General features: G+C 68.7%; 226 protein-coding genes and 1 pseudogene (2 of these 227 running past the window's edge). 111 read left to right on the forward strand and 116 right to left on the reverse strand.

Annotated elements, in window-relative coordinates; genetic code table 11:
- Together EV137_RS02175 and EV137_RS02180 are read left to right on the forward strand one after the other, a co-directional pair.
- Positions 1-49, forward strand: the 3' end of a protein-coding gene (locus EV137_RS02175) for a dihydrofolate reductase family protein (RefSeq protein WP_238175038.1). Its footprint begins 482 nt before the window's first position; 49 of the gene's 531 nt are visible here — the last part of the coding sequence; the start codon falls outside the window, past its left edge; it ends in the stop codon at positions 47-49.
- Positions 50-161: 112 nt separating this feature from the next.
- Positions 162-860 (forward strand): class I SAM-dependent methyltransferase, encoded by a 699-nt coding sequence (locus EV137_RS02180; RefSeq protein ID WP_238175039.1) that lies wholly within the window; start codon positions 162-164, stop codon positions 858-860.
- A gap of 60 nt (positions 861-920) precedes the next feature.
- Here the strand turns inward: EV137_RS02180 and EV137_RS02185 are convergent, their stop codons facing one another.
- The 7 genes from EV137_RS02185 to EV137_RS02215 all read right to left on the reverse strand — a co-directional run bounded on the left by EV137_RS02185 (position 921) and on the right by EV137_RS02215 (position 7,019).
- On the reverse strand, positions 921-1,328 hold the full coding sequence (locus EV137_RS02185; protein ID WP_134126161.1) for an NUDIX domain-containing protein: 408 nt from the start codon (positions 1,326-1,328) through the stop codon (positions 921-923).
- Between the two features lie 126 nt (positions 1,329-1,454).
- Positions 1,455-2,273, reverse strand: coding sequence for an LLM class flavin-dependent oxidoreductase (locus EV137_RS02190; protein ID WP_134126163.1), 819 nt, complete (start codon positions 2,271-2,273; stop codon positions 1,455-1,457).
- Positions 2,274-2,525: 252 nt separating this feature from the next.
- Positions 2,526-3,020 carry a hypothetical protein gene (locus EV137_RS02195; RefSeq protein ID WP_134126165.1) on the reverse strand — a complete coding sequence of 165 codons (495 nt, stop codon included), beginning with the start codon at positions 3,018-3,020 and terminating at the stop codon, positions 2,526-2,528.
- A gap of 425 nt (positions 3,021-3,445) precedes the next feature.
- Positions 3,446-4,180 carry a class I SAM-dependent methyltransferase gene (locus tag EV137_RS02200; RefSeq protein WP_134126167.1) on the reverse strand — a complete coding sequence of 245 codons (735 nt, stop codon included), beginning with the start codon at positions 4,178-4,180 and terminating at the stop codon, positions 3,446-3,448.
- Positions 4,181-4,389: 209 nt separating this feature from the next.
- Entirely contained in the window at positions 4,390-5,163 is a 774-nt protein-coding gene (locus EV137_RS02205; RefSeq protein WP_238175040.1) for a class I SAM-dependent methyltransferase, read from the reverse strand.
- Between the two features lie 199 nt (positions 5,164-5,362).
- Positions 5,363-6,136 (reverse strand): class I SAM-dependent methyltransferase, encoded by a 774-nt coding sequence (locus EV137_RS02210; RefSeq protein WP_134126169.1) that lies wholly within the window; start codon positions 6,134-6,136, stop codon positions 5,363-5,365.
- 94 nt (positions 6,137-6,230) lie between these two features.
- Positions 6,231-7,019, reverse strand: coding sequence for an aminoglycoside phosphotransferase family protein (locus EV137_RS02215; RefSeq protein WP_238175315.1), 789 nt, complete (start codon positions 7,017-7,019; stop codon positions 6,231-6,233).
- A gap of 100 nt (positions 7,020-7,119) precedes the next feature.
- Here EV137_RS02215 and EV137_RS02220 point away from each other — a divergent pair, with 100 nt between their 5' ends.
- On the forward strand, positions 7,120-8,043 hold the full coding sequence (locus EV137_RS02220) for a phosphotransferase family protein (RefSeq protein WP_134126173.1): 924 nt from the start codon (positions 7,120-7,122) through the stop codon (positions 8,041-8,043).
- Positions 8,044-8,119: 76 nt separating this feature from the next.
- Positions 8,120-9,034 (forward strand): phosphotransferase family protein, encoded by a 915-nt coding sequence (locus EV137_RS02225; protein ID WP_134126175.1) that lies wholly within the window; start codon positions 8,120-8,122, stop codon positions 9,032-9,034.
- A 21-nt stretch (positions 9,035-9,055) separates the two neighbouring features.
- On the opposite strand, the gene EV137_RS02230 is transcribed toward EV137_RS02225, so the two are convergent.
- From EV137_RS02230 to EV137_RS02245, 4 genes are all read right to left on the reverse strand, one after another.
- Positions 9,056-9,367: an EthD family reductase gene (locus tag EV137_RS02230; RefSeq protein WP_134010238.1), complete on the reverse strand. Its 312-nt coding sequence runs from the start codon at positions 9,365-9,367 to the stop codon at positions 9,056-9,058.
- Positions 9,360-10,148, reverse strand: coding sequence for a class I SAM-dependent methyltransferase (locus EV137_RS02235; RefSeq protein WP_134126177.1), 789 nt, complete (start codon positions 10,146-10,148; stop codon positions 9,360-9,362). Before EV137_RS02235 ends, EV137_RS02230 begins: the two co-directional genes overlap by 8 nt.
- A complete protein-coding gene (locus EV137_RS02240; protein WP_134126179.1) occupies positions 10,141-10,803 on the reverse strand; it encodes a GNAT family N-acetyltransferase in 663 nt (220 codons plus the stop codon). The genes EV137_RS02235 and EV137_RS02240 overlap by 8 nt, the downstream gene beginning before the upstream one ends.
- A 171-nt stretch (positions 10,804-10,974) precedes the next feature.
- Complete coding sequence (locus EV137_RS02245; protein WP_134126181.1) at positions 10,975-11,322, reverse strand: HIT domain-containing protein; 348 nt, start codon at positions 11,320-11,322, stop codon at positions 10,975-10,977.
- Between the two features lie 60 nt (positions 11,323-11,382).
- Between EV137_RS02245 and EV137_RS02250 the strand changes: the two genes are divergently transcribed.
- The 4 genes from EV137_RS02250 to EV137_RS02265 all read left to right on the forward strand — a co-directional run bounded on the left by EV137_RS02250 (position 11,383) and on the right by EV137_RS02265 (position 16,604).
- Complete coding sequence (locus EV137_RS02250; RefSeq protein ID WP_166679754.1) at positions 11,383-13,152, forward strand: ABC transporter ATP-binding protein; 1,770 nt, start codon at positions 11,383-11,385, stop codon at positions 13,150-13,152.
- Positions 13,149-14,906 carry an ABC transporter ATP-binding protein gene (locus tag EV137_RS02255; protein WP_134126183.1) on the forward strand — a complete coding sequence of 586 codons (1,758 nt, stop codon included), beginning with the start codon at positions 13,149-13,151 and terminating at the stop codon, positions 14,904-14,906. Before EV137_RS02250 ends, EV137_RS02255 begins: the two co-directional genes overlap by 4 nt.
- A gap of 148 nt (positions 14,907-15,054) precedes the next feature.
- A complete protein-coding gene (locus EV137_RS02260) occupies positions 15,055-15,381 on the forward strand; it encodes a YciI family protein (RefSeq protein ID WP_134010226.1) in 327 nt (108 codons plus the stop codon).
- Positions 15,378-16,604 (forward strand): RNA polymerase sigma factor, encoded by a 1,227-nt coding sequence (locus EV137_RS02265; RefSeq protein WP_134126185.1) that lies wholly within the window; start codon positions 15,378-15,380, stop codon positions 16,602-16,604. The genes EV137_RS02260 and EV137_RS02265 overlap by 4 nt, the downstream gene beginning before the upstream one ends.
- On the opposite strand, the gene EV137_RS02270 is transcribed toward EV137_RS02265, so the two are convergent.
- The 3 genes from EV137_RS02270 to EV137_RS02280 are packed head-to-tail and all read right to left on the reverse strand — an operon-like array spanning position 16,589 to position 18,211.
- Positions 16,589-17,329, reverse strand: a complete 741-nt coding sequence (locus EV137_RS02270; RefSeq protein WP_238175041.1) for a DUF3626 domain-containing protein — start codon at positions 17,327-17,329, stop codon at positions 16,589-16,591. The two genes, EV137_RS02265 and EV137_RS02270, sit on opposite strands and share 16 nt — an antisense overlap.
- Entirely contained in the window at positions 17,329-17,814 is a 486-nt protein-coding gene (locus EV137_RS02275; RefSeq protein ID WP_134126189.1) for an NUDIX domain-containing protein, read from the reverse strand. Before EV137_RS02275 ends, EV137_RS02270 begins: the two co-directional genes overlap by 1 nt.
- Position 17,815: 1 nt before the next feature.
- Positions 17,816-18,211, reverse strand: a complete 396-nt coding sequence (locus EV137_RS02280) for a tautomerase family protein (protein WP_134126191.1) — start codon at positions 18,209-18,211, stop codon at positions 17,816-17,818.
- A 248-nt stretch (positions 18,212-18,459) separates the two neighbouring features.
- Between EV137_RS02280 and EV137_RS02285 the strand changes: the two genes are divergently transcribed.
- Positions 18,460-18,942, forward strand: a complete 483-nt coding sequence (locus tag EV137_RS02285; RefSeq protein WP_134126193.1) for an NUDIX domain-containing protein — start codon at positions 18,460-18,462, stop codon at positions 18,940-18,942.
- On the opposite strand, the gene EV137_RS02290 is transcribed toward EV137_RS02285, so the two are convergent.
- Positions 18,913-19,665 (reverse strand): SAM-dependent methyltransferase, encoded by a 753-nt coding sequence (locus EV137_RS02290; RefSeq protein WP_134126195.1) that lies wholly within the window; start codon positions 19,663-19,665, stop codon positions 18,913-18,915. The genes EV137_RS02285 and EV137_RS02290 overlap by 30 nt on opposite strands.
- A gap of 30 nt (positions 19,666-19,695) precedes the next feature.
- Positions 19,696-20,535, reverse strand: a complete 840-nt coding sequence (locus tag EV137_RS02295; protein WP_202870791.1) for a phosphotransferase — start codon at positions 20,533-20,535, stop codon at positions 19,696-19,698.
- A 165-nt stretch (positions 20,536-20,700) separates the two neighbouring features.
- On the opposite strand from EV137_RS02295, the gene EV137_RS02300 reads away from it, so the two are divergent.
- Positions 20,701-21,540 (forward strand): aldo/keto reductase, encoded by an 840-nt coding sequence (locus EV137_RS02300; protein ID WP_238175043.1) that lies wholly within the window; start codon positions 20,701-20,703, stop codon positions 21,538-21,540.
- Between the two features lie 46 nt (positions 21,541-21,586).
- Here the strand turns inward: EV137_RS02300 and EV137_RS02305 are convergent, their stop codons facing one another.
- Positions 21,587-22,096: a cysteine dioxygenase family protein gene (locus tag EV137_RS02305; RefSeq protein ID WP_134126199.1), complete on the reverse strand. Its 510-nt coding sequence runs from the start codon at positions 22,094-22,096 to the stop codon at positions 21,587-21,589.
- A gap of 75 nt (positions 22,097-22,171) precedes the next feature.
- Between EV137_RS02305 and EV137_RS02310 the strand changes: the two genes are divergently transcribed.
- Positions 22,172-23,035 carry a LysR family transcriptional regulator gene (locus tag EV137_RS02310; RefSeq protein WP_134126201.1) on the forward strand — a complete coding sequence of 288 codons (864 nt, stop codon included), beginning with the start codon at positions 22,172-22,174 and terminating at the stop codon, positions 23,033-23,035.
- Positions 23,036-23,131: 96 nt separating this feature from the next.
- Positions 23,132-23,803: an HAD family hydrolase gene (locus tag EV137_RS02315; RefSeq protein ID WP_134126203.1), complete on the forward strand. Its 672-nt coding sequence runs from the start codon at positions 23,132-23,134 to the stop codon at positions 23,801-23,803.
- Here the strand turns inward: EV137_RS02315 and EV137_RS02320 are convergent.
- From EV137_RS02320 to EV137_RS02335, 4 genes are all read right to left on the reverse strand, one after another.
- Positions 23,793-24,341, reverse strand: coding sequence for an isochorismatase family protein (locus EV137_RS02320; protein ID WP_134126205.1), 549 nt, complete (start codon positions 24,339-24,341; stop codon positions 23,793-23,795). The two genes, EV137_RS02315 and EV137_RS02320, sit on opposite strands and share 11 nt — an antisense overlap.
- A gap of 61 nt (positions 24,342-24,402) precedes the next feature.
- Entirely contained in the window at positions 24,403-24,705 is a 303-nt protein-coding gene (locus EV137_RS02325) for a DUF1905 domain-containing protein (protein ID WP_134010203.1), read from the reverse strand.
- Positions 24,702-25,406, reverse strand: coding sequence for an alpha/beta fold hydrolase (locus EV137_RS02330; protein WP_134126207.1), 705 nt, complete (start codon positions 25,404-25,406; stop codon positions 24,702-24,704). The genes EV137_RS02325 and EV137_RS02330 overlap by 4 nt, the downstream gene beginning before the upstream one ends.
- Complete coding sequence (locus EV137_RS02335) at positions 25,406-26,353, reverse strand: helix-turn-helix transcriptional regulator (protein WP_134126209.1); 948 nt, start codon at positions 26,351-26,353, stop codon at positions 25,406-25,408. The genes EV137_RS02330 and EV137_RS02335 overlap by 1 nt, the downstream gene beginning before the upstream one ends.
- A gap of 63 nt (positions 26,354-26,416) precedes the next feature.
- Between EV137_RS02335 and EV137_RS02340 the strand changes: the two genes are divergently transcribed.
- Together EV137_RS02340 and EV137_RS02345 are read left to right on the forward strand one after the other, a co-directional pair.
- A complete protein-coding gene (locus EV137_RS02340; RefSeq protein WP_238175044.1) occupies positions 26,417-27,406 on the forward strand; it encodes a helix-turn-helix transcriptional regulator in 990 nt (329 codons plus the stop codon).
- A 57-nt stretch (positions 27,407-27,463) separates the two neighbouring features.
- The gene (locus tag EV137_RS02345; protein ID WP_134126211.1) at positions 27,464-28,381 is read left to right on the forward strand and encodes an LppU/SCO3897 family protein; all 918 of its coding nucleotides are present in this window, start codon (positions 27,464-27,466) and stop codon (positions 28,379-28,381) included.
- A 36-nt stretch (positions 28,382-28,417) separates the two neighbouring features.
- On the opposite strand, the gene EV137_RS02350 is transcribed toward EV137_RS02345, so the two are convergent.
- Positions 28,418-28,843: a nucleoside deaminase gene (locus EV137_RS02350; protein ID WP_134010195.1), complete on the reverse strand. Its 426-nt coding sequence runs from the start codon at positions 28,841-28,843 to the stop codon at positions 28,418-28,420.
- Positions 28,840-29,691, reverse strand: a complete 852-nt coding sequence (locus EV137_RS02355; protein WP_134126213.1) for an LLM class flavin-dependent oxidoreductase — start codon at positions 29,689-29,691, stop codon at positions 28,840-28,842. Before EV137_RS02355 ends, EV137_RS02350 begins: the two co-directional genes overlap by 4 nt.
- 93 nt (positions 29,692-29,784) lie before the next feature.
- Between EV137_RS02355 and EV137_RS02360 the strand changes: the two genes are divergently transcribed.
- The 3 genes from EV137_RS02360 to EV137_RS02370 are packed head-to-tail and all read left to right on the forward strand — an operon-like array spanning position 29,785 to position 31,884.
- Positions 29,785-30,246 (forward strand): Lrp/AsnC family transcriptional regulator, encoded by a 462-nt coding sequence (locus tag EV137_RS02360; protein WP_134010191.1) that lies wholly within the window; start codon positions 29,785-29,787, stop codon positions 30,244-30,246.
- A gap of 19 nt (positions 30,247-30,265) precedes the next feature.
- Positions 30,266-31,105: a hypothetical protein gene (locus EV137_RS02365; protein WP_238175045.1), complete on the forward strand. Its 840-nt coding sequence runs from the start codon at positions 30,266-30,268 to the stop codon at positions 31,103-31,105.
- Positions 31,102-31,884 carry an SDR family oxidoreductase gene (locus tag EV137_RS02370; RefSeq protein WP_134126215.1) on the forward strand — a complete coding sequence of 261 codons (783 nt, stop codon included), beginning with the start codon at positions 31,102-31,104 and terminating at the stop codon, positions 31,882-31,884. Before EV137_RS02365 ends, EV137_RS02370 begins: the two co-directional genes overlap by 4 nt.
- On the opposite strand, the gene EV137_RS02375 is transcribed toward EV137_RS02370, so the two are convergent.
- Together EV137_RS02375 and EV137_RS02380 are read right to left on the reverse strand one after the other, a co-directional pair.
- On the reverse strand, positions 31,871-32,302 hold the full coding sequence (locus tag EV137_RS02375; protein WP_134126217.1) for an OsmC family protein: 432 nt from the start codon (positions 32,300-32,302) through the stop codon (positions 31,871-31,873). The genes EV137_RS02370 and EV137_RS02375 overlap by 14 nt on opposite strands.
- Positions 32,303-32,342: 40 nt before the next feature.
- Positions 32,343-32,993: an SDR family oxidoreductase gene (locus EV137_RS02380; protein WP_134126219.1), complete on the reverse strand. Its 651-nt coding sequence runs from the start codon at positions 32,991-32,993 to the stop codon at positions 32,343-32,345.
- A gap of 17 nt (positions 32,994-33,010) precedes the next feature.
- Here EV137_RS02380 and EV137_RS02385 point away from each other — a divergent pair, with 17 nt between their 5' ends.
- Entirely contained in the window at positions 33,011-33,796 is a 786-nt protein-coding gene (locus EV137_RS02385; protein ID WP_134126221.1) for an alpha/beta fold hydrolase, read from the forward strand.
- Here the strand turns inward: EV137_RS02385 and EV137_RS02390 are convergent.
- The gene (locus EV137_RS02390; RefSeq protein ID WP_305000143.1) at positions 33,761-35,680 is read right to left on the reverse strand and encodes a propionyl-CoA synthetase; all 1,920 of its coding nucleotides are present in this window, start codon (positions 35,678-35,680) and stop codon (positions 33,761-33,763) included. The two genes, EV137_RS02385 and EV137_RS02390, sit on opposite strands and share 36 nt — an antisense overlap.
- 17 nt (positions 35,681-35,697) lie before the next feature.
- On the opposite strand from EV137_RS02390, the gene EV137_RS02395 reads away from it, so the two are divergent.
- Positions 35,698-36,618, forward strand: coding sequence for a threonine/serine dehydratase (locus tag EV137_RS02395; RefSeq protein ID WP_134126223.1), 921 nt, complete (start codon positions 35,698-35,700; stop codon positions 36,616-36,618).
- Here EV137_RS02395 and EV137_RS02400 read toward each other — a convergent pair.
- A complete protein-coding gene (locus tag EV137_RS02400; RefSeq protein WP_134126225.1) occupies positions 36,611-37,219 on the reverse strand; it encodes a rhomboid family intramembrane serine protease in 609 nt (202 codons plus the stop codon). The genes EV137_RS02395 and EV137_RS02400 overlap by 8 nt on opposite strands.
- A 191-nt stretch (positions 37,220-37,410) precedes the next feature.
- Between EV137_RS02400 and EV137_RS02405 the strand changes: the two genes are divergently transcribed.
- Positions 37,411-38,610 carry a Cmx/CmrA family chloramphenicol efflux MFS transporter gene (locus EV137_RS02405; RefSeq protein WP_134126227.1) on the forward strand — a complete coding sequence of 400 codons (1,200 nt, stop codon included), beginning with the start codon at positions 37,411-37,413 and terminating at the stop codon, positions 38,608-38,610.
- Here the strand turns inward: EV137_RS02405 and EV137_RS02410 are convergent.
- Positions 38,552-39,961 carry an APC family permease gene (locus EV137_RS02410; protein ID WP_134010171.1) on the reverse strand — a complete coding sequence of 470 codons (1,410 nt, stop codon included), beginning with the start codon at positions 39,959-39,961 and terminating at the stop codon, positions 38,552-38,554. The two genes, EV137_RS02405 and EV137_RS02410, sit on opposite strands and share 59 nt — an antisense overlap.
- Positions 39,962-40,001: 40 nt before the next feature.
- Between EV137_RS02410 and EV137_RS02415 the strand changes: the two genes are divergently transcribed.
- The gene (locus tag EV137_RS02415) at positions 40,002-40,955 is read left to right on the forward strand and encodes a DUF389 domain-containing protein (protein ID WP_134129286.1); all 954 of its coding nucleotides are present in this window, start codon (positions 40,002-40,004) and stop codon (positions 40,953-40,955) included.
- Between the two features lie 156 nt (positions 40,956-41,111).
- Positions 41,112-42,059 carry a MarR family transcriptional regulator gene (locus EV137_RS02420; protein ID WP_134126229.1) on the forward strand — a complete coding sequence of 316 codons (948 nt, stop codon included), beginning with the start codon at positions 41,112-41,114 and terminating at the stop codon, positions 42,057-42,059.
- Between the two features lie 8 nt (positions 42,060-42,067).
- Here EV137_RS02420 and EV137_RS02425 read toward each other — a convergent pair whose 3' ends face one another.
- From EV137_RS02425 to EV137_RS02440, 4 genes are all read right to left on the reverse strand, one after another.
- Positions 42,068-42,697, reverse strand: a complete 630-nt coding sequence (locus tag EV137_RS02425) for an HNH endonuclease family protein (protein WP_134010167.1) — start codon at positions 42,695-42,697, stop codon at positions 42,068-42,070.
- A gap of 143 nt (positions 42,698-42,840) precedes the next feature.
- Entirely contained in the window at positions 42,841-43,653 is an 813-nt protein-coding gene (locus tag EV137_RS02430; RefSeq protein ID WP_134126231.1) for an MBL fold metallo-hydrolase, read from the reverse strand.
- 125 nt (positions 43,654-43,778) lie between these two features.
- Positions 43,779-44,540, reverse strand: coding sequence for a YaaA family protein (locus EV137_RS02435; RefSeq protein WP_134126233.1), 762 nt, complete (start codon positions 44,538-44,540; stop codon positions 43,779-43,781).
- On the reverse strand, positions 44,537-45,481 hold the full coding sequence (locus EV137_RS02440; protein WP_202870792.1) for an aldo/keto reductase: 945 nt from the start codon (positions 45,479-45,481) through the stop codon (positions 44,537-44,539). Before EV137_RS02440 ends, EV137_RS02435 begins: the two co-directional genes overlap by 4 nt.
- Before the next feature lie 113 nt (positions 45,482-45,594).
- Here EV137_RS02440 and pepN point away from each other — a divergent pair, with 113 nt between their 5' ends.
- Both pepN and sepH read left to right on the forward strand, forming a co-directional pair.
- Positions 45,595-48,054 carry an aminopeptidase N gene (pepN, locus tag EV137_RS02445; protein ID WP_134126235.1) on the forward strand — a complete coding sequence of 820 codons (2,460 nt, stop codon included), beginning with the start codon at positions 45,595-45,597 and terminating at the stop codon, positions 48,052-48,054.
- A gap of 204 nt (positions 48,055-48,258) precedes the next feature.
- On the forward strand, positions 48,259-49,620 hold the full coding sequence (gene sepH / locus EV137_RS02450) for a septation protein SepH (protein WP_134126237.1): 1,362 nt from the start codon (positions 48,259-48,261) through the stop codon (positions 49,618-49,620).
- Positions 49,621-49,668: 48 nt separating this feature from the next.
- On the opposite strand, the gene EV137_RS02455 is transcribed toward sepH, so the two are convergent.
- Positions 49,669-50,652, reverse strand: coding sequence for a BtrH N-terminal domain-containing protein (locus EV137_RS02455; protein WP_238175046.1), 984 nt, complete (start codon positions 50,650-50,652; stop codon positions 49,669-49,671).
- Positions 50,653-50,889: 237 nt separating this feature from the next.
- On the opposite strand from EV137_RS02455, the gene EV137_RS02460 reads away from it, so the two are divergent.
- Complete coding sequence (locus EV137_RS02460) at positions 50,890-51,297, forward strand: hypothetical protein (RefSeq protein ID WP_134010156.1); 408 nt, start codon at positions 50,890-50,892, stop codon at positions 51,295-51,297.
- 106 nt (positions 51,298-51,403) lie between these two features.
- Here the strand turns inward: EV137_RS02460 and EV137_RS02465 are convergent, their stop codons facing one another.
- Positions 51,404-51,799, reverse strand: coding sequence for a winged helix-turn-helix transcriptional regulator (locus EV137_RS02465; RefSeq protein ID WP_134126239.1), 396 nt, complete (start codon positions 51,797-51,799; stop codon positions 51,404-51,406).
- 56 nt (positions 51,800-51,855) lie between these two features.
- Here EV137_RS02465 and EV137_RS02470 point away from each other — a divergent pair, with 56 nt between their 5' ends.
- On the forward strand, positions 51,856-52,653 hold the full coding sequence (locus EV137_RS02470) for an NAD(P)H-binding protein (RefSeq protein WP_134126241.1): 798 nt from the start codon (positions 51,856-51,858) through the stop codon (positions 52,651-52,653).
- A 126-nt stretch (positions 52,654-52,779) separates the two neighbouring features.
- On the opposite strand, the gene EV137_RS02475 is transcribed toward EV137_RS02470, so the two are convergent.
- A complete protein-coding gene (locus tag EV137_RS02475) occupies positions 52,780-53,973 on the reverse strand; it encodes a coiled-coil domain-containing protein (protein ID WP_134126243.1) in 1,194 nt (397 codons plus the stop codon).
- 126 nt (positions 53,974-54,099) lie between these two features.
- On the opposite strand from EV137_RS02475, the gene EV137_RS02480 reads away from it, so the two are divergent.
- A complete protein-coding gene (locus EV137_RS02480) occupies positions 54,100-55,212 on the forward strand; it encodes a tyrosine-type recombinase/integrase (RefSeq protein WP_134126245.1) in 1,113 nt (370 codons plus the stop codon).
- On the opposite strand, the gene EV137_RS02485 is transcribed toward EV137_RS02480, so the two are convergent.
- Positions 55,196-55,756 (reverse strand): TetR/AcrR family transcriptional regulator, encoded by a 561-nt coding sequence (locus EV137_RS02485; protein ID WP_134010148.1) that lies wholly within the window; start codon positions 55,754-55,756, stop codon positions 55,196-55,198. The two genes, EV137_RS02480 and EV137_RS02485, sit on opposite strands and share 17 nt — an antisense overlap.
- A gap of 90 nt (positions 55,757-55,846) precedes the next feature.
- On the opposite strand from EV137_RS02485, the gene EV137_RS02490 reads away from it, so the two are divergent.
- The 3 genes from EV137_RS02490 (at position 55,847) to EV137_RS02500 (ending at position 62,188) form a co-directional block, all read left to right on the forward strand.
- Positions 55,847-57,211, forward strand: a complete 1,365-nt coding sequence (locus EV137_RS02490) for an MDR family MFS transporter (protein ID WP_134126247.1) — start codon at positions 55,847-55,849, stop codon at positions 57,209-57,211.
- Between the two features lie 65 nt (positions 57,212-57,276).
- Complete coding sequence (locus EV137_RS02495) at positions 57,277-61,092, forward strand: glycosyl hydrolase family 28-related protein (RefSeq protein WP_134126249.1); 3,816 nt, start codon at positions 57,277-57,279, stop codon at positions 61,090-61,092.
- Between the two features lie 7 nt (positions 61,093-61,099).
- The gene (locus tag EV137_RS02500) at positions 61,100-62,188 is read left to right on the forward strand and encodes a Gfo/Idh/MocA family protein (RefSeq protein WP_134126250.1); all 1,089 of its coding nucleotides are present in this window, start codon (positions 61,100-61,102) and stop codon (positions 62,186-62,188) included.
- A gap of 92 nt (positions 62,189-62,280) precedes the next feature.
- Here the strand turns inward: EV137_RS02500 and EV137_RS02505 are convergent, their stop codons facing one another.
- The 7 genes from EV137_RS02505 to EV137_RS02535 are packed head-to-tail and all read right to left on the reverse strand — an operon-like array spanning position 62,281 to position 69,493.
- Positions 62,281-62,838 carry a GNAT family N-acetyltransferase gene (locus EV137_RS02505; RefSeq protein ID WP_134126252.1) on the reverse strand — a complete coding sequence of 186 codons (558 nt, stop codon included), beginning with the start codon at positions 62,836-62,838 and terminating at the stop codon, positions 62,281-62,283.
- Between the two features lie 7 nt (positions 62,839-62,845).
- On the reverse strand, positions 62,846-64,111 hold the full coding sequence (locus tag EV137_RS02510; RefSeq protein ID WP_134010138.1) for an ROK family protein: 1,266 nt from the start codon (positions 64,109-64,111) through the stop codon (positions 62,846-62,848).
- Positions 64,112-64,166: 55 nt separating this feature from the next.
- Positions 64,167-65,420, reverse strand: a complete 1,254-nt coding sequence (locus EV137_RS02515; protein WP_134010136.1) for an enolase C-terminal domain-like protein — start codon at positions 65,418-65,420, stop codon at positions 64,167-64,169.
- Entirely contained in the window at positions 65,421-66,296 is an 876-nt protein-coding gene (locus EV137_RS02520) for an NAD-dependent epimerase/dehydratase family protein (protein ID WP_238175047.1), read from the reverse strand. It abuts the gene before it with no gap.
- Complete coding sequence (locus EV137_RS02525) at positions 66,293-67,174, reverse strand: carbohydrate ABC transporter permease (RefSeq protein ID WP_134010134.1); 882 nt, start codon at positions 67,172-67,174, stop codon at positions 66,293-66,295. The genes EV137_RS02520 and EV137_RS02525 overlap by 4 nt, the downstream gene beginning before the upstream one ends.
- The gene (locus EV137_RS02530; RefSeq protein WP_134010132.1) at positions 67,171-68,097 is read right to left on the reverse strand and encodes a carbohydrate ABC transporter permease; all 927 of its coding nucleotides are present in this window, start codon (positions 68,095-68,097) and stop codon (positions 67,171-67,173) included. Before EV137_RS02530 ends, EV137_RS02525 begins: the two co-directional genes overlap by 4 nt.
- A 4-nt stretch (positions 68,098-68,101) precedes the next feature.
- Positions 68,102-69,493, reverse strand: a complete 1,392-nt coding sequence (locus EV137_RS02535; protein WP_134126254.1) for an ABC transporter substrate-binding protein — start codon at positions 69,491-69,493, stop codon at positions 68,102-68,104.
- A gap of 203 nt (positions 69,494-69,696) precedes the next feature.
- Between EV137_RS02535 and EV137_RS02540 the strand changes: the two genes are divergently transcribed.
- Positions 69,697-70,173: a GNAT family N-acetyltransferase gene (locus EV137_RS02540; protein ID WP_134126256.1), complete on the forward strand. Its 477-nt coding sequence runs from the start codon at positions 69,697-69,699 to the stop codon at positions 70,171-70,173.
- Here EV137_RS02540 and EV137_RS02545 read toward each other — a convergent pair.
- Positions 70,170-71,225: a glycoside hydrolase family 183 protein gene (locus tag EV137_RS02545; protein ID WP_202870793.1), complete on the reverse strand. Its 1,056-nt coding sequence runs from the start codon at positions 71,223-71,225 to the stop codon at positions 70,170-70,172. The two genes, EV137_RS02540 and EV137_RS02545, sit on opposite strands and share 4 nt — an antisense overlap.
- A gap of 181 nt (positions 71,226-71,406) precedes the next feature.
- Here EV137_RS02545 and EV137_RS02550 point away from each other — a divergent pair, with 181 nt between their 5' ends.
- On the forward strand, positions 71,407-72,153 hold the full coding sequence (locus EV137_RS02550; RefSeq protein WP_238175048.1) for an SDR family NAD(P)-dependent oxidoreductase: 747 nt from the start codon (positions 71,407-71,409) through the stop codon (positions 72,151-72,153).
- Between the two features lie 2 nt (positions 72,154-72,155).
- Here EV137_RS02550 and EV137_RS02555 read toward each other — a convergent pair whose 3' ends face one another.
- Complete coding sequence (locus EV137_RS02555) at positions 72,156-72,977, reverse strand: sulfurtransferase (protein ID WP_134126260.1); 822 nt, start codon at positions 72,975-72,977, stop codon at positions 72,156-72,158.
- Positions 72,974-73,627: a thymidine kinase gene (locus tag EV137_RS02560; protein WP_133789333.1), complete on the reverse strand. Its 654-nt coding sequence runs from the start codon at positions 73,625-73,627 to the stop codon at positions 72,974-72,976. Before EV137_RS02560 ends, EV137_RS02555 begins: the two co-directional genes overlap by 4 nt.
- Before the next feature lie 109 nt (positions 73,628-73,736).
- Here EV137_RS02560 and EV137_RS02565 point away from each other — a divergent pair, with 109 nt between their 5' ends.
- Positions 73,737-75,380 carry a S8 family peptidase gene (locus EV137_RS02565; RefSeq protein ID WP_238175049.1) on the forward strand — a complete coding sequence of 548 codons (1,644 nt, stop codon included), beginning with the start codon at positions 73,737-73,739 and terminating at the stop codon, positions 75,378-75,380.
- On the opposite strand, the gene EV137_RS02570 is transcribed toward EV137_RS02565, so the two are convergent.
- From EV137_RS02570 to EV137_RS02590, 5 genes are all read right to left on the reverse strand, one after another.
- On the reverse strand, positions 75,377-76,498 hold the full coding sequence (locus tag EV137_RS02570; RefSeq protein WP_238175050.1) for an alkaline phosphatase family protein: 1,122 nt from the start codon (positions 76,496-76,498) through the stop codon (positions 75,377-75,379). The genes EV137_RS02565 and EV137_RS02570 overlap by 4 nt on opposite strands.
- 4 nt (positions 76,499-76,502) lie before the next feature.
- Positions 76,503-77,117 carry a DUF5998 family protein gene (locus EV137_RS02575; RefSeq protein ID WP_133789331.1) on the reverse strand — a complete coding sequence of 205 codons (615 nt, stop codon included), beginning with the start codon at positions 77,115-77,117 and terminating at the stop codon, positions 76,503-76,505.
- Between the two features lie 58 nt (positions 77,118-77,175).
- The gene (locus tag EV137_RS02580; RefSeq protein WP_134126264.1) at positions 77,176-78,825 is read right to left on the reverse strand and encodes an FtsX-like permease family protein; all 1,650 of its coding nucleotides are present in this window, start codon (positions 78,823-78,825) and stop codon (positions 77,176-77,178) included.
- Positions 78,822-79,523 carry an ABC transporter ATP-binding protein gene (locus EV137_RS02585; RefSeq protein ID WP_134010117.1) on the reverse strand — a complete coding sequence of 234 codons (702 nt, stop codon included), beginning with the start codon at positions 79,521-79,523 and terminating at the stop codon, positions 78,822-78,824. Before EV137_RS02585 ends, EV137_RS02580 begins: the two co-directional genes overlap by 4 nt.
- A gap of 98 nt (positions 79,524-79,621) precedes the next feature.
- On the reverse strand, positions 79,622-80,707 hold the full coding sequence (locus tag EV137_RS02590; RefSeq protein WP_134126266.1) for a P1 family peptidase: 1,086 nt from the start codon (positions 80,705-80,707) through the stop codon (positions 79,622-79,624).
- Between the two features lie 44 nt (positions 80,708-80,751).
- Between EV137_RS02590 and EV137_RS02595 the strand changes: the two genes are divergently transcribed.
- On the forward strand, positions 80,752-81,261 hold the full coding sequence (locus EV137_RS02595) for a DUF2087 domain-containing protein (RefSeq protein ID WP_134126268.1): 510 nt from the start codon (positions 80,752-80,754) through the stop codon (positions 81,259-81,261).
- A 232-nt stretch (positions 81,262-81,493) separates the two neighbouring features.
- Here EV137_RS02595 and EV137_RS02600 read toward each other — a convergent pair whose 3' ends face one another.
- On the reverse strand, positions 81,494-84,190 hold the full coding sequence (locus EV137_RS02600) for a bifunctional acetate--CoA ligase family protein/GNAT family N-acetyltransferase (RefSeq protein WP_166679755.1): 2,697 nt from the start codon (positions 84,188-84,190) through the stop codon (positions 81,494-81,496).
- A gap of 40 nt (positions 84,191-84,230) precedes the next feature.
- Here EV137_RS02600 and EV137_RS02605 point away from each other — a divergent pair, with 40 nt between their 5' ends.
- Genes EV137_RS02605 through EV137_RS02620 form a run of 4 tightly spaced genes read left to right on the forward strand, consistent with a single transcriptional unit; the run spans position 84,231 to position 88,004 of the window.
- The gene (locus EV137_RS02605; protein WP_134126272.1) at positions 84,231-85,277 is read left to right on the forward strand and encodes an ArsB/NhaD family transporter; all 1,047 of its coding nucleotides are present in this window, start codon (positions 84,231-84,233) and stop codon (positions 85,275-85,277) included.
- A 10-nt stretch (positions 85,278-85,287) separates the two neighbouring features.
- Positions 85,288-86,988: an AMP-binding protein gene (locus EV137_RS02610; protein ID WP_134126274.1), complete on the forward strand. Its 1,701-nt coding sequence runs from the start codon at positions 85,288-85,290 to the stop codon at positions 86,986-86,988.
- 3 nt (positions 86,989-86,991) lie between these two features.
- Positions 86,992-87,759: an ABC transporter permease gene (locus tag EV137_RS02615; RefSeq protein ID WP_134010106.1), complete on the forward strand. Its 768-nt coding sequence runs from the start codon at positions 86,992-86,994 to the stop codon at positions 87,757-87,759.
- Entirely contained in the window at positions 87,756-88,004 is a 249-nt protein-coding gene (locus EV137_RS02620; protein ID WP_133789323.1) for a DUF2630 family protein, read from the forward strand. Before EV137_RS02615 ends, EV137_RS02620 begins: the two co-directional genes overlap by 4 nt.
- A 9-nt stretch (positions 88,005-88,013) precedes the next feature.
- Here the strand turns inward: EV137_RS02620 and EV137_RS02625 are convergent, their stop codons facing one another.
- Genes EV137_RS02625 through EV137_RS02640 form a run of 4 tightly spaced genes read right to left on the reverse strand, consistent with a single transcriptional unit; the run spans position 88,014 to position 90,752 of the window.
- The gene (locus EV137_RS02625) at positions 88,014-88,436 is read right to left on the reverse strand and encodes a TIGR03667 family PPOX class F420-dependent oxidoreductase (RefSeq protein ID WP_134126276.1); all 423 of its coding nucleotides are present in this window, start codon (positions 88,434-88,436) and stop codon (positions 88,014-88,016) included.
- Positions 88,436-88,852, reverse strand: coding sequence for a CoA-binding protein (locus tag EV137_RS02630; protein ID WP_134126278.1), 417 nt, complete (start codon positions 88,850-88,852; stop codon positions 88,436-88,438). Before EV137_RS02630 ends, EV137_RS02625 begins: the two co-directional genes overlap by 1 nt.
- Positions 88,853-88,854: 2 nt before the next feature.
- Positions 88,855-89,508, reverse strand: coding sequence for a LuxR C-terminal-related transcriptional regulator (locus EV137_RS02635; RefSeq protein WP_134010100.1), 654 nt, complete (start codon positions 89,506-89,508; stop codon positions 88,855-88,857).
- Entirely contained in the window at positions 89,490-90,752 is a 1,263-nt protein-coding gene (locus EV137_RS02640; RefSeq protein ID WP_134010098.1) for a sensor histidine kinase, read from the reverse strand. Before EV137_RS02640 ends, EV137_RS02635 begins: the two co-directional genes overlap by 19 nt.
- 108 nt (positions 90,753-90,860) lie before the next feature.
- Between EV137_RS02640 and EV137_RS02645 the strand changes: the two genes are divergently transcribed.
- Genes EV137_RS02645 through EV137_RS02675 form a run of 7 tightly spaced genes read left to right on the forward strand, consistent with a single transcriptional unit; the run spans position 90,861 to position 99,955 of the window.
- On the forward strand, positions 90,861-91,628 hold the full coding sequence (locus EV137_RS02645; RefSeq protein WP_134010096.1) for an ABC transporter ATP-binding protein: 768 nt from the start codon (positions 90,861-90,863) through the stop codon (positions 91,626-91,628).
- On the forward strand, positions 91,628-93,571 hold the full coding sequence (locus EV137_RS02650) for an FtsX-like permease family protein (protein WP_134126280.1): 1,944 nt from the start codon (positions 91,628-91,630) through the stop codon (positions 93,569-93,571). Before EV137_RS02645 ends, EV137_RS02650 begins: the two co-directional genes overlap by 1 nt.
- Positions 93,572-93,630: 59 nt before the next feature.
- Positions 93,631-96,078, forward strand: a complete 2,448-nt coding sequence (locus tag EV137_RS02655; RefSeq protein WP_134126281.1) for a DNA gyrase/topoisomerase IV subunit A — start codon at positions 93,631-93,633, stop codon at positions 96,076-96,078.
- A gap of 5 nt (positions 96,079-96,083) precedes the next feature.
- Positions 96,084-96,785, forward strand: coding sequence for an LppX_LprAFG lipoprotein (locus EV137_RS02660; protein WP_134010090.1), 702 nt, complete (start codon positions 96,084-96,086; stop codon positions 96,783-96,785).
- A complete protein-coding gene (locus EV137_RS02665; RefSeq protein ID WP_134126284.1) occupies positions 96,782-98,440 on the forward strand; it encodes an MFS transporter in 1,659 nt (552 codons plus the stop codon). Before EV137_RS02660 ends, EV137_RS02665 begins: the two co-directional genes overlap by 4 nt.
- 46 nt (positions 98,441-98,486) lie before the next feature.
- A complete protein-coding gene (locus EV137_RS02670; RefSeq protein ID WP_134126286.1) occupies positions 98,487-99,461 on the forward strand; it encodes a ferredoxin family protein in 975 nt (324 codons plus the stop codon).
- Positions 99,458-99,955: a beta-class carbonic anhydrase gene (locus EV137_RS02675; RefSeq protein ID WP_134010084.1), complete on the forward strand. Its 498-nt coding sequence runs from the start codon at positions 99,458-99,460 to the stop codon at positions 99,953-99,955. The genes EV137_RS02670 and EV137_RS02675 overlap by 4 nt, the downstream gene beginning before the upstream one ends.
- Positions 99,956-100,110: 155 nt before the next feature.
- Here EV137_RS02675 and EV137_RS02680 read toward each other — a convergent pair whose 3' ends face one another.
- Positions 100,111-100,893: a carbonic anhydrase gene (locus EV137_RS02680; RefSeq protein ID WP_134126288.1), complete on the reverse strand. Its 783-nt coding sequence runs from the start codon at positions 100,891-100,893 to the stop codon at positions 100,111-100,113.
- 133 nt (positions 100,894-101,026) lie between these two features.
- On the opposite strand from EV137_RS02680, the gene EV137_RS02685 reads away from it, so the two are divergent.
- Positions 101,027-102,349, forward strand: coding sequence for a pyroglutamyl-peptidase I (locus EV137_RS02685; RefSeq protein WP_134126290.1), 1,323 nt, complete (start codon positions 101,027-101,029; stop codon positions 102,347-102,349).
- 222 nt (positions 102,350-102,571) lie between these two features.
- Here EV137_RS02685 and EV137_RS02690 read toward each other — a convergent pair whose 3' ends face one another.
- Complete coding sequence (locus EV137_RS02690; RefSeq protein WP_134126292.1) at positions 102,572-103,213, reverse strand: HAD family hydrolase; 642 nt, start codon at positions 103,211-103,213, stop codon at positions 102,572-102,574.
- A 169-nt stretch (positions 103,214-103,382) separates the two neighbouring features.
- Entirely contained in the window at positions 103,383-105,467 is a 2,085-nt protein-coding gene (locus tag EV137_RS02695; protein WP_134126294.1) for a DNA gyrase/topoisomerase IV subunit B, read from the reverse strand.
- A 392-nt stretch (positions 105,468-105,859) separates the two neighbouring features.
- Here EV137_RS02695 and EV137_RS02700 point away from each other — a divergent pair, with 392 nt between their 5' ends.
- Positions 105,860-106,090, forward strand: coding sequence for a DUF7455 domain-containing protein (locus EV137_RS02700; protein WP_133789309.1), 231 nt, complete (start codon positions 105,860-105,862; stop codon positions 106,088-106,090).
- 107 nt (positions 106,091-106,197) lie between these two features.
- On the opposite strand, the pseudogene EV137_RS02705 reads toward EV137_RS02700, so the two are convergent.
- A pseudogene (locus EV137_RS02705) lies at positions 106,198-107,673 on the reverse strand (aminotransferase-like domain-containing protein).
- 90 nt (positions 107,674-107,763) lie between these two features.
- On the opposite strand from EV137_RS02705, the gene EV137_RS02710 reads away from it, so the two are divergent.
- Positions 107,764-108,390, forward strand: coding sequence for a LysE family translocator (locus tag EV137_RS02710; protein ID WP_134010072.1), 627 nt, complete (start codon positions 107,764-107,766; stop codon positions 108,388-108,390).
- On the opposite strand, the gene EV137_RS02715 is transcribed toward EV137_RS02710, so the two are convergent.
- Entirely contained in the window at positions 108,348-110,360 is a 2,013-nt protein-coding gene (locus EV137_RS02715) for an amylo-alpha-1,6-glucosidase (RefSeq protein WP_134126296.1), read from the reverse strand. The genes EV137_RS02710 and EV137_RS02715 overlap by 43 nt on opposite strands.
- A 41-nt stretch (positions 110,361-110,401) precedes the next feature.
- Here EV137_RS02715 and EV137_RS02720 point away from each other — a divergent pair, with 41 nt between their 5' ends.
- The 4 genes from EV137_RS02720 to EV137_RS02735 all read left to right on the forward strand — a co-directional run bounded on the left by EV137_RS02720 (position 110,402) and on the right by EV137_RS02735 (position 113,843).
- Positions 110,402-110,887: a DUF456 domain-containing protein gene (locus tag EV137_RS02720; RefSeq protein ID WP_134126298.1), complete on the forward strand. Its 486-nt coding sequence runs from the start codon at positions 110,402-110,404 to the stop codon at positions 110,885-110,887.
- A 131-nt stretch (positions 110,888-111,018) separates the two neighbouring features.
- Positions 111,019-111,555, forward strand: a complete 537-nt coding sequence (locus EV137_RS02725) for a hypothetical protein (protein WP_134126300.1) — start codon at positions 111,019-111,021, stop codon at positions 111,553-111,555.
- 87 nt (positions 111,556-111,642) lie between these two features.
- Positions 111,643-112,344, forward strand: a complete 702-nt coding sequence (locus tag EV137_RS02730) for a response regulator transcription factor (protein WP_130385800.1) — start codon at positions 111,643-111,645, stop codon at positions 112,342-112,344.
- Positions 112,344-113,843: a sensor histidine kinase gene (locus EV137_RS02735; RefSeq protein WP_134126301.1), complete on the forward strand. Its 1,500-nt coding sequence runs from the start codon at positions 112,344-112,346 to the stop codon at positions 113,841-113,843. Before EV137_RS02730 ends, EV137_RS02735 begins: the two co-directional genes overlap by 1 nt.
- Before the next feature lie 54 nt (positions 113,844-113,897).
- On the opposite strand, the gene EV137_RS02740 is transcribed toward EV137_RS02735, so the two are convergent.
- On the reverse strand, positions 113,898-114,524 hold the full coding sequence (locus EV137_RS02740; protein WP_134126303.1) for an SAM-dependent methyltransferase: 627 nt from the start codon (positions 114,522-114,524) through the stop codon (positions 113,898-113,900).
- Positions 114,525-114,582: 58 nt separating this feature from the next.
- Positions 114,583-115,899 (reverse strand): MFS transporter, encoded by a 1,317-nt coding sequence (locus EV137_RS02745; protein WP_202870794.1) that lies wholly within the window; start codon positions 115,897-115,899, stop codon positions 114,583-114,585.
- Between the two features lie 93 nt (positions 115,900-115,992).
- Between EV137_RS02745 and EV137_RS02750 the strand changes: the two genes are divergently transcribed.
- A complete protein-coding gene (locus EV137_RS02750) occupies positions 115,993-116,802 on the forward strand; it encodes a phosphotransferase (RefSeq protein ID WP_134126305.1) in 810 nt (269 codons plus the stop codon).
- A 47-nt stretch (positions 116,803-116,849) separates the two neighbouring features.
- On the opposite strand, the gene EV137_RS02755 is transcribed toward EV137_RS02750, so the two are convergent.
- The 10 genes from EV137_RS02755 to EV137_RS02800 all read right to left on the reverse strand — a co-directional run bounded on the left by EV137_RS02755 (position 116,850) and on the right by EV137_RS02800 (position 126,261).
- The gene (locus EV137_RS02755; RefSeq protein ID WP_133789299.1) at positions 116,850-117,905 is read right to left on the reverse strand and encodes a Gfo/Idh/MocA family protein; all 1,056 of its coding nucleotides are present in this window, start codon (positions 117,903-117,905) and stop codon (positions 116,850-116,852) included.
- A gap of 1 nt (position 117,906) precedes the next feature.
- A complete protein-coding gene (locus EV137_RS02760; RefSeq protein ID WP_134126307.1) occupies positions 117,907-118,752 on the reverse strand; it encodes a sugar phosphate isomerase/epimerase family protein in 846 nt (281 codons plus the stop codon).
- Positions 118,749-119,930, reverse strand: a complete 1,182-nt coding sequence (locus EV137_RS02765; protein WP_134126309.1) for an ROK family transcriptional regulator — start codon at positions 119,928-119,930, stop codon at positions 118,749-118,751. The genes EV137_RS02760 and EV137_RS02765 overlap by 4 nt, the downstream gene beginning before the upstream one ends.
- A gap of 85 nt (positions 119,931-120,015) precedes the next feature.
- Positions 120,016-120,693: a YidC/Oxa1 family membrane protein insertase gene (locus tag EV137_RS02770; protein ID WP_134126311.1), complete on the reverse strand. Its 678-nt coding sequence runs from the start codon at positions 120,691-120,693 to the stop codon at positions 120,016-120,018.
- Positions 120,694-120,738: 45 nt separating this feature from the next.
- Entirely contained in the window at positions 120,739-121,005 is a 267-nt protein-coding gene (locus tag EV137_RS02775) for a DUF6412 domain-containing protein (RefSeq protein WP_130385811.1), read from the reverse strand.
- Positions 121,006-121,009: 4 nt separating this feature from the next.
- Positions 121,010-122,326 (reverse strand): RNA polymerase sigma factor, encoded by a 1,317-nt coding sequence (locus EV137_RS02780; RefSeq protein ID WP_131292075.1) that lies wholly within the window; start codon positions 122,324-122,326, stop codon positions 121,010-121,012.
- Between the two features lie 203 nt (positions 122,327-122,529).
- Complete coding sequence (locus EV137_RS02785; protein WP_134010053.1) at positions 122,530-123,150, reverse strand: HhH-GPD-type base excision DNA repair protein; 621 nt, start codon at positions 123,148-123,150, stop codon at positions 122,530-122,532.
- A gap of 1 nt (position 123,151) precedes the next feature.
- The gene (locus EV137_RS02790; protein WP_131337975.1) at positions 123,152-123,565 is read right to left on the reverse strand and encodes a universal stress protein; all 414 of its coding nucleotides are present in this window, start codon (positions 123,563-123,565) and stop codon (positions 123,152-123,154) included.
- Between the two features lie 352 nt (positions 123,566-123,917).
- On the reverse strand, positions 123,918-125,396 hold the full coding sequence (locus EV137_RS02795; protein ID WP_134010051.1) for a glutamate-cysteine ligase family protein: 1,479 nt from the start codon (positions 125,394-125,396) through the stop codon (positions 123,918-123,920).
- Positions 125,397-125,499: 103 nt separating this feature from the next.
- A complete protein-coding gene (locus EV137_RS02800) occupies positions 125,500-126,261 on the reverse strand; it encodes an MBL fold metallo-hydrolase (protein ID WP_134126313.1) in 762 nt (253 codons plus the stop codon).
- 36 nt (positions 126,262-126,297) lie between these two features.
- Here EV137_RS02800 and EV137_RS02805 point away from each other — a divergent pair, with 36 nt between their 5' ends.
- Complete coding sequence (locus tag EV137_RS02805) at positions 126,298-127,653, forward strand: DNA polymerase IV (protein WP_134126315.1); 1,356 nt, start codon at positions 126,298-126,300, stop codon at positions 127,651-127,653.
- Positions 127,646-128,578, forward strand: coding sequence for a tetratricopeptide repeat protein (locus EV137_RS02810; protein ID WP_134126317.1), 933 nt, complete (start codon positions 127,646-127,648; stop codon positions 128,576-128,578). The genes EV137_RS02805 and EV137_RS02810 overlap by 8 nt, the downstream gene beginning before the upstream one ends.
- Here the strand turns inward: EV137_RS02810 and ddaH are convergent.
- Complete coding sequence (gene ddaH, locus EV137_RS02815) at positions 128,547-129,368, reverse strand: dimethylargininase (protein ID WP_134126319.1); 822 nt, start codon at positions 129,366-129,368, stop codon at positions 128,547-128,549. The two genes, EV137_RS02810 and ddaH, sit on opposite strands and share 32 nt — an antisense overlap.
- 50 nt (positions 129,369-129,418) lie before the next feature.
- Between ddaH and EV137_RS02820 the strand changes: the two genes are divergently transcribed.
- Together EV137_RS02820 and EV137_RS02825 are read left to right on the forward strand one after the other, a co-directional pair.
- Positions 129,419-129,937 (forward strand): hemerythrin domain-containing protein, encoded by a 519-nt coding sequence (locus tag EV137_RS02820; protein ID WP_134126321.1) that lies wholly within the window; start codon positions 129,419-129,421, stop codon positions 129,935-129,937.
- A 9-nt stretch (positions 129,938-129,946) separates the two neighbouring features.
- Entirely contained in the window at positions 129,947-130,390 is a 444-nt protein-coding gene (locus EV137_RS02825; RefSeq protein WP_134010039.1) for an SRPBCC domain-containing protein, read from the forward strand.
- Here the strand turns inward: EV137_RS02825 and EV137_RS02830 are convergent.
- The 5 genes from EV137_RS02830 to EV137_RS02850 form a co-directional block, all read right to left on the reverse strand.
- Positions 130,387-131,118, reverse strand: coding sequence for an MBL fold metallo-hydrolase (locus tag EV137_RS02830; protein WP_134126323.1), 732 nt, complete (start codon positions 131,116-131,118; stop codon positions 130,387-130,389). The two genes, EV137_RS02825 and EV137_RS02830, sit on opposite strands and share 4 nt — an antisense overlap.
- A complete protein-coding gene (locus tag EV137_RS02835; RefSeq protein WP_133789284.1) occupies positions 131,115-131,501 on the reverse strand; it encodes a YccF domain-containing protein in 387 nt (128 codons plus the stop codon). The genes EV137_RS02830 and EV137_RS02835 overlap by 4 nt, the downstream gene beginning before the upstream one ends.
- Positions 131,498-131,677 carry a hypothetical protein gene (locus EV137_RS41265; protein WP_238175051.1) on the reverse strand — a complete coding sequence of 60 codons (180 nt, stop codon included), beginning with the start codon at positions 131,675-131,677 and terminating at the stop codon, positions 131,498-131,500. The genes EV137_RS02835 and EV137_RS41265 overlap by 4 nt, the downstream gene beginning before the upstream one ends.
- 263 nt (positions 131,678-131,940) lie before the next feature.
- Positions 131,941-133,089, reverse strand: a complete 1,149-nt coding sequence (locus tag EV137_RS02845) for a saccharopine dehydrogenase family protein (RefSeq protein ID WP_134126325.1) — start codon at positions 133,087-133,089, stop codon at positions 131,941-131,943.
- 8 nt (positions 133,090-133,097) lie between these two features.
- Positions 133,098-133,991, reverse strand: a complete 894-nt coding sequence (locus EV137_RS02850) for an SDR family oxidoreductase (RefSeq protein WP_134126327.1) — start codon at positions 133,989-133,991, stop codon at positions 133,098-133,100.
- 74 nt (positions 133,992-134,065) lie between these two features.
- On the opposite strand from EV137_RS02850, the gene EV137_RS02855 reads away from it, so the two are divergent.
- The 5 genes from EV137_RS02855 to EV137_RS02875 all read left to right on the forward strand — a co-directional run bounded on the left by EV137_RS02855 (position 134,066) and on the right by EV137_RS02875 (position 139,359).
- Positions 134,066-134,677: a TetR/AcrR family transcriptional regulator gene (locus EV137_RS02855; RefSeq protein ID WP_134126329.1), complete on the forward strand. Its 612-nt coding sequence runs from the start codon at positions 134,066-134,068 to the stop codon at positions 134,675-134,677.
- Between the two features lie 6 nt (positions 134,678-134,683).
- Positions 134,684-135,148, forward strand: a complete 465-nt coding sequence (locus EV137_RS02860; RefSeq protein ID WP_134126331.1) for a hypothetical protein — start codon at positions 134,684-134,686, stop codon at positions 135,146-135,148.
- Positions 135,149-135,158: 10 nt separating this feature from the next.
- Positions 135,159-135,962: an exodeoxyribonuclease III gene (locus tag EV137_RS02865; RefSeq protein ID WP_134126333.1), complete on the forward strand. Its 804-nt coding sequence runs from the start codon at positions 135,159-135,161 to the stop codon at positions 135,960-135,962.
- Positions 135,963-135,998: 36 nt separating this feature from the next.
- Positions 135,999-138,140 (forward strand): S9 family peptidase, encoded by a 2,142-nt coding sequence (locus EV137_RS02870; protein WP_134126335.1) that lies wholly within the window; start codon positions 135,999-136,001, stop codon positions 138,138-138,140.
- Between the two features lie 259 nt (positions 138,141-138,399).
- Positions 138,400-139,359 carry a sigma-70 family RNA polymerase sigma factor gene (locus EV137_RS02875; protein WP_133789278.1) on the forward strand — a complete coding sequence of 320 codons (960 nt, stop codon included), beginning with the start codon at positions 138,400-138,402 and terminating at the stop codon, positions 139,357-139,359.
- A gap of 107 nt (positions 139,360-139,466) precedes the next feature.
- On the opposite strand, the gene EV137_RS02880 is transcribed toward EV137_RS02875, so the two are convergent.
- Together EV137_RS02880 and EV137_RS02885 are read right to left on the reverse strand one after the other, a co-directional pair.
- Positions 139,467-140,183 (reverse strand): HAD family hydrolase, encoded by a 717-nt coding sequence (locus EV137_RS02880; RefSeq protein WP_134126337.1) that lies wholly within the window; start codon positions 140,181-140,183, stop codon positions 139,467-139,469.
- Between the two features lie 44 nt (positions 140,184-140,227).
- Positions 140,228-141,199 (reverse strand): CPBP family intramembrane glutamic endopeptidase, encoded by a 972-nt coding sequence (locus tag EV137_RS02885; protein ID WP_134126339.1) that lies wholly within the window; start codon positions 141,197-141,199, stop codon positions 140,228-140,230.
- Positions 141,200-141,395: 196 nt separating this feature from the next.
- Between EV137_RS02885 and EV137_RS02890 the strand changes: the two genes are divergently transcribed.
- From EV137_RS02890 to EV137_RS02910, 5 genes are all read left to right on the forward strand, one after another.
- The gene (locus EV137_RS02890) at positions 141,396-142,364 is read left to right on the forward strand and encodes a Dyp-type peroxidase (RefSeq protein ID WP_134126341.1); all 969 of its coding nucleotides are present in this window, start codon (positions 141,396-141,398) and stop codon (positions 142,362-142,364) included.
- A 99-nt stretch (positions 142,365-142,463) separates the two neighbouring features.
- On the forward strand, positions 142,464-144,017 hold the full coding sequence (locus EV137_RS02895; RefSeq protein WP_134126343.1) for an ATP-dependent DNA ligase: 1,554 nt from the start codon (positions 142,464-142,466) through the stop codon (positions 144,015-144,017).
- On the forward strand, positions 144,010-144,684 hold the full coding sequence (locus tag EV137_RS02900) for a class I SAM-dependent methyltransferase (protein WP_134126345.1): 675 nt from the start codon (positions 144,010-144,012) through the stop codon (positions 144,682-144,684). The genes EV137_RS02895 and EV137_RS02900 overlap by 8 nt, the downstream gene beginning before the upstream one ends.
- Positions 144,685-144,689: 5 nt before the next feature.
- Positions 144,690-145,274, forward strand: a complete 585-nt coding sequence (locus EV137_RS02905; protein WP_134126347.1) for an O-methyltransferase — start codon at positions 144,690-144,692, stop codon at positions 145,272-145,274.
- Positions 145,275-145,318: 44 nt separating this feature from the next.
- Positions 145,319-146,188: a Sco1979 family transcriptional regulator gene (locus EV137_RS02910; protein WP_238175052.1), complete on the forward strand. Its 870-nt coding sequence runs from the start codon at positions 145,319-145,321 to the stop codon at positions 146,186-146,188.
- 260 nt (positions 146,189-146,448) lie between these two features.
- On the opposite strand, the gene ctaD is transcribed toward EV137_RS02910, so the two are convergent.
- From ctaD to EV137_RS02925, 3 genes are read right to left on the reverse strand one after another with little or no spacing between them, the layout of a single operon-like run.
- The gene (gene ctaD, locus EV137_RS02915) at positions 146,449-148,134 is read right to left on the reverse strand and encodes an aa3-type cytochrome oxidase subunit I (protein ID WP_134126349.1); all 1,686 of its coding nucleotides are present in this window, start codon (positions 148,132-148,134) and stop codon (positions 146,449-146,451) included.
- A gap of 55 nt (positions 148,135-148,189) precedes the next feature.
- Positions 148,190-148,990, reverse strand: coding sequence for an LLM class flavin-dependent oxidoreductase (locus EV137_RS02920; protein ID WP_134010008.1), 801 nt, complete (start codon positions 148,988-148,990; stop codon positions 148,190-148,192).
- On the reverse strand, positions 148,990-149,817 hold the full coding sequence (locus EV137_RS02925) for an alpha/beta fold hydrolase (RefSeq protein ID WP_134126351.1): 828 nt from the start codon (positions 149,815-149,817) through the stop codon (positions 148,990-148,992). The genes EV137_RS02920 and EV137_RS02925 overlap by 1 nt, the downstream gene beginning before the upstream one ends.
- 83 nt (positions 149,818-149,900) lie before the next feature.
- Here EV137_RS02925 and EV137_RS02930 point away from each other — a divergent pair, with 83 nt between their 5' ends.
- Positions 149,901-150,770 carry a LysR family transcriptional regulator gene (locus EV137_RS02930; protein WP_134126353.1) on the forward strand — a complete coding sequence of 290 codons (870 nt, stop codon included), beginning with the start codon at positions 149,901-149,903 and terminating at the stop codon, positions 150,768-150,770.
- 5 nt (positions 150,771-150,775) lie between these two features.
- Here the strand turns inward: EV137_RS02930 and EV137_RS02935 are convergent, their stop codons facing one another.
- The gene (locus tag EV137_RS02935) at positions 150,776-152,803 is read right to left on the reverse strand and encodes a DUF1906 domain-containing protein (protein ID WP_238175053.1); all 2,028 of its coding nucleotides are present in this window, start codon (positions 152,801-152,803) and stop codon (positions 150,776-150,778) included.
- Between the two features lie 174 nt (positions 152,804-152,977).
- Here EV137_RS02935 and EV137_RS02940 point away from each other — a divergent pair, with 174 nt between their 5' ends.
- The gene (locus tag EV137_RS02940) at positions 152,978-153,553 is read left to right on the forward strand and encodes a TetR/AcrR family transcriptional regulator (protein WP_134126357.1); all 576 of its coding nucleotides are present in this window, start codon (positions 152,978-152,980) and stop codon (positions 153,551-153,553) included.
- 67 nt (positions 153,554-153,620) lie between these two features.
- On the forward strand, positions 153,621-154,808 hold the full coding sequence (locus EV137_RS02945; RefSeq protein WP_134126359.1) for a Cmx/CmrA family chloramphenicol efflux MFS transporter: 1,188 nt from the start codon (positions 153,621-153,623) through the stop codon (positions 154,806-154,808).
- Here EV137_RS02945 and EV137_RS02950 read toward each other — a convergent pair.
- Entirely contained in the window at positions 154,766-155,563 is a 798-nt protein-coding gene (locus EV137_RS02950) for a TIGR02569 family protein (RefSeq protein WP_238175054.1), read from the reverse strand. The genes EV137_RS02945 and EV137_RS02950 overlap by 43 nt on opposite strands.
- Before the next feature lie 47 nt (positions 155,564-155,610).
- Between EV137_RS02950 and EV137_RS41840 the strand changes: the two genes are divergently transcribed.
- Together EV137_RS41840 and lexA are read left to right on the forward strand one after the other, a co-directional pair.
- Positions 155,611-158,397: an AfsR/SARP family transcriptional regulator gene (locus EV137_RS41840; RefSeq protein ID WP_134126361.1), complete on the forward strand. Its 2,787-nt coding sequence runs from the start codon at positions 155,611-155,613 to the stop codon at positions 158,395-158,397.
- Between the two features lie 112 nt (positions 158,398-158,509).
- Positions 158,510-159,163, forward strand: coding sequence for a transcriptional repressor LexA (lexA, locus tag EV137_RS02960; RefSeq protein WP_134009995.1), 654 nt, complete (start codon positions 158,510-158,512; stop codon positions 159,161-159,163).
- Here lexA and EV137_RS02965 read toward each other — a convergent pair.
- Genes EV137_RS02965 through EV137_RS02975 form a run of 3 tightly spaced genes read right to left on the reverse strand, consistent with a single transcriptional unit; the run spans position 159,160 to position 161,836 of the window.
- Complete coding sequence (locus EV137_RS02965) at positions 159,160-160,287, reverse strand: acyltransferase family protein (protein WP_134126363.1); 1,128 nt, start codon at positions 160,285-160,287, stop codon at positions 159,160-159,162. The two genes, lexA and EV137_RS02965, sit on opposite strands and share 4 nt — an antisense overlap.
- 17 nt (positions 160,288-160,304) lie before the next feature.
- Positions 160,305-161,495 (reverse strand): RNA polymerase sigma factor, encoded by a 1,191-nt coding sequence (locus EV137_RS02970; RefSeq protein ID WP_134126365.1) that lies wholly within the window; start codon positions 161,493-161,495, stop codon positions 160,305-160,307.
- Positions 161,492-161,836, reverse strand: coding sequence for a YciI family protein (locus EV137_RS02975; RefSeq protein WP_134009989.1), 345 nt, complete (start codon positions 161,834-161,836; stop codon positions 161,492-161,494). The genes EV137_RS02970 and EV137_RS02975 overlap by 4 nt, the downstream gene beginning before the upstream one ends.
- Before the next feature lie 80 nt (positions 161,837-161,916).
- Here EV137_RS02975 and EV137_RS02980 point away from each other — a divergent pair, with 80 nt between their 5' ends.
- Positions 161,917-162,540, forward strand: coding sequence for a class I SAM-dependent methyltransferase (locus EV137_RS02980; RefSeq protein ID WP_134126367.1), 624 nt, complete (start codon positions 161,917-161,919; stop codon positions 162,538-162,540).
- Positions 162,541-162,552: 12 nt separating this feature from the next.
- Here EV137_RS02980 and EV137_RS02985 read toward each other — a convergent pair whose 3' ends face one another.
- Genes EV137_RS02985 through EV137_RS02995 form a run of 3 tightly spaced genes read right to left on the reverse strand, consistent with a single transcriptional unit; the run spans position 162,553 to position 165,045 of the window.
- Positions 162,553-163,005 carry a hypothetical protein gene (locus EV137_RS02985; RefSeq protein ID WP_134126369.1) on the reverse strand — a complete coding sequence of 151 codons (453 nt, stop codon included), beginning with the start codon at positions 163,003-163,005 and terminating at the stop codon, positions 162,553-162,555.
- A gap of 55 nt (positions 163,006-163,060) precedes the next feature.
- The gene (locus EV137_RS02990; RefSeq protein ID WP_134009983.1) at positions 163,061-163,687 is read right to left on the reverse strand and encodes a response regulator; all 627 of its coding nucleotides are present in this window, start codon (positions 163,685-163,687) and stop codon (positions 163,061-163,063) included.
- 14 nt (positions 163,688-163,701) lie between these two features.
- Positions 163,702-165,045 carry a sensor histidine kinase gene (locus EV137_RS02995; protein WP_134126371.1) on the reverse strand — a complete coding sequence of 448 codons (1,344 nt, stop codon included), beginning with the start codon at positions 165,043-165,045 and terminating at the stop codon, positions 163,702-163,704.
- A 105-nt stretch (positions 165,046-165,150) separates the two neighbouring features.
- On the opposite strand from EV137_RS02995, the gene EV137_RS03000 reads away from it, so the two are divergent.
- A complete protein-coding gene (locus tag EV137_RS03000) occupies positions 165,151-166,827 on the forward strand; it encodes an ABC transporter ATP-binding protein (protein ID WP_134126373.1) in 1,677 nt (558 codons plus the stop codon).
- 159 nt (positions 166,828-166,986) lie between these two features.
- Positions 166,987-167,763: a serine/threonine-protein kinase gene (locus tag EV137_RS03005; protein WP_166679756.1), complete on the forward strand. Its 777-nt coding sequence runs from the start codon at positions 166,987-166,989 to the stop codon at positions 167,761-167,763.
- Here the strand turns inward: EV137_RS03005 and EV137_RS03010 are convergent.
- Positions 167,753-168,193 carry a YybH family protein gene (locus EV137_RS03010; protein WP_134009975.1) on the reverse strand — a complete coding sequence of 147 codons (441 nt, stop codon included), beginning with the start codon at positions 168,191-168,193 and terminating at the stop codon, positions 167,753-167,755. The two genes, EV137_RS03005 and EV137_RS03010, sit on opposite strands and share 11 nt — an antisense overlap.
- 93 nt (positions 168,194-168,286) lie before the next feature.
- Here EV137_RS03010 and sigJ point away from each other — a divergent pair, with 93 nt between their 5' ends.
- Entirely contained in the window at positions 168,287-169,174 is an 888-nt protein-coding gene (gene sigJ / locus EV137_RS03015) for an RNA polymerase sigma factor SigJ (RefSeq protein ID WP_134009973.1), read from the forward strand.
- Here sigJ and EV137_RS03020 read toward each other — a convergent pair.
- Both EV137_RS03020 and EV137_RS03025 read right to left on the reverse strand, forming a co-directional pair.
- Positions 169,137-170,384, reverse strand: a complete 1,248-nt coding sequence (locus EV137_RS03020) for an FAD-dependent oxidoreductase (RefSeq protein ID WP_134126377.1) — start codon at positions 170,382-170,384, stop codon at positions 169,137-169,139. The genes sigJ and EV137_RS03020 overlap by 38 nt on opposite strands.
- Complete coding sequence (locus tag EV137_RS03025; protein ID WP_238175055.1) at positions 170,381-171,247, reverse strand: AurF N-oxygenase family protein; 867 nt, start codon at positions 171,245-171,247, stop codon at positions 170,381-170,383. The genes EV137_RS03020 and EV137_RS03025 overlap by 4 nt, the downstream gene beginning before the upstream one ends.
- 83 nt (positions 171,248-171,330) lie before the next feature.
- Between EV137_RS03025 and EV137_RS03030 the strand changes: the two genes are divergently transcribed.
- The gene (locus tag EV137_RS03030) at positions 171,331-172,476 is read left to right on the forward strand and encodes an MFS transporter (RefSeq protein ID WP_238175056.1); all 1,146 of its coding nucleotides are present in this window, start codon (positions 171,331-171,333) and stop codon (positions 172,474-172,476) included.
- Here the strand turns inward: EV137_RS03030 and EV137_RS03035 are convergent.
- The gene (locus tag EV137_RS03035; RefSeq protein ID WP_134126381.1) at positions 172,451-173,077 is read right to left on the reverse strand and encodes an SAM-dependent methyltransferase; all 627 of its coding nucleotides are present in this window, start codon (positions 173,075-173,077) and stop codon (positions 172,451-172,453) included. The two genes, EV137_RS03030 and EV137_RS03035, sit on opposite strands and share 26 nt — an antisense overlap.
- A gap of 176 nt (positions 173,078-173,253) precedes the next feature.
- On the opposite strand from EV137_RS03035, the gene EV137_RS03040 reads away from it, so the two are divergent.
- The 4 genes from EV137_RS03040 to EV137_RS03055 are packed head-to-tail and all read left to right on the forward strand — an operon-like array spanning position 173,254 to position 175,968.
- On the forward strand, positions 173,254-174,162 hold the full coding sequence (locus EV137_RS03040; protein ID WP_134126383.1) for a DUF929 family protein: 909 nt from the start codon (positions 173,254-173,256) through the stop codon (positions 174,160-174,162).
- Positions 174,163-174,164: 2 nt separating this feature from the next.
- Positions 174,165-174,647 carry a vitamin K epoxide reductase family protein gene (locus EV137_RS03045; protein WP_238175057.1) on the forward strand — a complete coding sequence of 161 codons (483 nt, stop codon included), beginning with the start codon at positions 174,165-174,167 and terminating at the stop codon, positions 174,645-174,647.
- A 29-nt stretch (positions 174,648-174,676) separates the two neighbouring features.
- A complete protein-coding gene (locus EV137_RS03050) occupies positions 174,677-175,339 on the forward strand; it encodes a DUF6766 family protein (RefSeq protein ID WP_134009965.1) in 663 nt (220 codons plus the stop codon).
- Complete coding sequence (locus EV137_RS03055) at positions 175,339-175,968, forward strand: UdgX family uracil-DNA binding protein (protein ID WP_134126385.1); 630 nt, start codon at positions 175,339-175,341, stop codon at positions 175,966-175,968. Before EV137_RS03050 ends, EV137_RS03055 begins: the two co-directional genes overlap by 1 nt.
- Here EV137_RS03055 and EV137_RS03060 read toward each other — a convergent pair.
- Together EV137_RS03060 and EV137_RS03065 are read right to left on the reverse strand one after the other, a co-directional pair.
- On the reverse strand, positions 175,953-176,432 hold the full coding sequence (locus EV137_RS03060) for a hypothetical protein (RefSeq protein ID WP_134126387.1): 480 nt from the start codon (positions 176,430-176,432) through the stop codon (positions 175,953-175,955). The genes EV137_RS03055 and EV137_RS03060 overlap by 16 nt on opposite strands.
- A 64-nt stretch (positions 176,433-176,496) precedes the next feature.
- Positions 176,497-178,866 carry a phosphoketolase family protein gene (locus tag EV137_RS03065; RefSeq protein WP_238175058.1) on the reverse strand — a complete coding sequence of 790 codons (2,370 nt, stop codon included), beginning with the start codon at positions 178,864-178,866 and terminating at the stop codon, positions 176,497-176,499.
- Positions 178,867-179,132: 266 nt separating this feature from the next.
- Between EV137_RS03065 and EV137_RS03075 the strand changes: the two genes are divergently transcribed.
- Positions 179,133-181,286 carry a DEAD/DEAH box helicase gene (locus EV137_RS03075; RefSeq protein ID WP_238175059.1) on the forward strand — a complete coding sequence of 718 codons (2,154 nt, stop codon included), beginning with the start codon at positions 179,133-179,135 and terminating at the stop codon, positions 181,284-181,286.
- On the opposite strand, the gene EV137_RS03080 is transcribed toward EV137_RS03075, so the two are convergent.
- Positions 181,254-181,988: a helix-turn-helix transcriptional regulator gene (locus tag EV137_RS03080; protein ID WP_202870797.1), complete on the reverse strand. Its 735-nt coding sequence runs from the start codon at positions 181,986-181,988 to the stop codon at positions 181,254-181,256. The genes EV137_RS03075 and EV137_RS03080 overlap by 33 nt on opposite strands.
- 97 nt (positions 181,989-182,085) lie before the next feature.
- Here EV137_RS03080 and EV137_RS03085 point away from each other — a divergent pair, with 97 nt between their 5' ends.
- Positions 182,086-182,595, forward strand: coding sequence for a DUF2231 domain-containing protein (locus EV137_RS03085; protein WP_134009957.1), 510 nt, complete (start codon positions 182,086-182,088; stop codon positions 182,593-182,595).
- A 1-nt stretch (position 182,596) separates the two neighbouring features.
- Complete coding sequence (locus EV137_RS03090; RefSeq protein ID WP_134126391.1) at positions 182,597-183,025, forward strand: hypothetical protein; 429 nt, start codon at positions 182,597-182,599, stop codon at positions 183,023-183,025.
- On the opposite strand, the gene EV137_RS03095 is transcribed toward EV137_RS03090, so the two are convergent.
- Both EV137_RS03095 and EV137_RS03100 read right to left on the reverse strand, forming a co-directional pair.
- Positions 183,005-183,634 (reverse strand): DUF1684 domain-containing protein, encoded by a 630-nt coding sequence (locus EV137_RS03095; protein WP_202870798.1) that lies wholly within the window; start codon positions 183,632-183,634, stop codon positions 183,005-183,007. The two genes, EV137_RS03090 and EV137_RS03095, sit on opposite strands and share 21 nt — an antisense overlap.
- An 11-nt stretch (positions 183,635-183,645) precedes the next feature.
- Positions 183,646-184,320: a transglycosylase SLT domain-containing protein gene (locus tag EV137_RS03100; RefSeq protein WP_202870799.1), complete on the reverse strand. Its 675-nt coding sequence runs from the start codon at positions 184,318-184,320 to the stop codon at positions 183,646-183,648.
- A gap of 34 nt (positions 184,321-184,354) precedes the next feature.
- Between EV137_RS03100 and EV137_RS03105 the strand changes: the two genes are divergently transcribed.
- From EV137_RS03105 to EV137_RS03130, 6 genes are all read left to right on the forward strand, one after another.
- A complete protein-coding gene (locus tag EV137_RS03105; protein WP_238175060.1) occupies positions 184,355-185,176 on the forward strand; it encodes an Fpg/Nei family DNA glycosylase in 822 nt (273 codons plus the stop codon).
- 40 nt (positions 185,177-185,216) lie between these two features.
- Positions 185,217-185,861, forward strand: coding sequence for a VOC family protein (locus EV137_RS03110; protein WP_166679757.1), 645 nt, complete (start codon positions 185,217-185,219; stop codon positions 185,859-185,861).
- A 111-nt stretch (positions 185,862-185,972) separates the two neighbouring features.
- Complete coding sequence (locus EV137_RS03115; protein WP_202870800.1) at positions 185,973-186,713, forward strand: class I SAM-dependent methyltransferase; 741 nt, start codon at positions 185,973-185,975, stop codon at positions 186,711-186,713.
- A gap of 91 nt (positions 186,714-186,804) precedes the next feature.
- The gene (locus EV137_RS03120; protein WP_134009949.1) at positions 186,805-187,380 is read left to right on the forward strand and encodes a dihydrofolate reductase family protein; all 576 of its coding nucleotides are present in this window, start codon (positions 186,805-186,807) and stop codon (positions 187,378-187,380) included.
- Between the two features lie 34 nt (positions 187,381-187,414).
- Positions 187,415-189,019 (forward strand): RecQ family ATP-dependent DNA helicase, encoded by a 1,605-nt coding sequence (locus tag EV137_RS03125; protein ID WP_134126397.1) that lies wholly within the window; start codon positions 187,415-187,417, stop codon positions 189,017-189,019.
- Positions 189,016-189,588: a GNAT family N-acetyltransferase gene (locus tag EV137_RS03130; protein ID WP_134126399.1), complete on the forward strand. Its 573-nt coding sequence runs from the start codon at positions 189,016-189,018 to the stop codon at positions 189,586-189,588. Before EV137_RS03125 ends, EV137_RS03130 begins: the two co-directional genes overlap by 4 nt.
- On the opposite strand, the gene EV137_RS03135 is transcribed toward EV137_RS03130, so the two are convergent.
- The 3 genes from EV137_RS03135 to EV137_RS03145 are packed head-to-tail and all read right to left on the reverse strand — an operon-like array spanning position 189,566 to position 192,727.
- Positions 189,566-189,952, reverse strand: a complete 387-nt coding sequence (locus tag EV137_RS03135; protein WP_134009943.1) for a hypothetical protein — start codon at positions 189,950-189,952, stop codon at positions 189,566-189,568. The two genes, EV137_RS03130 and EV137_RS03135, sit on opposite strands and share 23 nt — an antisense overlap.
- 31 nt (positions 189,953-189,983) lie before the next feature.
- Complete coding sequence (locus EV137_RS03140) at positions 189,984-191,597, reverse strand: alpha-L-arabinofuranosidase family protein (protein ID WP_238175061.1); 1,614 nt, start codon at positions 191,595-191,597, stop codon at positions 189,984-189,986.
- A complete protein-coding gene (locus EV137_RS03145) occupies positions 191,594-192,727 on the reverse strand; it encodes an ROK family transcriptional regulator (RefSeq protein ID WP_202870801.1) in 1,134 nt (377 codons plus the stop codon). Before EV137_RS03145 ends, EV137_RS03140 begins: the two co-directional genes overlap by 4 nt.
- Positions 192,728-192,792: 65 nt before the next feature.
- Between EV137_RS03145 and EV137_RS03150 the strand changes: the two genes are divergently transcribed.
- Together EV137_RS03150 and EV137_RS03155 are read left to right on the forward strand one after the other, a co-directional pair.
- On the forward strand, positions 192,793-194,193 hold the full coding sequence (locus EV137_RS03150) for a sulfatase family protein (RefSeq protein WP_134126403.1): 1,401 nt from the start codon (positions 192,793-192,795) through the stop codon (positions 194,191-194,193).
- A gap of 183 nt (positions 194,194-194,376) precedes the next feature.
- A complete protein-coding gene (locus tag EV137_RS03155; protein WP_134126405.1) occupies positions 194,377-195,111 on the forward strand; it encodes an alpha/beta hydrolase family protein in 735 nt (244 codons plus the stop codon).
- On the opposite strand, the gene EV137_RS03160 is transcribed toward EV137_RS03155, so the two are convergent.
- Positions 195,108-196,823, reverse strand: coding sequence for a cation:proton antiporter (locus EV137_RS03160; RefSeq protein ID WP_134126407.1), 1,716 nt, complete (start codon positions 196,821-196,823; stop codon positions 195,108-195,110). The two genes, EV137_RS03155 and EV137_RS03160, sit on opposite strands and share 4 nt — an antisense overlap.
- 127 nt (positions 196,824-196,950) lie before the next feature.
- On the opposite strand from EV137_RS03160, the gene EV137_RS03165 reads away from it, so the two are divergent.
- From EV137_RS03165 to EV137_RS03175, 3 genes are all read left to right on the forward strand, one after another.
- Positions 196,951-197,574 (forward strand): VOC family protein, encoded by a 624-nt coding sequence (locus EV137_RS03165; protein ID WP_134126409.1) that lies wholly within the window; start codon positions 196,951-196,953, stop codon positions 197,572-197,574.
- 35 nt (positions 197,575-197,609) lie between these two features.
- A complete protein-coding gene (locus EV137_RS03170; protein ID WP_134126411.1) occupies positions 197,610-198,344 on the forward strand; it encodes a helix-turn-helix transcriptional regulator in 735 nt (244 codons plus the stop codon).
- Positions 198,345-198,415: 71 nt separating this feature from the next.
- Entirely contained in the window at positions 198,416-198,796 is a 381-nt protein-coding gene (locus EV137_RS03175) for a VOC family protein (protein ID WP_134009929.1), read from the forward strand.
- Positions 198,797-198,833: 37 nt separating this feature from the next.
- On the opposite strand, the gene EV137_RS03180 is transcribed toward EV137_RS03175, so the two are convergent.
- From EV137_RS03180 to EV137_RS03195, 4 genes are all read right to left on the reverse strand, one after another.
- On the reverse strand, positions 198,834-200,525 hold the full coding sequence (locus tag EV137_RS03180; RefSeq protein ID WP_134126413.1) for a hypothetical protein: 1,692 nt from the start codon (positions 200,523-200,525) through the stop codon (positions 198,834-198,836).
- Between the two features lie 18 nt (positions 200,526-200,543).
- Positions 200,544-200,957, reverse strand: a complete 414-nt coding sequence (locus EV137_RS03185; protein WP_134126415.1) for a hypothetical protein — start codon at positions 200,955-200,957, stop codon at positions 200,544-200,546.
- Positions 200,954-201,322 (reverse strand): cupin domain-containing protein, encoded by a 369-nt coding sequence (locus EV137_RS03190; RefSeq protein ID WP_133789233.1) that lies wholly within the window; start codon positions 201,320-201,322, stop codon positions 200,954-200,956. The genes EV137_RS03185 and EV137_RS03190 overlap by 4 nt, the downstream gene beginning before the upstream one ends.
- Before the next feature lie 79 nt (positions 201,323-201,401).
- Positions 201,402-202,151 (reverse strand): SDR family NAD(P)-dependent oxidoreductase, encoded by a 750-nt coding sequence (locus EV137_RS03195; protein WP_134126417.1) that lies wholly within the window; start codon positions 202,149-202,151, stop codon positions 201,402-201,404.
- A 94-nt stretch (positions 202,152-202,245) separates the two neighbouring features.
- Here EV137_RS03195 and EV137_RS03200 point away from each other — a divergent pair, with 94 nt between their 5' ends.
- The 3 genes from EV137_RS03200 to EV137_RS03210 all read left to right on the forward strand — a co-directional run bounded on the left by EV137_RS03200 (position 202,246) and on the right by EV137_RS03210 (position 206,245).
- The gene (locus EV137_RS03200; protein WP_134126419.1) at positions 202,246-202,869 is read left to right on the forward strand and encodes a TetR/AcrR family transcriptional regulator; all 624 of its coding nucleotides are present in this window, start codon (positions 202,246-202,248) and stop codon (positions 202,867-202,869) included.
- Between the two features lie 10 nt (positions 202,870-202,879).
- Entirely contained in the window at positions 202,880-204,949 is a 2,070-nt protein-coding gene (pta, locus tag EV137_RS03205) for a phosphate acetyltransferase (protein WP_134126421.1), read from the forward strand.
- 108 nt (positions 204,950-205,057) lie between these two features.
- Entirely contained in the window at positions 205,058-206,245 is a 1,188-nt protein-coding gene (locus EV137_RS03210) for an acetate/propionate family kinase (protein WP_134009918.1), read from the forward strand.
- On the opposite strand, the gene EV137_RS03215 is transcribed toward EV137_RS03210, so the two are convergent.
- Complete coding sequence (locus EV137_RS03215; RefSeq protein WP_134009916.1) at positions 206,242-207,912, reverse strand: SulP family inorganic anion transporter; 1,671 nt, start codon at positions 207,910-207,912, stop codon at positions 206,242-206,244. The genes EV137_RS03210 and EV137_RS03215 overlap by 4 nt on opposite strands.
- 86 nt (positions 207,913-207,998) lie before the next feature.
- Between EV137_RS03215 and EV137_RS03220 the strand changes: the two genes are divergently transcribed.
- From EV137_RS03220 to EV137_RS03235, 4 genes are all read left to right on the forward strand, one after another.
- A complete protein-coding gene (locus EV137_RS03220) occupies positions 207,999-208,451 on the forward strand; it encodes a pyridoxamine 5'-phosphate oxidase family protein (RefSeq protein WP_134126423.1) in 453 nt (150 codons plus the stop codon).
- Between the two features lie 107 nt (positions 208,452-208,558).
- Positions 208,559-209,530: an Acg family FMN-binding oxidoreductase gene (locus tag EV137_RS03225; protein ID WP_134126425.1), complete on the forward strand. Its 972-nt coding sequence runs from the start codon at positions 208,559-208,561 to the stop codon at positions 209,528-209,530.
- Positions 209,527-209,880, forward strand: a complete 354-nt coding sequence (locus tag EV137_RS03230; protein ID WP_134009910.1) for a hypothetical protein — start codon at positions 209,527-209,529, stop codon at positions 209,878-209,880. The genes EV137_RS03225 and EV137_RS03230 overlap by 4 nt, the downstream gene beginning before the upstream one ends.
- Positions 209,881-209,906: 26 nt before the next feature.
- Positions 209,907-210,371, forward strand: coding sequence for a GyrI-like domain-containing protein (locus EV137_RS03235; protein ID WP_134126427.1), 465 nt, complete (start codon positions 209,907-209,909; stop codon positions 210,369-210,371).
- A 61-nt stretch (positions 210,372-210,432) separates the two neighbouring features.
- Here EV137_RS03235 and EV137_RS03240 read toward each other — a convergent pair whose 3' ends face one another.
- The 5 genes from EV137_RS03240 to EV137_RS03260 all read right to left on the reverse strand — a co-directional run bounded on the left by EV137_RS03240 (position 210,433) and on the right by EV137_RS03260 (position 215,336).
- Positions 210,433-211,248: an ACT domain-containing protein gene (locus tag EV137_RS03240; protein ID WP_166679758.1), complete on the reverse strand. Its 816-nt coding sequence runs from the start codon at positions 211,246-211,248 to the stop codon at positions 210,433-210,435.
- Positions 211,249-211,314: 66 nt separating this feature from the next.
- Entirely contained in the window at positions 211,315-212,184 is an 870-nt protein-coding gene (locus tag EV137_RS03245; RefSeq protein WP_134126429.1) for a P1 family peptidase, read from the reverse strand.
- Between the two features lie 21 nt (positions 212,185-212,205).
- The gene (gene lhgD / locus EV137_RS03250) at positions 212,206-213,402 is read right to left on the reverse strand and encodes an L-2-hydroxyglutarate dehydrogenase (RefSeq protein WP_238175062.1); all 1,197 of its coding nucleotides are present in this window, start codon (positions 213,400-213,402) and stop codon (positions 212,206-212,208) included.
- Positions 213,403-213,427: 25 nt separating this feature from the next.
- Positions 213,428-214,240 (reverse strand): alpha/beta fold hydrolase, encoded by an 813-nt coding sequence (locus EV137_RS03255; RefSeq protein WP_134126433.1) that lies wholly within the window; start codon positions 214,238-214,240, stop codon positions 213,428-213,430.
- A gap of 34 nt (positions 214,241-214,274) precedes the next feature.
- The gene (locus EV137_RS03260; RefSeq protein ID WP_238175063.1) at positions 214,275-215,336 is read right to left on the reverse strand and encodes a substrate-binding domain-containing protein; all 1,062 of its coding nucleotides are present in this window, start codon (positions 215,334-215,336) and stop codon (positions 214,275-214,277) included.
- Between the two features lie 109 nt (positions 215,337-215,445).
- On the opposite strand from EV137_RS03260, the gene EV137_RS03265 reads away from it, so the two are divergent.
- The 8 genes from EV137_RS03265 (at position 215,446) to EV137_RS03305 (ending at position 222,631) form a co-directional block, all read left to right on the forward strand.
- Positions 215,446-215,829, forward strand: coding sequence for a MarR family winged helix-turn-helix transcriptional regulator (locus tag EV137_RS03265; protein WP_134009898.1), 384 nt, complete (start codon positions 215,446-215,448; stop codon positions 215,827-215,829).
- A gap of 104 nt (positions 215,830-215,933) precedes the next feature.
- Positions 215,934-217,574 (forward strand): purine-cytosine permease family protein, encoded by a 1,641-nt coding sequence (locus EV137_RS03270; protein ID WP_134126435.1) that lies wholly within the window; start codon positions 215,934-215,936, stop codon positions 217,572-217,574.
- A gap of 415 nt (positions 217,575-217,989) precedes the next feature.
- Positions 217,990-218,292 carry an urease subunit gamma gene (locus EV137_RS03275; RefSeq protein WP_133789219.1) on the forward strand — a complete coding sequence of 101 codons (303 nt, stop codon included), beginning with the start codon at positions 217,990-217,992 and terminating at the stop codon, positions 218,290-218,292.
- 11 nt (positions 218,293-218,303) lie between these two features.
- The gene (gene ureB, locus EV137_RS03280; protein ID WP_134126437.1) at positions 218,304-218,708 is read left to right on the forward strand and encodes an urease subunit beta; all 405 of its coding nucleotides are present in this window, start codon (positions 218,304-218,306) and stop codon (positions 218,706-218,708) included.
- A complete protein-coding gene (locus tag EV137_RS03285) occupies positions 218,701-220,398 on the forward strand; it encodes an urease subunit alpha (RefSeq protein WP_238175064.1) in 1,698 nt (565 codons plus the stop codon). Before ureB ends, EV137_RS03285 begins: the two co-directional genes overlap by 8 nt.
- Positions 220,398-221,264: an urease accessory protein UreF gene (locus EV137_RS41280; RefSeq protein ID WP_238175065.1), complete on the forward strand. Its 867-nt coding sequence runs from the start codon at positions 220,398-220,400 to the stop codon at positions 221,262-221,264. The genes EV137_RS03285 and EV137_RS41280 overlap by 1 nt, the downstream gene beginning before the upstream one ends.
- Entirely contained in the window at positions 221,257-221,970 is a 714-nt protein-coding gene (ureG, locus tag EV137_RS03300) for an urease accessory protein UreG (protein WP_134126441.1), read from the forward strand. Before EV137_RS41280 ends, ureG begins: the two co-directional genes overlap by 8 nt.
- Positions 221,954-222,631: an urease accessory protein UreD gene (locus tag EV137_RS03305; protein ID WP_134126443.1), complete on the forward strand. Its 678-nt coding sequence runs from the start codon at positions 221,954-221,956 to the stop codon at positions 222,629-222,631. The genes ureG and EV137_RS03305 overlap by 17 nt, the downstream gene beginning before the upstream one ends.
- Here the strand turns inward: EV137_RS03305 and EV137_RS03310 are convergent.
- A complete protein-coding gene (locus EV137_RS03310; RefSeq protein ID WP_134129320.1) occupies positions 222,628-224,073 on the reverse strand; it encodes a GntT/GntP/DsdX family permease in 1,446 nt (481 codons plus the stop codon). The two genes, EV137_RS03305 and EV137_RS03310, sit on opposite strands and share 4 nt — an antisense overlap.
- Before the next feature lie 195 nt (positions 224,074-224,268).
- Here EV137_RS03310 and EV137_RS41285 point away from each other — a divergent pair, with 195 nt between their 5' ends.
- Positions 224,269-224,586, forward strand: the 5' portion of a protein-coding gene (locus EV137_RS41285) for a VOC family protein (protein ID WP_134009884.1). It continues 420 nt past the right edge of the window; only the first 318 of its 738 coding nucleotides appear in the window; the start codon lies at positions 224,269-224,271; the stop codon falls past the right edge of the window.

Raw genomic sequence — 224,586 nt, forward strand, 5'->3', positions numbered from 1 at the left:
GTTCCCCAGCGGCATCGTCGTACAGATCTACCGCCCGCAACGCACCTGACAGCTTTCTCGGCCACAACTTTCTCGGCCACAACTTTCTCGGCCACAACTTTCTCGGCCACAGCGACGTCCCAAGTCAGCCGGGCTGAATTCCGCTGACAAAGGAGCGTTGGGTGCCGAAGACTGATTACGACGAGTTCGCTGAGGCGTACTCCGCGGACAACGAGACCAATCTGCTCAACGGCCACTATGAACGGCCCGCGATGGTGAGCCTCGCTGGTGACGTGGACGGCCGTCGCATCCTCGACGTCGGCTGCGGCTCCGGTCCGTTGTCCGCGGCGCTCCGTGACAAGGGCGCGATCGTGTCCGGCTTCGACCTGAGCGCGGCGATGATCGAACTGGCCCGCCGAAGGCTGGGGGAGGACGCCGACCTGACCGTCGCTGACCTGGCCAAGCCGCTCCCGTACGACGATGCCGCCTTCGATGACGTCGTTGCGTCCCTCGTCCTGCACTATCTGGAGGACTGGACCGAGCCGCTCGCAGAGCTGCGCCGGGTGCTGAAGCCGGGCGGACGCCTGATCCTGTCGCTGAACCACCCGTTCGTCTACACGGCTTTGAACCCCGACGGCGAGTACTTCGATGTCGCCGAGTTCACCTTCGACGCCGAACACGCCGGCCGTACGGTCGTGTACTCGATCTGGCACCGGCCGCTTCAGGCGATGTCCGACGCCTTCACGGCGGCAGGTTTCCGGATCTCGGTCATCAGCGAGCCGCCGATCTCCCCGGACACGCCGCCCGAACTGCGTCCGCAGAACATGAAGCACCCGGCACGGTTCATCAGCTTCATCTTCTTCGTCCTCGAGGCGTGCTGAAGCCCCTCTTCGTCGACGGACCACCCGGTGGTGTCTCTCCGCGGGCGCGCGCCTCGTTGCCTAAATGGTTGCGAGACGGACGGCGCTCAGGAGGCTCGGCAGGCTCTCCGGGTGGGCCATTTTCAGGTCCGCGAGATCGCTGGGCCGGAACCAGCGAAGATCGTCGTGCTCCTCGGGTGCGGCGTTGGCAGGTTCTCCGGCCCAGCGCGTGACGAGGAACGCGTGTACGTCGAGGGTCGGGTCGTTGACCGTCATCGGGACGGGTGCGGGGTCGTCGATGTGGACACCGAGCTCTTCGAGGCATTCCCGGCGTACGGCCTGATGAGGCAACTCGCCCGGCTCGACATGTCCGCCGGCGGAGAAGCTCCAGGAGTCGGGATACCACCGCCGCGATGGGTGGCGATGCACAAGGAGCACGAGACCGTCGCGCACGAGTACAGCGACTGAGATCCGAATCCGGGCGACCATGCAGGCACACTAGCCACCGCGTCCGACACCGCGCGCTGAACTGGGAGTTGATGAGCCGCGAGCAGCGGGGGAGCGATCAAACTGAGGGTGCCTACTCGGCCCGTCGCCTGCGGTCTGCGCTCCGGCTTACTGTCCGGCCAGCTTGGCCACGACCGGCGCGAGTGTTTCGGCGAAGTCGCCGCCGATGACGAAATAGGAGAAGCCGATCTCCTCGCGACGTCGATGGATTTCTTCGGCGGCCGCCGCGGGGTCACTCGGCAGTATGAGGAGGGAGTCGGCTGCGCGAAGCGCCGCGGTGTCGAGAGTGGGCGGTGCCATGAACGCAGCGACACCGTCGCCGACAGCGGAGACGTGCTGGACGAGTTCGATGTCCCGGCCGCCCGCAAACTCGGTGACCCGCCTCGTGGTTTCGGCCCGATCATCTTCCGGCGAGAGTACGAACGTGACAGCGTCAGCAACTTCGAGCGCCAGCGCCTGCGACTTCGGTCCGCTCACCGCCATGACCACCGGCGTGTGCAGATCGGGGCCGTCGAACGTACGCAGAGTGGCCACGGTCTCGCGCATCCTGGCGCGACGCTCAGCGGGGGAGACGGCAGGCAATCCCAGCTCGACTTCGATCCCGGGCCGGCCGGCGCCAATGCCCATTTCGAAGCGGCCTTCCGTCAGCACCGAGAGTGAGTGGGCCTCCCATGCTGTGCTCCATGGTTCGCGCAGTGCCGCGGCATAGACCCACGAGCCGATCCGCAGGTCAGTGAGCGCCGCCGCGGTTGCCAGCGTGGGGCCAAGTGTTGGTTGCCAGGTAGGAACATCGGGCATCAGTAACGTTGAGTAGCCGCTGTCGGCGATGCGGCGCACGCGGTCTCGCCACGTCGGCAGGTCAGAGCGGATCGGCGCAACGACCCCGAACCGGAATGGTCTGGTCACTCGCCTGGCCTGGTCGTTCATCGTGTTTCTCCTCGATTCTGGGACCATGTCCGGTCCGCTTGCCTTATCCACGACCCAGCCACGCAGAATCCGACAACCCCGCCCAAAGAACTTCGAAACACCGTCGCCGACGGCCCGGTGTTGGTCCTGCGGTGATGCCAGAACCACACGCCGACAGCCGACTGCAACTTGCGCGCCTTAACTGGTACCGCCGGTTGGAGCCCAGTGCGCGGTCAGCTACGGGAGCCGGCCGGGGATCGGAGAGTCAGTCGCTCAGCTGTTGGTCTTCAGGCGGTGTTGGGTGTGAAGTTTCGTGAGCCAGGCGGCGAAGGCGCCGAGGTCTTCGACGTTCGTTTGGGGGATGTGGAGCTTGGTGCCGCGGGTGGAGGTGATGGTCAGGTACGGGGCGGCGAGGCCGCTGGTGGGTGTGACGAGGGTGGTGCCCCCGAACTCGGACCACGGGATCTGCCGCCACCAAGCGAAGCGGATGCCAGTGGCGTTCACGGTCACTCTCGGATGGCCGAGAAGGAACAGGACGGCGAGCGCGATGCAGACAGCGAGGAGTACGGCGAGGAGCGCCACCCGGATCGTGAACCAGGTGTCGCGGGTGTCGAGGTCCCCGACGACAGAGACGATCGGGATGCCGGCCAGGATCAGCACGACGACCAGTCCGCCAAAGGCCAGCGCGCGCCGGACCGCGAAAACTACTCGGCCGGAACGGTGCAACTCCGCGTCCCAGGCGCCGATGTCCTGATTCCCCATCACCATGTGTCGATCCCTCCGCCGCGGAAGTCTACTTGGCCCGTGTCAGGCTGCTCCTGCCAGCCGCCAACAACGCCTCGAACACCTGTTCGTCCGGCCGCAGCAGCCGCGATGAACCATCCCGCAACAGCTGAGCCGAGCCCGACACATACCAGCTCGAAACCCACCTCCAGAACGTCTCTGCAAACTTGGCTGAGAGGCCCGGTCATATCGTCCAGGTGCGAGTTCTCGCACCGGATGAGACTGCCCTCCCATAGCGCCGATAACGGACATTATGTCAACTTATACGTCTTGCATCAGATGAATCAGGTACGTAGCCCGCGGAACCGCTACCCCGCACAACGCACCGACGGTCGTCGTCTGGCTGTTCCCCAGCACGGCGATCGGCGAACTCGCGCTCGAGGCTCCGCCATGGGCCCGGCGATCGGCGCTCATCTGTCGCGTTCGGCGCTGACGATCAGGAAGTTCGGCAATGCGACGTAGGACTCGATCGCCTCGATTCCGCTGTCCCGTGCGACCTGTGGATCAAGTCTCGGTTCGCACAATTCAGTCACGCGACACCCGAGACTTACGACCTCGTTGATGTAGGCCGACAGCGGGCGGTGGAAGTCCGGTGCACAGCCCTCTGGCATCTCGTACTCATCCAGGTACCGATCAAGCTGATAATGACCGTGATCCCGCCACGTTGGGTAGAGATTCTCAAACGCCGGATGGGTGATCGAGAACACGAACCGGCCGCCCGGCTTCAGTGCGCCGACGCACGCTGCCATCGCCGACTGCCAGGCGGGTATGGCGAGCAGCACCATGCTGCAGACCACCGCATCGAACGGCTGACCAACCTCCGGCAACGTCGAGAGATCAGCCTGCTCGAACCTGATCCCCTGACGCCGCTCCTGCTCGATCTTCTGAGCGCGCGCCAGCAGCGCGGCAGCCGGCTCCACACCAACCACCTCAGCTCCGCGTTCGGCCAACAGCCGGCTCAAGTAGCCTTCGCCACTGCCTGCATCGAGGACTTTCCGACCATCGATGGGCCCCAGCATCCGGAGCAGGTTCCCATTCATCAAGTGGCGCTTGGGAAAGTCGCCCTGATCGTCGTACGCCTCAATCGCGTCAGTCGGCATCGCCGACCACGCTGCGATCGCCTCTGAGTTACTGATCGTGGACATGCGGTCACACCTCTCCGACGACAGACAGGCCGGGACAGTCATGAAACCTACCGCCTCCCCCAGCCAGCTCTGCATGCCGTTCCATCACCGGGCTGACCACCAGCGGACACGGAATGGGCACGACCTGGATACCCGGGTACCACCGATGAGAGGGCGCATGCGTCCTGCGGGCAATCGCGCCGTGCGGCCAGGGGCTGAGAGCCTGGTGGCTATACCTTGGTCGCGACGACCATGTAGTTCTCGGCCTCAGGATCGTACGTGCTCACTTCCGTCCGGAGTCCGAGCCGGTGCAGGTCGACTTCGAGTTCCTCGTACCGGTAGGGCCAGCAGGACAGCAGTTCCGAGCGGACAAGAACCGACCCGGTCGCATCAACTTGCGCGATCGCAATCTCGATGTGGTGCTCCTCCTCCCAATGCGGCGCAATCTCCCAGCGGTAGACCACGACGGCATCGCGACCGTTCCGGCGCACGAGTCGGTCACTGATGTCCAGCCTGGAACCTCTGGCCCTCACGAGTTCCCAAGTGCGGGATGTGAGCACCAGGCGCCCGCCAACGCGCAGAAGCCGTGACATCGACTCCAGAGCAGCACCCCTGCCTGTCGCGCCCGCGGCATGGTGAAGCGAGTTGCCAACGCAGAACACCATGTCGAACGTGCCGTCCTCGAAATGGTCGGGCAACTCTTCCCAGTTCGCCCGCACGGCCCGGACGGATGCCCCGAACTCCTCAGACAACTCTGCCGTCCGACGAACCATCGCTTCGCTGGCGTCAGTTGCGACAACCTGTATGCCACGACCGGCGAGGCCAACCGCCAACTGTCCGGTTCCGCACGAACAGTCGAGGACGTGAGCGTTCGACGGCAGGAGCCTGAGGACCTCATCGAACGACGCAGCGAACTCGGCTGGAGGCAACTTTGCATCCGAGATGAGCCATTCGTACACCTCGGCAAGCACGTCATAATCCGTCACAACCACTACCTCCGTCACACGGCAGACTCCCGGCGGGACGTCAGTCCATCAGCGGAGCAAGCCGGGCACCAATGGTTTTCGCAAGGACAACCCGTCCGCGCATGCCCGCGGATAGCGCGAGCTGATCCACTCGGTCATTCACTGTGTTCGGCGCTTCGGAACTGTCAATACGTCCGAACTTGATACGCAGCGTGTCCAGTAGTGGCTGTGTACGGCGTCAGATAGGCCGGAGCTTGAAGATCAGGATGCCGAGGTGCTTGTTCATCCACTCCTGCTTGTGCGGGTAGCGACGTCGGGCATCCTCGGACAGTTGAGGCTCAAGCGCGGTCTCGATCCACAGCCCTGCCGCACTGAACACATTGATCAGGTCAGAGATGGTGTAAGGACGCTTCGTGAGGGTGATCTGGTCGTTCCAGCCGCTGACGTACGAGAACGTGGCCGTGGAGAAATACTCTTCCCCCAAAGACGTCCCGTTCTGTTCGGCCCGTTCAACGGCGTACCGGATCGGTTGCGTCCTGGTCAGCAGGATGAATCCGTCGTCGGCCAGCATCGCGCGCGCTGCCTGCAGGGTGCGGACCGGATCCTTCGCGTAGCCGAAAGACTGCAGGAACAAGATCCGGTCGAACCTGCGACCGGCGAGCCCAGGCACGGAATCCAGCTCAGACAGATCGCCTCGGATGAACTCCAAGCCAGGCGGTGGGTCGCTGAGGAAGTTGCCACTGACATCGACACCTACGGAGGCGGTCGCACCGTCTCGAACCAGCTCAGTGAGTTTGCCGCCGTTGCCGCAACCGAGATCGAGTACCGACCGTCCGGTGACGTCACCCAGAAGGTCTCGCTGCGCGGGCCACTCGACAAGCCGATCCAGCGAGTCCTCCCTGGTTCTGGCCCGCTCGTAGCCCGGAGCGAGTTCTAGCCACGCCTGGCTCGGATCCCCAGGACTGCCCGTGTGAGAACTCGTCGCCGCCTGTGCGTCATCTGACGTCGCCACGGGACAGACCTTAGTTGTCCCCAACTCATCGCTCCCCCGTGACGCTCCCTCGGCGTACTGGAGTCTCTTGAGGGGATCGCGGAGTCGTGCGGGTCTACAGTGCTCGGCGTAGAGCGGGAGTGATGGAGTCCAGCAGCCGCAGCTCGCCGGCGAGGAACTCCAGGGAGCCGGCAGCTCCTGCCGCGTCGATCGGCCAGTGCTGCACTTGCTCGACCACCTTCAGTTTCGCCTGCTGCAGTGCGGGGATGATCGTCGGCCGGTCGGTGAGTCCGTAGGCGTCGACGAACACCCGCAACCGGTGGGGCAGGTCGGGCAGCGGATCGAAGCCGGTCTCGGCGAGCTGACGGTCCGACTCCAGAGGCAGGAACGCCCAGGCGGCGGATGCGAGATCGAGCAGCGGGTCGATCGGCCCGGCCGCATCCCAGTCGATGAAGGCGACCGGCACACCACCTCGGTAGACGGTGTTCCACGGACCCAGATCGCCGTGCGACACAATCTCGCCGGGATTGGGCGCGTGCGGATGGAAGCGGTAGCCGATGTGCTCCGGCTGGAAGCTGCGGGACGCCTCGTGCAGGTCGCGCAGCAGATGCCCTACGGCGGCCAGTGCATCGTCGCTCCGGGCGTACGCCGGCAGCGGGTTGCCGCGCCCCGGCTCCCACTCCGGATCCGCGAGTACGTCGCCTTCGAGGAACGTCAGCACTTCCTGGTCCCCTTCGATGCCGACGACCCGGGGTGCTCCGTGGAAGCCGACGGACTCGAGGTGCTTCAGGTACTCGTGCACAGCCGGGGTCCACGGGCCGACCGGGCGGAGCAGGTCGGAGCCGCGGCGCTCGAGACCGCTCGTCGTGCGGCCGCCCGCGAGCTCATCCATCGAGAAGCGCATGGTCACGGGCCCAACCGTAGTACGACGAATCGTGGCGCCGGGAGTATGCAGTTCCGGTAATTCCGGTGCGGGGTTGGGCTGTGCGGCCTAGATTGCGGGCGTGAATCTCTCGCATCTCGGTGTGCCGGTCGGGCCGATGGTTCGCGTTCACGGCGGGTTCGCCAACCGGATGTACCGGCTCGACACCGACCAGGGGTCGTTCGCGGTGAAAGAGCTGAATCTCGTCGACCGTCGTTGGACCTATCACGTCGAGGACGTGTTCAGGTTCGAGCGGGCCGCCTTCGCCGCCGGGATCCCGATGCCGGAGCCGATCTCGGCCGGCGACACCACGATCGTCCACCGGTGGATCGACGGAGAGAAGTTGCCCGAGGCACCGGTGTCGGAGGCCTACGCGTTCGAGATCGGCGAGATCCTCGCGCGCATCCACGCTCTCGACGTCGAATGGCCCCACGCGTCGATCGAGGAGCCCACGTCACGGGACTGGCCCGAGCTCGCCGAGCGGGCGGTGGCGACCGGACAGCCGTGGGCCGACGAACTGGCCTCCCAGGTCGAGACGTTCCTCGCGATTGCCCACTTCGTGGAGACCTGCGAACGGCCAGGTCCCGTCGTGCTGACTCACAAGGACATCCAGCCGTGGAACCTGCTCGCTCGAAACGGTCGACCGGTGGTGCTCGACTGGGAACTCTCGGGGATGCTCGACCTGTCCAGCGAGCTCGGCTCGACCGCGCTGAGCCTCGCGAAGGGTCCTGGCTTCGACCACATCGAGCCCGCCGTCTTCCGTGCGGTTCTTGACGGGTACGTCGCAGGCGGCGGAACGTTGCCGCCGCCTGGTCCGAGCTGGTTCGTGTTCATGATCGGCGGCTGGCTGGGACACACGAGATGGAACATTCTCCGATGCCTCGCCGGTACCGAGGCGAGCACCGGCCCTGACCTCGCGCTGTCGCAGGAGTCGGCGGGCAACGGCGTACGCGGCCTCCCCGACATGTTCGCCCGGCTCCCGGATCTCGAGACGCTGCTCGTGTGATCCGCCCGACTCCCCCGCCTGTCGGTGTTCGAAAATGCAGATGCCCAGTGGCGGATCGTTGGGTGAGACTTGGGTGATGGTGACAACGCCTCGCTCGCTCATCGACTCGGTGGTGCGGTCGGTTTGTGGCCGTGAGGTCGAGCGGCTTGTTCCACTGGCCGGTGGCGGGATGAACGAGACGTACCGCGTTGAGCTTGCCGGTGATGACGCGGTGGTCGTGCGGATTGCGCGTCAGGAGGTGCCGTGGTTCGTCGACGAGGCGTACCTCATGACGGAGGCGCGGGCCGTGGGCGTGCCGACGGCCGAGGTGCTCGGTCTTGAGCACCTGGATCACGACGGCCGGCTGCTGTCCTTCTCGGTCCAGCAGTTCCTGCCGGGTCGTTCGCTCGGCGAGCTCGTCGGTGAACTGTCTGCCGCTGAGCTCGAGCGGTTGGTTCTGGACGCCGGTGAGATTTTGGCGCGCGTGCACAGCGTTGGCCTGGAGGACCGAGGCGTCCGGCACGTACTGCGATTGCCCGAAGAGCATGAGATCACCCGGGTCGCAGGCATCGTCAGGGAGGCCTTCGGCTCGGCGGAGGCTGCGGTCGTCGAGCGCGGTGCCGAGTTCCTGCGCCGACAGGTGACGACCCGTGCTGCTCCCCCGGTGTCGCTCGTTCATGGCGACTTCTGCCCGAAGAACCTCCTGATTCACGACGGGGCGGTCGTCGGCATCATCGATTGGGAGTTCGCCGGCCGTACGGCGCCGGCGTACGACTTCGCCCAATGGGAGGTGGATGCCGGGGAAGTACTGCAGGACCGATTGGACCTGGTACGGCGCGGGTACGCGCGGATCGCCGATCCCGAGTCGGCCGAGGCGGGGTGGACACCGCCCTTCGCCATCGACTGGGCACTCGAAAAGCTCGGCTGGAAGAATCCTGCCTCACCGGCACAGGCCCGACGCTGCTTGGACGTGATTGCCCGCTACACCACCCCTTGGACGCAAGGCGGGTAGCGGGCCAGTCATGGGTGCGGGTCAGCCGGTGCCGTCCTGCACCGGATAGTGGATGACGACCGCACCGCCGGTGGCGTAGTTGGCGACATCGGCGGCCACCCGCTGGCCCTGCGGCGACGACCGCGCCGCGGCCATGGCGGCGGCGTCAGCGAAGTCGCCTTCGAAGATCGCGAAATACGGCGTTTCTCCGTTGGTCGCCGCCACGTCGAAGCTGTAGCGCCACGCAAGCAGGCCGGGCATCTTCATGACCAGTGGAAGGTGGGTGGTCACGTAGTACTCGCGGAAGTGATCAGGGTCGGCGGGCTCGGAATACAGGACGACCAACTTATGCATGACGACCTCCGTCACTCGCGGTCAGTAGGTAGGTGGCCGGGATGCTCATGGCCTGCTCCCCCAGCCCTGGGTACATCTCCTGAACCGGAAACTCCTGCAGAGAACGAACGGTTAGACCAGCGGTCAGAACTGCGGTGACGATGCTGCTGAGGCTCCAGACGAAACTCCGGTGCGGAACATCCGGAGTACCCAACGTTCGGGTGATTTCCGGGGCTTTCAGCGGGTCTGCGTAGCCGTCACGGTCAACGCCGAAATAGTCGCCGCTGACGGACAATTCATTGGCTCCGCGTACCGTCAGGATTTCCCACAACGGATGGTGTTCGCTGATCACCAGGACACCGCCCGGATTGAGTCGACCGGCGACCGATCGCGTCCATTCGGTGAGCGTGGGAACCCAGCACAGGCCGCCCCACGAAATGTAGATGACGTCGAACCCGGTGATCTCCGAATCCAGTGTCATCATGTCCTGCAGGACGAACGTGAGCTCCAGCCCGAGCGCCTCGGCCTTCGCTCGGCCGGTGGCCAGGTGTGACGGTGCGATATCCACGGCCGTGACGTCTGCGCCGAGCTGTGCGAACGTCAACGCCTCGTCGCCAACTGAACATGCCAGCTGTAATACCCGGCGACCGCGCACATCGCCGACAGCGGCCAGTTCGTCGTCCGTCAGCGCACTGCCACCGCCCAAGAAGAACTCGACCGGCTCACCGTGACGATGTGGTGCCAGCCGTTCCCAGTACTCGCTGTTCTGCCTGACAACCTCGGAAACTGGCGGCTCAGACACAACGGTGACCGTCTGACAAAGGCAAGAATGTTCGGCAGGCTTCGAGGTTGTGGAGTTGGATGTCGGTTCTGCGGTGCGGTTCCCAGTCTTGTCTGGTCAGGCGCCAGCGGTTGATGAGGGCTGGTTCGCCTTGCCTGGTGTCCCAGTCCGAACCGTTGGGCTCGTAGCCGAGAGCCTTCGAGATCGCGTTCGAGCTGCGGTTGTCGACGAAGGCGTCGCTGCTCGCTTCCTTCGCTCCGAGTCCCTCGAATCCGAGGTGCAGGATCGCTGACCGCATCTCGCGTCCGAGCCCGCGGCCGCGGTGATCGGCAGACAGCCAGGAGAACGTCGTGAAGGTCCCGAAGGTAGAAAACTTCACCCCGCACAGGTCCTGCATGCCGACGGGCCGGCCGTCGACGACAACCACGAAGTACAGCCGCCAGGCATCGGGCTCGACCCTCCCCCGGCCTCGCCAGATCGAACGCAGCCACTGGGCCACCCGTTGGTCGGGATCGGGCTCATAGAGCGACATCGGGTCGTCGTACGGCAGCGGGTCGGCGTGGGTCTTGCCCGCGCGTACGTCGTCCGCGAGCTGATCCAGCAGCTCGTCCGTGGCGCCGCGTAGCTCCAGCGTCGGCGTGCTCACCCGTACGTCGAGAGGAGGGTAAGACTTCATGGCGCAGTGACTCGGTTCATCAACACGATCCGATCCAAGCGCATCCCAGAGCCATCACGCACGTGCTTTTGCGGTGTATAGGCTGCCGCAAAGGCCTCCGATGATCCCGGGGACAGGTGGTACCGGATTCCGTTGTTTCTGCACATCGTTGCTTCCCGCCCATGAAGGGGTTCAGCGGCGGGGGCCGCTGTGTACGTGGACGTGCAGGTGCTTGGAATCCTGGTATTCCCCTAGATTGGTCAGCACCGCGGCTGCGCCGGTGGTTCGCTCGGTGTCGGCGGCGATCGATTGCACGACCTCGAGCAAGCGCCGTACGACGTGCTCGTCAGCCGCACTCACCGTGGTCAACGACGCAATGTGCCGTTTCGGCACGATGACGATGTGGTTCGTCCAGAACGGCCGCGTGTGATGGAACGCCAGCACCAACTCGTCCTCGTGCACCACGTCGAGGCTGCCCGGGTCAGGAATCGCGACATCGCAGTAGAAGTCGTCGCCACGGTACTGCGGGACTGATCGCACCACCCGAGGATAGCCACTCCCCCTTGTGAAGGCGATCACAAACCACGGTATGGTGATGCGATGACGCGCGACGGTGCACGGCGGCGTACGGCGCGCATCCGCGAGCGGCTGGACCGGACGAGCGAGACGGGGAACCCGGCAACCGCCAACGATCTGGCCGGGCCGTTCCGCTTCCTCTTCTGGCTCGCGCGGTCGCAGTCCCGACGGATCGCGTGGGGCGGAGTGCTCGGCACTCTATGGATGGTCGGCCTCGCGGTGCCTCCCTGGGTGCTGTCCCGTGCAGTTGACGAAGGACTCGTGGCCCGCGATACCCGCGCCCTCATCAGGTGGGCATTGGTCCTGCTGGTCGTTACCGTCCTGAATGCGTTGCTGGGTATCGCTCGGCACCGGACGATGACCAAGGTCCGCATGGACGCATCGTTCCGAGCAGTCCGCGCCGCAGTCGGACACACCTCCCGCCTGGGTGCCTCGTTGCCGGGGCGGGTCAGCACCGGAGAGGTCGTCACAGTCGGCATTGCCGATGTGTACACAGTCGCGATGGCGCTGACCGTCGCCGGTCCTGGCGTCGGCGCGGTCGTCGCGTACGCCGTGGTTGCCGTCGTACTGTTCACCACTTCCCCACTGCTGGCCGCAGTCGTGCTCGCCGGCGTTCCGCTGCTTGCGGTCGCAGTAGGACCGTTCTTGCAGCGCATCGAACGGACCGGCGGCGAGTACCGCGTGCACCAGGGACGGTTGACGACCCGCCTGGTCGATGTGTTGGCCGGCCTTCGCGTGCTCAACGGCCTTGGCGGGAAGGCTTTCGTCGCGGAGCGGTACGAGCAACAGTCACAGGGGCTGGTGGGACACGGCTACCGCGTCGCCGGGCCTGCGAGCTGGGTCGGCGCGTTGTCGACCGGTTTGCCGGCGCTGTTCCTCGCCGCGGTCGTGTGGTTGTCGGCACGGATGGCCGCCACCGGGAGCATCACGATCGGTGAGGTTGTCGCCGTCTACGGGTACGTCGCCGTACTCGTCGTTCCCGTGTCCGCGTTCATCGAGGGTGGTGGCGACATCGCCCGCGCCCGGGTGGCCGGGCAACGCATCATCGACCTGCTCAACCTTCCCGCCATCCGCGACAACCAGCCAAAGGGCGAGGTCCTCCCAACCGGCTGCGGCCCGTTGGCCGACCCTGCCTCGGGAGTGATCGTTCGTCCCGGCTCGTTGACGGCCTTGGTCGCTGCCCGGCCGGCGGAGACGAGGTCGGTGATCGAGCGGCTGGGCCGGCTGAGCACCGACGACGCGAGGGCGACGTGGGCGGGTGTGCCGATCGACGACGTCGCCCGTGCAGAGCTCCGGCGCCGGTTGGTTGTCGCCGACAACGATGCCGAGATCTTCGCAGGCACGGTTCGCGAGGTGATCGCGGGCCGTCTCGAGCCGGACGACAGCCGGATCCGCGCGGCTCTCCGAGTTGCAGTGGCCGAGGACGTCGTGGAAGCGCTGCCCGGCGGCCTCGACGCGACGATCGCCGCCGACGGGAGTGATCTGTCCGGCGGGCAACGGCAGCGGATCCGGCTCGCCCGGGCTGTCTATGCCGCACCTGACGTCCTGCTCGCCGTCGAACCGACGTCCGCGGTCGACGCGAACACCGAGGCGGCCATGATCGACCGGATCCGCGAGGCGCGGCGGGACACGACAACGGTGATCACGACGTCGTCGCCGCTCGTGCTGGACCACGCCGATGAGGTCGTCGTACTGGTCGACGGCAAGACGTCATCGGTCGGGACACACGCGGAACTTCTGCGCACTGATTCGTACTATCGCGAGCTCGTCTCCCGCGGGCAGGACGACCGATGAGCAGTCAGTTGCCGGTCGCGGGGCCGGCCGAAGTCCGGGCCGCGGCGCTACGTGACCTCCGCGCGGAACGACGTACCGTGGTCGGCCTCGTCGTGGTCAACGGGCTCGCCTCCGCGGCAGGTTTGATCGGTCCGTGGTTGCTCGGCCGCATCATCGACACGATCCAGTCGGGTTCCGGGGACGTGCTCAGCACGGTCGACCGTCTTGCCTTCGGCGCTCTGGTGTTCACGGTCGTGCAGACGGTGCTGGCGTGGTGGGCGCTCAAGATCGGTTACCGGTTCGGCGAACGTACGGCGGCGCGGGTTCGGGAACGATTCTTGCGGCGGACACTGGCGCTGCCTCCACGCGTGGCGGACCATCTTCCGGCCGGCGATCTGATCTCTCGTGGCAGCACTGATGCCTCGGTGGTGGCATTCAGTTTGCGGTCTGCCGTGCCTGAGGTTCTTGTGGCGTTCGTCCACGCGTTGTTCCTCATCGTCGCGGTGCTCGTCCTGGACCTGCGGCTCGGGCTGTGCGGACTCGTGTCCCTGCTCGGCGTGGGGGCGGCGGTGCGGTGGTACGTACGGCGTGCGCGTCCCGCCTACCTGGCGGTTGCGGCGACTGGTGCGGATATGGCCGATGTCGTCGCCAGCACCGCCAAAGGCGCCCGTACGGTCGAACTTCTCGGATTGGAACGCCGCCGGGCGGAGGCCACAGAGGCCGCCGTCACCCGAGCCCGCTCCGCGCGACTGAGCGCACTGTGGCTGCGGACGGTCCTGTTTCCGTGGGCTGAGGTGTCGCTGGCGCTCCCGGTGGTGGGAGTTCTGCTGATCGGCGGCGCGCTGTACGTGAATGATCTGGTCAGTCTCGGAGTCGTGGTGACGGCCACGGTGTATCTTCGCCAGCTCGTCGGCCCGCTCGACACGCTGATGCTCTGGATCGAGCAACTACAAGGTGCCGGTGCCTCGTACGCACGGGTCGAGGGCCTGGCGGATGTCCGTACGACGGAGTCCGAGCCGCCCGCGGTCCAAAACGCTGACGGCGACCGGATCCGGGTGGACAACGCCCACTACAGCTACACGGGCGCTCGCGACGTACTTCAGGGAATCGACCTCGTGGTGCAGCCCGGGGAACGACTGGCCATCGTCGGCACGTCCGGAGCTGGAAAATCGACCCTCGCGCGTCTGCTCGCCGGTCTCGACCGCCCGCACACCGGGTCGGTGACGATTGGCGGCACGCCGGTTGCGGATCTGCCACCCGATCAGCTTCGTGAACACGTCGTACTGATCACGCAAGATCATCACGTCTTCCACGACACCGTGCGCGACAACCTGCTGATCGCCAAACCGGACGCGACGGACGACGAGCTGCGCGCGGCGCTCGCCGCGGTCGGAGCCACGTGGTGGGAGGACCTGCCCCACGGGCTGGACACCGAGGTAGGCGACGACACCGAACTGGACGACGCCGGCGCCCAGCAACTGTCGCTGGCACGGGTCGTCCTCGCCGATCCGCACACCCTGATCCTGGACGAAGCGACCGCCCTCCTCGACCCGAAGACGGCACGGCGAACCGAGCGATCGCTGGCCGGCGTCCTCCACGGCCGCACCGTGATCGCGATCGCCCACCGCCTGCAGACAGCCCACGACGCCGACAGAATCGCAGTCATGGAAGCCGGCGAACTCGTCGAACTCGGCACCCACGACGAACTCGTCACCGCAGGCCACGTCTACGGCCGCCTCTGGCAAACCTGGCACGGAGAAACCCAGAACCCGTAGGACCGGCCCTCGACCTTGACCCGGCGCCAACGTCCGCCTCCACCAGCTGTGACAGGCTGAGGAAATTCTGTGGGGTGTGTAGGAATGGCTGGGACGGGTTCGTTGGGTGGGTGTAGGCGGGGTTCGGCAGAGTGGAGTGGAGAGTGTGATGCAGTATCTGATTTCTGTGATTGACAATCGGACCGGGTCGTCGACTCCGGAGGAGGACGCGGCGATCGACGCGTTCAACGAGCAGCTGGTGGCGGGCGGGCACTGGGTGTTCGCGGGTGGGCTCAGTGCCCCCAGCGACGCGACGGTGATCGACGCCCGGGGTGACGGCGAGCCGATCTTCACCGACGGTCCGTACCTGGAGTCGAAGGAGCACGTGGCCGGCTTCTGGGTGTTCGAGGCACCGGACCTCGACGTGGCGCTGAAACTCGCCGCCGCGGCGTCGAAGGCGTGCAACCGCCGGCTCGAGGTGCGGCCGTTCCTGTGAGCGACGTCCAGGAGGCGATCACCCGGGTCCACCACGAGGAATGGGCGCGGGTGGTCGCCTCGCTCACCAGGCGGTTCGGTGACCTCGACATCGCCGAGGAGGCGGCCGCCGAGGCGTTCGCGACGGCGGTCGAGCGCTGGCCCGCGGACGGCGTACCACCCAACCCCGGTGCCTGGCTGACCACCGCCGCCAACCGCAAGGCGATCGACCGGATCCGGCGCGAGAGCAAACGTGACGACAAGCAGAAGGAGGCTCAGATGTCGTACGACGAACCGCCCGAGCCTCTCGGCGTGATCGACGACGAGCGGCTCCGGCTGATCTTCACCTGTTGCCACCCTGCGCTGGCGATGGAGACCCGGGTGGCGCTGACGCTGCGGATGGTCGGCGGCCTGACCGTGCCGGAGATCGCCCGTGGGTTCCTGGTCCAGGAGACCGCGATGGGTCAGCGGATCACCCGCGCGAAGGCGAAGATCAAAGCTGCCAAGATCCCGTACCGGGTCCCGTCCGCGGAAGACCTTCCGGGACGCGTGTCCGGCGTACTCTCGGTGCTGTTTCTCGTCTTCAACGAGGGCTACCTGGCGACCGGCCCCGACACGGATCCCATCCGTCACGAGCTGACCGCCGAGGCGATTCGGCTCACCCGCTTGATCCGGGCGCTGCTGCCCGAGGACGGCGAGGTCGCCGGTCTGCTCGCACTGATGCTCCTCACCGAGGCCCGCCGTACCGCACGAGTGTCGGCGAGCGGCGAACTGATCTCGCTGCGCGACCAGGACCGTGGCGCCTGGGACCGGGCATTGGTTGCCGAGGGCCATCGTCTCGTCCGCGAGCGTCTCGCGACGCGGCTGCCTCCGGGCCGCTATCAGATCCTCGCTGCGATCAACGCCGTACACACCTCGGCCCGCGACGCGGCGGACACCGACTGGTCGCAGGTCGTGGCGCTGTACGACCAGCTCGTCCGGGTCGATCGCTCACCGATCGTGGCGCTCAACCGCGCGATCGCGGTCGCCGAGGTCGACGGTCCGGAGGTTGCGCTGGCGACGATCGATCGGCTGGGCGACAAGCTGTCCGGGTACCACGCGTATCACGCCGCGCGCGCTGACCTGCTGCGACGGGTGGGCCGCAGCCAGGAGTCGCGGACCGCGTACGACGCAGCGATCGAGCTGGCCGAGAACACTGCTGAGGTGGCGTACCTGAGCCGTCGACGCGATCAGTTGGCCGGCTGACGACCGTAGCGCGCGAGGTAGTGCCAGACGTACTTGATGGACTGCGCCGGATGCGCGCCGGCCGCTTTACCGAGCAGGTCGGGGGTGAGTTCGGGGCCGAGTGAGCGAGCGAGGTCGACGATCTCGGGGCCGCGGTACGCCGGATCGAAGGTGGCCGGTGCTGCTCGAAAGCCCGGGTGGTACTCGATCGCGCAACCGAGCTCGCGGGCGGCGTCCTCGACGGGTGTGCCGATGAACGAAGGATCCAGGACCACCGCTTCGACGTCGGTTCTGATGCGGACCGGCCCGTGGACCTGTGCTTCGACGTAATCGTCCAGGTCGTCGAAGCACGCCGCGTCGGCCAGCTGACACAGCTGGGGCAGGACGCTGCGGTCGCCGAAATCAGCCGGATCGCGCGCGGAGTCCGGGAAGCAGAACGTCGCCCGCTCGATCGTGCCGGGCTTCAGACGGAGGTACGACGACCCGAAGCGGATCGCTCCGCCGTACACGTCACGCCGCCGGTTCCACACCCCGTAGACAGGGCGATCCAGTTCCGGTCGGTCGTCGTACCGTCCGGAGAACAACCGGCTCTCCCACCCCCACCGGTCTCCCCCGCGGAACGCCGTCAGTCCGCCGTTGGAGATGCCCGTTGCGAACTGCGAGCGGTAAACCCCGTCCGCGGCCAGCGACTCGATCACCGTCCGCGCACCGTGCGGCCAGTTGGGATGGAACTGCACGGTGATCATCACAACGGGCCTGTCTCGCGGCCGTCGGCGTCGACGGTGATGAACCGAAGCTGCTCGTCGTGACGTCCGCCGGCGAGCCAATGCGCGAAGGCGATACGCGCGGTCGGCGGCATGTCGAGCGTCGTCGGGTCCATCGTCAGATCGAACCACCGCAGATCGCCCTCGGTGCATGCCGTCGGCAACGGCGCCGCAGGGCGGAGGTTTGCGGTGAAGTAGTACGTCGTACGCACCTCGTCGCCGGTGTCGCGTACGGCGACATATCGCAGCGCGAGGTCGGTCAGTTGATCGGCCGTGACCCCGATCTCCTCTTCGAGTTCCCGGAGGGCGGCCGCTGTCGGGTCGGTCAGCTCGTGCGGCTCGAGGTGACCGCCGATCCCGACCCAGGAGTCCGCGATCGCGCGGGATCCGCGACGGTAGAGGAGCAGGACGCGCCCCTCGCGCACGAGGAAGACCGACGTCAGGTGCCGGGCCGAGCGGAGTGGCACGTCAGACGTTGACGTTGAAGCCGAGGTCCAGGTCGGAGGCGGCCTGGCCGCCGCGGATGCCCCAGTTCGAGGTGGGGTGGTCCCGGACGAGGATCGTCACGTGGTCCGCGGGGATGCCGAACGGCTTCAGGTTGCCGACGATCTCGGTGTAGAGCTTGCGCTTGGCGTCGATCGAGCGGCCGGCGAAACAGTCGACGGTGACGAGCGTGAAGAACTCGGGCTCGGTCAGCCGGGGCGAGCACGCGAACCGGTGCGGCGCGTGGACGACCAGGCGCACGTCCTTGTCCTGGGGCGGGATCTGGAACGCGGTCACGAGCGCACCATGCACCGCCTCGATCAGACCTGCCTCATCGGTCTCGGAGTACTCACGACGAACCTCGATCTGCGCACTGGGCATCTACAAATCCTTCCACGATCGACGACAACACCCCCGACCCCACCACGAAGCCGGCACTCCGGCGACCGAATATCCGACTCTTGCGACGCGGTGGTGGCCGCGGACCGGCACTGGGAACAGGCGCTGGGGACAGGAGACAGGCAATACCAGGTGCCGACCCACCATTACCTGTCCCAGGATCCCGGATGGGCGGCGATGCGGTTGGCGGCGGCGCGGGTTTGTCGGTGAGGGCGGGGAGACTCGGTGGTATGAGTGCGAGGATTCCGCGTGGGGCGGCGGTTGTGGTTGAGGCGGGCAGGGTTCTGGTTGTGAAGCGTTATCTGCGGCAGGGGGCGTCGGCCGAGTGTGTGATGTGCGAGTACGGCGACGTGCTGGGGCCTCGGTGCGCGGGGCATCAGTACGCCGTTCTGCCCGGCGGGCATGTGGAGGTGGGTGAGTCGGCGGCGGGTGCTGCGCTTCGGGAGCTCGAGGAGGAGACGACACTCACCGGCACCGTGGAACGGTTGCTGTGGACCGGCACGCACAACGGGCGGCCGGCGTACTACTTCCTGGTCAGCGACGTGAACGGCGTACCAGAACTGTCAGGTGATGAAGCGGTCGAGCATTCTGCGACGAATCATTTCGAACTGCGATGGGCCGACGCGGCGGACCTGGAAGAATTCGGGATTTACCCGGCTGAACTACAGCAGCGATTGACGCGTCTACTTCAGGTGGGCGACGACGCGGGTTAGGCCGAGCAGGTTTCCTTGGTCGGCTTCTAATAGGTGTTCGTCGGGTTCGTATCCGCGGCCTACCTGTGCGCACGTCTGCAACCAGAGGAGCCAGTCGGCCCAGCCGTTCGGTACGAAATCGGCGGTCTCGACGGTGACCAGGCCGGTGCGTTCCCAGAGGAGCCGCCACCAGTCGGGCGGCAGCCAGGTGCAGAGGTCCGGACCCCAGCGATCCGCGACGTACGGGGGCGGGGTGAAGTCGGGAGCGGTCCGGATGCCTGGGGCGATGATGCCGAGCATCCCGTTCGGGCGGACGAAGTCGGAGAGGTACGGGAGGTAGTCGACGCCGGTGCCGAAGTAGTTGTACGCGCCGATGCTGATGACCGCGTCGAAGAATCCGTGCGCGAACGGGAGTTTGCGGGCGTCGGACCGGATCGGATGCACCCTGCCCGCCACGCCGGCGTCCTGAACACGCTGCCAGTTCTCGCTGGGGTCGACCCAAAGGTCGGTGGCCCACACCTCGACATCGCATTCGCGGGCCAGGAAGATCGACGTCAGCGCCGTACCGCAGCCGAGGTCGAGGACTCGCATGCCAGGCTGCAGCGGCATCGCCTGCAGCAGACTTTCGGCGCTCCACAGCGGATGCGGGCCCATCAGATTGTCGACGACCCATTGCTGGTCGTAGGTGTTCGATCGTGGATAACGGTCAAGGGTGAGCGCTTCGCGCAGGAGTTCGCTGGACATGGGGTGACGATGTCAGCGTGCTCCGTGGGCTCACAACGCAATTTCGGCGACGGCCTCGGCGATCATTCGATGTCCTTGCTGTTCGAAGGATTCGTCGCCGACCTGGTGCGCCCACACCGCCGTACTGATCGCCTCCCGGAGCCGGGCGCGCTGCCAGGCCGCCGGTTCGCGCGGGTCCGAACCGTAGCCGGTGATGAACGCCGGCTCCAGGCTCGGCTCGGAGCGGAACTGCTGCGCGGCCAGTCGGACGAGGTCGGTGTACGCCGGGCGCAGAGCCGCCCGCCCGAAGTCGATGATGCGGACCGTGCCGTTGTCGATGAGCCAGTTGCGCGGCTGCCAGTCGCCGTGCGTCGGCACGAGCGTCGCGGGCGTTGTCGGCCAGGCCTTGATCGTTGCCCGGAGAAGGTCGGCGACGTCCGGCGCGATCCGGTGCGGTTTGTCTAGTCCTGCCAGCGTGCGCTCGTTCTCGCGCGACTCATAGCTGTCGTCCGGTACGGCGGATTGCCGGTGAAATGCCGCGAGCAGTTCGCCCGCCTGGTGATAAGTGTCCGAAGCCCATTCGTACGGCGTGCCTCCGACGAGCTGACCGGGCAGGAAACGGGTCACGAGGAGCTTGGCGTCCTCGTCCGCGTTGATCAGCTCGGCCGCTCTCCCCCGCGTGGTCCACGGCTGCAACCAGTTGCGGTGGGCACGGATCTCGCGGGCGAGATGATGGTCGGTGTGGTCACCGGCCTTCGCGATGTAGCGCTCGGCGTGGTGCTCGAGCTCCAGGACGAGCGTGCCGATGAGACCCCAGCTGTGGTCGTGCACGATCGCCGCCGACGGTAGCCACATGTCAAGGAGCTGTTGCTGTCGCTCGGTGAGTCCCACGCGCACGAGAGTAGCGCAAGAAATATGCGGGAAAAGGTGGACGAATTACTTGGAAAGATTTATCCTGGCCGAATGCAGAATTCACAGGAGAATGCGTCCCTACTAATTAACTTATCATCGCAAATTGCGGAAAGCAAGTCCGGCGAATTCTGGACGCTCGGAGACGTGGCGGTCCGGCGGATCGGATTCGGCGCGAAGCGGCTCGCGGGTGGCGACGGCGGCGGCGCCGACGTCCAGGACCGGGCGATCGCACTGCTGCGGCGAGTCGTGGAGCTCGGGGTGAATCACGTCGACACCGCGGCGTTCTACCCGAGTCACGGGCAGGCCGGCGAGACACGGTTCGAGAGCCTGGGATGGGCGAACGACGTGATCCGTCGCGCACTCGCGCCGTACCCGGACGAATTCGTGCTCGCTACGAAGGTCGGGCCGACCGAGCACGGGCTGGCGCGGCCGGATGAGTTGCGGGAACTCGTGGAGAGCGATCTCCGGGTTCTCGGGGTGGATTCGCTGGACCTCGTGTACCTGCGGCAGATGGGGCTGGAGTCGATTGCGGAGCACTTCGGCGTGCTGGCCGAGCTGCAGGAGAAGGGCATGATCCGGCACCTGGGTATCTCGAACGTGCGGGTCTCGCACCTCCACGAGGCGCGGGCCATCGCGCCGGTGGTTGCGGTGCAGAACCGGTACAGCGTGGGATTCGGGCGGGTGAACGACGAGATCCTGCAGTTGTGCGGTGAACTGGGGATCGCGTTCATCCCGTTCTTCACGCTGACCGCGGAGTCGCGGGAGGCCGGCGGGGTGCCCGGCTCCGAGCCGGTTCAGGAGATCGCGGATCGCCACGGGGCGACGGTTGCGCAGGTGCGGTTGGCGTGGACGCTGAGCCGTGGCGATCACGTGCTCGCGATCCCGGGCACCTCGAGCCCGCAACACCTGGAGGAGAACCTCCGAGCCGCCGACCTCACCCTCTCCCCCGAGGACCTCGGCGTACTCGACTCGCTCGTCGACTGATTCCAGCCTCGGTCGGCGCGGTCGTGAAGGCCGTGCCGGCCCGGCGTCAGTCGTAGTACCGACGGACGCTCGAGCCGATCCGGGTCACGTCGGTGCCGTAGATGTGCAGCGAGATCGCGGTCTCGTCGAAGGTGTTGTGGACCCGGTGGATGTCGCCGGGCGGCGCGAACGCGCTCACCTCGCCGACGTGGTTGTCGCTCTCACCGATCAGCCGCAGGTCGGCGTCGAACAACTCTTCGTGCTCGACGCCCTGGAGTACGCCGACCACGCACCACGTCACATGGTCGTGGATCCGCGTCAGCTGCCCGGGCCGCCACACCACGGCGATGATCGAGAACGAACCGTCCGGCTCGACGTGCAGTGTGTGGCTCTGGTAGCTGTCGGGCGATCCGAGGCGCTGCTCGGCGGTCAGTACGTCGGGGCTCGGGAAGGTGCGCCGCAGTCCGGCGCCGACGTGTTGAGCGGTCTGGTTCCAGTCGGAGTGTCGGCCGATGGCGTCCCGGACGCTGCTGATCAGGGCGGTGAGTTCGCTGGTTTCGGCTGCTGTAGTGGTCATGTCTTGAGAGTGCGCCGGGTGAACCCATAACGTCTAATGCCAAGTTTTGTCCTCATTGATAGATAGAGTTGATACATGCTCGATGTCACGAGGTTGCGGGTGATCGACGCGGTAGCGCGCCACGGCTCGGTGACTGCTGCCGCGCGCGAGCTGCACTACTCCCAGCCGTCCGTCACGCACCACCTCGGGCGCCTGGAAGCCGAGACCGGCGCGCAACTGCTGCAACGGGTCGGCCGCGGGATCCGGTTGACCGAGGCCGGGCGGCTGCTCGCGGCCCGGGCGGCGGAGATCATCGGCCGGATCGACGCCGTGGACGCCGAGCTGGCGGCGCACATCGGCCTGAGCGCGGGCCGGATCCGGCTGGCGGGCTTCTCGTCGGCGATCGGCGCGCTCGTTCCGGCGGCCATGACTGCGCTGGCCGAGAAGCATCCCGGGCTCGAGGTCAGCCTCGTCGACACCCATCCGCCAGAGGCGTTCGAGCTGCTCCGCACGGGGAAGGTCGACGTCGCGATCGTGTTCCGGTACGACGAGACCGAGCCCGAGCCACACGGCGTACGACTGCATCACCTGGTCGACGATCCGCTGTATGTGCTGTCAGACGGACCGGCAACGGTGGCGGACCTGCGCGACGCGATCTGGATCGCCGGATGCGATCGTTGCCGAAGCCACCTGATCGCGCTGTGTGCCGCGGAGGGCTACGAGCCCAGGATTGGTTACACGTCGGACGACATGGTCGTCATGCAAGCGCTGGTGGCGGCCAGACTCGGTGTGACGACGATGCCGGGCCTCGCGCTGCGCACCCACCACGTCGCCGGCATCACCGCCAGCGAGCTGCCGGGCTCACGACGTCACGTGTACGCCGCGACGTACGGCGAACCGCCCGATCCACCGCCCGTCGCCGCACTCGTCAACGCCCTGCAGCAGTCAGCCGCGCACTGACATACGATCGCGCAGTCCGAACGAGAGGATCAGTGCGATGCGGCACACCTGCCCCGACTTCCGCGTGATCCTTCCGTCCTTGGAGGCGTGGCGCGGATGCTGAAGAGCGTGCTGTTCGACCTCGACGGCACGCTGGTCGACCAGCAGTCGGCGGCCGCCGCGGCAGTGGTCGGGTGGGCTGCCGAGTACGGCGTGACCGGACCGGAGGTGGCCGCACGGTGGGCCGTCGTGTCGGAGAAGCACTACCGGCGCTACCAGCGCAGGGAGCTGACTTTCGCCGAGCAGCGGCGACGCCGGGTGCGGGAGTTCCTCGAGGTCGAGGCGAGCGATGCCGAGGCGGACGGCATGTTCGAGGGCTATGTACGGCGGTACGAGGACGGCTGGACCGTCTTCGACGACGCGGTGCCGGGACTGCGGGCCGTGCGCGACGCGGGGCTCGGCGTCGTGGTGCTGACGAACGGGAACGGCGATCACCAGCGGTTCAAGCTCGACCGGCTGGGCCTGACGGGCGAGATCGACGAACTGATCACCGGCGACACCTTGCCGATGGGCAAGCCCGATCCCCGGGCGTTCATCCACGCGCTGGATCGCCTCGAATCCACCGCCGACGACGTCGTGATGGTCGGCGACTCACTGGAGAACGACATCCGCGGCGCACGAGCAGTCGGGATCCAGGCCGTGCTGATTGACCGGAACGATGCGCACAGGGGCGCCGACGTACCGCGGGTGCGGGTGCTGACTCAGGTCCTGGACGTCGTCAGAAGGTGAGTTCGTCGGTATTCTGGACGGCGGCGGTTCGGCCCGGGGCGCGGTGGTACTGCCAGTAGAGGTTGGTGTGGGCGATCACCTTGTCGGGGGTGGGGGCGCCGTACTCGCTCAGGTCCTCGGTGGTGTGGGCGTCGGCGACCAGCGTCACGTCGTACCCGCGGACCATCGCGCCGTGGATCGTCGAGCGGATGCACTCGTCGGTCTGCGCGCCGCTGACGATCAGGTGGCCGATGCCGGCGCGGGCGAGGACGTCCTCGAGGTCGGTGGCCTCGAAGCTGTCGGCGTACGTCTTGTGGACGAGCGGCTCCGAGCCGTCGCGGGACAGCTCGGGCACCAGTTGCCACTGGTCGCTGTCCTTGACGAGTTCCTCGCTCGAGTGCTGGACCCAGACGACCGGGACTTCCCCGGCCCGGGCCTTGCCGACGAGCGTGCTGATGTTGGCGACGACGCGATCGCGCTCGTACGCCTCCCCGACAACACCGTTCTGGACGTCGACCACGAGCACGGCCGTGTGCGGCCGGTCGGACAGCGTGCACATCCCGGCACCTCCCTCTCAAACGTGTACGGCGAACGCTAGACCCGTCCGCCGACAGTTTTCGTCATGCCTTCGTCCAGCTCCGCAATCGCAGCCGGACGGTCGGTACGTCGCCGTCGTCGAGGTCCTCGGCCCGCCGTACGGACGCCTTCACCGGCAGGATGTACCGCCCGTCCTTCGGGAACATCGACGTGTCCCAGACGCTCGCGCCGATCTCCGCGGTCACCGGGATCATCCCCCACCCGTACGTGACGAAGTTCGACTCCGCCTCGAAGTACGCGCTCTCCTCGTCCGGGACCGTAATGAAGTACCAGGGCGCCGGCCCCCGCCAATACCAGATCTCCCCCGAGAACTCGACCTCGTTCATCCCGCCCCCAGCCACTCGTCCAGCACTCCCATGAACTCGTCGAGGTGTCCGTACCACACCGAATGCCCCGCACCCGGCACCGACCGGACCCAGAATCCCATCTCCTCCAGCTCCCTGGCCCGCTCCGGCGACACGTAACGGCTCGGGTCGGCCCGCACTACCAGCGACGGCACCGCAGGCCGCTCGACCGCGTGCCCGACGTACGAGCGCTCGAGCGCAACCGCGGTGTCGACGTCGAACCGAGCCGCCGCCTCCGCCTCGACTCGACAATCTTCAGCAGACCAATCTGGCCGGGTAGCCAGCCGCTCCACAGTGCGTGCGGCGCGTGAGGCCGTGAAGCGCTCGCGAAGCTCCGCAGCCGACACCCGCGGGCCCGTGGACGGGCCAGCGAAGGGTACGTCGACATACACCGCGCGACCGGGCCGCAGCCGAGGCAGCGCGTGGGACAGCACGATTGCCCCGAGCGAGTGACCGATGGCGAGCGCAGGTGGCGTATCGACAACAGAGACGACGGCGTCGACGAACAGATCCATCGTCGCGCCAGGATCCCGCGGCGCATCGCCGTGACCGGGCAGGTCGACCGCGACCGCCCGGTACCCGCGGGCTGCAAGGGCGGGGCCGACCTCGTGGTACTGCGAGGCCGCGCCGAGCATGCCGTGGACGAGGAGTGCCACGCGGTCGCCGGATCCCCAGGTGCGCATCAATCGGGGGTGCTTGCGGTGAGGAGGCGGTGGGCTACGAGTTGGCAGGCGGATTGGAGTTCGGGGCCGCCGATGATTCGGAAGGGGGCGCGGATCTCGGAGAGTTTGCCGGCGTACCAGTCGGGTTCGTCGGTGCTGGCGAGGAGGCGGGTGCGGTTCTCGTCGATGGGTTCCAGGCGGCCCATGCTGCGCGGGATCCAGCACGCGGCGTCGTCGAGCGGCGCCTCGATCTCGACCTCGATCGGGTACCGCCAGCCCATCGCCAGGTGTTCCTCGACGGCGGCCAGCGGGTCGAGATCGGCGGGTGCGACGAACGACCCCGGCTGCGCCTCGACCTTGGTGATCTTGTCGACGCGGAGCACGCGCCGGGCGTCCTTGGCGTGCGACCAGCACAGCAGGTACCAGCGACCACGGCGGACGACGACCGCCCACGGGTCGACGTCCATCGGCCACTCGTCCTCGTGGCGGCGGTAGTGGATCGTCACGCGCCGCGAGTCCGCGCTGTGCGAGACGAGGGCGGCGGTGATCTCGGGATCAGGGGTCCGGGCCCCGGGATCGGGTCCGCGCGCGGAGACCCGGCGGATCGCGTCGGTCGACCGGGCAACGGCCTCGGGCAGCACCCGGACGATCTTCCCGAGCGCGTCCTCGACCGGATCCGCGGCGCCGCGCGGTCCTTCGAGGACCGCCATCACCAGGCCGAGCGCCTCGGTCGGGCTGAACATCAACGGCGGCAGCCGCAGGCCCCGCCCGACCCGGTAGCCGCCGTAGGGTCCGCGGACCGACTCGATCGGGATGTCGGCCTCGCGCAGGATCGCGACGTACCGGCGGGCCGCACGCTCGGAGACCCCGAGCTTGTCTCCCAACTGCTCCGCGGTGATGCCGGGACTGTTCTGGATCAGCTCCAGGACCATCAGGGTCCGCGCCGTCGGGCTCACGTCGTACGCCATCAGTCACCATTCCGGAAGAAGGCCGTCCGGAACTGAGGGTAACCCGATTTAACTGCTCAGACGATGAGCGGTTTGTCTGCGACGATCGGGGTCATGCGGGCGGATCGGTTGGTGGCGGTGCTGTTGCTGATGCAGGCCCGGGGCCGGGTGACCGCGGCCGACGTCGCGGCGGAGCTGGAGATCTCGGTGGCGACCGCGCGCCGGGACCTGGAGGCGCTGTCGACGGCCGGCATCCCGGTCTATCCACAGCCGGGGCGCAACGGCGGCTGGCAGCTGGTCGGCGGTGCCCGGACCGATCTGAGCGGGCTGACGGCGACCGAGGCGCAGGCGTTGTTCCTGCTCGTCGGACCTGCGGCGTCCATCGCTCCCGACGCGAAAGCCGCCCTCCGCAAGCTTGTGCGGGCGCTGCCGGATACCTTCCGCGAGCACGCCCAGGCGGCGGCCGAGGCGGTGGTGATCGACCCCGCCCGCTGGGGCGAGCACGTGAAGGAACGGCCAGAGCTGGTACGTCGCCTGCAGGACGCCGTCGTACGCCGGGAACGTGTCCGACTGCTCTACTCGGGACGCGGCCGGGCCACGTCGGAGCGGGTGGTGGATCCGCTCGGTCTCGTGGACAAGGACGACGTCTGGTACCTGATCGCGTGGACCGAGAAGGGCCAGCGGACGTTCCGCATCGATCGGGTGGCCGGCGCCGACGCGACCGGCGAAACCTTCGAGCGGCCGGACGGGTTCGAGCTGTCGACGGCGTGGGCCGAGATCGTCGAGCGGATGGAGGAACGCCGATCGGGGCTGACGGCAACTGTCCTGATGGACGAGCGGTTCGTGTGGGTGATGCAGGACCGGCTTGGCCGCAACTGTGAGGTCGACGGGACCGACGGAGACCGGGTCCGGCTCAAGGTCACCGCGCCCACTCCGTTGATGATCGCGCAGCACCTCGCCGGTTGGGGCGGGTCGATCGAGGTCGTGGATCCGCCGTCGGTGCAGGCGGAGCTGGCGCGACTTGGCCGGGAATTGACGCGGCGCTATGCCGCGGTGGACCACCTGGATGAGTAAGGTGCCGTGGGTCAACGTGTCCCGACACCGCCCCTCGATCAGCCTCAGGAACCATCCGTGACCACATCCCCTCCCCAGCCGCCGCAGAACCCGTACTCAGGTGAGCCGGCCGGCTACGGTCCGCCACCGCAGCAGTTCCCGCAGTACAGCGAGCAGCCCGGCCAGCCTCAGCAGCCAGGTCAGCCCGGTCAGCAGCAGTACGCGGACCAGCAGTACGGCGGCCAGCACTACCAGCAGCCGGGCCAGACGTACCCGCAGGACGGCGGCCAGCAGTACCCGCCGCAGGGCCAGTACCCGGGCCCGCAGTACCAGGGCCAGCAGCAGTACCAGCAGGGCCAGTCGTACCCCCAGCAGGGCCACGCGCCGCAGGGCCAGATGGCATGCCGCTTCTGTGGCGGCTACCCGGCGGTCGAGGCCACCGTGCGCGGCCACCAGGGCCTGATCATCATCATGCGGTTCCTGAAGCTGCAGGGTCCGTTCTGCCGGACCTGCGGGATCGCCTCGGTGCGCGACATGACCGCGAAGAGCCTCTGGCAGGGCTGGTGGGGCATCGGGTCGTCGATCATCAACCCGATCACGATGCTGATGAACATCGGCCCGATGCAGAAGTTCAAGGGCCTTCCGGAGCCGACGCCGGGCCAGGGCCGGCCGATGGACCCGGGCAAGCCGCTGTTCCAGCGACCGGCGATCCTCGGTCTGCTGCTGCCGGTCGCGCTGATCGCGGCGATCGTGTTCGCGAACCTGAACTCGACCGAGTCGAAGGCCAAGATCGGCGCCTGTGTCGTCAACCAGGGCACGTCGGTCAAACCGGACGTGAAGGTCGTCGACTGCACCTCCTCGGAGGCCGAGTACAAGATCGTCGACAAGATCGACGACTCGACCGATGACAGCCAGTGCGGCGAGAGCGCGGAGGCGTCGTACGTCTACCAAAAGGGTTCGACGAAGTACACGCTCTGCCTGACCCCGGTGAAGTAGCGAGTGCGGGGGTCCCGGCAACGGGACCCCCCAGCCTCAGCTGTAGTACCCGTCCACCGGCACGCGCGCCTCGTCGTACAGCGCCGGCCCTTCCAGCGGTACGGCGGGGAAGCCGCCCGTCGACTTGAGTCCGTCGAGCTGCTCACCGGACAGCGCGAACACGACCTTGCCGAGGCCGGACCTCGCGAGCGCTCCCGAGCACATCCCGCACGGCTGGCAGCTCGTGTACATGGTCGTGCCGGCTGCGACCTCGGGCGACAGTTGCTGAGCCGCCCACACCGCGAGCTTCAGCTCCGGGTGGAAGCTGATGTTCCCTTCGGTGATCGTCGTGTTCCGCTCCTCGGCCAGCACGCTGCCGTCGGGGCCGACCAGCAGCGAGCCGAACGGCGGGTTCCCGTTCTTCCGTGCCTCCGCTGCGAGTTCGATCGCACGGCGCAGGAATCCTTCTGCCTCAGGTGTCACGTCGTCTCCAGTCCAGTTCGTCGCGCGGCGATCGTCGCCAGCGCCTGCCAAGCCACCTCGGGCCGTTCGGTCTCGTCGGGGTCGCCGACGAACGGATCGAGTACGACGCTTTGCGCGCCGAGCTCCCGCAGTACGGCGAGATCCTCCATCACCTGCTCGATCGCGCCCTCCCCCGCCACTCGATCATCGTCGCCGAGCGGCTCGTCCGTGAGCCGGAGCAGGATCCGCGGCGCGAATCCGGGCGCCGGCCGGTCCTCCGACGCCGCGACCGTCCGCAGGCGATTCAGCCCGGACCGCAGCTCTGCCATCGTTTGCCGCAGCGGATGCCACGCGTCGCCGTACCGGACGGTCCGCCGCAAGCCCGCCGTACTCGAACCGCCGACCCAGATCGGGATCGCCCCTTCTCCGTAGTCGGCGGTATCGGCCCACGCGCGCCGCAGCTCGGCGAGCACCTCGTCCGTATGCCGACCTCGGTGCGCATGCTCCGCGCCGAGTGCCTCGAACTCCTGCCGCGCCCAGCCGACCCCGACACCGAGCACGAACCGCCCGCCGCTCAACGCGTTGAGGTTCGCCGCCATCCTTGCCACCAGCAACGGATGCCGGTACGGCGCGATCAGCACCGTCGTGCCGAGCCGGACCCGGTCGGTCATCCCGGCCAGCCAACTCAGTGTGGTGAACGGCTCGTAGAACGGCGCGGGGTACTGCTCCGCGACGTCCGGCGTGATCACCACATGGTCGGACACCATCAGCAGGTCGTACCCGAGTCCCTCGACGACGCGCGCCCAGTCCCGCAGCCGCGCCGGATTCGTCCCCGGGCCGAAGTTCGGCACGTTCACTCCAAGTTCCACGCCTTCAGGCTATCCAGGCGACGACCTGGTTCTGAAGACATTCTTCCCGGCGTACGCCGCATCAAGCCGCGAAATCACCGGTAGATTGTGCATATGACCGAGAGTCTCGATCCGACCGACTGGGCGATCCTCAACGAGCTGCAGGAGGATGCCCGGCTGTCGCTGACGCAGCTTGGCAAGCGGGTCAACCTCAGCGCCTCGGCCACCACCGAGCGAGTACGCCGGCTGGAGTCGATCGGCGTGATCACCGGGTACCGCGCGGAGATCGACCTGACGAAGGTCGGCTACCCGGTGCTGGCCGTCGTACGGCTGAAGTACCCCGGTAACAAGCACGAGCCCCTGCACCGCCTGCTGGCCGAGCGGCGCGAGATCCTTGAATGCCTGCGAACCACCGGCGACGACTGCTACACGCTGAAGGTCGCGGCCGCGTCGATGCCGCACCTGGAGGAACTCGTCAACGAGCTCACCGACTTCGGCAGCACAACCACCAACCTCGTCTACTCACAGACCCAGCGCTACCGCGGCCCGCAGAAACCGGTGGCCGATCAGGGCTGAGGGTGAAACCGTTGGCCGGGTGCTGACCGTGCTGGGTGTCGACGTCTCGCCTGACCTGCTGGATCGATGGGTTGATTGGCTAGCGCCGGACGAGCAGCCGTTCTTCGTGACGAAAAGCCAGGCGACTGCCTGGAAGTTGGCGACGGATGATCGGGAGCCGAGCCGCGAGGACCGCGACACGTACCGTACGTACGCGATCGACCGGAAGGCTGCTCGGACTGCGTGGCTGAGCGAGGCGGCGTACGGCGAATTGCCGAAGGCGACGCGGGCGAAGCTGGTCCGGGCGCAGGTGGACTACGACCGTGCGGCAGTTCCGACGGTGAGGAGATGGGCGCGGATCGTCGGCCCGGAGGTTCGGCAGCAGGCGGACGGGCATCGGTTCGTCTGGTGGAAGTCGCTGCTCCGGGAGCCGGCGCGCGTGCTGCCCGACGTCGTCAGCGAGGATCTCGGGCCGAGCCGGCACACAGAGGTCCGGACCTGGCCCGCCGAGTTGCCGCGCGTGCGCGAGTTGGCAGGCACATTCGCGGACGGCAGCGGGCCGAACTGCTTCGGCACCGTGATGGCGGCCTGCGGCACCGAAGGTGCTGAGACAGTCTGGATGCTGCGCGAGCCGTTCGAGGAATGGCTCGCGCAGCACACCGAGCGCGGCGGTAAGGACGACGTACCGGGCACGGTGTTCGTCTGGCGTGACACTGCGCGGCTGGTTCAGCATGCGGCGCTGACCATCGGGGACGGGTGGATGTTGCACAAGCCGTCGCAGTCGTGGATGTCGCCGCGGAAGGTGCGGACGCTCGCCGAGGTGAAGCGCGCCACGCGGACCGCCGGCTGGCGGCTCGAGCGTCATAGGCTGGTCGGGTGAGGTTGCTCGTCACCGGAGCCGCTGGTCTGCTCGGCCGTGAACTCCTGCGCACGGCCGACCACGAGGTTGTGCCTGCGTATCACTCGCAGGTCGTGCCGGGTGGCGTGCAATTCGACGTACGGCGCCGTGACGTGGTGCGCGAGGTGATCCGCAGTGTCCGGCCGGACGGGATCATCCACACCGCCTACAAGCGGGACGACTGGGCCGCGACCGCCGACGGCGCGGTCAACGTCGCGCTGGAGGCGGACGGCGCGCGTCTCGTGTTCGTGTCCAGCGATGCCGTCTTCGGTCCCCGGGAAGCGGCGTACACCGAGCACGAGTTGCCTTGCCCGATCACGCCGTACGGCGCGGCCAAGGCGGCAGCCGAGACGGCGATCTTGGCGATCAGGCCGGGCGCGGTCATCGCGCGGACGTCGATTATCGTCGGATCGGACGGTCGCTCGGGGGAGGAACAGCGCGTACGACGGTTCGCGGCCGGTGAACCTGGTGTCTTCTACACCGGCAACATTCGCTGCCCGGTGCACGTCTCCGACCTCGCGTCGGCGCTGCTCGAGTTGCTCGTCTCCGATGTCATCGGCGTCACCCACGTGGCCGGCCCTCAGGCGATCAGCCGATTCGACCTCGGGCGGCTGATCGCCCTTCGCGACGGTCTCGACCCGCAGGCGCTGCCGTCCGCGCCAGGTACACCGTCGAACATTCGGCTCGACAGCCGCGGTACCCAGGACGTGTTGCAGACCCGGCTTCGGCCGGCGAGCGAGTTCCTGCTCAGTCGGCGTTGACCGTGGTGGTGACCGGGGTGCCGAGTTCGACGGTGCGGCTGACCGTGCAGAGGCGGTCGTGGGACATCTTCACGGCGCGCGGCAGCGCCTCGCGGGCCTTGTCGCCGTCCTCGCCTTCGGGGAAGCGCACGGTGAACTCGACCGCGAGGTTGTCCATCCGGTTGCCTTCCTCGGCGTCCCGGATCTTGTCGCCACGGACGACCGCGCTGAACTCGGTCGGCTCGGCCCGGCGGCTCACCACGACATCGACGTCGATCGCCGAGCAGGTCCCGATCGCCGCGAGCAGCAGCTCGACCGGCGTGAAGTCGGTGTCCTCGCCGCCCGAGCCGATCCGGAGGGTCCCGCCGCGGGCGTTCCGCACCTCGTAGCTGCTGTTCGCCAGGCGCTCGAAGGTCACCTGCCGCAGTGTGTTTGCCATGTCCCGTCACATTCTGTTGCTTGTGGCAACGTCGTAAGGGTCAGAGATTCTCGAGGGCCTCAGCGACGGGTGTGTCCCCGCCGATGAGCTCGAGCGTCCGGCCGATCGAGGCCGGAGCGTCACAGAGGCCGGCCAGCACCAGCGCGACGTCGTCGCGGGTGACCCGGCCGCGACCGGTCTTGTCGGCGAGATACACCGTGCCGGTCCCGGGATCGTCGGTCAGGCTGCCGGGCCGCAGCACCGTCCAGTCCAGGTCCCTGGCCCGCAGATCCTCCTCGGCGGCCCACTTGGCCCGGAGGTAGACCGTGAACGTCTCGTCGTCGGTCAGCGACGGGGCGAGGTCCGCGCCCATCGAGCCGACCTGGATGTGCCGCCGTACGCCGGCCTGCTCGGCAGCGTCCGCGAACAGGGCGGCCGCACCGCGGTCGACGGTGTCCTTGCGCGCGTTCCCGCTGCCCGGCCCGGCGCCCGCCGCGAAGATCGCGACGTCCGCGCCCGCGAGCACCTTGGCGACCGCGCCGACGTCGGCCTGCTCGAGATCCAGTACGGCGGCCTCACCGCCGGCTGCCGCGATGTCGGCCTCGTGGTCCGGGTTCCGCACCACCCCGACCACCTGGTGCCCGTCAGCGCTCAGCAACCGCGTCAGCCGCAACGCGATCTGCCCGTGTCCACCCGCAATCACGACTCGCATACCTGCAGACTATCTCTGTGCCCAACGCAGCAGCCATTGACGGGACGAGGATCGCCTACCAGGTTCGGGGCGTCGGGCAACCACTTCTTCTGCTCGCCGGGCAGTCCAACAACCACACCTGGTGGGATCCGGTCCGCTCGGACTTCGAAGCGCAGTACCGGACGATCGCCCTGGACTGGCGAGGAACCGGCGAGAGCGACAAGCCGGACGAGGTCTACAGCACGGTCGGGTTCGCGGACGACGTGGTCGCCGTGCTCGATGACCTCGGGTTGGACAGCGCGCACGTCTACGGGACGTCCATGGGCGGTCGGGTCGCGCAGTGGCTCGCGATCAACCATCCCCAGCGTGTCGACGCACTCGTCCTGGGCTGTACCTCGCCCGGTGCGGCCCACGGGTACGAGCGAAGCCAGGAGATCCGCAAGGCGCTGGCCGATCCGGAGCGAGCCGATCGCGTGCTGCTCGAGATCATGTACACCCCGGCCTGGCTCGCACACAATCCAGGTCCGTACTACGTGCTCGGTGACCCGACGATGCCGTCGTACGCCAAGCGCAGGCATCTGGTTGCCAGCAACCGGCACGACGCGTGGGACGCCCTACCGTCCATCACCGCGCCGACCCTGATCCTGCACGGCACCGACGACATCTTCAGTCCGGCCGCGAACGCGCAACTGCTCGCCGACCGGATCCCGGGGGCTCGGGCCGAACTCATCACGGGTGCCCGGCACGCCTATTTCCACGAGTTCCGGTCGGTTGCGAGTCCGGCGGTCCTAGCCTTCCTGACCGCCGCGCAGGACGGGTCGTAGCGCGTCCAGGACGGTCGGGTCCTCGATGGTCGACGGGACCGGTTCGTCGCGGCCGTCGGCGATTCCGCGCATCGTTCGGCGCAGGATCTTGCCCGACCGGGTCTTCGGCAGCGCATCGACCACCGACACGTCCCGGAACGCGGCGACCGGCCCGATCTCCCGCCGTACGGCGGCCACCAGCTCGTCCCGCAGTACGTCGTCCGAGACCGTCGCGCCTGCCTTGAGTACGACGAGTGCCCGTGGCAGCTGCCCCTTCAGCGCGTCGTGCACACCGATCACCGCACACTCCGCGACCGCCGGGTTGGCCGCGACGACCGCCTCGATCGAGCCCGTCGACAAGCGGTGGCCGGCCACGTTGATGACGTCGTCGGTGCGGCCCATCACGAAGATGTAGCCGTCGTCGTCGATGAACCCGCCGTCCCCGGTCAGGTAGTAGCCGTCGTACTCCTTGAGGTAGCTGTCGATGTAGCGCTGGTCGTCGCCCCACAGCGTCGGCAGGGCGCCCGGCGGCAGCGGCAGCTTGATCGCGATCGCGCCCTCCTCGTGTGCGAGCAACTCCTTGCCGTACGGGTCGAGGATCTGCACGTTCCAGCCCGGCATCGGCACGGTCGCCGAGCCCGGCTTGGTCGGCAGCGGCTCGAGTCCGCGCGGGTTGGCCGCGATCGGCCAGCCGGTCTCGGTCTGCCACCAGTGGTCGACGACCGGTACGCCGAGATGCTCGTGCGCCCAGTGATACGTCTCCGGGTCGAGCCGCTCCCCCGCCAGGAACAACGTCCGGAACCTGTCCAGCGGGTACTTCGCCAGCTCGGCCGCCTCGGGATCGACCTTCTTGATCGCGCGGATCGCGGTCGGCGCCGTGAACAACGCCTTCACGCCGTGCTCGGAGATCACCCGCCAGAACGCGCCCGCGTCCGGCGTCCCGACTGGTTTGCCTTCGTACAGGACAGTGGTCGCTCCGACCAGGAGTGGCGCGTAGACGATGTACGAGTGGCCGACGACCCAGCCGACGTCGGACGCGGTCCACCACACGTCACCCGGCCCGATGTCGTACACGTTGCGCATCGTCCAGGCGAGTGCGACCGCGTGACCGCCGTTGTCACGGACGACGCCCTTCGGACGTCCCGTCGTACCCGACGTGTAGAGGATGTAGAGCGGGTCGGTCGCTCCGACCTGCGCCGGGCCTGCCGGCTGGGTCTTCGCGGTCAGCGTGGCCCAGTCGAGATCGCGTTCGCCCAGTTCAGCGGGGGCTTGTTCGCGCTGGAAGACGACGGTGTGCTCGGGCTGGTGCGACGAGATCTTCAGCGCCTCGTCGATGATCGGCTTGTACTCGACGATCCGGGTCGGCTCGATGCCGCACGAAGCTGCGACGATCACGCGCGGCCCGGCGTCCTCGATCCGGGCGGCGAGCTCACGCGGCGCGAAGCCGCCGAACACCACCGAGTGGATCGCCCCGAGTCGCGCGCAGGCCAGCATCGCGACGACCGCCTCCGGGATCATCGGCATGTAGACGATCACCCGGTCGCCCTTGCCGACACCCAGCGACGCGAGCGCGCCCGCGAACATCGCCACCTCGTCCCGCAGTTGCGCGTAGGTGTAGGTGCGGCCGGTTCCCGTCACGGGTGAGTCGTAGATCAGGGCGGTTCGCTGCCCGTTGCCGGCTTCGACATGCCGGTCGAGCGCGTTGTACGACGTGTTCAGCGTCCCGTCCGGGAACCAGTGGTAGATCGGGGCATGTGTCGCGTCGAGCGCCCGGGTCGGTGCCTTCGTCCAGGTGATCGCCTCGGCCGCCTCGAGCCAGAACCCGTGCGGGTCGTCAAGACTGCGCCGGTAAGTCTCCTCGTACGCGCCCATCCCATGGCCTCCCGTCCGTCGGCTGTTCACCATCGTGGCAGGGTTGAGGCATGACGGTAAGCCTCGACGACGTGAAGCAGGCCGCGGAGCGCATTGCCGGGCGGGTACGACGTACGCCGGTGATCGAGGTGGCGCCGGGACTCACGTTCAAGCTGGAACTGCTCCAGCACACCGGTTCGTTCAAGCCGCGCGGCGCGTTCAATCGGCTACTCACCGCGAAGGACAGTGGCGCCCTGACTGGACAGGGCATCGTCGCCGCGTCCGGCGGCAACCACGGGCTGGCGGCGGCCTACGCCGCCCGCGAACTCGGCGTACCGGCCCGGATCTTCGTCCCCGAGACGACACCGGCCGCGAAGCTCGGCAAGCTGCGGACCCTCGACGCGGACATCGTGCAGGTCGGATCGGAGTACGCCGAGGCGTACCAGGCGGCGCTCGCGGCGCGGGACGAGACGGGGGCGCTGCTGGTGCACGCCTACGACCAGCCTGAGGTCGTCGCCGGGCAGGGCACGGTCGGCCTCGAACTGCTCGAACAGGCCGGCCTGTTCGACACGGTCCTCGTCGCGGTCGGTGGCGGCGGACTGATCGCCGGCATCGCAACCGCCATCGGCGACAACGCGCAGGTGGTCAGCGTGGAACCGGCGCTCGCCCCGACCCTGCAGCGGGCGCTCGAAGCCGGCGAGCCGACCGATGGAGCCGTCGGCGGAGTGGCCGCGGACTCGCTCGGTGCGCGCCGCATCGGTTCACTGGCCTTCGAGGCTGCCCAGACGTACGGCGTCCGGCCGGTGCTCGTCGACGACGAGGCGATCGTTGCTGCCCGCAAGGAGCTGTGGCGGCAGTACCACCTGGCAACCGAGCACGGTGGTGCAACGGCGTACGCCGCGTTGCTGTCGGGGGCCTACCGCCCGGCTGCCGGTGAGCGCGTGGTCGTTGTGGTCTGCGGAGCGAACACCGACCCTGCCACGCTCATTTGACGCGTTGCTGCTTGTCGTCGGCCAGGACCCAGGCCGCGAGCACACCGGCGATGCCACCGAACAGGTGACCCTGCCAGGAGATCCCGTCCTGCGGCAGCAGTCCGCCGAGCAGCGCGCTGCCCCAGACCATCACGACGATGATGCCGAGCAGCACCTGTCCGAGCCGGCGGTTGAACAGCCCGCGGAGGATCAGGTACGACGCATACCCGAAGACCAGTCCGCTGGCGCCGATCGTGATCGTGTTCGGCGGTGAGATCAGCCAGGTCCCGAACCCGCCGATCACCGTCACGATCGCGGTCACCGCGAACAGCCGGGCCGCGCCGCTGACCGCGATCAGCGCGCCGAGCGTGACCAGCGGCAGCGTGTTCGAGATCAGGTGACCGAACCCGAGATGCAGGAACGGCGCGGTCAGGATCCCGATCAGGCCGCGGGGCTCGCGGGAGATGATCCCGTACTGGTCGAGCGCGCCTTGCGTCGCGGTGTCGACGACCTCGCTGAGCCACATCAGCCCCACCAGAGCAACGAGCAGCTTCAGCCCACTCCCGATCCGGGCGGTGTCCACAGCCCGCCCGCTCCGCTTCGCCGGAGTCTGATAGCTCATCCACGTCCTCGCTTCGCTCCGGGCGCGGATGAGGCGCGGCCCGCACTGTGCCTATTGATGAACTCGCTGCGCTCGTCCATGCCCCCAACGATGCCGCATCACCTCAAATCTCAACCCGTGACGGGCGCGGCGACAGCGGACAGTGATCCCTGAGATACTACGAGTGGCATTCGTCGAGGTGAGGGGGAACGATGCCGGTAGCTGTCTATGTCCTCGGGCTGAGCATCTTCGCGCAGGGCACGTCCGAACTGATGCTCGCCGGACTGCTTCCGGAACTCGCCACCGATCTGCACGTCTCGATCCCCCAGGCCGGGCTGCTGATCTCCGCGTTCGCCATCGGCATGCTCGTCGGAGCCCCGGTCCTCGCGGTCGTCACGCTCACCTGGTCCCGCCGTACGGCGCTGCTCGTCTTCCTCACGATCTTCGCGCTCACCCACATCGCGGGCGCCCTGACCTCGAGCTACGCCGTACTGCTCGCCACCCGGATCGTCGGAGCCTTCGTGTACGCCGGGTTCTGGTCGGTGGCCGCGGTGACCGTAGTCGCGCTCGTACCGGCGAACGCCCGCGCACGGGCGATGAGCATCGTCACCGGCGGCCTCACGATCGCGACCATCGTCGGTCTCCCGCTCGGAACCCTCCTGGGCCAGCACCTCGGCTGGCAGTCGGCGTTCTGGACCGTGGCCGGCCTGTGCGTCCTCGCAATGGCCGGCGTGCTCGCGACCCTGCCGGCCGGTCGGCCTGACCTCGCGAGCGCACCCCGGCTCGCCGACGAGCTTCGGGTGCTCCGCAACGCACGGCTCTGGCTCGCGTTCGGTACGACGGCGTTGGCGACTGCCACGATCCTCGTCGTCTTCAGCTACCTCGCTCCGCTGCTGATCCAGACGACAGGGCTTCCGCCCGGCGCCGTTCCCGGCGTACTCGCTCTCTACGGTCTCGGCTCGTTCATCGGGATCACTCTCGGCGGCCGGTTCGCCGACGCACTCCCGTTCCACACGTTGTTCATCAGCATCACCGGGCTGCTCGTCCTGTCCGGCGTACTGGCAGTCACCGCGTCCGTCCCAGCTGTCGCGATCGCTGTGATCGCGCTGCTCGGCGGCTTCGGGTTCGCCGCGAACCCGGCGCTCAACGCCCGCGTGTTCAGCCTGGCCGGTGACGCGCCGACGCTCGCGACCGCGACGAACTTCTCCGCGTTCAACGTCGGCATCACGGCCGGGCCGTGGCTCGGCGGCCTCGCGATCGACGCCGGCGCGGGTTACCCCGCGCTCGGCTGGATCGCTGTAGTCATCGGGCTCGTGGCCCTGGGCACTGTCCTGGTCGCGGCATTCCTGCCCGTCAGTTCACCGGACCTTGCGGGTCGAGGTGCGACGGATCGAAGTCGGCGTGCCGGTTGAACACGTACTTGTTCAGCAACCAGGTGATGATCCACAGCCCGACCCCCACGAGCATCAGCCAGCCGGCGATCTTGTAGTCCGCCGACGCCCGTCCGGACAACGGGCTCGCCAGGTACACGCACAGGACGACGCCCAGCACCGGCAACGCGGTCGGCGCGCGGAAGTGTTTGTGCTCGACCCGGTCCCGCCGCAGGATCAGCACCGCGACGTTCACGATCGCGAACACGCACAGCAGCAGGAACGCCGTCGTGCCACCGAGCGCCGCGAGATCGGCGTACCCGATCAGGACGAACGCGAGCAGCGTGGTGAAAAGGATCGCGATGTACGGCGTACGGCGCCGGCGGAGCACCCGGCCGAGCGGACCGGGCAGCACCTGCTCGTGCGACATGCCGTACAGCAGACGGCTGGCCATCAGCATGTTGATCAGCGCCGAGTTCGCCACCGCGAACATCGTGATCCACGCGAACAGTTCGAGCGGGAACCCGGGTGCTCCGGCCTGGACGACCTTGAGCAGCGGCGTCGCGCCCTTGTTCAGCTCGTCCGGCGAGACCAGCGCGACCGCGGAGATCGCGACCAGCACGTAGATGACGCCGGTGATGCACAGCCCGATCAGCATGATCTTCGGGAAGATCCGCACCGGGTCCTTGGTCTCCTCCGCCATGTTCACCGAGTCCTCGAACCCGACCATCGCGAAGAACGCCAGCGCGGTCGCGGCCGTCACCGCGCTGAACGGGGACTCGCCCTCGGGGACCTTGAAGTCGGTCAGCCGGGAGGTGTCGCCGTCGCCGCCGATCAGCGCCCAGGCGCCGATCCCGATCACGATCAGCAGACCGCTCAGCTCGACGCAGGTGAGCACGACGTTCGCCTTGACGCTCTCGCCGACCCCGCGCAGGTTCACCAGCGCGATCAGCGTCATGAAGCCGAGCGCGGTGATCATCAGCAGCGCGCCGCGGTCGGCGTCGATGTGCGCGGCGGAGAAGAAGTTGGCCGCGAACGCCTTCGACGCGCTCGACGCCGAGGTCAGGCCGGAGCACATCACCGCGAACGTGAGCAGGAACGTGAGGAAATGAATCCCGAACGCCTTGTGCGTGTAGACCGCCGCGCCACCGGCCTTCGGGTACTTCGTGACGAGCTCGAGATAGCTGGTCGCCGTCAGCAGCGCGACCACGAACGCGCACAGGAACGGCAGCCAGACCGCGCCGCCGACCTCACCGGCGACCTTGCCGGTCAGCGCGTACACACCGGTCCCGAGGATGTCCCCGACGACGAACAGCAGGAGCAGTCCGGGGCCCATGACCCGCTTCAGCTCAGGACGCTCACCAGATTGCACTACTGCGGCGGAATCACTCATGAAGGCTCCCCGGAGTCGATCTGACAGCATGTGGCCCGTGATGCACCTTCGACTCATCGTCCCATCGGACCGCAGCGAGCGCGTCCTGAACACGCTCGTCGCCGACCCACGAGTCACCAGCATCGTCCGGTTTCCCGGCGCCGCCCGCCGCCCCGAAGGCGACGTCGTCGAGTGCGACGTGACCCGCGAAGCCACGTCCGACATCCTCACCTGGCTCAAGGCACAGGGCCTGTACGACGAGGGCTCTGTGGCGCTGGCCTCCGTGGACGCGGCGCCGTCGCGGAACGCTCAGGCCGCGGAGAAGGCGGCGCCGGGCGCGCCTGACGACGCGGTCATCTGGGACGCCGTCGTGGACCAGGCGTACAACGAGGCCGGCGGGTCCTGGGTGTACTACGCGTTCCTCACGCTGGCGACCATGATCGCCTCGGTCGCCGTGATCACCGACTCCGCGATCCTCGTCGTCGGCGCCATGGTGGTCGGTCCGGAGTTCGGCGTCGTCGCTGCTCTGGCCGTCGGCATCTTCCTGCGCAAGGGCGGGCTGACCCAGCGGTCGTTGTCGCTGCTGGTCAAGGGGTTCGTGCTCGCGATCGCACTGACAGCACTCACGGCGTTGCTGGCCCGCGCGGTCGGCTGGGTCGACGTCAGTGACGTCACGGCGGCGCGGCCGCTCACCGGCTTCATCTGGCGACCCGACAGGTGGTCCGCGGTGGTCGCCGTACTCGCTGGGTGCGCCGGCGTGTTGTCGCAGACCGCCGGCCGTGGCAACGCGCTGGTCGGTGTGTTCATCTCCGTCACGACGGTTCCCGCCGCGGGCGACCTCGCGCTGTCCGTCGCCCTGTGGGCACCGCACCAGATCGGCGGATCCGCGACCCAACTCGGCATCAACCTTGCCGGAATGACCGCCGCCGGCGTCGTCACCCTGATGCTGCAGCGACTGATCTGGCGCAGCTACCTGAAGGTGAAGCGAAGGACGGGCGCGCGCGTTGAGGCTTGACCAGACGTCCCCTGTCCGATCCGCGCGCGCCCGGCACCGTCAGACATACCCCACCTGAGGGGTCCCCGCACCTGCGAGTGTGCTGACGTATCCCGGACATGGCGCGAAGTAGCCAAACCGGTCGAGTCCGTCCACGGGACGAGATAGCCTGATCGGATGCTGGAGTCGGTGGGGGTGGAGCCGTCCGATGAGGAGGCGTACCGGGCGTTGCTGTCGGCCCCGGGCTGCGGCGTCCGCGAGCTCGCCGACCGGCTCGGCCGCGACGAGCAGGAGGTCGTCGCGACGATCGGCCGGCTCGAGAAGCTCGGCCTGCTGACCAGCACCTCCGACGACCCGGTCCGCCTGCTCCCGACCCGTCCGGACGTCGCGGTCGACGCGTTGGTCGCCGTACGCCGGGCCGAGCTCGATCGGGTGCGCGCCGAGGCCCGGGTGCTGCTGACCGAGCTGAGCACGCAGGAGCAGTACCGGCCGGAGAACCTGGTCGAGGTGATCGTCGGTCAGGAGGCGATCGCCGCCCGGTTCGCGCAGCTGCTCAAGGGGACCGATCACCAGCTGCTCGTCCTCGACCGGCCGCCGTACGCCGCGCAGGCCTCCGAATCGGACAGCACCGTACGCGGGCTGCTCGGCGACGGGGTCGTCGTCCACGGCATCTACTCCCCCGACTCGCTCGACATCCCGGGCGGCGTCGACGAGGCGTACAGCGCGGCCGATGCCGGCGAGACGTCGCGGGTGCATCCGCAGGTGCCGATGAAGCTGGCCGTGTTCGACCGGAAGATCGCGCTCCTGCCGCTGTCGGTGGACCAGTTGGTCGACAGCGCACTCGTCGTACATCCCTGCGCGTTGCTGGACGCGTTGATCGAGATGTTCTGGCTGCTGTGGGACCAGGCTGTACCCGTGGTCCCGGCCGCCAAGGCCGACCCGACGGACGCGCGGCTGATGACGTTGCTGGCGGCCGGGTTCAAGGACGACGCGATCGCGCGGCAGCTCGCGCTGAGCAGCCGGACCGTCGGCCGCCGGGTGGCCGAGCTGATGGAGACGCTGGGTGCGCGGACCCGGTTCCAGGCCGGCATCCAGGCCCAGCGCCGCCACCTACTCGAGGACTAGCCAGGATTTCAGCAGGTGCCGAGCATCTGCGTCAGTGCTGTCTTCTCGGCGGACTGTAGCGACAGCTTGTAGGTGTACTTCACCCAGATCCACTCGCGGGCGTAGATGCAGTGCACCGAGGTGTTCGGCGGCTTCCACTCCGACGGGTCCTTGTCACCCTTCGAGCGGTTGCTCGACGCGGTCACCGCGATCAGCTGCGAGATGGTCAGGTTGTTCGCGAACTCCTGACGTTTGGCCTGCGTCCATGCGCTCGCGCCGGACTTCCATGCCTCGGACAACGGCACGATGTGGTCGATGTCGACGTCCGAGGAGTCGTTCACCCAGGTCGAGTCGTACACGCTGTACCAGCGGCCGGCGGTCGGCTGGCAACTGCTGTCCACGGTCACTCCGGAGCCGTCGCGCTTCAGCACCTGTTCGCGGGTGTCGCACGTGCCGGACTGGATGATCCAGTGCGGGAACTTGTCCCGGCTGTAGCCGTCGCTGGAACCCTCCGTCTTCACGGTCAGGCTCGCCAGCTGGGTCGCGGCGGTGCTCGCCGACGGCGGGGTCGGCGGGTACGCCGGCGCCGGTCCGGCGCTCAGCGTCCACGCGGTCGCGGCCGCCGCCACTGTTGTCGCTAATGCGGTCGTACGTCGCATCGGTCAGGCCTCCGAGGGTTAGGGCGGATCCCCCCTGACGTTGCTGCCCTTCAGCCTTCCCCGATCACGCACCGTAGGAAACCACTCACCAGTTACAGTCGCGTGAACGTAGGACGCTGCCCATGCGACGGTTCGTGTCCCGCTCAGGTCGCGGCTTGGACCGGCTCGAAGCCGGCGAGCATCTCCTCCAAGGCGTGCTGGTCCGGTCCGACGAACGCATCGGCCTGCGGCGCCGTCTCGAGCAGATCCAGGAAGTTCGTGGTGTGCCCCGGAGCCGGCGGCAGGTGGCTGCTCAGAATGACGTCCGGGTTCATCTCCCGCAACGGCTGGACAGTACGCCGGAACGCTTCCTGGTCGACGTTGTGCACCCACGGGCTGTCGAGCGTCGCCCACAGCAACTGCCCGCCACGCAGCGCGTCCCGCGGGGCATCGCTGACATCGCCGCAGTCGGCGAGCTCCGAGGTCGGCATCGGCGCTCCGAAGCAATCGGAGCTGAAGCAGGCCCGCGAGCGGTCGTCGTAGAAGCCTACGGTCGCCGGGCTGTCGTACAGCGGCGGCCGGAAGGCGGTCACGGTGCGGTCGCCCAGCGAGAGCGACTGGCCGGGGTTCAGCAGGTACAGCCGGTCCATGGGCAGCGGCCGCTCGGTTGACATGATGCCGGCGCCGACGAACGTCGTGATCAGGCGTGCCTGCGGTGCCGCTTCCAGCAGGTCGAACAACGAGCCGGTGTGATCGCGGTCCGGATGGGTCAGCCAGATCCACCGCACGTCGGCCGGATCGACCACCGAGCCGAGCGCGTCCATGAAGCCACGCCCGGGCAGGCTCAACCCGGTGTCGACCACCAGCGGTTCGGCCGCAAGCAGCACGAACGCGTTGACGGGCAGGAAGCCGATGCCCGGCACCGGCAGTTGGTCACTGAGCACGCTGATGTCAGCGCCGACACGATTGATCCGCATGATTCCCCCTGTGGAGTGCCGCCGTCACCCACGGCGAGCGGCCCCGGACCTGGTCCTCTTCGGAGCGTCCGCCGCGATCCGGACCGTGTCAAGCGCAGGAGCGAAGGAGATGCCGAAGGCAAGGATCAGTCGTGTTCGACGACGGTCAGTGTCCAGCCGGTCGAGGCGCGGTCCAGCTCGGCGTTCCAGCGTTCGCTGATCAGCTTGTGGAGTGACTTCGGCGTTCCCGGATCCTTGCCGGACTCGAGCAGGTGCCGCGCGACCAGGCCGCGGGTGTGCTTCGCGTTGTGCGAGACGACCGACCGCACACCATCGCGTTCCCGCACCACATTCACCGACACCCACTTGTCCGCCTGGTCGCCGGACGGCCGCCATGCCGCGACGTACGTCGAGGATCGGCAGTCCACGATCACACCGTCGACGTCGGCCAACGCGGCGTTGAGTGGATCACGCCATACCGACGCCAGCGGTCCGTGGCCCGGCAGCGTGGTACCCATCGACAGCCGGTACGGCGGGACCCGGTCGGCGGGCCGCAGCGCGCCCCAGGCCGCCGAGATGACGAGCAGGCGATTCGCGGCGCGGCGCTTCGTGCCCGCGGAGAGGGTGGAGTAGCTGAGGGCGTCGTACAGGACACCTGAGTACAGCTCGGAGACCGGCACGGACGGTTCGGTGCGCCACCGGGTGTTCCGCTCGACCTCGTCACGCAGCGAGGCGCCGACTTCGAGTACGTCGTGCGCGTCGGCGGACGCCGAGACCTTCGCCAGCGTCTCGAGCACCTGCTCGCGCACCGGGTTCAACTCCGGGAACGACAACGCGCCGAAGTCGACAGCACGACCACGCGACCGCCCGGTTTTTCCTTCGGACGGCGGCAGAAGTATTAGGGTCACGTCAGCTCGTCCAACGCTGCCAGGTCGGCGGGGGTCGGGTCCCAGCGGCCGGCTGCGACGTTCTGGGTGACCTGCTCGGGTGTGGTGGCGCCGGCGATCACCGAGGCGACCGCGGGCTGCGCCGCGAGGCCGCCGATCGCGACGTCGATCATCGTCAGGTCGCGTTCGGCCGCGAACGTCTCGAGCGCCTCGAGCTTGTCGAAGTCCGCCTGCGCCAACCGGTCGGGCTGCGTCGCGAGCCGGGAGCCGTCGGGCGCCGCCGCACCACGCTGGTACTTGCCGGAGAGCAGACCGGAGGCGAGCGGGAAGAACGGCAGGATGCCGAGCCCGAGATGCTCACAGGCCGGGACCAGTTCGTCCTCGACGTCGCGCTCGAGCAGCGAGTACTGGTTCTGCGCGCTGATGAAGTGCTCCAGGCCGTTCGACCGGGCGGTCCAGTCCGCGTCGACCACCTGCCAGGCCGCGAACTGCGAGCTGCCGATGTACCTGACCTTGCCCTCGGCAACCAGTTCGGACAGCGCCGCCAGGGTCTCCTCGATCGGCGTGACCGGGTCCGGGAAGTGCAGCTGGTAGAGATCGATCCAGTCGGTGCCGAGCCGCTGCAGGCTCGACTCGACCGCCTTGCGGATGTACCGGCGGGAGCCGCGCACGCCCCAGTCAGGCCCGTTCACCCCGCCCAGGTCACCACCGAACTTGGTCGCGATCACGACCTCGTCGCGGCGCGCACCGAGCGCCTTGCCGAGCAGTTCCTCGCTGAACCCGTGCTCGCCGCGATAGATGTCCGCGGTGTCGAACAACGTGATCCCCGCGTCGACCGCGGCGTTCACCACCGCGTCCGTCCGGCCCGCATCGAGCCGCCGCCCGAAGTTGTTGCACCCCAGTCCGACAACGCTGACAGTGAGACCAGAGTCGCCCAGCTGCCGGTACTCCATATCACTCATCCACACCCTACGCTTCGCTCCGGGCGCGGCTGAGTGCTTGCCGCGCTGTGTTGAATGATGAACTCGCTTCGCTCCTTCATAGCTCAGCCTAGTCTCGGCATACAGTGGCCCTCATGCCGAGTCTCACCGTCGACGGCGCCCGCACTCGGGCCGCCGCGCTTTCCGTCCAGTCGTACGACGTCGACCTCGACCTCACCCAGGGCGAGCGGACGTTCGGGTCCACCACGACGATCAGGTTCACCGCCTCGGAGTCGTCGAGTTCGGTGGACGTGAAACCCGACGAGCTGATCTCCGTGACCCTCAACGGTACGGCGGTCGACGTGGCCGGACTGAGCGACGGGCAGCTCGAGCTGACCGGCCTGCAGCCGGAGAACGAACTCGTCGTGGTCGCCTCGATGCTGTACTCGCACGACGGTGAGGGCCTGCACCGTGCGGTCGACGCCGCCGACGATCTCGCCTACACCTACGCGATGTCGTTCCTCGACGCCGGCCCGCGGATCTTCGCGTGCTTCGACCAGCCCGACCTCAAGGCGCCGTACCGATTCAAGGTGACGGCTCCGGAAGAGTGGCTCGTGCTCGGCAACGGCGCCGCGACACAGGTCTCCCCCGGTCGCTGGGAGCTGGCCGAGACCAAGCCGCTGTCGACCTACTTCGTCACCGTGGTCGCCGGGCCGTACCACCAGATCACCGACTCGCACGACGGCATCGCGCTCAGCGTCGTCTCGCGGCAGTCGCTGAAGGACGCGCTCGAGCGGGAGGCCGCGGACATCTTCGAGGTCACCAAGCAGTCCTTCGACACGTACCACCGGATGTTCGGGTACCGGTACCCGTTCGGCGACTACCACCAGGCGTTCGTCCCGGAGTTCAACGCCGGCGCGATGGAGAACCCGGGCTGCGTGACGTTCCGGGACCAGATGGTGTTCCGCTCGGCGGTCACCGACGGCGAGCGCAGTCAGCGGGCCCGGACCATCGTGCACGAGATGGCGCACCAGTGGTTCGGCGACACCGTGACGATGAAGTGGTGGAACGACCTCTGGCTGAACGAGTCGTTCGCGGAGTACATGGCGCACCGGGTGTCGACCGAGGCGACCCGGTACACCGACAACTGGATCGACTTCGCCTACATGCGCAAGTGGTGGGGCCTGCAGGCCGACCAGCGGTCCTCGACCCACCCGGTCGCGGCCGACGCGGTCAAGGACGCACTCGCGTCGCTCGACGACTTCGACGGCATCTCCTACGCGAAGGGCGCGGCGGTCCTCAAGCAGCTGGCGGCGTACCTCGGTGACGACGTGTTCCTGGCCGGCGTCAACGCGCACATCGTCGCCAACGAGTTCGGCAACGCGACGTTCGCCGACCTGGTCGCGAAGTGGACCGAGGCCGGCGCGGTCGGTCTGGACGACTGGGCGCAGGCCTGGCTGCGGACGCCGGGCGTCGACACGATCAGCGCCGCCCGGACCGCCACCGGCATCAAGCTGCACCGCAAGGCACCCGAGGCGTACCCGGCGACGCGGCCGCACAAGCTGACCGTCGGCGGGTACGACGCGGAGGGCCGCCGTACGACGGTCGACGTACTGATCGACGCCGACGAGGTGGACGTCGACCTGGACCCGTCCCTAGCGGTCGTGATCCCGGACGCCGGTGACGACAGCTGGGCGAAGATCCGGCTGGACTCCGTGAGCCTGGACAACCTCGCGGCGCTGCTGCCGAAGATCGACGACGGTGTGACGCGCGCCGTGATCCTGAACAGCGTGCGGGACGCCGTCGCCGACGGCGAGCTGGACCCGAGGATCGGGTTCGACGTCGTCCTCGGGATGCTGCCGACCGAGACCAGCGACATCGCGGTCGGGACGCTGCTCAACTGGTCGAACACCCACCTGCTCGGCGTCTACCTGCCGTACGAGCCGTACCGCGGGCAGCTGGCCGACGTACTGCGTGCGCGCCTGGACACTGTCGAAGCCGGAAGCAGCGTGCAACTGTCGGTCGCCCGCGGATTCGCGCGGTTCACCGACGACGTCGACCGGTTGCGGGGCTGGCTCGCCGGCGACTCTGCTTTTCCTGTACCTGAGGGCGTCACGATGGACGCCGACCTGCGCTGGATCGTGACGCTGCAGCTGGCCCGCCTCGGCGCGATCGGCGAGGCCGAGATCGACGCCGAGCTCGAACGGGACTCGTCGTCCGAGGGCATCGTCCACGCCACCCGCTGCCGCGCCGCGCTGCCGACGGCGGCCGCGAAGGATCGGGCGTGGGCGCAGATCACCACCGACGCCGACATCGCGAACTACGAGCTGTACGCCGCGTGCGAAGGGTTCTGGCACCCGACGCAGGCCGAGCTCACCGCGCCGTACGTCGACCGGTACTTCGCGGAGATTCCTGGCACCGAGAAGCTCCGCTCCGGCTGGGTCGTGGCAACCAGCGCGAAGCTCGCGTTCCCCAGGTACGCGGTCGAGCAGCGGGTCGTCGACCGGGCCGCCGACCTGATCGCGGACGAGTCCGTCGCGGCCGGCATCCGGCGATCCGTCGGCGACAGCGCGGACGACCTGAAGCGTGCACTTGCGGTGCGATCCGCCTTCTGAGTGGGCTGCAGAGCCGACGAGTGGTTAGCAGTCACACCGTGTTGTGACTAATGTGACTGGTGTGATCAGGAGGACCTTGGTGACCAGGCAAGATGTGGATTCGTGACGTAACCTCCACAATGACCGCGCGGCACGGCGCGCCGGTCTTGGTCAGGCCCAGCGTCCGGGAGAGACTGTCTAGAACCGCACAGGAGAACAAGGTCAATGCGCGAGGCGAGGCTCGTCGGTCTGAGCCAGGATGGGAAACAGCTCATCCTGGCGATGGCAGAGACGGGTGAGGAGTTCGCCGTACCGGTCGACGACCGGTTGCGTGCGGCCCTCCGCGGCGACCGTGCCCGACTCGGCCAGCTGGAGATTCAAATGGAGAGCGCGCTGCGCCCACGAGACATCCAGGCTCGTATCCGCGCCGGCGAAAGTCCCGAGGCGGTTGCTGCGATCGCCCAGATGCCGATGGAACGCGTCATGGCGTTCGCCGGCCCCGTTCTGGCCGAGCGGGACCACATCGCCAGCCTTGCGCAGCGGGCCTCCGTCCGTCGTCGCGGTGGCGGTGACGCACCCACGCGGAACCTCGGCGCCTGGGTCACCGACCGGCTGCGGACGCGGCAGGTCGACCCGGCCTCGGCCGAGTGGGACGCGTGGCGGCGCGAGGACGGCCGCTGGGCGGTCCGGGTGTCGTACTTCGTCGAGTCCGAGGACAGTGCCGATTCTGGGGCGGAGCCGAAGGACGAGAAGATCGCGATGTTCGCGTACGACGCCCCCGGGCGGTACGCGGTGCCCGACGACGACGAGGCGCGATGGCTCGTCGGCGAGCAGGCGCAGGTGACGACCACGACGCCGGTGCAGCCGCAGCCCGGTGAGCGGCGGCTGGCCGCGGTCGCGGACATCGACCCGCTGATCGCCCCCGACCACGGCGCGGACAGCTACGAGGCAGGCTTCGAGGACACCGTCGGCCTCCGTCGCCGAAACCACCCTGCCCCCCGCGGCAGCGGGAGTGACGCAGCCGGCGACGGCCGCGAGTTCGGCCTGCAGTCCCGCGACAGCGGACGTGATGCTCGTGATGGTGGGCGTGAGTATCCGCGTGAGGTTGCGCGGGAGGGTTCGCGGGACGCGGATCGGGGTCCGCGGCGGGTGCACTCGGTGCCGAACCCGGACGAGGAGCCGACGCTGATCGACGTACCGGTCGACCAGCCCCCGGCCCCGCGCCCCGCCGTACGCGCCGTCGAACGCCCAGCCGATCCACCCGCCTTCGCCTCCCCCGCCACCCCGGACGACCACCCCGAGGCTGCTCGCCCGGAGCGCCCGGAACCAGCACCCCGACCAGCAGCCCGTACGTCGGAAGCCCGCCGCCCGGACCCTGTCCGCGAGCCGACATCCCCCGAGCCGCCGACCACTCCCGAGCAGACCCCGGCAGCCACAGCGCAGCCGGACCAGCCCGACAGCACCGAGACCACCCAGCCCGCAACCGACGACACCACGGCCGAGCCCAAGAAGAAGCCCGCCCGCCGAGGCAAGCGCGCCAGCGTCCCCAGCTGGGACGAGATCATGTTCGGCAAGAAAGCCGACTGAACCTGCAGTCCAGTAGCTTCGCGGACCGCGCCCACCGACCTCGACTGCTCAGGCACTCAGGCGGCTGAGTGCCTGCATGGCGTCGTACTCGATCCGGGCGAGGTCGCCGAGGCCCGCGCTTGCCTTGACCAGGTACTGCGCATCTCCTGACCTGCCCGCTGTCGCGATCAGTGCCGCGACCTCGGTCCACAAGGCGGCCGCTTCGCCGTACAGCCGGTGCCCGGTGCGCAGCTCAGTGCTGTCGAGCAGTTGCGTGCATTCGCCGAGCAAGTCGCTGTAGAGGTTGCGGAACAGCGCGCCACCGGTGCCGGCCTTCTCCATCAGAAGCGCGGCCTGTGGCAGATCCCGTTGCGGATCGTCGGTCCGCTCGAGCCACCGGCGTACCTGCTTGCCGGCCTTCGCGATGCCTCGGTGACCGAGGTTGGCGATGGGCGGGTGGAGGAACGCGTCGGCGCACGTGCTGATGGCGGGAACGACCTGCGCCGCCAGTGAAGGCAGCTGTCGGGGAGCGGTGATGGTGAAAGACCGGTGCTTGGCTGTCATCGGGCCTCGCGCCGCCCTCGCCTCGGCGAGGCTGGTCAGGGTGGTTGACACCGCTCCGCCTTGCTGGTCGGTGTCGACCAGATACGCGTCGTGGTCGTCGTAGCCGTACATCGCGACCACATGACCGCCGAAGTGCACCTTCGAGCTGAAGTAGTCCAGGTAGTAGCTGTCCAGCTGCAGTCCGACCGGGCGGCCGGCGTCGATCGAGGCCGCGACGCTCTCCCAGGCCCTCCTCGGCGAGGTGGTCTCCTGGACCAGAAGCTCCAGCTCGAGTGTCCTGGCCAGGTTCCTGGTGAGCTCGAACGGCTTCACCCGTCCTCCGAGGAAGGGAAAGCCCATGCTCTTGCTGTCCCAATAGATGAAGGACAGACCGGAGCCGAGTCCGAAGAGCATGGCCTCGGACAGCTCCACTCCTTCGTCGCGGAGCAGCACACCCAGGGTTGTCGTCTCGCAGTGCTCGCCGCCTCGGGTCTCGATATCTGTTCGCACCCCCGCATGATGGACCCTCCGGCAGCGGGAGGGTCGAGCCCCCTCGCTGACACATCACGGACAGTTGTCCCACATCGCGGATGGTGTTTGGTGGTGGACCCCGGGTGCTGTCATGATCTTCGGCATGCAGATGCTGTGTTGTTGCTGTTGTCGCTGACGCGCGCCGGCTCCCGGCGCACGAGGCCCTGACCTTTTCCGTGGCCCGCCCGCCGACACACAGCACTCACAGGAATCCGCATGAATCTCCCGGCTCTCGCCGATCTGCTCGCATCCCGTGGTCTCCGGCTCCTTCCCGGTTCGTACGCCGTACCGGTCGAGCTGCTCGTCCAGCTGCCTGACGCCACGATCGTCCAGTTCACCGCCCGCGGCACAACGCTCCGGCTGCGCAGCTACTCCCCCGACGCCCTCACAACGATCACCATCCCGGCCGAGTGCGGCTGCGGCGACCATCACCCGCAGACCGGACCGGCCCGCGTGACGCTCAGCCGGTACGCCGTACCGCTGGACGAGCGCACCATCGACGGCGAACTCGAGTACGGCTGGCGCCACCACGAAGCCGGCCTCCTCCGCCTACCCGAAGCTGCCCATCACTTCCTGACTCTCCTCGAAACCCTCCGCACCCGAGACCTGGTCGGCGTCGCCTGACCACAACGCCGGATATCCCGTCGCGTGCAGGGTTCTCCCTTCGTGTATCAGCAGAGAACCCACCCGCGGGGGGATAACCCGTCGCGTGCGGAACGGGCTGGCGGGGTCAGGGGCGGCGGTGGGCGGGTTCGTGGGTGTCGAACGCTTCGCGGGCCGCCTCTACCTTGGCGAGGTTCGGGGACCATTCGGCGAGGGAGTGGAAGAGCGGCGCGAGGCTGCGGCCCAGGGGGCTGATCTCGTATTCGACGCGCGGCGGGACCTCGGCGTGGTAGGTGCGGGTGACCAGGCCGTCGCGCTCCAGTTGACGGAGACGCTGCGTCAGAACCTTCGGCGTGATCACGCCGATCCGTCGCTCCAGCTCGACGAACCGTTGCCGGCCGTACTCGTTCAGCGTCCACAGGATCGGCGTCGTCCACCGGCTGAAGACCAGGTCGACGACCGGCGCGATCGGGCAGGCCTGCACGGGATCGACTGCCGCATCAGCTGCTGTGCTCTCGCTCACAAACCCAATACTATCCTCTAGGTACCTACTATCCCGAGGCCAGTAGCGTCATCACCATGATCGTGATCACCGGAGCAACCGGCAACGTAGGCCGCCCACTCGTCCAGATCCTGACCGCCGCCGGCGAGGACGTCGTCCCCGTCTCGCGGCACGGCGACGGCCACCAGGCCGACCTCACCCGTCCCGAAACCCTCGCACCGGCCCTCGACGGAGCGAAGGCCGTCTTCCTACTCACCTCCGCCGATTTCCTTGCCGACGGCAACCTCCGGCCCGTCGTCGACGTGATCCGCAACGCCGGCGTACCACGCGTCGTCCTGCTCTCCTCCCAAGGCGTCACCACCGGGCGCCACCCTTCGGTACACGAGGACGCCGTGACCCGATCGGATCTCGACTGGACGATCCTGCGTCCTGGCAACTTCGCCAGCAACGCCTTCGCCTGGGCGGAGTCGATCCGGACCCGGCGCGCGATGGCCGCGCCGTTCGCCGACGTCGCGCTACCGGCCGTCGACCCGCACGACATCGCCGCGGTTGCCGCGGCGGCACTCCGCGACGCCGGCCACGCGAACGCCGTCTACACGCTCACCGGGCCTGCGGCCATCTCACCGCGCCAGCAGGCGGCGGTGATCCAGGACGTGATCGGTACGCCGATCAGCTTCACGGAGCTGAGCCGGGACGAGGCTCGGGCCGGCATGCTCACGTTCATGCCGGCGCCCGTCGTCGAGGCCACGCTCGATGTGCTCGGTACACCCACGCCGGCCGAGCAAGCGGTCAGCCCCGACGTCGAGAAGGTCCTGGGCCGCCCGCCCCACACCTTCACCGACTGGGTCACCCGCAACCTCGAAGCCTTCCGCTGATCCACAACACAGCCTGATGCCCCGCCCGCAGCACAGCCTGTTGCCGCACCGGCAGCACAGTCGCCTGCCGCGGCGGCACAGGCTCCTGCGGTGACGGCACAGGCTCCTGGGGCGGCGGCACAGCGGTTACCGCGCGGGTGTGGCTGGTTTGTCGTGCCCGCGGGTTGCCTGTTCCGTGCCGGTGGCCGTGGACCTGCCCGTCACCTCTTCGGAGTCAGGCGGCGGGGCTGATCGGGTGGCGAGCTGGTCGCGGAGGGATTCGGCGAATTGTTCGGCAGCTCGTTGGGCGGCGGCCAGGGCGGCCACGCGATCTTCGGCTGATCGTCTGGCGTCGGCCAGTTGGGCCTGGTGGTCGGCTCGCAGCTGTTCGCGGTCGGTGCGGTGTTCGGTGCGCAGGGCGTCCAGCTCTGCCCGGTGTTGCTCGCGCTCCTGGCGGAGCTCGGTGCGGAGTTGGTCCGCGGTCGCCTGTGCGGTGTGGCGCTCGGCCTCGGCTGCGGCCTGGGCGATTCGTGCGGCCTCGAGTTCGCTACGGGCCTGGCGGACCTGTTCCTCGGCCGTGGCCTGAAGGTCGCGGATCCGCTGCTCGGTCTCGGCGCCTACCTGCTCGACCTCCGCAGCTGCTGCTTCACGGGCGGACGCCATCTCCTGCCGCAGCTGCTCCACCTCAGCGGCGGCGCTCTCACGCAAGGCGGCCGCTTCTCGCCGAGCCCGTTCTGCCGCTTCCTCGGCGACCGCGACATCGACGCGAGCCTCGTCCAGCGCCGCGACGGCCTCCCGAGCAGCCTCGTCGGCCTCCTCCCGTGCGTCCTCGGCTTCGGCGGCCTGCTGCTCCGCCTTTCGACGCCGGTGCTCTTCCTCCCCACGCCGCCGCTCGAGGTCGGCCAGCTCCGCACGCGATTCCGCCTGCAACTGCTCCACCTCGGCCGCCACCGCTTCCGCGTCGCCGTACGTGCGGACTGCGTCCGCCAGCTGCGCGAGGTATCCCTCCAGCTCGTCCACCAAGCGTGGCAGGTTGCTCTTCATCAACTGCTCGAGGGTCATCCGGGCCGCCGTCACGCGGCCCGGCACCGGTTCGGAGCCGGCAGCGGCGGCATCACGGCGCAACGGTTGCCTGGCCAGGCGATTCTTCGCGGCCCACGCGTTCGCCTTGTTGTGAACGACCGGGTTGCCGTCGACGCCTGCGCCTTCGCGGCCACAGTACTTCGGCGGCCGCCCCGGCGTGCCGGGATCAACCTGCTTCGGGTTCTCGCAACTGACCCCAGGGAATTCGCACAGTCCCGGCCGGGTCCGCGCGAGGGGCTCCGCCTCCGTCGTCGTCATGACGCCACTCTAATGGATTTCGTCGATAAAGTTCCGGTTTGAGTATGGTTACTGTCTACTACTTTTGACTGAACGAAACCGAACTGAAGTAGCGCATAATCCCCGTTATGCGCTACCTTCTCTCCTGTGGACGATCTGCCGGCGCCGCTCGTGTTCCGCCCGACGGAGACTGCCGTCGAACTTCCGAGGCCCGATGCGACGACGGAAGCTGCCGTGCGCCGCGTCCTCGGCCGTCGACGACCACTCCACGATCGGAAAGCGGCTCCCGTCGACCGCCTCGACCTGCTCGCCGAAGCGCTGAGCCCCGAGCTGATCGCACTGGTCGTGCTGTGGCTCGGCGGCACCAGACGGGCAAGTCGCGACACGCGGATCGGGTATGCCGACGACCTGCTGTTGTGGGCCGACTGGGCCCGCCGTGAGCTCGGCCGGGAGCGGTTCGGCCTCGACCTGCACCGCGGCGAGGTGACGATGTGGCTGACCTGTCAGCAGGACGCGGGGGCGGCCGCGTCCTCGGTCTCGCGCCGCCTGTCGACGCTGTCCAGCCTGTACCGGTACGCCGCCGGCTGGGGCCTGCCCGTGGTGTCCCCCATCTCCGACGACGACCACCGGCCGAAGTTCCACCGCGGACGGCGCGCCACGTCGGCGCGTGTCCTGGACGCTGATCAGGTCGCCGCGTTGCTCGCGGCGGCGAGTGATGTCCGCGACGCACTGGTCGTCGGTCTCCTCTATACCGGCGCCTTACGAGTCTCCGAGCTCTGCGGTGCGAATGACACCGACCGTCAGGACGAGGGCCGGCGAACGTGGCTCGTCGTGACCCGCAAGGGCGGAAAGGCGGTCAGAGTGCCACTGGAGACGACAGTGGCCGAACTGCTCGACCTGTACCGCGCGACGCGACCGGCCTGGAACGGTGTGGGAGCGGCCCCGCTCATCGCAGATGCCGCCGGCGGCCGGCTCGACCGCCACGACGTCACCCGGCTGCTCCGCCGCCTCGCCCGAGCAGCCGGTATCCCCCGCCCGGAAACCATCGGCCCGCACTCCTTGCGTGCCACCGCCATCACCGACCAGAAGCGCCGCGGCCACAGCGCCGAGGACCTCCAGGAACTGTCCGGGCACGCGGACGTCCGCACCGTCATGATCTACATCGACGACGACGGCCGCGCCGAACGGGTCGCCGCGCTCACCGACGACCTCGGCCGCGTCATGACCGCCGTCCCGCGGCACCTCAAGTCTCCCGGCTGAACCCCACGAGTGGCAGGAACACGTCGTCGACCAGTGCTGTGACGGTCGACGACGGCACTGGCGAGTGGCTGAAGAAGATCTCGTGCCTCATCAGGTTCGTGGGCGCGGTCAGGACTACGACGGGTACGTCGGCCGTCGCGATCTCACCGCGCTCCGCGGCCCGCTTCACGATCGCCGCCATGACGCCGGTCATCCGGCTGTACACCTCCGGGTCGAGGTCCGGCGCCTCGGCCATCAGCCCGTGGATGGTGTCCGGTCCGAGCTGGGTGAACCGGTCGGCCATCTGCTGCAGCACTCCGAGTACGTCGCCGCGCAGCGACCCGGTGTCCGGTACGTTCTCGACGATCGAGCCGGCGTGGTGCCGCATCGACGCGATCACCAGCTCGGCCCGGTTCCGCCAGCGCCGGTACAGCACCTGCTTGCCGGTCTGCGCCCGCGCCGCGACCGACTCCATCGTCAACTGCGCGTAGCCGGACTCCATCAACTCGGCCCAGGCGGCGTCCAGCAGCACGGCCTCGAGTTCGGCACCGCGGCGGCGTTCCATGAAACCTCCAGAAGAGACCTTGCGTCTCTTAATGATCCGAGCCTACCCTGAAACGCGTAAGAGACGTCACGTCTCTAAGGAGACTCTCGGATGACCACTCAGACGGACCGCCTCGACCGGTCGGTCCTGAAACTCGCCGCCGTCCTCGTGCTCGGCGCGCTCGCCCCGCTGCTCGACAGCACGATCGTCACGGTCGCGATCCATACCCTGGGTGCCGACCTGCGCGCCCCGGTCGCCACGGTCCAATGGGTCAGTACGGCGTACCTGCTGGCGCTGGCGATGGCGGTCCCGATCACCGGCTGGTCGGCGAACCGTTTCGGCGCCAAACGGATGTGGATCGTCGCACTCGGACTGTTCCTCGCGGGATCGATGCTGTGCGGTGCGGCGTGGAACATCCGCTCGCTGATCGCGTTCCGCGTCGTCCAGGGCGTGGGCGGCGGCCTGATGCTGCCGATCCTGCAGATGTTGCTGCTGCGCGCCGCCGGCCGGAGGAGGATCGGCCGGCTGATGGCGGTCGTCACGCTGCCCGCGTTGGTCGGACCGATTCTCGGCCCGGTGATCGGCGGCGTCCTGGTCGGCCACCTGAATTGGCGCTGGATCTTCTACGTGAACGTGCCGATCTGCATCGCCGCGATCGCCCTCGCCGTAGGTGTACTCAAGCCCGACCCTCCGGCGATCGCGGCACGGCTCGACGTACTCGGACTGCTCCTGGTCTCCCCCGCGCTCGCCGCGATCATCTACGGTCTCAGCCAGGTCGGCGACCACGGCTTCGGCCACTCCGCCGCACTCCTTCCGCTCGCCGCTGGCGTGCTGCTGCTGAGAGCGTTCGTACTGCGTCGCGCCGCCGAGCCACTCATCGACCTGGCACTCTTCCGCACGAGATCGTTCGCCGCGTCGACCGCGCTCATGTTCCTCACCGGCTTCGGTCTGTACGGCGCGATGCTGCTTCTCCCGCTCTTCTATCAGCAGGCCCGCGGCGAGATGGTGACTGCCGCCGGCCTGCTCCTTGTACCGCAAGGAATCGGGAGCCTGCTCGCGCGGACCGCCGGGGGTCTCGCGGATCGCCTCGGCCCGCGCCCGGTCGTCCTTGCCGGCATCGTTCTGACTGCACTCGGAACCATCCCGTTCGCGATCGCGGAGGCGTCGTACTGGCTACTCGGGACCGCGCTCGTGCTTCGCGGCGCGGGGTTGAGCGCGGTCAATCTCGCGGTAATGGTGGGCGCCTTCCGTGACCTCGAGCCGGAGCAGATCCCGCACGCCAGCAGCACAACGCGGATCATGCAGCAGTTAGGCGGCGCCTTCGGTGCCGCGACGCTCGCCGTCGTACTGCAGAGCCAGCTCACCCGACACCACGCGTCGACGGCCTACGCGCACAGCTTCGGGTGGGCGATCGGGTTCACCGTGCTGGCCGCCGTACCAGCGTTCTTCTTGCCCCGACGCCGGGCTCTTGAATAAGTAACACGCTTGGTTTAACTTATCCGCGCAGTTGATCTTCCGGTCCGCCACCTGGAGGTTTCAGCATGTCCGGACGCTTTCTCGCGCGGATACTTCCCGCCGTGCTTCTCACCAGCGTTCTCGCCGTACCTTCGGCGCACGCTGCCACCATGTATCCCAGTGGGGTCGGTGCCGATCTCGGGCCGGCCCCGACCACGCTCGGCGTGCAGCCCGCCGCCGGAGACGACCCCGCCGGTCTCCGGACCGGCACCGAACAAGGCCGCACGTACTGGCAGACCAACCAGGCCGCCGGCACCGGGTACCTGGAGTTCGACGTCGACGGTGACTACGTCGACGAGATCGGCACCGACGACGTCCTGGTGACGGTGACCTATCTCGACAGCGGCTCGGGCACGCTCGAACTCCAGTACGACGCCAAGGCCGATCCGCAGCAGGACACCACCGACGTCCAGCTCACGAACACCGGCCAGTGGAAGACCGGCGTCTTCTCGTTGACCGGCATCGCGTTCACGAACCGCCTCGGGGATGCCGACGTCCGCGTCTTCGGCAGCGCCGACATCACGATCGCCGGCCTGCGGATCAGTACGGCGGGAGCGTCGGTGCAGCTCGGTGCAACGCCGGTCCAGAACGGGATCAGCCCGCGCGCCGGTGACGACGCCTCGCACCTGATCACCGGCGTCCAGGACGGTCGCCCGTACTGGCAGACCGACCACACCGCGCCGGCGCCGGGCACCAACTTCTTCTACCTGAACGTTGCCGACACCTACCTGTACGACAACCGCGGTCTCGTGCTGGTCAGCGTCGACTACTTCGACGAGGGCAGCGGGCAGTTCGGTCTGCACTACGACTCCCCCGGCGAGACGATCCCGGACAAGTTCAAGAACTCCGAGGTCGTTCGGTACGGCGACACCAGGACGTGGAAGACGTACACATTCGCGCTGCCGGATGCCGTGATGACGAACCGCTCGAACGGCGGCGACTTCCGGATCCACAACGGCGACGGCGCGGTCGATCTCAAGGTCGCCGCCGTACGCGTGGCCAAGGTCGCGACCACGCTCGACGTCACCGAGGGCCTCGTCGACCTGATCGGTCAGGCCACCCGCACCGAGAAGGCCGCCCGCGAAGGGACGCGCGACGGGCAGTACCCGGTCGGCAGCCGCGCCATCTTGCAGGACGCGATCGACAACGCTCAGGCGTTCGCGTCCACTCCGGGCGTCACCGACGTACAGGTCAAGGAAGCGCTCACCACGTTGCAGGCCAAGCTGGACGCTTTCACCGCCTCGGTTGTGGACACCAACTTCGCGGACGACGGTACGGCGACTGCGAGCGGTGGGACCGGGGCTGCTCAGGTCAACGACAACGACCACGAGACTGTCTGGACCGGTGGTGCGGACTCATGGCTGCAGATCGATCTCGGGGCGCCGCGTCCCGTGAACGATGTGCGGGTCGAGTGGGCCGAGGCGTACTGCCCGGACTACTCCGTGCAGGTGTCGAACGACGGTCAGACGTTCGTGAGCGTCGGCCGGACCGGATCGCCGGGCGGCAACCAGTTCAGCAGGACGCGGTTCGCGACGGTCAGTGCGCGGTACGTCCGGGTCGCGATGACCGGGGCCGATTCCTTTGCCGTCAAGGAGTTGCAACTGCGGCTGGCGCCGGTCGTGGCGCCGACGCCGCGGCTCGTTTCGACAAGCAATCCGACCGAGGACGGCGTTGTCGCGGACTTCGACGCCACGCAGTTCGGCGCCGACCGTAGCGGCAGGCGGGACTCCACCAAGGCGATCCAGCAGGCGATCTACGCCTGCCAAGATGCGGGCGGTGGCACGGTGTGGCTGCCGGCCGGGCAGTACAGGGTGACCGACACGATCGAGGTGCACGCGTTCTGCAGTCTGCGTGGTGACCACGGTCAGAAGCTCGGCACGGGCACGGTGATCGTCGCCGACCTGCCGTCGGGTGACGACGGGCCGAGCCTGTTCCGGATCGGCGGCAGCGCGGGCGTTCTCGGCGTGACGACGTACTACACGCACCAGAGCGCGAGCACTCCCGTCCCGTACAACTACACGTTCGAGATCCCGGGCGGAGCCTGGATCGGCAACGAGAACTACATGATGGCCACGGTGTCCGACGTCACCATGCTGAACTCGTACCGCGGCATCGGCGTCAGCACGATGCCGAACGACCACGGCAACGCCCCCAGCTCGGGTCAGGTCCACGAGTCGACGACGATCCGCAACGTTCGCGGTACGGCGCTGTTCGAGGGCGTCCGCGCCTACAACGGCGCCGACGTCGGCACCTGGGAGAACGTTGCCTTCAGCAACTCGTACTGGTCGTCCGCGCCAGCCGCGTTCCACCCGCCGTCCCGGGCCGCCCTCGACGCCTGGACCCGGGCGCACGGCACCGGCCTGGTGCTCGGCGACCTCGAGTGGGACCAGTTGTACCGGATCGCGCTGTCCGACTACGCCGTCGGCATCCACGTCGTCGCGGGCCAGCGCGCCCAGTTCACCGGCAGCTTCCTGGAACCCGACGTACGCCGGGTCGGGACCGGGCTGCTCGTCGACGTGATGGACGACCGCTGGGGTATGACGCTCGCCGGTGGTCGCATCGAGGGCGGCATCACGAACAACTCGCGGGGTTACGTGAAGATCACCGGCACGGAGGTCGTCGGCGCACAATCCGGGATCATCCACCGCATGTCCGGCAGCGCCCCGACGTACATGCAGAAGCCGCTCCCCAAGCCGGTGCAGAAGTTGTACGTCGTGGAGGCGCCGCACGGGGTCGGGTACCTGCCGGCCGCCGACGCGACGCGTGCGGTGCAGAAGGTGCTCGATCGTGCCGGGCGTGAGGGTGGCGGGATCGTCTACCTGCCCGCCGGCTGGTACCGGATCGGTGCGCATCTGAGCGTTCCGGCGAAGGTCGAGTTCCGCGGTGCTTCCGCCGTACCGAACCGGGACCAGGGCGGGGCGAGCGGCGGGACGGTCTTGCAGGCGTTCGAGGGACGTGGCGCGGGAGCGTCGGCAACCGCTCTCTTGACGCTCTCCGGGAAGGGCGCCGGCGTCCGCGGGCTGCGGGTCTTCTACCCGGAGAACAACCCGGCCGAGAGCGTCGTCTCTTATCCGTACGCCGTCCGGGGCCACGCAGGCGGGAACTATGTCATCAACGCCGGCTTCCCGAACGCCTGGAACGGCATCGACCTCAGCGGCGACGGCGTCGTGGTCCGCAAGGTCGCGGGCGCGTTCTTCGACCACGCTATCGCGATCGGCCCGGGGCGCGGCGGCCGCGTCGAGGGGGTGCTCTCGAACGGGAACGCGGTCACCAGGGTCGGGTACCAGCAGCCGTACTGGATGAACGAGGGTCGCATCTTCGAGCTCGTCATCGACAAGTACATGCGGAAGACCGCCAAGATCGTCACCGTCGACGGGGCGAGCGGGCTGACGCTGCTCAACGTGTTCGCGTACGGGTTCCACGACGGCCTCGTGGTGAACTCCGGGCAGGTGGACGCGTTCAACCTGGGCACCGACAACCTCGGCGGCGACGGGCACACCGTGCAGGTAGTGGGTGGAGACGTCGAGGCTACGAACCTCGCCCGCTACAACGGCGCGACGCTCAGCGGACCGGCCACGTTGCACAACGTGATGGTCATCAATGTCGTCCAGCGCAGCATCGCCGTCCAGGCGAACGGGAACGGCACCGTGAAGATCACCGGGAACGAGTCCGAGCCAGGAACGTACGAGGTCGGCGCGCAGGTCACCGTGACGGCAGCGCCAGGATCGGATAGCGTTTTCCGGGATTGGACCGTGGCCGGGATCGTGGTGTCGACAGCGCCGTCGTACACCTTCACCGTCTCCGCGGACCAGAAACTGATAGCCAACTTCACAATGAAGTAGGAGCGAGATGGCTGACACACAACAGCAGGTCGCGATCGTCGGGTGCGGCATCATCGGCCGCACCCACGCCAAGACCATCGCGGAACGGCCGGACGCGATCGTCACCGCCCTGGTGGACGGTGACGCCGCGGCCGCGGAGGCACTCAAGGCACAACTGGTCGAACTCGGGCAGCCGGAGCCGAAGGTGCACGCCGACCTGACCGCGGCGCTGGGTGGGTCGGACGTCTCCCTCGTCGCGATCTGCACCCCCAGTGGCACGCACGCGGCGCTGGCCGAGCAGGCACTGAACGAGAAGAAGCACGTCGTGATCGAGAAGCCGCTCGACGTCGACCTGGTCCGGGCGCGGCGTCTCGGCGCCGCGGCCACCCGGGCCGGGAGCCACGGCGTGCTGTCGTCGGTGATCAGCCAGCACCGCTTCGACGCCGGCAGCGCCATGGTCAAGCAGGCGATCGACGCCGGGCGGTTCGGGCAGCTGACGTCGTCCGTCGCGACGGTGGCCTGGTGGCGCAGCGACGAGTACTACGCGTCCGCGGGCTGGCGCGGGACGTGGACGCAGGACGGCGGCGGCGCGCTGATGAACCAGGGCGTCCACACCGTCGACCTGATGCTGTGGTTCATGGGCCGTCCGGTGAGCATCCAGGCCCAGGCGCTGCGAGCCGCCCACCACGCGATCGAGGTCGAGGACACGGTCGTCGCCACGATCACCTTCGAGAGCGGCGCCGTCGGCACACTGCACGCCACCACAGCGGCGTTCCCCGGCGGCCGTACCCGGGTCTCCGTCCACGGCACCGAAGGCGGCGCCGAGGTGGAGGACGATCGCCTCCGCCGGCTGAACGTGGACGGCTCCACCGACGACCAGCCCGTCGACGTCGGCGGCCCTGGCGGCCACAAGGCGCAGTACGACGACATCCTCAAGGCGATCGCCGACGGCACCCCGCCCGCCATCACGGTCCAGGACGCGATCGACGCGCTCGCCACAGTGCGAGCCGTCTACATCGCCTCCACCCTCCAACGCCCGGTGAAGTTCCTCGACGTACTCGAAGGCCGCTACGACGACGTGGATGTGTCGCGCGGCGTCGGCCTCCCACCGAGGTGACTGGATCTCCAGGCCATCACAATGTGCCGAGCAGGACTCGGCTCAGCGTGGGCACGCTCGCCGACGGCGATTGTGATGGCCTGGAGATCCACCTACGCGCCGGGCTCGCGAGAGTTCAGGATGCGCTGGTACAAATTGCAGTCCTGCCAGCGGCCGTCGATGTGGAGGTACGTGGGGGCCATGCCGATCTGGGTGAAGCCGGTGCGCTGCAGGACTCGTTGGGAGGCGACGTTGCCGGTGAGCGTGCTGGCCTCGATCCGGTGCAGCTTCAGCTGGTTGTCGGCGATCTCGGCGACGGCCTCGACGGCGCGGGTGGCGAGGCCGCGGCCGAGTACGTCGACGGCCAGCCAGTAGCCGAGGGCGGCGCTGCGGAACGGGCCGGGGACCAGGTCGCTCAACGTGATCTGGCCGACGATCCGATCGCCCGAGGCCAGCACCCACGGCACGACCAGCCCGTTCTTGTAGCGCTCGAGCTGGTACGTCATCCGCTCCGCCTGCCCGGCGGGGGTGAACCACTTCTCGTCCCGGACCGGCTCCCAGGGCCGCAGATGTTCGCGGCTCCGGATCTGTGCGTCGGCGAGGGCAGGGGCGTCGTCGAGGGTCGCGATCCGGAGCTCGACGTCCGGCGTCAGCGGGCGGGGTTCGATCACTGTTCGATCACTTGGGCAGCCTACGTGCCTGACTCGATCCCGAGACCCGAGGGGTGAACGCGTCGTGGAAGATCGTCGACGCCGCCCCGACCGCGGCCGCGTCGGTCTGCAGCATCGACTCCTCGACCGCGACCGGCCGGGTCTCCCGGGCCACCGGATGCGCGTTCACCGCGCGCCCGATCTCGGTCAGCAGGATCTCCGAGATCTCCTTGCCGTACGCCGGCCCGCCGAGGACCACGAGGTCGATGTCGAGGAGATCCACCAGGCCGACCGCGCCCTGCCCGATCACCCGGGCGACCTGCGTGACCGCCTTCACCGCCGCGGCATTCCCATCGGCCGCCGCCTTGCACACGGCCCGGTACCGCTTGGCCTCGTCGGTCGCGGCCGGATCGGTCTCGACATACCCGAACTCGCCCGCGATCACCGGCAGCGAGGCCGTCGGATTGCACTCCGGCACCATCCGCGGCCCGTTGTCCGGGTCCCACTCCCCCATCCGCAGCGCCGCGATCTGCCCGAACTCACCGGCGTTCGCCGTGCCGCCGCGGTAGATCGAGCCGTTCAGGATCAGGCCGCTGCCGACGCCGGTGCCGAGATAGAGGTAGGCGAAGTCCCGCGCCCGCGCCGACCGGCCGATCCACCGCTCGCCGATCGCGGCCGCCGTACCGTCCTTCTCCACCAGCACCGGATGGTTCAGCTTCTGCTGCAGCAGCTGCCGGATCTTCAACCCGCGCCAGGCCGGCTGCAACGGCAACGCGAGCAGGGTCCCGTCCGCGTCGATCGGGCCCGGTACGGCGACGCCGACACCGAGCATCGACGCGAGGTCGACCTGGCTGATGCTGAGTGCGGCGTTCACCGTGGCCGCGGTCAGGTCGATCAACTGGTCCGCCGGGAGGTCGTCGGCGAGGTCGACCGTTTCGCGCCGCACGATCGTGCCGTCCAGGTCGACCACGGCAACGGTGAGCAGTTCGGGATCGATATGGATGCCGACCGCATGGGCGGCCTTCGACCGCAACCGCACCGGAGTCCGCGGCTTGCCGAGCCGCTCAGCGCGCTCCTGCGCCTCCTCCACCAGCAACCCCTGCTGGAGAAGGAGACGCAGGATCCGCGACACCGACTGCTGGGTCAGGCCGGTACGGCGGGAGATCTCGGTCCGGCTGATGATGCCGGCCAGCCGGATCGTCTCGATGATCACGGCCTCGTTGAACGAGCCCAGGTCGTACTGGTTCGCGCCCGCGCGCCGCAAGTCGGCGAGTCCCTCGACCGAATCGCTCATCTCCACCTCCCGTCTCGTCCCTACTGGCCGTGATCGTACTGCCCGGCGCCCGATGTCACGGCGCTTCGAGCGCTCCGTCGATGCGCCGTACGCCGGCCGCCCACTCGTCGTGACCGGACAGTTCCGCCGGATAACGAGCCGCCGCGTCCAGGTCCACGTCGATTCCCCAGCCGGGCGCGTCGTTCGGCCGCAGCCAGCCGTCCTCGATCCGCAGCGTCCCGGGGAACACCTCGTACGTCGCCTCGTTGTAGATGTGCCCCTCTTGGATGCCGAAGGCAACCGATGTCACGTCCAGCGCGACGTTCGCCGCAGCGCCGATCGGCGACGTGTCGCCGGGACCGTGCCAGGCTGTCCGTACACCGGAGATCTCGGCCAGATCCGCCAGCTTGCGGGCCGGGGTGAGGCCGCCGATATCCGAAACATGCGACCGGATGAAGTCGACGCCGCCGTCCCGGATCAGCCGGACCGCGTCGCCGAACGACGTCGTGAGCTCGCCCACGGCCAGCGGAACCGGCGAGGCTGCCCGGACCTCGGGCAGCCGGTCCCACAACTCCGGCGCGAGCACATCCTCGAGGAAGAACAACCGGTGTGGCTCGAGCGAACGCGCCAGCAGCACCGCCTCCTTCGGCGTCAGCCGCGAGTGCACGTCGTGGAGCAGTTCGATGTTGTCGGGCAGCGCGTGCCGCGCCTCGGCGAACAGCTCCGGCGTGGTCCGCAGGTAGTCCCGCGCCGACCAGCCATTGCGGTACGGCGCGTCCGGGTAGAGCGTCGGCACCTGCGGAGCTCCGTACCCGCCACCGCCCGGTGTCGAGATCTGCAGCCGGATGTGCCGCCAGCCCTGCGTGATCAGCTTCTGCGCGTGGTCGATCGTGTCTTCGATCGTCTTGCCACTGGCGTGGATGTAGGTGTCGGCGGCGGCACGGACCTTGCCGCCGAGCAGCTCGTACACCGGCATGCCGGCGCGCTTGCCGGCGATGTCCCACAGCGCCTGGTCGATACCGGAGATCGCGTTGTTGGTGACCGGTCCGCCGCGCCAGTACCCGGAGTACGACGCCAACCGGGTGAGGTCGCCGATGTCACCCGGGTAGCGGCCGACGAGCAGCCGCGACAGGTGCTCGTCGACGAACGTCTGGACCGCCTTCCAGCGCTGCGTGAACGTGGCGCACCCGAGCCCGTACAGGCCCGGTTCGGTGGTGTCGATCTTCACGACCACCAGCGGGATGCCTTGCGGTGCCGTGACGATCGCCTTCACCTCGCGGATCCGGAGGTCGTCCCGCACGGGCCACGGCTGGTCGAAGTTCGAGGGCATTCAGTGCTCCAGGGAGAGGGTGGGTAGGTCGAGCTCGTGCCGGGCCTCGAAGCCGAGCACGGTCCGTACGGCGGTCAGGTCGATCGGCACCTCGCGACCGGCGAACCGTCGCGACCGCGGCACGTCCGGCGCGTACGCGTCCAGCAGGTCCTCGGTCGGGTACGGCGCGTTGGTGGTGCTCGCGGTCACGAAGAAGGTGTGGGCGCCCGACAACGGCGCGGTCAGTCCGAGCTCCACGGCGTACGCCGCGTCGCGGGTGTCCAGGTAGCTCCAGGCCTCCCGCAAGCCGCTTCCGGGATGCTCCCGGACGTGGTCGGACATCTCCTGCAGCACCTCCGGCGAGTTGACGTGGGGGAATCGGAACGCGACCACGTCGATCCCCCATCGCCGCCATGCCATCCGCGCGGTGTTCTCGTCGTTCTGCTTCGACAGCGAGTACGCGTCGGCGATGTCGCTCGGCGCCTGCTCGTCCCACGGGAAGTACGGCGGCCGGATCTCGTGCGGGTTGAACGGTACGCCGGTCGCGTTGATGCTGCTCGCGATCACGGCCCGGTCGATGCCGAGCGCACCGGCCTGGGCCAGCACGTTGAACGTCGACACCACGTTGATCGAGTACACCTCGTACGGCGTACCGGCCGAGGGATGCGGCAGCGCTGCCAGGTGGACGACGTACTCCGCGCCCTCCAGGGCATGCGCCACGTCCGTCTCGGACCGCGTGTCGCCGATCAGCACCCGGTCCGCCTTCAGATCCGGGTGCTCGACGTTCGACAGCGTGGTCACCTTGGCACCCAACTCGTTCAGATGCTCGACCGTGACCAGCCCGATCCGGCCGGCGGCCCCCGTCACCAGCACCCGCCGACCGTTCAGTTCATTCACTCTTTGATACCTCCGGCCATTCCCACGCCGCGCAGGAACTGTTTCTGGAACAACAAGAACAGCACGACAGGTATCAGAACCGCGAGGAACAGCGCGCTCATCTGCAGGGAGATCTCTGTGGTCTTGGCCACCCGCGGCAGCGCGACGGAGATCGGCTGCAGCCGTGGGTCCGGCAGCACGAGCAGCGGCCAGAGGTAGTCCTTCCACGAACCGATGACGGTCAGGAGCGCGACGACTCCGACGATCGGTTTCGACAGCGGCAGGATCAGCGACGTGAACAGCCTCAGGTTGCTCGCGCCGTCGATCCGGGCAGCCTCGATCAGCTCACGCGGGATCGAGTCGAAGTACCGCTTCATCACCAGCACGTTGAACGCCCCGGCCGCCTGCGGCAGCCAGACCGCCCAGAACGTGTTCTGCAGGCTGATCCCGAGCACCGGCATCTTCAGCACCGTCATGTACAGCGGGACGAGCGAGATGACACCGGGCAGGAAGAGTGTGGCGAGGACGGCGCCGGTGACGACCGGTCCCCATTTCGGCCGCAGGATGCTCAGCACGAAGGCTCCCGTCGTGCACACGAACAGGGTCGAGATCATCGAACCGATCGCGATGAACGCGGTGTTGCCCAGGTACGCGCCGATCTGCACGCGGTTCCAGGCGTCCGGGATGTTCTTCAGCTGGATGCCCGACGGCCACAGCTGCATGGGGCCGCGCAGGATGTCCTGGCTCGTGGAGACCCCCGACTTGAGCAGCCACAGCAGCGGCCCGACGCCGGCGATCAGGACAGCGATGAAGATCAGCACCTGGATCGTCGGCAGGCCGTAGCGGATCAGGCCGCGCTGCCGGTCGGCTGTCGAGATGATTCCGCGCTCGTGACTCATGTAGTGCTCCAGCGGCGGGTGACGAAGTGGTAGACGACCGACAGCACGCACAGCACCCCCGCGAGCAGCACGCTCAGCGCGGTCGCGGCGCCGAAGTCGCCGTTGATGAACGCGTACCGGTAGATCAGCAGCAGGATCGTCGTGGTGGCGTTGTTCGGGCCGCCGCCGGTGAACAGGAACGGCTCGGTGAACACCTGGAACGTCCCGATCAGCTGCAGCAGCATCATGATCAGGATGATTCCGCGGATCTGCGGCAGCGTGACGTGCCAGACCCGGCTCCAGATCCCCGCCCCGTCCAGCTCGGCTGCCTCGTACAACTCCGTCCGTACGCCGGTCAGCGCTGCGAGGTAGATGATCGACGTGGCGCCCGCGCCGGCCCACGTCGCCTCGAGCACGATCGCGGGCATCGCCAGGGTCTGCGAGTTCAGCCACGCGAACGGCCCGAGCCCGAACCAGCCGAGGATCGAGTTGAACACGCCCGCCCCGCTCGGGTCGTAGAAGAACGTCCACAACAGGATCGCGGCCACCGGAGGTACGACGGCCGGCAGGTAGGAGAGCACGTTGTAGAGCCAACCGGTCTTGCGCAGCTCGCTGATGAAGACGGCCAGGAACAACGGCACCGGGAAGCCGAAGATCAGGGCCAGCAGGCAGAAGTAGAGCGTGTTGAGCGCTGCCTGCGGGAGCTGCGGATCGGTCAGCACGTAACTGAAGTTCGACATCCCGACCCACTCGGGCGGGGCGACCAGGTTGTTCTTCTGGAAGCTGAGCACCAGGCCGCGGACGATCGGGCCCCAGGAGAAGTACAGGAAGATCAGGACCAGGGGCAGGGCGAAGAAGACCGCGCTCAGCCCGCCGGAGCGGTACCAGGTGGCCCAAGATTGAGCACCGTTCCGGCCGGGCTTATCCGTTCGTTGCTGGAACATTGGGCTACCGAGCCAGACGCGCGTCGATCTTCGAGGCCGTGTCGCTCAGTAACTTGTCGATGTCCGCGTCCTTCTTCGTGAGCACCTGCTGGACCACCGGGTCGAGCAGCGAGTAGACCTCCTGGCCCTTGTTCGACGGCTCGGGCAGCAGCTTCAGCGTCTTCGTCGAGTCGATGTACCCCTGGAACTGCTTCACCGGGACGTTCACGTACGGCTCACGCCACTTGTTGAACTGGTCGTAGGTCTCCTGGCTCAGCGGCGTGATCCCCGGCCGGCCGACGAAGCCCTTGTCGGCGATCGTGGTCTTGGCGTCCTGGACCGCGACCGACTCGGTCGTGTACTTGTCGAACTGGTCGAACTTGATCCACTTCAGCGCGGCGACGACCTCGTTCTTGGTCGCCTTCGGGCTGATCATCTTCAGCGAGCCACCGGTCAGTGTGCCGTGCGGGCCGCCGTCCTGCGGCAGACCGCCGTGACCGTAGTCGGCGGGCTTCATGCCGAAGTTCTTCACGCTCATGTCGTAGGCGTCGGGCGCCTGCAGGACCATGCCGATCTTGCCGGCCGCGAAGTCCTGGCGGACCTCCTCCTGGTTGTACAGGAACCTGCTGCCCATCGAGTTGTCGGTCCAGCGCATGTCCTTGAGCAGCTGCAGCGCCTTCTTGGTCGGCGCGTCGTTGAACGTGCTCTTCTTGCCGTCCGGGTTCTCGACCGTGCCGCCCATGCTGTACGTCATCGTGGTCAGCATCCAGCCGCCGGTGTTGTTCGTGGTCAGCTGCGCGTACCCGGCCTTGCCGGTCTTGTCGGCGATCTGCTTGGCGTACTGGCGGACCTCGTCCCACGTCGTCGGCGGCTTGTCCGGGTCCAGGCCGGCCTGCTTGAACAGAGCACGGTTGTAGGCGAGGCCGACCGAGAAGACATCGATGGGTACGCCGTAGATCCGCCCGTTCGCGTCCTGGACGATCTTCAGGACGTTCGGGTTCAGGTCCTTGGTCAGGTCGACCAGCTTCAGCTCGTCGGTGATGTCCGGGAGCTGCTTGTTCGGGATCATGTTGGCCGGCTCGGTGAAGCTGATGTTCATCACCGTCGGCAGCGTCCCGCCGGCCACCTGGGCCTGGAAGGTCTGCGCCTCCCACTTGGTCTCGGTCGATTTCACCGTGATGTTCGGGTACTTCGCCGTGAAGTCCTTGATCTTCTGCTCGAACGCCTTGATGTCGTTCGGCTTGTCGGGGGTCGGGCGGTCCCCGATCGTGATGGTGACCGGCGCCTTCTCGTCGATCTCGCCGGCGGCGCCGGTGGACGACGAGGGCGTCGTACCCTTCGCGCACCCCGCCGCGAGCACCAGCCCAATCACGCCGAGGGCCGCCCCGCAACGGCTCCACCTGCTCACTCTCGTCATCGGAACTCCTCAGGTTTCCGGATGCCGCCGATGTGCTCTGAGCCACACACCGGCCAGGTCCCGAGTAAGTTAAACCAAGCGTGTTACTAACTCAAGAGTTCACCGCGCACTTGTGCGATAACGCTTGCGCAACAGGCCGAGGTGCTGCCGGGCGCCGAGGTAAACCGATGGAGCGGGTGATCGGTGTGCGGGAGGATGGAGGCATGCATCTTCGCGCGGCGGCCGCTGCCGACCTTCCGTTCCTGATCGAGATGTTGCTCGAGGCCTGCAACTGGGACGGGACTCCCTGGTACGACGAGGCGAAGGCGCGGGGCGACGATCACGCGTGGCGATACCTCGACGGGTGGCCGCGCGCGAGTGACTTCGGGGTGGTTGCGGAGGTCGACGGCTCCCCCGCCGGTGCGGCGTGGGCGCGGTGTCTTACCGCGGAGCGGCCCGGGTACGGGTACGTCGCGGACGACGTACCCGAGCTGACTTTGGGCGTCTCCCCCGCCTTCCGGCGGCGCGGGGTCGCGCGGGGCGTGCTGACCGAGGTGATCGCGCAGGCGCGTGCAGCGTCGTACGGACAGCTCTCGCTCAGCGTGGACCCGGACAACCCGGCGCGAAAGCTCTACGAGTCGTTGGGGTTCCGGAAGGTCGGCGTTGTCGGCACCTCCGACACGATGGTGCTCGAGCTTTAGCCGAAGCCTCGGACGCGGAACTGCATGACGCGGTACGGCCAGCCGTTGTCGGTGTTCCACTGACTCACGGACAGGTGCATGTCCGAGAGCGTGGAGCCCGGGATGACATACCCGCCGTACAGCTGAGCGACATGGTTGCCGTCCTCCGAGCCCCACGCGCCGCCGTAGATCAGGGTCTGCCGGTACGCCGTGTAGAGGTTGGACGTCGGCGTGTCCATGATCATGCCGTCGATGCGGTAGTCGCCGGCGTTGAACCAGGTCAGCACCCACTTGCCGCCGAGCGGACGCAGGCTCATCTCGCCGAAGCTCCCGTTCAGGATCGGCGTCGCGGGATTGCCCCACGCCCAGACCCCGTCCCGGTAGCCCCACGGTTCGTACGCCGCCGGGTTCGCGATCTGCTCCTGGCGGACGCGTTTGAGGATGATCGGCTTGTTGCGCTGGAACCCGGTCGAGTAGACGTACACGTACCCGTCGTTGCCGAGTCCCCAGGTCAGCAGCTGGAACATCCCGCCGTCGATGTCGGGGGCGAACTTCGCGCCGGTGTGATACCAGTTCGCACCGGAGTTGTCCGAGCGCCAGATCTCTGTCCACACGACGTTTCCGAGGCCCTTGTTCACCATCGCGTGCAGGTACATCGACCCGCCGATCGTGATCACGTCCGAGGGCAGCACGGTCGAGAACGTCGGATTGTCGTGCGGGTAGTCCCACAGCTGCTGCGCCGCGGCGCCTCCGACCGCGCCCGACCATGTCACGCCGCCGTTCAGGTCGGTGGTCGTCGACCACAGCGCGACCGGTGACCGCCACCAGCCGCCGCCGACGCGCGCCTCCTCGAAGGTGTCGCCGAACATGAACAGCAGCCGCCCGTCCGGCGTCCGCGCCGGGATCCCGAGGTCGGTCGCGGCCATCCGGAACCGGTCGGTCAGACCAGGTCCGGTCAGATCGGCCACTTTGTTGGTGAGCACAGCTTGGCTACTCCCGACGGCACGGCCCGGTACGGCGGCCAGCACCCCGGCCCCGACGGCCGCGCGGAGGAACGTGGATCGCTTCATCATCGACTGACTCCCAGGGGCGGTGTGAGGTGGGAAATCGATTGCTCGCACACCATCCCGCGGCACCAGAGCGAAGTCAACCCTTTCGTCCCCCGTGCACGTGACTCACCTCACGGAGACCGGCTGTCACGTGCGAGACCACGGCGGCGTCTCGTGATCGAACAGTCGTTTCCACAGGAGGTACATGATGACGAACGCGGAGCGGACCACCGTTCTGATCACCGGGGCGAACAAGGGTCTCGGCTACGAAGCAGCCCGTCGGCTCGGAGAGATGGGCTGGAAGGTGTTCCTCGGTTCGCGTGACGAGGAGCGCGGGCGGGTGGCCGTAGAGAAGCTGGCGGCCGACGGTGTGGACGCGGTGCTGGTTCCGCTGGACGTGACCTCCGACGAGTCCGTCGCCGGCGCCCTGCAGGTCGTCTCCAGCCACACCGAACGGCTCGACGTACTGATCAACAACGCGGGCGCGCCGGGGCACGCCGTCCACCCCCGCGAGGCGACAGCTGACGAGCTGCATGCCGTGTACGACGCCAACGTGTACGGACCGGTGCGGGTCACGCATGCGTTCCTGCCGCTGCTGCAAGCGGCGAGCAACCCACGTGTGGTGATGGTCTCCAGCGGCGGCGGGGCGTTCAGCGTGGTGCAGGACCCGGAGCAGCCGGTCTCCAAGATGCACGAACTCGCGTACAGCTCGTCCAAGGCGGCGCTGAACATGCTCACGGTCAGGTACGCGCAGGCGCTGCCGACCATCAAGTTCAACGCCATCACGCCCGGTGAGACCGCGAAGCACACGTTCGCCGCCACCGACATGAACAACCACAAGGGTCAGCTGACCGTCACCGAAGGCACCGACGTGATCATCCGGATGGCCACGCTCGGCCCGGACGGCCCCACCGGTACGTTCGAGGACCGCCTCGGGCCCGTGGATTGGTGAGGTCAGTCCTTGCCTGTGGCCACTGGCCGGGTGGGGTCGGTGATCCATTCGGACCAGCTGCCGATGTAGACCGTGGCGGGGAGGCCGGCGGATTCCAGGGCGAGGGCTTCGTGGGCGGCGGTTACTCCGGAGCCGCAGTAGACCGCGGTCTCGGTCGACGGGGTGACGCCGAGTGCGGTGAAGCGGGCCTGGAGGTCGGCGGGTGGGAGGAAGCGTCCGGTCTCGTCGACGTTCGCGGTCGTCGGGGCGTTGACTGCCCCCGGGATGTGGCCGGCCACTGGATCCATCGGCTCTACCTCGCCCGCGAACCGCTCGGGTGCGCGTGCGTCCAGCAGGATGCCCTTCGCGGCCACCGCTGCGGCGCCGTCGGCGTCGAGCACCGGCAGATGGCCGGGTGTCGCGGTGAAGGTGCCGGCGCCATCAGCCGGTGCTTCCACGGTCGCCTCTCCCCCGGCGGCCTTCCACGCGGCCAACCCACCGTCGAGGACGCGTACGTCGGTCAGCCCGAAGTACCTGAACACCCACCAGGCACGGGCCGCGGACATCGAGTTCGCGGCGTCGTACACCACGACCGGAGTGTCGGCGGACCTGATGCCGATCCGGCGGAAGGTCTCCGTGACAGTCGTTGCGGTGGGCAACGGGTGGCGGCCGGGGCCGGGGGCGGCGGCGAGTTCGGTGTCGAGGTCGACGAAGTACGCCCCGGGCAGGTGGCCGGAGTCGTACGCCTCCTTGCCGGGCGGGCCGGCCAGGTTCCAGGTGACGTCGACCAGCACCGGAGCAGTGCCCAGCGCGCGCAGCTCCTCAACGGTGATCAACGGACTCATGAAGCAGCTCCTCCGAACGGCAGGACTTCGGGTGACAAGGTGGCGCGGGCGCGGGCCTGGGTGAGGCGGCGGCGATGGTGCCGGCGGCAGAGCACCTCGTACGCGACCTCGTGGTCCAGCGACACGATGTCGCCCACCACCAGCTGCTCGCCCTCGGTCACCATCTCCCCACCGATCGTACGGGCGTTGTGCGTGGCCCGTTCACCGCACCAGCACAAGGCCTCGACCTGGAGCAGTTCCATCCGGTCCGCGAGCTCCACCAGCCGCGCCGACCCCGGGAACAGCGTGGCCCGGAAGTCGGTCAGGATGCCGAAGCAGAACACGTCGATCTGCAGCTCGTCGGTCAGCCGTGCGAGCTGCTCGATCTGCAGCGGGCTGTAGAACTGCGCCTCGTCGCACACCACGTAGTCGATCCGGCCGCCGGCCGTCAGCTCGTTCACGACGTAGTCCCAGAAGTCGAAGTCCGTGCGTACCTCGACCGCGTCCGCGGACAGCCCGAGCCGCGACGACAGCACCGACTCCCCCGCCCGGTCGTGGCTGGTGAAGATCCTCCCGACCCTCCCGCGTGCCTTGTGGTTGTGATCCATCTGCAGCGCCAGCGTCGACTTGCCGCAGTCCATGGTCCCGGTGAAATACAGGAGCTCCGCCACGGGCGAACATCCTGCCAAGTCAAAGGTCCCCTCCGCACGTCGGGGTGCACGCCGGGGTGTGTCGGAGGGGTGGGTTGGGTTCTGAGCCTTCGTTCAGCTTGAATGGATTGTGCGCAAAGCCCTGTTCCTCGTCCTCGCGGCCTGTCTTGTGGTCGCCACCGCCACCCTTCCGGCCGGTGCGGCGCCGACCCGGTCCGAGGCGGGGCTCCGCGCGTACTTCGTGATCACCGCGCCGAACCAGACCGGCAAGGTGACCGGCGCGATCACGCAGAACGGCGGCACGGTCTATGCGACGTACGACGCGATCGGGGTGATCGTGGCGCACTCGACGGCAACCGACTTCGCGGACAAGCTGCGCGACGTCGAGGGCGTGCAGAAGGCCGGCGCCACCCGCACCTCCGATCTCCCCCCGGACGTCAGCAACCCAGCGGTCCCGCCCGCGGTCCCGGAGACCCCGACGGCGCAGCCGGAGACCGACCGCGCGGACATGACCCTGATCGGTGCGGACCGCGCCTGGGCGAAGAACCCGGGCTCGAAGAGCGTCACCGTCGGCGTGCTCGACACGGGTGTGGACGACCAGCACCCAGATCTCAAGGCGAACTTCGACGCGGCCAAGTCGGCGTCCTGCGCGTACGGCAAGCTCGACACCCGGCCCGGCGCGTGGCGGCCGGTCGGCGAGCACGGCACGCATGTCGCGGGCACGATCGCCGGCGCGAAGAACGGCATCGGGATGGTCGGGGTCGCACCGGGCGTGAAGGTGTCGTCGATCCGGGTGGCCGAGGCCGGGAGCCAGTTGTTCTTCCCGGAGAACACGGTCTGCGCGTTCATGTTCGCTGCCGACAAGGGCGTCTCGGTGACGAACAACAGCTACTACGTCGACCCGTGGCTGTTCAACTGCCCGAGCGACAAGGACCAGGACGCGATCCTCGAAGCCGTACGCCGCTCCGTCGCGTACTCGGACAGCAAGGGCGTCGTGAACGTCGCCGCAGCCGGCAACGAGGACTACGACCTCGCGAACAAGACCGTCGACGAGTCCAGCCCCGACGACTCGACCGCGACCGTGCGCCCCGTCACGAACGATTGCCTCAGCCTTCCGCACGAGCTGCCGAACGTGGTCGTGGTCGCGGCGGTCGACCCGACCAGCGCGAAGTCGCCGTTCTCGAACTTCGGCGAGAACAAGATCAACCTCGCCGCCCCGGGCCAGGCCGTGTACTCGACGGTGCCGGGCGGCGGCTACAAGATCCTCGAGGGTACGTCGATGGCGTCGCCGCACGTCGCCGGTGTCGCGGCCCTCCTCCGCAGCGTCGATCCGAAGCTGAACCCGTCCCAGGTCCGCGCCCGGCTCGCCCAGCAGGCCAACGACCTCGCGTGCCCGCCCGCAGCCTCCGGTGAGTGCTCCGGGTCCGCCGGGAACAACTCGTACTACGGCGAGGGGCTGGTCGACGCGGCCGAGGCGGTCGGCGCCGCGGCTGCACAGCCGCAGGGCGCGATCTCGGTCACCCAGCCGCCCGAGCAGCTCGGCGTCGGCGGCATCCCGGCGGTCCCGCTGCTGCTGAAGGGCACCGGCGGCACCGGTGACATCAGCTACTCGGCGAGCGGTCTCCCGCCCGGCCTCACCATCGACGCCGAGCGCGGCTGGATCACCGGCGTGCTGACGCCCGGCGCCGGTCGGTACAAGGTGACTGTCACCGCCCGCGACGGCGAAGCCAAGACCGCCACCACCAGCTTCTTCTGGGACGTCTGGAGCTTCTAGTACCCGGCGTCGACGAGCAGCGGGATCTCCATCTCGTCCGGAGTCAGCGAACCGTGGAGGCCGATCAGATCGGCCTCGTGCGCGTGACGGCGGCTGGCCACCAGAGCGACCGGTCCGAGGGCTGCGACGATGACGTCTCCCAGGCGCGGTGATACCCGGTCCTCGACGACCGGACCGAACCAGCCACGCGCGATCGCCTCAGAGCGTGACAGTACGAGCGCCTTCTCGCCGAGCCGTTCCCTGTAGACGGCGAGTACGTCGGCCTCCGCGCCGGGAACGCAGTACAGGTGACGGAAACGCGACTCCCCACCGATGAGGGTCACTGCCTCGGTCAGTGCAGGCTCGGCGTCCAGATCCACGCGGTGCTCAGGGGCGACGTCGATCATGCCGTGGTCGGCGACGACGAGCAGTACGGCGTCACGCGGCAGCGCCGACCGGACCTGTTGAGCGAACGTGTCGGCCGCCGCGAGTTCCTTCTGCCACTGCCACGAGTCGCAGCCCTGTTGGTGGCCGATGTAGTCGAGCTGCGAGTCGTACACGTACACCAGCGACGACTGCCCTTCACGACTCGCGAAACGGGTCGCGTCCAGACGGTCCTCGACAGTGTCGGCGCCGCGGTGTGCACTCCCCCGGAACGCGGCCGCCGTGAGCCCTGACGTGTCGAACCGCGCCTTGCTCACGTTGCGCGTGGCAACACCTGCTGCAGCTACCCGATCGAACACGGTCCCGTGCGGCTGCCACCGTCGTGGGTCGACCGGCGCGTCCCAGGACAGCGCGTTCAGCAATGCACCGGTCTCCGGGACGATCGACGTGTAGCCGACGATGCCGTGCGCGCCTGGCGGCAGACCCGTGCCGAGGCTCGTGAGGCTGACAGCGGTCGTCGACGGCACTCCAGCGGTAAGACTCCTGGGAGTCAGCGACGACAGGTACGGCGCGGCGTCGCCGTACCGCTGAAGGAGATTCCAGCCGAGTCCGTCGAGCAGGAGGACGGCGTACCGGGAGGCGGGCGGCAGGCCGAGGAGGTTCGTCTCCCCCGGCACCGACAGCGCGCCGGCCACCGACGGCAGCACGTCGGCGAGCGCGCCGCCGCCGTACTGCGGCGACATCGGCTGGATCACGGCGTTACCTGCTGGTGGTCGCGAACGAGAGTGCCTTCGCGAACTCGAGCACCTGCTGGATCCCGGCCGGACCGTCGGCCGCGGCGCTGATCCGCAGCGAGATGTCGTCGGCCGCGACCGAACCGGTGTAGCCGTGGTCGGCCTCGCAGTTCGGATCCGCGCAGACGGCCGGCTCCAGGTCGATCCGGTTCACCATGCCCCAGCCGATGGTCAGCACCACCTCACCGCTGCCCGCGACCGCCGGGTCGGCCTTGCCGGTGGCGTAGCCCGCCGGGTTCGGTACGACGCGGTTCACGACGACGGCGTTCACCCGGTGCAGCGGGATCGCCTCGGTCGACGTGGACGCGTACGGCGCGCGGATCAGTTCGTCCGCGGCGTGCTCGTCGGTGTGCCCGACGATCAGCCGGGTCGGGGTGAGCGCCAGGATCGTGATGTGCCGCCGGACCTCGTCGCGGTCGAACGTCGGCTCGTGCTGGAGCACGTAGGCTCGGATCGGTTCGCCGGCGATCGCCACCTCGAGCGAGTCGGTCACCACATCGGGGTAGTAGCCGCACCGATCGATGGCGTCGCGCAGGTCCGCCGACGCATCCGCGAGCTCCGGTGTATTCAGGTCACGCATGCACTCATCCTCGCACGATCGTGCCCGTGAGCGTTTTCACCCTTGTGGACAACCGCGATCAGTTCGCGCTTGCCTTCCGCAGCACCAGTGCACCGGCAGCGCCCGCGACGGTGACCAGAACGAGCCCTGCGACGACCTGCCCGAGCAGCAGCAGTACGCCGGAACTCCCCTCGGTCAGCACCTTTCCGCCACTCAACGCCAGCCCGCACAGCGCGCCGAACCCGACGACAGGCAACCCGACTCCGACGACCGGTACGACGGTTGCGACTCGAGCTGCTCGCTCGATCACCGACAGCGGAACGCCGGACCGCCGTAGCGCCCGTGCAGGAGCTGCCTGATCCAGCGCCGTACCCACTGCTCCCGCAGCCGTCGACGCAGCCACGGTCAGGAAGACCAGTGAGAGCAGCAACGCGACACCGATCCGCAGGTCGTTGAAGGACGGATCGTCTTCGCCAGTGGGCATGAACACCGAGATGAACCCAGTGACGAAACCGGACAGTACTAGAGCGGCCACAGGCCGGAATGCACCCTTTGGGTCGTCTACCAGGCGCCGACCGGCCAGCAACGTCACTGGTCCGTTTGCCGCCTTCGCCATCGCCTTGCCCACCAGCTGCACCGCCCACGGTCCGACCACGCGTACGGCGAGGGCCGCGAAGCCGACAGCGATCAGCAACGGCAGCACAGCCGCCCGCATCCCGTAGTACGCCAGCATCACCGGACCGATGACCAGCAACCCGATACGCAGCACGCTCAAGCCCTTGCGGGTCTGGCCGCGTACGACGCCCAGTGGGGTGATGCTGACTCGTCCGAGGCCGATGAGTGCACTGATGACGGACAGGATGGGTACGGCGACCAGTACGACGAGGACCGTCCACCACTGGACCGTGATGTCACCGACGTACCAGCGTCCGCCGCCGAGCGGGATCTGCGCGATCAGCGGACTCAGAGCGGTGTAGCCGATCAAGCCGACGACTGCACCGGCCGCGGCGAGCACGGCTTGTTCTACTGCGCTCAGCCGGAGCACCTGGGTCCGGGTCGCACCAGCAAGACGCAGTGCGGCCAGTCGGTGCTCGCGGCGCTTGGCTGCGACACCGGCGGCCTGTCCGACGAGGCTCAAGATCGGGAACAGCACCAGGATGATGCCGAACGCCACTGCGATGAGCAGTCCGGCCATGCGGCTGTCCCACACCTTCTCGTTCCAGCTGCTGACGTACTGCGGGCGCTGGTCGGAAGGGATCGTCCGGACGCCGCGGATGATGATGAACTCTTCTGGCGACGACAGACCCTTGTCACTGATCACCCCGGTCGGCTTATCTGCGCCGTACGGCTTGCTGAGGCTGGACCAGCGTTTCGCGACCTCAGGCGAGACGAAGACCTCACCGGGCTTGGGGGTGTGATCGAGGCCCGGCGGTGGTGCGAGCTCGCTGGGGCGCAGGACCGCGAGGTCGAGAACGCTCAGGCGGTGACCGTCGACCCGCTGGTCGTCGTCCAGGTTCAGCGAGCCGATCGCGGTTGTCGGATCAGCCTTGTCCGCACTCCGCCACCCGATCCGCTCCGACCGGTGCGACAACCCGAGCGAACCGGCAATCAGAAACGTGACCAGCAGCGCGACCACTGCAGTCGCACCGAAGGCGGCCAGGTTGGCGGCACGTCCGCCGGGCCCGGGACGGCGTACGAACCGCAGGCCGAGTTCAGTCATCGGGTTCATCGCACGGCTCCCATGGCGTCGCTGACTCGGCCGTCGACGATGTGAAGGGCCCGGTGGCAGCGGGCGGCTACAGCATTGTCATGGGTGACGACTACTACTGCGGCACCGCGGTAGGTCGCGGCGCCTACAAGCAGGTCGATGACCTGTGAGCCGGTGGCCGCGTCCAACGCGCCGGTTGGCTCGTCGGCGAACACCACCTGCGGCTCGCCGACCAGTGCCCGCGCGATAGCTACCCGCTGCGCCTGACCGCCGGACAGCTCACCCGGTCGACGACCAACCTCAGCGGCCAGCCCGACCTGGGCGAGGATCGTCCGCGCGCGTCCGATCGCCTCGCGCCGGCTCAGGCCGTCGACCATCAGCGGCAGGGCGACGTTCTCGTCGGCGGGAAGCTCGGCGAGCAACTGGTTGTCCTGGAACACGAAACCGAGACGGCGACGGCGCAGGACGGTCCGAGCGGCGTCGTTCAGCTGGTCGACACGTTCACCGCCCAGCCAGACCTCGCCCTGATCCGGCGTGAGGATGCCGGCGAGCACGTGCAGCAGGGTGGTCTTGCCGTTGCCACTCGGGCCCATGACCGCGAGCGCTTCGCCGGACCGGACGGCAACGTCCACGCCGGCCAGGCCGACCACGCTGCCGTAGTGCTTGACCAGGCCGTGCCCACTCAACACAACCTGCGACTGGGGACTCTGAAAGTTCATGCCCAGAGCCTTTCGCGATCACCGCCCGCGATCGTCGGCCCGCGGACCGGTCCTGTCGTCGTCTTTAGACCGGTACGTCGTACGACCCAAGTCGTACGTCAGTCGGTGCGGAACGCTGACGGATATGCGTCGCGGTAGCTCGGGATCGTCCCACCCGGGGTCTCCACCGACTCCGCGTTCAGCATCGCGTGCACGATCGCCCGCGACAGCGTCCGCGCGCCCGCGGCGTACACGGTCTCCAACTGGCCGAGCGCGAGCGGATCGGTCACGCTCAGCCGCGGCTCGTCCGTCGACCGGGTCGACAGCGCGAAGATGCTGTCGCCGTCGACGAGCGTGTGGATCGGGTCGATCGCCCGCGCCAGCCCGTCGTGCGCGACCATCGCCATCCGCTGCGTCGCGGCCTTGTCCAGCGGTACGTCGGTGGCGACGACCGCGATCACGGTGTTCATCCCGGTTGTCATCCCGGTTGTCATCCCGGTCGTCGCTGCCGGGCCCGGGATCAGGTTGCGGCCGGGCGCCGCGGGTGGCGGCGGCTCGACCGGCGTCCGCAGGTGCGTGAACTCGTCGCCGAGTCCGAGGCGGGCGCCGTACAGGTTGCCGCCGGCATCGACCGCGGAGCCGGCCGCGTTCACGATCACCAGCGCGCCGACCGTCGTACCGTCGTCCAGCCGGACGCTCGCCGAGCCGACGCCGCCCTTCAGTGAACGGGCCCGGGCGCCGGCCCCGGCACCGTGGTTGCCCAGGGCAACCGGACCGTCGGTGGCGGCGGCGATCGCGTCAGCTCCCCAGGACGGCTCCGGCCGTGCCTTGAAGTCGCCGCCGCGGGCGAGGTCGAAGATCACCGCGGTCGGGACGATCGGCACCACGTCGTAGTCACCCTGACCGACGCGAACACCTTCGCCGCGCTCCTCCAGCCAGCGCATCACACTGCCGGCCGTGTCGAGCCCGAACGCGCTGCCGCCGGTCAGGACGATCGCGTTCACGCCGCCGTTCGAGTTCACCGGCGCGAGCAGGTCCGTCTCGCGGGTGCCGGGCGCGCCACCGCGGACATCGACCCCGGCGACAGCCGTTCCCGGCACGTGCACGACCGTCGTACCGGTCAAGTACGGCGGGTCCAGGCGCTCGACCTGTCCGACCAGGATTCCAGGAACATCGGTAATCGCGTTCTGCGGGCCGGGCTGCATGCCGAAGATCCTAATCCGGTTGCGGTGAGCGTTAGCGTGAAGGGATGAACGCCGATCAGCTCTGTGGTCTGCTGGCCGAACCGTCGAGATTGCGGACGTACTCCGCGATCGTCCTCGGCGCCTCCACTCCCGAGCAGGTTGCCGGGAGCACCGGACTCCCCGCGCCGGTCGTGGTGAAGGCGTTGCAGCGGCTGACCAAGGGCGGACTGATCGCCGCGAGCCGGGACGGGTTCACGGCGGACGAGGCCGCGTTCAAGGACGCCGTACGGGAGAGCCGGCCGGAGCGGGTTCCGCTGGATCCCGATCCGGCTCGGGACAACGTGCTGAAGTCGTTCATCCGTGACGGGCGGCTGACCCACTTCCCGACGTTCCCGGACAAGTATCAGGTCGTGCTCGAGTACATCGTCCAGTCGTTCGAGGTAGGTCGCTCGTACCCCGAGTCCGAGGTCAACGAGATCCTCAACCGCTGGCACCCCGACCACGCCGCCCTCCGCCGAGGTCTGGTCGACGCCACGCTGCTCGTCCGCGAGAACAGCATCTACACCCGCCCCTAACCTCCCACCACCACCCCGCCCCCCAGCCCTCACTGCCAACCCCGGCACAACCCTCCCCAAACCGGTTTGGGGCTGCCCTCCGACCGCGACCGGGGAGCCGTACAGCCCAATCCGGGCGGATAACCCTCCCCAAACCAGTTCGGGGAGACACTCAACCGCGAACGGGGAGCCGTACTGCCCGATCTGGGTGGGTAACCCTCCCCAAACCGGTTTGGGGAGGGGGTTGCGGGGGTTAAGTGAGGCGGCGGGCCGGGGTGTCCTGGCGGGGCTTCTCGTTCGGGGCGATGCGGATTCTCGTGTCGAGGACGGTGGCGCCCTGGGCGGCGACCAGGACCGAGCGGAGGTCCAGGCGGACGACCTCCTCGAGGTCGAGGGTCAGGCGGGACACCCGGTGCAGGAGGTCCTCGATCGCCGGGATGTCCACGGGATCCGAGCCGCGGTAGCCGTACAGGAGGGGCGCGGCTTTCACCTCGCGCACCATCTCCGCCGCGTCGCGGGTGGTGAGCGGCGGCATCCGGTACGAGCGGTCGCCGAGCAGATCCGTCGCGACGCCGGACAGCCCGAACGTCACCACCGGCCCGAACGACACGTCCTCGATCGTCGAGATCACCACCGGTACACCGGGCGGCGCCATCTTCTGTACGACGAACTGCGCCCGCCCCGGATCCGACGCGACCCCGAACGTGTGGGTCATCTCCGCCCAGGCCGCGCGCATGTCGTCCTCGTCGTGGATGTGCCGCCAGATGTCGGCGAGGTCCGGCCGCATCCGCCACTGCTCCGCGGTCGCCTTCAGGATCACCTCGAACCCGAGGTCCGCGGCCCGGTCGACGGCCTCGTCCGCGGACAGCACCGGGAACGCCGGCAGCACCGAGATCCCGTAGAAGGCCAGCAGCCGCTGCCGGTCGGCCTCGTCGAGGTCCGCGCCGGTCGGGTGCCGCTGCAGGAACTGCTCGACGAAGTCTTCTCCCCCGGCGGTGTCGATGTCCGGCAGGTCCGGGATCCGGCTGTCCGACCGGCGCCGCCACTCGGCGTACTGCGTCGCCTTCGCCAGCGCGCCGACGGCGTACTGCGGGTTGAGGAACGAGGGGATCGAGCCGCGCGCGGCACCGCCGTCCTCGTCCGGCACCTGCAGCTCGGCGGGCACGCTCCGGGACGCGAGGAAGGTCGACACCACCGGCTTGTCCGAGCCCGCGGCGGCCGCGGCGAGCACCTGCGCCACCTCGCCGCCGTTCGACTGCACCGGCGGTGTGTAGATCACCACGACCGAGTGCACCTTGTCGTCGGCGAACACCTCGGACAGGGCAAGACCGAAGTCGGACGGAGTCGCGTCGGCGCTCAGGTTCCGCGGCTCCCCCGCGACGTCGAGGCCGCAGCTCGCCATGGTGTCGAGCGCGAGCAGCGTCAGCGCGTCCGAGTTCGAGACGATCGCGACCCGGCGCCCTTTCGGCAACGGCTGGTGGGCGAGCAACTGCGCGACGTCGAACAGTTCGCCGGTGGTGTCCACACCGATCAGGCCGCTCTGCCGGAACATCGACTCGATGCTCTCCGGCGGCAAGTGGCTGCGCCGGACGAGCTGTCCGACCGGCACGCCCTGGGTGGCTCGCCCGGACTTGAGCGCGATCACCGGTTTCCGCCCTGCGAGCCGGCGTGACACCCGGCTGAACTTGCGCGGGTTGCCGAGCGACTCCAGGTACAGCAGGACGACCTCGGTGGCCTCGTCGGAGTACCAGTACTGCATCAGGTCGTTGCCCGAGACATCCGCCCGGTTGCCGGCCGAGACGAAGCTCGACAGTCCCAGACCACGCCCGACCATGTCGGCGAGGATCGGCACACCGAGCGCGCCCGACTGGCAGAAGAACGCGACCCGGCCCTTGCTCGGCATCAGCGGTGACAGGGTCGCGTTCAGCGAGACGCCGCTCGCGGTGTTGATCAGGCCGAGCGCGTTCGGCCCGATCACCCGCATGCCGTAGGACCGCGCGAGACCCACCAGGTACCGCTGCCGCTTGCGCCCCTCGTCCCCGATCTCCGCGAACCCGCTCGAGACCACGACCAGCCCGCGCACACCCTTCGCCGCGCAGTCCAGGACGACGTCCGCGACCATGTCCGCCTTGACCGCGACCACCGCGAGGTCGACGGTGTCCTCGACCTCCCGGATCGTCGGGTACGCCGGGACGCCCTCGATCTCGGACGCTTTCGTATCGGTGTTCACGGCGTACAGCCGACCGGGGAAACCGCCGTCGCGGAGATTGCGCAGCAGCGCGTTGCCGATCGTGCCCTCGCGGCGGCTCGCGCCGATGACGGCGACCGAGGACGGGGTCAGCAACCGCGCGATCGACAGCGCCTCGGACCGTTGCTCGCGGGCCTGCATCACACCGAACGACGTGTCGGTCGGCGCGATGTCGAACTCGACCATGATCACGCCATCCTCGAACTCCCGGGCGACCTTGTACCCGGCCTCGGTGAAGACCGTGATCATCTTGCGGTTGTCCGGCAGCACCTCGGCGATAAACCGGTGGATGCCGTTCTCCCGCGCCGCCTGCGCCAGATGCTCCAGCAGGAGCTGCCCGAGCCCGCGTCCTTGGTGCGCGTCCTCGATCAGGAACGCGACTTCCGCCGTACGCCGGCCCGTGCCCTCGTAGCGTCCGACGCCGATCATCTCGTCACCGACCGTGACGATCAGCGCCAGCCGCTGGTGGTAGTCGACCTGCGTGAACCTCGCCACATCACGCTCGGACAGCTCCGGGTACGGGGCGAAGAAGCGGTAATACTTCGACTGCTCGGACACCCGCGCGTAGAACGCCACCAGCAGCGCGGCATCGTCCGGCGTGATCGGCCGGAGATGCGCGGTCGCGCCGTCCCGCAGGACGACATCGGCCTCGTACTCCGCCGGATAGCCGTCCGGAGGCTCGTGGTCATACTGGTCCGGCACCCAGACAGCGTACTCAAACACCCACTGGAGAGGACCCAATTTGGTCGCGCGGATCGCGCCGGTGCTGGTGTTCCTCGTCGCAGTGACCGTCATCGCCGAGCTGGCCGACCAGGCCAAGGTGTTCGACGTCGCGGCGCGGGAGGCCGCGCATCTCGCCCGCGGCCGGGTCTGGCGTCTCTGGCTACTGGTCGTCGCGCTGGCCGCGGTCCTCACCATCGTGCTGTCCCTGGACACCTGCGCGGTCCTGCTGACACCTGTGGTGCTGTCGATGGCCCGCCAGCTGGACATCCCGCCGAAGCTGTTCGCGTTCACCACCGTCTGGCTGGCCGGTACAGCGTCCCTCCTGCTGCCGGTGTCCAACCTCACGAACCTGCTCGCCCTGCACCCGTTCCGCAAGCTGGATGTCAGCTATCTGTCCGTGAGCTGGCGCCCTGCGATCGCCGCGATCGTCATCACCGTCGTCGTGCTCGCGGCGCTCTTCCACCGCGACCTGCCACGCCGGTACATCGTCCCGCCGACACCTGCGGTCGAGGACAAGATCCTGTTCTGGGGCTCCGCGGCTGTCTGCCTGCTGCTCGGCCCGGCGTTCGTCTCGGGTATCGAGGTGGCTTGGCCCGCGAGCATCGGTGCGGTCGCGCTGGTCGTCCTGTTCGCCGTACGGCGGCGCAGCGTGCTCAGGTGGTCGCTGATCCCGTTCAAGCTGGTCGGCACCGTCGTGGTGCTGTTCACCGTGGTCGGGTTCCTGAGCTCCCACGGCCTCGAGGACCTCCTTCGGCGGGTCGCCGGCACTACCTCGGAGCTGCGCTTGAGCGCGACCGCTGCACTCGGAGCGAACCTGTTCGACAACCTCCCGGCGTACCTCGCCATGGAACCGGTCGCCGCGGACAGCCCGCACCGCATGCTCGCACTGCTCATCGGCGTCAACTGCGGTTGCCTGCTCACCCTGTGGGGCTCGCTGGCCACGCTGCTCTGGCGGGCGCGCTGTGACGCCGCCCGCGTGGACATCTCCTGGTGGTCGTTCCTGTGGCGCGGACTGATTCTCACGCCACTCGTGGTGACGGGAGCTGTCCTCGCGCTGAATAGGTAATGTGCGCCTCATGGCGACGGAGCAGAGTACTTCGGAGGTCACCCGGGAGTTCCGGACGGCGCGCGACTTCCTGGTTGCGCATCGGGACGACTACGAGACGGCGTACCGGGACTTCAACTGGCCGGCGTTCGAGCGGTTCAACTGGGCGCGTGACTGGTTCGACGCGCTCGCCGTCGAGCAGCCCGAGGTGGCGGCGCTGACGATCGTCGAGGAGGACGGCAAGGTCACCTCGCGGACGTACGCCGAGATGGGCGAGCGGTCCCGCCAGGTGGCCGGCTGGCTGACCGAGGCAGGGTTGAAGCCGGGCGATCGCGTGCTCATCGTCCTCGGCAACCAGGTCGAGCTGTGGGAGACGATGCTCGGCTGCATCCGTGCCGGCGCGGTGATGATTCCCGCCACCACCCTGCTCACCGACGCCGACCTCGCGGACCGGATCTCCCGCGGCAACGTCCGCGCCGTCGTCACCAGCGGCGCCGACGCCGGCCGGTACGCCGGGATCGCCGACCACTGCATCCGCGTCGCCGTCGGCGAGCCGACGGAAGGCTGGCTCGCCTACGCCGACTCCGAAATCTACGCAGGCCCCGTGCCTGAGGTCGACACAGCGGCCGACGACTCGCTGCTGCTCTATTTCACCTCCGGTACGACGAGCCAGCCGAAGCTGGTCGAGCACACGCAGGTGAGCTACCCGGTCGGCCACCTGTCCACGATGTACTGGATCGGCCTGCAGCCCGGCGACGTACACCTCAACGTCTCCTCGCCCGGCTGGGCGAAGCACTCGTGGAGCAACGTGTTCGCGCCGTGGAACGCCGGCGCGACCGTCTTCCTCTACAACTACACGCGGTTCAACGCCGAGAAGATGCTGCAGGTGCTGCAGGAGTACGGCGTGACCACGTTCTGCGCGCCGCCGACGGTGTGGCGGATGCTGATCCAGGCGGACCTGTCCGCGGTCGAGGTCCGGATCCGCGAGTGCATCTCGGCCGGTGAGCCGTTGAACCCCGAGGTGATCGAGCAGGTCCGCACCGCGTGGGGCATCACGATCCGGGACGGCTACGGCCAGACCGAGACGACCGCCCAGATCGGCAACCCGCCCGGTCAGCCGGTCAAGCTCGGGTCGATGGGTCGCCCGCTGCCCGGGTACAGCATCGCGCTGATCGACCCGGCCACCGACGAGATCGGCGACGACGGCGAGATCTGCATCGAGCTGGCGCCCGCGCCGGTCCCGCTGATGCGCGGGTACCGGGACGCGCAGGAGCTCACCGAAGAGGTGATGCGGAACGGGTACTACCACACCGGCGACGTCGCGAGCCGGGACGAGGACGGCTACATCACGTACGTCGGACGCTCGGACGACGTGTTCAAGGCCAGCGACTACCGCATCTCGCCGTTCGAGCTGGAGTCGGTGCTGATCGAGCACCCGGCCGTCGCCGAGGCGGCCGTCGTACCGTCGCCGGATCCGGTGCGGCTCGCCGTACCGAAGGCGTACGTCGTTCTCGCCGCGGGCCACGAACCGTCGCGTGAGCTCGCCGGGGAGATCCTCGCGTTCTGCCGCGAGCACCTGGCGCCGTACAAGCGGATCCGGCGGATCGAGTTCGCCGAGCTGCCGAAGACGATCTCCGGGAAGATCCGGAGGGTCGAACTCCGCGCGGACGAGACCGCGAAGGTCGAGAGCGGGACCGGCGGGCAGACGTACGACGAGGCGGACTTCAAGTAAGCGATGTCGTTCCACACCGGGCTCGGCTGGGCCGCCGTTGTCGTCCTGCCGTTGCTGATCGCCATCGGAGTGGGAGCCTCGCGGTACGCCGGGCTCCGGCACGACAAGGGCATCGTCACCGCTGCGCTGCGTGCGGTCGTGCAGCTCGCCGCGGTCGGAGCGGTGGTCGGGATCGCGCTGCAGCACACGCTCGGCGCGATCGCGTTCGTGCTGCTGATGTTCGTGGTCGCGACGGTGACGAGCACGCGACGGCTCCAGCACACCGTCGTCGTCCCGCGGCAGTGGATGTACTGCGCGGCAGCGATCGGGAGCGGAGCGTTCGCCGTACTGATGCTCCTGATCCTGCCGGGCGTCGTACCGCGGAACCCGGCCAGCATCCTGCCGATGGGCGGCATCATCGTCGGCGGCGCGATGACCGCGACCACCCTCGCCGGGCGGCGGGTGCTGAGCGAATACGGCAACCGGTACGGCGAGTTCGAGGCGGGACTGTCGATCGGGCTGCTGCAACCGGACGCGTTCAAGCTCGTGGTCGGCCCGGTCGCGGGTGATGCCCTGCTGCCGGCCCTGGACCAGACCCGCACCGTCGGCCTCGTCACGCTCCCGGGCGCGTTCGTCGGCATGGTCCTCGGCGGGGCCTCACCGACCCAGGCAGCCGCGCTCCAACTCGTCGTACTGATCGGCCTGGTCGCGGCCGAGGCGATCGCGATCCTGGTGGTGACGGAACTCCTGTCACGCTCGACACTTCCCGACGGGCGTACCGTTTCCTCATGAGCGACGACAAGAGCATCTTCAGCCGGATCGACGAACTGGTGGCCGAGGAGCATGAGCTGCGGACCAAGCACGCGGCGGGACAGGTGAACGACACCGACGAGCATGCCCGGCTCCGGGCGCTCGAGGTCGAGCTGGACCAGTGCTGGGACCTGCTCCGCCAGCGCCGCGCCAAGCGCGAGTTCGGCGAGAACCCCGACGACGCCGCCGCCCGCTCCGGCGACACCGTCGAGGGCTACCTCAACTAGATATCCGGACTAGAAACCGCGCAGTTTCCTGGGGGTGATCCGGATCAGGACCGAGTAAGCAGCGTGGAACTGGTCCGGCGTCATCCCGAGGCCGGCGATGTCGGCGGCGTACTTCGTGTTGTACGCCGCCAGCGCGTCGCCGCTGATCGGGTCCGGGTCGATCACCGCCGTACCGGAGACGACGCCGACGTCTCCCCCGGTGTGGGTGGCGTTGAAGTTGACCGTGACCTGCGGATGGCCGGCGATGTTGCGCAGCTTGGCCTTGTCCGGCTCGCTGCTGATCAGGATCTCGTCGTCGTGCCAGAGGAACCACACCGGCGTCGGCGCCGGCGTGCCCGACGGGGCGACGGTGGTCAGCCAAACCACCCGCTCGTCGGCGAGCTGCCGTGTGATTCGCTTGCCGAAGCCGGTGGACGTGTCGATCGTGAACATCAGAGCCCTTCGGAAGAGATCGGTCCGAGACGTCCCCACTCGATCGCCGGGCAGTGGTCCATCACCATCGTGAGACCCGCGGCCGTCGTCCGTGCGTAGGCGTCCTGATCCACTACGTCGAGCTGGAACCACACCGCTTTCGCCTTGATTACCACCGCCTGGTCCGCGATCTCCCCGGCCAGCTCGGACCGCACGAACACGTCCACGCAGTCCACCGGGAACGGGATGTCCGCAAGCGTCGCGTACCCCTGCTCCCCGTGCACCGTCTCGGCCGCCGGATGCACCGGCACGATCCGCTTCCCATGACTCTGCAGGAACCGCGCCACGCCGTACGCCGCCCGGCCGGTGTTGTTCGACAACCCCACCACGGCCCACGTGTCGCACTCGGCCAGGATCTTACGAATCGCCTCGTCCATGACTAGCCCCTCAAATACGTCAGCACTGCGGAAACGCGCCGGTCCAACCCTTCGTCCAACCGCAGCTTGGCGAAGATATTCCCGACGTGTTTGCGGACGGCGGCCTCGCTCACCACCAACTGCTCCGCGATCGAGCCGTTGACGCGGCCCTCCGCCATCAGCGCGAGCACCTCCAGTTCGCGCGGCGTCAGCGCCGACAGCGGCCCGTCGTTCCGCCGCCGCGCCAGCAGCTGCCGCACCACCTCGGGGTCGACCACGGTCCCGCCGTCCGCGACCCGGTCCAGCGACTCGAGGAACTCGGTCACGTGCCCGACCCGGTCCTTCAGCAGGTACCCGATCCCGCCGGTCGTTGTCTCCAGCAACGACGAGAGGTACGCGTCCGCGACGTACTGCGACAGCACCAGGATCCCGATCGCGGGCAGCTCCGCCCGGACCGCAGCCGCGGCCCGCAACCCCTCGTCGCTGTGCCCGGGCGGCATCCGTACGTCGGTGATCACCATGTCCGGCGGGTCCTTGCGTACGACGGCCAGCAGCGCGTCCCCGTCCCCCACGGCGTCCCGTACCTCGTGCCCGGCGCGATCCAGGATGCTGGCAAGCCCCTCCCGCAGTAGCAGCGAGTCCTCCGCCAGCACGATGCTCAGTCGCCGAGTCGGCACGGGCACTCCATCCTCAGTCGGGTCGGCCCACCGGGTGGGCTGTCGACGTCGAGTGTGCCGCCCAGAGCGTCCAACCGCGTCACCAACCCGGTGAGACCCGTCCCCGCACCGAGTTGCGCGCCACCGATGCCGTCGTCCTGCACCGTGATGACGAGCCGGTCGCGGTCCACCCAGCCGGTCACCTCGCACGTCGACGCCTGCGCGTGTTTGGCGACGTTCGCGAGCGCCTCACTGACGACGAAGTACGCCGCAGCCTCGATCGGCCCCGGCAGCCGCGTCGGGATCGACAACTGCAGCGTCACCGGCAGCGGCATCCGATCGGCAACTTCCCGTACGGCGGCCTCCAGCCCGTGATCCACCAGCACCCGCGGATGAATGCCTCGTACAGCGGCCCGCAGATCCGCCAACGCAGCCTCCGCCTCGCCGTGCGCCTTCACCACCAACCGCCGGCCCTCGCCGTCCGGCAGGTCCAGCTCGGCCAGACCGAGTGTCATGGTGAGCCCGACGAGCCGCTGCTGTACACCGTCGTGCAGATGCCGTTCGATCCGCACCCGCTCGGTCTCGAACGCGTCCACCAGGTCCAGCCGGGAACGCCGCAGCTCGGCGAGATTCCGCTGCAGTTCCTCCTGCCGCGGTCCGAGCATCGCCTTCGCCAGGGAGGCCTCCGCTCCGGCGATCACCCCGAGCAGGTAGGAGCTGACCACGTAGAACACCGGCCCGAACAGGACGAGGAACAGGAATCCTTCCTGCGCCGAATCCAGCGTCCACGGCCCCATGCCCAGTTGGTCCTCGTCCGCGATGATCGGCGCCGCGATCGTGATCAGCAGGACCGTCGCACTGATCCCCGCGAACGCGGCGCTGAACGGCCAGACGAACACCCCGAGCACGAAGCCGTACCCGAGGGCCCGCATCGACGCCTGCTCGCGCCGGCGGTATGTCAGCTTCGCCCGCGACGTCAGTCCGGCAGGCAGTTTCGCGTGCGGACTCTTGATGCCCTCGACCAGCATCAGCCCTGCCCGCCGTCGCTCGATCCACCCGATCGCCGCGCCGAGCAGCGGGAACGCCGCCAGCATCAGGATCCCGACCAGGATCGGGCTCAGCAACGCACTCAGCCCGGCCAGCCCGACCAGCACCACGATCGACACCGCACCCATCGGCACGGACGAGAACAGGTACGCATAGCTCCGCCACGGCCACGACGAAATGAGGTAGCGCGGCGACGCCAATGCGGCCCACACGGTCATGGCGACAACCCTAAGCGGGTACCGGCTGCTGGGCGGTAGCGTGCGCGCTACTGCAGGTCTCCCCTGTGGGCCAGGGTCCAGAACGCCGTACGCGGGTTTGCTGGGACTATGACCGCTACTGCGCCCACCTATCCGTACACCGCACCGGCCGGGCCGCCTGCGCTGCTACTGGACAGCATCACCAAGACGTACCGCTCCAAGGCTGGGGCGGTCGACGCGCTGCGCGGGGTGACGTACCACTTCGCGCGGGGCTCGTTCACCGCTGTGATGGGCCCGTCCGGCTCCGGCAAGTCGACACTGCTGCAGTGTGCGGCAGGACTCGACCATCCGACCACAGGCACCGTGGTACTCAACGGAGTCACCCTGCTCGGGCTGAACGAGGTAGAGCTGACGAAACTGCGCCGGGCCGAGATGGGCTTCGTATTCCAGGCGTACAACCTGCTGCCGTCGTTGACCGTGTACGACAACGTGGCGCTCCCGCTGCGGCTCACCGGTCGCCGCCCGGCGCGGAACGACGTACAGCGGGTGCTGGAACAAGTCGGCTTGGAGGGAAAGGCGAAGCGGCGACCTGCGGAGCTGTCCGGCGGGCAGCAGCAGCGGGTCGCCATCGCGCGGGCGTTGATCACGCGGCCGTCGGTGTTCTTCGCCGACGAGCCGACCGGCGCGCTGGACAGCGGCACCAGCCGGCAGATCCTCGGACTGTTGCGGGAGGCAACCGACCGGGTCGGCCAGACCGTGGTGATGGTGACCCACGATCCGGTCGCGGCCGCGTACGCCGAGCGCGTGCTGTTCCTGTCCGACGGGCTGCTCGCCGGCCACCTCGATCGCGCCACGCCCGCGCAGATCGCGGCGGCGATGAGCGACCTGGAGCGGTGATGTTCTTCCTCAGCCGGCAGACCGTCGGCCGTCACCGCTCGCTGTATGCCGGGTCGTTCGTGGCGCTCGCGGTCGGGGTGTTCCTGCTCGGGCTGGCCGCGACCGCGACGGCCGCCACGATCGCCTACCACGGCCCGGCCTCCGCGAGCATCAGCGTCACGACGCTCGGCGGCGACGGTACGGCGCCCCAGAACGTGAAGGTGCCGTTGTCGGACGCCGATGTGTCCGGTTTGCAGACCGTGCTCAGCATGGTCGGGACGATCAGCGGGTTCATCACGGTCTTCGTGATCGCCAGCACGTTCGCATTCGCCGTCGCGTCGCGGCGGCGGGAGTACGGGCTGCTGCGGCTGATCGGAGCGACGCCGCGGCAGATCCGCCGGATGGTGCTCGGCGAGGCCGTCGCGGTCGCGCTCGCCGCATCGCTGACCGGTGCGATCGCGGCTCAACTCGCGACGCCGCTGTTGCTGCGCAAGGCGTCGTACACCGAGCTGGCACCCGTGAAGCTGGAGCCGGCGTCACCGTGGGTTCCGCTGGCGATCGCCGTCGGGGCCGGGTTGCTGGTCGCGATGCTCGGTGCGCGTTCGGCGGCCCGGCGGGCAGGCCGGGTCGGTCCCATCGACGCGTTGCGCGAGGCCTCACTGGAGCCGCCGCGGATCGGGCCGGTGCGGGTCGTGTTCGGGCTGCTGTTCCTGGCCGGCGCGATCACCATGCTGACCCTGATCCGGCCGTCGAGCGGTGAGGGCGCCGTACCGCTCGCGATGTTCACGCCGATGGTGATGGTGATCGCGCTGACCCTGCTCGCGCCCCTCGTCGTACCGCTGGTCGGACGGGTGTGGGCAGTGCCGCTCGTCGCGTGGACGCAGGTGTCGGGGCGGCTGGCGCGGAGCAACGTGCTCGCGGCACCGCGGCGGAGCGCGTCCCTCGCGGCGCCGATCCTCGCCATCTCGGCGATCGCCGGGTCCATGGTGCTGAGCCTCAGTTTTGCCGCGGACAGTGCGGCGGCGACCATCCGGGACGCGGTCCGGGCGCCGATCGTCGTCACCGGCGCCGCACCCGTTGACCGCGCTGGGGTGAAGGCGGTTGATGCGGGTGTGCCTCTTCAGGTGGTGCGGGTCGCGGCCGACTACGCGGAACTCGAGGATGCGGAGGGGATCGATCCGGTCATCGCGTCACAGACCCGGGACCTGACCGTTCGGTCCGGTGATCTCGGCGAGCTGACCGGCAATACGGTTGCTGTCAGCAAGGAGATGGCGGGTTTCGAGGGCTATCGCGTCGGCGCCGAGGTCCCGGTGGTCTTCCCCGACCGGAAGCCGGTGAAGCTTCGAGTGGTCGCGATCGTGAAGGACGCGTTCGGGGTGAACCCGTCGTTCCTGATCCCGCTCGAACTTGCGCGCGAACACGCACCGCAGGCCCGGACGGAGCGGAGTTTCGTACTGCCCGCCGACGGGGTTGCTCCGGCCGATCTCGTGCAGCGGATTCCCGGTGCGCAACTCGCAACCGACTGGGAGGCCGACCAGGCGGAGGGTCTGCGGAAGGGGAACCGGCTGGGGCTCGTCATGCTGCTCGGGCCGGCCGCGCTCTACAGCGCCATCGCGATCGCCAACACGCTCCTCATGGGCAGCCTGCAGCGCCGTCACGAGTTCGTCACCTCGCGATTGCTCGGTGCGACGCCGGCGCAGCTACGGCGCATGGTGCTCTGGGAGTCGTCGCTGGTCGGAGCGGTCGCTCTCAGTCTCGGGGCCGCGATCACGATCACGGTCGGTGTTCTCGTACGACATTCGATGACATCAGGCGTCGCCGACGTACCGATCACCGTGCCGTGGGGCATCCTGCTGGGCATCGGCGGACTTTGTCTGACGCTGGCGGTAGGGTCCGCTCTGGCCCCGACTGCGTACCTCCTGCGGGTCGTGGCCGGGCAAAACGCAATTCAGCAGGGACAATAGGTACGGCGCCGGACCGTCGCGGCGTCCGTACCGCTTGATCGAGGAGTTCGTAGACCCGCATGGCACGCCGTACCAGCACCGCCGAACCCGAGGACTTCGAGGAGCACATCCTCGACATCGACGTCTCCGACGAGATGCGTACCAGCTACCTGGAGTACGCCTACTCGGTGATCTACTCCCGGGCGCTGCCCGACGCCCGGGACGGGCTCAAACCGGTCCAGCGGCGGATCCTGTTCTCGATGGCGGAGAACAACATCCGCCCCGACCGCGGCCATGTGAAGTCGGCCCGCGTCGTCGGTGAGGTCATGGGTAAGTACCACCCGCACGGCGACGGCGCGATCTACGACGCCCTGGTCCGGACCGCCCAGCCGTGGTCGATGCGGGTGCCGCTCATCGACGGCCACGGCAACTTCGGCTCCCTCGACGACGGCCCGGCCGCGATGCGCTACACCGAGTGCCGGATGGCGCCGCCGTCGATGGCGATGACGACCGGTCTGGACGAGAACGTCGTCGACTTCAAACCGAACTACGACGGCCAGGAGACCGAGCCGTACGTCCTGCCGGCCGCCTTCCCGAACCTGCTGGTCAACGGCGCCGCCGGGATCGCGGTCGGCATGGCCACCAACATGGCCCCGCACAACCTGGTCGAGGTGATCCAGGCGCTCCGGCACCTGATCAAGACGCCGGGCGCGGACCTCGACGACCTGATGCGGTTCATCCCCGGGCCGGACCTGCCGACCGGCGGCAAGATCGTCGGCCTGGAAGGCATCAAGGACGCGTACGCGACCGGCCGCGGCAGCTTCAAGATGCGCGCCACCGCCCGCGTCGAGAACGTCACCCCGCGCCGCAAGGGCATCGTGGTCACCGAGCTGCCGTACTCCGTCGGTCCGGAGAAGGTGATCGAGAAGATCAAGACCCTGGTGCAGAGCAAGAAGCTCCAGGGCATCGCGGACGTCAAGGACCTCACCGACCGGACTCACGGCACTCAGCTCGTCATCGAGGTCAAGAACGGCTTCGTCCCCGAGGCGCTGCTCGAGCAGCTCTACAAGCTGACCCCGCTCGAGGACGCGTTCCACGTCAACAACGTCTGCCTCGTCGAGGGACAGCCGCGCACCCTCGGCCTGAAGGAGCTGCTCGAGGTCTACCTCGAGCACCGGTACGACGTGACCCGCCGGCGCAGCGAGTTCCGCCGGAAGAAGGCCCAGGACCGGCTGCACATCGTCGACGGCCTGCTGATCGCGATCCTGGACATCGACGAGGTCATCCAGGTGATCCGCAGCAGCGACGACTCGGCCGAGGCCCGGGCCCGGCTGATCGAGATCTACGACCTGTCCGAGGTCCAGGCGAACTACATCCTGGACATGCCGCTGCGCCGGCTGACGAAGTACTCCAAGCTCGAGCTGGAGACCGAGAAGGGCGAACTGGAGCGCGACATCGAGGCGCTGACCGCGATCATCGAGGACGTCGCGCTGCTCCGCAAGACGGTCTCCGACGAGCTCGCCGAGGTCGCGAAGACGTACGGGACGCCGCGGCGGACCGTGCTGCTGGAGTCGTCCGGCGCGACCAAGACGGCCGCCGTGCCGCTGGAGGTCAGCGACGACCCGTGCTGGATCCTGATGAGCTCGACAGGGCTGCTCGCGCGGACCAACGGCGTGGAGCCGTTCGGTCCCAGCGACTCGCGCGCGAAGCACGACGCGATCGTGTCCGCGGTGAAGAGCACGGCCCGCGGGCAGTACGGCGTGATCACCAGCGCGGGCCGCTTGATCCGGCTCGAGTCGCTCGACCTTCCCGCCGTACCGACGACCGCGAACGCGCCGAACCTGCAGGGTGGCGCGCCGATCGCGGAGTTCGTGTCGCTGGATCCGGGCGAGAAGGCGCTGGCTCTGACCACGATGGATCCGGACTCGGTCGGTGTCGCTCTCGGTACGGCGGGTGGCGTCGTGAAGCGCGTCGTACCGGATCACCTCAGCAACCGCGACTCGTGGGAGATCATCGGTCTCAAGGACGGCGACGAGGTCGTCGGAGCGGTCGAGCTGACCACCGGTGACGAGGAGCTGTGCTTCATCACCTCCGACGCGCAACTGCTGCACTTCCCGGCGTCGGCCGTGCGGCCGCAAGGGCGGACCGCGGGCGGTATGGCCGGCGTACGGCTCGCCGCGAAGGCGAAGGTGGTCTTCTTCGGTGCCGTGGACACCGCGCGTGAGGCGCAGGTCGTGACCATCGCGGGCTCGTCGTCCGCGCTGCCGGGGACCGAGGTCGGCGCGGTGAAGGTGACGCCGTTCAGCGAGTACCCGGGCAAGGGCCGCGGGACCGGCGGTGTGCGTTGCCAGCGGCTGCTGAAGGGCGAGGACGGCCTGCTGCTCGGGTACGTCGGCACGGCGCCGGTGAAGGCCAGCGCGAACAGTGGTGCACCGGTCGAGCTGCCACCTGTCGACATGCGGCGCGACGGATCCGGCGTACCGGTTGCTCAGCCGATCGCTGCATGCGCTCCCGATCTGGCAGGCTGACCTCTGTGAAGAGAGTGCTCGCGCTGTGCGCGGTCGTGGTACTTGCGGTGGCGGGCTGTAGCGACAAGAAGGACACCGGCGGGAACCAGCCCACCGCAGACGCGGTCGGGCTGCTGACCGACGTCAAGAAGACCATCGACGAGGCCGCCAGCGTGCACATCGTGCTGACCGGCCGCGACCTGCCGGACAGCGGGAACACGCTCGCCAGCGGTGACGGCGTCGCGACGCACGCGCCTGCGTTCAAGGGCAAGCTGACCGTGCGATCGTCCGGTTCCCCGATCGACGCCGACGTGGTGGCGGTCGGAAGCAAGGTCTACGCCAAGGTGTCGTTCTCCCCCAGCTACATCGAGCTCACGCCGACCCAGCTGGCCGGGCTCGGCGCACCCGACCCCGCGATCCTGCTCGATCCGGCGAAGGGCCTGACCGCGGTCCTGCCGACGCTCAAGGACGCCAAGGTGAAGGGCGAGACCCGCGACGGCGCGAAGGTCCTCACCGAGGTCACCGGCTCCGTCGAGGGGAAGTCTCTTCAGGGCATCTTCCCGAAGGCCCCGGCCGACCAGAGTTTCCCGAGCACCTTCAAGATCGACAAGAGCAGCAAACAACTGATCTCGGCGACCATCACCGGCCCGTTCTACTCCGGTGCCACCAGCAGCTACGACGTCACCCTGGACAAATACGGCGAGAAGATCGAAATCACGAAGCCGTGACCCCGAGGACCCGCCTCACGCTGGCTTCGATCGCCGTTGCGTTTGCGGCAGCCGATACGTACGTCGTCGTGCTGGCGTTGCCGGACATGATGGCCGGGGTCGGGCTGTCCGCGGACGAGTTGCAGCGGGCGGCGCCGATCATCTCCGGGTTCCTGCTCGGGTACATCGCCGTACTGCCGCTGATCGGGCGGATCGCAGACGTTGCCGGTCGGACGCCGGTGCTCGTCGGGGCGCTCTTGCTGTTCGCGGTCGGGTCGCTGATCACGGCCGGTGCCTACGACCTGCCGCTGGTGGTAACCGGTCGGTTTCTTCAAGGGGTCGGCGGCGGCGGGCTCGTGCCGGCGACGCTGGCATTGGTTGCGGACCTGTGGCCGGCGGAGCGGCGCGGGTTGCCGTTGGGCGTGGTAGGGGCAGTGCAGGAGCTGGGCTCCGTGCTCGGTCCGTTGCTGGGTGCCGTCGTACTCGCGGTAGCTGACTGGCGGTACATCTTCTGGCTCAACCTTGTCGTCGCCGTCGTGCTCGCGCTACTGCTTCGCGGCCGCTGGCGACCACGGCTCTCGGGCGCCGTCGGGTTGCTCGCTTGCCTTGCGCTCGGGCTGACACTCACAGCACCGGATCGACTCGCGTCCGGCGTGACGCTCGGTCTGCCCTTTGTGCCCTTCACCGGAACGTCCCGGCTGCTCACGCCGATCGGGGTCGTCACACTGGTACTGGCGCTTGTCTGGCTCGGCCTTGTGCTCTGGCGGACTCGTGGACACCTGGCCGCAGTGCTCTCGCGAGTCGACCTCGTCGGTGCGCTGCTGCTCGCGCTGGCACTGGCTGGTGTCGTGCTCGCTTTCGCGACGGCGGATCCCGAGCGCGAGCTGATGTCGCCCGCTGGACCGTGGCTGCTCGTCGCGGCGGCCGTGTTCGCCGTCGCCTTCGCGCTGTGGCAGCGTCGTACGGCGGCCGCGATCGTGCCTCGTGGCCTGCTGGGTGGTCGCCCGGCCTGGGGCTCGTTGGTGGTCAGTTTTCTGATCGGATGCGCGCTGATCGCGGCGCTGGTCGACGTACCGGTGTTTGCTCGCACGACGCAGGGCGGTGGACAGCTGGCGGCCGCGCTGGTGCTGCTGCGGTTCCTGATCGCTTTGCCGGTCGGCGCGGTCATCGGCGGGTGGCTGACACGGCGCCATGGGCTCGGATTGATCACCGGTGCCGGGCTCGGCTTGTCCGGGGCGATGTTCGTCGTGATGGCGTTCTGGAGCCGTACGGCGCTGGATCACTGGCCGGCGACCGTCGTACTGCTCGTCTGCGGCTTCGGGTTCGGCCTGGCGCTGTCACCGCTCAACACCGCCATGCTCGGTGCGACGCCCGCTGACAGCCACGGCCTCGTGAGCGCGCTCGTCGTGGTCGCGCGGATGGTCGGCATGCTCGTCGGGGTCTCGGCGCTGACCGCGATCGGGCTCCGCCGGTACTACGCGATTGCCGACGGCATCAAATCGCCCAACGAGCTCTGCCCGACCTCTCCCGGCGACTGCCGCCCGTTCGTCGACGCGCTCCGCGACGCGGCGGTTTCACAAGTTCACGTGATCTTCGCCGGGGCCGCTGTGTGCGCGTTTCTGGCCGCCGTCCTGGGCGTCCTGCTGCTCGGGCGGCGTGGCGTACTGCACACATGATGATCATCATGAGGGACAGGCGTCTCAGGTCGCGTAACGTGAAGCCGTGACACCTGGGACCTCTGCTCCTGCCGCCGGCCTGTGCTCGACGTTCTGTCGGGTACTGCAGGAGCCGTTGCCCGGTACGGCGGTGGTCGCGACCGGATGGGTCGTCGTCGAGCAGCCCGGCCCGTGGGGTGCGAAGGCACCAACACAGAGTCACCTCGACCCGGAATTCGGCGGATCCTTCGACGACGAGTGCAAGAAGGTCGACGTACGGTTCGGCCTGATCCGCTCCCCTGGCCGGCACGCGGACTCGGTCGAGCGGGCACACCAGGTGTTCGTCGCCTCCACGAGGCCGGGGAATTCGTGGCTGCTCGGCGGCCAGGTCGCGGATCCGTCCGAGCTCAGCGACCTCGACCTCGGCGCGGTCGCCCGTGGTGATCGCGCGGCAGCTGTCGCGTCACTGCCCGTCCTGACGCCGCTCGACGAACCGATCGTGCTGGTCTGTACCAACGGGAAGCGCGACGAGTGTTGTGCTCTGCTCGGACGGCCGTTGGTGTCGGGGCTGGCCGAGCGCGTGCCAGGCCGGGTCTGGGAGGCCAACCACCTCGGCGGGCACCGGTTCGCGCCGACCGCGACGTACCTGCCGGCCGGAACCATGCACGGGCATCTCACAGTCGACACGGCGGTCGAGGTGCTGGCCGCGGCCGACCGCGGCGAAACAGTACTGACCGGACTGCGCGGCCGGTCCACCTGGACCAAGCGCGGTCAGGCCGCCGAGGTCGCCGTACGTTCATTGATCGGAGATCTGTCATTGGATTCGTTGGCGGTCGTCGGCGAAGGCGCCGACACCGTCACTGTCCAGCATGTCGACGGGCGGGCATGGATCGTGCCGGTCACCAGTGCACCAGCCGATCCACCCCGTCCGGACTCTTGCGGAAAGGAACCGTTCGCCATGTCGATTCTGCACGCCGGTACCCCAGTGTCAGGCCCCATGTCAGGCCCGATGTCAGGCCCAATTTCAGGCGCAGCCCGATGAGCGGGGGGTTCGACGACCTGCTCGCCGCCAACGCCGAGTACGCCGCCGACTTCCACTACGGCGGATTCGACGGCATCGCCCATGCCGGGATCGGCGTGGTCACCTGCATGGATTCGCGGATCCCGCCGCTGGAGATGCTCGGTCTCAAACCCGGTGACGCGAAGGTCCTGCGGTCCGCCGGCGGGCGGGTCACCGAGGTCACCATGACCGGCCTGGTCCTCGGCGTCCAGCTGCTCGGCGTCCGGCGGATCATGATCATCCCGCACACCCGCTGCGCGATGGCCGCGATGTCCGAGGACGACCTCCGCGCGAAGGTCGAACTGGCTGCCGGGAAACCGGCCGGTTACCTGCCGATCTCGGTCATCCCCGACCAGCTCGAGGCCCTCCGCCGCGACGTCGCCGCGGTCCGCGAACACCCCCTGATCGGCCAGGACATCCTCGTCGGCGGCTTCATGTACGACGTGGACAACGGCCGCCTCACCCAAATCGACTGACCCTCTCGGCGGGGCACCGTCAGAAGAGCCGGGGTTATCCGCTCGTGTGCAGGGTTCTCCCCTCGGGTATCAGTAGAGAACCCATCACGCGAGGGGATAACCCGTCGTCTGCTCGACGGGTGGCCACTGTTCCTGTCCGGGGTAGGTGGTGTCGATCAGGGTTCGAGGGTGACCTTGCCGGTGTCGAGTTCGTAGTAGGCGCCGGTCAGTTGGAGTTTGCCGGACTTCTCCAGTGGGGCGATGACGGGTGATTGGCGGAGTTCGGCGAGGACGTGGGTGACGTTCGCGTGGACGGCGTTGGTGAGGCGGTCGCCGGGTTTGCCGAAGGTCTGGCGGACGGCCGGGGCGAGGGTGTCCACGAGGTAGCCGAGCTTGCCGGGGTGGCTGGTGGGCTTGTCGAGGGCCTTGATGGTCGCGTCCAGAGCGCCGCAGCGTTGGTGGCCGAGGACGAGCAGGAGCGGGGTGTGGAGCTCGGTGACTCCGAACTCCAGGCTGCCGATCACGGACCGGTCGAGCGCTCCGCCGGCGCTGCGTACGACGACCAGGTCGCCGAGGCCCTGGTCGAAGACGAGCTCGATCGGTACGCGGGAGTCGACGCAGCCAAGGATCGTCGCGAACGGGTGCTGTCCCTTGCTCACCGCGATCCGCCGAGCGATCCCCTCGTCGAGATCCTGCTCCTGCGCGGCGACGAACCGCGCGTTTCCCGCCAGCAACCGCTCGAGCGCCTGCTTGCCATCAGCAACCACATCCGACGTGGGCGGGTGTCTTCCGATCGCACCCGCCGACGTGTGCGGCCCATCACCTCCCACCGATGCGTCCGGCTGACCGCCTCCCGGCGACGTGCTAGGACCGGCTTCCGTAGTGCAGGCGGCGAGGGCACCCGCGCCCACGGCGGCGCCGAAAGCGGTGAGGATATGGCGGCGGGACGGGGTCTTCATCGGCGGGTCTCCTCACGCACGGACGGCCGGGCGGTGCCGTCTCATCGACCGTAGCAGATTGCATACAGTCTGCAGTACCCACGAACACTGAGGATCTCTCGGATCCCGCCCGGAAATCTGATAGACACCCCTTATGAGACTCCGCCCCAGCTCATTCCACCGCTCCCTGGTCGCCGGCGCCCTGGCGCTGACCGCCGTACTTTCCGGACCGCCGATCGCTCAGGCACTTCCGGCCACCGCGCCCGCCTTCCGCGGTGGACCGGTCACCGGCTGCCTGGACCAGTCGATCGTCGGCACGGTCGAGGAGCAACGACTCAGCCGAGGTGTCAACGGCGGTCCGTCAGTGCCCGCCGAGATCCTGCGCCGCTCAGGCTTCGACCGCCAGGTCGACCTGTTCACACAACTCCTGTGCCGCGTCCCCAGCCGCCAAGCCGCAGCAGCCCTCGTACGCACGCAAGGCGAGGCCCTCTGGCGTACGGCGACCCACCGCGCCCAGCGCACCCCGCAAGGCACTGATGCGCTACCCGCGACAGACGACCGCGGCCTGTACTGGGCGCGCATCTCAATGGCCCTCACCCTGCGCCAATGGCAACCAGCCTTCGGCCTCGGTACGACGGAACGGGCCAACCTGATCCGCTCGTTCGAGTACGCCTCCCGCGGCATCACCAGTACCCGTTTCACCCCGGGCGTCCGCAAGATCCTCGTCACCGGTTTCGACCCGTTCACGCTCGACGCGGACATCCGGATCGGCAACCCCTCGGGCGCCAACGCGCTGACGCTCGACGGCCGGCGCTGGCGGGTGAACGGCACGACGTACGAGATCCAGACGGTGATGTTCCCGGTCAGATACACCGACTTCGACGAGAGCATGGTCGAGAACGCGCTCGCACCGCACTACCGCCCCGGCGCGCAGCACGCCGACCTCGTGATGACGGCGAGCCAGGGCCGGGTGGGCATCTTCGATCTCGAGGTCTTCAACGGACGCCGGCGTTCGGTCAGCTCGATCGGCGACAACAACAACCTCTGGGGCGGCGGCACGATCAGCGCCCCGGTCGTCTCCCCCAGCATGCCGGCAGGCCCCGAGTGGCTGACCTCGAGCCTGCCGCTCGCGCGGATGGCGCAGACCGAGGTCCCGCCGTTCCGGACTCGTGTGAACACCTCCGTGCTGGAGATCCCCGTCGGCGAGACCACACCGGTGCGCCGGCCGGACGGTCCCACGGCCGGTTCGATCGCCTCCGAAGGCACCGGCGGCGGGTACCTCTCCAATGAAGTTGCCTACCGCAACACTCTGCAGCGCGACCTGCTCGACCCGTCGATGCCGGCCGGCCATCTGCACGTCCCGGTGCTGTCGTTCGACCTCGCGAACAAGACGGCGATCACCGACCCCACCTACGAGGCGAACCGCGACGCGATCGTCGCCGGCGCCCACGCGATCCTGCGCGCCGCCCTGTCATGATCAGAATAGTCGCCATGTGATCACTATTCTGATCCCAGCTTGAGGATGTCGGCCGCCCGTACGTTATATGTCGACTCTTCGACATTCAGTCCAAGCCGCCCGCCTGGGCAGCGTCCTCGAGCATGCCACGCAAGAGGCGACCACTAAAGTGATCACCACCGTACCTAAAGTGATCAGAATTGTGTGCATGAAGTACCGGCTGAACGGTTGCTGGAGGCAACGTCATTCCGCCAAGATGACCGGGAACGCCTTCAGCACCGAGTCGAACTGATGGTCGGGGGCGGGGGCGTCGGTTGCGTGCCGGTTTCCGATCTGGATCGTGTGGAGGCCTGCCGCGATGCCGCCGGCGATGTCGTGGGAGGGGTGGTCGCCCACCATCCAGCCGCCGTCGAGGGTTGTGCCGGTTCGGGTTGCGGCGAGTTCGAAGATTCGCCGGTCGGGTTTACGGATGCCGACTGTTTCGGAGACGCAGGCGTAGTCGATGGCGTCGGCGATCTGGGTGTACTCGAGTTTCAGGTTCTGCTGGACGGTGCCGCCGTTCGTCACCACCGCGACGCGCCACCCGGCTGCCCGCAAGGCGGCCAGTCCGTCGAGCACGGGCTGCTCGACCCAGGCGAACAACGGATGTTCCTCGTCGTACGACGCCACCAACTCGTCCACCGGAGCAGCGAGTCCGAACCGCGCCCGCGCCAGCTCGAACAGCTCCGCCCGCGGCCGGAACCCACTGTTGTCATGAGCAACCAACCAGTCGACACCGGACTCCCCCACCCCATACAAGCCCGCCCACCACCGAGCCCACTTCAAAAACGCCCCGTCCCGATCAATCAGCGTGTTGTCCAAATCAAAACAAACCAACCGGGACATCCGCTCCACACCCCACCCTCACACACCGGAGCACCCCAACCCACAGCCGACACCACCTCAGCCGACGAGCATGGACGCCCAGGCCATCACAACTGGTGACTGCTGGCACGCGCGAGCGTGCATCCGCCCGGCGACAAGCAATTGTGATGGGCTGGGTGTCCGCCTCAACTCAGACGTCGATGCGGTTTTCGTCCAGTTCGTAGGCGCCTTGGACGAGGAACTCCTTGCGGGGGGCCACGTCGTTGCCCATGAGGAGGTCGAAGACCTTGGCGGCGGCTTCGGCGTCGTCCACCGTGATGCGGCGGAGGGTGCGGTGCCGGGGGTCCATGGTGGTTTCGGCCAGCTGGTCGGCGTCCATCTCACCGAGACCCTTGTAGCGCTGCGGTGGCTCCTTCCAGCGGACGCCCTTCTTCATCAGTTCGGCCGTCTTCCGCTGGTACTCCGAGTCGCTGTAGGTGTACAGGTACTTGTCCTGCCCCTTCTTCGGGTTCGTCAGCTCGAACCGGTGCAGCGGCGGTACGGCGGTGTAGACGCGGCCCGCCTCGACCAGCGGCCGCATGTACCGGAAGAACAGCGTCGCGAGCAGCGTCCGGATGTGGGCGCCGTCGGAGTCGGCGTCCGCCATGAAGATGATCTTGCCGTAGCGCGCCTGCTCGAGGTCGAACGTACGGCCAGAGCCGGCGCCGACCACCTGGATGATCGACGCGCACTCGACGTTCTTCAGGACGTCGCTGACCGACGCCTTCTGCACGTTCAGGATCTTGCCGCGGATCGGCAGCAGCGCCTGGAACTCCGAGCTCCGCGCCAGCTTCGCCGTACCGAGCGCGGAATCACCCTCGACGATGAACAGTTCGGAGCGGTCGACATCGTTGCTGCGGCAGTCCGCGAGCTTCGCCGGCAGCGCCGACGACTCCAGCGCGGTCTTCCGCCGCTGCAGCTCCCGGTGCTGACGCGCGGCGACGCGGGTCCGGGAGGCCGCGACGACCTTCTCCAGGACGGCGCGCGCCTGCGCCTTGTGCTCCCGTTTCGTCGATGTCAGGAACGATTCGAGTTCGGTCTGCACGACCTTCGCCACGATCCGCGACGCCGCCGGCGTACCCAGCACTTCCTTCGTCTGCCCGTCGAACTGCGGCTCGGCCAGCCGCACCGTCACGACCGCGGTCAGACCCTCGAGTACGTCGTCCTTGATGATCTCCTCGCCGCTCTTCAGCAGCCGGGTGCCGTCTAGTGCGTTCGTGAAACTCTTCGACAGCGCCCGCTCGAACCCGGCGACGTGGGTGCCGCCCTTCGGGGTCGCGACGATGTTGACGAACGACCGCACCTCGGTCTCGTACCCGTCGCCCCAGCGCACCGCGATGTCGACGTCCAGGTCCCGCTCGACGTCGGAGGGGGTCATGTGGCCGGCGTCGTCGAGCATCGGCACGGTCTCGGTGAAGTGCCCCGTCCCGGCCAGCCGGATGACCTCGGTCACCTTCTGGTCCGTCGCCAGGAACTCGCAGAACTCGCTGATCCCGCCGTCGTGCTTGAAGGTCTCCTCGGTGACCTCGTCGCCGCGCTCGTCGCGGATCACCAGCTCGAGCCCCGGCACCAGGAACGACGTCTGCCGCGCCCGGGTGACCAGCTCGTCGTAGTTGAAGGTCGCGTCCTTGGTGAAGATCTGCCGGTCCGCCCAGTACCGGATCCGGGTGCCGGTGACGCCCTTCTTCGCCCGGCCGGCCTTGCGCAGCCCCTTCGCCGGGGTGAAGCCGGCCCCGGCGCCCTCGCCGTCGAACTCACCCGCGACACCGCGCCGGAACGACGTCGTCCAGATCACGCCGCCACGGTCGACCTCGACGTCCAGCCGCGCCGACAGTGCGTTCACCACCGACGCGCCGACGCCGTGCAGACCGCCGGACGCGTTGTACGACCCGCCGCCGAACTTGCCGCCGGCGTGCAGCTTGGTGAACACGACCTCGACACCGCTGAGCTTCGTCTTCGGCTCGATGTCGACCGGGATCCCGCGCGCTCGGTCGACGACCTCGACCGAGCCGTCCTTGTAGAGCACGACGTCGATCCGGTCGCCGTGCCCGGCCAGGGCCTCGTCGACGGCGTTGTCGATGATCTCCCACAGGCAGTGCATCAGGCCGCGGCTGTCAGTGGACCCGATGTACATACCGGGCCGCTTCCGGACCGCCTCGAGACCTTCGAGGACGAGCAGATGGCGGGCGTTGTACGCCGGGTCGATCTCGGTACTGCGAGGCGTCGGGGCGGCCACAGGGCTCCTTCACTGGATTGCCACACTTACACACCGCAGCTTATGCGGCCGCACCCCCAAAACGTGGCAGGCGGGGCCCGTGACGACTGGCGGGTGGGTACCGGAGATGCGTGTCGCGACAGGTATCGATCCGGACTCGATTAAGAGTGGCGTACGACACTCCGAATCCGAGCAGACGGTGACGGCTCCATGGCGCACAGTGAGAGAAGAAGCACCCCGCCTCCGTGTATCACCAGAAATCGCCCGAAGACGAAACGATTCCGCGTCAGCAAGCGTCATACGAGGACAGGTGGTTCGTCTCACATACGGACACGTTGTCCCCACCGGGAAGCGATCCGCATGTCAGGATGTTGCAATCTGGTGAGTACGGAACTAGATGAGATGAGGCCTCAATGACTACAGCACTCGCCCCGAGTTCGGCGCTGTCTGCCGCGGATCGTTGTGACCGCTGCGGTGCGCAGGCCTACGTCCGAGTCACCCTGACCAGCGGTGGGGAGCTACTTTTCTGCGCCCACCACGGCCGCGAGCACTCGGAGAAGCTGCGCGACATCGCGATCACCATCCACGACGAGACCGGTCGGCTCGAAGCCACCCCCACGGTCACCGTAGACGACGAGCGGTGACCCACACGCTGTTCTAAACGCGCCAGCGCCGGCGCCAAAGTCATCACAGGCTTCGATGGCGGTTCACCCGAGCGGTGAACCGCCATCCCTCTTTTCACCGAAATGGCTTACACGACAGGTACGCCGGGACCGGGTCCGTGCCGCCGTAGCTCCTGCCAGGCCCGCGAAAGCCGCGCGACCGCATCATCAAGCACTTGCTCGGAGTAGGCGAACGGCACCCGTAAGTAGTCGTTGTGCGCACCCGACGGATCCATGGCCTGCCCGGCCACCACCTCGACGCCGTGCCGCAAGGCCACCTGCGCGAACACGCGAGCATCAGTGTCCGGCAACCGGACCCACAACGCCGATCCACCGACCGGCGGCGACCATTCCCAGTCCGGTAGTCGTTCGGTCAGCAACTCCCCCATCAGCTTCTTCCGTATGGTCGCCAGCCGCGCCCGGACCGACGTCAGCTCGGTGAGCCGCGGCAGCAGCCGGGCAGTCAGCGCCTGGTCGATGACCGGACTCCCCAGGTCGGCCAGCGCCTTGTGCCGCGCCAGCCGCTCGGCGAGCGGCCGCGACGCCCGGATCCACCCGATCCGCAGGCCGCCTCACACGGCCTTCGACACCGACCCGATGGTCAGCACCTCGGCGTCGTCCGGCGCATACGCCGCCAGCGGCGGCGGGATCTCCGGACCGGCCGGATCCCACGCCGAGTACGCGTTGTCCTCGACCACGACGACTCCGTGCCGCGCCGCCAGTTCCGCGACCTGCCGGCGGCGGTTCGCCGACATCAGCCGGCCGGTCGGGTTGTGGAACGTCGGCATCACGAACAGCATCGCCGGCTGATGCTCAGCGAACGCGGCCTCGAGCAGGTCCGGCCGGATCCCGGCGTCGTCCAGCGGTACGCCGACCACTCGTCCGCCGGCCGCGCCGAACAGGTCGAAGCATCCCGGCCAGCTCGGCTGCTCGATGGCGACCGTGGCGCCGTTGCGCAGGTACATCTGCGTCGCCAGCGCGATCGCCTGGTGCGCGCCGGTCGTCACCACGATCTCGTCGGGCGACGTCGGCAACCCGCCCTCGGCGAAGTGTTCCGCGATCCGCTCCCGCAGTATCGGCAGGCCGCGCGGGTGGTACCCGACGTCGCCGAGCAGTGCGGGCAGCTCGTCGGAGGCCAGCGCGATGAGCTCCGACGACAGTTCGGGCAGCCCAGGATCCACGGCGTAAGTGAGCGAGATGACCTCGCCCGGTCCGACAGTGATCCGGTGGAACAGCGACTCGCCGTACCCGGCGGGCATCTGCTTGTCCGATCGTGAACGACCGCGTCCGGCCGTCCGCGCGACCGTCGTACCGCTGCCGCGCCGGCTTTCGACCAGGCCGCGGGCGCGGAGCTCGTCGTACGCCGCGACGACCGTCGAGCGGCTGATCGCCAACGAGTCGGCCAGCCGCCGCTCGGCCGGAAGGCGGGCACCGACCGGGAGCTCCGCGGAGCCGATCAGCGCGGCGATCTCGTCGGCCAGCCGCCGGTACAGGCCGCCGCTGCGGGTGCTCAGCCGGTGCCCGATCAGGTCGGCCAGCGCCGACGGGTCTCCAGAACGGTCCACTTCTCCTCATATTGGCTCGGGTGGACTGCTTCTCGCGCCGCCAGGCTAGTACCGGAAGGCAGTCCAGTTCGAGAGCAGGAGTGAGCAGACATGATGATCGGTCAGCTGCTGGGGTTCACCGGCGCGACGGTGGTGCTGGTCGGGATGCCGGGGCCGAACAACTTGTACATCTCGCTCCGCAGCCTCACCCAGGGCCGTCGTGCGGGCGTCGTCTCGGCACTGGCCATCGAGACCGGGACGCTCGTCTACATCGTCGTGACCGCGCTCGGTCTCGCCACCCTCGTGCAGACGTCGCCCACGCTCTTCACCGCCATCACCGTCGCCGGGGCGCTCTACCTCGCGTACCTCGGTCTCAAGCTGCTCAAGGCTCCCGCGGGCGACCACGCGGCCGATATCCAGGCCGCGCCGCTCGGCCGCGTGTTCCGCGACGGTGTCGTGGTGAACCTGCTCAACCCGAAGGCCGCGCTGTTCTTCCTCGCCTTCCTGCCGCAGTTCGCGACCCGCGGCGCGGATCCCGCTCAGCTCCGCACGGAACTCCTCGTGCTCGGCGTCGGCGCCTTGCTGATCGGCCTCACCCTCGACCTCTGCTACGCGATCGGCGCCGACGCCGTCGGCCGCCGCTTCCGCTCGGTCCGTACGACGAGCCGCCGGCGCAACCTGATCGTCGCGGCGATCTACCTCGGACTGTCCGCGTTCGCGCTGATCACGGCACTCTGAGGACCTTCGACAACCACCACTGAGCCGTTCTCGAACCGCAGCGACAACGTCTCGCCGCCGACCCGCAACCCGCCGAGTTCGAGCACCTGCCAGGGCAGCGAGTCAGCGGGATTGATCGCCAGCGTTCCACCGGGTACGTCGGGCTCGATGCCGAACGCGGCGACCAGAACGGCGACCGCCGAGGCCGCCGCCCACGCCTGCGGACGGCACGAGAGCGGGTACGGCGTCGGCGTACTCTCCACGCTCTTCCCGCGTCCGCCGTACAACTCCGGCAGGCGGTAGTCGAACGCCTCTGCCGCACGCACCAGACCCTCGACGTACGACGACGCCACGTCGGCCTGACCGCTCGCGAACAGGCCTTGGACCGTCATGGCGGTGTCGTGCGGCCACACGCTGCCGGTGTGGTAGCCGAGTGGGTTGAAGCGGGTCATTGCGGTGGACAACGTTCGCAGCCCGAAGCCACTGTTCAGGTCCTCACCGGCCAGTACGTCGGCGACCGTTTGCTCCTCGTCCGCGTCGAGCAGCCCGGTGCCGAGCAGGTGGCCCATGTTCGAGGCACGGCCGGCGACCGGGTTCTTCGCGCCGTCGAGCGCGATCGCCGGGTAGCCGTCGATCCAGAACTCCTCGCGGAAGCGTTCCTGCAGCGCGGTCGCCCAGGTCCGCCACTCGTCGCCGGACTCGCCGTGCGCGTCGAGCAGTTCGGCGCCCTTGACGGCAGCGGCGTACGCGTATCCCTGCACCTCGCACAGCGCGATCGGCGCCGTCGCCAACGTCCCGTCGGGCCACTGCACCGCGTCGTTGGAGTCCTTCCAGCCCTGGTTCGCGAGCCCGTGTCCCGACTCGTCGACGTACTCGAGGAAGCCGTCGTCGTCCGGGTCGGCGTACTCCTTCATCCAGGTGAGGGCGCGCTTCAGGTTCGGCAGCAGGTCACGGACCTCGTCGGCGGGCATGCCCCACCGCCATGCCTTGTGCAGCGTCATGATCCACAGCTGGGTCGCGTCGTGGGTGCCGTAGTACACGGCCGGGAGGACCAGTCCGCCGCCGTGGTCGGCGACCTCGGCGCGGAGCTCGTGCGGGATCTTGCCCGGCTGTTCGGCGGATCCGGCGTCGACCTTGGTGCCTTGCCGCGCGGCCAGTGCGCGCAGCGTGCCGGCGGCCAGCGTCGGGTCGACAGGGATCAGCATGCCCGACGAGATGAGCGAGTCGCGGCCGAAGAGCGTGAGGTACCAGGGCGGACCGGCGCCGAGGTAGCGGTCGTCGTCGGCGGCGAGTTGGAGCGCGCGGACGTCCTCCAGCGAACGGTCCAGCCAGCGTTCGACGCGCTTGTCGTCACAGCGGACAGTGACGTCGTACGGCGTGCGCTCGGCCGGCGGCTCGATCGAGAAGCCGGTGTTCGACTTCGGGAAGTCGGCCGTGACGCGCACGGTGATGGTGAACTCCTCCCCCGGCTCGATGCGCGGCGTGGCCGAAACGCCGGGGTCGGCGGTGACCACGACGCGGGTGTCGTCGCTCTCCCAGCGCGTGCGGCCGGGGCCGTCCGGGAGCGGTGCAAGTTGCGGCAGGCTGGTGGCGGCGCCGCTGCGGACCGCGGCCGTGCCGGCGAGATCGGTGCCGAGGGCAACATCCAGCCGGCCCGCGATCGCCGACCGGGAACGGTTCACGAGGGTGATGCGCTCGGTGAGACCTTCGGAGTCGACCGTCCGGGTCCGGTACAGCATCACGGTCGGGTCGTGCCGGGTGTCGCCCAGTCCCTCGACCATCGCGACGTACTGATGGGTCGCCGCATCCCGCTCGTCGACGTGCACCGGGATCGGCGCGCGACCGTCGACCGTCACGCTGAGGTGGGACAGGATCCGGCGGTCCCGGGCGTACACGCCCTCGGCGCCGGCTCCGGTCAGCTGACCGGAGCGGGGCGACAGGACCACCCACGGGGCAGCGAGCGCGGTGACCAGTTCGTGCAAAGGGGACATGTCTCCACCCTAAAGGCCGGTCGGTGCGAGAGAGTGTGGGTATGGAGACAGGGGTGACCGTACTGGTCGGGATCGCGATCTTCGTCGGGATCGTGGGCATCGTCGTACCGATCCTGCCCGGAGCGATCCTCAGTCTGGCCGCGATCCTGGTCTGGGCGATCGTCGAGCACAGCGCGATCGGGTGGGTCGTGTTCGCGATCGCCGCGGTCCTGATCGGTGCGAGTCAGGTGGTGAAGTACGTCGTACCGGAGCGGCGGCTCCGTGAGGCCGGCGTACCGCGGCGGTCGATGGTCGTCGGGATCCTGCTCGGCATCGTCGGGTTCTTCGTCATCCCGGTGGTCGGCATGTTCGTCGGCTTCCCGATCGGCGTCTACCTGTCCGAGCTGCAGCGCCGGCGCGACCACGCCGCGGCCTGGACCTCGACCAAGCACGTGCTTCGGCAGACCGGCGTCTCCATCCTCATCGAACTGGTCGGCACGTCACTCGCCGCAGCCGTCTGGCTCGTCGCGGTGCTTTTCGTCGTCTGAGCGACACCGTTCTTAGCTGATTGCCAGGTTCCTCTTATCCGCGGCGGAGGTTCGTCCAAGCCTGACGCGTCATCCTGGGAGGGACGAGTGCCGGGTGACGTCCCGGTACGCAGTACGGAAGGCGCAACAGGATGAAGCTCTCTCAGAAGCGATGGCGGCTGCTCGGCACGGTGGCCGCCGTGGCCGTGACGACTACGGCCGGCGGGGTCGCTTGGGCTGCCAGCAACGCGGACCCGACGCCGTCGCCGTCGGCCTCCCCCTCCAGCCCGTCGACGCCCGGACAGCAACAGAAGCCGGACAGACCGGGCAAGGGCGGATTCGGGTCGCGCGGCGAGTTCGGGCTCGGCGGGGCGCTGCACGGCGAGTTCGTCGTACCGAAGGACGGCGGCGGGTACCAGACCGTCGCGACCCAGCGCGGAGAGGTCACCGCGGTCAGCAAGGACTCGATCACCGTGAAGAGCGCGGACGGGTACAGCCGGACCTACACGCTCACCGAGGACACCATGGTCAACGCGGCCCGCGACGGCATCGACGACGTCAAGACCGGGAACACCGTGACCGTGATGGCTGTGGTCACCGACGGCAAGGCGACCGCCAGCTCGGTGAACGACGGGACCGTTCGCGACGCGGCCGGCCAGAAGTGGGGTTTCAAGCACGGTCCCCGCTGAATTCGCTCTCGGTAGGCGCGGACGACTCACAGGTGATTGCCAGGAACCTTCCAGGGTTCACGGGGGAACCACCGGCACACTGAGACCATGAGTCCGCATCTGCTGGTTGTCGACGACGAGCCGAACATCGTCGAGCTCCTGTCCGCGAGCCTGCGGTTCGCCGGGTACGACGTGACCACGGCGACCCACGGCGCCGAGGCGCTGCGCAAGGCGCGGGACGTGGAGCCGGACCTGGTCGTGCTCGACGTGATGATGCCCGGGCTGGACGGCTTCGAGGTCGTACGCCGGTTGCGCGGTGAGGATCGGCACGTGCCGGTGCTGTTCCTCACCGCCCGGGACGCGGTCGAGGACAAGGTGCTCGGCCTGCAGACCGGCGGCGACGACTACGTCACGAAGCCGTTCAGCCTGGACGAGCTCGTAGCCCGTGTGCGTGCGCTGCTCCGCCGGTCCGGTCACCGCGAGCAGACCACGACCGAGGCCGCCGTACTGCGCTATGCGGACCTGGAACTGAACGAGGACAGCTACGAGGTCTTCAAGTCCGGTCAGGCCGTGCAGCTGTCGCTGACCGAGTTCAAGCTGCTGCGGTGCCTGCTGGAGAACGCCGAGCGGGTGATGTCGAAGGGGCAGATCCTGTCCGCGGTCTGGAACTACGACTTCGCCGGGGACGCCGGCGTGGTCGAGTCGTACATGTCCTACCTGCGCCGTAAGGTCGACACCGGCGATCAGAAGCTGCTCCACACCGTCCGCGGGGTCGGCTATGTCCTGCGTACTCCGCGAGGCCCCAACTGATGCCACTGAACCACCGGCGGTTCACAGACCGGTACCCGCTGCGGGTCACCATCGTCGTGGTCCTGCTGGCGCTGGTCGCGCTCGCGCTGGCCGCGTCCGGTGTGCTGGCGACCACGATCATGCGCGGCTACCTGACCGACCGCGTCGACGAGCAACTGCAGCAGACCGCCATGCCGCTGTCGCACGCCCCGACGGATCGGCGTCCGTTGCCTCCCGGCGTCGGTGGTGCGCTGCGTCGGCAGTTGCCGAGCGAGTTCGTGGTGCAGTTCAACGACTCCGAAGGCACGAGCGACAAGGGGCCGGTCGGGTCGCCGCTCGCCGAGACGGAGCCGCTGCCGAACCTGCCGACGCTCGACCTGAACCAGGTGCGGAACCTCGCCGGGAAGCCGTTCCAGGTCGACGCGCAGTCCGGCGGAGCGACGTGGCGGGTGCTCGCGGTGCCTACGGACGACGGGAAGGGCTCCGTCCTCGTGGCGCTGAGCCTGAAGGAGATGGACCACACGATCCAGCGGCTGGTGGGGATCCAGGCCGCGGCCGGGGTGATCCTGCTGGTGTTGCTGGCCGGCGTCGGGACTTACGTCGTACGGCGAAGTCTGCGCGGGCTCGAGGACGTGGAGCACACCGCGGTCGCGATCGCCGGCGGGGATCTGAGCCGGCGGGTGCCGCAGCGGGACCCGCGGACGGAGGTCGGGCGGTTGTCCCTTGCGCTGAACCAGATGCTCGGGCAGATCGAGACCGCGTTCGCCCAGCGCACTGCGTCGGAGTTCGCGGCGCGGCGGAGTGAGGACGCGGCAAGGCAGTCGGAGGAGGCCGCTCGGCAGTCCGAGGAGCGGATGCGGCGCTTCGTGGCGGACGCGTCGCACGAGTTGCGTACGCCGTTGACGTCGATCCGGGGATTCGCCGAACTGGCTCGGCACCGGGGTGACGTGACAGACGCCGACACGATGCGCCGGATCGAGGACGAGGCCAAGCGGATGGGGCTGCTCGTCGACGACCTGTTGCTGCTCGCGCGACTGGATCAGCAGCGCCCGTTGCGTTCGGAGTCCGTCGACCTGCTCCCGATCGCGGCCGACGCCCTGCACAACGCGCAGGCTGTGCAGCCCGAGCGCCACATCTCGCTGACGATCCTGCCCGACTCGGAAGCGCCGGTCGTCTCCGGTGACGAGGCACGTCTGCGGCAGGTCCTCGGCAACCTGGTCAGCAACGCCCTGAACTACACCCCCGTCGACGCACCCATCACCGTCTCCGTCGGCACCCGCGGCTCCGAAGCCATCCTCGAAGTCAGCGACACCGGCCCCGGCCTGACCGACGAACAGAAGACCCGCATCTTCGAACGCTTCTACCGAGTAGACACCGCCCGAACCCGCTCCACCGGCGGCTCCGGCCTAGGCCTGTCCATAGTCGCCGCTCTGGTAGCCGCCCACCACGGTCACGTCACCACCACCGACACCCACCCCCACGGCGCCACCTTCACCGTCCACCTCCCCCTCAGCACGTAAGCCGCCGCGCGACCTACCGCCACGAACCGCTTGATCGTCCAAGGGGAGCAAGGGTCAGTGGCGGCGGAGCTTGACTGTGCAGTCGCGGCGGTTGATCGGTACGCCGTCGCGCAGTACCTGTGCCCGGTCGTGCACACGGCTGACCAGCGTCTCCCACTCGCCGTCCGGAAGAGCCAGGCTCTCGATCACCTCGTCGGGCTCCGGGAAGTGGATGTCGGGGTGCGGATTGTGTTCGCCGGGCGGGAATCCCAGGTGGCCCTCGATCAGCAGTACGCCGCCTGGCGCGACAGCCGCCGCTGCCCTACGCAGGATTGCGTCGCGGGCCAGTTCGGTCTTGGAGTGCAGGAACTGCGCGGACACCAGGTCGAACTCCCCGTCCGGGAACGACTTGCCCAACTCGTGCTGCTGCCAGTCGATCCGATCGCCGACACCGGCGGCCTTCGCATGCGCGACGGCGCGACCCAACGCGACCGTCGAAATATCAACAGCAGTCACCGTCCAGCCCCGCTCAGCGAGCCAGATCGCGTCGGCGCCTTCGCCGCAGCCGAGGTCGAGCACCCGGCCCGGCGTCAGGCCGGACACCTCGTCGACGAAGGCGACGTTCGGCTTGCCGCTCCAGATCTGCTCGTGCTCGGTGTAGAACGCGTTCCAGTGCTCGTCAGGGAGCTGTTCGGTCGTCATGGACCGATGGTGCGCGGACCCACCGACATACGGCAAACAATGTTGCCAGGTTGGCAACCTAGCTGTCGCGGACAGGCAGTGGCTCGGCCTTCCCGACCACGAAGGCGTACGTCAGCGCGCCGACCACGGCCACCACCCCCGCGACGGCGAACGACGGCAGGTACGACCCGTGGTAGACGTCGAGCAGCAGACCGAAGACGTACGGGCTGATGATCCCCGCGATGTTCGACGCGAAGTTCTGGATGCCGCCGATCGACGCCACATGCCGCGACGACGGCGCCACGTCACCCGGCAAGGACCAGATCCCCGTCGCCGCGATCGCCAGGCTCGCGTAGGAGATCGCCAGGAACAGCAACGCGACGTACACCGACTTCGCCGGCGCCGCGAACACGATCGCCGCACCACCGAGCAGCCCGCCGACCATCACGGTCTTCCGCACCCGCGTCACGTCCGCTCCGGCCCGGATCCGCCGGTCGGCGACGATGCCCGCGATCCATCCACCGGCGATCGCCGTGATGCCGGGCAGGGTCCCGAGCGTCCCGAGCTCCTTCAGGTCGAGTCCGCGGGCGTCCTTCAGGTACGACGGGAACCAGGTGAGGAAGAAGTAGATGACGAAGTTCAGGCAGAAGAAGCCGAGCATCATCCCGCGGATCGTCCGGTAGCGGAACAGGTCCCGCCAGCGCACCTGCGCCGCCGCCTCGGTGTCGTTCTCGTCGATCCGCGCACCGTTCGACGCGATGTAGGAACGCTCCTCGGCGTTCGCGTGCCGGTGCTCCATCGGGTCGCGGTAGTACCAGTACCAGACCGCCGCGAGCATGATCCCGAGGACGCCGAGGACGACGAACGAGAAGTGCCAGCTCACCAACGCGATCAGTCCGGTCACGACCGGCAGCGACAGCACCGTCCCGACCCGCGAACCCGAGTCGATCACCGCGCTCGCGAACGCCCGCTCGTGCGCCGGGAACCACCGCGACGCCGCCTTGGTCGCACTCGGGTACGCCGGCGCCTCCCCCGCGCCGAGCGCGAACCGGAACGCGAACAACGACCAGAACCCGCGCGCCAGCGGCGTCAGCGCGGTGACGATGCTCCACCACAACGCCGCGAACGTGAACGCCTTCCGCGAGCCCACCTTGTCGGCGAACCAGCCCGCCGCGAGCATCGCCCCGTCGTACGCCCAGAAGAACGCGCCGAGGATCAGGCCCTTCTCGGCGTTGCTGAGGTCGAGGTGCAGATCGTCCTCGATGAACGGCAGCGCGACGCTGAGGTTCGCGCGATCCAGATAATTCAGTGAGAGCCCGACGAACGCGAGCCCTAGGATCAGGTACCTCGTACGGCTGGCTCCGGGCGGAGCCTTCACGACAGTGGTGGCGGTCACTCTGTGCCTCCGATCGACAGCGGATCGTCGGCACGCTACCTCGACCGGTTCCTTTGTGTAGACAAACGTTTCATAGAGTGGAATGAGGTTCGAGTGATCGAGGACGGCGAGGAGATCCCGCTGCTCGGCGGCGACGTGACCGAGGGCCTGGTGCGCGTCGGCGACACGGTACGGCGACCGCCCGGCGAGCGCGCCGAACTTGTCCAGGACGTCCTGCTGCACCTGGAGAAGGTCGGGTTCGAGGGCGCACCGCGCTTCCTCGGCATCGACTCGGCCGGCCGCCAGGCGCTCACGTACGTCGAGGGCGAGGTCGCGGGCCGCCCGCGGCCACCGTGGATCGCGGACGAGGAGCGGATGATCTCGGTCGCCCGGCTGCTGCGCGCGTACGACGACGCGGTCGAGGGATTCGGCATCCCGGAGAACCTGCCCGCGCCGATCGAGCCGCCCGGCCTGCCGGAGCTGAACGATCCGCCGGAGCTGGTCGGCCACCAGGACGTGACGCCGGAGAACGTGGTCTTCCGGGAAGGCCGCGCGTACGCCCTGATCGATTTCGATCTCGCCCGCCCGGTGAGCCGGGCCCGTGAGTTCGTGAACCTGATGCTGTGGTGGGCACCACTCGGCGCCGACGAGGATCTCGACCTCGAACTCCGCGGCCTCGACCGTCCCCGCCGCTGCCGCCTCCTCGCCGACGCCTACGGTCTCTCCCCCGCCGACCGCGCCCGCGCAGTGGAGCTCACGATCGGATTGAACGTGCGCGCCTGGCACACCATGAAATACCGCGCGGAAACCCTGGGCGGCGGCTGGCAGCGCATGTGGAGCGAGGGAGTCGGCGACAAGATCCGAGCCCGCCAAACCTGGCTCGAAGACAACGCCGACTCCCTCACCACAGCACTACTCGGCTGACCCGCCCAGGAGCTGCCCGAGGCTGGTCGCCTCGGGCAGCCGGGCGGTCAGTGCGTGATTGCGACCTCGGTGCCTGACTTCGCGGACTCGTAGATCGCCGACAGCATCTTGGCCATCTCCAGGCCCTGTTCCGCGGTGGCGTCGGCGGGGATCTCGCCGCGGCAGATGCGCAGGAAGTGGTCGATCTGGTTCGCGAACCCGACCCGGAAGTCGAACCCGAGCGAGTCGATCTGCGGCTGGACGTGCAGCAGCGTGTCGTGCCGCTCGGTGATCATCAGCAGCTCGGGCTCGATCTCGGCGCCGCCCTTGTCACCGTGGATCCGGACGCTGATCTCGTTGCGCGCGTGCAGCGAGTACGACGTGGCCACGTCGAGGACCGCCCCGCCCTCGAACCGGATCTGCGCGGTCGCGAAGTCCTCGACCGTGTTCGGCCGCGCCGCCGACGCGGCCTTGTACCGGGTCAGGTTCTGGATGTTGTCGCGGGCACCCAGCAGCGTGAACGTCGCACCGGACGCCGACACCGCCTTCGGCATCCCCATCAGGTACCAGCACAGGTCGATGATGTGGACGCCGAGGTCGATCAGCGGACCGCCGCCGGACAGCTCCACGTCACCGAACCAGCCGCCGGGGTTGCCGGCCGTCCGCAGCAGCGTGGCCCGGGCCGCGTAGATGTCACCGAACTCGCCGGCGTCCAGGAACCGCTTGGTCACGAGCGCGTTCGGCGCATACCGCCGTACGTATCCGATCTGCAGCGCCTTCCCGGTCTCCTCGACCGCCTTCACCAGTGCCTCGGCCTCCGGCACCGTCACGGTCATGGGCTTCTCGACCAGGACGTCCTTGCCGGCCCGCAGTGCCGCCTCGGCGATCGGGGCGTGCAGGGTGTTCGGTACGCACACGCTCACCGCGTCGATGCCCGGGTCCGCGAAGATCTCCGCGGCGTCGCCGGTCACCCGCTCCACACCGAACTGCTCACCGCGGGCCTTCGCCCGCTCGAGGTCCACGTCGCACACGGCGACGAGCTCGGACTGGGGGTTCGCCTGGTACGCCTTCAGGTGCTCGACGGCGATCGAGCCGAGCCCGATCACGGCAATCCGCGTCGTCATGTCACGCCACGCTTTCAGTCAGTCGGATGATGTTCGCGAGCGAGCGCTCGATGGCCGGAAGCGGTGCTTCCATGCCCTCGAACTCCAGGCTCACCGGTACGTCGGGCTTGGTCGCGACCAGTGCGAGCAGGCCCGGGAGGTCCACGTCGCCGTGACCCGACACCGTGCCGAGCAGGTAGTCGCCGGCCAGCGTCTTGAGCCAGCCGTCGCCCGCCGAACGGCGGATGTGGAAGTCCTTGACGCCGATGGACGCCGCGACGTCGATCAGGCCGGCGGCGGTCTTGCCGGGCACCTCGCCGACGCACAGGCCGTTGCCGAGGTCGAGGGTGACCCGGAAGTTCGGGCGGTCCACGGCGTGCACGAGCCGGGCCAGCCGGTCGCTGCCGTTCATGAAGAAGCCGTGGTTCTCGATCGTCGACACGACGCCCAGGTCCGCGGCGTGGTCGGCGACCGCGCGGCAGCCCTCGACCACCTTTGCGAACGTCGTCTCGAATTCGCCCGGGTCCTGCTCACGCCACGCCCACGGCGCCACGTCGTGCCGGAAGATGCGGGCGCCGAACCGGTGCGCGACGTCCAGCTGCCGGCGGAGACGGTCGATCTCCTCGCCGTCGGCGGTCCGCAGATCGCCGCTGACCAGATAGTTCACGATCGGTACGCCGATCTCCTCGGCGTGCTTGGCCGTGTCGCGGACGACGTTCTCGTTCTCCAGGTAGTACTCGCCGTCCATCGCGGCGACCTCGATGTGCCCGGCCGACGAGGCCGCGACCCAGTCCAGGACCGCGATCAGGTCCATCTCGCCGCTCGTCATGAGCTGGCGGAAGCAATACGAGCTGACTCCTAGCTTCACTGCGTGGTCCTCTCGAGTTCGTGAGTGATGTGGGCCCACGGACTGGGGTAGTCGTGGACACCGTAGATACCTGAGCTGCACCGGTCGAACGCGTTGCCGACCGCCCCGAGCACCACCGCCTCGCGCCCCAGCGCCGAGGCGACGAAAGGCGGACGCTCGGGGAAGACCAATTCCTGCTCGACCGCTGCCGTGAGCGGACGAAGCAGCGCGCCGCTGTCCTGCAAGGCCCCGCCGCGCACGACCACGACCTCGGGATCGACGACCAGCAACACGGTCGCGATCCGCCCGGCGATCTGCGCGCAGAAGTCCTCGACCTCGGCCTGCGCGTCGGCGTCACCGGCGGCTGCCGCACTCAGCACCTCCGCGCTGGTCGGCCGCACAGACCAGACAAGCTGCCCGCGCTGCGCGTTGCGCGTCCATCGCATGCCGCGCTGCGCGCCGAGCTCGCCCGCGAGGCGATGGCGGCCCTGCCGGATGACGCCGTTCAGGACGATCGAAACGGAGAGCCGATGGCCGATCTGGAGATAGACGACATCGGAGTACCCACGGCCAGCGCCGCCGCGTTGCTCCGCCAGCGCCGCCAGCTTGATGTCGTTGTCGACGACGATCGGTTGTTCGAGCTCCTTCGCCAGCAACTCCGCGACGGGCAGGCCGACCAGGTCCGGCATCGCCAGACTGGCGCGCAGGCGACCGTCTGCCTCGACCACGCCAGGCAGGCCTACACCGACCGCGCGGAGACGTCCCAGCTCGATCAACCGGCCCGCACGCCCAGGGTCGGTCGAGTCGGCTGCGGCCTCGAGTGCACGTGGGATCAGTGAGAGATCCGCCTTCCGCTCGGGCGCCAGTTCGGCGTACCCGAGCCGGCGGCCGGACAGGTCGCAGATGATCGCGCGTGCGCCGCGGGGACCGAGGTCGACGCCGGCGACCAGCCCGGTCTCGCGGGCGAACCGGAACGCGCGAGCAGGTCGGCCCGGGCCGGCCGTCGCCGGGCTGCCCGCCTCGACCAGCCCGGTCTCGAGAAGATCGTCCAGGACGGCATGCACCGTCGGCCGCGACAGGCCGGTGCCCTCGCTGATCGCCCCGACCGTGCGCGCCTCGTCGGCGTCGGCGAGGAAGCGCAGACACGCGACCTGGTTCGCAGATCGCTCCGCCTGGGCGGCGCCGCGTGCAGTGTCCATCGACCCCAACCCATTATGGAACCGGCTTTAATAAAGACGGTAACAGAATGGGTTGCCGGAAGGCAACGGTTATTACCAGCGGCGACTAGCGTTGGAGGATCGTGCGCTCGGCGAGGGTCCAGGTGGTGGTTGTGAGGAGGTAGAGGCCGGCGGCCAGCGGTACGAAGGCGGCGGTCAGGAGCGTGCCGAACGGCACCAGTTGAGCGAGCCGTCGTGACAACGTGGTCGCCGACGGATCGAGCTGCCGTAGCTGGAGTCGCGCCGAGAACCATGCGACCACAGCGAGTAGGACCGCGATCACGACGTACGCCGGGGTGCCGGTGAGGATCGGCCAGTGGACGCCGAGCGGGGCGCCGAGCAGGTTGCCGCTGATGAGCTGGTTCGACTCCCCCGCCACCATGGTTCGGGAGAACAGCGTGTACATCAGCCAGAAGAACGGCAGCTGCGCGAGGGTCGGCAGGAAGCCGGCGAACAACGACGTACCGGACTCCGTCTGCAGCTTCGCGACCTCACGCTGCAGGCGATCCGGGTTGTCGCGATGCCGCTCGGTCAACTGCTTCAGCTGCGGCATCAACTCCGCGCGGGCCTTCAGCCCGCGGTGCGCCCGCACGCTCAACGGGACGAGGGACAGCCGTACGGCGAGGGTGCACATCACGATCGCGATGACCGCGGCGTACGCGCCGGCGAACGGTTCGAGAGTGGCGACGAGGGACGTGAGCAAGTGATAGGCACCGGCGACCGGTGCCTCCAGGAAAGAAGGCACAGCAAAACTCCACGAGTGTGTAGGAACAGGTAGCGAGGTGGAGCGCTACTGTCCCGGTGCTCGTGGGCGTGGGCGGCCGGCCGCGTCGGGATCGCGGAGCCGGAGGAACACGGTCTGCTCGGCGCGGTCCCGGACCGAGGTGGCGCGGGCGAGCAGCGGCGCGGCGGTGTGCACCGACCAACGCGCGGACGTCCGCGCGACCACGACCAGCGCCAACAGCAAAGCCGCCGCCGTGAGCACGGCGGCGGCCAAGGAAGCCGTGTCGAACACAGGGATCACCGACGCGAGCACGCCGGCGATCCACTGCGTCATGACATCAGTCCAGGTAATCCCGGAGGACCTGCGAGCGCGACGGGTGGCGCAGCTTCGACATGGTCTTGGACTCGATCTGGCGGATCCGCTCGCGGGTCACGCCGTACACCTTGCCGATCTCGTCGAGCGTCTTCGGCTGACCGTCGGTGAGTCCGAAGCGCATCGAGACCACGCCGGCCTCGCGCTCGGACAGCGTGTCGAGGACCGCGTGCAACTGCTCCTGGAGCAGCGTGAACGAGACCGCCTCGGCCGGCACGATCGCCTCGGAGTCCTCGATCAGGTCGCCGAACTCGGAGTCGCCGTCCTCACCGAGCGGCGTGTGCAGCGAGATCGGCTCGCGACCGTACTTCTGCACCTCGATGACCTTCTCCGGGGTCATGTCGAGCTCCTTGGCGAGCTCCTCCGGAGTGGGTTCGCGGCCGAGGTCCTGCAGCATCTGCCGCTGGACGCGGGCCAGCTTGTTGATGACCTCGACCATGTGCACCGGGATCCGGATGGTGCGGGCCTGGTCGGCCATCGCGCGGGTGATCGCCTGCCGGATCCACCAGGTCGCGTACGTCGAGAACTTGTAGCCCTTGGTGTAGTCGAATTTCTCCACCGCGCGGATCAGACCGAGGTTGCCCTCCTGGATCAGGTCCAGGAACAGCATGCCGCGGCCGGTGTAGCGCTTGGCCAACGACACCACCAGGCGCAGGTTGGCCTCGAGCAGGTGGTTCTTGGCGCGGCGGCCGTCCTCGGAGATCCACTCGTACTCGTCGCGGACCTTCTCCTTGAGCTTGGCGGCCTCGTCGGCGATCTGCTCCTCCGCGAACAGGCCGGCCTCGATCCGCTTCGCGAGCTCGACCTCCTGCTCGGCGTTCAGCAGCGGGACCTTGCCGATCTGCTTCAGGTAGTCCTTGACCGGGTCCGCGGTGGCACCGGCGACCATCACCTGCTGCTCGGGCTCGTCGGTCTCGTCGGCCTCGGAGACGATGAAGCCCTGGTCCTCGGTGAGCTCCTTCTCCAGGCCCTTCACCGCTTCCGGCTGGAAGTCGGACTCGTCCACCTCGTCGAGCGCGCGCGGCTTCCCGGTCTTCGGGTCGATCGACAGACCCGCCTCGGACACTGCCTTCTTCGCCGGAGCCTTCTTGGCAGCGGCCTTCTTCGCGGGGATACCGTCCTCCTTGGTGCCGGCGGCCTTCACCGCCGCCTTCTTCGCGGCCGCCTTCTTGGCAGCGGGGTCGGTCACTCGGGCGCTGGTCCTCGGAGCCGTGCTACGGGCCGTGGCGGCCACGGTCCGGGCCGGCTCGGCGGGAAGATTCTCGGACGAGCTGGACGACACGAATTACCTCTCGTCTGACGCAGGGTTTGTACGACGGTACGACTGATGACGCTGTGGGTGCTGCTGAGTCTGTGGGTACTGCTGTTCGCGGCTGCTCGCTGGTCAAGCGGCGGCAACAGTCCATTGTAATCCGCGAACCAAGCCCAGGCGTCGCGCGGCCCCCCGCTGACGTCATTTCCGGGGGGCCGCCGCCGTCGATCGTCTCACCCGTTGCGGGTCTGCCGCAGTGGACGCGCCACCACCCGCTGCCGAACCATTTGCTGCTCCTGCTTGAACTGCCGGACCTTGACCAGCGACGCGACGTCGATGACGTCCGCGACCGACTTGAACGCGCCGTCCTCGCCGTACGGCTCGGACGCCTCGCGCCAGCCGCGCGGCCGGACCTTCAACTGCTTGCCGAGCAGCGCGACGAAGATCTTCGCCTTCTGCGCGCCGAACCCCGGCAGTGCCGACAGCCTCGCCAGCAGGTCGTCCCCGGACTTCACGTCGGACCACAGGCCCGACGCGTTCCCCGCGTAGTGGTCATCCAAGTGCTTGGCCAGCGTCTGGATCCGGGCCGCCATCGCGGTCGGGAACCGGTGCACGGCCGGCGGACCGGCCACCACCTCGACGAACGCGTCCGGGTCGTAGTGCGCGACCGTGGCCGGGTCGAAGGGACCGATCATCCGCTTCGCGATCGCGACCGGGCCGGCGAACGCCCGCTCCATCGGGATCTGCTGGTCGAGCAGCATGCCGACCAGCAGGGCGAACGGATCTCTGCTCAACATCTCGTCGGCGTCGGGCTGCTGCGCAAGGCACAGCTTCCTGCTGCGTGTGGAAGTCACCTCAGTCCTCCCCTTCCTCGGCCTTCACGGCCAGCACCGGACACGGCGCATCGAGCAGCACCCGCTGCGCGTTGCTGCCGAGGATGAGCTTGCCGACCGGGGAACGGCGTCGCAGGCCGATCACGATGAACTCCGCATGCACCTGCTCGGCGACGGCCACCAGGTCCTCCGCCGGATCCAGGCCACGCACCAGCTGCCGCACCTCGTACGGCACACCGGTCGAGTCGAGCTGCTCCCGTACCTCCGTCAATGCGGCGTCACTCGCCGCAGCCTCGTCGCTGTCGAAGCTGCGCCCACCTCGGTGCGAGTTCACCACCACCAGCTTGGCGTCCCGCAGCGTTGCCTCCTCCGCTGCGCGCCGAAGGGCCGCACGGCCTTCCGCCTTCGGCACATAACCCACGACGATGGTCGTCATCGCCCTGCCTCACCTCCGGGTGTGTGTCGACCCGTCTCGAACGATACTGCTCCCGACCGCTGTCGGCATCCGCTGCATTTGCACCTGTTGTGTCGCACCGGTGACGGAGGGCTGCCGGTGCCCGGGTCCTACCCGCGGCGGGCCCGCCTAACCTTCCGGTGGCCACACCTTTGCAGGGCTGTCACCAAATGCGCCACCCCTGTAGTCCGGGTCGTTATCGAACTCGTGCGGAAACCGTCGATCCCGTTGCCTTGGGCAAGATCGAACGGGTTCCGCCTGAAGGACCGGGGTTCCGCCGCCGCTGTCCTACGTTGTCCTGCGAACGACGGCGTACGAACCGGTTCAGTTCCGTTCAGTCCACCGGCCACTCGTGCACCGGCGTGTTGTCGTGCATGTGGTCGCGGTACCGGCTGAGCATCCCGCGCAACGCGTCCTTGCGTCCGTGCGATCCCTTTGTATACAGGCGGTGGAACTCGTCGGCCTGCCACGACGCGCCGTTCCGGCCGGTCAAACAGCGTTGCTCGATGATCCCGAGCAGCCGGTCCCGTACGGCGACGTCCACGCCCCACGCGTCGAGGCCGCGAACCGCCAACGGCAGAAGGCGTCTGAGCACGAGCTCCGTCGCACGCGCCGTACCGACGCCGGGCCAGAACACCTCCGCCTCGATGCCGTTGCGGGCCGCGGCGTGGAAGTTCTCCTCGGCGGCGCTGAACGACATCTGCGACCAGATCGGCCGTTCGTCGTCGGCCAGCGCACGCACCAGCCCGAAGTAGAACGCGCCGTTGGCAATCGTGTCGACCACGGTCGGCCCGGCGGGCAGGACGCGATTCTCCACGCGCAGATGCGGCTTGTCCCGGACAACGTCGTACACGGGCCGGTTCCAGCGATAGATCGTCCCGTTGTGCAGCCGCAACTCCGAAAGGGCCGGCGTGTCACCGCGGTCCAGAACCGCGATCGGATCCTCGTCGGAAGTGACCGGCAGCAGGGCCGGGTAGTACCGCGAGTTCTCCTCGAAGAGATCGAAGATCGAGGTGATCCACCGTTCGCCGAACCATACCCGCGGCCGGACGCCCTGCGTCTTCAGCTCGTGCGTCCGCGTGTCGGCGGCCTGTTCGAACAACGCGATCCGCGTCTCGCGGAGCAGCTCCTTGCCGAACAGGAACGGCGAGTTGGCGCCGACCGCGAGTTGTACGCCGGAGATCGCCTGCGCCGCGTTCCAGTACCGCGGGAACGCCTCCGGTGTCACCTGGAGATGGAACTGCGTCGACGTACAGGCGGCCTCCGGGAGGATGCTGTCCGCGGTGACCTGCAGCCGTTCGACGCCGTCGATGGCGATCTGCACGTCCTCGCCGCGGGCGGCGAAGATCTGGTCGTTGAGCAGCGCGTACCGCGGGTTGGTGCTGAGCGCCTCGCGGTGGATGTGTTCGGTGAGCAGCGTGGGCAGGATCCCGATGGTCACCATCGACGAACCGGTCCGCGCCGCCTTGTCCTCGGCGGCGTTCAGGCTCTCCCGGATGCTCGACTCCATGGTGTCCAGACCGAGTCCGTCGATCTGGCCGGGCGGGACGTTGATCTCGATGTTGAACTGGCCGAGCTCGGTCTGGAACGCGTCGTCCTCGATCGCGCTCAGCACCTCGGAGTTCTTGAACGCCGGGTCGCACTTCTCGTCGACCAGGTTCAGCTCGATCTCGATCCCGGTCATCGGCCGCTCGGGGGCGAACCGGTCCTCGCGCAGCATCCGCGCGAAGGCGTCCAGATTGCGGTGCACCTGTTCGCGGAACGCGGTCCGGTCCGCCCGGGTGAACTCGACCCGGTCGACTTCCTCACCCATCAGCGACTCCCCTGGTGTGGCTCCCCCGGCATGACACGGCTATGACATGGCCTCAGTGTGCACGAAGGTTCCCCTCGATGGGCGATTCATTCGCGTCGTGGACTCAGACCGGGAACACGATGAAGTCGTCGCGCTCGATCCGCACCGGCTCGTCGCCGGCGGCGGCCAGGGCATCAACGAGCTCGGTCAGTACGCCGGGACGCAACTCGAGCACGTGCTCGTCCGGGTGTTTGTCGGCTCCCATCTCGTAGTCCCGGCCGGGTCGAGTCGTCAGTTCGATGTGTGCACCCAGTACCCATTCCACCGGATTGCCCGCGGCAACGAACTCGCCCAGCCGCGCGACGCTCGCCCGGAACGCCGGCCAGTCGACGACGTACAGCCGCCCCGGGTAGAGCGAGTCGCCGCTGAGGAGCAGTCGTGTGGCGCGGTCGTAGACCGCGATGTGCGAGGCATGGTGGCCAGGGATCGCCAAGACGTCGAGCACCCGCCCGCCGAGATCGAGTTGCACCACACCGTGCGGCCAGTCGGCGAACCCGAAGTACGCCGCAACCTCCTCGGCGGACCGACCGACGGGCTTGTCGAACTCGCCGTCGCCGCCGACGTGGTCGCCGTGGCCGTGGGTGTGCGCGACAACCAGTTCCCGCTCCCCCGCCAGCTCCTCGATCAGCGGACGCAGCGGCACATGTCCGGTGCCGGTGTCGAGCAGCAAGGCGCGTTCGTCACCGAGCAACAGGTACAGGAACGGTCCCTCGAAGTTGGTCCGGAGCGACTGGCGGATGATCACCGTACGTTCGTCGTACCGATGGACCTGATGGTCGGGAGCAAACGGATCGGTGCCGTCGTCCCAGCGGTTCGGGAAGGTCATCACGTCATTGTCGGTGGTGGCAGGGACACTGGACAGGTGCGAGACGATCCGTCGGTGCTGCACGTGGACCTGGACGCGTTCTTCGCGGCGGTCGAGCAGCGGGACAAGCCGTCACTGCGGGGCAAGCCCGTGGTGGTCGGCGGTGTCGGCGTGCGCGGAGTCGTGTCCACCGCGTCGTACGAGGCACGCAAGTACGGCGTACGGTCGGCGATGTCGACCGCCGAGGCGCGATCCCGTTGCCCGCACGCGGCGTACCTGAGTCCGCGCTTCGAGGTGTACCGGAAGAGCAGCCAGGCCGTGATGGCGGAGATGCGGGCGCTGTCGCCGCTGGTCGAGCCGCTGTCGCTGGACGAGGCGTTCATCGATCTGGCGGCGAGCGGGCTGACCGGGCTGACGGTCGAGGACGTGCAGGCGATCGCCGACGACCTGAAGGCGGCCATCTACAAGGTGTCCGGCGGGCTGACAGCGTCCGTCGGTGCGGGTACGTCGAAGTTGATCGCGAAGATCGCCAGCGACCTCGACAAGCCGGACGGGGTGGTCGTCGTACCAGCCGGCACCGAGGCCGAGTTCCTCGCGCCGATGCAGGTCACCGTCATCCCGGGAGTCGGTCCGGCGACCGCTCAACGGTTGAGCATGGCCGGCGTGCGCACCGTCGCGGACCTGCAGCAGCTCGACGAGGACGAGTTGATCCGCCAGGTCGGATCCGCGCACGGCACCAGCCTGCACCGGCTCGCCGTGGCGGCCGACGACCGTCCCGTCGTGAGCGATCGGGAGACCAAGTCGGTCAGCGTCGAGGACACGTTCGAGACCGACATCATCGACCGCGCGCTGCTGACCGCGATCAGCGACCGGATGGCGCACCGCGTCGCCGAGCGCCTGCAGAAGGCGCAACTGTCCGGCCGCACCGTGACGGTCAAGACGCGGATGCACGACTTCACCACGCACACCCGCTCGTCGACACTGGCCGGCCCGACCGACGACGCGCGGGTGGTCGCGCGGGTCGCGCGCCGGCTGCTCGAGGAGAGCGACATCGGCGGCGGTATCCGATTGCTCGGTGTAGGCGTCTCGTCACTCGCCGACTGGATCCAGGACGACCTGTTCACCGAAGGCGAGCACGCCGAGAACCCGGTCGAGGTGGTCGAGCTGCCGGCCAGGCCACGCGACCAGCTCGGATTCCATCCCGGCCAGGACGTCGAGCACCCGGACTACGGCCGCGGCTGGGTCTGGGGCTCCGGGCGGGGCCGCGTCACGGTCCGGTTCGAGACCGCGGACACCCCGCCGGGCCCGGTCCGGACGTTCTCCGTCGACGATCCGGCCCTGACAAAAGTGCAGCACATCGGTGCGGATGCGGACGACGAACCCCGAACTGACCAGAATGTCCCGGGTGAATGAGGAACGACGGGGGGTGTACCCGTTCTGTGGGCCGTGCACGGCGGGTTCGGAGGCGTGGCGTGCCGCCGAGACGGCCGGGCCGATGGGCAGCAGGTTCTACGGGCATCGGAACGTGTGCGAGAACTGCGGGTCGTCCGTGCGGACGCTGTACAACACGGTGCTGTGGGTCCCGGTGTCGAAGGTCGGACGGTTCCGGATCATCCCGACCGGCGGGCGCATGTACGTCGGCCGCAAGGTGGTCGATCAGCCCGTGCCGGCCGTCGTACGGCGGGAGCCCGCGTCGGCGATCGTGAATCATCCCGAACTGGACGGCGCCCCGGCGTACAAGCAGGCCGAGGCGTACTGGGAGGAGAGCGAGCCCGGGCAGGCGTTGCCGTTCTACCAGTCGGCGCTGGCCGAGCGGGAGAAGGTGCTGGCAGCCGACGACCCGGCGACGTTGCGGGTCCGGTTGCGGGTGGCGCAGGGCCTGCTGGCGACTGCGAACTACGGGCGGGCGATCGCCTGGTTCGAGCTGGTGACGCCGCAGCTGGTCGAGGTGTTCGGGCCCCATCACGAGCTGACGCGGGCGGCGACCGAGGCGATGACCGGTGCGCGGTTGATGGTCGGCGGTCCGCGGTCGGAGGCTCAGTTGCTCGCGGACATCGTTGCGGCCGACGAGTTCGTGGACGACGATGCGCAGTTGTTGCGCGATCGGGCAGCACTTGGGAAGGCGTTGCTCGCGTGCGGCGACATCGCGGAGGCGGTCGAGGCGCTGACCCAGGTCGTCCGCGACGCCCCGCCTGGTCATCCGGACACGGCGATCTACCGCAAGGCGCTCGTGGAGGCGTGCGGACTCGTCGAGGCACGGGGGAAGAAGCGCGACGTACAGCTCGCCGAAACCGCGCGAGGGTTGCTCAGCGGCGTAGACGCACCGACAAGCACGTGACACAGCCCTCGAGCTTCTCGAACTCGCTGATGTCGACCACGATCGGCCGATAGCCAAGGCCCTCGAACAGCTGCGCCGACTTCGGCGCCGACGCTGCCATCAGCAGCCGGTCGTCGTTCAGCAGTACGACGTGCGCGCCGGCTTCCTCGGGCACCGCACGGAACACGTCAAACGCGGCCGGGTCGTCGACGAGTGGTTCGTAGCCGACGACCGTTCCGTCGGGTAGTGCGGTCACGGCCGACTTGAGGTGGAGGACTTTCTGCACCGGGACCGCGCGCACCTCCGCACCGAGCGGTGCGAACGCGTCGCGAAGTTGCTGGATCCCGGCGGCGTTCGTCCGGCCGCCCTGCCCGACGTAGATGGTCGAGCCGATCTTCAGTACGTCGCCGCCGTCGAGTGTCCCGGGCTCCTTGATCTTCGCGATCCGGTACCCCTGCGCCGCGACGGTCTCCTCGGCCGCGGCCGCCTCCGCGCGTCGTTCGTGCGCGCCGGCGCGGGCGATCACCGCGAGGTCGCCGTACACGACCATCGTGTCCTCGATGAACACGCTGTCCGGGCACTCGTCGATCGGCGGTACTTCGACTGTCTGCCAGCCGGTGTCGTGCAGCGCGTCGACGTACCGCTGCCACTGCTCGAACGCGAGGTCGAGGTCCACCGGCCGGCGCTCGATGTGCGTGACGAGCCCTTCGGCGAGTCGCGTGCTCGGGCGGCGGACCAGGGCTGTCAGCGGGCTTGGCGGCGGGGTCGGCGGCGGGGTCGGCGGCGGGGTCGGCGGCGGGGTCGGCGGCATGGTCGCAGGGTATCCGGGTACCGGCAGGCATCCGAGAAAGGAGACGACGGATGCCGAAGATCCTTCCGGCAGCGGGTGGTGACGTGGTCGAGATCATCCTCGCCGACCACAGGTGGTTCGAGGAGGCGCTGCGCGAACTGCGTGACGTGCGCAGCGATCGTCCGGCGGTGCTCGCCGACCTCGCCACCGTTCTGATCGCGCACGCCGAGGCCGAGGAGTCCAAGGTTTACCCGGCGCTGCGGCGCAAGGACGCGATCGACGCCGACGAGGTCGAGCACTCCGAACACGAGCATGCCGAGGGCAACGACGCGCTGCTCGCCCTGATGGAGGTCGACGACACCGGCAGCGAGGAGTTCAGCGAGAAGCTGCACGAGCTGTCCGAGGCGCTCACACACCACCTCGACGAGGAGGAGCGAGACGTCCTGAACCCGGCGCGGACGGACGTCGACGAAGGTGTCCGCCGCAGGCTCGGGGACTCGTTCGCCGAAGAGCGCGCCCGGCTGATCGAGTCCGGCTGCGGCGACATCGCCAACGTACGGAAGGTCGTCGCGGCCGAACAGCAGAACTAGGCTGCGCCCGTGCGCGAACTCACCGCCGTGGCGAACCTGACGGTCCCACCCGAGGCGGCCTTCGAGATCTTCACCGACGAGTTCGGTCGATGGTGGCCGCCGGAGTTCTCCTGGTCGGGTGCCGACCTGCTGACCGACATGGGCCTCCTCGACGGAGTCTTGTACGAGCTCGGTCCGCACGGCCTGCAATGGGACTGGGGCCGCGTGCTGAGGTGGGAACCGGGTCGCCGGCTCGTGTTCAGCTGGCAGATCGGTCCGGACAGGGTGCCGGTCCCTCGTGCCGAGGACGCGACGGAGGTGGAGGTCACCTTCGACGGGTCGACAGTGACCGTCGCCCATCGCGGCTGGGAGCGGCACGGCGAGGCCGGCGCCGAGTACCGGAAGAACTTCGAGCAGGTGTGGCCGTACGCGCTCGGCCGGTTCGCCGAGTACGCCGCCAACCGTCCTCGCTAGAGCTGGACGGTCAGGCCTTCCTCGGCCGCGATCACTTCGCCCGCGAAGACTCGCTTGGCCTCTGCCACGGACACTGATCGATCCGAGCCCGGCCAGAAGTGCGTCAGCAACAGCCTCGATGCTCCTCGAGCGCCCTCGGCCGCTTCGGTAGCCGTCATCACGTAACGGGGCTGGGTCTGCGGTGACGGGCCTTGAAGCGTCGCATCCGAGATGAAGAGATCGGTTCCCTCGGCCAATCGCGCCAGGTCGGGCGATGGGCCGCTGTCCCCCGTATACGCGACCGACACCCCTGGCGCGGTGAGCCGTACGCCGAGATTCGTCTTGTAATGCGGGAGTTCCACCGTCAGCACCTCGAACGGCCCGATCCGCGTCGTCCACGCCAGGTCGTGGACGGCGAAGACGTCGGCCGGGTCCGGGTGCGGCTCGAGCGCTCGCAGCACGTCGAGAACGCCGGGCGCGCAGTGCAGCGGGACCGGTGGTGCGTCAGGCGCCTCGTAGTACCGCACCCGGGCCAGGCCGCTCACGTCGACACAGTGGTCCGGGTGCTGGTGCGTCACGACGATCGCGTCGACCTCGCCCTTCGGACAATGTTCGAGCAGCCGCGGCAGGGCGGCGTACCCGAGATCGAGGACGACCCGGAAACCGTCGTACTCCAGCAGGAATCCCGCGCAGGCCCTGCCCGCCTCCGGCCAGGCGCCGCAGGAACCCAGGACGGTCAGCGACCTCACGCGAACGGCTGGTTCGTCGGCACGATGTGCTTGCCGAGCGGCACCAGCGAGACCGGGATCAGCTTGAAGTTCGCGACCCCGAGCGGGATGCCGACAACCGTCAGGCACAACGCGATACCGGTGGTCAGGTGGCCGAGCGCCAGCCACCAGCCCGCGACGACGATCCAGATCAGGTTGCCGAGCAGCGCGCCCGCCCCGGCGCTGCGCTTGTCCACGATGGTCCGCCCGAACGGCCACAGCGTGTACGCCGCGATCCGGAACGACGCGATCCCGAACGGGATCGTGACGATCAGCACGCAACAGATGATCCCGGCGATCGCGTAGCCGACCGCCAGCCAGAACCCGGCCAGAACCAGCCAGATCAGGTTGAGGAGCGTCTTCATGTCCCCCAGCGTGCCACCTGGCCGGTGTGATCCAGCACCAACTGGACGACAAGTCCGGGATCGTTCCGGGGCATCCAGTGGCCACCCCTGATCACCTTGACCGTGAGGTTCGGGGCCCAGCGCGCGATGTCGGTCTGCAGCGGAGTGGTGACGAACGGGTCGGCATCGGGTGACACGCAAGCACGGGCACGTCGGTACGCCGTTGTGCCGGCCGGAGGAGCCGTGGGACGACGTTCGCGCGGTACAGCTTCATGCCGTTCAGGTAGTCGCCGAGAGCGGTTGTCGTCGGGCTGTTGCTTCTCGAGGCGATTGAACGCGCGGTGCGCCCAGCCCTTGCGCCAACCGAGCTCCGGGAGCCATGGGAGGTGAAGGAGGCGATGTGGGGTTGCAGGTCCGGGGCGGTGACGAAGTGTAGACGGCTAGGGTGGTGCCGTCTCGGCTAGTAGCTGTCGACTTCGAGGGTGGCAAAGGTCATCCCCGCTTTCGCCAGGCGCTCGCGCAGAGCGGGTCCCATGGCCGCGGCCGTCGTAGTCTGGCCGGCGGTCTCCGGCAGATCGTCGAGCGCCAGACACAGAGCGCTCTCCCCGAGCATCTTCGCGGTCTCGTCGTACCCCGGGTCCCGGCCCGCGACCTCGGTGATCACCTGCTTGCCGCCGCCGCGGCCGACGAACCGGACGTTGAACCACGACCGCGCCCGGCGTTCCGCACTCGGTCCGTCACCGGGCTGCAGCCGCTTCAGGAGCGCGTTCCGGACCGGCGGGACCTGGGCGCCCGCGATCAGCAGACCGACCGCACCGATGCCTGCGGCAACAGTCGGGAGATGCTTCACCGCGGCGTAGTGCGAGTACCGGAAGTCCGGCCCGTAGCGGTCGAGCAACCGGCCCGAGTACCCGACGATCTGCGGATCGATCGTCGGCAACGGAACCGCCCAGAACCCTTGCTGGCGGTGGAGCTTCCCGGCCACCGCTCGCGCCCTCCGGTCCGTCGGCATGGGCTCGGCAGCGCGCCGCTGGCGATGCGCGTCCAGGTGCTGTTTCGCCCGCGAGAACGCGGTGATCGCGGTGTGGAACGTCCCACCGGACGGCCGGCCACCGGCGCGCAGCAGCCCGTCCACCTGGATGGGCACATTCTGCGGCAGTTGCTCGACGGTGTACTGCACACCGAGGTCGTAGGGGATCGAGTCGAAGCCGCACGCGTGGATGATGCGCGCGCCGGTCTGCGTCGCGCGCTCGTGGTAGCGCACGTACATCCGGTCCATGAACTCCTGCTCACCGGTCAGATCGAGGTACCCGGTCCCCGCCTCGGCGCAGGCGGCGACGAGCGCCTCGCCGTACCGGACGTACGGGCCGACCGTGGTGGCGACGACCTTGGTGGACTCGGCGAGCTCGCGCAAGGAGTTCGGGTCGGTGACGTCCGCGACCACGATGTCCCTGCCGAACCGCTCGAGCTTCTGTTTGTTGCGTCCGGCAACGGCCCAGCGCAGGCCGTCCGGCGCGTTCTTCTCCAGGTACTCCGCGGTGAGCGCTCCCGTGAACCCGCTCGCACCCAGCAGGACGAGGTCGTACTCGCGACCCGTTTCTGCGCTCATTTCTGCGCTCATTTCTGGGCCGCTTTCTCGGCGTCCGCGAGCCCGCCGGCGCCCGTCGGCCGCGAGGACGCTTCGGCGCCGCGCGCCTGGACATCGGCCAGCGCCGCCGCGTCGGCCTTCGGCACGCTGAACCGCGAACCGGCCTCGACGACATGCGGGATCACCCAGCGGAACACCTTCAGCGCGCCGATCCAGCCCGGGACGTGAACGGTGCGGGAGCGCTTTCTGATGCCCTCGACGAACTTGCCCACCGCGAACTCCAGCGAGTACGTCTTGCCCACTCCCGGGATCCCGGTCCGGGCCTTGCCGAACACCGGGTGCGCGTCGACCCCGCGCACCATGTCGGTGTCGACGAACGTCATGTGCGCGACGCCGACCCGTACGCCGAGATGCTTCAGCTCGGCCCGCAGCGTGTCGCCCATCGCCTCGACCCCGGCCTTGGACACGTTGTACGACGCCAGCCCCGGGATATGGACGATCGCGGCGAGGGACGAGACGAGCAGCAGGTAGCCCTTGCTCTCCAGCAGATACGGCAGCGTCAGGTGGACAGTGCGCCAGACGCCGAGCAGGTCGACGTCCAGTACGCGCTCCCAGACCTTCGGGTCCATGCTCCGGCTGAAGCCCGGCGCGGCGATCCCGGCGTTCGCCATCACGACGTCGATCCGGCCGTAGCACTCGGCGATCGCCTCGACCGCGGTCCGCAGCGAATCGGTGTCGGTGACGTCCGCCTCCCACCAGCCGGCCTCCGGGCCGCAGTCCTCCGCGACCTTCTTCAGCTCGTCCGGCTCCAGGCCGACCAGCGCGAGCTTCACGCCGTCCTGCGCCAGCTTCCGGGCGACCGCGGCGCCGATCCCCCGGGAGGCGCCGGTGATGAGCACGACTTGACCGGCCAACGGACGCATCTGGGACCTCCAGCTTGTTGAGTGGATACTCAACAGTAAGTGCTTGTTGACCGATTACTCAATAGACTGTCCCCGTGAGCCAGACCTCTTCCTCCGGTGCCCGGTTGCGGCCCGACGAGCGGCGTGCGCAGATCCTCGCGGCCGCGCGCCGGGTGCTGCTCGCGGACCCGCACCGCGAGCTCACGGTCGAGCTCGTCGCCGCCGAGGCCGGCGTCTCCCCCGCTCTCCTGTTCCACTACTTCGGCTCGAAGAAGAAGTTCCAGTACGCCGTCATCGAGGAAGCTGCGGCCGAGGTCATGCTGCGCACCGCCCCGGATCCGTCGCTGCCGCCCGACGAGCAGCTGCGTGCCGGGATCCGCGCGTTCGTCCGCGCCGTACTCGAAGCTCCTCAGCTGTACCGGGCAACGCTGCTGATGTCGGCCGCCGGGGACCCCGACGTCAGGGCGCTGCACTCCGACCTGCGCCGGGTCTTCAGCCAGTGGGTGATCAGCGCCGTCGCCGAGCGTGGCATGGAGATCACCCCCGTCGTCGAGCTCGCGTGTCACGGCTGGCAGGGTTACGTCGAACAGACCCTGCTGGTGTGGATCGACGACCCGACCGTCTCGCCGGAAGCCCTCGAGCATCTGTGCGCGCAGTCCCTGGACGCCCTCCTGTCGACAACCAGCCTCACGACGACCTCCGAGTGAGTGTGAATGACCAAGTTCTTCCTGACGGTTCATGTTCTTGCCGCGATCCTCTGCGTCGGTCCGGTCACCGTCGCGGCCAGCATGTTCCCGCCGATCGCGCGGCGCATGCTCGGCGCCGAAACTCCGGACGCGGGCGGTCTCCAGGTACTGCACCGGATCACGCGGGTGTACGCGTGGGCGGGCCTCGCCGTACCGGTCTTCGGGTTCGCGGTCGCCGGTGGCATGCAGGTGATGGACGAGGCGTGGCTGATCGTCTCGATCGTCCTGACGCTGGCCGCCGCACTCGTCCTCGCGTTCCTGGTCGTGCCGGCGCAGTCCGCCGTACTCGCGGTCGCCGACCAGCCGGCCGAGGTGCGGAGCGGGCTGCTTTCGAAGGCGAAGTTGCTGTCGATGACGAGCGGGATCTTCGGACTGCTCTGGCTGATCGTCCTGGTGTTGATGGTGGTCAAGCCGGGGCACACCAAGGGGTAGGGTTTCCGCCGTGCTGACGGTTGCCACGGTGAATGTGAACGGGATCAGGGCCGCCTTCCGGCGCGGGATGGCGCCGTGGCTGGAGAGCACGGACCCGGACCTGTTGCTGATGCAGGAAGTTCGCGCGTCGGACGACGTACTGCGGGAGCTCCTCGGAGGCGACTGGAACATCGCGCACGCCGAGCCGGCGATCGACGGGCACAAGGGACGCGCAGGTGTCGCGGTCGCGAGCCGGCGGCCGATCAAGGACGAGCGTGGCGAGATCGGTCCCGAGCGGTTCGCCGGGACGGGGCGCTGGGTCGAGGCGGACGTGGTGCTGGACGACGGTACGACGTTGACCGCGGTCAGCACGTACGTGTTCACCGGCGAGTTCGAGACCCCGCCGCGGCAGAAGGAGAAGTACGCGTTCCTGGACGCGATCACCGCCCGGCTGGCCGAACTGCGGGCGGACGGGCGGCACGTGCTGATGTGCGGCGACCTCAACATCGCACACCGCGAGGAAGACCTGAAGGCCTGGAAGGCGAACCGCAAGAAGAGCGGCTTCCTGCCCGAGGAACGCGCGTGGATGGACCGTCTCTTCGAGGCCGGCTGGGTAGATCTGGGCCGCCGCTTCGGCGGTGACGGCCCCGGCCCCTACTCGTGGTGGTCCTGGCGCGGCAAGGCCTTCGACAACGACGCCGGCTGGCGCATCGACTACCAGATCGCCTCCCCCGACCTCGCCGCCTCCGCCACCACCTGCGTCATCCACCGAGCCCCCACCTACGCCGAACGCTGGAGCGACCACGCCCCGGTCGTCGCGACGTACAACCTCTGAGTGACCGCTGTCCGACGTCGCAGGTAGTCTCGCGGCATGTCCGAGAATTCTTCTTCTGTCACATCTTCTGGCACATCTTCTGGCACATCTTCTGGCACATCTTTTGGCACACCGCCGGTTGCTGCCCGGAAGCCGGTTGAGCGGGTGCATCACGGTGATGTGTTCGTCGACGAGTACGAGTGGTTGCGGGACAAGAGCGACGACGAGGTGCTGGGGTACCTGCGGGCCGAGAACGCGTACACCGAGGCGCGGACCGCGCACCTGGAATCGTTGCGTGAGGCAATCTTCAAGGAGATCTCGGACCGGACGCTGCAGACCGACCTGAGCGTTCCGGCCCGGCGCGGCGGGTACTGGTACTACTCGCGCACGATCGAGGGCCGGCAGTACTCGCTGCACTGCCGGGTCAAGGTGGACGGCGACCAGCCGCCGGCCACCGACGGCGAGATCGCCGGCGAAGAGGTCATGCTGGACGGCAACGAGGTGGCCGGCGACTCCGAGTTCTTCTCACTCGGCACCGTCGACGTGTCCCCCGACGGCCGCCTGCTGGCGTACTCCGTCGACCTCAAGGGCGACGAGCGGTTCACGCTGCGGATCAAGGACCTCGACACCGGTGAGCTCCTGCCGGACGAGCTGCCCGAGGTGCACTACGGCTCGGCCTGGTCCGCCGACGGCTCGACGATCTTCTACACCAAGGTCGACGACGCCTGGCGCCCGTACCAGGTCTGGCGGCACACGCTCGGTGAGACCGACGACGTGTTGGTCATGGAGGAGCCCGACGAGCGGTTCTGGGTCGGAGTCGACCTGACCCGCAATGAGCAGGCCATCATGATCGCTCTCGGCAGCAAGCTCACCAGCGAGGTCTGGCTGCTCGACGCCCAGAACCCGACGGGTGACCCGGTCGTGGTCGCGGCCCGCCGCGAGGGCGTCGAGTACGACGTCGAGCACGCCGGCGACCAACTGCTGATCACGCACAACGCCGACGCCGCCAACTTCTCGCTGGCCTCCGCGCCGCTCGACTCTCCCGGCGACTGGACGACGCTGATCGAGGGCGACGAGACCAGCCGTCTGCTCGGCGCGGACGCGTTCGCCGACCACGTCATCCTGTACCGGCGCCGCAACGCGCTCACCGAGCTCGCGATCATGCGGCGTAGCCAAGACGGTACTGACGGGTTCGGCGATCCCGAAGTACTGGAGTTCGACGAGCCGATCTACACCGTGTCCCCCGGCCGCAACGACGAGTGGCACGACACCCGGTACCGCTTCGGCTACACGTCCCTCGTCACCCCCGGTTCGACGTACGACGTGGACGTGGCGACCGGTGAGCGGCGCCTGCTCAAGCAGCAGCCCGTGCTCGGAGGCGTCGACCTGAGCGACTACACGCAGTACCGCGAGTGGGCGACGGCGCCCGACGGCACGAAGGTGCCGATCTCGATGGTCGCGCGCAAGGACGTCGCGCAGGACGGGAACGCTCCGGTCGTGCTGTACGGGTACGGCTCGTACGAGTCCTCGATGGACCCGTGGTTCTCGATCCCGCGGCTGTCGCTGCTCGACCGCGGCGTGGTGTTCGCGATCGCGCACGTCCGCGGCGGCGGCGAGCTCGGCCGGCACTGGTACGACGACGGGAAGATGCTCACCAAGCGGAACACGTTCACCGACTTCATCGCCGCCGCCGAACATCTGGTGCAGGCCGGCTGGACCAGGCCGGAACGGATCGTCGCCCAGGGCGGCAGTGCCGGCGGCCTGCTGATGGGCGCCGTCGCGAACCTGGCCCCGCAGGCGTTCGGCGGAATCGTCGCGGAAGTCCCGTTCGTCGACGCGCTGACGACGATTCTGGACCCGTCGCTGCCGCTCACCGTGATCGAGTGGGAGGAATGGGGCAATCCGCTCGAGGACGCGGAAGTCTACGAGTACATGAAGTCCTACTCGCCGTACGAAAACGTCACCGCCCAGCACTATCCGCGCATCCTGGCGATCACCAGCCTGAACGACACCCGGGTGTTCTTCGTGGAGCCGGCGAAGTGGGTGGCGAAACTCCGGGCGACCGCGACCGGCGACACCGACGTACTGCTCAAGACCGAGATGGAGGCCGGGCACGGCGGCCGCAGCGGGCGGTACGACGCCTGGCGCGAGGTCGCGTTCTCGCTCGCCTGGGAGCTGGACACCCTCGGATTGAGCTGAGGGGGCCGGGAATTTCTGGCCCCGGACGTGTGTTGTGCAACACATCCGGGGCACCGGAACACCGGATTTCTGTACGGATTCTCAGGTTGTGTCCCGGAGTGTTGGGCCGAACAGGCCACGAACGCCCCGGGACACCGGTTTCCATGGCGAATTCGCTGCCGGGAACTCTCAGGGAACCTTCAGGGTGTTTACACACTGGTACCGGAATCTTGAACCCTACTCGAGCGTTGCTCTCCATGTAACGACGAAGGGAGTTTCGGTGGCTCGCATGGCTCGTGTCCGGTCCACGGACGACGGTATCGACGGCAAGGACAGCGTCGGTCTCTACCTCGAGGAGATCGCTCGCACTCCTTTGCTGACGGCTGAGGAAGAAGTCGAGCTCGCTGAGACGGTCGAGGCAGGACTCCTGGCGGAGCAACTGCTGGCCGAAGGGCGGGTTGGACGTAAGAAGGGCGGAGCGCCCAAATATGCCACGGAGGAGGAGCTGGAGTGGCTGGCCGAAGAGGGCCGGCGCGCGCAGCAGCGGTTCGTGACCGCCAACCTCCGGCTCGTGGTGTCGATCGCCCGCCGCTACGGGCGGTCCCAGATGCCGCTCCTGGACCTGGTCCAGGAAGGCAACACGGGACTGATCCGCGCGGTGGAGAAGTTCGACTACCGGAAGGGTTTCAAGTTCTCGACGTACGCGACCTGGTGGGTGCGGCAGGCCATCACCCGCGGTATCGCGCAGCAGGCCCGGGTGGTCCGGCTGCCGGTGCACGTGGTGGAGCAGCTGAACCAGATCGGGTCCGCACGGCGCACGCTGGAGCGCAAGCTCGGGCGGGAGCCTGAGATGGACGAGATCGCAGCCGAGCTGAACCTGGACGAGGAGCGGGTCACCGAACTGATCCGTATCGGCCGGGACCACATCAGCCTGAACAGCCCGGTCGACGACGAGGGTGAGACCTCGCTGGGTGACCTGATCGCGGCCGAGACCGCGCCGGGTCCGGACCAGCTGGTCGCCGACGCGTCGGACCGTTCGGGACTGTTCAGTCTGGTCGACCAGCTCGACCCGCGGTCCGCGGACGTGATCCGGCGCCGCTACGGTCTGCACGACGGCCGCCAGGCCAAGCTGGCCGACATCGGCGCGGTACACGGCATCTCGGCCGAGCGGGTCCGCCAGATCGAGCGCGAGGCACTGGGCCGCCTCCGCCTGATGGCAGACCCGACGCTGGCCGCGTAACACCCACCCCGAAACCCCTCAGGACCCCCGAGCCACGATCTGGCTCGGGGGTCCTTTCGGTTCTCAGCCCAGAGTGGCCGGTCGCTAGTCGTAGCGCGTCGCGCACGTTAAGCAGCTGCTTCGTTCCAGGAGTCGATCAGCAGGGGCAGCTCGGAGAGGCGCTGGACGGTCGCGTCCGGCGTACCTTCCGTGTGGCCGATCTGCTCGATCGGGATCGCGCTGTGCGGCAGGTGCGCCGCGCGCATCCCGACGTTCTGCGCGCCCCAGACGTCGTCGAACAGCCGGTCGCCGACGAACAAGCACCGGGAAGGCTCGTCCACCCCGACCGCCCGCATCGCGGCCAGGAACGCCTCCGGGTGCGGCTTGGTGTGCGCGATCTCGCTGGTGTAGACCGCTCCGTCGAGCAGGTCGAGTACGCCGTCGCGCGCGAACACCTCCTCGTGCCGCCGACGCGGCCAGATCGTGTTCGACAGCACACCGACCTTGAGACCGCGGTCCCGGAGCGCCTGCAGCGTGTCAATCGCGTCCGGCTCCAGCTCGGTGTGCGGGTCCCACTGGCGCTCGTACTCCGCCAGCGCCGCGGGTGTCATCACCACCTCGGCGAGCGCGCACACCTCCTCCAGGGTGCTGCTGCGGTGCTCGTCGCGCGACCGCAGCCAGACAGAGCTCTCGGCCGCCACCAGGCGGGCCGTCAGCTCGTCTGCGTTGTCCTCATCGAGCAGCACGGACACGGCCCTCCACATCTCGTGGAGAGAGATGTCGTGCCAGGTTGCCAGCGTGCCGCCCCAGTCGAACAGGACGGCTTCGATCTTCGCGTTCGTCACCCGTCAAAGCCTGCCAGAACCGACCGACAGTTCTCGCCTGCTTTTCAGCTCAGGCGGCGGATCTCCTGCCGGCGGGCCAGCCAGGTGACGGCGATCAGGTAGAACGCCAGGCAAGGAATGTCCGCGACGAGCAGCGTCCACGGGCCGCTGCCCTGCACGTCCCACTGATCCCCGCGGCCAGTTGCCGCCGGCAACAGGAAGGCGATCAGGTTGTTCAGCACGTGCAGAGCGATCGCGGCCTCCAGTCCCCCGGTCCGGACGGTCAGCCAGCCGACCACCACCGCGAACAGGAGGATGTCGGCCATCGCCCAACCCAGGTACCCGTGGGCAGACGCGAAGGCCGCAGCGCCGACGACGATCCCGGGCCACGGCGACCGGAACAGCGTCCGCAACCAGCGCGCCCGCCCGTTCGGGTCGTCCGGCCCGTACGCGCCGACCGCCTGGATCAGCCAGCCGCGGAACACGAACTCCTCGGCCGCCGACTGGAAGGGCACCAGGAGCAGGATCACGAGCGCCGGTACGACGAACGCACCGAAGCCGATCCAGTCTCCGCCGGCCGTCCCGATCGAGTCCTCGGCCGGGAACACCGCGTCGACCAGCACGCCCATCGCGAACGAGAGCGCGATGTACCCGAACGCCGGCAGGCAGCACCACAGCAGCCAGCGCCAGCGGATCCGGTTCAGCACCGAGGCGACGCTCCAGAACGGCCGGCGTTGGACCATCCACGCGACGAGGCCGACGAGCGGCGTCAGGATGCCGAGCAGCACCAGGGTCATGGCGAGGTTCTCGGTGTCGCTCGGGAAGATGTCCGTACCGCTGGGCGTGGGGAACGGTCCGGCCAGCGCCCGGTGCGCGATCACCCAGATCACCACGACGGCTGAGGTCAGGACGAACCCGAAGAGGCCGAGCAGGATGGTTCCGGCGAAGGGCCGCCACCAGGCGTGTTTCGGCGTACGGGCGAGCCGGTGGTACGGCGTACCTTCCGGCGCCGGGACTGTTCGCGGCTCGTGGTTCACGTACGGCGACGGATAAGCGCCGTACGGATGTTGATACGGCGGTGGGTATTGCTCGGGATATGGACCAGAGTGGGGCGGCGGTGGTGGGGGCTGCCCCGGCTGGGAGTATGGGCCCGGTTGCGGAGACGGTCCGGGCTGTTGCGGGTCCATAACTGGACTCTAGAAGATCGGGCCAACTGGACGGAGGGAGAACAAGGTGGTTACTGAACCGACGCTCGGGGTGAACCGGCAGACGGACGCGTTGCCGCAGTCCGTGCTGATGCCGTTGAGCGGTTCGGCCATCTTCCTGGTGGTCCAGGTGCAGCAGGGCGGCGAGGACCGGACCCGGGACCTGCTGGAGCGACTGAGCGGTCTCGTGCGTTCGGTCGGGTTCCGCGTGCCGGCCGGCAACCTGTCGTGTGTCACCAGCATCGGCTCGGACGTCTGGGACCGTTTGTTCAGCGGTCCGCGCCCGGCCGAGTTGCATCCGTTCGTCGAGCTCAAGGGCGCCACCCACCACGCGCCGTCGACGCCGGGTGATCTGCTCTTCCACATCCGGGCCGCGCACCAGGACCAGTGCTTCGAGCTGGCCAGCCAGATCATGACCGTGCTCGACGGCGCCGCGACGGTCGTCGACGAGGTGCACGGCTTCAAGTACTTCGAGATGCGCGACCTGCTCGGCTTCGTCGACGGCACCGAGAACCCTACCGGCGGCGAGGCGCACGCCGCCGTACTGATCGGCGACGAGGACCCGGACTTCCGCGGCGGCAGCTACGTGATCGTGCAGAAGTACCTGCACGACCTGAAGGCGTGGAACGCGCTGACCGTCGAGCAGCAGGAGCTCGCCGTCGGGCGGACCAAGCTCGACGACATCGAGCTCGACGACGCCAAGAAGCCCGGCAACGCGCACATCGTGCTCAACGTGATCGAGGACGACGACGGCAACGAACTGCAGATCCTGCGCGACAACATGCCGTTCGGCACCGTCGGCACGCAGGAGTTCGGCACCTACTTCATCGGGTACGCCAAGACGCCGGCGGTGACCGAGCTGATGCTCCGGCGGATGTTCATCGGGGTTCCCGAGGGCAACCACGACCGGCTCCTCGACTTCTCCACCGCGGTCACCGGCTGTCTGTTCTTCACACCCCCCGCCGACTTCCTGGACGACCTGCCCCCGGCGCCCTGAAACCGACCCGCCGGCGTCTGTACGACGGCACGGGCCGGATCCCGGGGTGGCGAGTGAGGGGTCAGGACGAGTGTCGGCGGGTTGAGTGACACTGGGAACATGTTGCTCACCGAGGTGGTCGAGACGTCGGCGGCGCTGGCCGGGACCCGGTCGCGGCTGAAGAAGGCCGAGTTCATCGCGGCGTTGTTGTCCAAGGCCACCGAACCGGCCGAGATCGAGATCGTCGTGACCTACCTGTCGGGCGAGCTGCGGCAGCGGCGCACCGGGGTCGGCTGGCGGACCTTGATGGACGCGCCGGAGCCGGCTGCCGAGCCGACGGTCACGGTCGAGGAGGTCGACGCGACGTTCGCGGAGCTGGCGGAGATGTCGGGCACCGGCGTACAGGCCCGCCGACGGGCTGCGGTGGACGGGTTGTTCGCGCGGGCGACAGCGGACGAGCAGCGCTTCCTGCGGCTGCTCGTCGGGGGTGAGCTACGGCAGGGTGCGCTCGACGGTGTGATGGCGGATGCGGTCGCGCGAGCGACGGGCATTCCGCTGAACAAGATCCGGGCCGCGGCGATGTTGCGTGGGGCGGCTGCTCCCGTTGCGGTCGCCGTACTGACCGAGGGCGAGGCGGGGCTCGCGCAGTTCGGGCTCGAAGTCGGCCGCGGGGTGCAGCCGATGCTCGCGCAGTCCGCGACGAGTGTGGCGGAGGCGTTGGAGAAGACGGGTACGCCGGCGGCACTCGAGTGGAAGCTGGACGGGATCCGGATCCAGGCGCACCGGGACGGCGAGAAGGTCGTCGTCTACACGCGGACGCTGGACGACATCACCACGCGGGTGCCGGAGGTGGCGACCGCCGTACTCACGCTTGATGCACAGCAGGTCGTGCTTGACGGCGAGCTCATCGCGTTGCGGGCCGACGGGCGACCGGAGCCGTTCCAGGTGACGGGTTCGCGGACGGCGACCCGGGCTGCGACGGGACCGGAGTCGGTACCGCTGACGCCGTACTTCTTCGACATCCTGCATCAGGACGGCGAGGACCTGCTCGGGCTCGACGGTGCCACGCGACACGAGTGGCTGGCGAAGCTCGTGCCTGAGGAGCGACGGGTGCCGCGACTCGTGACCGATGACACGGAGGCCGGTCAGGCGTTCTTCGCAGACGCCGTACGCCGCGGGCACGAAGGCGTGATGGTGAAGTCGTTGACAGTGCCGTACGAGGCGGGCCGGCGCGGTTCGGGATGGGTCAAGGTCAAGCAGACGCACACGCTCGACCTGCTCGTGCTGGCGGCCGAGTGGGGTCACGGGCGGCGGACGGGCTGGTTGTCGAACCTGCACCTGGGCGCGCGGGACGAGGAGACCGGCGAGTTCGTGATGCTCGGGAAGACGTTCAAAGGGCTCACGGACGAGCTGCTGCGGTGGCAGACGGAGCGGTTCCAGGAGCTCGCCGTACGGCGGGACGACTGGGCCGTCTATCTCCGGCCGGAGGTGGTGGTGGAGATCGCGTTCGACGGCGTACAGACCTCGCCGCGGTACCCGGCCGGGATGGCGCTGCGGTTCGCCCGGGTGATCCGGTATCGCGAGGACAAGCGGCCTGCCGACGTTGATACCGTGCAGACGGTGCGCGAGATTCACCTCGGACCCGGTGCGGAAGAGAGTGTGGGCGATGAGTGAGGACCCGGATGTCGTGTCGCGCCGGATCGCGCGCGAGTCGCTCGACCGGGACGACCCGACCGGCTGGTTCGAGAACCTGTACGCCGCGGCCGCCGAGGGTTCCGCGGTCGTCCCGTGGGATCGCGGTACGGCGCACCAGTTGCTGATCGAATGGGTCGAGGAGTCCGCGCCGGACGGTGCGGGCAAGACAGCGCTGATCGTCGGGGCGGGCACCGGGTGGGACGCCGAGCTGATCGCCGACCGCGGGTACGACACGACCGCGTTCGACATCTCCCCCACCGCGATCGAGACCGCGGTCCGCAATCACCCGGACTCGAAAGTGCACTATCGCGTCGCTGATCTGCTCGCGCCACCGCCCGACTGGCCGCACGCGTTCGACCTCGTGGTGGAGATCTACACCGTGCAGGCACTCCCGATCGCCCTGCAGCCCGAGGCCGTCAAGCACGTCGGCGAGTTCGTAGCACCCGGCGGCACGCTGCTGGTCATCGCGGCCGCCCGCCCGGACGACCAGCCCGACGACGCCATCGAAGGCCCACCCTGGCCCCTCACGCGCGCAACCATCCAGTCGTTCGCCGGCGCGGATCTCCGCCTCATCCAACTCATCCAGTCCCCCAGCCCAGTCGACGCAACCGTCCTCCGCTGGCGAGCCGAATACCTACGCGACTGAACTCCATGTCCGACCTGCCTCCGCTCGTTCAGCGAGCCCTGGACGCGGCCAGTGAAGTCGGCATGCCGCTGCGGCGGGAAGGAACCGGTCCGTCTTGTTGCCTGCCGGACGTAGGCCGATTTCTGGCCGTGCTGGCGGCCGGGTGTATTGGCGGTTCGATCGGCGAGGCGGGAACCGGTGTCGGCTTCGGGGCGGCGTGGATGGCGTCGGCGATGCCGGTCGATTGCCGTCTGGTGACGGTGGAACTGGACGAGACCCGTGTGGCTGCGGCTCGGCGGGTGTTCGCGTACGAGCCGCGGGTTGAGGTGGTGCACGGGGATTCGTTCGACGAGTTGGAGCGGCGGGCGCCGTTCGATCTGCTCTTCGCGGACGGCGGGCGGCAGCCCGGCGGGATCGTGGAGCTGCTGCGGATCGGCGGGCGGCTGGTGAACGACGACGTCACGCCGGTGGACGTGCTGCCGGCTGATTCGCCGTACCGCGAACACGATCCGAAGCGGGAGTTCTTCTTCGGCGATCCGCGGCTCGTGGCGGCCGAGGTGGTGTTGCCGGACCTGCGGAATTCGCTGCTGGTGGGGACCCGAGTGGGTTGAGATTGCATGGGAACATTTGTTCGATAATCATGTAGACTCGGGTTATGGCGGGGCGAGGTGTGGTGGGGCCGACGGCGTTGCGGATGATGCTCGGGAGTCATCTGCGGGAGCTGCGTGAGCGCGCCGGCGTCAGCCGCACCGATGCCGGCTGGGCGATCCGCTCCTCGGAGTCGAAGATCAGCCGCCTCGAGCTCGGCCGGGTCGGGTTCAAGGAACGTGACGTCTCCGACCTGCTGACGTTGTACGGCGTGCAGGACGCCCGCGAGCGCGATCGGCTGCTGGGGCTGGCCCGCGAGGCCAACGACCCGGGCTGGTGGCATCGGTACGAGGACGTCACGCCTGAGTGGTTCGACTCGTATCTCGGGCTCGAAGCGACCGCCGAGCTGATCCGGACGTACGAGATCCAGTTCGTGCCCGGCCTCCTGCAGACCGCCGACTACGCGCGCGCCGTCGCGCAGCTCACGCCTGGCGGGGCTCGTACCGACAACGAGATCGAGCGGGTCGTCGCCTTGCGCACCCGCCGGCAACGGGTGCTCGACCGTGAGCCGCCGCTCAAGCTCTGGGCTGTCATCGAGGAGTCCGTGCTGCACCGGCCGATCGGCGGCACCGACGTACTGCGGAGCCAGCTCGACGCGCTCCGTGAAGCCGTCGCCCGCCCGAACGTGACCGTGCAGATCGTTCCCCTCGAAAGCCCCGGCCACGCCGCCACCGGAGGCGCGTTCAGCCTGCTCCGCTTCCCGCAACGCGACCTGCCCGACATCGTCTACCTGGAGCACCTGACCAGCGCGCTCTACCTGGACAAACGCGACGACGTAGAGGCCTACACCCAAGCACTGGACCTCCTGGCCTCCACCAGCCCGTCACCCCACCACACCCAACAACAACTAACCCGCCTCCTCGCGCGCCTGCCGTAGACCGCTCGCGCCCGACGGTCGTCGCTTGTGACTGATCCGTGGTGGTGGTTTGCGGAACAAACTGCCAGCCGGTGACGAAAATGTTCCGGGAAGGCGTGCGTCCGGGGTCCGAGCGGGTGGCGGTGGGTTGGGGAGGATTTTGTCCCGATGTGGGCAGGAGATCCTCCCCAGATTCGGCTCCCGGGAGGCGTGGCCGGCGGGCGGTGGCTCGGCAGCGGTGAATCCTGCTCGCCGCGCGGTGGAGCAGCTTGGTGCGGGGGTCAGACCTCGAGTTCTTCGCCGTGGGCGTTGATGGCGAGGTCGGGGTGGTGGAGGTCGAAGGCTGGGGACTCGGAGCGGATTCGGGGCAGCTTCTCGAAGTTGTGGCGAGGTGGTGGGCAGCTCGTTGCCCACTCCAGCGAGCGGCCCCAGCCCCATGGGTCGTCAACCTCCACCCGTGGGGTGCGGCGCGACTTGTAGATGTTGTACAGGAACGGCAACGTCGAGACTCCGAGGACGAACGCGCCGACCGTCGACACTTGGTGCAGCACGGTGAAGCCCTCGCCCGCGCGGTAGTCGGCGTACCGCCGCGGCATCCCCTCGACGCCCAGCCAGTGCTGCACCAGGAACGTCGTGTGGAAGCCGACGAACAGCAACCAGAAGTGCAACTTGCCCAGCCGCTCGTCGAGCATCCGCCCCGTCAGCTTGGGCCACCAGAAGTAGAACCCCGCGAACATCGCGAACACCACAGTGCCGAACACGACGTAGTGGAAGTGCGCGACCACGAAGTACGAGTCGTTCAACTGATAGTCCAGCGCCGGCGACGCGAGGATGATCCCGGTCAGACCGCCGAACAGGAACGTGACGAGGAACCCCACCGACCAGAGCATCGGCGTGTCCAGCGAGACCGACCCGCCCCAGATCGTGCCGATCCAGTTGAAGAACTTCACCCCGGTCGGCACGGCGATCAGGAACGTCATGAACGAGAAGAACGGCAGGTTCACGCCGCCCGTCACGAACATGTGGTGCGCCCAGACCGCGATCGACAACGCCCCGATCGCGAGCGTCGCCGCGACGAGGCCGTAGTACCCGAAGATCGGCTTGCGGCTGAACACCGGGAGGATCTCGGTGATGATGCCGAAGAACGGCAGCGCGATGATGTACACCTCGGGATGCCCGAAGAACCAGAACAGATGCTGCCACAGCAGGGCACCGCCGTTCGCGGCATCGAACACGTGCGCGCCCAGCGTGCGGTCCGCCTCCAGCACCAGCAGGGCCGCTGCCAGGATCGGGAACGCGATCAGCACCAGGATCGACGTGATGAGGATGTTCCAGCAGAAGATCGGCATCCGGAACATCGTCATTCCCGGAGCGCGCATGGTGATGATCGTGGTGATGAAGTTGACGCCACCCAGGATCGTGCCGAGACCGGCCATCCACAGTCCCATGATCCACAGGTCTCCCCCGATCCCCGGTGATCGTATCCCTCCGTTCAACGGCGCGTACGCCGTCCAGCCGAAGTCGGCCGCCCCGCCCGGGCTCAGGAACGCGCCGAGGGTGATCAACCCGCCGAACAGGAACAACCAGTAGCTGAACATGTTCAGTCGCGGGAACGCCACGTCCGGCGACCCGATCTGCACCGGCATGATGACGTTGGCGAACCCGACGAACAGCGGCGTCGCGAACAGCAGCAGCATGATCGTGCCGTGCATCGTGAAGAGCTGGTTGTACACCTCTTCGTTCACGATCTGTAGTCGCGGCTCGGCCAGCTCGGCGCGGATGACCAGCGCCATCACGCCGGCGATCAGGAAGAACGCGAAGGACGTGACGAGGTACAACTGGCCGATCACCTTGTGGTCGGTCGTCGACAACAGCCGGCCGATCACCTGCCCCAGTGGCCGCCGCCCCACCTCGGCAGCGGTCGAGGTGCGCTCGGTGACTCCGGCATGCCCGCTGACAGTGGCCATGCGCTCCTCCGTATTGCCGCTTCCCTTCGATTAGACACCTATGGATCGTGATCAGCTAGCTTTGGGGCCCGGCAGCGATCATCGCGCGTACGTCGGCCAGTCGCAGCGTCGCGGGGTCGACGTCCATCAGGCACCACGTCGCCCCTGCCTCGGCGTACGGGCGCGGATCGACCGACGGCTCCAGGGCCACCGCGATGTCGTAGTCGTCCAGATCGCCCCGAAGTTCACGCAGTACGGCGGCAGGCTCGGCCACCTGATCCGGTGACGTGAGGTTCACCGGGAAGAATCCGTCGTACCGCGCCGCCCGCCGGACCGGCTTCGCATTGCCCGGGAACCCGGCGAGCCACACCGGCACCTTGCCGGCCACCGGGCGCGGCAGGAACTGCACGTCGTCGACGAGGTAGTGCTTGCCGTGGTGGTTCACCGGCTCCCCCGACCACCCTGCGGTGAGGATGTCCAGCGTCTCGTCCATCCGCTCGGCTCGCCTCCGGTCGTCCACTTCCTCGCCGGTCCTGGAGTACTCCTGCGCGAACCGGTCGCTGCCCAGCCCGACGCCGAGGATCAACCGGCCGCCCGAGAGCCGGTCCAGGGTTGTTGTCTCACGCAACAACTTGGTCGGTCGGCGGCGCGCGATGGGTGAAACCATCGGCCCGAGCCGCAGTTGTTCCGTCGCGGTCGCCATCGCGCTCATCGTGATCCACGGGTCCGACACCTCGCGGATCGGTTCCCGCCACCACAACTGGTCCCAGAGGAAGAACCCGTCCCACCCGGCCTCCTCGGCCGCCGCCGCGAGCCGCGCGACCTCCCTCGGATCGGACAACTCGTCGAACAGCGGCAGCCAGATCGCGAACTTCATCAGCGCTCCTCAGTGTGGGCGACGAGCTCGTCGACAAAGGTCTTCCAGTACGGCGCCGACAGTCCGTGTCCCATGCCCGCCAGCACTGCTAGCCGAGCGTCTGGCACCGCATCACGGATCGATTCACCATGCGGCAGCGGGAGCAGCGGATCCGCATCGCCGTGCAGCACGAGGACCGGCATCGTCAGGTCCCCGAAGCCACCGTTCCGCGGGCCGTCGAAGGTCATCGCGAAGTGGTTCGTCAGCGAGGCCTCGTAGTTCCGCGCTCGCGCCATGTCCTCCCGCACCAGCGCGCGGGCCTCGCTCTCGTCGAAGTGACCGGCCGCCTCGGCTTCGATCGACCGTACGACGTATTCCTCGACCGCAGCGGCGTCGGCGAAGTCCGGCGTACCCAACCGTGGCATGTCAGCCGATGGCGGCGGGAGCCCGTCGTCGCCGGTGCTCGTCGACACGAACGTCAGCGAAGCGACTCGCGACGCGTGGTCGACGCCGAGCATGAGCGCCGTACCGCCGGACATCGACTGCGCCACCACGTGCGCCCGCTCGACACCGAGCGCATCGAGCAGACCGACGGCGTCCGCCGCCAGGTCGCTCATCGCGTAGCCCGGTTCGCCGGTCGGGAACGACGTCGAGCGGCCGGTGTCGCGCTGGTCGTAGCGGATCACGAAGCGTCCGCGCGCCGCCAGTTCGGTGCACAGCCGGGCGTCCCACCAGAGCATGGACGCTCCAGCGCCATGGATCAGCAGGACCGCGGGATCAGCCGGGTCGCCGTACGTCTCCGCGCTGAGTTCGACGTTGTTGACTGCGTAAGTTGCGGAAGTTGTCATGCTTCGACCGTAGAAGCGGACGATCATCGTGAAAAGCGATTGATTCTTATCAAAGCGATCGCCATCGGCAATAGAGTGTCGGCATGTACGAGTTACGTCATCTGGCGACGCTGGCCGCTGTCGCCGACGAGGGATCGTTCGGCCGCGCCGCGAGCAGGCTCGGGTACACGCAGTCGAGCGTCAGCCAGCAGATCGCGGTCCTGGAGAAGACAGCCGGCGGTCCGCTGTTCGACCGGCCCGGTGGGCCGAAGCCGGTCCGGATCACCCCGCTGGGCACCGTCGTCCTGCAGCACGGACGTGAGTTGCTGCGTCGCGCCGACGAGATGCGCGACGGGATCGAGCGATTCCGGGCCGGCGACAGCCGAATCGACATCGGCACGTTCCAAACCGTGTCGAACACGCTGCTGCCGCAGGTGATCCGCGGACTCCGCGACGCGCATCCCGGGTGTGACATCCGGCTGTTCGAGGAGGAGACCGATGATCCCGACCTCGCCGGGCTCGACCTGATGTTCTTCGACGGCCGGGGCGGCGACGGCATCGAGAACCTCAAGCTCCTGGACGACCCGTACTTCCTCGTCGCGAGGCCCGGCGACTTCCCGGCCGGGCCGGTCGCACTCGAGAGGCTCGACGGACTGTCGCTGGTCGCGCATCCCGCGATCTGCCACCAGGCCGTCATCGAAGACTTCCTGAACGCCCGCGGCATCCGCCCGCAGGTCGTGTTCCGCACCGAGGGCAACGAGGCACTACTCGCGATGGTCCGTGCGGGCCTCGGGGCGGCATTGATGCCGCGTCTCGCCGTACTCCGCGACGACGAGAGTCTGGCGCTGCATCAACTCACGCCAGAACTCCCGCCGCGGGAGATCGTCTTGCTGTGGCAGGCCGGCCGCACGCACTCACCGCTTGCGGCGCACGCGATCGAGCTCGCGCAGAGTGCGGCGGCCGCCCTGATCTAGCTGGCCTAACTGACGGTCAGGACCTTCGAGGCCGTCTGCGTGCCCTGGTGGTCAGCGTCCGCCAGCCACACCACGCGGTACGTGTACGTGCCGCGTGCGGTCGGCTTGATCGAGAACGCGTACTTCCCGTTCGTCGTCAGCTTCCCGGTCGTCACGGCAACCCACGACGTACCGGAGCGACGCTGCAGGTACGCCGTCGTACCCGCATGGGGCGGATTCAAATAGCCGTACAGCAAGGTCGATCCGCCGAGCCTGATCGCCGCCGGAGTCAGGTACGCCGACATCGCCGGATGGACCTGCACGAGCGCCGCCGCGCTCCGCGTCCCGAGCACGCCGGTGGCTCCGTTGTAGCCCCACATGTAGTACGTCGACACCGCCGGCTTCTGCGTCGCCTTCGCCACACCGTTGGCGTCGGAGGTGAACGTGCCGACCGTCGACCACTTGCTGGCGTTCTTCGCCTTCGAGTACAGCACCACCGGTACGCCGGCCAGCTTGGCGCCGTCCAGCCGGGTCACGGCCGTCGAGAGCGTCACCGCGCCGGTGTACATGATGGAGGCCGCGCTCGCCCCGATCGTCGCCTTCGAACCGACCAGCCGTACGTCGACGCCCGGGCCGATCTTGCCCTTGCTGTCCTTGACCCACACGCGGTACGCGTAGCTGGCCGAGTTCGCCAGCCCGGTGTGGGTGAACATGCTCGCGGTGCCGTTGTAGATCGGCGTACCCGCCGTCGGCAGCTGCGGCGGCGTCGAGCCCGATGCGGCGCGCACCATGATCTGCCCGAGCGTCGTGCTGGCAGGCTTCGTCCACCGCAGCGTGGCAGCCGCGACCCCACCCGACACGCTGAAGCTACTCACCGGAGGTGGCGGAGCGGTCAGGTTCAGGTAGTTCTTGTCGATGTTCAGCGTCACGCCACCGTTGGTCTCAGTCAGGTTGGCGTACTGGTGGACCCGCTGGTGGTTGTTCCAGTAGGTATCCGGGATGTACCGAGTCGACCCGACGGGCGTGTAGCCCCAGTGCGCGAACCAGATGTTGTCCGGTCGCGTGTAGGCCGTGCTCGTGTAGGCGCTGGCCAGATCCGCGCCGCCCGACGAAGCACTCACGTACGCGCCGCCGAGGTAGCCACGCGAGTTCAGCTCTTGCGTCCAGCCGCTCAGGTACGAAAGCACGGACGCCTTGCACACGGCAGTCGACGGGTAGCCCTCGATGTCGCTGTAGATCGCGCTCCGCGGCGCGAACCCGAGCGCCTGCGCCGCGGCCACGGCGTTGATCGCTGCGTTCCGGCCCTGGGTGACTGCCGTCGACAGGATGGGCGAGATGCGGCTCGCGGCCGGGAACCTCGTCGTGCACGGCGCCTGCAGACCCACGTCGAGGAGCAGGAACTGCCAGCCCTTCGCGGCGTTCGTCGCGACCCAGTCCGAGGTCAGGTTCGGCTGCGTGGCGCACGTACGCACTCCGCCACTGATGTAGACGCCGATACCCTGATAGTTCGGCCGCCACGCGTCCATGGTGGACTGCGGCGGCGCGTCGCAGGCGTCGAAACCCTGGCCCGCGAAGTTGCCTGTTGCAACGATCGTGGGAGTCACGGCTGCCTGCTCGGCCACTCGTACCGACGACGTCTTCGTCACCACCCGGCCGGTCGCGAGCAGGTCGCTCGCCGCACGCTCCGACCCCGGCGCGTAGTACGCCGTCGCGAGCACGCCCGCGTCGGTGACCGCGCGACGGAGCAGTCCGTCGCTGGACGGCTGCGACGTGGTCAGCGGTTCCAGGATCAGGCCGGAGCTCCGACCGACGAGGTGCGCGGGGCAGTTGGACTGCGCCGTACTGCGGCCCAGGTACACGGCCGGCTGGTCGAGTCGGACACAGGTGGTTGGGTTGGCGGCTACGTCGACGATCGGCCAGCTGGCCGGGACGGTCACTTGGTAGCCGCGGTACGAGACGGTTTTGGTGTCTTCAGCGGTGGCCGGCCCGCTCAAAGCGATTCCGGCGACCAGGCCAAGGGCAAGAGCGAGCCCCCCAGGTCTGAACAACCTCACATTGCTCCCCAGTTCATCGTTGGACGGTGCCCCCAAGTGAAGGCGAGCGCCTGCGCTCCTGTCGAAGAGCATCCGGCACTCGCCTCGATGCCCAGATGCTATCGGCGCAGCAAGTTCAGCCGTCGGGCGGTCTATTTTGGATCGATCGGTCCATAACATGCTAGGCTCGGCGGCATGCCGAGACCGAGGACCTTCGACGAGGATCGTGCCGTGGATGCCGCGATGCGGGTGTTCTGGACGTCGGGCTACGAGGCCACCTCGACCCAGGACCTCTGCGCGGCGACCGGGCTCGGCCGGAGCAGCATCTACAACACCTTCACCAGCAAGCGCGATCTGTTCGACCGTGCTCTGCGGCGGTACGTCGATCGCTTCACCGCCGCCCAGCTCGAGGTCATCGAGGACGCGACACTGCCGATCCGCGAGCGGGTCCGGCAGATCCTGTGGACCGCGGTGGAGCCGGATCCCGACGAGCCGGCCGGCTGCTTCGTGATCAACACGATCGTGGAGCTCGGCCCGAAGGACGCCGAGGTCGCCGATCTCCTCGATCGCGACCACGAGGCGAAACTCGCTGCGCTGACGACCGCCATCCAGGCGGCGCAGTCCGCCGGTGAGCTCGACCCGGAGCAGGACGCGGCCGGGCTCGCGACATACGTCTTCACCGTTCTCGGCGGCCTGCGCGTGGCCGCCCGCCGTGGCGCGACACCCGAGAGTCAGCGGATCGTCGTCGAGGCGACGCTGCGCAGTTTCTGATTCCTGCCGGCTCTCGGTTCAGCACGCCGAGATTTTGAACCGACCGATCTAATATTGAGAGGCTCCGATGCCCCGCGCTGTCTACCTGCTCGGCCTGGCGATCTTCGCCCAGGGCACGTCCGAGCTGATGCTCGCCGGTCTGCTCCCCGAGATCGCGACCGATCTGAACGTCTCCATCCCCGCGGCCGGGTTGCTGATCTCCGCGTTCGCCGTCGGCATGCTCGTCGGTGCACCGATCCTGGCCGTCACAACGCTGCGCTGGTCCCGGCGCGCGGCGATGCTCGTCTTCCTCACGATCTTCGCGCTGACCCATGTGGCCGGTGCCCTCACCTCGTCGTACGGCGTGCTGCTCGCGACCCGGGTCGCGGGCGCCTTCGTGTACGCCGGATTCTGGGCGGTCGCCTCGGTGACCGCGATCGAACTGGCCGGACCGGAAGCACGTGCGAAGGCGGTGAGCGTCCTGGCGAGCGGTCTCACTGTGGCCACGATCGTCGGGCTGCCTGCCGGGACGTTGCTCGGCCAGTACCTCGGCTGGCGGTCGGCGTTCTGGGCGGTCGCCCTGTTGTCGGTCCTCGCGATTGGCGGTGTCGCCGCGACCATCCCGCGGGGACGCGGACAGAGCGCTCCCCGGCTGCGTCTCGAGCTGCGCAGCATGGCGAATCCGCAGCTCTGGCTCGCGTACGGGACGACAGCACTGTCGACCGGCGCGATCCTGGTGATCTTCAGCTACCTCGCTCCCCTGCTCACCGAGACCACCGGGCTGTCCGCGGCCTGGGTGCCGGTGATCCTGGCGCTGTACGGCGTCGGCGCGCTGGTCGGGATCACGATCAGCGGACGCACCGCGGATCGGCGACCTTTCAGCACGCTCGTCATCAGCCTGACCGGAGTGGTCGCCGCGGCGATCCTGCTCGCGCTCGCGACCGGCACACCGTGGCTCGCCATTCCCGCGATCATCGGTGTCGGGACGTTCGGCTTCGCCACGAACCCGGCGGTGAACTCGCGGGTGTTCGGCGTCGCCGGATCCGCGCCGACGCTCGCCGCCGCCTTCAACATCTCGGCCTTCAACGTCGGCATCACGGTCGGGCCCTGGCTCGGCGGCCTGGCGCTCGACGCGGGCGCGGGCTATTCCGCGGTCGGCTGGATCGGCGCGGGTCTCGGAGTGCTTGCCTTCGGCACCATTCCGCTCGCCGTCCGGGCCGCGGGCCGGAGTACTCAGCCGGCGTACGAGAGCGCGAGCTCGACGACCGGCGCGTAGGCCGCGCGTCGGTCGTCCGTCCAGGTCGCGGCACCGCCGGCGAGGTCGTCGGTCGTCATGCGGTAGATCAGCGCGCGCACCAGCATCTGGCCCCACTCCGGCAGGTGCGCCCATCGTGCAGCCAGCTCCGGTTCGGCGGCGTACCAGCACAGTGCGTCGGCGACCGCGACTGCCGCCGCCCAGGACGGCGGTCGCCAGTAGACCGGCCAGTCGATGATCGCCGGCGGGAGACCGTCGGCGAACATCACGTTTCCCGGCAGATCACCGTGCACCACCTGCGCCGCCAGGTCCACCGGCCGCCACGCGGCAACGAGCGGCCCGACCAGGTCGACGTACGCCGGACTTCCGTCGACCGACTGTTCTCGCCAGGCGACGCGGTCGCCGTCCGCCCACGGATCGTGGCGGCTGTCGATGAACTCCGGCCGCGGCAGCCCGGCAACGGCCTCATGAAATGCGGTCGCGGCGGTAAGGATCTCGTCCTGCCGCCGCACATCCGTCGCACCGACCAGCAGCTCGCTGGCTTCCCATCCGGACGCGACCCACGCACCGTCCCGGGCCCGCACCGGCCGCGGTACCCGGAAGTCTCCGGACTCCGGCAAGCTGTTCAGCACCTCGGCGCGCCATCCGGACTCCGCGTCGGCGCGCTTGAGTACGACCGCTCCGGAACGCCAGGTCTCCCCCTGTCCCCCGGCCAACCGAACGGGCGGCTCTGCCAGGCCGAAGGCGTCCAGCACCAATCGCGACGGTCCCTGCATGACTGCACTCTTTCATCGCTAGGGTTGACGCGGCGGTGGGAGGCTGAATGGGTGGCGGTGCGAGGCAGGTCGAGGTCAGGCTCCTCGGTCCGTTCGGAGTCTTCGTGGACGGGACCGAGGCCCGCGTCTCGGCGCCGCGGTTGCGGGATCTGCTCGGGGTGCTCGCGCTGTCGACAGGTGAACCAGTGCCGATCGAGGCGATCGGACACCGGGTCTGGAGCGAGCAGCCGCCGGACCGTCTGCGCCCGACCGTACAGACCTGCGTCTCCCGGCTTCGCACCCTGCTCGGCCCCGAGGTCATCCGCGCGCATCCCGAGGCCTACGCGCTCACGCTCCCCCGCGAGAACATCGACGTACTCCGCTTCACCGACGAACTCGAGCGCGCACACCGACTCCCCGTGCCGGCCGATGAACGCAAGGCGACCGCGGCGGCGCTCGATCTGTGGACCGGCACGCCGTTCTCCGACCTGACGGCCGACTGGTTCACCACGGCCGCCCTTCCCGGTCTGGTAGAGCGCTATCTCGCGGCCCGGGAGCGGCGGATCGACCTGGACATCGCCGGCGGGGTCCTCGAGCCGCTGCTCGTCGAGGTCCACGACCTCACCGCGCAGTACCCGTTCCGCGAACCGTTGTGGGAGCGCCTGATCCGGCTGCTCGACCTCACCGGCCGCCACGCGGAGGCGCTCGCCTGCTACGACGACGTACGCCGTCTGATCGCCGACGAACTCGGAGTCGATCCGGGTGCCGAGCTCCGCGCTCTGTACGCCGAACTGCTCGCCGCGGACGCCCAACCCGACTCAACACCGGACTCCGGACCCTCCACCGACCCGCCCGTCGTCGTACCCCGGCAGCTCCCGGCCGAGAACAGCAGGGTCACCGGCCGCGAGGACGAGCTGAAGGAGCTCAACGAACTGCTGCCTGCGCCCGACGAGAAGGATCCGGCGACCGTGATCGCGGCGATCTGCGGCATCGGCGGCGCGGGGAAGACGAGTCTTGCCATCAGGTGGGCGCACCGGGTGCGGCACCTGTTCCCTGACGGCGACCTGTACCTCAACCTTCGAGGATTCGGTCCGGGCGACGCTATGCCGACGACCGCGGCGCTCCGGCTGCTGCTCGGCGGTCTCGGCCTGCGTGCCGAACGGATCCCGAGCGACGAAGCAGCCCAGTCCGCGTTGCTCCGCAGCACCCTGCACGGCCGGCGCATGCTCCTCCTGCTGGACAACGCGCGCGATGCCGAGCAGATCCGCCCACTGCTGCCCGCCCGAGGCTGCCTGGTGATCGCCACCAGCCGGGACCGGCTGCGCAGCCTCGTCGTCCGCGATGGCGCCCATCGCATCACACTCGGCGAGCTCCCACCCGTCGAGTCCGAGCGGCTGATCCGATCGATCGCGCCCGACACGCAGACGGACCATGTCAGCGAACTCGCCCGGAGCTGCCGGCACCTGCCGCTCGCACTCGCGATCATCGCGGAGCACGCCGCCGGACGGACGTCGCAACAGGTCGCCGAACTGCTCGCGCAGCTGCACACGGAACAGTCGGTGCTCGACACGTTCGACGGTGGTGACGAGGCAACCGATCTGCGCGCGATCTTCTCGTGGTCGCACCGGGCGTTGCAGGGCGCCACGGCGCGGTTGTACGAGCACCTCGGTCTGCTCCCCGTCAGCGACTTCGCCGTACCGGCCGTCGCTGCGTTGCTTGGGGCAACAGTTACGGACACCTGCCGCCTGCTCGCCCGGCTCGCCGACCTGCACCTGGTGGAGGATCTCGGCAACGGTCGCTTCGAGATGCATGACCTGGTCCGCGCACACGCCGCCGAAATGGGTCGACTGCGTCCGGACCGCGCCGAGGCGCTGGAGCGGCTGTTCAGCTGGTACACGCACACCGGCTACAACGCACGGTTGCTGCGCGACGACCGTGGATCCGACCGCAAGCTCCCTCCACCAGCAGCCGGCATCACTCCGCAGCAGTTCCCGGACGCCGCGGCGGTCGTCCAGTGGTACGACGACGAGCGGCAGACGCTCGCCGCGGTGATCCGGCTCGCCCATGCCACCGGCCACGACCGGCACACCTACGAACTCGTCGAGTCGTGCGAAGGCGATCTCAGCGGCCGCGACCTGGACCTGCTCACCGAACTCCTCCTGCTCGCCCAGGACAGCTGCACCCGGCTCGACGATCCCTTGCCCGAGGCCTTCATCAACAACACGCTCGGGCTGCGCTACATGGATCAGCGCGACGACTGCGAACGCGCGATCGTCCACTTCGAACGGTCGGTGGAGATCTTCCGCGCAGCGGGCCTCGACCTCCAGGCATCCCGGGGCCTGGGCAACCTGTCGGTGTCGCACGACATGCTCGGCCGGACGCACCAGGCGATCGACCTCGCGCACCAGGCGCTCGCGATCAAGCGGCGGCTCGGAGACGAACGCGGACAGGCGAACACGCTCGGGAACATGGCCGCGATGTACCACGCAGCCGGCCGCCTCGACGAAGCGGCCGAGGCCGCCGGGGAGGCGATCCGCTACTACCGCACCATCCAGAGCCACCGAGGCGAGGGCTCCGTCCTCGACACGCTCGCCGGCATCGAGCGCTCCCGCGGCCGGTACGACGAAGCGCTCAGCTGCCACCTGGAGTCCGTGCGCCTGCACCGCGACCTCGGGTTCCCCTGGGGCGAGGCCGTCGTACTGACGAATCTCGGGCACACGTACCACGCGGTCGGCCGGATCGCCGAGGCCAAGGCCGCGTGGCAAGAGGCGCTGATCATCTGCGACCGCATCCACGCCCCACGATCCGAGGACCTCGACCGTGAGCAGCTCGTCGCCCTCCTGAGTCAGGACTGACGGGCGCGCACAGCGATTCGATCGCACGCTTCCTCTTCGGGTGATGGACCGACGCACGGCTCCTCGCGAGTCGGAGTGCGCTGGCCGGGCGGGGGCGATCTAAACTTCCGCGGTGACTGATCTCGACCTGTTCGGCGACCTCGACACCGGGGCGCTTCCGGAGCGGCAGCAACGGATTCTGGTGGTGATCCGGGACTGGGTGACGCGGCACGGGTATGCGCCGAGCAGCCGGCAGATCGGCGACGCGGTCGGGTTGCGTTCCTCGTCGTCGGTGTCCAAGCACCTGGCCAGCCTCGAGGAGAAGGGGTTCCTCCGCCGGAGCCCGTCGGTCTCGCGGCCGATCGACGTCCGGATGTTCCTCCAGGAGCCGGCTGCCGGGGCGACGAGCGACGACAACGTGCCGGTGCCGGTGGTCGGCGACATCGCGGCCGGTACGCCGATCTCCGCGATCGAGCACGTGGACGACGTACTCCAACTCCCCCGCGGACTGACCGGCCGCGGCACCGTGTTCGGCCTGCGCGTCCGCGGCGAGTCGATGATCGACGCCGCGATCTGCGACGGCGACATCGTCGTCGTCCGCCAGCAGTCCGAAGCCCACTCCGGCCAGATCGTCGCCGCGATGCTCGACGACGAGGCAACGGTCAAGGTCTACCGCCGCCGCAACAACCACGTCTACCTGGAACCCCGCAACCCCGCCTACGAAGTCATCGACGGCGACAACGCCACCATCCTCGGCGTAGTCGTCTCGGTCCTCCGCAGCGTCTAACGCTTCACGCCGAACAACTGGTTGATCACGGGGGTGGATGACAGAAGCCAGGCTAGGAGGGCGGAGATGGCGAAGGTCGTGGGTAGGAGTACGGCGTACTTGAGCCAGAGGTTGGTGTGCCAGGTGACGATGAAGTAGGCGATTGCGAGGATCACCGGCTGGTGGATGATGAAGTAGGGCATGGCGGCTCGGGCCAGGCGCGGGGGTAGCGGCCGTTGGAGGGCGGGGGCGCGGAGGCCGAGACCTAGGACGGCGACCAGCCATCCCCAGACGGCGAGGGTGATGAGCGACGAGTACCAGGCGTACGGCCAGGAGTAGCCCGGGTTCGGCCACCAGCCGTCGAGGAAGTCGATGATGCCGGTGACGACACCGAGCACGAACGCACCGATGCCGAGAATCAGCCCTGGTACGGCGTCCCGTCGTACTGCGGCCAGGAGTCTCTCGTCCGACATCACCAGATACCCGACGACGAAGAAGTCGAAGAAGAACACGAACTCGCCCCACCCATGCTCCGGACCGGGCGCAGCGAGCAGCACCAGGTGAATCGGCACGAGTGGTACGGCGAGGAGCAGGACCGACCCGCGCCGCTGACACCGTCGCGCAATCCAGTCGGTCTTACCGCGCAGCAACAGGAACACCGGCAGTCCGAGTACGGCGAACTGGATCAGATAGATCAGGAACCACAGGTGGTAGGTGTCGCGTAACCACAGCGGCGCATCGCCGGCCAGATCGCTGAAGAACGTCCCCGCATCGCCGAGGAACGAGGACGTCGACCGGCCCTTGTGATGCTCCTCGATGAAGTACTGCAGCGGTGAGAGCAGCACGTACGAGACGACGAACGGGACGAGCAACCGCAAAGAGCGCTCTCGGAGGAACTCGAGCGCGCTCCGCCACCGCAGCGCCAGCCACGCGGCGGAGCCGGAGATCATGAAGAAGAACGCCAGCCCCCACAACCCCAGGAACGCGATCGCGACCGAGATCCCCTCGCTCGTCTGCGCGTTCTTCACATGCCAGTCGCCGTCGTCGAACGGCCGCAGGGTGTGGAACACGAAAACCCCGAACACCGCGATCACACGCAACCAGTCGAGAAACCACAACCGTTCGCCCCGCCCCTCCGCACCCATGGAGCAAGGATGGTGGCTCAGCGGGCCAGGCGCTCCTTGAGCAACCCGAGCTGTGCCGGATTGGCGGTCAACTCGGCGGCACGCTCGTCGGCGTCATGGGCCTCGGCAGTGCGGCCGAGGTCGCGGAGGAGCTGTGCGCGAGTTGCGTGGAACAGGGAGTACTGCTGGAGGCCGGCGGTCATTCCGTCGAGCTCTGCGAGGGCGGCTGCAGGTCCGCGAACGTAGGACAGCGCGATGGCTCGATGCAGACCGGCGACGGGTGTCGGCTGCAGCGTCAGGAGCATGTCGTAGAGGACGAGGATCTGCGGCCAGTCCGTCTCGGCCCAGGTGGGTGCCTCGCTGTGACAGGCGGCGATCGCGGCCTGCAGCTGGTACGGGCCGGGTGCGCGGTGCCTGCGGGCGGTGCGCATGAGGAGAGCGGTTGCGTCGGCGATCGCCGCGTGGTCCCACGACGTACGGTCCTGGTCCTCGAGGAGGATGAGGTCGCCGGCCGGCGTGAAGCGGGCCGCCGTACGGGCTCGATGCAGTCTGATCAGGGCGAGCAGGCCGGCTACCTCGGGTTCGTTCGGCAGGAGGCCGTGGAGCAGCGCGGTCAGCCATTCGGCGTCGTCGACGAGATCGCGCGAGTGAGAGCGTTCCGCCGTACTCGACAGGTAGCCCTCGTTGAAGAGCAGGTAGATGACCGTCAGTACTTCGTTGAGACGGTCGGGGAGCTCGTCGTCGCGCGGGATCCGGTACGGGATGCCGGCGTCGGTGATCTTGCGCTTCGCCCGCGTGATCCGCTGCGCGACGGCGGACTCGGATGCCAGGAACGCGGCCGCGATCTGGGCGGTCGTCAGACCACACACCACCCGGAGCGTCAGCGCCACCTGAGCCTCGCGTGCCAACGCCGGGTGGCAGCAGGTGAAGATCAAGCGCAGCCGGTCATCCGCCGGCGGCTGCTCCAACGGTTGCAGGAGCGCGAGTTTCGCGCGGTAGTTCTGCTGCCGACGCAGTACGTCGAGACCGCGGCGCTTCGCGACCGTGAACAGCCACGCGTCCGGTCGCTCCGGAATACCTTCGACCGGCCAGCGCTTCAGCGCGATCTCGACGGCGTCCTGGACCAGGTCCTCGGCGGCGGAGAAGTCCCCGAGCAGCGACACCAACGCCCCGGCCAACCGCCCCGCGTGGTCACGCACCACGCGGGCCAATTCGTCTTCGGTACTCACATCTCGGCGACCGGCCGGATCTCGATCACCGGGCAGGCCGGCCAGGTCTTCACCATCCGCAGCGCCTCGTCGAGATCCTCGACGTCGATCTCGGTGAACCCGGACACGACCTCCTTGCCCTCGATGAACGGCCCGTCGGTGGTCAGCTGCCCGCTGTCCAGCCGGACCGTCGTCGCGGTCTCCCGGCCTTGCAGCTTGCTCCCCCGGTTGGTGATCTTGTCCGCGTGGTCGTCGAACCACTGGTACACCCGCCGGTACGCCTCCTCCTTCTCGGCCGGCGCCAGGGCCGCGAACTCGGTCGCGAACTCTTCGGTCTCGATGAACATCAGCACGTACTTCACCCGTATACCTCCTTGAGGACAGTCTCGCTCAGGAGACGATCGGCCGGGGCCGCGATCCGACAATCTGCGATGGTGGGTGCATGAGACGTCCGTTGTTCGCCCGGATCTACACGCGGGTTCGGCCCGCCATGGACGAGCAGGGCGCGGCCGATCATCGGCGCCGGCTGCTCGCCGGAGCGCAAGGCCGGGTGGTCGAGGTGGGTGCGGGTGACGGCGGCAACTTCGCCCACTACCCCGCCGATGTGGTCAGCGTCCTCGCCGTCGAGCCTGAGCCCTATCTCCGAGCCCAGGCCACGCGTCAGGCCGCGACGGCACCTGTTCCGGTCGAGGTCGTCGACGGTATTGCGGACCACGTGCCCGCTGCAGACGCATCGGCAGATGTCGTCGTCATGTCGCTCGTTCTCTGCTCGGTCCCGGATCAGCAGACCGCACTCGCCGAAGCACGGCGGGTCCTGCGGCCGGGCGGCGAACTCAGGTTCTACGAGCATGTGGCCGCGGACGGCGGGCGACTGGAGACGGTTCAGCGGGTCGCGGACGCGACTCTGTGGCCGCTGTTCGTGGGTGGTTGTCACGTGCACCGGGACACCGCGGAGGCGATCACCGCGGCCGGCTTCGTGATCGAGGAAGTCGACCAGTTCGCGTTCCCACCCGGCCAGGTAACCCCGGCCAGCCCACACATCCTCGGCACCGCCCGCCGGCCCTGAAGACACCTGAAGTCAGTGGTGGTTGGGGCCGTCGTCCGAGGACTTTCCGGAGCCGTGCTTACCGGACGTCGACCCGCTGGTAGTGCTGGACTTGCCCGACCCGGTGCGGTCGCCGCCCTTGTCGTCACCGGGCTCCGTGGTGGCGGTTGGGCTCGGCGTGCGGGTGCGGTCGCCGCCGTGGTCGTCGGGGGTCGGGGTGACCTGCTCGCTCTGCGGCGTGATCGTCTCCGGCGGTGGGAACCACAGCGGCGCCGGAGACCGGCCCGGTGTCCCAGGGTCGAACGCGGACCACACCGCCGTACCACCGGCCACCAGGCCTCCCGCCGCAACCACTCCGAGCAGTCCGGTGCCCGCCCACGCGAGGTAGCGCCGGGTACGACGGGGCGCCGTCGCCTCGGACTGACCGGCGTGCAGGACCACAGGCCGTCGGCGTACGTCGTCGGCGTCTTCCGGGTGGCCGTTCATGACTCGATCGTGTCGCAACCGGCGTCCCGGCACCATCGGACCTTGGTACTAGTACCTAGTCGTCGTCGCGGCGTTGACGCTGGGCCCACAGGGCAGCCTGCGTGCGGTCCGTGACGCCCAGGCGCTGGTACACGTTCGTGAGGTGCGCCTTGACGGTCCGCTCGCTGATCCCCAGCCGACGGGCGATCGTCTTGTTCGGCAGGCCCGCGCCGACCATGGCGAGCACTTCCTGTTCCCGGTCGGTCAGCTTCGTCTCAGGCCCGGGCGAGCGCCGGTTCGTCAGCAGCACCCGGGCCGCCTTCGGATCCAGCGGCGAGCCACCGGACACGATCTCCCGGATCCCGGCCAGGATCACTTCGGGTTCGCTGTGCTTCAGCAGGTACCCCTCGGCCCCGGCCTGCAGCGCGTCCAGGATCCGCGTCTGATCGCTGAACGACGTCAACACCAGCACATGCACCTCAGGAGCCGCCGCGACGATCCGCTCGGTCGCCGCGATCCCGTCGGTCCCCGGCATCGACAGATCCATCAGTACGACGTCCGGCCGCAACTCGGCCGCCATCGTCGCCGCCTCGGCACCGTCCCCGGCGGCCCCGACCAGCTCGATGTCGTCCGCCGTACCCAGCAACTGGGACAAGCCGGTCCGGACGATCGCATGGTCGTCGGCAATCAACACCCGGATCATCCGCTCTCCCCCTGTCACACCGGCACCTCGGCTTCCACCCGTGTCCCCTGGCCGGGCGCGGCCCGGACGGTCAGTGTGCCGCCCGACTCGGCCAGCAGGTCGCCGATCGAGCGTAGCCCGAGGTGCCCGTCGCTACTGCGCTCTCCGAGCCGCGACTCGTCGAATCCGCGCCCGTCGTCGTCGACGATCAGCACCGCACGCCCGTCGACGCGACCGGCCTTGATGAGCACCTCGGCGGCTCCGCTGTGCGCAGCGACGTTCCGCACCACTTCCTGCGCGGTCCGGAACAACAGCGCCGCAACAGCCGGTGGCAGCTCCTCCGCGCCGTCGGTCTCGAGCCGAACCTCGACCCCTGCCCGCTCCAGTCCGGCTGCCAGCTCGGCCAGCGCCGACGCCAGCCCCTCCTCGGCGAGGTTCGGCGGATAGATGTCGACCAGCAACGACCGCAGCGATCCGATACTCGCCCGCAGCCGCCCGGCGCCGTCCGCGATCAACTCCGCCCGCTGGTCGTCGGTCGGGTGACCGAGCCGCATCGCATCGAACGCATAGTTCAACCCGGTCAGCTCCTGCACGACGCCGTCGTGCAACTCCCCCGCGATGCGCCGGCGCTCGGCGTCCGAGGCGTCGACGGCGTGCTGGAGCAATCGCTCCCGGTCCTGCTGCTGCCGCTGCACCCTCCGGGCCAGCGACCACGCGAACGGAATCTGCACCAACTCCAGCACCAGCAACGCCCCCAACGACGGCGGCGCGAACCGCTTCCACGCGGCCTGTCCCGCCGCGGTGACCGCCTGATACTCGAAGTACGCCTCGAACAGCATCGGCTCACCATTGGTCCCCCGCACCCCGACGTACACCTCGAGCAACTTCTCGTACGGGATCTCGAACTGGTTCTCCGGCCGGCTCAGGTCACTCACTTCGGACTCACTGCTGCCCTGCCGCCGCAGCGCTTCCTGCTCCTCGGGTCCGAGAGGGAACTGCCGACCGATCAGCCGCGGCTCGTCCGAGTACACGATCCGGCCGTCGGCGTTCCACAACTTCACCCGGACCAGGGACCCTTGCAACACGTACTTCCGCATCGCCGCGTCGAACGATCGCAGCGCTGCGGGCTCCCCGGCCACCACCGCAGCGTCCAGTCGCGGTTCAACAACACCCCGCGCTGTCACGTAGGTGACCTGCCGGGCCGACTCGGTCGCTTGCTCGACGCCGGCCTGCCGCGCCACGAAGGCGATCAGCGCGGCCAGCGAGAGCAGCACGATCACACCGGCTGCTGTGAAGCGCACCAGCAACCCGACCGTGGAGCCGTGCTGTCTGGTGCGCTCGGTCAGCTGGCCGCGGTCCGCGCGCCGAAGTCTCCCCATGTCAGGGATCGTAGGGTGCGCCCACCGCCGCACGGCAGCCCGACAACGGTCCTAGTACCAAGGTGCACTACCGAAGCCGACCAGCCTGCGGAGAGCGTGGTCGGCATGAAGCTTCCGATGTCGCTCGCAGTCGCCGGGCCCGCCGCACGAGTCGAGCTGCCTTCGCTCGCCGCCGCGGCAGGCCTCGTCGTACTGCGGGTCGGCGCGGTGCTGCTCCGCCCGTGGCCGCTGGCGCTCGCTGTCGACCATGCTTTCGGTCCTGCGCCGGCAGCCGGCGCACCCTTTGCCGTACTGGTCCTCGCCGGCACGGGCAGCGTCGTGCTGTCCGCCGTCATCGGTGTGCTCGACATGGCGAGCCTGCGGACCGTCGAAGGCGCGGCCGAGCGGATCGGTGCCGCGCTGCGGGCGACGATGTTCCAGCGCACGATGACGCGGTCGCTGAGGTGGCACGACCGGATGCGGAGTGGCGAGCTGGTCTCGCGGCTCACCACGGACGTCGGCCGGCTCCTCGACGCGGTTGTCGCGGTGACCACGTCGTTTCTTCCCGACGCGGTGATGCTGATCGGCGTACTCGCCCTGCTGATCGCGTTCGACCCCGAGCTCGCACTGGTCGGACTCACCGTCGCACCGGTGCTCGGCGTCCTCGCGGTCCGGCAGCGCCGACGGATCCGCGCCGCACAGCAGGACGCCCGTGCCGAGGCCGGACGGTTGGCCGGGGCAACGACCGACCTGCTCCGGAACGTTCGCGCCGTCCAGGCGTTCGGCCGGATCGACCGGGCCGCCGCGATCTTCGGCAGCCGGAACCGCGCCGTCCTCGACGTCGAGTTGCGCGCCGTCGACGTGGATGCGCGCTGGACCCCGATGGCCGACATCGTCCTGGCGATCGGGGCGGCCCTGGTCCTGGTCGTCGGCGGACGGCACGTCCTGGCCGGAGCCCTGACCGTCGGCCAGCTTCTCGTCATCCTGGCGTACCTCCGGGACCTCTACTCCCCCGTCCGCGGCCTGACCCGGCTGTCCGTCGTACTCGCCAAAGCCGGCGCCAGCGCCGTTCGGGTCCGCGAGGTGCTCGACTGCGACGAGGCGGTCGAGGATCGCCCCGACGCCCGGCCGGCACCGAGGCTGCGCTCCGGCATTCGGTTCGAGCGCGTGACCTTCGGCTACGAACCCGGGCGCCCCGTGCTCGACCGGTTCGACCTCGACATCACCGCCGGCGAGACCGTCTGTCTGCTCGGCCCGAGTGGCATCGGCAAGAGCACCGCACTCCTCCTGCTGCTGCGCCTGTACGACGTCGATGCCGGACGCATCCTGCTCGACGGAGTCGACATCCGCGACTGCGACCAGCGCAGTCTGCGGGACCGGCTCGCCTTCGTCCCGCAGGACCCGTGGCTGCTGGACGCGACGATTGCCCAGAACATTGCCTTCGGCAACCAGAACGCCACCCGGGTCGGCGTGGTCGCGGCCGCGCGGGCCGCCCTGGTGGACGAGTTCGCCGGCCGGCTGCCGTTCGGCTACGACACCCCGCTCGGCGAAAGCGGCGTACGGCTGTCGGGCGGTCAGCGCCGCCGGGTGGCGCTCGCCCGGGCCGCCGTCTCGCCGGCGCCGATGGTCCTGCTCGACGAGCCCACCGCCTCGCTCGACCCGGTCTCCGCGGCCGCGGTGATCGAGGCCATCCGGACCACGACCGCACACCGCACGATGCTGATGGTCACCCATGATCGCGACCTGGCGGCGATCGCCGACCGGGTCGTCACCCTCGACCACCAACTCGCTGGAAGGAGGTGAATCCGATGCGTGTCAAGCCTGTCATGCACCACGGACGGTCCCGTAGCCGGTCCCGTTCGCGCAGCCGCAGCCGTTCCCGCAGCCGCTCGCGCGGCTGACCCACCAGCCTGCCGCCGGGCGGCCTCCCGGCGGCAGGCTCCGATCTTGCTGGAGAGAATCGTGTTAGCCGACATAGAGACAGACACCGAGGACGGACTGCCCGTCTGGGACTGGGCCGAGCGCTGCGAACTGCCTGGCGGAACGTTCGCCGTCGAACGCCTCGGCGTCGGCCATCGTTGCGAGACCTGGCTGGTCTGGTCGGTCGCACTCTGGGCACCGGCCGTCCTCAAGGCCGCTCGCCCTCACCAGATCCAGCACCCCCGCGCGGTCAAGTCCCTGCGCCGTGAGACCGCCGCGCTGTCCGGCAACATTCACCCGGCCGTCCCGAGGCTGCTGGGCGACGGCACGGACGCCGCGATCCCCTATGTTCTCGTCGAGTACGTCGACGGCCCGACGCTGGGCGACGAACTGGAGGAGAACGGCGTTCTGAGTGTCGAGGAGACCGCTCTCCTGGGATCTCAGCTGCTCCCAGCTCTGATGGCACTGCACCGGCGTGGTCTCGCTCATCTCGACGTGAAACCGGACAACATCGTCCTGCGCGACGGTCGACCAGTCCTGATCGACTACGGCAGTGCCAGGGCCATCGGGAGCGCACAGCCGGCTGGTCACCCGGTCGGTACGCTCGGCTACGCGTCACCGGCGCAAGAGGCCTGCGAGCCGGTGTCCGCCGCGATGGACCTCTACAGCCTCGGCCAGACGCTGGCCGAAGCCTGCGGTGAGCTGCCTGACAGCCTGCGGTTCCTGCTCATGCCTAATCCCACCGTTGAGCAGGCGTTGACCGCGCTGGCGGAGGCGGCCGGCGAGCTGCGCCCGTGGCCGGCCTGGCTCAGGGCATGAGATCCATCGCCGCGGTGCGGTCCTGGAAGTTCGTGGGGACGGAGACCTGATCGTGGACGATGAGCCACTGCCCGTCGATCTTCTGCCAGGCGGCCGTCCAGCGCAGCCAGTAGTCGATCTTGCCTGCGCCGCGCAGTGCGGCGTTCATGTGGTTGACGGCGTAGACGACGGCGAGCTCTCCGTCGACGAGAACGGTCAGGTCGCGGACCTCGTACTCGAGCGGCAACTCGAAGACTTCGAAGACGCGCTCCCAGTTCGCCCACTTCTTCTCGGCGCCGAGGTGCCGCAGCGGGGGCTCGATGTCGAAGGAGACGAGGCCCGGAGCGAAAATGGTCCGGACCGCGTCCAGGTCGCCGCTGCGGATCGCCGCCAGCAGGACGTCGACACGTTCGCGGATCTCGACTTCGGATACAGCGTTCTGTGTAGTCATGACCGGTACGACGAGATGCCGCCGTGAACTGTCAGACCTCACAGTTCGCCGGGCTGTTCCGTCGTACCAGGTATGAACGAGGAGAGGACCGACATGAGTGACCCGGGCCTGAGCGCGATCATGAGCGAGCGGCGGCAGCTGATCAATCTCGCGTACCGCCTGCTGGGGTCGCTGGCCGACGCCGAGGACGTGGTCCAGGAGACGTACGCGCGCTGGTACGCGATGACCCCGGACGAGCAGCAGGCGATCGACAACCCGGCTGCGTGGCTGACCAAGGTCGCGAGCCGGATCTGCCTCGACCTGCTGCGGTCCGCCCGCGCCCGGCGGGAGCGGTACGTCGGCGAATGGATCCCCGAGCCGCTGCCCGAAACCACCGAGTGGAACACCGGATCCGCCGACCCCGCGGACCGGGTGACGCTGGACGAGTCGGTGAACATGGCGTTCCTCGTCGTACTCGACGCGATGACACCGGCCGAGCGGGTCGCGTTCATCCTGCACGACGTGTTCCGGTACCCGTTCCCGGAGGTCGCCGAGATCGTCGGCCGGACACCGGCGGCGTGCCGTCAGCTGGCCTCGTCGGCCAGGCGCCGGATCCGGGAGGCCGAGCACCCGGCGGCGCCGTCGGCGCGGCGGGCGGAGCTGGTGCGGGAGTTCAAGGCGGCCTGGGAGGCGACCGACATCGCGGCCCTCGTCAATCTGCTCGATCCCGAGGTCACCGCGGTCGCCGACGGTGGCGGCATCGTGAAGGCCTCGCTCGCGCCGGTGCACGGTGGCACCGACGTCGCGCAGTACTTCGCCGATCTCCCTGTGTTCAACCTCGGCCGCACGCTCATCGAGCGCACGGTCAACGGTCAGCCCGGGCTGGTGATCGAGTTCGAAGGTGTCGTCGAGACCGTGATCGCGTTCGACGTGGCCGGCGACCACATCACGAACATCTGGGCGATCAGGAACCCGGAGAAGCTGCAGCCCTGGAAGAGCTGACCAGCGTCGTCACGGTCTCCTGGGCGCAGGCCTTGTTGACGCCGATCCCACCGCGTGCGCCGCGTTTGATCCAGCCCGCCACGTAGTGACCGGGCCGGCCGACGACGGCGCCGCGGACGTTCGGGACGATCCCGCGCTCCGCGTCGAACGGCAGCCCGTCGATCGCCTGGCCCTCGAACCCGATCGCGGTGAACAGGTTGCCCGCCGCAATCGTCTCGCCGGAGTCGAGCGTCAGCCCGTCGGACGTCCAACTGGTCGGCCGGGCGTGGTACCGGAGCTCGACCCGGTCGCCGGCCGCGGCGAGCAGCTCCTGCAACGCCGTTTCCGTGTACGCCGCGGTTTCGGGTCCGCGCCGACCGAGCAGCACGACCTCCTTGATCCCGCTGGCCGCGAGCGTACGACGTACCTGCGGGGTCACGTCCATCGAGCGCAGACGTTCCTCGTCGCTCAGCAGGATCCGCGCGAGGTCGATCGCGACGTTCCCGTTCCCGACCACGACTGCCCGCGGTCCGTTCAGCTCGACCGGCAGCGACGCACCGGGACGCCCGTTGCACCAGGCAACGAAGTCTTCGGCGGTGCACGCCGCCTCCTCGCCGATGATCCCGAGCCGCCGGCTGCGGCGCGCCCCGACCGCGTGGATCACCGCGTCGTACCCGCTGGTCATCGAAGCGGCGTCGGTGCCCGGCAGCCAGCGCACCCGGGAGTGCCCGACGATCCGCTCGAACGTGTCGATGATCTGCTTGGTCCGCGGGTGGTCCGGCGCGACACCGAACCGCACCAGGCCGCCGACCCGGTCGCTGCGGTCGACCAGTGTCACCTCGGCCGTTGTCCGCAGCAACAACTCGCGCGTCGCGTACATCCCGGCCGGTCCGGCGCCGACGACGAGCACCCGGCGCGGACCGTCGCCCCAGACCTGGTACGACGGCGGTTCCCAGCTGTCCAGGTCGGTGGCCTCGAGCGGCGCGCGTTCCGCGAAGTACGCCGCGTTCCGCTCGACGTCCTCAGGCGCCGCCTGGTCCGCCGGTTGCGCCGCGTCCACCGGGCAGATGTCAGCACACGCCCCGCAGTCGATGCAGGTCCGCGGATCGACGAACAGGCTCACACCGGTGCCAAATCCGGGCTCGCCGGGCGACGGGTGGATGCTGTTCATCGGGCAGACCGCGACGCAGCTCGCGTCGGAGCAGCACTCCCCCGAGATCACATAACTCACAGCAGACCGGTCCGCCGATACACCCGGGCCGCCGCGGGCGTCAGCAGCCCGACCGATCCGAGGAAGTCCATCAGGTTCGCGCAGCTTGTCCGCAGCAACGACCGGTGGTGCTCGTTGCGCCGCGCTTCGCGGACGGCGCGCTCGGCGTCCAGTCCGACGTTCGCGTAGACCTCACGACCCACCATGCTCGACACGATCATGTCGGCGGCGATCGCGATCACCAGCGCACTCACCCAGCGCCGCGCACGCCCCGTGCCGGCCAGCCGTTCACGAGTCTCCTCGCGCGCGAACACCATGTGCCGCGACTCCTCCACCACGTGGATGTGGTTCACGGTCCGCACCAGCGGCTCGACCCGGCGGTCCCGCATCCAGTCGCGCTGCATGACGTCCAGTACCTCTTCGGCCACCAGAATCGCGGCGTACGCCGTCTCACCGGTCGCGACCGTCTTGAACATCCGGCCGAGCTCGCGCGCGAGCAGCCGCGGCCGGTACGCCGGCTCGACCATCCGCTCGGTCGCCCGAGCGAACATGATCGAGTGCCGGCACTCGTCGGCGATCTCGGTCAGCGCCCACTGGAACTCGGCGCTCCGCGGCGGCTTGTCGTACACGTCCCGGAGGATCATCTGCTGCAGGATCATCTCGAACCAGATCCCGGTCGTTGCCACCGACGCGGACTCGTGCCGGGTCAGCTCCCGCTGCTGCGCCTCGGTCAGCTCGTCCCAGTACGGCGTCCCGTAGAGCGTGCTCCACTCCGGCGACATCCCGTACCCGTCGCCGACCGGAGCGTCCCAGTCGATCTCGGTCTCCGGGTCCCGGGACAACCGGCTCGCCGACCCCAGCAACCGCTCAGCGGTCTTGTCCATCGAGCACACCTCCGAGTCGATATGACATCGTCTATGTAACATACTCGATGGTTCAAATCCTGTCGAGGACTACATTCCTCCCTGTGACGGATCGAGCGATGACGATGTCGCCGTTGTACGCGGCCGGGTTCACGACCGCGTTCGGCGCGCACGCGGTGGCGGCGAACCTCGGCGCCTCCTCGTCCGACGCCGTCACCTCGCTCCTCACGCTCGGTTTGCTGCTCGCCCTGTACGACGGGGCGGAGGTGCTGCTGAAACCGGTGTTCGGCACGATCGCGGACAGGATCGGCGCGCGCCCGATGCTGCTGTTCGGACTCGCCGGTTTCGCGATTGCCTCAGGCACCTATGTGCTCGTGGACCGGCCCGGCTGGTTGTGGGTTGCGCGCCTCGGACAGGGTGCGGCGGCCTCGGCCTTCTCCCCCGCCGCCTCGGCGTTGGTTGCCCGGTTGAATCCATCGGCGAAGCACGGGCGCGCCTTCGGTAGCTACGGGTTCTACAAGAGCATCGGGTACACGGCCGGGCCGTTGCTCGGTGGTGGGTTGGTGTGGCTCGGCGGGTTCCGGTTGTTGTTCGGTGTGATGACTGTTCTCGCTGCGGGCGTTGCCGTCTGGGCACTCATCGCCGTACCTGCGGTGCCGCCGTTGCCGCGGACCCGGCAGACCGTGCTGGATCTTGCGCGGCGGATCACCGACCCGGTGTTCCTGCGCCCGACCACGGCGCTCGCGGCTGCGACGGCGGCATTGTCGGTTGGTGTCGGGTTCCTGCCGGTCACCGGCGCGGCGGACGGGCTCGGCACGATCGCGACCGGCGCGGCCGTGTCATTGCTCGCGGCGACTGCGGCGGTCGTGCAACCGCGGACGGGCCGCGCACTCGACGCCGGCAAGCTGACGACGAGCACCGGCATCGCACTGGGGTTGGGTCTGGCAGCGGTCGGCTTCGTCTGCGCTGCGTTGCCCGGCGTTGCGTTCCTGCTGATCGCGTCCGCGTTGATCGGTGCGGGCACGGGTGTGATCACACCGCTCGGGTTCGCGGCACTGGCCGCTAGTACGCCGCCCGAGCGACTCGGCCAGACCATGGGCACCGCCGAGCTCGGACGCGAACTCGGCGATGCAGGCGGTCCGCTGCTCGTCGCCACGGTCGCGACAGTCGCCGTACTCGATGTGGGTTATCTCGCCCTCGCCGTACTCCTCGCGCTCGGGCTGCTCATGCTCCGCCCGGCACGAAACTGAACAGGCTCTGCCCTGTCACCAGTGGTTCCGGTACGCCGGTGAATCGGTGCGCGCCCACTCCGAAATCGGCCTCCGGAGCGGATACCCAGACCCGCTCGAAGCCGCGCGCCTCGAACCAGTCGCAGACCGTCGGCACCAGGTCCGGCTCGTCGCGATGGCGCGTCCAGACCACCGTCGCGCCGGTGCGGCAGAGCTGCGGGGTCGTCGCGACCGTGCGCTCGATGTCCGCGGACGTGATGTTGCCGAAGATCCCGCACAGCAGAACCAGCTCAGCCGGCACCATACCGACGTACTGATCGGTCAGCGACGCGTCGCCCGTGATCACCTCGACCTGATCGAGACCGCTCGCCCGCTCGCGGGCAAACGCCGACAACTCAGGGTCGAGCTCGACCAGCCGCGCTTGTACGTCGCCACGCCGCGGATGGTCCTCCAGTACGTCGATGAGGTCTCGGCCCTGCCCCGCGCAAAGGCTGATCACGGGAACCGGACCCGCCGGGGCTCGATCCAGTGCCGCGCGTACCTGCGCCTGCACCGCCTCCAACCGCCGCGACAGTGCGGATTCAGGATCGTCGTACTTCGTGTGCCACGCCTGCCAGTCCATGTCCCGCAGCCTAGACAGGTGTTGGGGAGGTTTTCCTGCCCGATCCGGGAAGGAATCCTCCCCAGGTCCGGTGACAACGCGCGCGATCTGTAATCTCTCGGTGACGGAGAGGCAGGAACTTCCGGGGGCGATGGATAGTTGTCCTTCAGGAGCCTGCGCGCGATCAGAGGAGAGTCATGGCACGGCGTGTCGAACAGAAGGCTGCGGCCCGCGAGCGCATCGCGGCGCAGCTGGCCGCCCAGCAGCAGGCGGAGCGGCGGCGGCGCCTGCTGCTCGCGGTCGGCGCGGTCGTCCTGGTCGTGGTGATAGTCGGCGGCCTGGTGACGATCCGGCTGGTCGGCGGCGGCAAGAAGACCGCGACCGGTCCGAGCGGCGCGGCCGACGCGGGTCTCGTCACCGCGCTCTCCTCGATCCCGGACTCGACGTTCGCCGCGGTCGGCACCAGTGAGGTCAAGGCCGCCCCGTCGGCGATCACGGCGCCGGCGCTGACCGCGGGCGGGAAGCCGAAGGTGCTCTACATCGGCGCCGAGTTCTGCCCGTACTGCGCCGCGGAGCGCTGGCCGGTCACCGTCGCACTGTCCCGGTTCGGGACGTTCAGCAACCTCGGTACGACGCATTCCGCGTCCGAGGACGTCTTCCCGAACACGCCGACGCTGTCGTTCCACGGAGCGACGTACACCAGCCAGTACCTCGCGTTCACGGGCGTCGAGACGACCACGAACGAGATGGTCGGGAACGGGTACAAGCCGCTCGACACCCCGACGGCCGAGGACCAGAAGACGTTCGACACGTACAACAAGCCGCCGTACGTCGACAGCGACGGTTCGATCCCGTTCATCGATCTCGGCGGCAAGTACGTCGGGTCCGGGGCGACGTACAGCCCGGATCTGCTGGCCGGTAAGACGCAGACCGAGATCGCGGACGCGCTCAAGGACCCGTCGAGCCCGATCGCGAAGGCGGTCGACGGCTCCGCGAACGTGTACACGGCAGCGATCTGCAAGCTGACGAACAACCAGCCGGCGAAGGTCTGCTCGACCGACGCGGTGACAGCGGCGGCGGCGAAGCTCGGCGCGGCGAAGGGCTGAGCGTGCCTCGTTCAAGCACCGAAACCGCACAACACCCGTCCCGGACCTCGTTGGGCTGGATCCCCTGGGCCACGTTGGTGGTGTCGGTCGCCGGTCTCGCGGTGGCGGCGTACCTGACCTATGAGCACTTCACCGCCGGCACCACGCTCGCGTGCCCGGACACCGGGGTGGTCAACTGCGCCAAGGTGACGAGCAGCCAGTACTCGAAGGTCTTCGGGATCCCGGTCGCGCTGCTCGGCCTCGCGTTCTTCGCCGGCATGACCGCCCTCTCGGTGCCGCCGATGTGGCGTACGTCGTCACCGTGGCCGAGCCGCCTGCGGCTGGCCGGCGTACTGACCGGAGTCGTGTTCGTCTGCTACCTGATCTGGGCCGAACTGTTCCAGATCAACGCGATCTGCCTGTGGTGCACGGTCGTTCACGCTCTGACGCTGGTTCTGTTCGCGCTGGTGATCATCCGCCTGGCCCTGGTCCCGCCCGCGTCATGAAATAGCGTGGCAGCGGGTACTGGAGCCGCATGCGATGGCTACGACTGCGGGCTCTGCTGCTGGCCAACCTGGTGCTGTTCTTCTGCTTCCTGATCGGCCTGGCAGTCGTCGGCCACGCCCAGGACAACTCCGAGCTCACCGAGCACGGCCAGGCGCCGCAGACGTTCGCGCAGTACGTCGGCTCGTCGTCGTTCGGCGAGGCGGTGTTCGAGAACTGGGAGTCCGAGTTCCTGCAGATGTTCATGTACGTCCTGCTCACGGCGTACCTGGTGCAGAAGGGCTCGGCCGAGTCCCGGCCCATCGACGAGCCGGCGCCGCAGGACGAGGATCCCCGCGACCATCGGTCCGACCGGACCGCGCCGTGGCCGGTACGGCACGGTTCCGAGCTGATTCTCAGGCTGTACGAGAACTCGCTGGCGATCGCGTTCGGCCTGGTGTTCCTGCTGTCGTTCTGGTTGCACGCGGCAACCGGCGCGGCGACGTACAGCGAGGAGGAGCTGCAACACGGCGGCACGGCGGTGACGACCTGGCAGTATCTCGGGACCTCGCAGTTCTGGTACGAGTCGCTGCAGAACTGGCAGAGCGAGTTCCTGGCCGTCGCGGCGATCATCGGCGGGTCGATCTATCTGCGGCAGCGGCGCTCGGCGCAGTCCAAGCCGGTGCACGCGCCGCACTCCGAAACGGGCGGCTGATGACCAAACATCCCGGAGCCGAGAAGTGGGTGCCGCAGCAGGGCGGCATGCGGAAGGTACGCGCGGAGCTCGGCAACTGCCGCGGCTGCGAGCTGTGGCAGGACGCCGAGCAGGCCGTCGCCGGTGAAGGACCGGTGCGGGCGCGGATGATGCTCGTCGGCGAGACGCCCGGCGACCACGAGGACAAGGAAGGGCACGTCTTCGTCGGTCCGGCCGGGCATCTGCTCGACAAGGCGCTGGCCGAGGCCGGGATCGTGCGGTCGGAGGTGTATCTGACGAACGCCGTGAAGCACTTCCGGTTCGAACGGCAGGGGAAGCGACGGATCCACAAGACGCCCGCTGCGAGTCAGATCACGGCGTGCCATCCGTGGTTGCGGCGCGAACTCGAGATCGTGAAGCCCTCGTTGGTCGTGGTGATGGGCTCGGTCGCGGCCAAGGCTCTCCTGGGCTCCACCTTCCGCGTAACGCAAGAGCGGGGCAAACGGGTGGAGCTGCCGAGCGGCCTGCCGGCCGTGGCGACCGTGCATCCGTCATCCGTGGTTCGGTCCGAGGAGTTCCGGCGCGACTTCGAGCGCTTCGTCGACGATCTCCGCGTCGCGGTCGACCTACTCGGTCAGGAGGCCGTGTAGTCGACCACGGAGACGGATGCCACGATCTGCCCGTCGGTCCGGGTCAGCTGCTGGATCGGCATGCCGGGCAGGCTGGTCGCGAACCAGAAGATCTCGTCGGTCCCGCCGTCCCGCACGGTGTAGCGCAGGCAGTCCAGCGCGCCGATCGCGGTCTCGATCCGTTCCGGCTCGATCGTCGTACCGTCGGCCGTGAACGAGGCGTGCCGCTGCAGGTCCAGCCAGGTCGTCTTCATCACCTGCGGCTCGCCGAGCGGAGCGCCGTCGAGCGACCGCTGCGAACGTTCCAGCGTGGCGCCGGACTCGTCGCACTCGACGTACGTGCTGATCAGCAGGAACGGCTCCGCGCCGACCGATTCGACGCGGCGCGTGATGGACTTCCCCACCGTCGTCGCGTCCCGGATCTCGGCGGCCGTGAACGGCGTCGGAGCGTGCCCGGCCTCCAGCACATGCGAATCCTCTGCCATTCGCCCTCCCAACCTAGGACCCGATGCCACTGTAGATGCCGGCCGCGTCGCAGTCGCGGTCGAGCTACCCGGCTGACCAGCGCCAGTCCCGGACCTCCGGCAGGTCCTCGCCGTGCCTGGTGACGTAGGCACGATGGCGGGTGCGTTGGTCCGCGAAGTACTGCCGCGTCGACACTGCGCGGGACTGCAGCGACGGCACCCGGTCGATGACGTCCATCGCGAGGTGGTAGCGGTCCAGGTTGTTGCGGACCACCATGTCGAACGGCGTGGTCGTCGTACCCTCCTCGACATAGCCGCGGACGTGCAGGTTGGCATGACCGTGCCGCCGGTAGGTGAGGCGATGGATCAGCCACGGATAGCCGTGGTACGCGAAGATCACCGGCTTGTCCGTGGTGAACAGCGCGTCGTACTCCGCGTCCGGCAGCCCGTGCGGATGCTCGGTCGCGTCCTGGAGCCGCATCAGATCGACGACGTTCACGACCCGGATCCGCAGGTCCGGCAGGTGCTCGCGGAGCAGGTCGACCGCGGCGAGCGTCTCCATCGTCGGTACGTCGCCCGCGCAGGCCATCACCACATCGGGGTCGCCCTCGTCGTTGCTCGCGAAGTCCCACACGCCGACACCTCGAGCGCAGTGCACCGCCGCCTCGTCCCAGTCGAGCCAGTTGGGCTGCGGCTGCTTGCCGGCGACCACGACGTTGATGTAGTTCCGCGTCCGCAGGCAGTGGTCCATCGTGGACAGCAGCGTGTTCGTGTCCGGCGGCAGGTAGACCCGGACGACCTCGGCCTTCTTGTTCACCACATGATCGATGAACCCCGGATCCTGATGCGAGAACCCGTTGTGGTCCTGCCGCCAGACGTGCGACGTGAGCAGGTAGTTCAGCGACGGGACCGGCCGCCGCCACTCGAGGCGGTTGATCGTCTTCAGCCACTTCGCGTGCTGGTTGACCATCGAGTCGACGATGTGGACGAACGCCTCGTACGACGAGAACAGACCGTGCCTCCCGGTGAGCAGGTACCCCTCCAACCAGCCCTGGCAGGTGTGTTCGCTGAGGATCTCCAGCACGCGGCCGTCCGGTGCGAGGTGGTTGTCGGTGTCCCGGCGCTCGGCGAGCCACCGCTTCCCGGTTTCCTCGTAGACCGCGCTCAAACGGTTCGACTCGGTCTCGTCCGGGCCGAACAGCCGCAGGTTGTCCGGGTTCCGCCGGAAGGCGTCCCGGAGGAACGCGCCGAAGACCTTCGTCGGCTCCCCGTCCTCGGCGCCGGGCACCTTCACCGGTACGGCGTACTCCTCCACCGGCGGCAGCTCGAGGTCGCGGCTCAGCACACCGCCGTTGGCGTGCGGACTCGATCCCATCCGCCGCTCCGGACCCGGTGCGAGCTCGAGGAGCTCCGGGACAGGACGGCCCTGCTCGTCGAACAGTTCCTCCGGCCGGTAGCTGCGGAGCCAGTCCTCCAGTTGACGCAGATGGTCCTCGTTCGTGCGGACGCCGGACAGCGGCACCTGATGCGATCGCCACGTGTTCTCGACCTGCTCGCCGTCGACCGTTCGCGGACCCGTCCATCCCTTCGGCGTACGCAACACGATCATCGGCCAGGCGGCGCGCGCGGGTGCCTGATCCGCGGACCGTGCCTCGCGGTGGATCTCGTCGATCCGGTCCAGGCACCGGTCCAGCGTGGCCGCCAGCGCGTGGTGGACCTCGGCCGGCTCGGCGCCCTCGACCAGGTACGGCTCGTACCCGTATCCCCGCATCAGCGCGGTCAGCTCCTCGTCACCGATCCTCGCCAGCAACGCCGGGTTGGCGATCTTGTAGCCGTTCAGGTGCAGGATCGGCAGTACGGCGCCGTCGCGCGCCGGGTTCAGGAACTTGTTCGAGTGCCACGACGCCGCGAGCGGACCGGTCTCGGCCTCACCGTCGCCAACGACACAGGCCACGACCAGATCCGGGTTGTCGGCGGCAGCGCCGTACGCGTGACTGAGTGAATAGCCGAGCTCGCCGCCCTCGTTGATCGAGCCCGGCACGTCCGCCGCCACGTGACTCGGGATACCTCCCGGGAAGGAGAACTGCCGGAACAGCCGCCCCATCCCGGCCTCGTCCCGCGTCGTGTTCGGGTACGCCGCCGTCCAGCTCCCCTCCAGCCACGTGTTCGCCACCAACGCCGGCCCGCCGTGTCCAGGGCCGGTCACGAACAACATGTCCCGGTCCCGCTGCCTGATCACCCGGTTCAGGTGCGTGTAGATCAGGTTGAGCCCGGGCGTCGTCCCCCAGTGGCCGAGCAGCCGCGGCTTGATGTGTTCCGGTCGCAGCGGCTCCCGCAGGAGCGGATTGGCGAGCAGATAGATCTGGCCGACGGACAGGTAATTGGCCGCGCGCCAGTACGCGTCGATCCTTCGCAACTCGTCGTCGCGCAGTGCCTTGGTCTCGATCTGCTCCACGGTGGGCCCTTCGAAGATCGGCGAAGTTCTTCGTGTTCCGGGCTGGTACCCGGTGCCGGTCTGCAACATTCGGCCGAGTGCGGGTAGCATGGGATCTCGATCGCGCACACAGGAGCGGTGCATTCTGAGCCGTGTTCCTGGAGGACCCTCTGAACGGCCCTCTGCACGTCATTGGGTACGTCACGGGGTCGCGCCCCGTCGGCGGGTCGGTCCCCGCGTGGTCCGGTATTCCGTCACGGCTCCGCCGTGACACGACACAGGAGGAAATGTTGGCCCGACGAGGTCAGCGCCAGCCCGGCGCTACCCGTTCCGCTCCCCGTCGCCGGCGTCGCGTCCGTGACGGTGAGTCCGACGGTCTGATCCAGGTCCTCGCACAGGCCGTCCGGGAGGTCGAGGCCGCGGTCACCCGCGCTGCGATCAAGCCGTCGACCCGGACGAAGTTCCAGGTCGTCGCCCTGCTGGTCCGCGAGGAGCGGGCCCGGGTGAACGGCGCCGAGTCCGCCACCGAGGCGTACCGCACCGAGCAGCTCCGGCGGCTCGACGGGATCGCGACGATCCTGGCGAAGACCGCCGCCATGGAGCCCTCGCTGCTCGGCCTGCTGGCCGAGGACGCGGTGATCTCCGAGGCCGCGGCCGCGCTCCGGCGGCAGATGCTGGAGGACGCCGGGATGGAGGCGCCCGAGGAGCCGGAGCCGGAGCAACCCGCCGCTCCCCCGGAGACGCAGACCCGTCGGGTGGTGCCGCAGGCGGTCGTGGCGCGGCAGCTCGCGAACCCGTTCCTCGCCCCGGACTTCTCCAACGCCCCGGCCCGCGCGGCCAAGCCGAGCCGGCTCGGCGGCTGGGAGCTGATCGGGCCGCTGCTGCGCTCGTTCGAGCACGCGGCGGCCTCGGCCACCATGAATCTGCCCGAGCCGAAGTCGCTCCAGCTGGCCGGTGGCATCGACGCGCTCCGCCGCCGCGGCCTCGAACTGATGCCGCACCAGGCGGGGCTGATCGAAGCCGCGGCGCAGGGCCACCGGACGTTCCTGCTCGCCGACGAACCCGGCCTGGGCAAGACTGCCCAGGCACTGCTCGCCGCGCAGGCCGCCGACGCGTATCCCCTGCTGGTCGTGGTGCCGAACGTCGTGAAGACGAACTGGGCCCGCGAGGCCGGCCTCTGGACACCCCGCCGTACGCCGACCGTCATCCACGGCGACGGCGACACGATCGACGGATTCGCGGACATCGTGGTCGTGAACTACGAGATCCTCGACCGGCACGTCGGCTGGCTCGGCGACCTCGGGTTCCGCGGCATGGTCGTGGACGAGGCGCACTTCATCAAGAACAAGAAGTCGCAGCGGTCCCGCAACGTCCTCGACCTGTCCAACCGGATCCGCAGCCGGACCGCCCGGCCGCTGCTGATGGCCCTCACCGGTACGCCGCTGATCAACTCGATCGAGGACTTCACCGCGATCTGGGAGTTCCTCGGCTGGATCGACGAGAAGGCGCCGCGGGCCGAGCTGATGGAGAAGCTCGACGCGACCGACCTGACCCCGGCCGACCCCGGGTTCAACGCGGCCGCGCGGGCCAGCGTGATCGACATGGGGATCGTCCGGCGCCGTAAGGTCGACGTGGCCGCGGACATCCCGGCCCGCCGGATCGCCGACCTCCCGGTCGAGCTCGACGGTGCCGCCGGGCGCTCGATCCGGGCCGCCGAGCGGGAGCTCGCGGACCGCCTCGTGGAGCGGTACCGGACCGCCCTCGAGACCCGTCGCCTGGGCATCGTCGTGGACGGTATCGACCACGACCTGGTCCGCCAGGTGGCCGGCTGGGAGCGGGCCGAGATGGCGAACAAGAAGACCGGCGACAACGTGTTCAGCCTGTTCCGCCGGATCGGTCAGGCGAAGGCGGGGCTGGCCGCCGACTACGCGGCACAGCTCGCGCAGAACGTCGGCAAGGTGGTGTTCTTCGCCCGCCACATCGAGGTGATGGACACCGCCGAGGAGCTGTTCGCCGAGCGCGGCATCAAGTACTCGTCGATCCGCGGCGACCAGACCGCACGGACCCGGCAGAAGAACATCGATGCCTTCGTCAACGATCCCGAGGTGTCCATCGCGGTCTGCTCGCTGCTGACCGCCGGCGTCGGCCTCAACCTGCAGGTCTCGTCGAACGTCGTGCTCGCCGAGCTGTCCTGGACGAACGCCGAGCAGACCCAGGCCATCGACCGGGTGCACCGGATCGGCCAGGACGAGCCGGTCACTGCGTGGCGGATCATCGCCGCGCAGACCATCGACACCCGGGTGGCCGACCTGATCGACGCCAAGGCCGGCCTGGCCGCCAAGGCCCTCGACGGCTCCGACGAAGAGGTCGGCTCCTCCGCCGACTTCCAGCTCGAGGCCCTGGCCGCCCTACTGACCCGAGCCCTCGAAGCCACGGTCTGACGCAGTTCCGGCGGCGGTGATCTCCACGCAGCACTCACCGCCGTCGGGGTCGAGGACCGCCTCGACAGTGTTCGCCTCCAGACCGGACAACAGGCCGGACACGAAGGCGTGGTTGAAACCGCACACTGCCTCCGGCTGCGCCTCCGCCAGCGGGTGGAAGGGGCAGCTGCGCAACCGCACACACCCCGGCCGCGGCCGGACCGGCTCGAAGCCGGCGCCCGACAAAGTTGCCTCCGACAACGTCAGCGCCCGCTCGGCGCTCAGCCGCCCCGGCCGGGACCGCGCCCGCTCCTGTTCGCCCAGTCTCTCGCCACGACGGAACGCCGCCCGGCGCGCCGATTCCAGGGGGCTGACCGGCTCGTCGCTGAGTGCGCCGTCGAGCAGGATCTCCGCGAGCAGGTCCGGCTGACGCGGAGGGATCGACACCCTGAGGTCGGTGCCCACCGGTTCGTACAGCTTCGGGGCCCGGCCCACCTTCCGCAGCCGGGCGACGTGCTCGAAATGCGACCGCAGCAACCCCGCCTCGACCAGCCGCTCGAGATGGAACGCCGCCAGCTTCCGCGAGATCCCCACCTCGGCCGCGGCGTCGTCGCGGCTGATCGGCCGCCCGGCCCGCCGGGCGAACTCGAACATCCGGCGTCGCGACTCGTCGCCGAGCGCCGCCAGCGCCACGATCGCCGCGTCGTTCACCCTGCTCACCATAACGGACACCCCGATGGGCGAAAACCCGGAAACCCGCGAGATCTTGACCGAACCTGATGAATAAGACCAAACTCAATTGGTGAAATGAGGAGGCCCGATGTCCGATCGGCAGACGGCGGCGAAGCGCCCGGTGAGTGCACTGCTCACGGGCCCGTACGGTCACCCGTTCCATCCGGTCCTGGTCACGATTCCGATCGGGGCCTGGGTGGCGAGCTTCGTCTTCGACATCGGGTCCCGCGCGGCGTCGGACGCGTCGTACCTGGTCCGCTCGTCGGAGTGGCTGATCGTCATCGGCATCGTCGGCGCGCTGGCGGCCGCGAGCGTCGGGCTGCTGGACTTCTTCACCCTTCCGAGCGGCACACGAGCGTTCCGGACCGGGCTGATCCACCTCACGTTGAACGTCGCCATCACCCTGGCGTACGCGGCAAACGCCTGGTGGCGTCACGGCGAGGAGGACCAGGTCGCGATCGGGCCGGTCGTGCTGTCGGGCGTCAGTTTGGTGGCCTTGGGAATCTCTGGCTACCTCGGGGGCAAGCTGGCGTTCCGGTACGGCGTCCGGGTCGCGGAGGAGCAGGACCAGGCGGAAGGTTTCGAACCGAGGAGCTGACATGGCTATCGCCGCATTGATCACCTGGCTGATCACCGCGCTCGGGGGCTTCTATCTGCTCTACACCTGGATCAGCAACGGCGGTCCACGCAAGCCGAGCGCGAGCCGGTTCCCGCCGGCCCTGATCTTCGGCCACTTCGCCCTGGCCGCGGCCGGTCTGGTGGTGTGGATCTTCTACGTGATCGTGGACAACGACGCACTGGCGTGGACCGCGTTCGTCCTTCTGGTGCCGGTGGCGGCACTGGGCTTCACCATGCTGGCCCGGTGGTTGCCCACGTATCGCTCCCGCACAGCCGCCGGCTCCGTGGCGACCAGCACCGATGCTCCGGAACGGCACTTCCCCGTCGCAGTCGTGGGTGGCCACGGCCTGTTCGCGGTCACGACCGTTGTTCTGGTCCTGTTGACCGCGCTAGAGGTCGGTGGAAGCTGACGTCAACTCGCCTACCGGCAACTCGGCGCCGATGACGTTGGTCGCCGGTGCCAGCGGGCAGGTCCATTCCGGGCTGTAGGCGCAGGACGGGTTGTACGCGAAATTCAGGTCGACGACGAACTCGTCAAGGTCCCCGCCGAGGTCCGCGCCTTTCACCGTGTCGATCAGATAGCGGCCTCCGCCGTACGTCGACGTACCGGCCAGCGCGTCCTTCACCGGGACGAACAGGCCGCCGCCGTACGACTCCAGCCACCACACGTCCAGGTCACCCACCGGCAACTGCAGTACGCCGACGCGTGAGAACGGGATCACGCCGTCGGTCGCGGACTGGAACCCCCAGCTGAACGGCTTCACGTCCGTCTCGATCGTCGCCTCGAAACGGAACTCCGTGCGGTACGGTGCGACGGGCGCGCCGGCGTACGTCGCGCGCCGTTCCGGCGGGACCGGTGAGGCGGGGTGGTTCGCCAGCAGCTCGTTGCGGCCGGCTTGCCACTGGGCGTGGGCGGTGGCTGGATCGTTCTCGGCGCGGATGTCCCGGTAGAGCGCGAAGACCTGTCGTCGCCAGTCGGCGACGGCCAGCGCGGGTGCCCCGAAGTTCCCTTGGTTCACAGCGTCTCCTGTCAGCTCTTCAGCGCTTCGGCGGATTTCGCCCAGTTGTCGTGCAGGCGGTCGATGTACGACTGCGCCTGCGAACCTGCCTTGCGGCCGCGGGCGAAGATCCGCATGTTGCCGCCGCCGGCGTTGTAGCCGAGGGCAAGCAACTCGTCCTTGGTGTAGAGATCGGCACGCTTGCTCGGCAGCCGTTTCGCGAGGTCGTGCAGGTGCCAGGCCGCGGCCTGGATCGCCAGCGCGGGGTTGTCGGGCAGCTCCTCCCACTTCCGCTTCGCGAAGTCCCGGCCGCGTTTGGTGTCGTCGAACGCGGGCTTGTGCATGTTCGCGATCCCGAACGCCGGATCGGAGTCCACCTCCGCCCACTGCCGCTCGAACTTCGGATCATGCGGCTTGTACGACTCGTTGTACAAGATTGCCATCAGCAACTGCGGGTTGATCCCAGCCTGCTTCGCGTACCGCCGTACGTCGGACGCGAAGTGCGCCGGATCGTAGTCGTCGTACCACGGCTTCGTGCTCGTCGCTGTGGGCTTCGTCGGCGGTTTCGTCGTGGATGGTTTGGTGGCAGTCGAGTGCTTCGGGGTCGACGCCGGCTTGTCGGCGTTGTCGTTGTTGTCGTCCGAGCACGCCGCCCACATCCCCGCCACCAGCACCCCGACCGCGACCCACGCCCATCGCTTCGCCACCTGCACTCCTCAAACCTACAGCTCAGCGCCACGCGTGCAGCGGTCCGCAACCGGGTACTGCGAGACCGTGCCCGAACTGCCCGATGTCGAAGGCTTCCGGCGGGTCCTCGCCGACCACGCCGTCGGTCGCCGGATCCGTGGGGTCGACGTCCTCGATGCCGGCGTACTGCGCGGCGTGACCGGGCCGGAGCTGCACCGAGCACTGGCCGGCCACCAGTTCCGTCCACCATGGCGGCACGGCAAGCACCTCGTCGTACCGCTCACGCCGTCCCGCCGGCAGGCCGCAGTCCTGCTGCATTTCGGGATGACAGGCTCATTGCACTGGGCGACGGATGCGGACCGGCACCGTTTCGACCGGGTCGTGTTCCGCTTCGCGCAGGGAGAACTGCGTCTTCGCGACATGCGGAAGCTGCACGGCCTGCGCTACGCACCTGACCAAGCAGCGATCGACCGCGTGCTCAACAAGCTCGGTCCCGACGCGGCCGACCTCACCGCGCCTGAGCTCCGCGATCGCGTCGCCGATCGTCGCGGTCAGGTGAAGCCGGCACTGATGGATCAATCCGTCGTCGCCGGCCTGGGCAACCTGCTCGTCGACGAGATCCTCTGGAGAGCCCGGATCAACCCGCGCCGGGCCTGCACCCAACTGGATGCCGCCGACATCCGCCGCTTGCACGCGAGGATGCGGACCGTTCTGCGGCAGTCCGTCCGCGCGGGCCGGGTGCCGCCGCGTCCGGCGTGGCTGACCGGCCGGCGCGACGATCCGTCGGGTTCCTGTCCGCGATGTGGTACGACGCTTTCGCATGCCCGCGTCGGCGGCCGCGGTACGACGTGGTGCCGGCGCTGCCAGGCGCGCTGAGCGGAGCGCACGTTCGGAAAGCGCTTGCTACGGTGGTGGAGTGATCTACGAGCTGAACCATGTCGGCGGCCGGGTGCAGGATCTCGAGGCGAGCTTGTCGTTCTACGGCAGGCTCGGGGCGGAGGTGGTCGACCGGTTGTTCATGCCCGGTCCGCGCGTCCACCGGGTCCACATCCAGCTCGCGACCGGGCTGGTCGAGCTGCTTCACCACGAGCAGCCCGACCCGCAGGCGACGTACGGGCTGAACCACATCGGCTTCATGACCGACGACCTCGACGACGACTACGCCCGGCTGATGGCCCTCGGGTACGCCGAGCTCTCGTCGCCCCGCGTGGCCGGGAGCGGGCAGGGCCGGCTCGCATTTCTGTCCGACCCGAACGGCGTCCGCGTCGAACTGCTCCAGCGCTCGGAAGAGTTCCGCGTCCCGCCGATCACGACGGGCCCGGTGCTCGGCTTCGCGCACGTGGCGGTCGCGGCACCCGACCTCGAGGCAGCGGCCGAGTTCTACGGCACCCACCTCGGCATGGAACGCGTATCCGACGACACCTTCCGCCTAGGCGCCGACTCCCTCCAACTCGTACCCCCAGCAACCGCCACCATCGCCCACCTGGCCTTCACCACCGCGGCCCCCGCCGCCGACACCCAGGACCCCGACGGCACCCCAGTCACCTTCGTCGCCGCCTGACTCCCGAACCACGATCCGGGGACACGGGATAGGCCATGGGGAGTCGGGACCTGCTATTGCCTGTCCCCAGTCGCCGGGGACTATCTCCAGTTGAGGTCCTAGCCTGGGGGCGTGTTCGACTACGACGGCGAGATGCGGTTCTTGCAGGGGCGGTTTCGGGGCGCCTGGGGGGTGCGCGACGGGGATCGGGTGCTTGATGTCGGGTGTGGGGGCGGGCAGACGACGCGGGAGGCGGCCGCGGATGCTGGGCGGGGGCATGTGGTCGGGGTGGATGTTTCCGAGCGGATGCTCGAGCACGCGCGACGGCGTACGGCGGAGGAACGCATCAGCTATCTCCTCGCGGACGCGGCGACGTACGACTTCGGGGAGGGGTCGTTCGACGTGTGCATCAGCCGGTTCGGGGTGATGTTCTTCGACGATCCGGTGGGTGCGTTCGCGAACTTGCGGCGGGCGTTGCGACCTGGTGGCCGGCTCGTCGCGATGGTCTGGCAGGCGCGAGCGGAGAACGAATGGGCACAGGCGATCCCAGCGACGATCGGCGGGGACGCGGCGGCGCGGGACGATTCGCCGTTCTCGCTCGGGGATCCGGACGTCGCGCGGGGCATCCTCACGTCTGCGGGCTTCGGCGAGGTGACGTTTGCCGCGGTGCGTGAACGGCTGTACTACGGTCCCGACGTCGAGACGGCGTACGAGAACCTGCTCCAGCTCCGCGAACCGCTGGCACTGCTAGCGGGGCTGTCCCCGGCCGACGCCGAGCGCGCTCGGGCCGACTTGCGTGCAATGCTCGCGGCGCACGACCGCGGTGACGGCATCCTGTTCGACTCCGCCGCCTGGATCATCACCGCGAAGTGACCGGCGTCACATTTCACGGATGTCGTATCCGCCGCGACCCGCACGACGCTCAGGCACAAGCACCACACACCACTTGACCAAGGAGCACCAGATGCGTTCCCTCATCACCACCGCGTTCATCTCTCTCGACGGCGTCGTGGACTCGCCCGGCGGCGAGGCGGGCTACCGCAACGCGGGCTGGACCTTCAAGGACATCGCGTTCGAGGAGGCGGCGTACGCGCTCAAGGGCGAAGAGCAGGCCGAGGCCACCGCGCTCCTGCTCGGCCGGGTCAGCTACCAGGCGTTCTCGCCGGTCTGGCCGGGGATGACCGTGGAGTTCGCCGGCTACAACGCGATGCCGAAGTACGTCGTCTCGACCACCCTCCAGGACAGCGACCTGGTGTCGAACTGGGGCGAGACCACCATCCTCCGCTCCCTCGACGACGTCGCCGCGCTGAAGGAGACCGAGGGCGGCCCGATCATCATCAACGGCAGCGCGACCCTCAACCGCAACCTGTCGGACGCGGGCCTGATCGACCAGTACAACCTGCTCGTCTTCCCCGTCCTGCTCGGCGCCGGCAAGCGGCTCTTCAGTGACGCCGACCGCGACAAGCTCAACCTCACCCTCACCTCGAGCGAGTCCTACTCCAACGGCATCCAGAAGCTCGTGTACGCCGTGCAGCACTGACCGCTGTACTACCGTTCGGGCATGGGTGCACGCGATGTCCGTTGACGTGCTGGCTCTTGCTCGGGCGCGGCTGGGATTCCAGACACTGCGAGTGGGACAAGAGGACGCCGTACGGGGTGTGGTCGGCGGGCGGGACGTCCTCGCGGTGCTGGCCACCGGAACCGGGAAGACAGCGATCTATCAGTTGGCCGGGCTGGCGCTCGGCGGGGTGACCGTGGTGGTGAGTCCGCTCGTGGCGTTGCAGCGCGATCAGTTGCGGGCGTTGCGGCCGGCCGGCGTCGAGGTTGCGGAGCTCAACGCGACCGACCACGCCGGCCGCCGCGCCGCCCGTGACTTGTTGACGAACGACCGGCCCGGATTCGTCCTGCTGTCCCCCGAGCAACTCACGCATCCCGACGTACTCGAACTGCTCGCCGCGTCCCGGCCGACGCTGGTGGCCGTCGACGAGGCGCATCTGGTCAGCGAGTGGGGTGAGGACTTCCGGCCCGACTACCTCCGTCTCGCCGCCGCGGTCCGGGCGATGGGACGACCGCCGGTCCTCGCGCTCACGGCGACCGCCGCGCCGCCGGTGCGCAAGGAGATCGTGCATCGCCTGGAGATGAACGACCCGGCTGTCGTCGTCGGCGGGTTCGACCGCCCGAACCTCAACCTCGCCGTGTTCACGTTCGCCGACGACGACACCAAGAACCGCCGGCTGCTCAGCCACGTCCGGTCGTCGCGTGGCCCGGGCATCGTGTACGTCGGCACGCATCGCCACGCGGAGGACCTCGCGCACGAACTGAACACGGCCGGCGTCGCTGCCCAGGCGTACCACGCGGGCCTGCCCGCGAAACAACGCCGCGAGGTGCAGGACACCTTCCTGGACGGCGAGTGCCGCGTCGTGGTCGCGACGATCGCGTTCGGGATGGGCATCGACAAGCCGGACATCCGCTGGGTGAGCCACGCCGAGGCGCCGTCGTCGGTGGACGCGTACTACCAGGAGATCGGCCGCGCGGGGCGCGACGGCGAACCGGCCGACATCGAGCTGTTCTTCCGGCATGCCGACCTGGGGCTGAACCGCTTCTTCGCGTCCGGCGGCGTCACCGACGACGACCTGCTCGCGGTAGCCACCGCAATCCGCGAACACCGGCCGAAGGACATCGCCGCGCTGGTCGGCGCTTCGGGCCTCGGCACAGCCCGGGTCGAACGGGCGCTGGGCCGGCTGACCGACGCCCGGGTCGTTGCTGTCGGCCATCAGTTCCACCTGGCCCGCGGAGTCGACGTCGACCGGGCCGTCGCCGCGGCGTCGGCCGTCGAGCACGATCGTCGCGAGGTCGCGAGATCCCGGGTCGAGATGATGGCTGCGTACGCGGAGTACGGCGGTTGCCGGCGCGAGTGGCTGCTCAGCTACTTCGGCGAACGGTACGACGGCCCGTGCGGCAACTGCGACAACGATCTCGCCGGCCGTACCGCGGCGCCACCCGAGGACCAGCCGTTCCCAGTCGGCAGCCGGGTCGTCCATCGCGCGTTCGGCCCCGGTCTGGTCGAGCACTACGACGGCACCACGATGACGGTCCTGTTCGACCGCGTCGGCTACAAGGAACTCCGTACGGCGTTCATGGTCCACAACCAACTCCTGCAAGCCGAGGTCGCTCCATGAGTATCGACGTACGCCCTGCCAGTGTCTTCGAGGATGTGCGGGCGGTGATCGGGCCGAAGTCGCCGACGTCCAACGTGTGCTTCTGCCTGAGCTATCGGATTCCGTCCAAGCTCAACAACTCGCTGCGCGGGCCGGCGCGGGCTGCCTACGTCGAGGAACTCTGTCAGGCGACGCCCGCGCCCGGCGTGCTCGCGTACGACGGTGACACGCCGGTCGGATGGGCCGCGATCGCACCGCGAGCGGAGACGACGTTCGCCCGGAACCGGAAGATCCCGCACGTGGACGAGCTGCCGGTGTGGTCGTTGTGGTGCATCCGGGTGCGCCCGGGGCATCGCGGCCAGGGGATCTCGCACGCGCTGATCGCCGGCGCCGTGGGGTTCGCGCGCGAGAACGGGGCGCCGGTCGTCGAGGCCTATCCGCTCGACAACGGCGACAGCAAGGTCGATCTCACGATGGCGTACGCCGGGATCCGCAAGAACTTCGAGCACGCCGGCTTCACGAAGGCCGCCGACACCACGTCGACCCTCGCCGGGCATCCCCGCATCCTCATGCGTCTCGATCTCCGCTGAGCCAGCGCGCGGCCGCCTGGTACGTGTCGTCGGGCCTCGAGTTGAACGCGATGGCCGCGCCTGGGGCATGCTGCCGCGTCAGGTTGACGATCCGTTCGAACAGCCCGAGCTGCTCCTCGTTCTTCCGGATCCCGCCGCCGATCACAACGCACTCCCACGGCTGTGCCGCAAGCGCCGCGCTCACCACCGCCTCGATGTCGTCGCTGCCGTCCAGCCCGACAAGGCACGTCTGTGCGCCGACGCCGTGCGCGGCGAAGTCCGCCATCCCGACCTGAATCCCGGTCGCGACCGGCTCCGGATCCCACGGCCCGGGAACCCGGTACGGGTCGAGACCGATCACCAGCACCCGCGCGTCGCCGTCCATGCTCGCGACCCTACTACTCGGACGTGGTCGGCTAGGTGAGGTCGAAGGACAGCAGGGTGATGCTGTGAGGTGGGAAGTCGTAGCTCGCGTCGGTCAGTTCGACGGTGCCCAGGTCGCGCAAACTGACTGTGTCCGGCGCGGTCAGGCTGTTGGATGCGAGTACGTCGTCCGCGGTCAGTTGTTTCGCCGCAGCCCGTGTCGGCAGGGCTTCTCGACTCGCGTCGAGGGTCAGGCCGGCGCGGATCGCGGTGTCGCGGTGGCGGTTGATGACGGCGATGCGAAGCGAGTCGCCGTCGGCCGTCTGGGTCGCGGAGACGTCCAGATCCGGGACGGTCGCCGGATAGGTGCGGAACTCGCCGTGGTGGTCGCGCTCGTCGCCCTGCCGCACGGCGGTCAATGTTCCGGGCGACCGTACGTCGGCCGCGAGTGCGATCGGGCCAAGGTGGTTCTGGTACAGGTCCCAAACGTGGTACGTCGCCGCGCGCACGGCACCGCCGGGACGGGCAACGATCACGCCGTTCGCGTTCAGCAGGTTCACCGTGTTCGCCATCGCGACCGGGACCTCGCGGCCGCCGGCGCGGTGCAGCGCGTGGAAGACGCCGGCGTAGAAGAGCGCGTCGGCGAGCGTTCTCGGACTCCACCGGTTCGCGCGGTGGGCCGGACGGGTCGCTAGGCCGTCTACTTCACGGGCGACCGTCCCGCCGTCGTCGGACGGCTGCGGCTCCGGCCAGGTGGTGGGCTCGACGTGCCTGATGTTCCATTCGTCCAGGGCCAGCGCCAGCGGACGCTCGCCCGCGATTCCGCCGACCAGGTCCGAGTACTCGACAATCTGCTGCTCGAAGTAGAGCGACTGGGCGACGATCGCGTCGTACTCCGCGTCGCCGTCGATCAGTTGGGTCGTCGCGCCGTACAAGTGGAACGAGAGGTAGTCGATCTGGTTGCCAACGGCCCCTAGTACGGTCTCGGTCCAGCCGTCGCGGTCGTCGGTCTTTCCGACCGCGATGAACTTGAGGGACGGGTCGACAGCTCGCATGAAGCGGGCATGCTCGGCCGCGTCGGCGGCGTACGCGGCGGCGCTGCGGTGGCCCATCTGCCAGTCGCCGTACACCTCGTTGCCGAGTCCCCAGTACTTCACGCCGTACGGCGCCGGATGGCCGTTGCGCGCCCGCCGCCGGGTGTACTCGGTGTCGCCGCCGTAGTTGGTGTACTCGACCCAACGGACCGCCTCCTCGACATCGCGGCAGCTGTGCGCGAGGTACGGCTCAGTCCCGACCTCGGCGCACCAGGCGAGGAACTCGTCGGTCCCGAAGTGGTTGCTCTCCTCCGATCCCCAGGCCAGCTCGAGTCGCCGCGGCCGGGAGTTGCGCGGTCCGACGCCGTCTTCCCAGTGGTACGCCGACGTGAAGTTGCCGCCCGGCCAACGGACCACCGGGAGACCGAGTTCCCGGCAGAGCTCGATCACGTCTCTCCGCAGACCGTTCCGCGCAAGCACACTGTCGCCGCCGTACGCGAGCGGCGAGCCTTCGTCGAAGACGCCGCCCTCGATATTGCCGAAGAACGCGGACTCCAGGAAGTGCCCGTAGATCATCGGGTCGATGGAGTGCCGCCGGTCCCGGCGGATGTCGATCGTCGCGGCGGGAGTCACAGGCGGGAGGCCTCCTGGTCGAGAGCGGTCGTGAGGACGAGGGCGATGCCGCCGCGGGCGGCAGCGTCGGGGCCGAGTGCTGCGCGGGTGACTCGTACCGTGCGATGGACCTGAGTGTGGGTGTGCCGGCGGAGCGCGGCTTGCAGTGGCTTGAACAGGTGGTCGCCGGTCTCGGTCAGTTCGCCGCCGATCACGACGACTTCCGGGTTGACGGTGTTGCAGGCCGCGGCCAGAACCTCGCCGACGCGCCTGCCGGCGTCCGTCAGCAGGTCGCGTGCCTTCTGGTCGCGGGCTTCGAGGATGTCGTTGCATTGCGCTTGCAGGGTCGTCAGCGATACGTAGCGCTCGAGACAGCCGCGGCCGCCGCAGGGACAGGACGGTCCGTCGCGGTCCACAGTGATGTGCCCGAGCTCCCCCGCCGCGCCACCGGCGCCCGCGAACAGCCGTCCACCGAGCACGAGTCCGCCGCCGACGCCGTACGACAGCCGCAGATACAACGCGCTGCCGACACCCGCCGCTGCGCCCCACACCGCCTCCGCCAGCGCTGCTAGCCGCGTGTTGTTGTCCACCTGAACAGGTACGCCGAACCGCGCCGAAACGGTCTCGCGCACCAGCTCCGCCCGCTCTGAGCGCGCATCGGTCGCCACCGGGCCGACGATGCCGACGCCGACGCCGGCGAGCGCGGTCAACGAGATTCCGTGGCTGGTGGTCAGGTCGTCGACCAGGTCCAGCGCGAGCTGCACGCGGCGCGCCCACGACGTACGTTCCGCGCAGGCGACCGCGCCCGCGGCGACGAACTCGTGCGCGACGTTCGAGATCGTCACCTGGATCCGGCGCTGCCCGAGATCGATCCCCAGGGCGAGTCCACCGGCCGGATTCAACGTCAGGACCGAAACCGGCCGCCCCCGCCCGCGGAGTCCAGCGTGCGCCGGGTCTTCGCCGCGGCGCTCGGTCAGCGCCTGCTTGCTCAGGAGGGTCTGCACGATCGACGAGAGCGTCGCGCGGGAAAGGTTCGTCTGTTCCGCGAGCTGGGCGCGGGTCAGCGGACCGCGGGTGCGCAGGGCGGACAGCACCCGTTCCTCGTGTGTCTCCCGGAGCTGCCGGAGCGGTCCGGACGATTCCCTGCCCACGGGACCTGACTGTGACCGCCGCATCAGCTTTTTGTCAACATTCCAGATTTAATACACTGATCCGCATGCGGCCGAACGTTCTGCTCCTCTGCACCGACCAGCAGCGGTTCTCCGCGCTCGGTGCCTCCGGCAACGACGAGATCGAGACCCCGAACCTCGACCGGCTCGCCGCGCAGGGCGTGCTGTTCGAGAACTGCTACGTGCAGAACCCGGTCTGCGGCCCGTCCCGCGCCAGCTTGATGACCAGCCGGTACGTGCACCAGCACGGCCTCTGGGCGAACGGCGTCGGACTGCCGGACCACGAGCGCCTGTTCAGCAAGGACCTCGCCGACGCCGGGTACGACTGCGGCCTGGTCGGCAAGTTCCACCTCAACGCATGCTTCGGCGGCCGTTCCGAGAAGCGGAACGACGACGGTTTCCGCGTCTTCCGCTGGGCCCACGACCCGTACCCGGGCTCGTCGGAGAACGAGTACCACCGCTGGCTGCACACCCTCCGCCCTGACCTGACCGGCACCGAGGTCGACTACGACACGTTGCCCGCCGAGATCCACTACAGCCATTGGATCGGCGAGCAGACGATCGACTTCCTCACCCACTCCCGTGATCGCGAGAAGCCGTTCCTCTTCGTCGCCAACTTCTTCGACCCGCACCACGGCTTCGGCGCCCCGGAGGACTACGTACGCCGCTACCGGGACAAGCAACTCAGCCGCCCACTCCCCGACGACCTCATCGGCAAACCGTCGATCCAGACCGAGGCGTCCCACGAGTCGTACGCCGGTCACGCGCGCGGCTTCACGTCGTACAGCCCGGAAGAGCTCCAAGAGGTCAAGGCGGCGTACTACGCGATGGTGACGCTCGTCGACGAGGAGGTCGGCCGGATCCTCGACGCACTCGACGCCGAAGGCCTCAGCGACGACACCCTCGTTATCTTCACCAGCGACCACGGCGAGATGCTCGGCGACCATCAGCTGATGCTCAAGGGGCCGATGATGTACGACGAGGCCGTCCGCGTCCCGCTCATCCTCCGCTGGCCCTCGACGATCCCGGCCGGCACTCGCAACACCGAGCTCGTCCAGTGGATCGACCTCGGCGCCACGATCCTCACCGCCGCCGGACTGCAGCCCCTCGGCGAGGGACAGGATCTGCTGCCGCTGGCCACCAATCGCGCAACGGGTCGCGGCTGGGCGCTGAGCGAGTACCGCAACAGCGGTCACCCGTACGCGACCCCGGTCCACCTCACGATGCTCCGGCGCGACCATTGGAAGCTCATCGTCCAGCACGGCTCCCCCGCCACCGACAGGGAGCGGACCGGCGAGCTGTACGACCTCGCCGCCGACCCGAACGAGCTACAGAACCTTTGGGAAGACCCGCAGCACCGAGACATCCGCACCGAGCTCCAGGAGTTCCTCCTCGACGTCCTCGTCGCCACCGAGGACCGCAGCCAGGAACGCGTCGCGGACTGGTGAGAAATTCGTTGGCGGACACTTCGAGCGGGCGAGTACGGTACCGGCGGACGTGACTTCACGCGAGGAGGTGGGACCCATGAACGCTGTATCTCGACGGGTGCTCCCTCTCTCCGTCACGGCAGGGCGATCGGACTAGGTGTCGCCAGGAGCGCCGCAACCAGGCACTCCTGAAAGGGCACCACCATGACCGACCTGCACTTCCTCAGCACCACCACCACGAACGGCGTCCTCGAACGCGAGTTCACCCTCGGCGACGACATCCACGGCATGCTCTGGTCACCGCCCGCCCAGACCGCCCCGCTCATCCTGCTGGGGCACGGCGGCGGACGCGACGCGAAGGCGCTCCCGATGGTCGGCCGCGCCCAGCGCCTCGTCGCGGAAGGCTTCCACGCCGTCGCGATCGACGCGCCCGGTCACGGCGAGCGGCCGCGTACGGCGCTCGACGACCAGCAGATCGCCGCGATGCAGGAGGCGATGAGCACCGGCGTACCGGTCGGACCGATCGTCGTCCCGTACAACCTGCATCTCGCCGAGCGCGCCGTACCCGAATGGCAGGCAACCCTCGACGCGCTCGAGCGACTGCCCGAGATCGACGGCCCGTTCGGGTACTTCGGGCTCAACATGGGCACCGCGATCGGCGTACCGCTGGCTGCCGCCGATCCCCGGATCGCAGCCGCGGTGTTCGGTATCTTCTGGTACGACGGGACGCTCGCCGAGCATGCCCGCCGGATCAAGGTGCCGGTCGAGTTCCTGCTGCAGTGGGACGATCAGCACATCCCGCGCGACTCCGGGCTGGCGTTGTTCGACGCGTTCGCGGCGACTGAGAAGTCCCTGCACGCGAACGCGGGCGCGCACAAGGAAGTCCCGCGGTTCGAGGTCGAGAGCATGGTGCGGTTCTTCAACCGCCACCTGCGCTAGGACGTGGTGAAGCGCTGTTCGACGGTGTCGAGGAATCCTTCGACCCGCCGGTACGTCTCGGAGCTGTAGACGCCGATGCTGCGTTCGGTCCCGAGGGCTTCGCGCATCGCGTCGAGGTAGCGGCGCTGCAGGATCTCCATCTGTTCGCGCGTGTCCGCCTTGGTCTCCCGGAGCTGCCGGCTCCCGGAGACCAGGCGCGGCACGATCCGGTCCTTCAGCGTGCTGACCACGACCGGATCGAGAGGCTGACCGTCGACGGTCTGCTCCTCGAGCGGGCCGACCGCGTCGATCGCGGCCTCGCCGATCTGCCGCATCAGCGCCTGCACCGAGTCGCGCTTGTCCTCGCTGCTCTCCGGACGGAACCGCATCTTCGCGATCACCGCGGGCAGTGAGATCCCGAACACCACCAGCGTGATCAGCGCGACGATGAACGCCGCGAGCACGACCGTGTCGCGGTGCGGCGTACCCGCCGGAATCGTCTGCGCGGCCGCGACCGTCACGACGCCGCGCATCCCGGCCCAGGCGAGCACCAGCAGGCCGCGGCCGGTAATCGGCTCGCGCTCCTCGAAATCCGCGTCCGCCCGGCCGCGGGCAAGCCGTTTGCGCGCCCAAGCGACCCGGTTCTCCTCGCGCGCACCGGCCGGCTCCATCGAGTCCAGGTGCTCCTCGAACTGGTCCAGCTGGGCCCTCACCTGCTCGGTTCGGTTGTTCCGCCCGAACCGGCTCTGCAGCCAGGGCCAGGCCAGTCCGAGGAAACGCAGGACGACCAGCAGGCCGACCACCAGCAGGACGAGCCCGGTGAGCTCGCCGATCGTCGTCTCCGCGCGGGCGTCGTCGACCAGCTCCGGCAACTGGTACCCCATCGCGAGGAAGACGCCGCTCTCCAAGATGAAGCTGATCGTCGTCCAGGTGGTCGCCTGCGTCTGCCGGTCGCGCGCACTGAACTTCCGGCTGCCGAGAGCACCGGTCAGCAGGCCGGCGAGCACCACGGCGAGCACGCCGGACGCGTGCGCCTCCTCGGCCGGGAAGTACGCGAGGAACGGTACGGCGAACGAGATCGTCGTGTTGAGCACCGGGTCGTCCAGACGCTGCCGCAGTACGACGGTCAGTAGGCCGACCGCTACCCCGATCAAGATCGCGCCCACGACCGCCCAGGCGAAATCGAGCGCCGTGTGGCCGAGGCTGAAGTGGGTGGTGACCGCCAGCGCGGCGACCGCCGTGCGCAGGACGACGAGTGCCGAAGCGTCGTTGACGAGGCTCTCGCCTTCGAGCACGATCATCAGTCGGGGTGGGAGCCCGACGCGGTGCCCGATCGCGGTCGCCGCGACCGCGTCGGTCGGGCTCACGACCGCACCGAGTGCGGTGGCGAGCGCGAACGAGATACTCGGGAAGATTGCGTGGACAAGTGCCCCGATCACCAGCGCGGACACGATCACCATCACGATCGACAACCACGAGATCAGCCCGAAGTTCCGCCGTACGTCGAGAACCGGGAGTTGCACCGCCGATGCGTAGAGCAGCGGCGGCAGGATGCCCGCGAGAATGATCTCGGGCTCGATGTGGATGGCCGGCGTACTCGGCAGGTAGCTGGCCCCGATGCCCAGGGCAACGAGCAGCAGCGGCGCGGCGACGCCGGTCCGGCGTGCGAACACCGACGCCGCGATCATGATCGCGAGGCCGGCACCGGCGATCAGAACGATCTGATGGTCCACGTGACAGCACTCTAGGGCCGACTCCCGGTGGGCCCGGGTAATGACCAGGGATTCTCACTGGTGTCACGGGGGCGCCGAGGCCGCACAGTGGAGGTCAGTGAACGAGTTGAATCCTCTGGAGGAAGTCATGAGCACCGACCTGAAGCTGGAAGCCGTCGTCGTCCCGGTCGCGGATGCCGATCGGTCGAAGGAGTTCTACAGCGGCCTCGGCTGGCGGCTGGACGCGGACTTCGCGTTCGACAACGGGTTCCGGGTCGTGCAGTTCACCCCGCCGGGCTCCCCCGCCTCGGTCCAGTTCGGTACGAAGATCACCTCGGCCGAGCCGGGGACTGCGCAAGGGCTCTACCTGGTCGTGACTGATGTGGAGGCGGCGCGGTCGGAACTGCTGGCGCAGGGTGCCAAGGTCAGCGAGGTCTTCCACCCGGCTGCTCCCGGCGCGCAGTTCGAGGCCGGCGACACCAGCGGCCGGGTGACCGGGCCGGCGGACGAGCGGTCGAGCTACGGGTCGTTCGCGACCTTCAGTGACCCCGACGGGAACACCTGGCTGTTGCAGGAGGTCACCAAGCGACTGCCCGGGCGCGTCGACGACGCGACGTACACCTCCGTCGACGACCTCGAGGCGGCCCTCCGGCGCGCCGCGGCCGCCCACGGCGAACACGAGGCCCGCACCGGCCAGGCCGACGAGAACTGGCCGACCTGGTACGCCACGTACATGCTCGCCGAGCGCACCGGAGCCGAACTCCCTCAGTAACCGAATTGTCCGTGGGCGCGGCTAGCGTGCCGATCATGAACCGGATCGATCGGCTGTATGCGCTCGCCGAGGAGTTGCGGGCGGCGGGTCCTCGGGGGCGTACGGCGCGACAGTTGGCGGCGCGTTTCGAGGTGAGCGTACGGACCATCGAGCGTGATCTCAGTGCTCTCGGGCAGGCCGGCGTACCGCTGGCGACGAAACAGGGACGCACAGGTGGGTACTCGGTGGACCGGTCGATGAGCCTCCCGCCGCTGAACTTCACCGCGCGGGAGGCGATGGCGGTCGCGGTGGCGTTGAGCCGCGGCAACCATGTGCTGTTCGCACGCGACGCCCGGACCGCGCTGCAGAAGATCGTGGCCGCGATGCCGCACCGGGATCTCGACGAGGCGCGTACGGCGGCGGCGAAGGTGCGGCTCCTGGTGCGGCCGGTGCCGGACCCGGACGGGGAGATCGCGGAGCAGATCTGGCGCGCGGTGCGCGACAACCAGGTGCTGCGGATCGAGTACACCGATGTCGGCGGTGTCGGGACCGAGCGGGAGGTCGAGCCGCAGCATGTCGTCGTCGGGCCGAACGGCTCCTACCTGACCGCCTGGTGTCACCTGCGTCAGGAGGACCGGGTGTTCCGGATGGATCGGATCACCCGCGCCGAACGCACCGCGACACCACCGTCGCGGCCGCTGGCGACCGGGGATCTGGAGGTCGACGGTTACGAAGCCAAACTGCCGCACGCCGCGCTGCGTCCCGAAGATCTTTTCCCAACTCCGACATAGGGCTGTCGCGAACCGCTGAAACCGTGGGGTCCGTTGCACACCTGAAGTCCACGGATGAAAGAGAGAGATCGATGAGTACTCCGGCCCCCGGCACGCTGGCCTGGTTCGAGGTCGCGACCGACGACCCCGAGACCACCCAGAAGTTCTACGGCAGCCTGTTCGACTGGACCTTCGAGTCCGACGGCGCCCTGGCCGCCACCGGCCTCGAGTACCGCAACATCAAGGCCTCCGGCGCCGACCGGCCGATGGGCGGCATCTTCGGCACCAACGGGCAACTGCCGAACCATGCGGTGTTCTACATCCTGGTCGCCGACATCGAAGCCACCTGCGCCGACGCCGAACAGCTCGGCGGCACCGTGATCAACAAGCGCCTCGACGCCACCCCGGCGTTCGCCTACCTCCGCGACCCGTCCGGCAACCAGTTCGGCGTCTTCACCCCACCCGCCGCGTGACCCGACCCACCCACCGCGCGTCGCCAAACCTCTCCAGCTAGCCGGACAGTTGCCAGATCAGGTGATCGGACGGGCGCGGCCGGTACGAGCACGTCGTGCCGGTGCGGATGGCGTCGCGGAGGTGGGTGGCCAGGGGCGGGTCCAGCGATTCGATGCGGGCGATGGCGGTGGCGATCGCTTTGGTGGCGGCTACCCGGGCGCGTTCGGCGGTGGAGCCGGTCGCGCGCGGGCGGCCTGCGAGACCGACGGCCGAGGTCAGTTCGGCGAGGAGGGCTTCGCGTTCCGCGGTGAGGGACTCGACGCGCGCCAGGTCGCCCCAGTCGGCGGCCTCGGCAAGTTCGGCGGCGAGGTCGGACAGTCGCTGCCGGTACGCCGTGGCCGCCTGACGGTCGAGCTGCGGACCGGTGTCCGGCTGAATCACCGTGGCTGTGCCGTCGGTGACGAGGTCGATCGCCGACACCGCCCGGCCCGGCTGAGCCAGAAGCCGGTGCAGGTACTCGAAGCCGCGGAGCGCCCGCAGCGGGCGAGCCTCCGACCCGATCAACCACAGCCCGTCGCCAACCGGCCGGAAATGGACGACGGTCTCGGTAGATGCCGGCGTGGTCGGGTCGGATGCGGACTGCAGGCGGTTCTGCCACCACGTCGCGTCGAGGCGGCGGTAGGTCGCCAGGGCTCTTGCTCGTAGCTGGTCCGCGCGGGCATGGTCGCCGGTGAAGGCGGCGGCTCGGGCCAGGGAGTCGTCGGTGACGCCGTGGAAGTAGACGGCTCCGGCATTCAGCACGGCCCGGTTCTCGTACGGCGTGAGCAGGCGGGCCGCCGTACCGACGATCTGCTCGTCGCCGACCGCGAGTGCGGCCTCGAGTACGCAGTGCAGGTTCAGGAGGTAGTTCACGTCCCGGGGCAGCGACTCCAGCACCTCCGGGCCGAGCTGTTCGAGCAGGACTCGGGCGCGATCGTGATGACCGAGCAGCGCCCAGATCGACGCGGCTTCGGAGGCGACCTCCACGACTCCCTCGGAGCGTGCGAACCGCTCCATCAGCTCCGCGACCTCGGCAACGGCCTCGACCTCGCCGGCGTGCAGAGCGGTATACCCACGCATCGAGCCCGTCACCATCCAGGCATCGGCGAGTCCGGCCTCCGTGGCAGCACCTTCTGCGACCTCGATCAGCTCACTGGCGTCGACGCCGCGGACGTGGTCGTACATCCACCGCCGGGATGCCGCGAAGAACCGGGCTCTGGGCGACTCTGCTGCGAGCAACTCCAAGGCACGCAACTGGCGCTGGATGACCGGCACTCGCAGGGTCTCCCAGCCGACCTGCAAGCTCCAGAGATGGCCGCGGAGCCGCGCCTCGGGATCGAGTACGTGAGCCGACACCTCGTCCAACAGCGCGGCTGTCACCTCCCGAAGCATCAGCTCGTCCGGTCCCCAGTGAGCCGCGAGCACCGCATCCAGACACTCCGCGATGAGCTCTGGGTCGCCGGCCTGCTCCGCATGCGCCAACGCCTCGTCCGCGAACGACGCGGCCCGGTCCGCGTGCCCGCCGTACGCCCAGCAGCGGGCCAGCGCCGCGGCGACCCGGGCACGACCGGCGTCGTCGGTCGTCCGGACGAGTACGTCGTACAGTTCGGCCGCGAGCCGCCCCGGCTCGGTGCCGAAGACGTGCCCCGCCGCGGCATCGAGAACCACCCGGGTCCGCGCCGCCAGCTCGGTCTCCCGCCGGCTCGTCACACCATCACGGTACGGCGTTCAGGACCGGATCAGCGTCACCTCGGCGGCGTGCTCGGCCTGCCTCGCCTCGTCCCAGTCTCCGGTGCAGTAGACCCGCAACTCCGTGATCTCACCGGCATCGTCGACGTCGGCAGTGAGCTGTTCGCGGCAGTACCAGTTCTGTTCCTCGTGCCGCCACCGCTCCTCGAACGCCATCACGAACCCGCTCTCGGTCCGATCGGCACGCTCGACCCGGACCACGCCCGGGTACGGATGCCACCGACGCCGGCCCGCGATCGTCGCGGCGCCGGTGGCGAACTGCACCCGCCAGTGCGGCAGGCTCACGTCGGCGAAGCAGTCCGCCGCGAACGTCCGGTCCGGCGCCACGCCGGTCTCGAGCCACTCCACCACCCGCGCCACCGACAGGTCGACCTCGGTGGCGACAGTCCTCATGCCCGCTCCAGGTTCGCCCCGACGACAGCCATCGTCTTGTCCAGTTCCGCTGTCGGACTGAACTCCACGATGCTCGTCCCCGCCGTGAGCAGCGGGAGATGGCCCGGTCCGGCGTAGTAGGCGTCGCCGGCCCGGAACGTCTCGCTGTGGTCGTCCCAGCGGAAGGTGATCTCCCCCGCCGTGACCACGCCCCAGTGCGGGCACTGGCAGCGGTCGTCGGGCAGTCCGGCGAAGTACGGCGCCGGGTCCACATCACGGGGATAGCTCTCGAACGCGACGGTGTAGTCGCCCACCGCGGCGTACCTTCCGGTCAACTCGGGAATCTCGACCGCCACCGGCGTGGCAGCCAGGTTCGCACTCGGCATGGTGTCCTCCTCCACTCGTTCAACTTCGCTGGACACCCGTACGGCGTGACTCCCGAGGGAACGATCGTGACGCGGCCCGTCAGACCGCCAGGCGGCCGCCGTCGATGGGGAGGGTGGCGCCGTGGATCAGGGAGGCTGCGTCGGAGGCGAGGAAGACGATGCCTTCGGCGACCTCGTCCGGGGCGCCGACGCGCTGCAGGGGTGTCGTGCCGGCCAGGTTGTCGAGGTTCTCCCCCATCACCGCGGTGCCTTCGGTGCGGATCGGCCCCGGGCTGACCGCGTTCACCCGGACGCCGGCCGGCCCGAACTCGGCTGCCCAGGCCCGGGTCAGCAGCTCGACAGCCGCCTTGCTCGAGCCGTACGCCGCCATTCCGGCCATCCCGACGTACGCGACGATCGTGGTCACGTTGACGATCGCGCCCGTTCCGCGGGCCGCCATCAGCGGAGCGAGCTCGGCAACCAGGTAGAACGGCGCCCGCACGTTGACGGCGTACACCGCGTCGAAGTCCGATTCCGGCACCTCGGCGGTCGCCCCGAACGGGAAGATCCCGGCGTTGTTGATCAGTACGTCGACCTGCCCGCCGCCGAGTTCGACCGCCTGCTTGGCCAGCGACCGCACACTCGCCACATCGGCAAGATCCGCCTGGACGAAGTCCGCCGTACCGCCCTCGGCCCGGATCTCACCGACCGCCCTGTTCCCTCGGGCGACGTCGCGTCCGCCGATCACCACGTGCGCGCCGCGCCGGGCCAACTGCCCGGCCACGGCGCGGCCGATCCCACTGTTGCCGCCGGTGACGAGTGCGGTCCGGCCGGCGAAGTCCTGCGTCATATCGGTTCCATCCATCCACTAGTTGGAGTCGTTGGCACCGATAGTTCTCCGACGAAATTGGAGTATCAACTCCAAAATCTGTACGGTGGGTGGCATGACCGAAATCGCACGGCGGCTGACCAGCAAAGGGCAGGCGACCCGGGACCGGATCGTCGTGGCCGCGGCGCGGCTGATGCTCGAGTACGGCGTCGCGCGCACCACGATCGAGGACATCCAGGTGGCGGCCGGCGTCAGCCCGTCGCAGCTGTACCACTACTTCCCCGGCAAGGACGCGCTGGTCTCGGCCGTCATCGACCACCAGGCGACGCAGGCGCTCGACGTACAGCAAGGCTGTCTGGAGCGGCTCGACACGATCGACTCGCTCGGCCGGTGGCGGGACGTGATGGTCGGCATCCTCACCGAGATGCAGTGCGTCGGCGGGTGCCCGCTCGGATCGCTGGCGAGCGACCTCTCGGACAGCGACCCGGTCGCCCGCACCCAGCTCGCCGCCGCCTTCGCGCGCTGGCAGGAGCTCATCCGTGATGGTCTGAGCGAAATGCAGGAACGCGGCGAGCTGGCCCGCGACGCCGACCCGGGGAACCTCGCCGTCGCGATGCTCGCGGCAGTGCAGGGCGGGCTGCTGCTGAGTCAGGTGAATCGCGACCCCGCGCCGCTGCGCATCGCCGTCGACACCATGATCGACCACCTGCACGCCTTGACGCGCCCTGCCGTTCCGTAGGGTTCGCGGTATGGGTAGCAGTGTCTACGTTGCTTCGGTGGAGGGTACGACCGGGAAGTCGACGGTGGCTCTCGGGGTGCTTCACCAGTTGTCCCGGCGAGTCGGGCGGGTGGCGGTGTTCCGGCCGATCGTCCGCGCGGACACCGCGACACATGGCGGACGGGACTACGTTCTCGAGCTGCTGATCTCGCAAGACGCGGTCGAGCAGTCGTACGACGACGGCGTCGGGGTCACGTACGACGAGGTGCACGAGGATCCGGACGCGGCCCTGGACACCATCGTCCAGCGCTATCACGCGGTTGCCGAGCACGCTGATGCGGTGCTGATCGTCGGCAGCGACTACACCGATGTCGGCACGCCGACCGAGTTCTCGTTCAACGCCAAGATCGCCGCGAACCTCGGCGCGCCGGTGCTGCTCGTGCTGAACGGGTTCGGCCGTACGCCGCACGACGTACGGGCGATCGCCGACATGGCCGTGGCCGAGCTCGCCGCGAACCACGGCTCGCTGTTCGCGGTGATCGCGAACCGCGTGGACGACGGCGAAGGCAAACCCCTCGTCGCGGCGCTCGACGGAATCGGCGCGCCGGCGTTCGCGATCCCCGAGGAGCCGGTCCTGAACCAGCCGCTGGTCGCCGACCTGATGGCCCCGATCGACGGCCGGCTCCTGAGCGGTGACCCGGAGCTCCTGACCCGCGAGGTCACCGGGCTGATGATCGCCGGGATGACGATGCCGAACGTGCTGGACCGGCTGTTCGACGGTGCCGCGGTCGTGACCGCCGGCGATCGCCCGGAGGTCGTGCTCGGCGTCCTGATGGCGCACGCGTCGCGGACCTTCCCGCAGATCGCGGCCATCGTGCTCAACGGCGGCTTCGAACTCCCGGGCCAGGTGCAACGACTGATCGAGGGTCTCGGTGTCACGTTGCCGATCATCGAGACCGATCTCGGTACGCAGGCCACTTCCGCCAAGCTCACCGCCGTCCGCGGCCGGCTCACGAAGGACGCGCCGCGCAAGATCGACACGGCCCTGGCGCTCTTCGACCAGTACGTCGACGGTACGGCGCTCGTCGACCAGCTCGCACTTGCCCGCAGCAGCGCTGTGACGCCGCTCATGTTCGAGCATCAACTGGTCGACCGGGCCGTCTCCGATCGCAGGCACATCGTGCTACCGGAGGGCGAGGAGGAGCGGATCCTCCGCGCAGCCGACGTACTGCTGCGGCGGGGCGTCGCGGATCTCACGCTGCTCGGCGATCCGACCGCGATCAGCGCGAAGGCCGCGGCGCTCGGCGTCGACGTGACCGCGGCGAACGTCGTACATCCCGAGAACAGTGAGCTGACCGAGCAGTTCGCCGCCGAGTACCACCGGCTGCGGCAGCATCGCGGCGTCGATCTCGACCGCGCCCGCGAACTGGTCCGCGACGTGTCGTACTTCGGCACGATGATGGTGCAGCTCGGACTCGCGGACGGGATGGTGTCGGGCGCCGTCCACACCACCGCGCACACCATCCGGCCGGCCCTCGAGGTGGTGAAGACGGTCCCGGATGTCTCGGTCGTCTCGTCGGTGTTCTTCATGTGCCTGCAGAACCAGGTCCTGGTGTACGGCGACTGCGCGGTGAACCCGGACCCGACGGCCGAACAGCTCGCCGACATCGCGATCTCGTCCGCCGCGACCGCGACCGCCTTCGGGGTCGAGCCGCGGGTCGCGATGCTGTCGTACTCGACCGGCACGTCCGGCGCCGGCACGGACGTGGAAAAGGTGTCCAAGGCAACGAACATCGTCCGCGAACGCGCACCGCAACTGCCGGTCGAGGGACCGATCCAGTACGACGCCGCCATCGACAGCGCGGTGGCACGGACGAAGCTGCCGGACTCCCCCGTCGCCGGACGGGCCACGGTGTTCGTGTTCCCCGACCTCAACACGGGCAACAACACGTACAAGGCAGTGCAGCGCTCGGCGAACGCCGTCGCGGTCGGCCCGGTACTGCAGGGCCTGCGCAAACCGGTCAACGACCTGTCGCGCGGCGCGACCGTCCGGGACATCATCAACACGGTCGCGATCACCGCGATCCAGGCCCAGTATTGAATGCCGCGACTCCGTCGCGGCGGGTCATGGGGCCTGTAACTCCCGGCCTTCCCTCGTCGCTCCAGTCGCTTCGCTCCCTCCGCTCCTCAGTCCAGGCCGGGAGGCCCCATGACCGAACAGGTGCTCGTAATCAATGCCGGATCGTCTTCCCTCAAGTACAGCCTCGTCGACGCGAAGTCGGGTGAGGCCGCGGCGACGGGGCTCGTCGAGAAGATCGGCGAAGAGCAGAGCCACCACGTGCACCACGGGCCCGACGGCGAGTTCAACGACGACCGGGCGGTGGCTGATCACGAGGCCGCGCTGGAGGTCGCCGTACGGGCGTTCGAAACGCATGGTCCCGCGCTCGGTGAGGTGGACATCGTGGCCGTCGGGCACCGGGTCGTCCACGGCGGCGACCGGTTCGCGGCGCCGGCGCTGGTCGACGACGAGTTGATCGCGGCGGTGACCGACCTGGTTCCGCTCGCGCCGCTGCACAATCCCGCGAATCTCGAGGGCATCGAGGTCGCGCGGCGGCTGCTGCCGCACCTGCCGCATGTCGCGGTGTTCGACACCGCGTTCCATCAGACGCTGCCGCCGTACGCCTACACGTACGCGGTGCCGAGCTCCTGGCTGGACGAGTACGGCATCCGGCGGTACGGGTTCCACGGCACGTCGCACTCGTTCGTGTCCGGGCAGGCCGCCGCACTGCTCGGGCGCGAGCTCGAGGACGTGAACCTGATCGTGCTGCACCTCGGCAACGGTTGCTCCGCGACCGCCGTCCAGGGCGGCAGGTCGGTGGACACGTCGATGGGGCTGACGCCGTTGGAGGGACTGGTGATGGGGACCCGGTCGGGCGATCTCGATCCGGCGATCCACGGGCTCCTCGCGCGGGTCGCGGGCCGGTCGGCCGAGGAGACCGACCGGGCGCTGAACTCGGAGTCCGGGCTCAAGGGCCTCACCGGCGTGAACGACTTCCGCGAGGTGTCGCGCCGCCGGGCGGCCGGGGACGAGCGGGCAGAGCTCGCGTTCGACATCTACTGCTACCGCTTGAAGAAGTACATCGGCGCGTACTACGCCGTACTGGGAAGGGTCGACGCGATCGTCTTCACCGCCGGCGTCGGTCAGCACTCCGCCGAAGTCCGCGCTGCCGCCCTCAGCGGCCTGGAAGGCCTGGGCATCCACCTCGACCCGGTCCGCAACGCCGACCCCACCGACAACATCGCCTCCGCCGAGGACAGCCCGGTCACAGTACTGGTCATCCCCACCAACGAGGAGTGGGAAATCGCCCGGCAGGCACTCGACGTCGTCCGCAGTTAGTCCGGCGGCTGATTGCGGAAGGCTTCTACCGCTGTGGGGAGGGTGTAGAAGACGCGGTCGGGGCCCAGGCGGTCGAGGAAGCCGGCGTTGTCCAGGTCGTCGCGGAGTTCTTGTTTGACCCGGGCGAGGGCCAGGACGATACCGCGGGACTTGAGGTCCTCGCGCAGCGCGTCGAGGGCGTCGAGCGCGGTGATGTCGATCTCCACGTTCGCCTCGGTGTTCAGCAGGAACCAGCGCACCGGCGTCGTCGCCTGGTCGGCCGCGGCCAGCGCGCGGCGATGGAAGTCCTCGGCGTTCGCGAAGAACAACGGTGAGTCGTACCGGTACACGACCAGACCGGGCACCGGCACCGCATCCGGGTAGTCGTCGAGGTCGTGCATCCCCGCGATCCCGGGAACGTAGCCGAGGATCCCGTCGTGCGGCCGGGCGACGCGTCGCAGTACGTCGAGGACGGACAGCCCGACCGCGACGAGTACGCCGTTCAGGACGTCGAGCGCGACCACACCGACGGTCGTTGCCACCGCCAGCAGGAACTCGCTGCGGCGGAACGACGCGATGCGGCGGAACTCCCCCAGTTCGATCAGGCGCAGCGCGGCGTACACGACCAGGGCGCCGAGCGCGGGGATCGGGAACGTCTCGAGCAGCGGACCGGCGAAGAGCAACGTCGCGACGATCGTGAGCGCGGCCACCAGCGAGTAGACCTGGCTCTTCGCATTGGAGGCGTCCGCGAGGGCCGTACGGCTGCCGCTGCTGCTGATCGGGAAGCCGCGCACGAGGCCCGCCGAGACGTTGGCCAGTCCGAGTACGAGCAGTTCCCGGCCCGAGTCGATGCGCCCGCCTCCGCCGCGGCTCTCGAAGGCGCGTGCGGTGAGGACCACGTCGGTGTAGCCGACCAGCGCGACGCCTACCGCAGGCAGGACGAGCAGACCAAGGTCCTGCACTGACAGTGCCGGCACGTGCGGCACAGGCAGACCGCTGGGAACCGAACCGACCAGTGCCACTCCCCTGTCACCCAGATCAGCCGCCCAAGTCACTAGCGCTGCTAGCGCCACGACGACGAGCGGGCCGGGGATGCGCGGCGTCCAGCGCGCCAAGGCGAGCAGCAACGCCAGAGCCGCCACCGACAACATCACCGGAGCGACCTTCCAGTCACCGATCAGGCGGAGCGCGGACAGCACCTCCGCCGGTGGGGAGTCCCCTTTGACGGATGCGCCGGTGAGTCGTCCCAGCTGGCCGGTCATCATGATCACCGCGATACCGGCCAGGTAGCCGATCAGCACCGGCCTGGACAGCAGATCGGCCAGGAACCCGAGCCGTGCCGCCCAGCCGAGTAGACAGATCGCTCCTACCAGCAGTGCCAGTACGGCGGCCAACCCGGCGTACCGCGCCGGATCACCAGCGGCGAGCGGGCCGATCGCGGTGGCTGTGAGCAGCGCCGTCGTCGACTCCGGACCGAGTGACAGCAGCCGCGAAGAGCCGAGGAAGAAGTACAGCACCAACGGACCGAGCGCGACCCACAACCCGGTCACCGCCGGCAGACCAGCGAGCTGCGCATACGCCATCACCTGGGGGACGAAGTACGCCGCGACGGTCAGGCCGGCGAGTACGTCGGCCCGCAACCAGCCCCGCTGATACTGGCGCAGCGTCTCGACTCCGGGAATCGTCAAGCTTCACCCCTTTCGGGAAACAGTGTCCTTCCTGCTCGGGACTTTCGGCCCTACTGCCACGCTCGAAGTCGCCGGACTGTTGACTCGTGGACACCACTAGGACAGCGCGGCAGTTCGACAGTTCCCGCCTGGAGATCATCGGGCCGGCGGACTGTGTGCGGCTGTTCGCGTCCGTGCCGCTCGGCCGGCTGGTTTACACCCACGGCGGTCTGCCCGCGGTCCGCCTGGTCAACTTCGTCGTCGACGATGACACGATCGTGTTCAGCACCGGCCAGGGCGACAAGTTCCGGGCCGCCGAGCGGGGCGACGTGGTCGCGTTCGAGGCCGACGAGGTCGATGCGGAGCGGCATGTCGGGTGGACGGTGACGGCGATCGGGCATCTGTCCGTGGTGACGGACGACGAGGCCGCCGAGTTGCGTCGTACGTTGGCCCTGCATTCCTGGATGCCGATGGAGGAGCCGCAGCTCGTCCGGCTCGGAATCGAGTCCGTCCAGGGCCGGCGCCTGGTCCCGTGGGGCCGGCGTCCGCGCTTGTGCTAGTCGCCACTGTCCCTGGCGTGGTCGGCCGAACGGCCCATCAAGTCGGGACTCTTGCCCGCAGCGCCGCTCATGCTCCCGCGACGAAGCTGAAGGTGGAGGTGGATCCCATGAGCGATCAGTTGACCAAAGAGCACATCGACGTCCTCTTGGCGGCGGCCGTCGCCGCGCCGAGTATGCACAACACCCAGCCGTGGCGGTTCGAGATCGACGGTCACGTGATCGACGTCTACCTGGACGGCTCCCGCACGCTTCCCGCCGAGGACCCGACCGGCCGGGCGATGCGGATCGCCGCCGGCGCCGCCACCTTCAACCTCCGCTGCGCAGCCGAGACCCTCGGGTACGGCACGTGGTTCGGGCTGGCGCCGTACCCGAGAGAAGAGCCTGATCTGCTCGCCCGGATCGTGATCGAACCCAGCGCGACCGGGAACGACGAGCTGCGCGATCTCGCCGTACAGATCCCCTATCGCCACACCGACCGGAACCCGTCGGACACCACGCCGGTCGCCGAGGGTACGCGGATCTCGCTGATGCAGGCGGCGTACGCCGAGGGCGCGCAGCTCACCTGGCTCGCCGAGGACGACGTCCGCACGGTTCTCGATCTGGTGCTCGACACCGACCTGCGCGAGATCGGCGACTGGCACCGCCGCGCCGAACGCGCCCACTGGGTCGGCGGCGAACGAATCGCCGACGGCATTCCCAGCTCGGCGCTCGGCCCGCGCTCCGCCACCTATCCGGCGGCTGTCCGCGACATGGCGACCCGGCCGACCGACCGCGTGCGGGTCGAGCGGCAGTTCGAACAGGTCCCGGACATCGCCGTACTCTCGACCGACGTCGACGAGCCCTCCGACCAGGTCGCGGCAGGCGCAGCGCTCGAACGCGTGCTGCTCACCGCGACGCGGGAAGGTGTCAGCGCCTCGTTCCTCAACCAGCCGCTCGAGTACGACGATCTGCGCTGCCGTGTCCAGCGCCTCACGGGACTGCCCGGCCACGCGCACATGATCATCCGCTTCGGCCACCATCGATCCGGTTCGGCAACCGCCCGCCGGCCGCTCGCCGAGTTCCTGAAGGAGCAGTCATGACCCCGTTGCGCCAGGAGATCGACCGCTGGGAGGCCGACCTCAGGAACCTCGCCCAGACCAGCTCGTCCGACGGTTGGTTCCTTGAAGAGCGCCGGCTGGCCGAGGCCCAGCACACCCTGGTCGCCTTCCGCGGCCACATCCTGCCGCTGCTGATCGCGCGGCCGCCGTACGACGCTGTCGTCGCCGAGTTCGAACACCTGCTCGACGATCTCGAGGACGACCGCAACGAGCTGTTCCGGACAGTCCACTCCAGCGCGTCGCATCAGCGGATCGCGGAGACCGTGGCCGCCCTGCGCGCTCTCGGCCGGGTCGCCCTCAGTATCCAAGTGCCGGTTGCCGACGTACATTGAGTGATGGTGATGCACCGATGCCCCAGGTGAGATTTCACAGCGACGAATTGACCGCAGTACGACGGGGTCACCTTGTCCCCGAGCAGTTGACGGACTGGGTTCCTTCGGCCTGTGCCGCGGTGGCCGAGCACCTGCGGCACCACGGCATCGCTCCGACCGGCTACCCGTTCGCCCGCTGGCATCCGCTGCCCGGCGGGGAGATCGAGGCCGAAGCCGGCTTCCCGATCAGCGCGCCGATCGCGGACTGCGGAGAGGTCGAAGTGTCCTCCCTGCCCGCCGGACCGGTGGTCGCCGTCTGGCACACCGACCCGGACGAGAAACTCCCGCTCAGCTACCACGCCGTCCAGGACTGGCTGGAAACCGAGGAAGCGATCGCGACCGGGGACAGCTGGGAGATCTACCACGACCTCCCCACCTGCGAGCGCGTCGGAACCCGCATAGAGATCGTCCAGCCGATCACCTTCCCGACCGCGCCGCCGCACCGCAACTGAGGCGGCCCCAACCGGCTCAGCGGGCTCAGCGGGCTCAGCGGGCTCAGCGGGCTCAGCGGGCTCAGCGGGTGATGGTTTGGGCGGCTTCCGCCAGTTCGGCGAGGCGGTGTGCGCGAGCGGACTCGGCCGGGGTGAAAGGCTCTCCCGGACGGCTGAACGCGAACAAACCGGTCGACGGCGAAGGAACCTTCAGCACCGTCCCGTCGTCGGGCAGCTGACCCGTCAGCGTCGCTCGATTCGTGACCAGCTGAGCGCCGAGCAACTCGGCGACGGCATGCGGCAGCTCGCCGGGATCCGCGACCACACGAGCCGACAGACTCAACGCCTTCGTCTGTCCGTCCACCAACGCCAACGCGGTCGTCGGCCACACGTGCGTCTCGCGCCCGCCGCCGGACTCGATCGCATCCTCCAGGTCAGTGGCCGTGACGTCATCCGGCGTCGAGACGACCAGCTCGTCCCGCACCCCGTCGTCCATCGGATGGACGTGCAGCCCGAGGATGTTCGCGTCCAGGACGGAGAGCTGCCGGGTAACGCTCTCCAGTGCTCCCGCCCGATCGTCGAGTGTCACGCGGATCCGCCACAGCGTTCCGATCCCGTGCCGCGGACGAGCCTTCGGCGCATGGAGCCAGGATCGCAGCAGCCGCATCGTCGACGGCTCCACCACCCAGATCACGAGCGCCGTCGTCACGCTCGCCAGCACCGCAACCGAGACGAGGTACGGCGGATGCGCAGCGAGCACCAACGCGTGCAAAGCCAGCTCCACCGGAGCGATCGCCACCAGCTTCGCCAACGTCAGCCGGAGCCGCCGCGGATGCGGCAGCCGTCCACACACATCACAGGCCGTCCCACCCGTGAGCGTCGTACGCAACGAGTCCATACCTGAAAGCGTCCCCGACCCAGATTGCCCAGCTGTTGCGCCGGCGTGAAGTTCGCGAGGGTTCGATCAGGCCGGCGCGACGCTTCGTACGGCGTCGGTGACGCAGGCGAGGGCGAGCAGCCTGACGATGTCGACGTGCACGTCGACCTGACCGGTCGCCGCGGCGACGAACCCGTCCCCGTCGAACTGGGTGTGCGGTGGCGTGATGGACCGGGCGAGGCCGTCATGGGCGCCCTGGGCAACGGTCCGGCAGCCGACCTTGTCGAGGCGGGCATTCGTGACGACGACGCCGATCGTCGTGTGCGCGCGCCCCTCGCCGAACGCGAACGGCTCCGCGAGGATCCGTACCGCGTCGAACGACACGTCCTTGCCGCCGTCGTCGACGTCACCGAAGGCATTCACCACCGCAAGACAGGCAACCACGAGCTCACCAAGACGATGTTCGGCGTACCCGAGCCCGCCGGGCCGTCGACCGTCCGGCCCGCGCCAATGCCCGACGTACGCCCCGGTCCCTGCCCCCACCTGGCCGTGCAGCACCTGTTCCGCTGTGCACCCCCGCGCGGCCGCGTACCCGGCGGCGGAGTCCGGTGCCGCGGCGGGATCGCCCGCCGTGAGGTCGAAGAGCGCCAGTGTCGGCACGATCGGCACCGCACCCGCAGGGGTCTGCACGCCGCGTCCCTGCTCACGGTAGAACCGCATGACGCCATCGGCCGCCGCCAGGCCGAAGGCCGATCCCCCGGTCAGGACGACGCCGTCGATCGCGTTCACGGCCTTCCCCGGCTCCAGCAGCTCCAGCTCCCGGGAGGCGGGCGCGCCGCCACGCGCTTCGTACGACGCGACGGTGCCGGCGGGCAGATCCACGACTGTGCAGCCGGTCCGCCCCTCGAAGTCACTCCAATGCCCCACCCGGACTCCTGGCACCCCGAACGTTGTCATGCCGACAAAGATAGGCGTAGCTCAGGCGCGGTCGGCGGAGAGTTCTTCGGCGATGCGGTTGCCGATGACGAGGCAGGCGGTGGCGGCGGGTGACGGCGCGTTCAGGACGTGCAGGGCGCGGCCGTCGCGGAGGAACAGGAAGTCGTCGACCAGCTTGCCGTCGCGGGTCACGGCCTGGGCGCGGACGCCGGCGCCGGATCGTCGTACGTCGGAAACCTGCAACTCCGGCAGCATCCGCCGCGCCTCGCGGACCAGCGCACGACCGGTGAGCGAGCGGACGATCTCCTTCGCGCCGGTGCGTGCGTACCGTCGCGCGAGCTTCCAGGACCCGCGGTACGTCGCCGACTCCCACACGTCCCGTACGACGATCTTCGACCACGAGTAGCCCTCGCGGGACAGCGCAGGGACCGCGTTCGGGCCGAGGTGCACGCTGCCATCGATGCCGCGGGTCAGGTGGACACCGAGGAACGGCAGGTCCGGATCGGGCACCGGGTACACGAGCCCCTTCACCAAGTACTCCCTCTCGGGGACGAGCTCGCTGTACTCGCCGCGGAACGGGAGAATGCGGACACCCGGTTCAAGACCGGACGCCCGCGCGAGCCGGTCGCTGTGCAAGCCCGCACAGACGGCGACCCGGTCGGCCTCGATCACGTCATCCGTCGTCCGCACGCGCACCACGGAGCCGGCGTTCTCGACCGCCGTCACGGACACACCGGTCCGGATCTCGCCGCCTGCCGCCCGGACGTCGTCGGCGAGCGCGGCGGCGACGAGCTTGAAGTCCACGCGTCCCGTCGAGTCGACCGCGAGCGCACCCTTGACCCGCAGATGCGGTTCGCGTTCCGCGACCTCGTCCAGGGTCAGCCGACGTACCGGGACACCGTTCTCGCGGCCGATCCCGAACAGGCGATCGAGCTGCGGCAGTTCGGCCTCAGTTGTCGCGACAACGAGCTTGCCAGGTACGTCGAGCGGAATGCCCTTCTCCTCGCAGTACTCACGCAACGCCGTACCGCCCGCCACCGCGAACTGCGCCTTCAGCGAGCCCGGACGGTAGTACAGCCCCGAATGCACCACGCCCGAGTTGTGCCCGGTCTGGTGGGCCCCGACGGCCGGTTCCTTCTCCAGTACGACGACCGGCGTACCGGGATCGAGCCGCTGCAGGCTTCGCGCCACAGCCAGCCCTACGATCCCGCCACCGACCACCACCGCAGATCTCGTCACCTGTGAAAAGAGGGCCGACATACGGTCATAAATACAGCCATCTGCGCAGCTCCGTCGCCAGCGCGACGGGAGCGTCGTACTGCATCAGGTGGCCGGCGTCCGGTACTTCGACGTACGTCGCCCCCGGGATCAGCCCAGCCAGCCGCCGTCCGGTCGCGGGCGGGATCCACGCGTCCTCGCTCCCCCAGACCACCTTCACGGGGATCGTGAGGTTGCCGATCGTCCGCTCGTTCTGGACCAGGAACTCCTCGTCGTACTGCGCGATCTGCCGATAGAACGCCGGCTGCCCCGCCTCCGTGCACCACGGAGAAACTAGCGCTGCTAGCTCCTCGTCCCGCAGCCCGCGATGACTCGCCGCGCTCACGTACGCCCGCAGGATCGCCTCGTGGATGTACGCCGGCAACTCGTCCAGCGTCGTCGGATAGCGCTTCACGAACTGGAAGAACGCCGACCCGCTCGGCGGGATCGCCACCACGTCGACGAGCATCAACGACTCGTACGCCGCACCCTCGGCTAGCGTTGCCAGCAAGGAGACGGCACCGCCGAAGTCGTGCGCCACGACCCGCGGCCGCTCCAACTCCCAGTGCTCGAGCAAGGCCGCGAACGCCTTCGCCTGCGCACCGAAGTCGACCGCGTGCTCGGAGTGCTTGGAGGACTCGCCGTACCCCGGCATGTCCCACAGGTACACGGTGAAGTCGGCGCTCAGCGCATCGGCGTAGCGCGACCACACGCGCGACGAGAACGGTGTCCCGTGGCAGAACACCAGCGGCGCACCGCTGCCCGCCCGTCCCCACGCGATCGATCGGCCTTCCCAGCTGAACCGCTCCTTCACGTCCATCCCCCAACCTAACCATCAAGGTGGTTCATGATGGTTAGGCGGTGTGGGCGATCTGCTCCTGGATCCGGAATTCGAGACCGTCGGCGACCGCCAGGTACACGTCCTGGTCGACGAGATTGCCGTCGAGCCGCAGCAGTCCGCGCGGGCTGTCGTAGAAGTGGCCGCTCGGGAGGGCGGCCGAAATGGCGATCGAGCCGCTGACCTCGCCGAGCCGGGCCAGGAAGCGGATCGCCTCGTAGCAGGACTCGCCCACCGCGTTGAGTGCGGGCGCGAAGGCCCCGAAACGGGCGTAGTACTGCCGGGCGAACTCGCTGCTCTCGACGGTCGTGAGCTTGTCGAAGTACGCCGCGGCCGCGTAGACGCCGTGATTCGCGCCCGATCCCGCGCCGAGCAGCGTGTTCTCCTCGATCGCCGGGCTGAGCCGGAGCAGTTTCTCGCTCAGCCCGCCGGCCGCGAACTGCCGGTTGAAGTGCACGGCATCCTGCCCCATGAGGAGCATGATCACGCCGTCGGCGTTGGTTGCCCGGAGCCCGTCGATGACGTCCCGGAAGTCCGCCGTACCGAGTGGGACGTACGCCGAGTGCACGATCTCGGATCCCGTTCCCTGCAAGGCTTCCTGGGCCACCGAGCCGGTCACCCGCGGATACACGTAGTCGTTGCCGACGACAACCCACCGCCGGGCGCCGAGGTGCTCGCGCAACCAGTGCGCCGCCGGCAGCAACTGGTTGACCGGACGCTCGCCGAGCATGAACACACCAGGCGTGTCGTCACCGCCCTCGTGCATCGCCGCGAACGCGTACACCACCCGCCCGCCGATCCGCCGGGTCAGCGCGACCCGGACCGCGGAAATGTGCCAGCCTGCCACGGCCTCGACGCGACCCTGGTCGACGAGCCGCCCCACGTCCTCGGCGACAACCTCGGGCGGGCGCCCGGCGTCGACCTGGACGAGTTCGACCCGGCGGCCGGCGATCCCGTTGCGTGCGTTCAGTTGCTCGACCGCGAGCTGACCGCAGGCGAGACAGGACGGTCCGTAGATCCCGGTCGGGCCCTGCAGCGGCACGACGAAGGCGATCGGCAGCACGTCGGAGCGCCGCACCGTCACCTCCTCCCGCCGGACATTCGCTCAAGTGTGGACGAACCGGAGGCGGAACATCGACCGAACGGCTATATTTCCCACCACCTGAACCGAAGAGGGGTGGTGCGGCGTGCTCCTGGTGCTGAAGCGGATCGAGCGGCAACTCGAGCTGGGTCTGCAGCCGTTGCTCGACGAGTTCGGTCTGACGATCGAGCAGTGGCGGGTGATGGCCGCGCTCCACGAGGAGCCCGGGCAGCCGATGTCGGTGCTCGCCGAGTCCGCCGTACTGCCGGCCGCGAGCCTGACCCGGCACGTCGACAAGCTGGTCGAGCGCGGGCTGGTGCTGCGACGCATCCATCCGGACGACAGGCGCCGGATCGTCACGGCCCTCTCCCCCGTCGGCGGCACGGTCGCCGATCGCCTCGCTTCGGCCCAGCGCGAGCTCGAGGCGGACGTAGCGAAGTACTTCCAGATGGAAATACACGAACGTAGCAGCTCGGCAACACCCCGGTAACACGGCGTTCCTAGGTTCCTTCCATTCGGGTGCATCCCCCCGCCGGCAGCGTCGCCGGCCCGCCGGAGCACCGCTCGCCCGAAGGTGCCGCCAGGAGTTCGCCCATGTCTGTGGAGCCCTCGCTCGACCACCGCACCACCGCTGAAACCCCCGCACCCACCACCGCGACCCGCGAGACGCTGGAGGACTACACCCTCCGGTTCGCGCCGCGCAGCTACCGGAAGTGGTCGACCGGCGTCGTCGCCGTCTCGGCCCTCGGCGGGATCGCCTACCTCGCCGACTTCGCGATCGGCGCGAACATCGGGATCTCGTACGGGACCACGAACGCGCTGTGGGGTATCGCGATCTTCGCCGTGGTGATCTTCGCGACCGGCCTGCCGCTCGCGTACTACGCCGCCCGCTACAACATCGACCTCGACCTGATCACCCGCGGCAGCGGCTTCGGGTACTACGGCTCAATCGTCACCAACGTGATCTTCGCGTCGTTCACGTTCATCTTCTTCGCGCTCGAAGGCTCGATCATGGCGCAGGGCCTGCAGTTGGGGCTGCACGTGCCGCTGTGGCTCGGGTACGCCGTCTCGACACTGGTGATCTTCCCGCTGGTCATCTACGGGATGAAGGTGCTGTCCACGCTCCAGGTGTGGACGACGCCGCTGTGGCTGATCCTGATGGTGCTGCCGTTCTGCTACCTGCTCATCTCGCACCCGTCGTCGGTGCAGACGTTCTTCGACTACGGCCCGGACGCCGACTTCGGCTCGATGCTGCTGGCCGCCGGGGTGTGCCTGTCGCTGATCGCGCAGATCGCCGAACAGATCGACTACCTGCGGTTCATGCCGCCGAAGACCCCGGAGAACTCGCGCCGGTGGTGGACCGCGATGCTGCTGGCCGGACCGGGCTGGGTGATCTTCGGCGCCCTGAAGCAGGTGATCGGCCTGTTCCTCGCCGTCTACCTGATCGCGAACGTCGCCGACTCGTCGTCGATCGCCAACCAGCCGGTGCACCAGTTCCTGGAGATCTACCGCGGGTTCCTGCCCGGGTGGCTGGCGATGACACTGGCCGTCGTACTGGTCGTCATCAGCCAGGTGAAGATCAACGTGACGAACGCGTACTCCGGATCGCTGGCCTGGACCAACTCGTACACCCGGCTGACCCGGCACTACCCCGGACGGCTGGTGTTCCTCGGGTTCAACCTGGTGATCGCGCTGGTGCTGATGGAGGCGAACATGTTCGACTTCCTGAACACCATTCTCGGGTTCTACGCGAACTGCGGGATGGCGTGGATCGTGGTCGTTGCCTCGGACATCGTGTTCAACAAGTACCTGCTGCGGCTGTCCCCGAAGGCGCCGGAGTTCCGGCGCGGCATGCTCTACGCCGTCAATCCCGTCGGCTTCGGGTCGATGGCGGCGGCCGCGGGCGTGTCGATCGTCGTGTTCTTCGGTGGCCTCGGCTCGGGGATCAAGCCGTACTCACCGCTCGTCGCGATCGGGCTCGCCCTGGTCCTGCCACCGGTGCTCGCCGTACTCACGCGCGGGAAGTACTACTTGCGGCGGTCCGACGACGGGCTGGACCTGCCGATGTACGACGAGCACGGGAACCCGTCCGGCGAGGTCCTGACGTGTCACGTGTGCCGGCAGCAGTACGAACGCCCCGACATGACCGCCTGCGCAACTCATGACGCCGCCGTCTGCTCGCTGTGCCTGAGCACGGACAAGGTCGCCGACCACGTCCTACCGTCACAAGCATGACTTCCTCGTGGAGCGCCGCTGCGCCAAGGCACATCGAAGTCGCAACCTCCCGCCCCATCGCACCCTCGCGCCCCGCCGCAACCTCCCGCCCCGCCGCGGTCTCCTGCCCTGTCGCGTCGTCTGCGCCGAGTACCTGGAGGGTTTCTCGCTCCCTGTGCGGAAACTCCTCCACCGTTCCGCGGAGAAACCACCTAGTTCGGCAACCCAACCCGCTGCCGCACCTCGTGACGGCTGCCATGATGCAACTTGGGGAGGATTACGTCCCATGTCGGGTAGAAAATCCTCCCCAACCCGGCGTGTGGAGCGGGAGCTCGGCTCCGGCTCCATCCAGGCTGCTGTCTCTGCAGCCCCCGACCTGCGAAGGGAGTCAGCGGCGGTTGCTTCCCGCGTCGATGCGGCCCCGCAACACCACACCATGAACTTCACTCCCGCCGACGTCGAGAAGCTGCTGCTCTCCGTGGCCGGCATGGTCGCCCGCGACCGGCTGGCCCGGGGAGTGCTTCTCAACCACCCCGAAGCCGTCGCCCTGCTCAGCACCTGGGTGATCGAACGCGCCCGCGAAGGCGCCCGCGTCGCCGACCTGATGGAGTCCGGCCGCACCGTCCTGAGCCGCGACCAGGTCATGCCCGGTGTCGCCGAACTCCTGCACGACGTACAGGTCGAAGCCACCTTCCCCGACGGCCGCAAGCTCGTGACTATCCACAGCCCGATCATTTGAAGGCAGAATCCATGGCCGACGACGATAGACTTAGCAAGGAAAGACAGGGCGCGGACAACCCAGCCGCACCGGCACTACCCAGTACGACGGCGCCTGGAGCGGTCCGGGTACGACCGGGGACCATCCAACTGAACGCCGACCGCTCCGACGACGAACGTTTGCGGCTGGTGATCGTGAACGCCGGCGACCGGCCGATCCAGATCGGCTCGCACCTGCACCTGCCGGACGCCAACACGTCCCTGAGCTTCGACCGCGAGGCCGCCCAGGGGTTCCGGCTGGACATCCCGTCGGGTACGTCGCAGCGCTTCGAGCCCGGCGCATCCCGTGAGGTGGCGCTGGTCGCGCTCCGCGGCAGGCAGCGGGTGCCCGGAATCCAGCTGAAGCCCGCTGAATCCGATGAGGTGGATCGTGGTTGAGATCTCGCGTGCGGCGTACGCCGCCCTGTACGGGCCGACCGTCGGCGACCAGGTGCGACTCGGCGACACCGATCTGTGGGTCGAGGTCGAGCAGGACTTCACCGTCGGCGGCGAGGAGGTCGTCTTCGGAGGTGGCAAGTCCATCCGCGAGTCGATGGCGCAAGGTACGACGACTCGGGCGGAGGGTGCGCCCGACACCGTCATCACCAACGTGCTGGTCGTGGACTGGTGGGGCATCGTCCGCGCCGACGTGGGCATCCGCGACGGCCGGATCGTCGCTCTCGGCCGCGCGGGCAACACCGACATCGCGGACGGCGTACACCCGGACCTCCAGATCGGGCCGTCCACCGACGTGATCGCCGGCGAGGGTCGCATTCTCACCGCCGGTGCGATCGACTCGCACGTCCACCTGCTGTCGCCGTCGCAGCTCCACGAGGCGCTGGCGACCGGGATCACCACGATCGTCGGCGGCGGCACCGGCCCGAGCGAGGGCTCGAAGGCGACCACGGTCACCCCCGGCGCGTGGCATCTCGAGCAGATGCATCGCGCGCTGGACGCCGTACCGCTCAACATCCTGCTGCTCGGCAAGGGAAACACCGTCAGCGCCGAGGCCCTCGCCGAACAGGCGCTCGCCGGCGCCGCCGGGTACAAGGTGCACGAGGACTGGGGCTCGACCCCGGCCGCGATCGATGCATCCCTGCGTGCCGCTGAGGAGTGGGGTCTCCAGGTCGCGCTGCACGCGGACAGCCTGAACGAGGCCGGGTACGTCGAGTCGACCCTCGGCGCGATCGCGGGCCGCGGCATCCACGCGTTCCACGTCGAGGGCGCGGGCGGTGGTCACGCGCCGGACATCCTCACGATCGCGTCGTACCCGCATGTCATCCCGGGCTCCACGAACCCCACGTTGCCGCACACCGTCAACACCGTCGCCGAGCATCTCGACATGCTCATGGTCTGCCACCACCTCAGCCCCGACGTACCCGAGGATCTCGCGTTCGCCGAGTCCCGGATCCGCGCCACCACGATCGCGGCCGAGGACATCCTGCACGACCTCGGCGCGCTCTCGGTGACGTCGTCGGATGCACAGGCGATGGGCCGGATCGGCGAGGTCATCACGCGCACCTGGCAGGTCGCCCATGTCATGAAACATCGCCGCGGCCCGCTCGGCGCGGTCGCCGACAACGAGCGGGTACGCCGGTACGTCGCGAAGTACACGATCAACCCGGCCATTGCCCACGGCATCGATCACGTCGTCGGCTCGGTCGAGCCGGGAAAACTCGCGGACCTCACGCTGTGGGACCCGCGGTACTTCGGGGTCCGCCCGAGCCTGGTGATCAAGGGCGGCGCGATCGCCTGGGCCGCCCTCGGCGATCCGAACGCGTCGATCCCGACGCCGCAGCCCGTGCTGATGCGGCCCGCGTTCGGTGATGCCATCGGGGCGGATCTCTCGTACACGTTCGTGTCTCCGGCCGCGCTCGAGAACGGGCTGGCCGAGCGGCTCGGTCTGCGCCGGGAGCTGCTCGGCGTACGGCCGACGCGGGAGCTCACCAAGGCGGACCTGAAGAACAACGATGCGCTGCCGGCGATCGACATCGATCCGGAGACGTTCGCGATCAAGGTCGACGGCGACCTGGTCGAGCCGGCGCCGGCGTCGGTCCTCCCACTCGCTCAGCTGTACGCGATGTTCTGATGGGCAACGTGGAACTGGTCGCGATGATGCTCGCCGACGGCCGGCTGCCGACCGGCGGGCACACCCAGTCCGGCGGACTGGAACCTGCCGTACGCGCGGGCCTAGGTGCCGACGGCAAGCAACTCGCCGACGTCGCGTCCTATGCCCGGGATCGCCTCCGTACGACGACCCGCGTCGAAGCCGCCGTCGCCGTCGTCACCCGCCACCTCGCCCTTTCCGGAACAAATGTTGCACCAGGCGACGAAAATGTTCCGCAAACCACGGGCCGGCTCGACACCCAGACCCCCAGCTCGCCGAGTCGTGCGGATTGGTTCGGGCCCGATCTGCCGAGTCGTGGATTGTGGCTGGAGAAACGGGGATTTGACAACCAATATCCACGACTCGAAGACCACGCGGCTCGGCGCGGAGCGGGGCAAGGGTTGGGAGACGTCGAGGCGGCGTGGGCGGCGCGGACGCCCAGTCATGTCGTACGGGGTGTCTCGCGACGCCAGGGGCGGCTGTTGCTGCGCCTGGCACGCCGCGTCTGGCCCGACGTGACGACGTACCTTCCGAACGACGGTGAGATCGCGAGGCCCGTAGTACTCGGGGTCGTCGGAGCGGTGACCGGACTGTCGGCGGAGCAAGTGGCGCGCACCATCGCGTACGACGATGCGCAGACTGTCATCTCCGCGTCGCTGAAGTTGCTGCCCGTGGACCCCGCCGACGCGGCGACCTGGCTCGCCGGTCTGCACGACGACATCGAGTGGCTCGTCAAGGACGTCGCGCCCCTGACCCGGGTCGACGACATCCCGGCCGACGGTGCGCCGCTGATCGACGTGTTCGCGCACAACCATGCCATCGAGAGAATGAGGTTGTTCCATGCCTGAGACCCGCTCCTTCCGTCTCGGTGTCGCCGGACCGGTCGGCACCGGCAAGAGCTCACTGATCGCGACCGTCTGCCGCGAACTCGCCGGCGAACTCCAGCTCGGCGTCATCACCAACGACATCTACACCGACGAGGACGCCCGGATGCTCAAAGCGGCCGGCGTTCTCGACCCGGAACGCATCCGCGCCGTCGAGACCGGAGCCTGCCCGCACACCGCGATCCGCGACGACGTCACGCCGAACCTGATCGCGGTCGAGGACCTGGAACGCGACTTTGCGCCACTGGATGTCGTCCTTGTCGAGTCCGGCGGCGACAACCTGACCGCCACGTTCTCCCCCGCGCTCGTCGACGCGCAGATCTTCGTGCTCGACGTGGCCGGCGGCGGCGACGTCGCACGCAAGGGCGGTCCTGGTATCGCCCGCGCCGATCTCCTGATCGTGAACAAGACCGACCTCGCGCCGTACGTCGGAGTCGACGTCGAGCAGATGGTGAAGGACGCCGAGACGGCCCGCGACGGGAAACCGGTGATAGCGCTCTCTCGCACGGATCCCGCCTCGATCGCCCTCTTGACCGAATGGGTGCGCTCGATGGCGCACGCCGTACGCGCCGGCGACCACACGCCCGTCGATCCCGGACCGATGGCCCCGCACTCGCACGTCGGCGAGGACGGCGAACTGATCACGCACACCCATGCCCACACGCATTGACGTCGTCGCCGACCCGGTCCGCGATCGCTGCCTGCTCACCACCGACCACCTGTCACCACGGCAGCTGCCCGGTGCGGACGGCGTCGTACGTGTTGGTCTCGTCGCCGCGGGCGCACTCTTGCTCGCCGGCGACGACGTACGCATCGAGATCGCGGTGTCCGGCGCCGTACGGCTCGAGATCGTGGAGACCGCCGGAACCGTTGCCTATGGCATGCGTGGCGGCACCGCCCGCTGGGACATCGACATCCGCCTCACCGACGGCGCGAGCCTTCAGTGGTACGCCGAACCGTTCGTCGTCTCCGCCGACGCCGATGTCACCCGTACGACGACCGCACGCCTCGCGACCGGCTGCACCGCGCACCTTCGCGAGTCACTCGTCCTGGGCCGCCACGGCGAGACCGGCGGGGTCCTGCACACCGCGACCCGCGCCTGGCTCGGCGAGAACCTGCTCCTCGCCGAGGATCTCGACCTCTCCCCCGAATTCCGCACCGGCTGGGCAGTCCTGGGTACGAACCGTTGCCTCGACACCGTGACCACACTCGGCTTCCGGCTTCCCGACGACCCGCAAACCCTGCAGCTCGAGGGCCCGGGCTCGATCGCCCGCCGACTGGTCCACGAACAGCACCAGAGCACCCTGAACCGCCCAGCCTCCGCGAGCTAGATGAAGATCGACAGGAGCAACGTCATGGCCAGGCCCATGACCGAGATCAGGGTCTCCATCACCGACCAGGTCTTGATGGCCTCGCCAACGGTCATGCCGAAGTACTCCTTGACCAGCCAGAAGCCGGCGTCGTTGACGTGTGAGAAGAACAGCGAACCGGCGCCGATCGCCAGCACCACGAGCGCGAGATAGGTCGTACTCTCGCCGGTCGCCAGGGGCGCGACGATCCCGGCCGCGGTCACCGTCGCGACCGTCGCGGAGCCGGTCGCCAGCCGGATCAGGACCGCGACGATCCAGCCGAGCAGCAACGCCGACAGGTTCGCAGCGATGGCGATCTTGGCGATCGCGGTACCGGTCCCGCCGTCGACCAGGACCTGCTTGAAACCGCCGCCGGCGCCGACGATGAGCATCACGCCGGAAATCGGGAGCAGGCTCTCCCCGATCTTTCTGCTCAGCTCCGGGATGCCGAAACCCACCGCCGTGCCGAAGGTGAACATCGCGAGCAGTACGGCGATCAGCAGCGCGACGACCGGGTCGCCGATGAACTGGAGGAACGGATAGGCCGCGTTGTCCTTGCTCATCCAGACGTCGGACGCGGCCTTGATCAGCATCAGCGCCACCGGGAGCAGGACCGTCACGATCGTCGCGGTGAAGCTCGGCGTCCGGGTCCGGACCGCACCTGGCGGCGCGTCCTGGCGCGTGACCTCCGCCGCGTGCTGCGGATGCGTCTGTTCTCCTTCGACCTCGTGGTGGCCGGCACCGACCTCGAGCGCCGCGCCCGCGGCCCCGATCGGGACCCATTTCGCCGCGAGCCGGCCGAACAGCGGACCGGCGACGATCACCGTCGGAATCGCCACCAGCAGACCGAGCGCCAGCGTGATGCCCACGTTGCCCCCAAGTACGCCGATCGCGGCCAACGGTCCGGGGTGCGGCGGTACGAAACCGTGCAGGACGGACAGGCCCGCGAGCGCGGGGATACCGAGCAGCATGGCTCGCGCGCCGGTCCGCCGTACCGCGAGCACCACCACGGGAATCAGGAGTACGAGGCCGATCTCGAAGAACATCGGGATACCGATGATGAAGGCGATCAGCGCCATCTTCCACGGGAGCGCGCCGGTTCGGCCGCGCAGGATCGTGTCGACCACCTGATCCGCGCCGCCGGAGTCGGCGAGCAGCTTGCCCACCATCGCGCCGAGGGCGATCAGTACGCCGACGTACCCGAGGACACTGCCGACGCCGTTCTCGTAGGACTTCGTGACCGCCCCGGCGCCGATCCCGGACGCCACGCCGACGAACAGCGCGCCGATCGTGAGCGACAGGAACGCATGCACCTTGAACGCGACGATCAGCGCCACGATCACCGCGATCCCCAGCACGGCAACGATCAGCACCCGGGTGTCGTGCCCGTTCCACGGCGCATGTACGTCCGCCTCAGCGACCAGCGGAACCAGACCGGCTTCGTAAGCGACACTCACAGTTTCACCGCTCTCTGGACGCCACTAGAACCTGACCGCCACAGACGCCCTCTTTGGCAGTGTCCCACCGCGCCGCGGATCCCGACGCCCGACGCGACGAGCCAGGCCGCGTGTTGAACCAGGCTCTCAGGGTGGCGAGCAGCCGGGCATAGGATCGGCGGTATGGCGACGCGGCTGGTGCAGATCTCGATGAAGGCTCACGACAGCTCCGCGCTCGGCAGGTTCTGGGCGGGGGCGCTCGACTGGGAGGTCACCGCCGACAACGCCCAGGAAACCAACCTCGAGCCCGAGGGCTTCAGCTATCCCGACCCGAGCGCCGTCTGCATCGACATCCTTCCCGTCCCCGATCCCAAGACGGCGAAGAACCGCGTCCACCTCGACCTCGCCACCACCTCCGCGGCTCACCAGGCAGACCTGATCGACCGCCTCCTGAGCCTCGGCGCGACGCCCGCGGATATCGGCCAGGGCAACGCCCCGTGG

The sequence above is a fragment of the Kribbella pratensis genome (genome assembly GCF_004366075.1).
Classification (GTDB): Bacteria; Actinomycetota; Actinomycetes; order Propionibacteriales; family Kribbellaceae; genus Kribbella; species Kribbella pratensis.

What these genes read in the sequence shown, in the direction of transcription:
- EV137_RS02510 (WP_134010138.1), bottom strand. Translation starts at nt 64,111, where the DNA reads ATGAGCGATTCGGTCGAGGGACTCGCCGACTTGCGGCGCGCGGGCGCG.
- EV137_RS02400 (WP_134126225.1), bottom strand. Translation starts at nt 37,219, where the DNA reads ATGAGCTATCAGACTCCGGCGAAGCGGAGCGGGCGGGCTGTGGACACC.
- EV137_RS02470 (WP_134126241.1), top strand. Translation starts at nt 51,856, where the DNA reads ATGATCGTGATCACCGGAGCAACCGGCAACGTAGGCCGCCCACTCGTC.
- EV137_RS02255 (WP_134126183.1), top strand. Translation starts at nt 13,149, where the DNA reads ATGAGCAGTCAGTTGCCGGTCGCGGGGCCGGCCGAAGTCCGGGCCGCG.
- EV137_RS03230 (WP_134009910.1), top strand. Translation starts at nt 209,527, where the DNA reads ATGACCCCGTTGCGCCAGGAGATCGACCGCTGGGAGGCCGACCTCAGG.
- EV137_RS02755 (WP_133789299.1), bottom strand. Translation starts at nt 117,905, where the DNA reads ATGACGACGCGGATTGCCGTGATCGGGCTCGGCTCGATCGCCGTCGAG.
- EV137_RS03085 (WP_134009957.1), top strand. Translation starts at nt 182,086, where the DNA reads ATGTCCGATCGGCAGACGGCGGCGAAGCGCCCGGTGAGTGCACTGCTC.
- EV137_RS03025 (WP_238175055.1), bottom strand. Translation starts at nt 171,247, where the DNA reads ATGGACAAGACCGCTGAGCGGTTGCTGGGGTCGGCGAGCCGGTTGTCC.
- EV137_RS02555 (WP_134126260.1), bottom strand. Translation starts at nt 72,977, where the DNA reads ATGAGTCCGTTGATCACCGTTGAGGAGCTGCGCGCGCTGGGCACTGCT.
- EV137_RS02985 (WP_134126369.1), bottom strand. Translation starts at nt 163,005, where the DNA reads ATGAACGGCCACCCGGAAGACGCCGACGACGTACGCCGACGGCCTGTG.
- EV137_RS02800 (WP_134126313.1), bottom strand. Translation starts at nt 126,261, where the DNA reads ATGACCTTCCCGAACCGCTGGGACGACGGCACCGATCCGTTTGCTCCC.
- EV137_RS02315 (WP_134126203.1), top strand. Translation starts at nt 23,132, where the DNA reads ATGCTGAAGAGCGTGCTGTTCGACCTCGACGGCACGCTGGTCGACCAG.
- EV137_RS03255 (WP_134126433.1), bottom strand. Translation starts at nt 214,240, where the DNA reads ATGGACGTGAAGGAGCGGTTCAGCTGGGAAGGCCGATCGATCGCGTGG.
- EV137_RS03120 (WP_134009949.1), top strand. Translation starts at nt 186,805, where the DNA reads ATGCGTTCCCTCATCACCACCGCGTTCATCTCTCTCGACGGCGTCGTG.
- EV137_RS02945 (WP_134126359.1), top strand. Translation starts at nt 153,621, where the DNA reads ATGCCCCGCGCTGTCTACCTGCTCGGCCTGGCGATCTTCGCCCAGGGC.
- EV137_RS03305 (WP_134126443.1), top strand. Translation starts at nt 221,954, where the DNA reads ATGCCCACACGCATTGACGTCGTCGCCGACCCGGTCCGCGATCGCTGC.
- EV137_RS02430 (WP_134126231.1), bottom strand. Translation starts at nt 43,653, where the DNA reads ATGCGGATCAATCGTGTCGGCGCTGACATCAGCGTGCTCAGTGACCAA.
- EV137_RS02250 (WP_166679754.1), top strand. Translation starts at nt 11,383, where the DNA reads ATGACGCGCGACGGTGCACGGCGGCGTACGGCGCGCATCCGCGAGCGG.
- EV137_RS02590 (WP_134126266.1), bottom strand. Translation starts at nt 80,707, where the DNA reads ATGCAGCCCGGCCCGCAGAACGCGATTACCGATGTTCCTGGAATCCTG.
- EV137_RS02595 (WP_134126268.1), top strand. Translation starts at nt 80,752, where the DNA reads ATGAACGCCGATCAGCTCTGTGGTCTGCTGGCCGAACCGTCGAGATTG.
- EV137_RS02525 (WP_134010134.1), bottom strand. Translation starts at nt 67,174, where the DNA reads ATGAGTCACGAGCGCGGAATCATCTCGACAGCCGACCGGCAGCGCGGC.
- EV137_RS02630 (WP_134126278.1), bottom strand. Translation starts at nt 88,852, where the DNA reads ATGGACGAGGCGATTCGTAAGATCCTGGCCGAGTGCGACACGTGGGCC.
- EV137_RS02460 (WP_134010156.1), top strand. Translation starts at nt 50,890, where the DNA reads ATGAATCTCCCGGCTCTCGCCGATCTGCTCGCATCCCGTGGTCTCCGG.
- EV137_RS02215 (WP_238175315.1), bottom strand. Translation starts at nt 7,019, where the DNA reads ATGCGCTTCTCGATGGATGAGCTCGCGGGCGGCCGCACGACGAGCGGT.
- EV137_RS02895 (WP_134126343.1), top strand. Translation starts at nt 142,464, where the DNA reads ATGTTGCTCACCGAGGTGGTCGAGACGTCGGCGGCGCTGGCCGGGACC.
- EV137_RS02335 (WP_134126209.1), bottom strand. Translation starts at nt 26,353, where the DNA reads ATGGCGTACGACGTGAGCCCGACGGCGCGGACCCTGATGGTCCTGGAG.
- EV137_RS02615 (WP_134010106.1), top strand. Translation starts at nt 86,992, where the DNA reads ATGTCGTTCCACACCGGGCTCGGCTGGGCCGCCGTTGTCGTCCTGCCG.
- EV137_RS03200 (WP_134126419.1), top strand. Translation starts at nt 202,246, where the DNA reads ATGACCGAAATCGCACGGCGGCTGACCAGCAAAGGGCAGGCGACCCGG.
- EV137_RS02240 (WP_134126179.1), bottom strand. Translation starts at nt 10,803, where the DNA reads ATGAAGTCTTACCCTCCTCTCGACGTACGGGTGAGCACGCCGACGCTG.
- EV137_RS41840 (WP_134126361.1), top strand. Translation starts at nt 155,611, where the DNA reads ATGGGTGGCGGTGCGAGGCAGGTCGAGGTCAGGCTCCTCGGTCCGTTC.
- EV137_RS02375 (WP_134126217.1), bottom strand. Translation starts at nt 32,302, where the DNA reads ATGGCAAACACACTGCGGCAGGTGACCTTCGAGCGCCTGGCGAACAGC.
- EV137_RS03075 (WP_238175059.1), top strand. Translation starts at nt 179,133, where the DNA reads ATGTTGGCCCGACGAGGTCAGCGCCAGCCCGGCGCTACCCGTTCCGCT.
- EV137_RS03125 (WP_134126397.1), top strand. Translation starts at nt 187,415, where the DNA reads ATGTCCGTTGACGTGCTGGCTCTTGCTCGGGCGCGGCTGGGATTCCAG.
- EV137_RS02715 (WP_134126296.1), bottom strand. Translation starts at nt 110,360, where the DNA reads ATGTCCCCTTTGCACGAACTGGTCACCGCGCTCGCTGCCCCGTGGGTG.
- EV137_RS03155 (WP_134126405.1), top strand. Translation starts at nt 194,377, where the DNA reads ATGACCGACCTGCACTTCCTCAGCACCACCACCACGAACGGCGTCCTC.
- EV137_RS02425 (WP_134010167.1), bottom strand. Translation starts at nt 42,697, where the DNA reads ATGCGACGTACGACCGCATTAGCGACAACAGTGGCGGCGGCCGCGACC.
- EV137_RS02900 (WP_134126345.1), top strand. Translation starts at nt 144,010, where the DNA reads ATGAGTGAGGACCCGGATGTCGTGTCGCGCCGGATCGCGCGCGAGTCG.
- EV137_RS03090 (WP_134126391.1), top strand. Translation starts at nt 182,597, where the DNA reads ATGGCTATCGCCGCATTGATCACCTGGCTGATCACCGCGCTCGGGGGC.
- EV137_RS02185 (WP_134126161.1), bottom strand. Translation starts at nt 1,328, where the DNA reads ATGGTCGCCCGGATTCGGATCTCAGTCGCTGTACTCGTGCGCGACGGT.
- EV137_RS02710 (WP_134010072.1), top strand. Translation starts at nt 107,764, where the DNA reads ATGATGATCGGTCAGCTGCTGGGGTTCACCGGCGCGACGGTGGTGCTG.
- EV137_RS02910 (WP_238175052.1), top strand. Translation starts at nt 145,319, where the DNA reads ATGGCGGGGCGAGGTGTGGTGGGGCCGACGGCGTTGCGGATGATGCTC.
- EV137_RS02580 (WP_134126264.1), bottom strand. Translation starts at nt 78,825, where the DNA reads ATGAACCCGATGACTGAACTCGGCCTGCGGTTCGTACGCCGTCCCGGG.
- EV137_RS02860 (WP_134126331.1), top strand. Translation starts at nt 134,684, where the DNA reads ATGACCAAGTTCTTCCTGACGGTTCATGTTCTTGCCGCGATCCTCTGC.
- EV137_RS02940 (WP_134126357.1), top strand. Translation starts at nt 152,978, where the DNA reads ATGCCGAGACCGAGGACCTTCGACGAGGATCGTGCCGTGGATGCCGCG.
- EV137_RS03170 (WP_134126411.1), top strand. Translation starts at nt 197,610, where the DNA reads ATGAACCGGATCGATCGGCTGTATGCGCTCGCCGAGGAGTTGCGGGCG.
- EV137_RS02585 (WP_134010117.1), bottom strand. Translation starts at nt 79,523, where the DNA reads ATGAACTTTCAGAGTCCCCAGTCGCAGGTTGTGTTGAGTGGGCACGGC.
- EV137_RS02845 (WP_134126325.1), bottom strand. Translation starts at nt 133,089, where the DNA reads ATGAGCGCAGAAACGGGTCGCGAGTACGACCTCGTCCTGCTGGGTGCG.
- EV137_RS02380 (WP_134126219.1), bottom strand. Translation starts at nt 32,993, where the DNA reads ATGCGAGTCGTGATTGCGGGTGGACACGGGCAGATCGCGTTGCGGCTG.
- EV137_RS03245 (WP_134126429.1), bottom strand. Translation starts at nt 212,184, where the DNA reads ATGACAACGTTCGGGGTGCCAGGAGTCCGGGTGGGGCATTGGAGTGAC.
- EV137_RS03080 (WP_202870797.1), bottom strand. Translation starts at nt 181,988, where the DNA reads ATGGTGAGCAGGGTGAACGACGCGGCGATCGTGGCGCTGGCGGCGCTC.
- EV137_RS02680 (WP_134126288.1), bottom strand. Translation starts at nt 100,893, where the DNA reads ATGAAGACCCCGTCCCGCCGCCATATCCTCACCGCTTTCGGCGCCGCC.
- EV137_RS03130 (WP_134126399.1), top strand. Translation starts at nt 189,016, where the DNA reads ATGAGTATCGACGTACGCCCTGCCAGTGTCTTCGAGGATGTGCGGGCG.
- EV137_RS02690 (WP_134126292.1), bottom strand. Translation starts at nt 103,213, where the DNA reads ATGTCCCGGTTGGTTTGTTTTGATTTGGACAACACGCTGATTGATCGG.
- EV137_RS03195 (WP_134126417.1), bottom strand. Translation starts at nt 202,151, where the DNA reads ATGACGCAGGACTTCGCCGGCCGGACCGCACTCGTCACCGGCGGCAAC.
- EV137_RS03035 (WP_134126381.1), bottom strand. Translation starts at nt 173,077, where the DNA reads ATGGACTGGCAGGCGTGGCACACGAAGTACGACGATCCTGAATCCGCA.
- EV137_RS03040 (WP_134126383.1), top strand. Translation starts at nt 173,254, where the DNA reads ATGGCACGGCGTGTCGAACAGAAGGCTGCGGCCCGCGAGCGCATCGCG.
- EV137_RS02575 (WP_133789331.1), bottom strand. Translation starts at nt 77,117, where the DNA reads ATGCGTGACCTGAATACACCGGAGCTCGCGGATGCGTCGGCGGACCTG.
- ureB (WP_134126437.1), top strand. Translation starts at nt 218,304, where the DNA reads ATGGCCGACGACGATAGACTTAGCAAGGAAAGACAGGGCGCGGACAAC.
- EV137_RS02330 (WP_134126207.1), bottom strand. Translation starts at nt 25,406, where the DNA reads ATGCGCACCTGGGGATCCGGCGACCGCGTGGCACTCCTCGTCCACGGC.
- EV137_RS02870 (WP_134126335.1), top strand. Translation starts at nt 135,999, where the DNA reads ATGTCCGAGAATTCTTCTTCTGTCACATCTTCTGGCACATCTTCTGGC.
- EV137_RS02610 (WP_134126274.1), top strand. Translation starts at nt 85,288, where the DNA reads ATGGCGACGGAGCAGAGTACTTCGGAGGTCACCCGGGAGTTCCGGACG.
- EV137_RS02625 (WP_134126276.1), bottom strand. Translation starts at nt 88,436, where the DNA reads ATGTTCACGATCGACACGTCCACCGGCTTCGGCAAGCGAATCACACGG.
- EV137_RS02190 (WP_134126163.1), bottom strand. Translation starts at nt 2,273, where the DNA reads ATGAACGACCAGGCCAGGCGAGTGACCAGACCATTCCGGTTCGGGGTC.
- EV137_RS41280 (WP_238175065.1), top strand. Translation starts at nt 220,398, where the DNA reads ATGGGCAACGTGGAACTGGTCGCGATGATGCTCGCCGACGGCCGGCTG.
- ureG (WP_134126441.1), top strand. Translation starts at nt 221,257, where the DNA reads ATGCCTGAGACCCGCTCCTTCCGTCTCGGTGTCGCCGGACCGGTCGGC.
- EV137_RS02545 (WP_202870793.1), bottom strand. Translation starts at nt 71,225, where the DNA reads ATGATGAAGCGATCCACGTTCCTCCGCGCGGCCGTCGGGGCCGGGGTG.
- ctaD (WP_134126349.1), bottom strand. Translation starts at nt 148,134, where the DNA reads ATGGCCACTGTCAGCGGGCATGCCGGAGTCACCGAGCGCACCTCGACC.
- EV137_RS02930 (WP_134126353.1), top strand. Translation starts at nt 149,901, where the DNA reads ATGTACGAGTTACGTCATCTGGCGACGCTGGCCGCTGTCGCCGACGAG.
- EV137_RS02720 (WP_134126298.1), top strand. Translation starts at nt 110,402, where the DNA reads ATGGAGACAGGGGTGACCGTACTGGTCGGGATCGCGATCTTCGTCGGG.
- EV137_RS02990 (WP_134009983.1), bottom strand. Translation starts at nt 163,687, where the DNA reads ATGATCCGGGTGTTGATTGCCGACGACCATGCGATCGTCCGGACCGGC.
- EV137_RS02535 (WP_134126254.1), bottom strand. Translation starts at nt 69,493, where the DNA reads ATGACGAGAGTGAGCAGGTGGAGCCGTTGCGGGGCGGCCCTCGGCGTG.
- EV137_RS02550 (WP_238175048.1), top strand. Translation starts at nt 71,407, where the DNA reads ATGATGACGAACGCGGAGCGGACCACCGTTCTGATCACCGGGGCGAAC.
- EV137_RS02260 (WP_134010226.1), top strand. Translation starts at nt 15,055, where the DNA reads ATGCAGTATCTGATTTCTGTGATTGACAATCGGACCGGGTCGTCGACT.
- EV137_RS02740 (WP_134126303.1), bottom strand. Translation starts at nt 114,524, where the DNA reads ATGACGACCGAACAGCTCCCTGACGAGCACTGGAACGCGTTCTACACC.
- EV137_RS03060 (WP_134126387.1), bottom strand. Translation starts at nt 176,432, where the DNA reads ATGGCAGAGGATTCGCATGTGCTGGAGGCCGGGCACGCTCCGACGCCG.
- EV137_RS02325 (WP_134010203.1), bottom strand. Translation starts at nt 24,705, where the DNA reads ATGAACGAGGTCGAGTTCTCGGGGGAGATCTGGTATTGGCGGGGGCCG.
- EV137_RS02310 (WP_134126201.1), top strand. Translation starts at nt 22,172, where the DNA reads ATGCTCGATGTCACGAGGTTGCGGGTGATCGACGCGGTAGCGCGCCAC.
- EV137_RS02405 (WP_134126227.1), top strand. Translation starts at nt 37,411, where the DNA reads ATGCCGGTAGCTGTCTATGTCCTCGGGCTGAGCATCTTCGCGCAGGGC.
- EV137_RS03175 (WP_134009929.1), top strand. Translation starts at nt 198,416, where the DNA reads ATGAGTACTCCGGCCCCCGGCACGCTGGCCTGGTTCGAGGTCGCGACC.
- EV137_RS02495 (WP_134126249.1), top strand. Translation starts at nt 57,277, where the DNA reads ATGTCCGGACGCTTTCTCGCGCGGATACTTCCCGCCGTGCTTCTCACC.
- EV137_RS03010 (WP_134009975.1), bottom strand. Translation starts at nt 168,193, where the DNA reads ATGACTACACAGAACGCTGTATCCGAAGTCGAGATCCGCGAACGTGTC.
- EV137_RS02515 (WP_134010136.1), bottom strand. Translation starts at nt 65,420, where the DNA reads ATGCCCTCGAACTTCGACCAGCCGTGGCCCGTGCGGGACGACCTCCGG.
- EV137_RS02995 (WP_134126371.1), bottom strand. Translation starts at nt 165,045, where the DNA reads ATGGGGAGACTTCGGCGCGCGGACCGCGGCCAGCTGACCGAGCGCACC.
- EV137_RS03055 (WP_134126385.1), top strand. Translation starts at nt 175,339, where the DNA reads ATGACCAAACATCCCGGAGCCGAGAAGTGGGTGCCGCAGCAGGGCGGC.
- EV137_RS02530 (WP_134010132.1), bottom strand. Translation starts at nt 68,097, where the DNA reads ATGTTCCAGCAACGAACGGATAAGCCCGGCCGGAACGGTGCTCAATCT.
- EV137_RS02500 (WP_134126250.1), top strand. Translation starts at nt 61,100, where the DNA reads ATGGCTGACACACAACAGCAGGTCGCGATCGTCGGGTGCGGCATCATC.
- EV137_RS02790 (WP_131337975.1), bottom strand. Translation starts at nt 123,565, where the DNA reads ATGACGACCATCGTCGTGGGTTATGTGCCGAAGGCGGAAGGCCGTGCG.
- EV137_RS02225 (WP_134126175.1), top strand. Translation starts at nt 8,120, where the DNA reads ATGGTGACAACGCCTCGCTCGCTCATCGACTCGGTGGTGCGGTCGGTT.
- EV137_RS02655 (WP_134126281.1), top strand. Translation starts at nt 93,631, where the DNA reads ATGGCACGCCGTACCAGCACCGCCGAACCCGAGGACTTCGAGGAGCAC.
- EV137_RS03240 (WP_166679758.1), bottom strand. Translation starts at nt 211,248, where the DNA reads ATGGACTCGTTGCGTACGACGCTCACGGGTGGGACGGCCTGTGATGTG.
- EV137_RS02905 (WP_134126347.1), top strand. Translation starts at nt 144,690, where the DNA reads ATGTCCGACCTGCCTCCGCTCGTTCAGCGAGCCCTGGACGCGGCCAGT.
- EV137_RS02285 (WP_134126193.1), top strand. Translation starts at nt 18,460, where the DNA reads ATGAGTGCGAGGATTCCGCGTGGGGCGGCGGTTGTGGTTGAGGCGGGC.
- EV137_RS02395 (WP_134126223.1), top strand. Translation starts at nt 35,698, where the DNA reads ATGACGGTAAGCCTCGACGACGTGAAGCAGGCCGCGGAGCGCATTGCC.
- EV137_RS03185 (WP_134126415.1), bottom strand. Translation starts at nt 200,957, where the DNA reads ATGAGGACTGTCGCCACCGAGGTCGACCTGTCGGTGGCGCGGGTGGTG.
- EV137_RS03050 (WP_134009965.1), top strand. Translation starts at nt 174,677, where the DNA reads ATGCGATGGCTACGACTGCGGGCTCTGCTGCTGGCCAACCTGGTGCTG.
- EV137_RS03210 (WP_134009918.1), top strand. Translation starts at nt 205,058, where the DNA reads ATGACCGAACAGGTGCTCGTAATCAATGCCGGATCGTCTTCCCTCAAG.
- ddaH (WP_134126319.1), bottom strand. Translation starts at nt 129,368, where the DNA reads ATGCCGCCGACCCCGCCGCCGACCCCGCCGCCGACCCCGCCGCCGACC.
- sigJ (WP_134009973.1), top strand. Translation starts at nt 168,287, where the DNA reads ATGAGTGACCCGGGCCTGAGCGCGATCATGAGCGAGCGGCGGCAGCTG.
- EV137_RS02195 (WP_134126165.1), bottom strand. Translation starts at nt 3,020, where the DNA reads ATGGTGATGGGGAATCAGGACATCGGCGCCTGGGACGCGGAGTTGCAC.
- EV137_RS02850 (WP_134126327.1), bottom strand. Translation starts at nt 133,991, where the DNA reads ATGCGTCCGTTGGCCGGTCAAGTCGTGCTCATCACCGGCGCCTCCCGG.
- EV137_RS02490 (WP_134126247.1), top strand. Translation starts at nt 55,847, where the DNA reads ATGACCACTCAGACGGACCGCCTCGACCGGTCGGTCCTGAAACTCGCC.
- pta (WP_134126421.1), top strand. Translation starts at nt 202,880, where the DNA reads ATGGGTAGCAGTGTCTACGTTGCTTCGGTGGAGGGTACGACCGGGAAG.
- EV137_RS02475 (WP_134126243.1), bottom strand. Translation starts at nt 53,973, where the DNA reads ATGACGACGACGGAGGCGGAGCCCCTCGCGCGGACCCGGCCGGGACTG.
- EV137_RS02280 (WP_134126191.1), bottom strand. Translation starts at nt 18,211, where the DNA reads ATGCCCAGTGCGCAGATCGAGGTTCGTCGTGAGTACTCCGAGACCGAT.
- EV137_RS02320 (WP_134126205.1), bottom strand. Translation starts at nt 24,341, where the DNA reads ATGTGCACGCTGTCCGACCGGCCGCACACGGCCGTGCTCGTGGTCGAC.
- EV137_RS02305 (WP_134126199.1), bottom strand. Translation starts at nt 22,096, where the DNA reads ATGACCACTACAGCAGCCGAAACCAGCGAACTCACCGCCCTGATCAGC.
- EV137_RS02230 (WP_134010238.1), bottom strand. Translation starts at nt 9,367, where the DNA reads ATGCATAAGTTGGTCGTCCTGTATTCCGAGCCCGCCGACCCTGATCAC.
- EV137_RS02200 (WP_134126167.1), bottom strand. Translation starts at nt 4,180, where the DNA reads ATGTCCACGATCAGTAACTCAGAGGCGATCGCAGCGTGGTCGGCGATG.
- EV137_RS02835 (WP_133789284.1), bottom strand. Translation starts at nt 131,501, where the DNA reads ATGAAGACGCTCCTCAACCTGATCTGGCTGGTTCTGGCCGGGTTCTGG.
- EV137_RS02920 (WP_134010008.1), bottom strand. Translation starts at nt 148,990, where the DNA reads ATGAAGTTCGCGATCTGGCTGCCGCTGTTCGACGAGTTGTCCGATCCG.
- EV137_RS02965 (WP_134126363.1), bottom strand. Translation starts at nt 160,287, where the DNA reads ATGGGTGCGGAGGGGCGGGGCGAACGGTTGTGGTTTCTCGACTGGTTG.
- EV137_RS02485 (WP_134010148.1), bottom strand. Translation starts at nt 55,756, where the DNA reads ATGGAACGCCGCCGCGGTGCCGAACTCGAGGCCGTGCTGCTGGACGCC.
- EV137_RS02360 (WP_134010191.1), top strand. Translation starts at nt 29,785, where the DNA reads ATGACCGAGAGTCTCGATCCGACCGACTGGGCGATCCTCAACGAGCTG.
- EV137_RS02795 (WP_134010051.1), bottom strand. Translation starts at nt 125,396, where the DNA reads ATGGGTGAGGAAGTCGACCGGGTCGAGTTCACCCGGGCGGACCGGACC.
- EV137_RS02730 (WP_130385800.1), top strand. Translation starts at nt 111,643, where the DNA reads ATGAGTCCGCATCTGCTGGTTGTCGACGACGAGCCGAACATCGTCGAG.
- EV137_RS02925 (WP_134126351.1), bottom strand. Translation starts at nt 149,817, where the DNA reads ATGACAACTTCCGCAACTTACGCAGTCAACAACGTCGAACTCAGCGCG.
- EV137_RS02980 (WP_134126367.1), top strand. Translation starts at nt 161,917, where the DNA reads ATGAGACGTCCGTTGTTCGCCCGGATCTACACGCGGGTTCGGCCCGCC.
- EV137_RS02420 (WP_134126229.1), top strand. Translation starts at nt 41,112, where the DNA reads ATGCTGGAGTCGGTGGGGGTGGAGCCGTCCGATGAGGAGGCGTACCGG.
- EV137_RS02620 (WP_133789323.1), top strand. Translation starts at nt 87,756, where the DNA reads ATGAGCGACGACAAGAGCATCTTCAGCCGGATCGACGAACTGGTGGCC.
- EV137_RS02340 (WP_238175044.1), top strand. Translation starts at nt 26,417, where the DNA reads ATGAGCGGTTTGTCTGCGACGATCGGGGTCATGCGGGCGGATCGGTTG.
- EV137_RS02765 (WP_134126309.1), bottom strand. Translation starts at nt 119,930, where the DNA reads ATGGACACTGCACGCGGCGCCGCCCAGGCGGAGCGATCTGCGAACCAG.
- EV137_RS02640 (WP_134010098.1), bottom strand. Translation starts at nt 90,752, where the DNA reads ATGACCGTGTGGGCCGCATTGGCGTCGCCGCGCTACCTCATTTCGTCG.
- EV137_RS02415 (WP_134129286.1), top strand. Translation starts at nt 40,002, where the DNA reads ATGCACCTTCGACTCATCGTCCCATCGGACCGCAGCGAGCGCGTCCTG.
- EV137_RS03270 (WP_134126435.1), top strand. Translation starts at nt 215,934, where the DNA reads ATGTCTGTGGAGCCCTCGCTCGACCACCGCACCACCGCTGAAACCCCC.
- EV137_RS03275 (WP_133789219.1), top strand. Translation starts at nt 217,990, where the DNA reads ATGAACTTCACTCCCGCCGACGTCGAGAAGCTGCTGCTCTCCGTGGCC.
- EV137_RS03150 (WP_134126403.1), top strand. Translation starts at nt 192,793, where the DNA reads ATGCGGCCGAACGTTCTGCTCCTCTGCACCGACCAGCAGCGGTTCTCC.
- EV137_RS02685 (WP_134126290.1), top strand. Translation starts at nt 101,027, where the DNA reads ATGAGACTCCGCCCCAGCTCATTCCACCGCTCCCTGGTCGCCGGCGCC.
- EV137_RS02290 (WP_134126195.1), bottom strand. Translation starts at nt 19,665, where the DNA reads ATGTCCAGCGAACTCCTGCGCGAAGCGCTCACCCTTGACCGTTATCCA.
- EV137_RS02735 (WP_134126301.1), top strand. Translation starts at nt 112,344, where the DNA reads ATGCCACTGAACCACCGGCGGTTCACAGACCGGTACCCGCTGCGGGTC.
- EV137_RS02950 (WP_238175054.1), bottom strand. Translation starts at nt 155,563, where the DNA reads ATGCAGGGACCGTCGCGATTGGTGCTGGACGCCTTCGGCCTGGCAGAG.
- EV137_RS03165 (WP_134126409.1), top strand. Translation starts at nt 196,951, where the DNA reads ATGAGCACCGACCTGAAGCTGGAAGCCGTCGTCGTCCCGGTCGCGGAT.
- EV137_RS02540 (WP_134126256.1), top strand. Translation starts at nt 69,697, where the DNA reads ATGCATCTTCGCGCGGCGGCCGCTGCCGACCTTCCGTTCCTGATCGAG.
- EV137_RS02410 (WP_134010171.1), bottom strand. Translation starts at nt 39,961, where the DNA reads ATGAGTGATTCCGCCGCAGTAGTGCAATCTGGTGAGCGTCCTGAGCTG.
- EV137_RS02775 (WP_130385811.1), bottom strand. Translation starts at nt 121,005, where the DNA reads ATGACGCAGTGGATCGCCGGCGTGCTCGCGTCGGTGATCCCTGTGTTC.
- EV137_RS02390 (WP_305000143.1), bottom strand. Translation starts at nt 35,680, where the DNA reads ATGGTGAACAGCCGACGGACGGGAGGCCATGGGATGGGCGCGTACGAG.
- EV137_RS03135 (WP_134009943.1), bottom strand. Translation starts at nt 189,952, where the DNA reads ATGGACGGCGACGCGCGGGTGCTGGTGATCGGTCTCGACCCGTACCGG.
- EV137_RS02675 (WP_134010084.1), top strand. Translation starts at nt 99,458, where the DNA reads ATGAGCGGGGGGTTCGACGACCTGCTCGCCGCCAACGCCGAGTACGCC.
- EV137_RS02725 (WP_134126300.1), top strand. Translation starts at nt 111,019, where the DNA reads ATGAAGCTCTCTCAGAAGCGATGGCGGCTGCTCGGCACGGTGGCCGCC.
- EV137_RS03225 (WP_134126425.1), top strand. Translation starts at nt 208,559, where the DNA reads ATGAGCGATCAGTTGACCAAAGAGCACATCGACGTCCTCTTGGCGGCG.
- sepH (WP_134126237.1), top strand. Translation starts at nt 48,259, where the DNA reads ATGCGCGAGGCGAGGCTCGTCGGTCTGAGCCAGGATGGGAAACAGCTC.
- EV137_RS02650 (WP_134126280.1), top strand. Translation starts at nt 91,628, where the DNA reads ATGTTCTTCCTCAGCCGGCAGACCGTCGGCCGTCACCGCTCGCTGTAT.
- EV137_RS02270 (WP_238175041.1), bottom strand. Translation starts at nt 17,329, where the DNA reads ATGATCACCGTGCAGTTCCATCCCAACTGGCCGCACGGTGCGCGGACG.
- EV137_RS02440 (WP_202870792.1), bottom strand. Translation starts at nt 45,481, where the DNA reads ATGAGTGATATGGAGTACCGGCAGCTGGGCGACTCTGGTCTCACTGTC.
- EV137_RS02820 (WP_134126321.1), top strand. Translation starts at nt 129,419, where the DNA reads ATGCCGAAGATCCTTCCGGCAGCGGGTGGTGACGTGGTCGAGATCATC.
- pepN (WP_134126235.1), top strand. Translation starts at nt 45,595, where the DNA reads ATGCCGAGTCTCACCGTCGACGGCGCCCGCACTCGGGCCGCCGCGCTT.
- EV137_RS03190 (WP_133789233.1), bottom strand. Translation starts at nt 201,322, where the DNA reads ATGCCGAGTGCGAACCTGGCTGCCACGCCGGTGGCGGTCGAGATTCCC.
- EV137_RS02700 (WP_133789309.1), top strand. Translation starts at nt 105,860, where the DNA reads ATGACTACAGCACTCGCCCCGAGTTCGGCGCTGTCTGCCGCGGATCGT.
- EV137_RS02645 (WP_134010096.1), top strand. Translation starts at nt 90,861, where the DNA reads ATGACCGCTACTGCGCCCACCTATCCGTACACCGCACCGGCCGGGCCG.
- EV137_RS03000 (WP_134126373.1), top strand. Translation starts at nt 165,151, where the DNA reads ATGAAGCTTCCGATGTCGCTCGCAGTCGCCGGGCCCGCCGCACGAGTC.